This window comes from Streptomyces sp. NPDC091292 (assembly GCF_044757265.1).
GTDB lineage: Bacteria > Actinomycetota > Actinomycetes > Streptomycetales > Streptomycetaceae > Streptomyces.
Genome location: NZ_JBIVUQ010000007.1, coordinates 171,230 through 393,948, shown reverse-complemented (window position 1 = coordinate 393,948; position 222,719 = coordinate 171,230). Strand labels below are relative to the sequence as shown.

Here is a 222,719-nt window from a genome sequence, read left to right as displayed (position 1 = left end):
TCGCGCTGTGGGTGAGCGTCACCCGCCAGGACGCGGCCGGCTTGGAGAGCCACCAGGTCGCGGCCCACTCACCGCTGCCGCTCCGCGCCAGCGCGCCGGGTGCGGCGGTACGGGCGATCCGCGGCGGGGAGACCGCCTGCTGCGGCGCGGTGACGTGGACGGTGTCGTCCGTGTCGACCCACGCGAGCTTTCCGGCGCCCGCGTCAAGGGTCCAGGTGGTGCCGCGTCCGTCGCCGTGCGCGGGCTGCTTCAGGCCGGTGACGGTGCCCAGGTCGGCCGTGCCGCCCTCGGGTTTGAGCGAGGTCAGGCGCAGATCGCCGGACGCGTCGCGGTGGGCCAGGAAACGGTCGCCCAGGAGGGCGCCGGACGCCGGGGCGGGGTAGGTGCGCCCGGTCGCCAGGTCGCTTACTCCCGCCGCGTCCTGTGCCGCGCAACTCCAGTACAACAGGGAGCCGCTGCGCTGGAGTTCGTCCGGGACGCAGGCGGTGCCGAGCGCGATGGTCCGGGTCAGCTTGCCGTTGCGTACGTTGAACTCCTTCACCGTGCCCGGCTTGTTCGGCGCCGCCTTGACCAGCCACTTCTGCTCCAGTACGGCGGCCTGCGCCGGCTGTTCGCGGACGACGAGGTCGCGGGCGGTGTCCACGACGTACTGCCGTCCGGCCGCCTCGTACAGCACGAACTCCGGTGCCGTGTCGAGGATCCGGCCGTCGGTGCCCGGCAGCGGGAAGCTGTCCACCGGGTGCTCCGGGTCGTCGCCGGTCACCAGGGTGTCGGTGCCGGTGTCCGGGTCGGGGACCAGCCGGGCGAAGCCCTCGTCGGTGCCGTCGGCGAAGCGGCCCGCCGCCGCGCCCGGGAAGTCGGGAAGCGCTTCGCCCTTGACCGGGTCGAGCCCGGTGCCGAGGTCGACACCGTGTGAAGTCTCCTTTCCTTCCAGGGAGTTGACGTAGCGCAGCAGTCCCCGGTCGAGGCTCAGCGCCTGGATCTTGCCGTCCGCCGTCTTGCCCCCGGGGACCTCCCGCACCCGCAGGTCGCTGACGAGGTTCAGTCCGTCGATGCTGAACGAGTGCACGGCGCGCTTGCCGTCGGCGTCCTTGCCGAGTGCGATCAGCGAACCCCCGCCCTCGGCGCGCAGGAACGTCTGCTCGACTTCGGTCAGCAGCGTCCGCTCCTTGTCGGCCCCGCCGAAGGGGGTGAGGTGCAGCGGGCCGCTGTCGCCCTCGTACCAGAGCACGTTGTCGCCGACGACGAAGGTGGTGACCTTGCTGTCGGGGGACCGGGTGTCGAGCGGCACGATGCGCGGGGCGGCCGTGCTGTCGCGCTGCATGACGCGCACGCCCGGCTGCCCTTCGCGGGTGAACCAACTGATGTGGTTCTGCGTGCTGCGGAAGTTGCTCGCGTCCCCGGTCACGGGCAGCGGGACGACCTTGCCGTTGAACCCGGTGAGGATGCCGTAGCCCGGGGTGCCGTCGGCGGTCCGGTAGCCGATCACGAGCTGGTTGTACCAGGAGCCGAGCAGCACGGGCTCGGCGCCGGTGGTGGCGCCGGCGGGGAGCTGCACCACGGGGTCGTTCGCCGGGGCCCCGCCACGCGCAACACGCAACTGGTAGGTGCCGTCGCCCTGGTCGACGGTGGCCAGCACCCAGCCGGCCGAGATCCGGAGGTTGAGGTAGCCGGCGGGGACGGTCATCGTGCCGCTGTTGCGGGGATCCTCGACGCCGATGCGTACGAGGTCCGTGCCGCCGTCCGCGCGCGGCTTGGTGTAGCTGACGCGGTTGTAATCGTCGTGGCCCCGCACGATCGCGTCCTGCGGTACGCCGTCCAGCTCCCGGACGGCCTTGGTGGTGCGGTTGTACGTCGTGGTCCAGAGGTAGTCGCCGCCCTCGTAGTGCAACACGCCCTGGGGGCCGGTCGACAGAACCTTCTCGGTCCCGTCGCCGTACGCGTCGGGCGCGGGTATGGCGACCTCGGCGGCGTCGGCGGTGCCGGCCGCGTGAGCGGTGGCCGGGAGCAGGGCGATGGGCCCGGTGGCGAGGGCGACGGCGATGGCGGCGGTGGTGGTGACGGTGCGCCGGGTACGGGTGGTACGGCTGGTTCGAGCGGTACGGCTGGCTGTGCGCAGGTGATGGGACACCTGAACCCCCCACTTGTTAACCGTTGTTGGTCTGGTCTCATGCTGTGAACATGGTTAACAGTACATAGGTGTGCGGGTGTTGTACACGAATGCACGCTTCCGGGAAGCGGATTGGTGTATTCCGGGGGGCGTCATTCGTGGGAGTGATCCCCGCGCGAAGACCCTTACTTACAGTCGCCACTTGCTTACATTTGGCTACCGTGCCGCTGGGATATGCCCCGGCACGTACCCGAAGGGGCGATCGCATGTCCGGATCCCGAATGACCGCCACCCTCCGCGCCTCCCTCGCCGCAGCCACCGCACTCACCGCCGCACTGTCGGTGTTCACCCCGGCATCGGCGACCGCCGCCGCCGAACCGCCCAGCTATGTCGCCCTCGGCGACTCGTACAGCGCCAACGTGTTCGTCCGGCCGTGGAACCCCGGTGACGGGTGCGGTCGTTCGTACCGGAACTATCCGCACCAGGTCGCCGAGGAGCTGGGGCTGAGGCTCGACGACGTCACGTGTGGCGCCGCCGAGGTGCAGGACGGCGTCCTGGGACCGCAGCCGTCCTCGAAGATCCTCGGCCCGCCGTCGGTACCGCCGGCGGGCGGCTGGCCCGAGCGGCCCGCGCAGATCGAGAGCCTCAACCGCGGCACCGACTACGTCAGCGTCGGCATCGGCGGAAACAGCCTCGGCTTCGGGGAGATCGTCACCCAGTGCCTTGAGCGCGGTCTGGCCACGCTCGGCTTCGGCACCCCCTGCACGAACCACTACACCACCGGTGAGGGCCGCGACTGGCTGGCCGGGAAGTTCGCCCAACTCGACGACGAGTTCGGTCAGATGATGACCGAGATCCGGCACCGGGCGCCGAACGCCAAGGTCGCGGTGGTCGGTTACCCGGCCATCGTCCCGACCAACAGCGGCTGTACGTGGGGCACCTGGCGCCAGCTCGGGACCACCGCCAAGGGAGACATGCCCTGGCTGGACGGCCTGGAGCGGCAGCTCAACTCCCTGATCGCCGAGCACGCCGAGGCCGGCGGCGCGACCTACGTCGACACCTACGGGCCCAGCGTCGACCACGGGCTCTGCTCGGGCGCGGAGCAGAAGTGGATGTACGGGGTCAAGGACGATCTCACCGGGGAGGGCGACCAGACGGATCCGCCGGCCGGTCTCTGCGAGGCGATCCCCGGCAACGGTGAGGCCTGCACGTTCGTGCACCCCAACGCCCACGGAGCGGACAACCAGGCCCGCCAGGTCCGGGCCGCCTTCCGGTCCTAGGCGCTCACGGCCTCGTCCGGATGTAGGGCGTCGAGGATGAGGCCGAGGCCGAAGGCGAACTCGTCGCCGTAGTCGTAGCCCGGCTTGAGGACGTGTGCGGTGGCGAGTTCGGTGAGGTGGGGGTAGGTGTCGGCGGGCATCTCCCGCAGGATGGCGTCCGCGACCTCCTCCACCTCCGCCGAGCCGTTGAACGGCAGGCTCAACTCCTGGATCACGAAGCCGTACAGATAGGCGTCGATCAGCGAGACGGCGTGCGCGGCCATCACCACGGAGAACCCGGCGGCGCGGAACGCCCCGAGGACGGCGTCGTGGTGGCGCAGGGTCGCCGGGCCGGGCCGGGTGCGGGAGTCCATCAGGGCGACTGCCCACGGATGGCGCCGGAGCGCGGCGCGGGCGGAGTCCGCCCGGTGGCGCATGGCGCGCCTCCAGTCCACGTCGCGCGGCGGCAGCTCGATCTCCCCGAACACCGCGTCCACCATGCCGTCGAGGACGTCCTCCTTGCCCGCGACATGGTGGTACAGCGACATCGCCTCGACGCCCAGCGGTTCGGCGATGGCCCGCATGCTGAGCGAGGCCGAGCCCTTCTGGTCCGCGACGGCCACCGCCGTGGAGATCACACGCTCACGACTCAGCGGCGTACGCTCCGCCGCTCCCCGCCGCCCCTTGGGCCTCCCGGGCATCCGCCGCTCCCTCTCGTACCTGTTCGTTCTTGCCGCTGTTGACGACCTTACGCCATAAGGCTAGCTTGCCTTACAGCATAAGGCCGACAGGCCGGAGGTGAGAGGGGTGTGCCATGGGAACGGGTCGGGACACGGATCGCGACACGGGTCGTATGAAGAAGGTCTGCGTCGTCGGAGCTTCCGGGAAGCTCGGGCAGTACATGGTCCGGCAGTGCCTGGAACGCGGCTACGAGGTGGTCGGCGTGTGCCGCGAGCGCAGCGTGCCGAAACTGGCCGGGTTCGACGGCCGGATGACCGTCGTCCCCGGACCCACGGACGACCCGGAGGTGATCCGGCGGGCGGTGGAGGGGTGCGACGGGGTGCTGACGGTGCTGGTGCCGTGGGGGGTACGGCAGTACTCGTCCGGTACGGCACAGGCGGTACTTGATCACGCGCGGCCGGGCGCCCGTCTGGTGTTCTCCTGCGGCTGGCACATCACGCGTGACGGCAAGGACCGGTACTCGTGGCTGTTCACCACCCTCCTCCGGATCGCCACCGTGGTCGGCAGACTCGTCCGCTTCGCCGAGATCGACGACCAGGTGGAGGCGTGCCGAAGAGTGTTCGCCAGCGACACTCGGTGGACCGTGGTGCGCGGAAGCTCACTGGAGGAGGGCGAGAGTCAGGGGCTGCCCGTATGGAGCCGGCACGTGGGCGACCCGGTCCTGGCCAGCGACCTGACCCGCCGGGTCGACTTCGCCCTGTTCATGGTCGAGGCCCTCACCGACGACACCCTCGTCCAGGAGGCCCCGGCGATCGTCGGCCGCCACACCCCCAGCGCCCGTGAACACGCCCGGACTTAAGGCCTTCGTTCGCGCGCGTTGCGCAGATTCGACCGCACGGTCCGCGTCATCGGGTGGTCCTCGCCCAGCACCCGTACGCACTCGGCCTCGGCGCTCTCGAAGAGGGGGACGGCCCGGTTCAGGTCGCCGGACATCTCGTAGGCACCGGCGAGGTTGTTGCGGCTGGCCAGAAGGTCGGGGTGGTCTTTGCTCAGGACGCGTGTGCGGTCCTTCAGGACGCTCTCGAAGAGGGGTATCGCCCGGCGCGGATCGTCCGTCGACTGACAGGCGGTCGCGAGATTGCTCCGCGCGGTCAGGGTATGGGGGTGGTCCTCGCCAAGGAAACGTACGTAGTCATCCACCAGACCCTCCAACAGGTCCACGGCCAGGTCCGGATCACCGGCCGCCTGGTAGGCCATGGCGAGATTGCCGCGACTGGCCAGGAGGTCCGGGTGGCCCTCGCTCAGGATGCGGCGCCGGTCCTTGAGGATGTCCTCGAACAGGGTGACGGCGCGGTCCACGTCACCGGCCGACTGACAGGCGGCGGCGAGGTTGTTGCGCGTGATCAGGGCCGAAGGATGATCCTCGGCCCAGACCTCCTGGCTGTCCCGCACGAGATCTTCGTAGAGCCGAACGGCCTGGTCGAACCGTTCAGCGTCCACGTAGGAGTTGGCGAGGTTGTTCCGCGCGCCCAGGGTGTTGATGTGGCCCTCGCCCAGCACGCGCGCGCAGTCCGCGGCGATGCGCTCGTACGCGGGGATGGCCCGGTCCAGATCGCTGGCCGCCCCGTACGCGCTCGCGCGGTTCATCCGGGCGACCAGGGTGAGAGGGTCGTCCTCGCCCAGGAGGCGGGTGCAGTCGCTGACGACGGCGTCGAGCAGAGTCGTCGCCCGATCCAGCTCGCCGGCCCTGAGACAGGCGACCGCGAGACCCATGCGGACGGACAGGACCCGGGCGTGGTCCGTGCCCCGGACGCGTTCGTAGTCCTTGACGAGGTCTTCGTGGAGCCGGATCGCGTGGCCCAACTGTCCGGCGTCCTCGTGGGTGTGGGCGAGGCTCCTGCGGACGGTCAGGGTGTGGAGATGGTCCGCGCCCATGGCCCGTACGCAGTAGTCGTACGCGCGGTGAAGGTGGCGCAAGGACTCCTTGAGCGCCCCCTGCTGGCTGAGGAACGACCCGGAGTGGTAGAGGAGTTCCGCCATCACTTCCTGGTCGCCGTCGGGTGAGCCGTGTCTCGTCAGCGCGTCCACGTGAGCCGTCAGCGCACGGCGCAGGGGCCATGCCCCGGGCGCGTCGACCGTGGTGGGGTAGGCCCGGAGCAGCAGGCTCGTGGCGGTGAAGCGCGCCGAGTCGATGTCGTCAGGCCGGCGGTGCGGGTCGTCCGGGTCCGGCGTACGGGCGAGGGCCTGGACCAGACGATGGACGCTCAGCGTCCCGTCCCCGCCGTCGGTCACCATGTTGTACGCGATCAACGGGCCGAAACCCTTGGCGAGTTCCCGTGCCGGTACCAGCACCTCGAACAGTGAACGGGGGATCGCCTCGGGTGCGAACCAGGCCAGCACGCGCAGCAGGAAGCGGGAGCCCTCGGGCAGCCGGTCCAGGGTGATACGCCACACCCGCGCGACCGTCCGGTCCGCGTCACCGCCCTCGGTGGTGTCGGCCCACACCTCACCCGGCGCCTCCGCCAGCATCTCCCGGTACTCCCGGGGCCCGGTCCCCGTCTCGGCGCAGAAGGCGGCGGCCTGTTCCACGGCGAGCGGTAAGAACCCCAACTCGGCACACAGCGCGTCCACTTCGGCCGTGTCCGAGGGCGCGGTCCCGGGTGGCCCGTGCGTAGCGATCCGTACGAACAAGTCCACGGCCTCGGCCCGTTCCAGGACATCCAGGCGCAGCGGCGTCGCGGTGCCGTGCCAACCGGTGGCGCGGCGGGTCGTGATCAGGAAGCGTCCCGTACCCGTCGTCCGGTCGAGCAGCCGCCGGATGTGCTCGGGCCGGTCCACGTCGTCCAGGACGATCAGCCAGTCGTCGTGGGCGGTGAGCCACTGGAGCGCCCGTTCGACCAGGAGGGATTCGGGCAGTCCGGTGAGGGCGGGCTGAAGGGCGAGGGTGAGGGCGGCGAGCCCGGAGTCGACGGCCGACTCGCTGTCGGCGGTGATCCACCACCGGGGGTTACGGGTGGTGCACCGGTGCCCGGCCCAGCGCGCGGCGAGCGCCGACTTCCCGATGCCCCCGAGACCGTGCACGGCATGGATCACGACATCGCCGGGCGAGGCGAACGCGGTGTCCAGGGCGGCGAGCACACCCTCACGTCCGACGAACAACCCGGCCCGTGGCACATTGCACAGCCGCTCCGGCGCCACCACCTCCGTGACCGGCCGGTACGCGTCCGGCGGCAGCACGACCGCGTTCTCGATGTGCTGCGTGACCGCGCTGCCGATGTCACCACCGGCCGCGATCGCCCCCGGCCCGGCGACCACATGCCGGTCCCTTGAACCCTGACCGTCGCCCCCGGAACCCCGGAAAATCCCCGTCATGCCGTCCATGATGGACCGTCGGCGGCGGGGCGAGGGCGGGGCGGGTCAGGACCGGCCCGCCACCCGGTCCGCGATGCGCGCGAGCCGCGACGACTCCGCCGAGTGCGTGGCGAGTTCGCGTCGGTCGGCGGCGCCGTACGTGGCGTACATCCCGTGCACCCCCAGCCACCGGAACGGCTCCGGCTCCCACTTGCGGACCTTGTGGTTCACCCAGGGAAGCGCGGTCAGATCCGTGGCACCCGACTGGCCCGAGTCCCGCTGGACGAGATCCCGCAGCGTGCGCGCCGCGAGGTTGGCGGTCGCGACACCGGACCCCACGTACCCGCCCGCCCAGCCGAGGCCCGTGGCCCGGTCGAGGGTGACGGTCGCGCACCAGTCGCGCGGTACGCCGAGGACGCCCGACCAGGCGTGCGCCACCTCGACACCCGCGAGCTGAGGGAAGAACCGGGTCAGAATCCCCCGTAGCGCCTCGATCGTCGCGGCCTGCGTACGTCCGTCGTTGTCGGTGCGCGAACCGAAGCGGTACGGGACGCCCCGGCCGCCGAGCGCGATCCGGCCGTCGGCGGTGCGCTGCGCGTACATGTAGGCGTGCGCCATGTCGCCCAGCGTCTCGCGGTCCGCCCAGCCGATGGAGTCCCACTGCTCGTCGGTCAGCGGCTCGGTCGCGATCATCGAGGAGTTCATCGGCAGCCAGGTGCGGCGCTGCCCCTTGAGCGAGGCGGTGAAGCCCTCCGTGCAGCGCAGCACGTACGGCGCGCGGACCGTGCCGTACGGGGTGACCGCGTGCTTCGGCCTGATCTCCGTGACCGGCGTCGACTCGTGGATCACCACGCCCAGCGCCTCCACCGCCCGCGCCAGGCCCTGCACCAGCTTCACGGGGTGCAGCCGGGCGCCGTGCGGCGTCCAGGTGGAGCCGACCGCTCCGCTCACCTTGATCCGTTCGGCGGTCTCGCGGGCACCGGCGAGCACCCGCTCCTTCTCGCCGTACGCGACCTCCGCCTCGTGGTACGCCTTCAGGCGGGCCAACTGCGCGGGCGTCAGCGCGACTTCGAGGACACCGCCGTGGTGGATGTCGGCGTCGATGCCCTCGTCACCCGCGACCCGGATGACCTCGCCGACCGTGTCGTTCATGGCCCGCTGGAGCCGGGCGGCGGCCTCCCTGCCGTGCAGCTTGGCGTACCGGTCGCGGCCCGCGACCCCGTTGTACAGCCAGCCGCCGTTGCGGCCCGAGGCCCCGTAGCCGCAGAACTGCTGCTCCAGGACGGTGATACGGAGGAAGGGCGCCGCCTTTTTCAGGTAGTACGCCGTCCACAGTCCGGTGTAGCCGCCGCCGACGACGACCACGTCGGCGCTCGCGTCGCCGGGGAGGGGTTCGCGCGGGGCCGGGGTGCCCTCCTGCGCGTACCAGAACGATATGCCGCCGTTCACCGTGTTCACCGTGCCGCTGATCCTGCTGCTCATGGGCGGGACGTTACCCGGTGCATACGGCGTCTGGCGCGGGCGAGGGTGACCAGCGGATTCCACACCGGGCCCCGGCCCCGGGTCAGCGGGTAGCAGGCCAGACCGATCAGGACGGAGGTGAAGTGCCCGAGGTCGGTGAAGGTGCGGCCGGTGATGAGCGGGGTGCCGTACACGATGAGGACGCCGAGGAGGTAGACGTACCGCCAGGGGGGCGCGATGCGGTACGTCAGGACGCCGACGATCCCGGCGAGCGCGTAGCTCACCCCCACGTCCAGGGTGTTCACGGCGGACTCCGGCGCGATGCCGTGCCGGATCGCCCACAGCAGGGCGCCCTCGCTGATGAGGGTGGCCAGGATGTGCGCGGCGAGGGCGACGGTGAGCCAGCGGAGTGTGCCGAGCCAGCGCTCGGCCTGCGCGTGGAAGACGGTGTAGAGGACGGCGTACGGGAGCCAGCGGCCCCCGTCGATCCACAGGGCGCTGGAGAACAGGACCCGGACCGGGTTGCTGGACAGCTCGTGCAGATTGGTGGACCGCTGCCGCAGGAAGTCCTGCTCGAAGTCCGGCGACATCTGGTGCAGCGCGACGGTCGTCACGAAGAGGACCGCCAGCCAGATGTAGGTGCCGGGGGCGCTGCGGATGTAGGCCGCGACGGCGCGGGCGGCGCGCTTGGCGGCGGTGGCGGTGGTCGTACGGAGGTGGCCGTGCTGATGGCCGTTGGCGCGGGTGGGGGGTGGGGGTGGGTTCGGGGGGCCCATGGGGTGATTCACGCATGGTGGGGCGGCGGGCGCATGTTCAGGAGGGGCGGGCGGAGGGTGGGCGTGTGCGGGAGGGGTGGGACCGGGGGTGTTTATTCGGTGGGGTGCGGAACGGGGGATATCTAGGATCGGGAGGATGACCCCCCTCCCTGACCTCCCTGATACCCCCGGCACCCCCGCTATTCCTGGCTTCGAGATTCCGGGTGAGCTGGCCGCCACGCAGACGAAGGTGAACGGGGTGGCGGGCCGGGCGTTCATCGAGGGGCTGCCCGCGCGGGCGGCCGAGTTCCTGGACCGGTGGGACCTGACGGTCACCGGACCCTCGATGAACGGCATGGCGGCCCTGGTGCTCCCGGTGGTCCGGTCCGACGGGACGCCCGCCGCGCTGAAGATGCAGATCAGGGACAGCGAGAGCGAGCACGAGTGGCTGGGCCTGCGGGTCTGGGACGGCGCGGGCATCGTCCGGCTGCTCGACCACGACGAGGACACCGCGACCCTGCTGCTCGAACGGCTCGACGAGTCCCGCCATCTCTCCGACGTCAAGGACTCCCGCGAAGCCGTACGGATCCTCGCCGCTCTGCTGGCCCGGCTCACCGCCGTGCCGGGGCCCGACGGGGTGCGGCGGCTCGCGGACATCGCGGCGGACATGCTGACCGGGCTGCCGGACGCGCTGCCCCGGGTGCCGGACCTCGCGGCGCGGCGGATCGTCGCGGACTGCGGAGCGGCCGTACGCGAGGTACTGGGCGAGCCCGGCGACCGGCTGCTCCACTGGGACCTGCACTTCGACAACATCCTCGCCGCCGAACGCGAACCCTGGCTCGCGATCGACCCGAACCCGCTGGTCGGCGACCCGGGCTTCGAACTACTGCCCGCCCTGGACAACCGGTACGACGAGGACGAGGTGCTGTGGCGCTTCGACCTGATGACCGACGTCCTGGACCTGGACCGGCAGCGCGCGGCGGCCTGGACGCTCGGCCGGGTCCTCCAGAACACGTTGTGGGACATCGAGGGCGGGGAGCCTGTGCAGGGGATGCAGATGCGGATCGGGGAGTTGTTGGTGGAGGGGCGGTTGTAGCCGGTTGTAAGGGCGGTATCCGACTGCGGTTTCTGAGGGCGGGCCGTTTCAGGTACCGGTGGTCGAGCCGCGCAGGAGGCGTCGGACGGCGTCGGTCACGAGGTCGTCCGGGAGGTGCGCGGGGGGCAGGGCGCCGCCGGCGGTCAGGGCGGCGATGCCCTGGAGCGTGGCGAGGAGGATCACGCCGAAGCGTTCGGGGTCACCGATGTCCGTGTCGCTGTCGGCGAGAAGACCGAGCAGGATCACACCGCAGGCGTCGGACGCCGTACGGAGGTCGGCGCTCGGTTCGCGGTGCTTGCGCGCGTACATCAGCTCAAGGAGCGCCGGGTGGTCGGTGGCGAAACGGACGTAGGCGCGGGCGGTGGCGATCAGGCGGTCCGTGAACTCTCCGCCGGCGGAGGTGGCGGTGGCGGTGGCGGAGGTGGCGGAGGTGGTCTCCTTCAGCTGTGCGCCGAGCCGTTCGAAGCCTTCGACGGCGAGCGCGTCGAGCAGGTCCTGCTTGTCCGGGAAGTGACGGCCGGGGGCCGCGTGGGACACCCCGATGTCGCGGGCCAGGGAGCGCAGGGACAGGGCATCGACACCGTCGGTGGCGATGACGGTTTCGGCGCGGGCCAGCAGCTCGGTCCGCAGATTTCCGTGGTGGTACGCCATGCCGCTCAGGCTATCAGCCGCATGTTGTCATTGACAGCATTGTTGGCACCGTCTACATTGAAGCCATGAGTAACGCTACGAGCAATCCCTCAACCCGCCGCATGAGCCATAAATGGAATGCCACCGACATCCCGGATCAGAGCGGGCGTACCGCCGTCGTCACGGGAGGCAACACCGGCCTCGGCTTCGAGACCGCCGCGGCCCTCGCCTCGCGGGGCGCGCACGTCGTCCTCGCGGTACGCACCATGGAGAAGGGCGACCGGGCCGCCGAACGGATCGCCGCCCGTACCCCGGGCGCATCGGTCGAGGTGCAGCGCCTCGACCTCGGCTCGCTCGCGTCGGTGCGGGCGGCGGCCGACGAGCTGCGCGGGCGCCACGACCGTATCGACCTGCTGATCAACAACGCCGGGGTGATGTGGACGCCACGGTCCACCACCGAGGACGGCTTCGAACTGCAACTGGGCACCAACCACCTCGGCCACTACGCCCTGACCGGCCTGCTCCTCGACCACATGCTCACCGTCCCGGGCTCGCGTGTGGTGACCGTCAGCAGCGAGGCCCACCGCCTGGGCGCCTCCGTCGACTTCGACGACCTCCAGTCCGAGCGCCGCTACAGCAGGCCGGGCGCGTACGGGCAGTCCAAGCTCGCCAATCTGCTCTTCGCGTACGAACTCCAGCGCCGCCTGGCCGCGGCGGACGCCCGTACGATCTCCCTGGCCGCACACCCCGGCGGCTCCGCCACCGAACTGGCCCGCAACTCCAAGCCGCTGGTCCGGGGGCTGTTCGAGCGGGTCGTCCTCCCCCTCTTCGCCCAGGACGCCGAGCACGGCGCCCTGCCGTCGCTCCGGGCCGCGACCGACCCGGGCGCGGTCGGCGCCCAGTTCTACGGTCCGGACGGGATCACCCACATGCGGGGCCACCCGAGGGCGGGCACGTCCAGCAAGAAGTCCCACGACGCCCGGACCCAGCGCCGCCTGTGGACGGTCTCGGAGGAACTGACGGGCGTGACTTATCCGGTCTGAGCCTTACGCATGACCAGCCGGAACCCACGACTGGGACCCGCGACTGGAACCCATGACTGGGACCTACGACAAGAGAGTTGGACACAGGGATGAAGGCGATCATCTTCGGGGCGACCGGCATGGTCGGTCAGGGCGTTCTGCGGGAGTGTCTGCGCGACCCCGCCGTGACCGAGGTGCTTGCCATCGGGCGCACCCCGACCGGCGTCGACCACCCGAAACTGCGGGAGATCACCGACCCGGACGTCGCACAGCTGATGGCACGGTTCGGATCGGCGGACGATTCGGGCGCCGACCTCTCCGGCTACGACGCCTGCTTCTTCTGCCTCGGCGTCTCCTCCGTCGGCCAGTCGGAAGAGGCGTACCGGCGCACCACCCACGACCTCACCCTGACCGCGGCCCGCACGCTCTCCGCCGCCAACCCGAACCTGACCTTCGTCTACGTCTCCGGGCAGGGCACCGACAGCACCGAAAAGGGCCGCTCCATGTGGGCCCGCGTCAAGGGCGAGACCGAGAACCACCTGCTCGCCCTCCCCATGAGCACCTACCTCTTCCGCCCCGGCTACATCCAGCCCCTGCACGGCATCACATCGAAGACCCCGCTGTACCGCGCGCTGTACGCGGTGGCCCGCCCCCTCTACCCCCTGATCCGCAGACTGGCGCCGCACCACGTCACCACCACCGAACAGCTCGGCCGCGCGATGATCAACGTCGCCACGACCGGCGCCCCCTTGCGCCACCTCGACACCCGCCACATCAACGCCGTGGCCCGCGGCCTGTGATCCGCTGCGCGAGGGTTAGCGTGAGGCCATGATTCGTACCGCCGTTCCCACCGATGTCCCCGTCATCCACGCCATGGTCCGTGAGCTGGCCGTATACGAGAAGGCCGAGCACGAGGCCCGCGCGACCGAGGCCCAGCTCCACGAGGCGCTGTTCGGGGAGCGGCCCGCCGCGTACGCGCACCTCGCGGTCGACGACGCGACCGGCGAACCGGTCGGCTTCGCGCTCTGGTTCCTCAACTTCTCGACCTGGCGCGGCGTGCACGGCATCTACCTGGAGGACCTGTACGTACGTCCCGACCGGCGCGGCGGCGGCCACGGCAAGGCGCTCCTCACCGAACTGGCCCGGATCTGCGTCGCGCGCGGCTACGAGCGCCTGGAGTGGTCCGTCCTCAACTGGAACCAGCCCTCCATCGACTTCTACCGCGCCCTGGGCGCCCTGCCGCAGGACGAGTGGACGGTGTACCGGCTGACGGACGCGGCCCTGACCGCGCTGGGGTCGACGCCGGGATCGACGGACACCCTGGGCGCGCCGGAGGTCACGTCGCCGGCTCGGTGACCGATCCCTCCCGGGCCGCCGGGTGCCTCGGCGGGGGCTTCACGGTGACCATCAGTCCCGCGATGACCGCGGCGACGAGCATGATGGCGACCGCCCACCAGATGGCGACCGTGTAGCCGTGCACCACGCCCGCCCGGGTGATCTGGTCGACCTGGCTCGGGTTCCGCAGGTTCGCGGCCACATACGCCGTCGCCGTGGTCGTCGCGATCGTGTTGAGCAGCGCCGTACCGATGGAACCGCCCACCTGCTGCGACGTGTTCACCGTCGCCGACGTGACCCCGGAGTCGCGCGGCGCCACGCCCTGCGTCGCCGTCGACATCACCGGCATGAAGGTCATGCCCATACCCAGGCCGATCAGCAACTCGGCGGGCAGCACATGCGCGGCGTACTCGGCGTTCACGGTGAGCTGCGTCAGGATCGTCAGCCCGCCCGCCGCGAGGATCAGCCCCGGCACCATCAGCATGCGCGGCGGCAGCCGCCCCATCAGCCGCGCCGAGACCTGCGTCGACCCGATGATGATCATCACGGTCATCGGCAGGAACGCCATGCCCGTCTTCAACGGCGAATACCCCAGCACCGTCTGCAGGTAGTACGTCATGAACAGGAACGTGCCGAACAGCCCGATCGTCGCCATCCCCATCGTCAGGAAGCAGCCCGCGCGGTTGCGGTCCCGGATGATGTGCAGCGGCAGCAGGGGATGGGTCGCACGGGTCTGCCACCAGACGAACGCCAGCAGCAGCGCCACCCCGCCCGCCAGCAGCCCCAGCACGAGCGGATCCGTCCAGCCCCGGGGCTCCGCCTCGCTGAACCCGTACACGATCGCGACCAGACCACCGCACCCCAGCACCGCACCCGGCACATCGAGCCGCGCCTCCGCGTGCCCCGGCCGGTCGTGCAGCAGCCCGGACGCGCCGAACACCGCGATGATCGCGATCGGCACATTCACATACAGACACCAGCGCCAGTCCAGATACTCGGTCAGCACACCCCCCGCGATCAGCCCGATCGCCGAACCACCACCCGCGATCGCACCGTAGATCCCGAACGCCTTCGCCCGCTCCTTCGGATCCGAGAACGACGTCGTCAGCAACGACAGCGCCGACGGCGCCAGCAACGCCGCGAACGCGCCCTGAAGCGCCCGCGCCCCGAACAGCATCCCGGAACTCACCGCCGCCCCACCCAGCCCCGACGCCGCCGCGAAACCGATCAACCCGATCACGAACGTCCGCTTGCGCCCCACATAGTCCGCGACCCGTCCCCCCAGCAGCAGCAACCCTCCGAAGGCCAGCGTGTACGCCGTGATGACCCACTGCCGGTTTCCGTTGGAGATGCCGAGGTCCGCCTGCGCCGAAGGGAGGGCGATGTTCACGATGGTGGCGTCGAGCACGACCATCAACTGCGCCAGCGCGATGATCACCAGCCCCCACCAGCGATGGGGATCCTGCCCCTCGTAGGCCCCCTGCGCCCCCTCGACCGCTGCCTCGGCCGTCCCCCCGCCCGTTCCCCGGGCGACACCCTGGGGCCCGCGCCCCTGGGGATCACCTGTTCGGCGGATGCTCATCCAGCCAGAACACCACGGAAACGGGTGGGTCGCATCTGGACTGGAGGGGCCCGGAGCGGGGCGCAGGGACGGGATGTCCGGCTACGGCTCCAGGACGACCTTGCCCGTGGTGGCCCGGGACTCCAGGTCACGGTGCGCGGTGGCCGCCTCCGAGAGGGGGTAGCGCTGGACCGCCGGTACGAGGCGGCCCGCCCTCGCCTCCGACAGGGCCTTCAACTCCAGGGTCCGTATCGGACTGGCGCCCCCTGCCTTCCGCATCATCACCGGTCCCAGCACCTCCTGCGACGTGATGTCCCGCTCGGCGAGATACTCCTCCGGGAACCTCAGCGGCGCCCCGTCGTGCAACCCCTGCCCCGACCACCCGAACACCACATGGTGGCCCCCGGGCCCGAGCAGATCGACCGCGTCCCGCCCCGCTTCACCCCCGACCCCGTCGAACACGATCGTCGCCGCACGCCCCTCCCCGGACGCACTCGCCGGCAGCCCCCGCAGAAACTCCCGTACCGTCTCCGGCCACCCCTCCTCCTTGTAGTCGACCGCCAGATCCGCTCCGTTCTCCCGTACCTTCCTCACCTTCTCCGGTCCGCCCGCCAGCCCCACCACCACGGCGCCCGCGTGCTTGGCGTACTGCGTCAGCAGCGTGCCGATTCCCCCCGCCGCGGCCGGAATGACCACGACGTCCTCGGGCGTCGGCTCCGCGAACTGCGCGATCCCCATCGCCGTACGCCCCGTACCGATCATCGCCACCGCCTCCGCGTAGTCCAGCCGCCCCGGAATCTCGTGCAGACGGTCGGCATCGGCCACGGCGAGTTCGGCATACCCGCCCGGCGCGAACCCCAGATGGGCCACCACCCGCTTGCCCAGCCACTCCCCGGCCACGCCCTCCCCGAGCGCCGTCACCGTCCCCGCGACCTCCCGGCCCGGAATCGTCGGCAGCTCCGGCAGCTCCGGCAACGGTCCTTGCATCCCCTCCCTTATCGCCGTATCCAACAGATGCACCCCCGCCGCACCCACGGCGATGGTGACCTGACCCGGCCCAGGCACCGGATCGTCGGTCTTCTCGTACCTCAGGTTCGCGGCCGGACCGAAGGCGTGCAGACGGATGGCATGCATGGCGGACTCTCCCGTGAGACGGATGTCATGGACGGTCTGACACCCGAACTCTCGTACCTCAAGCTCGCTTGAGGTCAAGGTGGGACCAGCCGGTGTCCCGGGCCGGCCGCCGTGGGACACCGCCCGCCCCCGGCCTGAGCCGCAGCGCCAGCGTCGCCGCCTCGATGCCGCTGGTGAACGACACCTCGGACAGCACCCCTGGCGCCGCCACCTGGTCACCGGCCAGGAACACCCCGTCGCCCCGGTCCACGGCCGGCCGGTCCCGCCAGGTCGTACCCGGCCGGTCGACCGCGCCCGTACGGCCCTGGGCCAGCGCCTCCCGGCGCCGGACCGTACGCTCCCGCCACCCCGGGAAGCCCAGGTCGAGCAACTCCTCGGCGCGCGCGACACCTTGGCCCTTGCTCTCCCCGGGGGCGACCGGGAACTGCCCCTGGATCAACTGCTGCCCGTGCGGTGCCAGACCGCGGTCCTGGGCGGTGAACCGCTCGATCCAGCCCGGCGCGTCCAGGTCGGACACGACGAACGGGTCTCCCTTGCGGGTGCGCAGCGCCAGATCGAGCAGCGCCGTGCGCCCGCTGTCCCACGTCAGCGACGGGTCGTGGAGGAGGCGACGGGCGGCCTCCAGCGACGTGGCGACGATGACCGGGGTGTCCGTGGGCAGGGTGTCGACGCGGGACAGCGTCTCCACCCGGACCCCCAGATTCCAGGCGCGGGCGGCCATCCGGTCGACGACGGTCGCCCAACCACCGCGCGGATAGTGGGCCTCCGGCGGCAGTTTCATGGCGCGGCGCAACCGCTCCTGCACGAACGCGGCCGACAGGGAGCCGGGATCGTGATGGAACAGCGCGACCGCCGAGTAGCGAGCGGCGGCGAGCGCCCACTCCTCTCCTATGAGAGCTGTCGCCCAGGTGCGGAAGTCCGAGTCGACGGGGGCCCGTTCGGACCGGTGGCGCGACAGTCTCAACAGAGGGAACGGAGGGGTGCGGCGCAGAGTTCCCCGGTGCCGGAAACGCATCCGGGTCGCCTCCAGCAGCGGGATCGGGGCGAGTGGTCCGAGCAGGCCGCGCCGGCGGAGCCAGGTCCAGTGGGGTCCGCCGTTGTAGAGGGCGTGCGGGCCCTCGTTCGTGCGGTACGGCGCTTCGGCCGTCCGGGCCCGGCCGCCCAGGGTGTGGTGGGCCTCGTGCACGGTGACTCTGGCGCCCGCCTCGGCGGCGGTGATCGCCGCGGTGAGTCCGGCGAGGCCGCCGCCGATGACGGTGATCCGGTGCATGGCTGGGGTCTCCCTCATGGTTGCTGGGCTGTCATGAGTACGACGGAGCAGGGGGGCGAAAGTGTGACATCGGGGGGTGTTGGGCGGTGGGGAGGTGGTGGTGGGGCGGTGGTTGGGGGTGGTGGCGAGGCCGTGGTGGGGGCGTGGTGGGGGCGGTGGTGGGGCCCGGGTCGGGGTGGTGGTCGAGGGGGCGGGGCCCGGGTCGAGGGGGCGGTCGCGGGGGTCTCGTTGAGGCTCCAGCGGGGTGTTTGTGCTGGTCAGGGTGATTGTCAGTGGTGGGGTGCAGGATGAGGGCATGGTGCGAGGTGCGGTGGTGAGGAAGGCGCGGCGGCCCGAACTGCGGTTGCCGCCGTTGGTGGCGTACGAGAAAGGGGAGTTGGAGCCGGACGGCGATTACGACGGGGTGGAGTTCCGTGACCTCGACCTGATGGGGCAGGACGGGGCGGGGGCCCGTTTCATGGACTGCGCGGTGACGGGCTGCGCGCTCGATGAGACGCGGCTGCCCCGGGCCCGCTTCCTCGACTCGCTGCTCACGGGGGTGCGGGGAGTGGGGACGGACCTCGCCGGGGCGACGCTGCGGGATGTCGAGCTGGTCGACGCGCGGCTGGGCGGGGTGCAGTTGCACGGATCGGTACTGGAAAGGGTGGTGGTGCGTGGCGGAAAGATCGACTATCTGAATCTGCGGCAGGCCCGGCTCAAGGACGTGGTCTTCGAGTCCTGCGTCCTCGCCGAGCCGGACTTCGGCGGCGCCGTGCTGGAACGGGTCGAGTTCCAGGACTGCACACTCAAGGCGGCGGACCTGGGCGCCGCCAAGATGACGGACGTGGACCTGCGCGGCGCGGCCCACCTGGAAATCACCCGAGGCGTACGGGGCCTGACCGGCGCGGTGATCTCTCCGCACCAACTGCTGGATCTGGCCGGGTTGTTCGCGGGGGAGTTGGGGGTGCGGGTGGAGTCGGACTAGAGCCCGACGGCCGAGGACCGGGCCTTCTCCCTCGGCGGGCCTGGGGTTGGGGCGGGCGGCGCCGGTTGGGTGGGTTGCGGTGGCGGCGGGTGACTGGGGGCGGCCTGGGGCGGCTGGCGCTGATGGCGGGTGGCTTGCGGCTCGCGGCTGGGGTGGCGCGGCTGGCGGGGCGGTCGGCGTGGGGTGGTGCGGGGGCGGCCGGCGTGGCGCGGCTTCCAGGTCACATCGGCTGGGACCACGCGGCGGGGCGCGTACGGAGGGGTGCGGACGTGGCCTGGCGTGCACGTGGCCTGGCGCGCACACGGTGGGGAGTTGGGTGCCGTGGTGGCGGGGTTCAGCTCTGGGGGATCCCGGTCTGTCAGGGGCGGTGGCCGGGTGGGGTGCGGCTGCTCGGGATGGGGGCGGGCGGTCGCCTCGGGCCGTGGGCGGGAGGGCTCTCCCGGTGTGCCGTGGTGGCTGGCCACCGAGGGCTGGACGGTGGAGGGAAGGGGGCCCTGCTCGGCGGGGGCGGGCGGGGTGGTTCCCGGCCGGGGGATGGGGGCGAGTCCGGGCGGGAACCACCCGGCCGGGGTTCGCCCTCCGGAGCGGTGGCTCGCCAGCGTGGCGAGTGTTCGGCAGAACCGGGGGGCGGGAGGGGGCCGAGGAGACCGGGCGGAAACTGCCGTCGCATTCCCCGACCCGGATCCCCGATCTCATCCCCCGACCTGATCCCGACCCGGATCCCCGATCTCATCCCCGATCTCATCCCCCGACCTGATCCCCGACCTGATCCCGGCCTGATCCGCCGGGCGGGGCCGACCTATCGGGTGGGGTCGGGGAGGCGGGGGAAGCGGGACTGGAGGTTCCAGGTGATGGGGTTGTCGCCCAGCCCCTCGTGGAGGTCGGTCAGGTCCGCCAGGAGGTCGTTCAGGAAGTCACGTGCCTCGCGGCGGAGTGCGGTGTGGGGGAAGGCCAGTGGGGGTTCGTCCGCCGGTAGCCACTCCGCCTCGATGTCCACCCAGCCGAAGCGGCGCTCGAAGAGGAGTCGGTCGGTGGACTCGGTGAAGTCCAGTTCGGCGTACTGGGGACGCGAGGCGCGGCTGCCGCGCGGGTCCTGGTCGAGCGTTTCCACGATGTCGCACAGCGCCCAGGCGAAGTCGAGTACGGGTACCCATCCCCAGGCTGTGGACAGTTCCCGGTCCGCCTTGGTGTCGGCGAGGTAGACGTCGCCGCAGAACAGGTCGTGCCGCAGCGCGTGGACGTCGGCGCGGCGGTAGTCGGTCTGCGGAGGGTCGGGGAACCGGTTGGAGAGGGCGTATCCGATGTCGAGCACAGGGGTGATGGTGTCACGGGGCCGACGGCCCCCTGCCCCGGCACCGGGTGCCGCATAGGATCGCCCCGTGGACCCGCACCCCACCCAGGCCGGCCCGACAGAGGCCCACCCCACCGCCGCCGGTCACATCAGCACCCACCCCGCCAAGCTTCGCGCCCGCACCCGCACCCTCACCCCCCGACTGACCCGCACCCGTGTCGTCCCCCTCGCCGTGGTGCTCGGGGTTGGGCTTGGGGTTGGGCTTGTGGGGTGTGGGAGTGGGGGTGGGGGGACGCCCGGGGCTGCTGGGGTGCGAGATCCCTATTTTTCGCGGATGGGGAATGGGGGGTACGACGTTTCTCATTACGGGGTCAGCCTGGCGTATGAGCCCAAGAGCGGGCAGCTCAGTGGTACGGCGGTGATCACGGCGCGGGCCGGCAAGGCGTTGAGTGCGTTCAACTTTGACTTCAAGGGGATGGACGTCCGGTCCGTGACGGTGGACGGGAAGGCGGCGGAGGTGTCGCGGGCCGGGCAGGAGATGACGGTCCGGCCGCGTGACTACATCCGTAAGGGGGCGGAGTTCCGTACGTCGGTCCGGTATGCGGGGAAGCCGGTGACGATCACCGATCCGGACGGTTCCGAGGAGGGCTGGCTGCGGACCGGGGACGGGGCGCTCGGCCTGGGCGAACCCACCGGCTCGATGGCCTGGTACCCGGGCAACCACCACCCGTCCGACAAGGCGGCGTACGACATCACGGTCACGGTCCCGGAGGGGCTGAAGGCCGTGTCCAACGGGGAGTTGCGGAGCGAGCGGACCTCGGGCGGCCGGACGACGTTCAGCTGGCATGCGGGCGAACCGGTCGCGAGCTATGTGGCGACGGTGGCGATCGGCGCGTACGAGACGAAGACGTACGAGATCAAGTCGGCGGACGGGCGGAAGCTGCCGGTGTATGTGGCCGTCGACCCGGCCGAGGCGAACGCGAGTGAGAAGGTCCTCGACCGGATTCCGGAGGTCGTGGCGTGGGAGGAGAAGAACTTCGGGGCGTACCCGTTCTCGTCGACCGGGGCCGTCGTCGACCGTGAAGGGGACGCGGGCTACGCGCTGGAGACCCAGAACCGGCCCGTCTTCCCCGGCGCACCCGACCTCGGCACCCTCGTCCACGAGATGGCCCACCAGTGGTACGGGGACTCCGTCACCCCGAAGTCATGGCGGGACATGTGGCTGAACGAAGGGTTCGCGACGTATGCCGAGTGGATGTGGGAGGAGGACCACGGAGGGGACAGCGCGCAGCAGACCTTCGACGCGCTCTACCGCGGCGACTACTACGAGGACGCCGCGAACGGCCGAGCCGTCTGGGCCTTTCCGCCCGCCACTCCGTCGAGCGCCGCACACATCTCCGGCAGCCCCGTCTACGAGCGGGGCGCGATGGTGTTGCACAAGGTCCGGCAGACCCTCGGTGACGACACCTTCCGCACGATCCTGAAGGGTTGGGCCGCCACCCACCGCCACGGCAACGCGGACACCGCCGACTTCACCGCCTATGTGGAGAAGGTGGCGGGAGGCGGCACCGGGCCGAAATCGCAGAAGGCACAGAAGATAGGGGAGTTGCGGGAGATCTGGGCGAGTTGGCTTTACGGGGACGGCCGACCGAGTCGCCCCTAGCCGTCAGCCAGTCAGCCAGTCAGCCAGTCAGCCGCCCGCCCCGCCACGGAACGTGCCCGGTGGGGTGGGCCGAGTGCTCGCCCCGCCCCACCCCACCAGGACCTACGTACCGACGTCCTCGATCAGACGCCGAATCAGACGTCGAATCAGACGTTGACGCCGAAGTCCTGGGCGATGCCGACCAGGCCCGACGCGTAGCCCTGGCCGACGGCGCGGAACTTCCACTCGGCACCGTTGCGGTACAGCTCGCCGAAGACCATCGCCGTCTCCGTCGCGGCGTCCTCGCTCAGGTCGTAGCGCGCGATTTCGGTGCCGCCGGCCTGGTTGACGATGCGGATGTAGGCATTCCGCACCTGGCCGAAGTTCTGGCTGCGGCTCTCCGCCTCGTAGATGGAGACCGGGAAGACGATCTTGTCGATGTCGGCGGGGAGGCCGGCCAGGTTGACGTTGATCGCCTCGTCGTCGCCGGCGCCCTCGCCCGTGCGGTTGTCGCCGGTGTGGACGATGGTCTGGTCCGGCGTCTGCTTGTTGTTGAAGAAGATGAAGTGGGCGTCCGAATAGACCTTGCCCTCGGCGTTCACCGCGATGGCCGAGGCGTCGAGGTCGAAGTCGGTACCGGTCGTGCTCCGGACGTCCCAGCCGAGGCCGACCGTGACGGCGGTCAGGCCCGGTGCCTCCTTGGTAAGCGAGACATTGCCGCCCTTGGACAGGCTTACAGCCATGGGAAGTCCCTTTCCTTTGGGTGTGCGGGCTCCGTACTGATGACGAAGCTACCGTCACCCCTATGAACGCCAAGGGGGGACCTGGAGGTTCCGGGTCTCTTTACTTTCTTTACCCGATCCGTTTTCCCTCGCCCGGCCCCCCCTCCGGGCCCCCTCCCGGGACGGTTCGCCCGTAAAAGCGGGTGACGCGGAGGGCGTCGGGACGGGACCATGGAGCCATGCCCGGTCCTTACGTCATCCGCGGCTCGGTGGTCCTGCCGGACGCCGAGCTGATGTGGCGTTTCTCGCGCTCGTCCGGGCCCGGCGGACAGCACGTCAACACCAGCGACACCCAGGTGGAGCTGCGGTTCGACGTGGCCAACACGGACGCGCTGCCCCCGGTGTGGAAGGAGCGCGCGCTCGAACGGCTCGCGGACCGGCTGGTCGACGGGGTCGTGAGCGTACGGGCGTCGGAGCACCGGTCGCAGTGGCGGAACCGGGAGGCGGCGGCCGTACGGCTCGCCGGGCTCCTCGCGGAGGCGACGGCACCGCCACCGCGCCCCCGCAAGGCGACCCGGATCCCCCGGGGAATCAATGAGCGGCGCCTGCGCGAGAAGAAGCAGCGCTCCGACACGAAGCGGGGGCGATCGGGCCGGGGTTGGGGACCCTGACCCGGGGCGGCCACAAGGACCAGCCGTACGCAACGCCCGCCGGCCCCCCGTACCAAGAGCCCCCGCACCAAGCACCCGTCGAAGACCTAGGTCCCGCATCGGGCGAAGGCCCGATGTGACCACGGCCGCGCGCGGCTAGCGTTTTCCCGTGCCGAACGCCTTGAACGCCCCCACGAACACCCCCACGAACACCTCCTCGAAAACCCCTTTGAAGCCCCCTTCGCAGCCCCCCTCCGGGCATGCTGAGGGGGTGAGCAACGACGAGTTCCGCGCCGCGATGTCCCGGCTGGCCGCAGGTGTGGTGCTGGTGACCGCGCATGAGCCCCAGCCCGACCCGGAAGGCCCGCGCGGCGACGACGTCGGCATGACGGCGACCGCGTTCCTGTCGGTCTCGCTGGACCCGCCGCTGGTCATGGTCAGCCTGCGCGAGGGCTCCCGTATGGACGATCTGCTCGCCGAACAGCCCCTGTGGGCGGTGTCGGTCCTCACCGAGAGCCAGCGGCACATCGCCGGACGGTTCGCCATGAAGGGCCGGATCAGCGACCGTCTGCTGTTCGACGACATTCCCTACATACGCGGCGAGGTGTCCGGCGCCCCGCTGGTCGGCGGCTCCCTCGCCACCCTGGAGTGCCGCACCGAGCAGCGGGTGCCGGCGGGCGACCACACCCTCGTCATCGCCCGCGTCCTGACGGCCACACTCCCGAGCGCGGAGGGCGGCCCGCTGGCGTACTTCCGGGGCCGCTACCACCGACTCGGCTGAGGCCGACCCTGACCCGCCGCGCCCCTCCCCAACCTCTGCCCCCGCCCCCCTCACCCCCGCCGGAACCCCGTACCCCCTTTGCTCCCGTAACCCCCACCCCCCGTCACCTACACGTGCCACCTCTCACCCTTCGCCACCTGTGACTTGAGTCACAGGGGCCATATTTTGTTGACCCTGTGTACCGGGTGGACAGCTCGCTGTGATTCAGTGGCGGGAACGCTGTATATGGCCGATGAGCATCCTGGAGTTGCTGTCGAGGTCTCGGGGAGAGCGAGCATGGAGACCGAGTCGGAGCCGTACGTCCGTCTTGCGACCCTGCGGCAGCTGCATCAGGTCATGGCCGACATGAACACCGCGCGAAGCCTGGCCGATACCTTGCAGACCGTCGCGGACGGCGTCGTGACGGGCCTCGGATACGAGCTGGCGTGCGTCAACCTCGTACGCCCGGACGGTGACCTCGTCGTCGCCGCCTTCTCCGGCAACGCAGCCGCGGAAGCCCTCATCACCGGCCGTGTCGGCTCCCGTACCTCCTGGGACCGCCGCCTCACCATGGGCGAGGCGTGGGGCACCCTCCGCTTCATCCCGCACACCGAGGGCTGGGTCCTCGACGAGGACGACGTACCGCAGTGGTACACCGACGGCCCCGCCCCCCGCTTCGAGGACGAGTGGCACCCCGCCGACCGCCTCTTCGCGCCCATGTGGGCCACCGGCCGATCCGGCGGCGAACTGATCGGCGTACTGAGCGTGGACCGGCCGCGGAACGGGCGGCTCCCCGGCGCATGGGGGCGCGAAGCGCTCCAGATGTACGCCTTTCAGGCCGCCATTGCGATCAGCAACGCCCGGCTGCGAGCAAACATGCAGCGCGCCCTGGTCCGCCTGGAGCGCGAACAGCAGGCGCTGCGGGCCAGCGAGGAGTCCTTCCGGCAGGCGTTCGAGTACGCGCCCAGCGGCATGGCCATCGCGGAGATGGGCGGCGACCAGCACGGGCGGATCCTCCGTACCAATGACGCCCTGTGCCGGCTGCTCGGGCGGCCCGCGTCCGCCATGCGCCGGTACTCCTTCTCCGACCTCGTGCACCCCGAGGACATCGGCACCCTGCTGCGCACCTCCGCCGAGGGAGGCCGCGCCGAGCTGCGGCTCGGGCGGCGCGACGGCTCGTACGTGTGGGTCTCGCTGCGCAACTCCGTCGTCGCGGACGCCGCCGACGGCCCCCGCTTCCTGCTGACCCACGTCGAGGACATAGAGGAGCGCAAGGGCCGCGAACTCCAGCTCGCGCACCGCGCCAGCCACGACGCGCTCACCGGACTGCCCAACTCCGCCGAACTGCGCACCCGCCTCTCGGCCCGGCTCTGCCGCCGCCCGCAGACCACCCCGGCCGGTACGGCGGAGTCGATGGACGCGGCGTACAGCGGGCCGGGACTCATCGCGTACGAAGGTCCCGCGCCCGGATTCGGCGCCCTCGGTGCCCACGGCGACCACCCGGGGCTCCCCGTCGGCGGCTACGACCACCATGTGCACACCGTCGCGCCCGCCGACGACACCGACGACGGAGCCAAAGGGCTCGCGGTGCTCTTCTGCGACCTCGACGGCTTCAAATCCATCAACGACCGGTTCGGCCACCACACCGGGGACGCCGTCCTCATCGAGGTCGCCCGCCGCCTCACCAGCGGTGTACGGGACGGGGACACCGTCGCCCGGCTCGGCGGCGACGAGTTCGTCGTCCTCGCCGACGGCCTCGGCCGCGCCGACGCCCAGGACCTCGCGGTACGCCTGCGGAACGCGATCATCCCGCCGATCCGGGTCGACGGCCGCGCGGTCCGCGTCGGCGCCAGTTTCGGCATCGGCTGGGCCCATTGCGGTATGTCGGCCGAAGAGGTCCTGAAATCCGCCGACCAGCGGATGTACATCGAGAAGCGGTCCCGGGCCAAGCAGCACCGCCGCGCCGGCTGACCGCACGGCCGACCGCGCGGGCCGGGGCGGACGACCACGCTCCCCCCGCTCCGGACGTCAGCCATGCGTTCGGCACCACCCATTCGGGTCAGCCGGAGCGGGTAGGCTCGCCCGCATCACAGACCGCACCTGCTGAGGAGTGACCAAGGGATGACGGCCGGCAACAACGGCGCGAGCACGCCCGAGGACGACGACCCGTTCGGCTACCTCTACGAGGACGGCCGGGCCGCCGGAGCCACCCCACCCAGCGGTGGCGGCGGCTACGGGTACCCGGGTCCGCGCTCCTACAACCAGGTGCGCCCCGTGGGCGAACGCCAGTACGGACAACAGGCCCAGCAGGCCCAGCAGGCACCCCCCGGGTACGGCCAGGCCCCGACCGCCGCGTACGGCCAGCAGGGTCAGCAGCAGTACGGACAGCAGGGCCAGCAGCAGTACGGCCAGCCGCACCCGCAGTACGCGGCGCCCGAGACACAGCCCGGCGGCCACCAGCCCGGCGGCCCCGGCGCCGGATTCGGCGCCGCGCAGGGCGGCGGGCGCGGTCGCGGACCCAACCACAAGGGTCTGCTGATCGGCGCCGTCGCCGTGGTCGCGGTCGTCGTCGTCGGGATCGTCGTCGCGATCACCACCAGCGGCGGCGGTGACGACAAGAAGACCGGCGACCAGGCGGGTTCGACCCCGTCCACCGCCACATCGGACAAGCCGACCGAAAAGGCGACCGAGAAGGCGCAGACCCCGGGCGAGCTGCCGAAGATCGACGCGAAGGCACTGAAGTTCGCGGGCGGCACCACCACCGCCTCGGACATAGAGGGCGCCAGCGCCGACGGCGGTGTCTATGTGGCCGGTTTCAACCAGGTCGGCGCCTCCGTGACCTGGACCGTCGACGACATCCCGAAGGCCGGCAAGTACACGCTGAACATCGGGTACGGCGTGCCCGGCAAGGACGCCAACGCCACCCTCACCGTCAACGGCACCGCGCAGACCAACCCGCTGGGCCTGAAGAACTGGGCGGGAGCGCCGGAGGGCGACTACGTGAAGGGCTGGACCAAGTCCTACGCGTACATCGAGCTGAACAAGGGCACGAACACCCTCATGGTCTCCTGCGCGGAGGGCAACCAGTGCGACGCCAACCTCGACCAGTTCTGGCTGGAAGAGGGCTGGAAGAACAACTGAGCCCAGGCCCCCGGAAGGGTCCGCCTCACACCGTCTGCGCAGGCCCCGCCAGCTCCGTGACCCGCACCCGGTCCCGCAGCTCCGCATAGGTCCGCGCGTCGAACTCGCCCGCCACCGGCGCCCGTACGGTCGCCGCCGACAGGGCCACCGCTCGGGCCAGCCGGTCCGGCCACGGCAACTGCTCCACCAGGCCCGACAGGAGTCCGGCGACCGCCGAGTCGCCCGCGCCCGTCGGATTGCCCCGTACCGTCTCGGGAGGCGCCGCCCGCCAGCGGCCCCCGGCGGTGAGCGCCAGAAGGCCCTCCGCGCCCAGCGAGGCCACCACCGCGTGCGCGCCCCGGCGCCGCGCGTCCCGGGTCGCCTGCCCCGGCTCATGGGAGCCCGTCAGCTCCGCCAGCTCGTCCGCGTTCGGCTTGACGATGTCCGGGCGGGCCGCGACTCCGCGCCGCAGCGGCTCCCCGCTGGTGTCGAGCAGCACCGGCACCGACGCGCCGCGCGCGACCCGTACCAACTGCCCGTACGCGCCGACCGGCACGCCCGGCGGGAGGCTGCCGCACAGGGCGACGGCGGACGCGGAGCGGACCAGGTCCTCGTAGGCGGCCGTGAAGGCGTTCCACTCGGCGGGGGAGACCACCGGGCCCGGTTCGTTGAGCTGGGTGGTGTCGCCGGTCGTGGCGTCCACCACGGCGATGGTGCGGCGGGTGGCGCCCGCGACCTGTACGAGGGCGTCCGTGACGCCCTGGGTGGCCGTCAGACCCTCGCGGACCGTACGTCCGGTGGCGCCGCCCGCGAAGCCCGTCACGGTGACCTCGTGGCCGATGGCCGCCAGGACCCGCGCCACGTTGATCCCCTTGCCGCCGGGCCGCTCGACGACCTCGGTGATCCGGTGCGAGGAGTGCGGGCGCAGGGACGGCACGCGATAGGTGATGTCCAGCGCGGTGTTGAGCGTGACCGTCAGAATCACCGGAACCGCCTCCCTCCGTTCACCGGAACCGCCTTCTCCCGTTCAGCGGAACCGCCTGCTCCTGGCCGCTGTCGTTCTGATCATGCCAAAGAGACGGCGCCCGGCCCAGACCGCGGGGCGGGCGCCGTCTCCACAGGGGCGGGTATCAGACGGGTCGGGGCTCCACGATCCAGTCGCCCTTGCGCATCACGCCCTTGAGTGCGAAGTCCGCGTCGAGGACCACCAGGTCGGCGTCCTTGCCGGGCTCCAGGGAGCCGATGGTGTCGTCCAGGCCGAGCAGTTTCGCCGGGTTGGCCGAGATCGCCCGTACGACATCCTCCACGGGCAGCCGGTCCACGGTGACCGCGCGCTGGAAGGCGCGGTCCAGGGTGAGCGTCGAGCCCGCGATCGAGCCGCCCTCGACGAGCCGCGCGACCCCGTCCGTCACCTCGACCTCCAGCGGCCCGAGCAGATACCGGCCGTCGCCGAAGCCCGCCGCGTCCATGGCGTCCGTGATGAACGCGACCCGGCCCGCGCCCGCGTGATGGAACGCCAGCTCCAGGGCCGCCGGGTGCAGATGCGTGCCGTCGTTGATCAGCTCGACGGTGACCCGCTCGTCCTCCAGGAGCGCGGCGATCGGGCCCGGCGAGCGGTGCCCGATCGCGGGCATCGCGTTGAAGAGATGCGTCGCGACGGTCGCCCCCGCGTCGATCGCCTCGACGGTCTGCTCGTACGTGGCGTCCGTGTGTCCGATGGCCGCGATGACCCCGTGCTCGGCGAGCAGGCGTACGGAGTCGATGCCGCCCGGCAGTTCGGTCGCGAGGGTCACCATGCGGGCCCGGCCGCGCGCCGCGTCGACCAGCTTGCGGACCTCCGCCGGGTCCGGGTCGCGCAGCAGGGCCTCGGCGTGCGCGCCTTTGCGGCACGGCGAGATGAACGGGCCCTCGAAGTGGATGCCCGCGATGTCGCCCTGCTCGGCCAGCTCCGACAGCAGACCCGCGCGCTGCGCGAGGACGTCCATCTCGCCGGTCACGGTCGACGCGACGAGGGTGGTGGTGCCGTGCAGGCGGTGGGTGTGGACGCCGCGCAGGATGTCGTCGACGGTGCCGTTGGTGAAGGAGGCGCCGCCTCCGCCGTGGTTGTGCGTGTCCACGAAGCCGGGGACCAGCCAGTGCCCCGACAGGTCGAGCGCCGGGGCGTCGTCCCGGGCACCACCGGCTCCGGTGCCGCCGGGTTCGGCACCACCGGGTCCGGCTTCCGCGATCCGGGCTCCGTCGACGATCACGCGTCCGTCGGGGACGGTCCCGCTGGGCAGTACCACCCGGGCACCGGCGAGAACCTTGCGAGCGGCCATCAGGCGGATACCTCCGAGGAGTCGTGGGGTCCGTCACCGGACACCGGGGAACCGGGCACCGGAGAACCGGATACAGGCGGACCGGATACGGGTGAATCGGACACGGGAGATGCGGTGCTGAGCAGATCCCAGGCGAGGAGTCCCGCGCCCAGGCAGCCCGCGGTGTCCCCGAGCGCGGCGGGGACGATCTCGGGCAGCTTCTGGAACGTGACACGGCGGGCGACGGCCGCCCGCAGCGGTGTGAACAAGGTTTCCCCGGCCTCGGCGAGCCCGCCACCGATGATCAGCAACCGGGGGTCGAGCAGGGTGAGCGCGGTGACCAGGCCGTCGGCGAGGACGTCCACCGCGTCCTGCCAGACGGCCACCGCCCGCGCGTCCCCGGACCTGACGGCCTTCGCGCAGTCCGCCGCGTCCGCGTCCGGATCGCCCGACGCCTCCGCCCAGGCGCGGCTGATCGCGCCCGCCGACGCCAGCCGCTCCAGACAGCCGCGCTGCCCGCAACTGCACTCGGGTCCGCCGGGCCGGACGACGATATGGCCGATCTCGCCCGCGGAGCCGTGCGCGCCGGGTTCGATGCGTCCTTCGATACCGATGGCGCCGGCGATCCCGGTGCCCAGCGGCACGAACAGGAACCGGTCGGCGCCCCGGCCCGCGCCGATCCGCCCCTCGGCGAGCCCGCCGGTCTGCACGTCGTGGCCGAGCGCGACGGGCACACCGTCGAGCCGGGCGCTGAGCAGGTCCCGCATCGGTACGTCACGCCAGCCGAGGTTCGCCGAGTACACCGCTGTGCCGTGTTCGGCGTCCACGACACCGGGGACGGCGACCCCGGCCGCCGACGCGGGGCGCCCGAAGCGCTCGGCGCCGTACGCGCGCAGCTCCGCGGCGAAGTCGAGGATGCCCTCCACGACGGCGTCGGCGCCACGCGTGCGCCCGGTCGCCCTGCGGGCCTCGTGCAGAAGCGTTCCGTCGCGGGCCACCAGGGCAGCCTTCATTCCGGTGCCGCCCACATCGAGGGCGATGACATGTTCCTGGCGGATCGTTGCGGTCACAGGGGACAGTCTCGCGCGTCTACCAGGGAGAGGTCTAGTCCAGTAGTGGTATGGACCTCAAGTGAACCTCTGTTGCCGAAGTGATACGCGGCTGGTGTAGACCTTGGGTGACGGCTCGGAACATACTCGCGGCTTAATACTTCGGGTCGTCACGGGGGACCGACTGGAAACAATCGAGGGTGGGAATCAGGCGTGCAGCGGCGCATGACAAGTCTGACCGCGGCAGCAGCCGCACTCTGCATGGCGGCGGTGCTCGCCGGCTGCGGCGCCGGCGGAGGGTCGGGCGACACCACACTCACCCTGGTGGCCGCCGACTACGGCGACTCACCCGAGAACAGCTCCAAGGCGTACTGGGCCGACCTCGTCAAGGAGTTCGAGTCCGAGCACCCCGGCATCAAGGTCGACGTCGACGTCGTGTCGTGGAACGACGTGGACGCCCAGGTCAAGGACATGGTCGACAAGGGCGAAGCGCCCGACCTCGCCCAGATCGGCGCCTACGCCGACTACGCCGCGACGGACAAGCTCTACACCGCCGACGAACTCCTCTCCATCCCCGTTCAGGCCGACTTCCTGCCCTCGCTGAGCCAGGCGGGCGAGGTGGCCCGGGTGCAGTACGGCATGCCGTTCGCGTCCTCGACCCGGCTGCTCTTCTACAACAAGAAGCTCTTCGCGGACGCCGGCATCACCAAGGCCCCGGAGAGCTGGAGCCAGCTCCAGGCCGACGCCGAACTCCTCAAGGAACAGGGCGTGAAGTACCCGTACGCGCTGCCGCTCGGCCCCGAGGAGGCGCAGGCGGAGACGCTGATGTGGCTGCTCAGCGGCGGTGACGGCTACACCGACAACGTCGGTACGTACAGCATCGACTCCCAGCCGAACGTCACCACCTTCACCTGGCTCAAGGACGAGTTGGTCGGCAAGGGCCTGACCGGTCCCACCGACCCGTCGAAGCTGGACCGCGCCGAGGCGTTCGCGGCGTTCACGCGCGGCGACGTCGGCATGCTCAACGGGCATCCGACGCTGATGCAGATGGCCGCCAAGAAGAACGTCGACTTCGGGATGGTCCCGATGCCCGGGATCAACGGCAAGGCCAAGGCCACGATGGGCGTCGCCGACTGGATGATGGCGTTCAAGGAGAACGGCCACCGCAAGGAGATCGGCACCTTCCTGGACTTCGTGTACCAGGAGAAGAACGTGCTCGCCTTCTCCCACAAGTACGACCTGCTGCCGGTCACCACCTCCGCGTCGGAGGCGATGGCCGAGGACAAGAGCCAGAAGGACCTGGTCGAGTTCCTGGACGAACTGCCCAACTCGCAGCTCTACCCGGTCGCCAAGACGTCGTGGGCGAAGGTCAGCGCGGACATCAAGCGCCAGATCGGCAAGGCCGTCGAACCTGGCGGCAACCCGGAGTCGGTCCTCGGCAGCCTCCAGCGCGCGGCGGCGACGGCGGAGACCGCGGAGTAGCTCCCGCAGGGGACGGCGGCGGTGTTGTCGGTGCCCGGCGGTACGGTGCCGGGCATGGACGACATGGACGATGCGGACGTTTCCGGGACCCCGGGTCTCAGCACGCAGCAGCGGGCCGTCCTCGCCCTGGAGGCCCGCGGCTGGCCGGGCCCCGGCGCCAAGGAGCGGGCGATACGGGAAGAGCTGGGGCTCGCCCCGGTGCGCTACTACCAGATCCTGAACGCCCTCCTGGACGACCGCCGCGCCCTGGAGCACGCGCCGGTGACGGTCAACCGGCTGCGGCGGGTGCGGGAGGCGCGGCGGGCGGAGCGGTAGCCCGCGTCCACGCGTGCTGGGGCGCCGGACGCGCCATGGCCGTGCCCGCCCCCGCTGGATAAGGTCGCCCCATGGGCAGCCCTACGGAATCCTCCCCATCCCCCCTCCCCGAGCCGGTGACCCCCGCCGGACGCGACGGTCTCGCCGCGCTCCTCGCCCACCCCGGCCGGGCCGTCGTCGGACTCGACTTCGACGGCACGCTCGCGCCGATCGTGGCCGACCCCGAACAGGCGCGCGCCCACCCCGGCGCCGTCCCCGCGCTCGCCGCGCTCGCCCCGCGCGTGCGCTCGGTCGCCGTGATCACGGGCCGGCCCGCGGACGTCGCCGTCCGCAACGGCGGCTTCGCCGGCGTACCGGGCCTCGAACACCTCGTGGTGCTCGGGCACTACGGCGCCGAGCGCTGGGACGCCGCCACCGACACGGTCACCGCCCCCGACCCGCACCCCGGAGTCGCCACCGCGCGCGCCGAACTCCCCGGGTTCCTGGAGACCGCCGGCGCCTGGCGCGGCACGTGGATCGAGGAGAAGGGCCGCGCCGTCGCGGTGCACACCCGGCGCGCGGACGACCCGCAGGCCGCGTTCGACGCGCTGCGGGAGCCGCTGGGCCGGTTCGCCGCCCGGCACGGTCTGATCGTGGAGCCGGGCCGGCTCGTCCTGGAGCTGCGGCCCCCCGGCATGGACAAGGGCGTCGCACTCGCCGAGTACGTCCGCGCGGTGGACGCCGCCTGCGTGCTGTACGCCGGGGACGACCTCGGGGACCTGCCCGCCTTCGCGGCGGTCGAGAAACTGCGGTCCGACGGGCTGCCGGGCCTGCTGGTGTGCAGCGGCAACGCGGAGACCACGGAGGTCGCGGCCCGCGCCGACCTGGTGGTGGAAGGACCGGCGGGCCTGGTGGAGTTCCTGGCGACCCTGGCGGAGAAGATCAGCCGCTGAGGTCCGGTGCCGCGCCGGCTACTTCTCCAGCGCGCGCAACTGGTCGAGGAACCACTGCGTCGGAGGCAGGGCGGTGGCCGCCGCGGCGAGCCGTTTCGTCCGCTCGGCCCGCTCGCCGTCGCCCATCGAGAGCGCCGTGTGCAGGGCGTCCGCGGTGCCGGACACGTCGTACGGGTTCACTACGATCGCGTCGTCGCCCATCTCCTCGTACGCGCCCGCCTCACGGGACAGGACAAGGGCGCAGCCCGCGTCCGAGACGACCGGTACCTCCTTGGCGACCAGGTTCATGCCGTCGCGCACCGGGTTGACCAGGGCGACGTCCGCGATGCGGTACGCGGCCAGGGAGCGGGCGAAGTCGTCGTCCAGGCGGAGCATGACCGGGGTCCAGCCGTCCGTCCCGTACTCGGCGTTGATCTCCTCGGCGACCCGGCCGACCTCGGTCATGTAGTCCCGGTAGACGGCGAGGTCCTGGCGCGAGGGGTAGGCGAAGGCGATGTGCACGACGCGCTCGCGCCACTCGGGGCGGGACGCGAGCAGTTCCCGGTAGGCGAGCAGGCCGCGGACGATGTTCTTCGACAGCTCCGTCCGGTCGACGCGGACGACGGTCTTTCGGGGGGTGCCGTCGGGGGCGGTGCCGAGCTGGTCGCGGAGGGCGGCGATACGGTCCTCGACGTCCGGGCGGTGGGCGCGCTCGCGCAGGAAGTCGGCGTCCGCGCCGAGGCCGTGGACGCCGACGCGGGTCGTGCCCGTACCGCCGACGGCGTCCTTGCAGCAGGCCGTGAACGCGCCGGCCCAGCGGTGGGTCAGGAACGCGGCGCGGTCGGCGCCGAGGATGCCGCGCAGCAACTGCCCGGCGATGTCGTCCGGGAGCAGCCGGAAGTACTCGACGGGCGCCCACGGGGTGTGCGAGAAGTGCCCGATCCGCAGATCGGGGCGCAGCTCGCGGAGCATGCCGGGGACGAGCGCGAGGTGGTAGTCCTGCACCAGGACGGCCGCGCCCTCGGCCGCCTCGTCGGCGAGCGCGTCGGCGAAGGCACGGTTGTACGTCTCGTACGCGGCCCACTGCTGACGGAACTCGGTGCCGAAGGCCGGCTCGACCGGGATGTCGTAGAGCATGTGGTGGACGAACCACAGCACGGAGTTCGCGATGCCGTTGTACGCGGCGGAGTACACGTCGGGCGGGATGCCGAGCATCCGGACGCGCTGGCCGCCCGTGTCGGCGGGGTCGAGCGCCCCGCCCGTCCGCCGGACCGCCTCACGGTCGCCCTCGCCGAGGGCCGCGCACACCCACACGGCGCCGGCGTCAGGACCGATCGCCGACAGCCCCGAGACGAGCCCGCCACCACCTCGCCGTACGCCCAGGGAACCGTCCTCACGGACGTCGTACGAGACCGGACCGCGGTTCGACGCCACGAGGACGTGCCCTTGCGCAAAACCCATATCCGCATACCTGGCCCACCCCACGACCCCTCAAACACGCCCGGCCTGTATACGACCGGGGCTTGGCGCATTGCCTGGGTCCCGCGGGGACAGCTTTCCGCCGGGCTGTGTCCCGCAGGGACAACGCGTGGGCCTCCGTCGGGCTTCGTCCCGCAGGGACGCAGGGGTGCCGATGCCCCGCAGGGGCGAGGCCCGGTCACTACGCCACGCGTCGCGTCGCGTACTCCGCGATGTCCTCCATCGGCGGGCGCTCCTCCGTGTCCACCCGGTAGGTGCGGGGCTCGAAACCCCGCTCGCCGCGTTCGAACTGGGTGAGTTCGGGGCGGACCAGGTGGCCTCGGGCCAGCCGGAGCTGGGCGGTGCGGTAGATCGCGGCGGCCATGCGGCCGAGCGCCTGGCCGTCCTGGTGGCGGTGCTTGCGTACGCCGACGTCGACCTGCGCGAGGGCGTCGAGGCCGACCGTGTGCAGGGAGTCGACCAGGAGGCCCAGCTCCACGCCGTACCCGACGGGGAACGGGAGCCGTTCCAGGAGCGTCCTGCGGACCGCGTACTCGCCGCCGAGCGGCTGCACGAACCCCGCGAGCAGCGGCCAGTGCAGATTCAGCAGCGGGCGCGCCATCAGCTCGGTGACCCGGCCGCCCTGCCCCTCGGCCGAGCCGAGCGGCCGGTCGTACATCGCCTTGACGAACTGGACCTCCGGCTCGGTCAGCAGCGGCCCCACGATCCCGGAGACGAAGTCCGCCGAGAACTCGCGCAGATCCGCGTCGACGAAGCACACGATGTCGCCGCCGGTGACCAGGAGCGACCGCCACAGCACCTCGCCCTTGCCGGGCACAGCGGGCAGCCGCGGCAGGATCTCGTCCCGGTGCACCACGCGTGCGCCGGCCGCGGAGGCCACCTCGGCGGTCCGGTCCGTGGAGCCGGAGTCGATCACCACCAGCTCGTCCACGAGCGGCACCGACCGCGTCATCAGCTCCCGCCGGATCACGGTGACGATCTCGCCGACCGTCTCCTCCTCGTCCAGGGCGGGCAGCACGACGCTCACCGATGTCCCGGTGGCCCGTTTGGCGGCCAGGAGGTGGCGCAGGGGACGGTCGGACACGGACCAGGAGCGCTCGGTCAGCCAGCGCTCGACATCTTCCAGCACGGTCAGCGGCTCCTTCGCGGTCGACAAGGGGGGCCGGTACCGCCACCGGGGCGGCGGATTGTTACGTTCGTCTCGGGGTTCGGACGACTATCTCAACTGTCCTGGCCTTCGGTTACAGTCTTGAACAACGCCGGTGACCATCGCATGTCGGGGGTCGCCGCGACCACAACTTCATACCGCTCATCCAGAGGGGCAGAGGGATACGGCCCGTTGAAGCCCCGGCAACCCTCCAGCCGGTCTCGTCCGTGATCAAGGTGAATTCCGATCATGTCCGCGAGGCTCCCGGCTAGGGAAGGTGCCAAATCCGTCTCATGGCGAAACGCGCCATGAGGAAGATGAGGAGAAAGGGCCTCGCCTCCATGGCTGTACAGACTGTCGCTCCCGCCACCGACACCGTAGACCTGGGCCCCGCATCGGCCCTCTCGTGTCGCGAGTGCGGCGAGAGGTTCCCGCTCGGCCCGATCTTCGCCTGCGAGCTGTGTTTCGGCCCGCTCGAAGTGGCGTACGACCTGCCGCTCGGTGACCCGGAAGCGCTCCGTAAGAAGATCGAGTCGGGCCCCGACAACATCTGGCGGTACGCGCCGCTGCTGCCCGTCCCCGCCGATGTCGCGTCCAAGCCGAATCTGAACCCGGGCTGGACGAAGCTGGTCAAGGCCGACAACCTGGCCCGGGAACTGGGGGTCCAGCCCGGCAAGCTGTTCATCAAGGACGACTCGGGCAACCCCACGCACTCCTTCAAGGACCGTGTCGTCGCGCAGGCCATCGAGGCCGCCCGCGCCTTCGGTTTCACGACCCTCTCGTGTTCCTCCACGGGCAACCTGGCCGGCGCGGTCGGCGCCGCCGCCGCCCGCGCGGGCTTCCGCTCCTGCGTGTTCATCCCGCACGACCTGGAGCAGGGCAAGGTCGTCATGGCCGCGGTCTACGGCGGCGAGCTGGTCGGCATCGAGGGCACGTACGACGACGTGAACCGTTTCTGCTCCGAGCTGATCGGCGACCCGCTGGGCGAGGGCTGGGGCTTCGTCAACGTCAATCTGCGCCCGTACTACGGCGAGGGCTCCAAGACCCTGGCGTACGAGATCTGTGAGCAGCTCGGCTGGGAGATCCCGGACCAGCTCGTCATCCCGATCGCCTCGGGCTCCCAGCTCACGAAGATCGACAAGGGGCTCCAGGAGCTGATCAAGCTGGGGCTCGTCGCCGACAAGCCGTACAAGATCTTCGGCGCCCAGGCCGAGGGCTGCTCGCCGGTGTCCGCCGCCTTCAAGGCCGGGCACGACGTGGTGAAGCCGCAGAAGCCGAACACCATCGCCAAGTCCCTCGCCATCGGCAACCCGGCCGACGGCCCCTACGTCCTCGACATCGCGCGCCGTACCGGCGGCGCCGTGGACGACGTGGACGACGAGCAGGTGGTCGACGCGATCAAGCTGCTCGCGCGGACCGAGGGCATCTTCGCCGAGACGGCCGGGGGCGTGACCGTCGGTGTCACGCGCAAGCTCATCGACGCGGGCCTGCTCGACCCCGCGCTGACGACGGTCGTGCTGAACACCGGCGACGGCCTGAAGACCCTGGACGCGGTGGCGCCGACGACCGGCCCGACAGCGACCATCCGCCCGAGCCTGGACGCGTTCCGCGACGCGGGCCTGGCCCGCTGAATCCCCCGCTGAATCCCCCGACGAATACACGACGGATCGACCGGAAAGGCCGGAACATGAGCGTCAACGTCCGCATCCCCACCATTTTGCGTACCTACACCGGCGGCCGGGCCGAGGTCGCCGCCGAGGGCACGACCCTCGCCGAGGTCATCGCCGACCTGGAGAAGAACCACGCCGGGATCTCCGCCCGCGTCCTGGACGACCAGGGCAAGCTGCGCCGCTTCGTGAACGTGTACGTGAACGACGACGACGTCCGCTTCGAGCAGGGCCTCCAGACGGCCACGCCGGACGGTGCCGGTGTCTCCATCATCCCGGCGGTCGCGGGCGGCTGACACGGCGGCTGACGCAGCGTTACCCCTGTTGCCCCCTCCGCGAGAGAAGCGGAGGGGGCAATTCTGTGGGATTGAACGCGATAGAGTTGGGGAAAGGCGTCGCGCGTCGATGCCGCACGCATATGAGTTCTCGGTCGAACGGCGACAAGAAGTAGCCAAAGCGCCCCGCCCCTTTGCGCCTTAGATGGCTTTTGCCGGGCCCGACTTGCCCTGAATTCTATTCAATCAGCCGGAAATTTCCGATCACGCGTGCCCAGATTTCTCGTCCGATTGACCTGTTGCAGACGGCAGTTGGGCAGATACATTCAGCGGCGGTCGACGCGTTCCGGCGCACACCCCCAGCCGTTGGGGGGTGAGGTCTGACCCGGGTCCGCGAAGTGTGGTCCCGTGCAAGGGCCAGTAATAGGGGAGTTAGGCATGGCTCAGGGCACCGTCAAGTGGTTCAACGCGGAGAAGGGCTACGGCTTCATCGCGGTCGACGGTGGTGCGGATGTTTTCGTCCACTACAGCGCGATTCAGATGGACGGCTATCGCACCCTGGAAGAGGGCCAGCGGGTCGAGTTCGAGATCTCGCAGGGTCAGAAGGGGCCGCAGGCGGACATGGTCAAGCTCGCCGTCTGATCTCGGCGCGATCGACCACCGACGCACTCACGCGACACACTCAACCGAAGGGTCCGCGTCCCAGGCATGGGGCGCGGACCCTTCGCGTATGCCCCCGCCGTGCGCCCGTGGTCTCCCCAAGCCGCTTGCACTCGGGTGGGGCGAGTGCTAATCATTGGCGTTAGCACTCTCCAGGTGAGAGTGACAGAACTTGGATCGGGCCGGCGAGGTCCACGGGCCGGGTGGGGCAAGGAACCACAAGGGCCGGGACCGTCCGTCGCGGGCGCCGACACGATCCGGAGCAATCCACCCCTGTCCGGGAGGACCACTTCACATGGCCAAGATCATCGCGTTCGACGAGGAGGCACGGCGCGGTCTGGAGCGCGGTATGAACCAGCTCGCCGACGCCGTCAAGGTCACCCTTGGCCCCAAGGGCCGCAACGTCGTCCTTGAGAAGAAGTGGGGCGCCCCCACGATCACCAACGATGGTGTCTCCATCGCCAAGGAGATCGAGCTTGAGGACCCTTACGAGAAGATCGGCGCCGAGCTGGTCAAGGAGGTCGCCAAGAAGACGGACGACGTAGCCGGTGACGGCACGACGACCGCGACCGTCCTGGCCCAGGCGCTCGTCCGCGAAGGTCTGCGGAACGTAGCGGCCGGTGCCAACCCGATGGCCCTCAAGCGCGGTATCGAGAAGGCCGTCGAGGCTGTCTCCGCCGCCCTGCTTGAGCAGGCCAAGGACGTGGAGACCAAGGAGCAGATCGCTTCGACGGCCTCCATCTCCGCCGCCGACACCCAGATCGGCGAGCTGATCGCCGAGGCGATGGACAAGGTCGGCAAGGAAGGCGTCATCACCGTCGAGGAGGCCCAGACCTTCGGTCTGGAGCTGGAGCTGACCGAGGGGATGCGCTTCGACAAGGGCTACATCTCGGCCTACTTCGCCACCGACATGGAGCGGATGGAGGCGTCGCTCGACGACCCCTACATCCTGATCGCCAACTCCAAGATCGGCAGTGTCAAGGACCTCATCCCGCTCCTGGAGAAGGTCATGCAGTCGGGCAAGCCGCTGCTGATCATCGCCGAGGACGTCGAGGGCGAGGCCCTGTCGACCCTGGTCGTCAACAAGATCAAGGGCACCTTCAAGTCCGTCGCCGTCAAGGCCCCGGGCTTCGGTGACCGCCGCAAGGCCATGCTCGGCGACATCGCGATCCTCACGGGTGGCGAGGTCATCTCCGAGGAGGTCGGCCTCAAGCTGGAGAACGCCGGGCTCGACCTGCTCGGCCGCGCCCGCAAGGTCGTCATCACCAAGGACGAGACCACCATCGTCGACGGCGCCGGCTCCGCCGACCAGGTCGCCGGGCGGGTCAACCAGATCCGCGCCGAGATCGAGAACAGCGACTCGGACTACGACCGCGAGAAGCTCCAGGAGCGTCTGGCGAAGCTGGCCGGCGGCGTGGCCGTCATCAAGGCCGGCGCCGCCACCGAGGTGGAGCTGAAGGAGCGCAAGCACCGCATCGAGGACGCGGTGCGCAACGCCAAGGCCGCCGTCGAGGAAGGCATCGTCGCCGGTGGTGGCGTGGCCCTGCTCCAGGCGTCCGCGGTCTTCGAGAAGCTGGAGCTGGAAGGCGACGAGGCCACCGGTGCCAACGCCGTCAAGCTCGCCCTGGAGGCCCCGCTCAAGCAGATCGCCGTCAACGGCGGCCTTGAGGGCGGCGTCGTCGTGGAGAAGGTGCGCAACCTGGCCGTCGGCCACGGTCTGAACGCCGCCACGGGTGAGTACGTCGACATGATCGCCGAAGGCATCATCGACCCGGCGAAGGTCACGCGCTCCGCGCTGCAGAACGCCGCCTCCATCGCGGCGCTCTTCCTCACCACCGAGGCCGTCATCGCCGACAAGCCGGAGAAGGCCGGCGCCGCGGCGCCGGGCGGCATGCCGGGCGGAGACATGGACTTCTGACCGACCCTCCAGGTCGATCACCGTCCTAGCGCCCTAGCTACGCCCAAAGGCGGCACCCCTCTCCCAGGGGGTGCCGCCTTCGGTCGTTCGTGGGCGCGGATCTTTACGGGGTCTATGCCGCCCGCGCCAGGAACTCCGCGACGATCCGGGTGAATTGGCCGGGGTCGTCGAGCCAGGGATGGTGTCCTGCGGCCGGCTGGACGACCGTCTCGGCCCTCGGGAGCAGCGACGCGACCGTGGCGGCGGTCCGGGGGAGCGGACCGGTGTCCCACTCGCCCGCGAGGATGAGGACCGGCGCGTCCAGGGCGGCCAGCGCCGTGCGGTTCTCGGCGACGGACCCGAAGGCGCCGGGGGACGCGTACATCCGCGCTGCCTCCTCGTTGGTCTGCGCCACCTCGGACTCTGCGTGGGCCTTGGCCGCCGCGTCCCAACGCCCGTAGAAGAAGGGGAGAGCCGCCTCCCAGTCGGCGTCCGCCGCGGTGCCCGCCCAGATCCTCTCGTACGCGTCGCGCGCCGCCGCGAACCACGGCTCGCCCGCGCGCAGCGCGGCGCCCTCGTGCCGGTGCGCCACCGTGAAGTCGACACCGAGGCAGCGCGCGCGGGCCGTGACCAGGGTGAGGCTGCGGATCCGGTGCGGATACCGGGCCGCGTGCAGCAGGGCGAGGTCGCCGGCCGCCGAGTGCGCCAGCACGTCGATCCGGTCGAGACCCAGGTGCTCGCGGAGCGCCTCCACATCCGCCACCTGCCGGTCGCAGCGGTAGGTCGCCGGGTCCGACGGCGTGCCCGACGCGCCGGTGCCGCGCAGGTCGAGCAGGACGAGTCGGCGGTGCCGTGCCAGTCCGCCGAGGTCACCGAGGTAGGCGGCGGCCCGCATCGGTCCGCCGGGCAGGCAGAGCAGGGGCTCGCCGTCGCCGCAGTCGCTTTCGATGACGCGGTACGCGAGGAGAGTTCCGTCGGGGGCCGTGAAGGTGGGCATACGGGCATCGTCGTGAGCGTGCGGTGCGCGCGGCAACGGCTTTTGCGGGATTTCGCAGGCAGGGAGGGGGCGGAAAGCGGGCTGTGGTGGGGTGTGGTCGGGGGCTGGCGGGGGGTTCTGGGGGTGGGTGAGGGGTGGGGGTGCCGGAGGGCGGGGGAGGGGGTGAGGTGGGCGTCCGGGGGGTTGGAGTAATGGGTCTGACCTGGGGTTTTACCGTTGTGCGGGATAGAATTTCCCCTGGCGGAAGGGGAGTTCGTGGAGCGGGAAATTCGTAGTGTTGATGATGTGCTGCGGCTGATGGACCGGTTGTTCGAGGTCGGGGCCGATCGGTGGGGGGAGGGTGGGGTCTCCTGGTGGGACGGGTTTTACTCGGATCGGTCGCGGGGTGTGCCGTTCTTCGTGGCTAAGCCCGATGAGAGCCTGGTGTCGTATGTCGAGCGGGGGGTGGTCCCGGCCGGGCGGGCGCTGGATCTCGGGTGCGGGCCCGGTCGTAACGCCCTGTATCTCGCCTTGGTCGGGTTCGAGGTCGACGCTGTGGATCTGTCGTCCGTCGCCATTGATTGGGGGCGGGAGCGGGCCCGGGACGCCGGGGTCGATGTGCGGTTCCGGTGCGGGGACGCCTTTGCCCTCGCGGGCGGTGAACTCGGCGGACCTTACGACCTCATCCATGACTCCGGGTGCTTCCACCATCTGCCGCCGCACCGCCGGGTCAGCTACCTCGCCCTCCTCGACAGCCGTCTCGCGCCCGGCGGACATCTCGCCCTGACCTGCTTCGCCGCCGGTGCCATGGGGTCGGAGCTGTCCGACGCGGAGCTGTACCGGGCGGGTGGGCTTCAGGGTGGGCTCGCCTATTCGCCGGAGGCGCTGCGCTGGATCTTCTCCGATCTCACGGAGGTGGAACTCCGGCGTATGCGGGACGAGTCCGAGGATTCGGCGTGCTTCGGTGAGTCCTTTCTGTGGACGGCGCTGTTCCGGCGGGACTGAGGGTCACCCGGTCCGGTCTGCTCGGTGGGTGGTGTGGTGCGGTGTTTCAGGGTGCGGTATGTGAACAGGCTGCCCGCCGTCAGGGCCGCCGTGGCGATGGTCAGGGTGAGGGTGTAGCCGTTGTCGAAGGCGGTGGTGGCCGAGTCCAGGAGGGTGCCGGAGTCCGCCGGGGAGAGGTCGCCCGCCGCCGCGCGGGCCTCGTCCAGGCTGTCGGACGCCGTGGCGGGCGCGCCCGCCGGGAGGGTGACGGTCGACGTGTAGACGGCGGTCAGGACGCTGCCGAGGACGGCGACACCGGTGAGGCTGCCCAGTTCGTACGAGACCTCTTCGACGGAGGACGCCATTCCGGCGCGGTGCGCGGGGGCGCCGCCGATGATCGCGGCCGACGCCGCCGTCATGACCGTACCGAGACCGGCGCCCGCCAGGAGCAGGCCGGGCACGACCCACGCCGAGCCGCGCCCGTCGGCGAGGAGCGGACCCGCGCCCGGCGTGAGCAGGATCGTGAGCGCGGTCCCGAGCGCGCCGGCGAGCAACCCGCCGCCGATCAGGGTCCGGACCGGTACGCGGTAGACCAGACCGCCCGTGGCGATGCCCGCCGGCAGAGCGCCCAGGGCGAAGGCGGCGACGAGGAGTCCGGAGGTGAGCGGGGTGAGGCCGAGGACGAGTTGGAGGCGCTGGGTCAGGACGAGTTGGACACCGGCGGTGGCGAACATCGACAGGCCCGCGCCGAGGACACCGATGAGGAGCTGCCGGTTGCGGAAGAGGGCGAAGTCGATCAGCGGGTAGGTCTGGCCGCGCTGGCGCCGTACGAAGGTGAGGAAGCCGATGGCCGAGACCAGCAACGCGACTGCTGCGTAAGCGAGTTCGCGGTCGGCTCCCGGCTTGGCCATTTCCTTGATCGCGTAGACGAGGCCGACCAGGCCGACCATGACCTGGAGCGAGGCGACGGCGTCCCAGGGGCGGTCCTTGCTGCCGGAGCCGCCCGGTGCGAGCAGTACTGTCGCCACGAGGGCGGCCAGCACCACGGGGACGTTGACCAGGAACACCGAGCCCCACCAGAAGTGGTCGAGCAGCAGCCCGCCCAGGACCGGGCCGAGCGCGGTGCCGACCACCGCCATCGTCCCCCACACCCCGATCGCGATACCGCGCTCACGCTCGTCCTCGAAGGTGATGCGGATCAGGGACAGCGTCGCCGGCATCATCGCCGCCGCGCCGACCGCGAGGAACGCCCGCGCGGCGATCAGGACGGCCGCCGAGGGGGCGAACGCGGCCACCAGGGACGCCGTACCGAACAGGACGAGTCCGGTCAGGAACATCCGTTTGTGGCCGACGCGGTCGCCCAGGGTGCCGGCGCCGAGCAGCAGCCCGGCCATGACCAGTGGGTAGGCGTTGATGATCCACAGCTTGTGGGAGGCGTCGGCTTGCAGGTCGGAGGTCAGGGTGGGGAGGGCGGTGTAGAGGACGGTCATGTCCACGGAGATCAGGAGCAGCCCCGCCGAGACGGTGACCAGGACCCACCAGCGGCGTGCGTTGTTCATGACGTACCGCCCGGCGTCCGGCGGGCAGTCGTCCGTGGCTCCGTGAGCGCGATCATCCTGCGGCGCACGGCGTCCTTCACCTCGGGTGAGAGCGTGACCTCCGTGGTCGCCCGGAACAGCCACAGCCCGTCCGCCGCCATCCGCGCCAGGAACAGCTCCACCGCGTCCGGGTCCGGATCGGACGGTTCCGGCACCCAGCGCTCGGCCAGTTCGTCCCACACCCGCGCCAGCTCCGGTTCGGTCGCCGACTGCACCATGAAGGCGAGTTCCGCCTTGCTCGCCCCGCTGGTCGCGCCGAACCGCACATAGGCGGCGGCCCGCTCGCGCGGCGTCGACTCGTCGAACGGTTTGCCCAGCTCGGCGAGCAGGTGGCCGTGGAACTCCTCGGTCAGATGCCGTTGGATCGCCACCAGGAGCGCGTCCCGGGTGCGGAAGTGGTACATCAGGCCGGGCTTGGTCAGGCCGGCCTCCTCGGCCGCCGCGTCCAGGGTCAGGGCGGTGATACCCGCGCGTTCGACCACGCGGACGGCCGCTTCGAGGATGTGGGTCTTGGAGCTGGGGCGCATGGCCGTAACTTTACCATCCGGAAGGTAAAGTTACGAAGGGGGCGGCGGCGTCGCTGTCAGGCGTTCGCCGGTTCGGGATCCGGTTCCGGCGCGGGGGTACGGGCGTCCGGGGCGTCCGGCGCGTCCGCGTTCAGATCCGTCAGCATCTGGGGGCTGAAGCCGAAGAAGTACGTCGCCAGGAAGCCCGCGAGGTACCCGGTCAGGAGACCGGCGCCGTAGATGGCGACCGTCGTACCGAGGCCGTGGTTGCCGTCCAGGAGCGGGAACAGGGCCCAGCCCGACGGGCCGATCGCGGTCGAGCCGACCTTGTCGCCGATCATCGAGAAGAAGCCGACGAACGCGCCGCCCGCCGCTCCGCCCACGCACGCCGTGATGAACGGGCGCCCGAGGGGCAGCGAAACACCGTAGATGAGGGGTTCGCCCACGCCCAGGAAACCGGCCGGCAGCGCCGACTTGATCGTGTTGCGGATCGACCGGTTGTGGCGCAACCGCAGGTAGACCGCGATGGCCGCGCCGACCTGGCCCGCGCCCGCCATCGCCAGGATGGGCAGCAGCACCGTGTAGCCCTGCTGCTCGATCAGGGTGGTGTGGATAGGGATCAGCGCCTGGTGCAGCCCCAGCATCACCAGCGGCAGGAACAGTCCGCCGAGGACCAGGCCCGCGAAGGCGCCCGTGTGGTCGAGGAGCCAGTTCGCCCCCGTACCGATACCGGTCGACACCTCGCCGGCCACGTACATCAGGCCGAAGATCGTGACGAGACCCGTGAGCAGCACCGTGATCGTCGGGGTGACCAGGACGTCGATCGCCTCCGGCACCCACTTGCGGCACCACTTCTCGATGTACGTCGCCAGGACCGCCGCGCCCAGCGCACCGAGCACGCCGCCCTGGCCCGGCGACAGCTTCTGGCCGAACGCCGTGATGTTGGCGACGCCCGGGAACACGATGATCGCGGCGACCGCGCCGCCCAGGATCGGGGTTCCGCCGAACTCCTTCGCCGTGTTGAGGCCGACGAAGACCGCGATCAGCGCCATGAAGCCGGAGGCCATCGCGGCCAGGGCCGGGGTGATGCCGGGGAGCCAGCCGAGGTTGATCAGGAGGCCGTTGAGGCCCGCGATGATGCCGCAGCCGATCAGGGCCGGGATCAGGGGGACGAAGATGTTCGCGATTCGGCGGAGGAAGAGTTTGAACGGGGTCGCGTTCTTCTGCTTGCGGGCCGCTTTGAGGGCGGCGCCTTGGGAGGCGAGTTGCTCTGCCGTTCTGGGCGCCGTCTCGGGGGCCGTCTTGGGGGTTTCGGCCCGTTCCTGTTCGACCAGGGACTCGAATTCCGGGGTGACGCGGGCGACCGTGCCGGGGCCGAGGACGATCTGGTACGTGTCGTCTTCGACGACGCCCAGGACTGCGGGGAGCGCCCTGAGTTCGTCGTCCTGGACGAGGGTTCGGTCGACCAGGGTCAGGCGGAGGCGGGTCATGCAGTGGGTGACGCCGGTGATGTTGGCTGCGCCGCCTACCAGGGGGAGGATCGCCTCCGCCGTGGCTCTGTTCTTGTTGCTGTTCTTGTTGCCGTTGCCGGGGGGTGTGCTCATGGGTTGCGCCTTGCTTTGACGGTGCGGGTCGTCCGGGGTTGTGCCCACCCGTTCCGCCGTGCGGAACGCCTGCCCACAACGGGTCCGGGTGGGGTCGGGGTGCCGTGGGTTCGGGTGGGTCGGGGTGCCGTGGGTTCGGGTGGGTGGGGTCGGGGTGGGTGTGCTGTGCGGATCGCCTGCCCACGACGGGTTCGGGTGGGTCGGGGTCGTGTGGGTTCGGGGTGGGTGGGGGCGCTGTGTGGAACGCCTGCCCGCAACGGGTTCGGCCGTTGGGTGGGCGTTGGGTTGGTCAGATGGCTGAGGTGAGGGCCTTGCGTAGGTGGCCGTTGGCCTTGGTCAGGAGGTCTGTTGCTGTTTTGGCGTCGGCGCCGGTGAGGACGATGAGGATGGCGTTCTTGACCTCGCCGTCGGCCTCGGTGAGGGCCGCGTCGATCGTGGCGTCGTCCGCGTCCGTGGCCAGCGAGACGATCCGCCGGGAGCGGGCGCGGAGTTTGTCGTTGGACGCGCGTACGTCGACCATCAGATTCCCGTACGTCTTGCCCAGCCGGATCATCGTGATCGTCGACAGCATGTTCAGGACGAGCTTCTGTGCCGTGCCCGCCTTGAGCCGGGTGGAGCCGGTGAGGAGTTCGGGGCCGACGACGACCTCGATGCCGTGGTCCGCCGCCGCGGCGAGTGCGCTGTCCGCGTTGCAGGACAGCCCGACCGTCAGAGCGCCGTACCGCGCGCGGGCGTGTTCCACGGCGCCGATCGCGTACGGCGTGCGGCCCGAAGCGGAGATGCCGACCACCACGTCGTCGGCGGTGAGCGCGAGCGCGTCGAGATCGGCCGCCGCCAGCTCCTTGGAGTCCTCGGCGCCCTCGACCGCCGTGATCATCGCGGACGGCCCGCCCGCGATCAGCCCCAGCACCTCGGACGGGTCCGTGTTGAAGGTCGGCGGGCACTCGCTGGCGTCCAGGACGCCGAGGCGGCCCGCGGTCCCCGCGCCCGCGTAGATCAGCCGGCCGCCCCGGGACATCCGGTCCGCCGTGCCGTCGATCGCGGCGGCGATATGGGGCAGCTCCTTGGCCACGGCGGCCGGGACGGTCGCGTCCTCACCGTTCATGATCCGCGCGATCTCCAGCGTGGGGAGCCGGTCGATCTCGGACAGCTCGGGCCGGAACGCCTCGGTGGTCAGCGTGGCGAGCTGGGCGGTGAGGTCCCGGTACTGATCGGGGTGCTGGTCGTGCTTGTGGGTGGGCTCGGTCATCGAAAGCGGCTCTCTGCTTTCCCAAGGGGTTGATGGGGTGACGTAAACGTTTACGTGGTGGGGCGGGCGGTGCCCGTACGCAAGGTGGGTCGGCGGGTGCGGCCGGTCCGGTCAGCGCGGGACGCTGCGCGGGCTGTGGCGGTGCGCGAGCGCCTCGTACGACGCGGAGAGCGCGGGCGCCGCCGTCTCGTACGTCCGCTGGGCGACCCCCACGAACAGGCAGTCCACGACGAGCAGTTGACTCGTACGGGACGACATCGCGGCGGGACGCAGCTCGCTCTCGCGGGCGGTGGACGTGGTGAGGACGTGGTCCGCGTACTGCGAGACCGGTCCGTCCGGGCGTCCCGTGATCGCGATCGTGGTCGCGCCGTGCTCGAAGGCGACGCGGAGCGGTTCGATGACGTCGCCGGTGGAGCCGGAGTGCGTGATCGCGATGGCGACGTCCTTGGCGCGCAGTTGCACGGCGTTGGTGATCGCGAGGTGCGGGTCGCCGTGGGCGTGTGCGATGAGGCCGATACGGGCCAGCTTCTGGGCGAGGTCCTGGCCGACGAGGCTGGAGGCGCCTATGCCGTAGATGTCGGTGCGGCGGGCGCCCGCGAGCGCGGTGACGGCGGCGCCGAGCTGCACGGTGTCGAGCGCGGCTGCCGTGTCGGCGAGGGTCTGCTGCTCGTCGTAGGCCAGCTTGGCGACGACGTCCGCGATCGGGTCGTCGACCGCGATGTCCGCCGTGACGGCCGGGGCGCGGCCCGACTGCTGCTGGGCGGCGAGGCCCGCGAGCGCGAGGCGCAGATCGCGGTAGCCGGGGTAGCCGAGGAGGCGGGCCGTGCGGACGACGGTCGCCTCGCTGGTGCCGGTGAGTTCCGCGAGGCCGGTGACGGTCAGGGCGGCGCAGCCGGCCGGGTCGCCCGCGACGGCCTCGGCGACCCGCTGCATGGACCGCGTCATCGACGGCGCCAGGGTCCGCACCTTCGCGGCGAGGGCCGCCGGCGCGGGCGGGGCATCGCCTGCGAAAATTTCCTTCACGTCTTGGGTCACGATTGAAAGTTACTTTCGGTGTCGTGGGTCGGTCAAGGGTCCAGTGGTTGTGACCTTTGGCGGGGGTTCCGGCTGCGGTTCCCGCGGCGGTTCCGGGGACAATGGGCGTATGGATGCGGAGCTGGAGAGGACCCTGCACACCGCGCGGGCGCTCGTCCTCGCGGACCTGGCGGCCGGCGATGTCGCCGAGGCCGACGTGGTGTCGATGGTCGAGGACGCGGTGGTGCGGCGGCGGTGGTGGGTGGAGCAGTGGCCGGAGGGCGCGGAGTACGTGGCCGGGCTCGTGGCGCAGGACGTGCAGGATGCCCTCCTGGAGGCGTACGGGCGGTGGCCGCTGTGTCCGGTGTGCGGCGCGGGCGACCCGCACGCGCTGGATGTCGAACCCGAGCTGGGTGCCGATCCGCACTGGGTGTGCGGCAAGGCGGGCGTCAAGGTGGCGGCGGTCGGCTCGCTCGGTCGGCTCCCGGGCGCCGGGACGTCGTGACGCCGTGACGGTGTACATCGACCCGCCGACCTGGCCCGGCCACGGGAGCCTCTGGTCGCACCTGGTCAGCGACGCCTCGTACACGGAACTGCACACCTTCGCCGAGCGCCTGGGCGTCCCGCCCCGCGCCTTCGAACGCGACCACTACGACGTGCCGTCCGAGCGGTACGGGGACGCGGTGCGCCTCGGCGCCCTGGAAATAGGCTCCAAGGAGTTGGTCAGGCGGCTGACGGAGGCGGGGTTGCGACGCCCGAAGGGGCGCCCCGCCTGAGCGGGGGCGGGTTTTCCTGTGCCTCTCCCGTGATTCTCGTGTGGCTCTCCTGTGAACCGTCCCGTGAACTCCCCACCCCCGGGGACCTCGTGAGCGACGGGCACTACTGTCGTGCCGGTGAGCGACTTACGGCTTGACGACACGATCTTCGAAGACCTGAAGAACACCTTCTCCACGATCAGCGACCGTATGGACACCGCGCGCCGCACTCTCAAAGGCGCGGACGGTTCGGCCGTCGGCGCGAGCAAACTCGTCGAGGAAGTGCACGACTTCGCCGACGAGTGGGGCTACGGCATCAAACAGCTCGGCAAGCACACTCAGGGCGCCGTCAAAATGATCAACAAAATCGGCGACGAGTTCAGCAAGCTCGACCAGGACCTCGCCGAATCCCTCAAGTCCGCCCAGAAGAAGGGCAAGTGAGGTGACCGGCAAACGCCCCGCGTACCCGAACATCGGCTGGGATCCCACTCCCGGAGATGTGGACGACACCCGGGATCTGGCGCGGAAGCTGGGTGGTCTGGCCTCGGAACTCGGGTCCTCGTTACGGGACTTGGAGCGGATCGAATGCGGCGCGTGGAAGGGCAAGGCCGCGAACGCATTCGTCGAGTACCTGGGGAAGGACGTCACACCGCTCGTCCGCAAGAGCCACGATTCTTTCGACAAGGCGTCGCGTGCGCTGCACAAATGGGCCGGGGAGTTGAAGGACTTCCAGGACGAGGCCGACCGGCTGGAGAAGGCGGCGGGGGAGAAGCTCGACGCCAAGGAGGAGGCCGAGCAGAAGGCCGAGGGCAAGGGCAGCGAGGACCTGGGCAAAGCGTCGGGTGAAGTCAACGAGATCATCAACAAGGTCCACGACCTCGAAGACCGATACAACCGCGCCGCCGGGCTGATCAGCAAGGAACTCGACAAGGCCGGCGACATCGCGCCCAATGAGCCCGGTTTCTGGGACAAGCTCACCAAGGGGGTCGCGGACGCGTGGAATGCCACCGGGAAGTGGATCAAGGATCATGCGGATCTGATCAAGCTGATCGGTGACTTGTTGAGCGATCTGACGGCGATTCTGGCGCTGCTCGCCATCGTCACGCTCCCGTTCCCGCCCCTGGCAGCGATCTTCGGTACGGCCGCACTTATTACGAGTGGCCTCGCGCTGGTGGCTCATAGCGTCGCCAAAGCGGCGGGGGCGGATGTGAGTTGGATGCAAATCGGGTTGGACGCGGTGGGGTTGCTGCCGGGGATCGGGGCGTTCAGTAAGGGGATCAAGATAGTGGGCAAGGCTGAGGCGGGCGCCAAGGTCACTGCATTGGGCAAGGGGTTCACGAAGAACCCGCTGGGAAACTCGCGCATGATCATGTCCGTGGGCAAAGCGGCGAAGGAGGCAACCGGCGGGTTCAAGCTGCTGCCCGGCAAGGTGGTACTCGGCGGCAGCTTCGACGATGTCTACTCGGTCGCACACAGCTCCAGCGGCATTCTTTCCCGCATGGGAGGTATCGCCCACAAGGGTTACCAATCGGGGCAGTGGATCGGCTCGCGGAGTGCCAATCTGCTCCCGGGTGTGAACATCAATCCCATGGGGGTGGGAGCCATGGCCGTGGACGGTGCGCTCAAGATCGCCCCGAAGCTCGTGAGTATTCCCCAGCACATAGGCGAGGCCATCAATCCCGGTGACCAGTTCGAGAAATCGGCGGCAGGGCATGGATAGCGACATCTGGCAGCCCGAACCGGGCGAGACGCTCCTCACCCGTAAGTACGTCTGCTTCGCGACGGGTGCGGCCATACGCGTCTCCGGTATGCGCTGGTTTCGGGACACCGAACGGCGTGATATTCAGAAGGATTTGCCGGGCTGGCCGGAAGGGCCGGTCTACGAGGCCCGCTCGACAGGCAATACCGTGGCCCGGGGCACGGTGAAGGGCGTATTCATGGCTGTCGGCGTTGCGATCATGGGTGCCCTCTCATCCCAGGGCGGCAGTGTTGGCCCCGGCCGCGACCCCCGTGGCTCCGACAAGTCCCAGGACCGCGCCGACGAGGTTGAGGACTTCCCGGTCCTGTGGGGCGCGCCCGGTACCGTCGCCCGTACCCTGCCCTGGCAGTTGGATCCGGCCCGAGTGGACCCCAAGTACTACCGCACGCACGCGATCGTCACGGACCGCCGTCTGGTCATTGTGGGACTCCCGTACGAAAAGAAGCGCGACGAGAACATCGAGGATGAATTCCTGTGGGAGATTCCTCGATCGCGCATTCTGCGGACGGAGTTGAAGAACTTCAAGGATGGGAGCGACGTCAAACTCGTCTTCGATGACGGTTCGTGGTGCAGGCTGTCGGCTCTCTCGCGGGAATCGTTCGTCCAGCACCTCATCTACCCCGAAGAACTCCTACCCCTTGAATCCCTCACCCCGGCACAGCGGGAGACTCTGGACGGCTTCATCGAGGACATGCATCAGCGCGGATTCGATACCGGAACCCCTGTGGTCAGTCGTCGTGCCTGCGGCCACTACATGGTCAAGGTTCCCGTCCCGAGTCGGCTGACCGCGCCCTTCGGATACTCGTGGCACGACCTCAGCCTCAACGCCGACGGCACCCAGCTCGAATTCAAGGACTACCACCCGGAAGATTACTGAACCCCATGGCAACGCCCCCACCCCCCTTCTCCTTCCGCACCCCAGAAGCCTTCTTCGTGCTCCCCCTCGGGGACACCGCCGAGCAGCGTGCCGAGCGATCGGAGACCTTCGTACGGGTGCTGTACTCGCGCGGCGACGAAAGCATCTGGGAGCCCGCCGCCCCCTACTACGCGGCCGTCGCAGAACTGATGGGCGACTCCGGGATCTCGTACTCCGCGATGGGGTTGTTCTCCACCGGCGAGGAGGAGCGGGGGCTCGGGTCCGACGGGGTCGCCCAGTGTGCCTTCACCGTCGCCACCGTCCCGACCGATCAGGACGACGGCGACACCGACACCGTGGCGCAGGGCATCCTCGCTGTGCTCTCCGGGGACCCGAACAACGACGCCCGGTGGCTGGATCTGCCGTGTGGTCCGGCGGTGTCCCGGATCACTTTGAGTCAGTACACCTTTCCCGCCGAAGCGACCGCCGACGGTGAGGAGGTCGAACTGCTCACCGGGCAGATCCAGGTCCATGTCCCGTACCCCACGGGCCCGTTCACCGCGGTGTTCACGCTCGACACCGCCTCCATGGACTACTGGTCCGAACTCTGCGACGTGATGGCGGCCGTGCTGCGGACCGTGTCCTTCACCGATACGGAACCGGACACGGAACCGGACGCCGATGACGCCACCGGCACCGAGGGCGCCGTCCCCGTCCCGCCCCGCTGATGCAGCCGTAGCGACACCGCGACCACCCCGATCGCCGCCAGCATGATGGCCGCGCCCGCCCACGCCGTCGCCGCGAAGCCGAACCCCGCGTCGATGACCGTGCCGCCCAGCCAGGGGCCGCCTGTGTTGCCGAGGTTGAAGGCCGCCGTGGTCGTCGCGCCGGCCAGGGTGGGGGCCGCGCCCGCGACGTTGAACAGGCGGGCGTTCAGGGCCGGGGCCGTGTAGAAGGCGGAGAGGCCGAGCAGGAACGACAGCACCACCGCCGCCACCGCGAACTGCCCGAGCAGGGCCAGCAGGGCCAGCAGCACGGTCGACGCCGTGATGCCCGACAGCAGCACGCCGAAGAGGTGCGCGTCGGCGACCCGGCCGCCTATCGCCGTACCGATCAGCGCGCCCACGCCGAACAGTCCGAGCACCATCGGCACCCAGCTTTCGTCGAGGCCCGCGACATCCGTCAGCAGCGGCGCCAGATAGCTGAAGGTGCAGAACACGCCGCCCGCCGCGAGCGCGGTGATCACGATCGACAGCCACACCTGCCGGTCCCGGTAGATCCGCACCTCGCGGCGCAGGCTCGGGCGCTCGGCGGGGAGCGGGATACGGGGGATCAGGGTGACCACGCCGGCCAGTGCGATCGCCGACGCCAGGGCCACCGCCCAGAACGCCGAGCGCCAGCCCAGGTGCTCCCCGAGGAAGGCGCCCGCCGGGACGCCGAGGACGTTCGCTATGGACAGGCCGCCGATCATCACGGCCATCGCCCTCGCCCGCTGGTTCCACGGCACCATCGCTATGGCCACGGCGGCGCCCACCGCCCAGAAACCGGCGCACGCGAGGGCGCTCACCACCCGGGACGCGAACAGCACCCCGTACGTCGGGGCCAGCGCGCCCGCGACCTGGCCGAGCCCGAACACCGTGATCAGGGCGATCAGGGTCGTCCGGCGCGGCAGCCGCAGCGTCGCCACCGCGAGCAGCGGCGCCCCCACCACCATGCCCACCGCGAACGCCGAGATCAGCAGACCCGCCTGCGGAATCGTTACGTCCATGTCGTCCGCGATCGGCGGCAGCAGCCCCGACAGCATGAACTCACTCGTGCCCAGGGCGAACACCGAGAGGCCGAGGATGTAGACGGCGAGGGGCATACGCGGCGAGGAGGACGAGGCGGAGCGGAGGGGACGGGTCATGGCGTCAGGTTCGGCGTCGGGCATGACAGTCGTCAACCGGCCGGTCGCCACTGACATTCCCGCGCCCGAACCCCTGCCAGGTCAGCCGGTCAGCCGCGCCAGCTCCGCCGCCATGTTCCGGCGCGCGTCCGCCTCCCAGACCCGGGTGCCGTACGGCGTACGGAACAGCCTCGGCAGCGCGAGGAGTTGGCGCAGGACATCGGCCCGCCCCGCCCGGAAGGCACCGTCGGGCACGAACCCGTACTCCTCGCGCACGGCGCCCGCGTACGCCGCGTACGCCTCCGGTCCCCCCGCGAGCACCGCGAGATCCGCGTCACACAGCACCGCGCCGTTGCCGTCGCCGTCGGCCGCGTCGTGCGTGACGGTCAGCCGGACCAGACGGGCGACCTCGCGGGTGCCGGCCGCGTCGACGCCGAGTTCTGGCAGCGCGCGCTCGGCGAGCCGGGCGCTGCGCTCCTCGTTCTCGGACCGGTCCGGCTGATACACCGCGTCGTGGAACCAGGCGGCGAGCCGTACGAGGGCGGGCTCGGCCGCGTACTCCTCCAGTACGTCGATGTGGCGCAGGACCGCGAGGAGGTGGTCGGTGGTGTGGTAGCGGCGCCGGGGCTCGGCCCAGCGGGCGAGCAGCGCGTCGGCGTACGGCAAGGACATAGCGGTCTCGCCGGTCCCCCCGGCCGCCGCGACGGCCGCCGACCACCGGTCGCGCAGTTCGGGCCGGGCGGGGTGCGGAGAAAGTACGGGTGCCATGGGGTCATTCTCCGGCGCAGTCGCCCTAGCGTGTGCCCATGACACTTACTGACGCGTACGACGTACGGGACCCCGAGCTGCCGGGGACGCTTCTCGCCGCCGAACGGGACGCCTTGATTCCGCTGCTGCGGAGCAGGCCCGACGCGGACTTCGCGCTGCGGACCGCGTGTCCGGGCTGGACCGTGCGGGACGTACTGGCGCACTGCGGCTCCGCCCTGCTGCGGGTGGTCGAGAACCGTTTCGAGCGGGGCGTGTACTCGCCCGAGTCGAACGACCGCGACATCGCCGAGCGCGCGGACTGGCCGGTCTCGCGGATCGTGGACGAACTGGAGCACGGGATGACCGAGGCCGGCCCGCTGATCGCGAAGGCGGGCGGCGTCCTCGACATGATCGCGGTGGGCGAGTGGGTGCACGCGGGGGACGTACGGGAGGCCTTCGGGGAGCCCGGCGCGTACGGGGGCGACCGGCTCGCGTACGCGCTGCCGCTGCTCGCCCGGATCAGCCGGGAGAAGGACCATGTGCCGCTCCACGCCGACCTGGACGACCGGGACGAGCCGCTGCGGTTCGGCGGGGCGCCGGGGGACCGGCCGCCCGCGCGGTACCTCGGCGACGCGGCCACGCTGATCCGCCTCTACTCGGGGCGTCCGCTGGTCGGGACGCGGTACGAACTCGCGGGGGCGGGGGAGAAGGAGCTGAACTTGTTCGGGTGAGGCGGGTCTCCCGGTTCGGGGTGGGTTTGGCGCGGGTACTCTGGGATATTGGACTAGACCTATAGCCAGGCCAGTAGCCAGACCCTTGGCTGGAGCTGTTGGCCCGCCCGAGCCGCACCGAGAGATGGGGTCCCATGAGCAAGCGTGCAGTCCTGGAGGTGATCGCCCTCGACGCCGGGGACGCGGTCGCCGCCGAGGCCGGAGGCGCGGACCGGCTGGAGCTGGTCACCGACATGGCCGCCGACGGGCTGACGCCGTCACGCGAGACCTTCGCCGCGATCCGCGCCGCCGTGGACATCCCGCTGCGCGTGATGCTCCGGCTGGCGGACGGGTTCGCGGCGGGGGACGTGGACGCGCTGGTGGGGGCCGCGCGGTCGCTGCGGGCCGAGGGGGCGGACGAGTTCGTGCTCGGGTTCCTCACGGATGCCGGGGACGCGGATGTTCCGGTGGTGGACGCGCTGGTCGCCGAGCTGGGCGGCTGCCGCTGGACCTTTCACCGGGCGATCGACCGCGCGGCGGACCGCGACGCGGTGCGCAAGCAGCTCGCGGATCTGCCGGGGCTCGACACCTATCTGACCGCCGGTTCGGCGGCCGGGGTCGACGACGGGATGACAACGTTGCTCGCGGAGTCCGCGCGGACCGGGGAGCCCGGGTACACCCAGCACCTCCTCGTCGGTGGCGGCCTCCGCCTCGACCATGTCTCCCGCCTCAAGTCGGCCGGTGTGACGGGCTTCCATATCGGCGGGGCGGCCCGGCCCGAGGGGTGGCGGGGGCCGGTGTCGACCCCCGCGGTCCACGAGTGGCGACAGGTACTGGACGAGTAACAGGTACTGGACGAGTAGGAGTCAGCTCAGTTGGCGGGGCAGCGCGGTCGCGTGCAGCACCGTCAGCCCGGAGACCGCCCTGGTCAGGGCCACGTACAGGCGCCGGAGTCCGGTACGGAGGTCGGGTTCGGCGTCGACCACGGCCGCCGGTTCGTCCAGGACCACGTAGTCGTACTCAAGGCCCTTCGCGAGGGAGGCCGGTACCAGGGTCAGGCGGGTCTCCTGCGTCGTCTCCTCGCCGGGCGAGAGGTGGGTGAGGCCGGCGGCGGTCAGGGCGTCGGCGAGGGCCGGAATCCGGGCGTCCGCCGCGATCAGCCCGGTCGAGCCCTCCCGGCCCAGCGCCTCGCGGCACGCCGCGACGACCGCCGCGTCCAACTCCCCGGCCGCGCCCACCTCGTGGACCACCAGCGACCCCGGCGCCTCCCGTACCGACTCGACCTCCGCGAGGCCCGGCGCGATCGACGGGAGCAGGCGTGACGCGTACGCGATGACTTCGCGCGGTACGCGGAACCCGGCCGTCAGCTCCTCCACCACCGCGTCGTCCTTGCCGAGGTGCCGCAGCGCCTCGTCCCAGCTCCGCGTCGCCCACGGTGTCGTGCCCTGCGCCAGGTCGCCGAGGACCGTCGCCGAGCCCGTCGTGCAGCGGCGGCCCACCGCCCGGTACTGCATCGGCGACAGGTCCTGGGCCTCGTCGAGGACGACATGCCCGAGGGACTGCGTACGTGCGACGAGATCGGACGCCTCGTCGATGAGGACCGCGTCCGCCAGCGACCAGCGTGCCGTCTTCACCCCGCGCGGCACCTTCCCGGTCCACAGGATCGCCTTCTGCTCGTCGTCCGTGAGCAGACCGTCCGCGTGCTCGGCGAGGAAGGCCCCGTCGGTCAGCAGCCGCAGCACGAGCTTCGCCGGGTCGACCGGCGGCCACACCGCCTTGACGGCCGCTTTCACGGCGCTGTTGCGGGCCACCGCGTCCTGCACGCGGTCGTCGGGCGCCTCGCCCGACCGTTCCATCTGGACGAGCACCGCGTGCGCGATCCGCTGCGGCAGCGCCTCGCGCGCCGCCCCGTACCGCATGTCCCGGGCCTGCAACTCCCGGACGATGTCGGCCAGTTCGTACGCGGGCACCCGCCATCTGCGTGAACCCCGTACGACGACTACCGGCTCGGTGGGGGGTGTGACATGCGAACGGACCGCCCGCCGCAGTACCTCCGCCATCCGCGCGTCGCCCTTCACGAGGGCGGCCGGCGCCTCGTCCCGGCCGCTCACCTCGACGCGCGCCACCAGATCCTCGACGGTCGACTGCTGGACCTCCAGCTCGCCGAGCGCGGGCAGCACCTGCTCGATGTAGTGCAGGAAGGACCGGTTGGGGCCGATGACGAGGGTGCCGGTGCGGGCGAGGCGTTCGCGGTGCGCGTACAGCAGGAACGCCACCCGGTGCAGGCCCACCGCGGTCTTGCCGGTGCCGGGACCGCCCTGCACGCAGACCGTGCCGCCGAGGCCGCTCCGTACGATCTCGTCCTGCTCGGGCTGGATCGTCGCCACGATGTCCCGCATCGGGCCGACGCGCGGGCGCTCGATCTCGCGCTGGAGCAGTGCGCTGGTACGGGCCGTCTCCGCCGGGTCCGACAGGTGCTCGTCCTCGTACGCGGTGAGGTCGCCGCCGGTGTAGCCGAAGCGGCGGCGCAGGGCGATGTCCATCGGGTCCTTCTTGGAGGCCCGGTAGAACGACTGCGAGACCGGGGCGCGCCAGTCGATGACCATCGGATCGCCGTCGGCGTCGTGGACATGGCGCCGCCCGATGTAGAAGCGCTCGCCGCCGGCGCCTTCCGCCTGCTCGGCGCCGGGTGCGTGCAGGAAGTCGAGGCGGCCGAAGAAGAGGGGGGTGTGGGCGAGGTCGGCGAGGGATTTGATGCGCTCGTCGATCTGGGCGCGGAGGACTTCGGCGTTCACCCAGTTCGCGGTGACATCACGGATGTCGAGGGCTTCGGCGTCCTCGCGCATGGCGCGGAGGGCGGAGCGGGAGCGGGTGAGGTGGGTGCGCTCTTGGGAGAGGGGGTCGGGCGGGGTCGACACGGTTGCCTTCCGGGGGCGGTGCGGAATGTGGGTTGCCGCCCGGTTACCGACCGGGCGACGCACGACGGCGGCAACACTCCGTTGGCCGAAGGCGGGACAAGAGCGGAAATCCTAGACCCCGGCCGACTCGGGGGCCACCGAATATTTCCGGCCCGCCGTCCGGATGACGGGATCAGAGGGTGGTCCCGTGCCACATGCGGGGGCCGGTGTGGAGGAAGCTTCGGTGGGGGGAGCTGTATCCCATCCAGATGAGGGGGACGAAGGTGCCGGTGTGCATTTCGTGGTGGGCGATGGGGTCGTGGCAGGAGAGGCAGGTGGGTGGGGGTTTGTGGGCGGCGGTGCGGGCTTGTAGGAGTGCGGTTTGTTGTGGGGTGGCGGTGGGGCAGAGCGGGTCTCCTGTCAGGGCGGCGTCTTCGCAGGGCTCGCAGGTGGTCCAGTGGGTGTGGAGGTCGCGGTAGGTGGTGACGACGGCGGTGCGGATGGGGTAGCAGGTGGGGCAGGAGTGGGGTGCCCAGCCGATGCCGGCGTGGAGGTTGATGCCGGTGGTGGGTGGGAGGGGTTGGGCGCACCAGACGCAGGCGGCGCCCAGGTTCTGTTCGGTGGTGAGTTGGCGCATGTGGGGGATCTCGAAGAACTGGAGGTCGGTGAGGTCCTGGTCGGTCATACCCGTGTCCCCACGGCGATGGCGTCGGAGCCGGCGAGTTTGGCCATCGCCCGCAGCACGATCGCGAGGCGGCGGTCGCCCAGTGACTCCAGGTTCCAGAAGGTGATGTTGCGGGGAAAGCGGACCGCGACGATCAGCGCGAGGAACGCCTTGTCCGATGACGTGAGCCCAGGCGCCCGGGGGTACCGGGCCTCGAACCCCAGCCAGTCGCACGACACCGCACCGTCATCCCGCTCGGTGACCAGAAGCCCCCGCACCCACTCCCGAGCCAGTAACTCGTCCTCCTCGACGAGCGCGGCGACGGCGATCCGCTCACACGGGGGTTGGTCCCGTACCCACACCCTGAGTCGGTCGGTGAGCAGGGGCGGGGTGTCGGGCGGCTCTGTCGGATCGCTCTTCGTCTCCATGTCTTCCTCCGCAGCCTCAGTGATCGGTGTCACATGGCGACCGTAGGAGTGGGTGGAGGCGGGTAGGGGTGCGGACTGCACCCCCTTGGTTACGCGGCGAGTAGGCCCAGCTTTACCGCCAGGTTTGATGCCCGGCGTCGGCGGGTGGGGCTTGGGGATTCGGTTTCTTCCAGGATGATCCGCTTCGCGTAGCCGTTGTATTTGATGGTCTCCGGGGCTGCCTCGTGGGCCTGGGCCAGGGTCGCGAGGGAGGTGTCCGGCTGTCCGTCGAGCTGGTAGGCGCGGGCCGCTTCGATCCGGTGTCTGGCCTGGCGCGGGCGGGACGGGATCGTGACCGCGTCCGCCGCCGCGGCCTGCCGTACCGACTCGCCGCCCTGGTGCAGTTCCACCGCGACGGTGACCGCGTGGGCGCCCATGACGGCCCGCGAGAAACTGGTGACCGGGTGGTAGTAGGTGGACGGGAGGCGGTTCGCCATTGTGCGGGCCTGGTCCCAGTACCGCCAGGCCGTACCCGTCTCGCCCCGCCGCGCGGCGGTGTAGCCCGCCTCGAAGGTGAGGGCGCCCGCGATCGCGAGGATGTCGTCCGGGGCTTCGGGGAGAAGGGGTTCGAGGAAGGCGAGTGTCTCCAGGTTCACGGCGTCGGCGGCGTCGAAGTGCGACGGGCCGCAGTCGCGGTGCGCCTGTGCCGCCAGCCACGCGGCGACGCCGATGGCGTGCGGGTCCTCGGACTCCTGGGCTGCGACCAGCCCGCGCTCGGCGACCCGCCACAGCAGGGAGGCGTCGGGCTGGTAGGCAAGGAAGAACTGCGACAGGGAGTACACCTCGGCGAGCGCGGCCTGTGCCGCCCTGCGGTCGGCGGCGTGGTCGGCCTGGCGGGCGGCGAGTTGCGCGTCACCGATCAGGCCGGGGAGCAGGGCGCCGATCACCTCACGGTGGTGGGGGGCGGAGTGCCGCGCGGCCCAGGCGTGGGCGAGGCGCGCGGTGAGATGGGCGACCGGGGGCGCCTCACGCCGGGCGGTGACAGGGAATGCGTCAACTGCCGCTTTCACTGCGGCGAGGCGGGGGTGCCCGGGGCCTGAGAAGAGGGCGACATTCGGCGTCCGGTCGCCTGTGAGGTCTGCGAGGTCGCGGACGCGGAGGGCTTCGGCGATGCGCAGGACGATCGGCAGGCGGGGGACGCGGCGCCGCCCGGTCTCCAGGCCTTTCACCCACTCCGCCGAGTACCCGCCGACCAGCCCACCGAGTTGATCACGCGTCAGACCCCGTCGGTTACGGAGGATCTTGAGTCGTTGTCCGAAGGCGATCTGGTCATCGGCGTCCCCCGGATTGGCGTCGGAAGGCATGACTGGCCCCTCTCTGCACAGCTCGTCACTGTCAGGGTAGGGGGCGAGGTCACTTCCACGCCCTCGTCAACCAGACTCAGGTCAACACCGACTCGCGGATCGGGAGGGTATGTGTACTCAGATTGACGCGATCATTTGGACGAGGTGGCGTGGTGGCACAGCCCGAGTACCTGCGGATCGCCGCTGACCTGCGACGCCGCATCGCAAGCGGTGAGTTCGGCCCCGGTGACCAGTTGCCGACTCTCCCCGCGCTGTGCGAGGCGTACCGGGTCTCCGACACCACGATCCGCAACGCGATGCGGCTGCTCGGCAACGAGGGGCTGGTCGAGACCCGGGCCCGCGCCGGTACGCGTGTCCGGCCCCGGCCGCCGGTCCACCGCATGGCGGCCGACCGGTACCGGCCCACGCCCGGAGCGAAAGCGACGCCGTACACCCGGGACCAGGGCATCGGCTGGACGGAGTACCGGCTCGACAAGCGGTTCGAAAGAATGCAGGCGGACGCGGAGTTGGCCGCGCTGTTCGAGTGCGAGGTCGGTGAACGGCTCCTCGCCCGGCACTTCGTGTTCCACGACAGCGACCAGCCGACGCAGATGTCGACCAGCTATGTGCGCTGGTCCGACGTGGCCGGTACACCCGTAGCAGACCCGATCAACGAGCCCTGGCCCGGCGGGACGCGCGGGCAGATGGCGAGCCTCGGCATCACGGTCACACGCGTCACCGAGTCGTTCACCGCGGCGATGCCCACGGAGCGCGAGGCGACCACCCTGCGTATCGGCGCCGGGGTGCCGGTACTGCGGTACACGCGCCGGCACATCTCCGACACCGGCCGCATCGTGGAGGTCGCCCATCCGATCGTGCGGCGCGGCGACACCACCGTCGTGGACTTCGTCATCGACCTCGACGACTGACCCCGGACACCCTGTTTTCCTACTTGGCCAGATCACCCATATCCACCGGGCATCTGGCCATTTCCCTTGGAAGAGTCCCGGGAGGGGCTGTCGCTGATCACCCGCACCCACGCGGTGAGCTGGTCGGTGCGAGGATCGCGTCCAACTGCTCCTTCTGGAGTGTCTGGATGTAGGGCTCCCCCCGGAGGACGGAGACCTTCACGGCGAGGGCGCGGGCCACGGAGGCGAGCACGGACTCGCTGGCAGCGCGTTGGCCGTTCTCGATACGGCAGAGCAGGCTCGGCGAGATGTGCGCCCGTCGGCCGAGTTCGGACAGGGAGTAGTTGCGGATGGCGCGGAATTCTCGGATGCGTGCCCCGATGCGCTCCGGGGCGGCGGAGGCGACGTCGGACATGGTGGTCCCCTTCGACTCTCGACACCTCGAAGGTACCCCTGGCTGTGGCGGCGGAACGGCGGAGAACGCGGACATCGTGATCCAGAGCCGCACGGCCTACGAGAGGACCCGCGCCCGAGAAGACCCGCGCCCAGTGCGTGAGCAGGACTGCACCTGGGCACACACAGTGCATTCCGCACGCCTGGGTGCCGATTCTCAGAGAGGTACGCGATGCCGCAGCACGTGCCCAGCTTTGACAGCCTCATGGAGGCGGCGCAGCGCTCCGCCGTGCACCTTGAGATGCGCGACCAGTACGCCGTCGGAGACGAGGCCGACGACTTCGCCCTCTGGCTGAGCACCGGGGAGCGAGACACCGACCCGACCTCGGACTACTGGGCGCCCTGGGTCGACATGATCTCCCGCGCCGTCGCACGCGGCGTCGTCGTTCGCCGTGCCCGCATCGTGTCCGAGCCGGTCACGGACTACATCCGCTACGAGCACGCCTCCACCGGCGTCAACGTAGGGGCGGGCGAGCAGGTGCGGTGGCTGTCTCGCCGACTGGCCGCCGACCTGATGGTGCCCGGCGCCGACCTGTGGATCTTCGATGGGAAGCAGGTGCTCTTCAACCACTTCACCGGAGACGGCGATTGGGCCGACCCGGACATGGAACTACGCACCGAACCAGGCATCGTCAAGCAGTGCTCGGACGCCTTCGAAGCGATCTGGGACCGCGCCATCCCGCACGACGACTTCGAGATCCACTGACACGGATGGCACCCCGGCCGGCTCATGCCGGGTTGGCACTACGACGAGCGTTGGGGCGCGTCCTCATGACCGGAGGGGTGCTCTCCTCGGACTGGGCCCCCTCGTTCGCCGCAGTCCCCCGTTCCGCATTCCTGCCGGATCTCATGTGGCCCTTCGACATGGAGACGGGGCGGAGCGTTTCCGTTTCGCGGTCGGAAGACCCGGAACGCTGGTACGGGTACGCAGACTCCGACGTTCCCGTTGTTACACAGTGGGACGACGGCAAGCACGTCGGCACGGAACCGGGGGAGGTATCAACTTCTTCGGCCTCTATGCCATCCGTCGTGTTCCGGATGCTCAACGACCTTGATGTGCAGCCTGGCAACCGTGTCCTGGAGATCGGCACGGGCACTGGATGGAATGCCGCGTTGCTGGCACACCGGTTGCGGGTTGAGAACGTCGTCACGGTGGAAGTGGATTCCGTCGTCGCCAACGACGGAGAGAGTGCCACGGGGGCGTTCACCGGGCCGGTGGAGTTCATGAAGGCACGAACCCAACGCCTTTCGCCGGTCGTGCATACCGAGTACGTCAGCGGCGGCATGGCGGACCGTGACAAGTCGTCCACGACGATCACGGAAGACGAATTCATGGGAGAGCGGTTCAGCCCCCAGCGGTTCGCCATGGGAATCAAGCTCCGCGACTGCGTTTGCGTCATGGCCGACAAGCGCCACGGCAAGCGGCCCGTGTGGTTCTACGGACTCACAGACCGGTCATGGGCATGCGCGATGTTCAGCGATGGAGACGACGCGCAGGTATGGCAATCCGGCCCCCGTCGAATCTGGAATGAGGCCGAGTCCGCTTACCGATGGTGGACGGAGAAGGGGAAGCCCGGATACGACCGCTTCGGGCTCACCGTTACGGCGGAGGGGCAGAGCGCGTGGCTCGATGATCCGGGCAATTGCTGGCCGGTCTGAGACCATTTTCAAGCGCTGCGCACCGAGCCCGTACCCGAGCCGCGCGGCGGGTTCCCGGAGACTCAGGAATTCATCGCCGCCCGGTCCGCATCGCTGCGCAGCACGCAGAATTCGTTGCCCTCGGGGTCCGCGAGTACTGCCCAGCCGGAGCCGTCGGGGTTCCGGAGGTCCGCGACGAGGGTGGCGCCGATCGCCAACAGCCGTTCCACTTCCTGCTCACGTGTGGTTTCGGGGCGCAGACACAGGTGGATTCGGTTCTTGGTCTTCTTGGGCTCGGGTACCTCGTTGAAGTACAGGACCGGGCCCTCCGCCATCAGTACCTGCGTCGCCTCGTCACCCGGTGCGGCATCCGGGTCCAGAGGATGACCGGTCACCTCGCTCCAGAACCGGGCCAGCGCATAGGCGTCCGCACAGTCGATCGCCACGTTCTGCAGTACCGAAACCATGCGCGCCAGCCTCCCTGATTCCCACCCCTGAAGCCACCGCGTCGGGCGCCCCGGTTGATGAAAGCGTAACCGCGAGGTTACGCTTTCTTCGTGGAAGACATCGTCGCCGCCCTCTCCGACCCCGTACGCCGGGAAATCCTGGTCCTGCTGAAAACACGCGGCAACCCGCTCAGCGTCGGAGAGATCGCCGGGCGGTTTCCCGTCAGCCGGCCCGCCGTCAGCCGGCATCTGCGGGTGTTGCGGGAGAGCGGGCTCGTCCGGGACGAGCTGGTCGGGCGGCAGCGGCGCTACACCCTCACCCCCGCCCCCCTCGCCGAACTCGCCGACTGGATCGCCCGGCTCCGGGCCCCCTCCGGCTAGGAGCACCGCCTCGACGCCCTGGAGACCGAGGTCCGCCGTACGGGACGTGAGCGGACCCGGCGTAAGCCAAGTACCCCGGCCACACAAGACGTAAAGGACTCCGTATGACACCCGTACCGCCGCCCACCCCGCCCCTCCCCACCGGCCGCCTCCACACCACCCCCGACGGCGTCGACCTCGTCCTCACCCGTACCTTCCGCGCCCCCATCGAGGACGTCTGGGCGAGTGTCACCGAGTCCGAGCGGACGGCCCGCTGGTTCGGGCCCTGGGAGGGGGAGGCCGCGCCGGGGGCCACCGTCCGGGTCCGGCTCTCGTACGAGGAGGGGGCGCCCTGGTCCGAGATGCGGATCGAGACCTGCGAACCGCCCGTCCGGCTCGCCGTCACCACCTCGGACGAGGCCGGCTCCTGGCACCTGGAACTGCGCCTGTCCGCCGTCGACGGCATCACCGAACTGCGCCTCGTGCAGCACCTCACGGACGCGAAGGGCGTCGGCGAGATCGGCCCCGGCTGGGAGTACTACCTCGACCTCCTGGTCTCCTCACGCGACGGCACCGATCCGCGCGACTTCGACGCGTACTACCCGGCGCAGAAGGCGTACTTCGAGGACCTGATCACCCCGGACCCCGACGGCGGGCGCTGACCGCCGCCGCCGTCTCCTCCGCGATCAGATCCGCGTTGATCTGCGCCCCCGCCGCAGCCCCGGCCGCCGCCGCGCCCCCCACCTGCGCCGACAGATCCGTGACATTGCCCGCCGCCCACACACCGGGCACGTCGGTACGGCCCGTCGCGTCGACGGGTACGTACTCCCCGGCCCCCGACGGATGTTCCACCGGCACCAGTCCGAGCGCCTTCAGGAACCCGGCCCGCGCCACCATCCTCGGCGCCACCGCGAGCGCCGCACGCGCGACCACCGTGCCGTCCGTCAGCCGTACGCCCGTCAGCCGGTCGTCGTCCGAGATCTCCAGCGACGCCACCTCGCCCGGCACCACCCTGATCTCCCGCGCTGCCAGCTCCTCCGCCTGCTCGTCGGTGAGCGCGGGCAGGGTGTGCGAGAAGAGCGTCACGTCGTCGCTCCACTGCCGGAACAGCAGCGCCTGGTGCACCGAAAGAGGCCCGCTGCCCAGGACGCCGATGGCCTGGTCGCGGATCTCCCAGCCGTGGCAGTACGGGCAGTGCAGCACATCCCGGCCGAACCGCTCCCGTACCCCCGCCACCCCCTCCGGCAACTCGTCCACCAGCCCGGTCGTCACGAGCAGCCGCCGCGCCCGTACGGAGGCCCTGCCGCCGTCCAGCTCCACGACGAAACCGTCACCGTCCCGTACCGCCCCCGCCGCCGACACCGCCCCGGTCACCTCACCCGACACCACGACCCCGCCGTACCCCCGGACCTCCGCCCGGCCCCGCGCCAGCAGCTCCCCCGGCGGCATCCCCTCCCGCGCGAGCAGCCCGTGCACACCGGCGGCCGGGGCGTTGCGCGGTGTGCCCGAGTCGATCACCGCCACCGAGCGCCGGGCCCGCGCCAGCATCAGCGCCCCGCTCAGCCCCGCGGCGCCCCCGCCGAGCACCACCACGTCATAGCCGTCCCTCAGCACTTGCCGATCGGTCACCTTGACCACCTCCACGCCCGACCCTGCGGACCGCCAGCGCGTACCGCAAATTCCGTTGCCGATCCGGCAATACCCTCTGGCAGACTCGACAGCATGGACCAGGACATCGAACAGGTCATCGACCGGGACATCGACCGGGGCATCGACCAGGACATCGACCGGGCGCTGAACGCCGTCGCACCCCGCCTCCGTGCCCTCCGCAAGCAGCGCGACATCACGCTCACCGACCTGTCCGGTGCGACCGGCATCTCGGTCAGCACGCTCTCCCGCCTGGAGTCCGGTTCCCGCCGGCCCAACCTGGATCTCCTGCTTCCGCTCGCCAAGGCATACGGCGTCACGCTGGACGAACTCGTGGGCGCCCCACCGACCGGCGACCCGCGCATCCATCTGCGCCCGGTCACCTACCACGGCATGACGATGGTGCCGCTGACCCGGCGGGCGGGCGGGATCCAGGCGTCCAAACTCGTGATCCCGGCCGGCAGCCGCCGCAGGGAGCCCGACCCCAAGACCCATGAGGGTTACGAATGGCTCTACGTCCTGAACGGGCGGCTGCGGATCATCCTCGGCGAGCAGGATCTCGTCCTCGTGCCCGGTGAGGCGGCCGAGTTCGACACCCGCGTACCGCACTGGTTCGGCGCGTCCGACGCCGAACCGGTGGAATTCCTCGTCCTGTTCGGCAGCCAGGGCGAGCGCGCCCACCTCCGCGCCCGCCCGAAGACGGCCGCCGCGTAGCGAGTCCGACAGAGTCCGGGGGCGTCCGGGGGATGCCTAGGGGGTCGGGTCCGTCGCTGGTATTACGCGGGGCCGCCGGAGGTTACATCCTCCGGCCGATGTGCCGGGAATGCCGTGAATCCACACTGGAGGCATGAGTAGCGCAACGTTCACCCCAGGTCCTGCCCGTACCGGCCCCCCGGGCGCCACCGCCGCCGGGGACTCCCACCGGGCCCACCACCTCGGCGACGCCCTGCGCGCCGTCAAGGTCTTCGTCACCGCCGCGTTCGGCGTCGCCGTACTCGGGGAGTACGCGGAGGAGGCCGGCGTCCGCCGCCGCTGAACCCCCGCCCCGCCGCCCCACGCGGGCTGATCCGCGCGACGCACGCGATCCCATAGGGTCACGCCCGTGATCGAACGGACCGTGAGCATCCGTACGCGGAGCGCCACCAGAAGTACCGTCAAGACCCCGGCCCCGCGTCCCGGGGGCGCGCCGCCCACCCGGACCCGCGCCCGGATCTCCACCCCGCCCCGCGCCCGGCTGAACGCGCCGCTCGCCGCCCCCGCCCGCCTCGCCCCCGCGCTCCTCGCCGTCTCGGCCCTCTCGCTCGCCGCGCTGTGTCTCCTCCAGCGCGTCCCCATGGCCGACGCCCTGGTCTACCGGGCCGAGGGCGCCGCCGTCGCAGGCGGCGGCGATCTCTACGGGTTCACGGTCACCCAATGGCGACTGCCCGCGACCTACCCGCCGTTCGCCGCCGTGCTGTTCGTGCCGACGACCTGGCTCCCCCTAGGGGTCATGAAGGCGCTCTTCGTCGCCGGGAACATCGCCCTCACCGCCCAACTCGTACGGCTCTCCTGCCGGCTCGCCGGACTGCCCGCGCGCGGAGCCCTCGTCTGCGCCGCGACCGCCCTCGCGCTCTGGCTCGAACCCGTCTTCCAGACCGTCGTGTTCGGGCAGATCAACCTCGCCCTGATCTGCCTCGTGCTGTGGGACCTGACCCGTCCGCCGGGCGCCATCGGCAAGGGTTTCGCGCTCGGGGTCGCCGTCGGGATCAAGCTGACGCCCGCCGTGTTCGTGGTGTATCTGCTGCTGACCCGGCGGGTACGGGAAGCGGTCACGGCGGCCGGGGCGTTCGTCGGGACCGTGCTGCTCGGGGCGCTCGTACTGCCCGCCGCCAGCGTCGAGTTCTGGACCCGGCGGCTGTATGAGACGGGCCGCGTCGGCAAGGCGTGGATCGTCGACAACCAGTCGCTCCAGGGGCTGGTCGCCCGCGTGCTGGGCGACCCCGCGCCGGGCCTCGCGTGGCTGCTGCCCGCGCTGGCCGTCGCCGCTGCCGGACTCTGGCTCGCGCACCGGGCGCCCACTCAGGCGCACGGCGTGCTCGCCGCCGCCGGTACCGCGCTGCTCACCTCGCCCATCAGTTGGTCCCACCACTGGGTGTGGTGCGTGCCGCTCCTGGCGCTGCTTGTCGCCGAGGGGCGGCGGTGGTGGGCGGCCGGGGTCACCGGCGTGTTCGCGGCGCGCAGCCTCTGGCTCGTACCGCACGCGGGGGAGCTGGATCTCCATGTCCCGTGGTGGCAACAGCCGCTGGCGTCCCCGTACCCCCTGCTGGCCCTCGCTCTGCTCGCTACTGCGATGCCGTCGGCTCGTCGTCGCCGCTGAGGAGTTCGTCGGCGTCCATGATCCGGTACGCGTAGCCCTGTTCGGCGAGGAACCGCTGCCGGTGGGCGGCGAAGTCCTGGTCGATGGTGTCGCGGGCGACCACCGAGTAGAACCGGGCCTCGTGGCCGTCCGCCTTCGGGCGCAGCACCCGGCCGAGCCGCTGGGCCTCCTCCTGGCGGGAGCCGAAGGTGCCGGACACCTGGATCGCGACCGTCGCCTCGGGCAGGTCGATGGAGAAGTTGGCGACCTTCGACACCACGAGCACCGACAACTCGCCCTGCCGGAACGCCTCGAACAGCTTCTCGCGCTGCGCGTTGGACGTCTCGCCCTTGATGACCGGCGCGTCCAGGTGCTCGCCCAGCTCGTCGAGCTGGTCGATGTACTGGCCGATGACGAGGGTCTGCTGCCCCTGGTGCTTGCGCACCAGCGCCTCCGTCACCTTCCGCTTGGTCTCCGTCGTGGCGCAGTAGCGGTACTTCTCCTCGGTCTCGGCGGTCGCGTACGCGAGGCGTTCGCCGTCGGTGAGGTTGACGCGGACCTCCACGCAGTCGGCGGGCGCGATGTAGCCCTGCGCCTCGATCTCCTTCCAGGGCGCGTCGAAACGCTTCGGCCCGATCAGCGAGAACACGTCCGACTCGCGGCCGTCCTCGCGCACGAGCGTCGCGGTCAGGCCGAGGCGCCGCCGGGCCTGGAGGTCGGCGGTGAACTTGAAGACGGGCGCGGGCAGCAGATGCACCTCGTCGTAGACGATGAGCCCCCAGTCGCGCGAGTCGAAGAGTTCGAGGTGCGGATAGACACCCTTCCGCTTCGTCGTCAGCACCTGGTACGTGGCGATGGTGACGGGCCGGATCTCTTTCCGCGTCCCGCTGTACTCGCCGATCTCGTCCTCGGTGAGTGAGGTGCGGCGGACCAGCTCGTGCTTCCACTGGCGGGCCGAGACCGTGTTCGTGACGAGGATCAGCGTGGTCGCCTTCGCCTCCGCCATCGCACCGGCGCCGACGAGCGTCTTGCCCGCGCCGCACGGCAGCACGACCACACCGGAGCCGCCGTGCCAGAAGCCCTCGACGGCCTGCTTCTGGTACGGGCGCAGCGCCCAGCCGTTCTCCGCCAGCTCGATCGGGTGGGCCTCCCCGTCCACGTACCCGGCGAGGTCTTCCGCGGGCCAGCCCAGTTTGAGGAGGGTCTGCTTGATCTGGCCGCGCTCGGACGGGTGCACGGCGACCGTGTCCGGGTCGATCCGGTTGCCGACCAGCGGAGCGACCCGCTTCGAGCGGAGGATCTCCTCCAGGACCGGCCGGTCCGTCGTGGTCAGGACCAGACCGTGCGCGGGGTGCTTGGTGAGGGTGAGCCGCCCGTACCGGTCCATGGTCTCGGCGATGTCCACGAGCAGCGCGTGCGGCACGGGATAGCGGCTGTACTGGACGAGGGCGTCCACGACCTGCTCGGCGTCGTGTCCGGCCGCGCGCGCGTTCCACAGGCCGAGCGGCGTCACCCGATAGGTGTGGATGTGCTCGGGGGCGCGCTCCAGCTCGGCGAACGGCGCGATGGCCCGCCGACAAGCACCCGCCTGCTCGTGGTCGACCTCCAGGAGCAGGGTCTTGTCCGACTGAACGATGAGGGGTCCGTTCACGCGCGTCCCTTTCTGCACGACGACACGGACCCCGGGGGACGGCCCGCACGGGCTGCACGCGAGAGCAGCCAAACGTCCAGTGTGCCGCACTCGGGGGTGGTTACGGCGGGTGCGGGGCGTCGGCCCGGTGGAGGGGCGCTCCCTGGCGCGCTGGGGGGCGCTGTCAGGCCCGGCGGTGAGGTGGTTGGCCCAGGCCGCCCAGGCCCTGGTTGTCGGCCAGTTCCGCTACGCCTGTGATGCGGTGCAGGGGGTATGTGCGGACCTCGTCGGCCGTGTGGTCGTAGGCCGTGACGAAGCCGCCCTCGACGCGGATCGGGGCGATGACCCGCTGGGTCGCGGTGCCCTCCGCGTTCACGTATCCGATCCACAGCGCCTCGCCCGTGAGGACCGCCGCCTGCATCGTGGCGAGGGTGTCCGCCGATGACGTGCGGGGGAGTTCGCCCGCGCGGTCCGCCGTCGTCTTGCGGGGCGCCGTGGTGGCCAGGTCGCCGGCGCGGATCGCCCGGACGGCGGCCGTCAGGAGGGTGCCGCCCGGCAGCGGCGGGCCCTCCGGGACCGGGGCGGGGGCGGTGCGCGGCGGGGTGCGGTGCGCGTGGGCGCGGGCCACCAGGACATCGCCCTCCGGGCTCTCGGCGGCCGGTGCGAAACCCATCTGGCGCAGACCGTCGAGGAGCGCCGCCGGGTCGGCCTGGGCCGCCAGCACGGTGGGCGCCAGGCGGCGCAGCCGCAGACCGTGGGCGCGCTTGTCGGCCAGGATCTCGTTCAGCACGGCCTCGTCGTCGCACCGTACGTACGCCGACGCGCCGCCGATCCGCAGATGGCCGTGTTTCCGCGCGACATCGTCGATGAGGTACGCGAGGGGCTGGGGCACCGGCGTGCGGGAGTGGGCGGCGAGGAAGGCGTGCAGGTCGGCGGCGGCGCGTCCCGAGTCGAGAGCGCGCCGTACGGAACCGGGCGTGAACCGGTACACCGTCGCCGCGCCCTTCGACTCGACGTCCGCGATGACGGCAAGGGTCTCCGCGAGGGGGCGGAGCAGGGGGCCAGGGGCCACGGCGGTGAGGTCGGCCTGGAGGAGGACGTGGTCGAGGGGCTGGGGGAGGAGGGGGGTGAGGACGGCGGCGGCTGCGGTGCGGGCCTGGGCGGCGGCGACATCGGGGGTGACGTCGGGGGTGACGTCGGGGGTGACGTCGGCGGAGACATCCGTTTCCGTGGGGCCCCGGTCCGGCAGGAGCGCGCGGGCGTGGGCGGCGAGGGCGCCGCGGCCCGTGAGGCCGAGGAGTTCCGCCTCGCTGAGGGTCCAGCGCGCCAGGCGGGTGCGGAGGTCCGGCTGGTTCTGCGCCGTCGACGCGGCGGTGCGCGACGCGGTGCCGCGCGGCGGGCGCTCCCAGCGGAGCCGGGCGAGCAGCGACTCCGGGTCGGCGGACGCGCCGGGCGGCAGGGTCGCGAGGAGGCTGAGGACCCGGTGGCGCACCTCCGGGGCGTCCGAGCGGTCCAGGCCGGGGCCGAGCGCGGCCAGCGCACGCTCCTTGACGTCCCGCCCGCCGACCAGCCCCGACGTCCGCGTCGCCGTCAGCCAGGCCCCGGCGAGCACCGCCCACCGCTCGGCGGGTGGCCGCTCCAGCCACGTGTCGTACGCGGGTGTCGCCGCGTACCGCTCGTCGGCCTCGCCGTCGGACGCCAGCAGGCCCGCCGTGTACGCCAGCTCCACCCAGAAGGCGGCCAGCGGCTCCGACACGTCGAGCGCGACCGCCGTCCGCTTCAGGTCGCGGACGCTGAGCCCGCCGGAGCGCAGCACGGCGGGGCCGCCCTCGTGCCACTCGTGGAACAGGTCCTCGATGGTCATCAGCGCCTGGTACGCCTGACCGGCCGCCGTCGCGTCCGCGACCTGCGGGGGGTGCTCGCGGTCGGCCCGGACGGCCGGGGGTACGGGTTCCGGGGCCCGGTGGGCGCGGCCTCCGCGCAGATGGAGCGCCGCCTCGCGGGGAAGCACCACGGTGCCGGGCGTGGTCGCGAGGAGCAGGCCGCGGTCGAGGAGCCACCGCAGATGCTTGGCCGGGGCGGCCGTCACCTGTCCGTACGGGGGTCCCCAGACCAGCCGGGACAGCACGTCGACGGACTCCGGCGGCGCCTCGTCGAGCAGCGCCGACATGCGGCGCCGGTCGCCGAACAGCGCCGTCAGCGACGCCACGGCGGACACCGCGTCATGCGTCCTGGGCAGCCCGGCGGTCGTCACGATCTCCTGGATACGGCCGGGCGACATGCCCGCCGTGGCCTCCGCGACGGTCGGGCCGAGGCCGGTCGGGGAGGGGTTCTGCGGGGACGGCGCGAGGAGTTCCCGCGCGGTACGCACCAGCCGCAGACGGTCGTCCGCACCCCAGATCAGAGCCTGCTCGCGGAGGTTGTGCACGGCGCCCGGGAGCGCGGCCTCGATCTCCGGGTCCCCGTCGTCACCGGCGAGCAGGCGCAACAGGTCCCCGTACGCCGCCGGGTCCGGCGCGATGGCCAGGGTCTCGGCGGTCTGGAGGGTGAACCTGTCCAGATGTTCGAGTGCGCGGACCACGCTGGCCCGCGTACCGGCCCGGGTGGCGAGCTGGCCGAGGTCGGTGGGGACGGGCGTGAGGAGGTCGGGCCTGGCCCGGAGAAGGGTGGCGAGGGACGCGTCGGTGCGGCCCCTCAGGGCCTCAGCGAGGGAGCGCGGGACCGTGGGGCTCTGCGGGGCACCTCTTGCGTCACTGCTCATCCGGCTCACGTTAGTGGGTCCGGGTGACATCGCGGGTCCCCGGCACAGGTGGTTGCGGTACCGATACCGACCGCGATGCCCCGCCCTCCGTCACCGACCCCGCTCCCGCCCCCCGCCGGCCCTGTACCGTCGGGACCGGTGGTTTTCAACAGGTGCGTCCCGGAGGGGACTTCGTGGGGATCGAGAGTGACCAGCTCGTTTTCGATTATCTGAGCAAGGTCGGGGACCTCGCTCAGCAGCGGCAGTTGCCGTCCGGTACGCGGATGCGGCTCGTCACCGAGTTGCGTAACGAGATCGACAAGCGGCGCGCCAAGTCGCCCGTGGACACCCCGGCCGCCGTGCGCCGGATTCTGTCCCGGCTCGGTTCCCCGGACGAACTGGTCGAGGCCGCGGGATCCGGCGCCGGAGACTCCGGAGACGTGCCGAGGGCCGCCGTACCGGTGCAGCGGCATCCCAGTGAGGCCGGTGAGACCGGTGAGGAGGCGCGGCCCAAGGGGTTGCGGCGGATGGTGCCGCGGCCCCGGCCGACGGAACCGGCGCCCGAGCCGGACCGGGACGCGCCGTCGCCGCCGCACCTCGCGAGCCAGGACGAACTCGGGCCGCACGGTTCGGCGCCCGACTGGTGGCGGGTCGACAGCGGCCCGTTCGGGCTGAGCGACAGCGTGCCGGGGTTCGTCGGCGGCGTGGAGATCCCCGAGATACTCAAGCCCCCGCCCGGCCGCGAGCCGAAACCCGAACCCGAGCCCATCGAAAAGGACGAGGACCAGGACCAGGACGACGAAGAGGAAGCGGACGACTCGGAGGCCGGCGGCGCGAAGCGCCGCCTGCGGCCCCGGCTGCGCCTCACCGGCTACGCCAACCCCCTGCTGCTCCTCGCCGCCGCCCTCCTCGTCGCGGGCGCCGTCCTCGGCAACTGGTTCGCCCTCGGCGTGGGCTGGCTCATCGCCTGGGCATCGCGACGCCTCACCACCGCCGAGTCCAAGTGGGCCGTCCTCGTCATGCCCGGCCTCGCGGTCGCGGGCGGCCTGGTCTGGCTCTGGGGCCGCACCGACGGCCGCTGGGGCGCCCCGATCCCCGAGGGCCACATGTCCGACGCGGTCGGCGAGACCTGGCCCTGGGTCGTACGGGCCGCCGCCCTCGCCTCGGCCGCCTACCTCGTATGGCGCTCCCAGCGGAACCGGTGACCCGGACTCACGCCGAAGTCAGGGCGGCGTTCAGCTCGGAGAGGATCTTCGCCGCCGCCGTGTAGCCGATGCCCTGGATCCAGAGTTCGTCGTCCACCTGGTGCACCTGGCCGGCCTTGGTGGCCTTGAGGTTCTTCCAGAGGCCGCTCTTCATGGTGTCCGTCGCCTTCGCCTTGGCCGGGTCGCCGTACGTCGACGTGAAGAGGGCGTCGGCGTCGGCCAGGTCGATCTTCTCGGGGCTCACGTCGTACGAGAAGCCGTCCACCGCCTTGTCGGTGATCGCGGGGCGGCCCAGGCCGACGTCGGCGAGGATCGTCGCGATGTAGTTCTTCTTGCCGTAGATGCGGATGTCGGCGCCCTCGATGAACCGGACGACGTTCACCTCGGTCGCCGCCGCCTTCTCCTTGCCGCCGAGCGACTTGGTGACATCGGCGACCTGCTTCTCGTAGTCGGCGACGACCTTGTCCGCCTCCGCCTGCCGGCCCAGGGCGTCCGCGTGGGTACGGAAGTTCTCCTTCCAGGGATAGCCCGTGGTCTCCGTCAGCACGGTCGGCGCGATGGCGCTGAGCTGCGCGTACCGCTTCTCGTCGCGCACCTTGCTGCTGAGGATGAGGTCCGGCTTGAGCTGGGCGATCGTCTCCAGGTTGGGGTTGGCGATCTCGCCGACGCTCTTGATGCCCTTGACCTGCGACTCGGGCAGATAGTCCAGGAACCCGGCGTCCGGGGTCGCCTGGGTCGCGCCGACCGGCTTCACGCCCAGCGTGATCGCCGAGTCGAGTTCGGCGGTGTCCAGGACCACGACCCGCTTCGGGGCGTTCTTGACCTTCACGTCACCCATCGCCGTCTTCACGGTGTGGGTACCGCCACCGGATTCCCCCGACCCGGCGCCATCCTTGCCGGAATCCGACGATCCGCAGGCCGTGAGGCCGAGCGAGCCGACCAGCAGGAGGGAACCGAGCGCCCATGCCTTGCGGCGGGTGGAAGTCATCAGGAACAACACCTTTCGGAGGAGGAGCGGAAGGGGTTCTCTACGCGGTGGCCCGCCACGGCCTGCCCGGTACCACCAGCGGCGACCCCGTCACCGGGTCCGGCACCACGACACACTCCAGACCGAACACCTCCCGTACGAGATCCGCCGTGACCACGTCGGACGGCGGGCCCTCGGCCACGATCCGCCCGGACTTCATCGCCACCAGATGGTCCGCGTAGCGCGCCGCCTGGTTGAGGTCGTGCAGCACGACCACCACCGTCCGGCCCCGGTCATGGTTCAACTGTCGTACCAGATCGAGGACTTCGACCTGGTGCGCGATGTCGAGATACGTCGTCGGCTCGTCCAGGAGCAGCAGCTCCGTGTCCTGCGCGAGCGCCATCGCGATCCAGACGCGCTGCCGCTGACCGCCGGAGAGTTCGTCCACGGACCGTTCGGCGAGCGCCGCCACATCCGTACGCTCCATCGCCTCCGTGACGGCCCGCTCGTCCTCGTCGGACCACTGCTGCCACCAGTGCTGATGCGGCTGCCGGCCGCGTGCCACGAGATCGCCCACGGTGATCGCCTCGGGCGCGACCGGCGTCTGCGGCAGCAGCCCGATCCGCTGCGCGATCCGCTTCGTCGGCAGCTTCGCCAGGGCCGTGCCGTCGAGCAGCACCGCGCCGCCGCGCGGCTTCAGGAGCCGCCCGAGCGCCCGCAGCGTCGTCGACTTGCCGCACGCGTTGGGCCCGACGATGACCGTGACGCGGCCGTCCGGGACGGCGAGGTCCAGGTCGTGGACGACGGTCCGGTCCTCGTACGCGAGGGTCAGCTCACGCGCCTCAAGACGCGGCTGCCCGGCAACGGGGCGGTCTGCCCCCGGATCGCCGGTCAGGGAGTCGATGAGAGGTTCCGTCATGAGGTGCCTCCACGGCGGCTGCGGACGATGAGCCAGATCAGATAGGGCGCCCCGACGGCCGCCGTGAGGACACCCACCGGCAGTTCGGTGGGCGAGAACAGGCGCCGCGCCAGCAGATCGGCCACGACGACGACCACCGCGCCGAGCAGCGCCGAACACACCAGCGGGATCTGCGCGGTACGGGTCACCCGGCGGGCGATCTGCGGCGCGAGCAGCGCCACGAAGTCGACCGGGCCCGCCGCGCCGGTCGCGACGGAGGCGAGGACGACACCGAGCAGGACGAGACCGAGGCGTACGCGGTTCAGGCGCACCCCGAGTCCGGTCGCCGTGTCGTCGTCCAGGGTCACGGTGCGCTGTGCGCGGGCCGCCCACGCGACGGCGGGCACCAGGGCGAGCAGGGTCCAGCCGAGCGGGGTCGCCTCCGCCCAGCCACGGCCGTTGAGCGAACCCGTCATCCAGATCTGCGCCTGCTGCGCCACGAGATAGTCGCCCTTGGTCATGAACAGCGTCGTGACCGAGCGCAGCGCGATGGCGAAACCGATGCCGATGAGCACGAACCGGGTCGCGTGCAGCCCGCCGCGCCACGCGAACACATAGACGAGGGCCGCCGCGAGGATGCCGCCGGCGACACCCACGTACGGCAGGACCGTGTACGACGTCACGCCGAACGTCATCGCGCCGACCGTCAGCGCGCTCGCGCCCTGGCTGATGCCGATGATGTCCGGGCTGGCGAGCGGGTTACGGGCGACGGTCTGGATCAGCGCGCCCGCCACGCCGAACGCGGCGCCGACCATGAGGGCGACCACCAGGCGGGGGGCGCGGAGGGTTTCCACGACGAGTTGGTTCGGGGACGGGGTGCCTGTGAGGACCTTCAGGACCTCGGACGGGGGGACGAAGGACTCGCCTGTGGAGAGGTAGGCGAGGCAGGACAGGGCGAGGGTGGTGGCCAGGGCGGCGGCTATGGCGGTCGCCCGACGGTGGATCAGGAAGTTTGCTTGGCCTAGTCGTGCTACGGCGTACCCTGCGGGGCGTTGGCCTCCGGGGCGCCCGGCACTTTGGGCTGTGCCCACCCGTTCCGCCCCAGCGGAACGACTGCCCACAGCAGGGAACTGCTGAGGTTTCATGCCGGGACCGCCTTGCGTCGCACCAGGGCTATCAGGAACGGCACCCCGATCAGGGCCGTCATCACGCCCGCCGGAATCTCGCTCGGGGGAAAGACCACGCGGCCGATCGTGTCGGAGACAAGGAGCATCACCGGGCCGATCACCGCCGCCATCGGCAGGACCCAGCGATGGTCGGAGCCGACGATCGCGCGGGCGATGTGCGGGACCGCGAGGCCGACGAAGGCGACGGGACCGGCCGCCGCTACCCCGACCCCGGTCAGGATCGTCGCGCCGAGTCCGCCCGCGATCCGTACCGTCGCGACCCGTTGGCCGAGGCCCTTCGCGACGTCCTCGCCGAGCGCCAGCGCGTCCAGGCCGCGCGCGACGGACAGCACCAGGACGAGGCCGACGAGCAGGAACGGCCAGACCTGGCCCACCAGATCCGCGTCCCGCCCGGACAGCGAACCGACCTGCCAGAACCGGAACTCGTCGAGCGCCGACGCCCGAGTCGTCAGCACGCCGGTAGTCACGGACACGAGCAGTGCGTTGATCGCGGCCCCGCCGAGCGCCAGCTTCACGGGCGTCGCACCGCCCCGCCCGCTCGACGCGATGGCGTACACCGCGACCGACGCGATCCCGGCACCCGCGAACGCGAACCACACGTACCCCGTGAGCGTGTGCACCCCGGCGAACGCGATGGCGAGGACGACCCCGACCGACGCGCCCTGGCTGATGCCGAGGATGCCCGGGTCGGCGATGGGGTTACGGGTGATGCCCTGGAGGACCGTTCCGGCGAGGGCGAGCGCGGCGCCGACCATCAGGCCCACCACCGTGCGCGGCACCCGCAGCCCCCGTACGACCTCGGCCGCGTCGCTGTGACCGCCGTTCAGCAGGGCGTCGAACACGGCCGACGGTGCGATGGCGCGCGCGCCGACGGCGAGGCTGAACAGGACGGCGAGCAGCAGGGCCGCGACGGCCGCCACCATCGCGACGGCGCGTCTGACCGGCATCGGCTGGGCACTCCACGAAGGAAGGGTTGGTTAGGCTTCACTAAGTCTATGCAAAGGGGTCCGCGGGGCCGCCGGTCGCCGTCCCCGCCTGCCCGCACGGCCGCTGGGCACAATGACGGGTATGACCTCCAGCGCGCTGACCGTCGGCTTCGACCTCGACATGACCCTCATCGACTCCCGCCCCGGCATCAAAGCCTGCTACCAGGCACTTTCGGCCGAAACCGGTGTCCCCATCGACTGCGACCTGGTCGTCACGCGGCTCGGTCCGCCGCTGGAGGACGAGATGGTGCACTGGTTTCCCGCCGAGCGGATCGCGGAGATGTGTGCCCGCTACCGTGAGATGTATCCCACACACGCCATCGCCCCGACCCCCGCGATGCCGGGCGCCGTAGCGGCGATCGACGCGGTGCACGCCGCCGGCGGCCGGGCCGTCGTCGTCACCGCCAAGTACGAGCCCAACGCCAAGCTGCACCTGAAGCACCTGGGTATAGCCGCGGACGCGGTGATCGGCGACCTGTGGGCGGAGCAGAAGGCGGTGGCTCTGCGCGAGTACGGGGCCGGGGTGTACGTCGGCGACCACACCGGGGATGTACGGGGTGCCCGCGCGGCCGGCGCCTTTTCGGTGGCCGTGGCGACCGGGCCCTGCGACGCCGGGGAACTCCGGGGTGCGGGGGCGGATGTCGTACTGGCTGATCTTGGCGAGTTTCCGACCTGGCTGAACAACCACCGTTGACGCGGCGGATTGCCCCGCCCGTCCGTCCCTTTCACGCCACGGCGCTCGCCTCTTCTTCACTTCGGGACTTCGCGACTTCGCGGCGCTGTGCCACGATTCCGCGCAGCAATCCGGCGCCCGCCAACGCGAACCCCACCCCCATCAGCATGCTCAGCCCGAACATGTAGGTGGGAAAGGGTTTTGTGCCGAGGAACAGCGGGGCCACGGTGGTCAGAGTGGCCACCGCGCCGAGCAGGAAGACGAGCGCGCCGATCCGGATGAGTCCGTCACCGGGCGCGGCGGAATTCGCTTGGGTTTTGTCACGCACCCGACCAGGGTAGTTCCCAGCGCGAAGGAACTTCCCGCAGGACCGATTCAAGGGCCGTCTTGCCACCAGCTTCCGGACCAATAGGCTTGGTCCTGGCGGGTCGCAGCGACCCGCCGTAGTGCTATTCAGAGCCGTTTTTCCCATTTTCCCAGTGCCGTCTGCCCAAGGTGAGACGGATCGACGAGTACGAGGACGAGGACTTCACGTGCCTACCGGCAAGGTCAAGTGGTTCAACAGCGAGAAGGGTTTCGGCTTTCTCTCCCGCGACGACGGCGGAGACGTCTTCGTGCACTCCTCCGTCCTGCCCGCCGGTGTCGAAGCGCTGAAGCCCGGCCAGCGCGTCGAGTTCGGGGTGGTCGCCGGACAACGCGGTGACCAGGCACTCTCCGTCACGATCCTGGACCCGACGCCCTCCGTCGCCGCCGCGCAGCGCCGTAAGCCCGATGAACTGGCCTCGATCGTCCAGGATCTGACGACTCTTCTGGAGAACATCACGCCGATGCTGGAGAAGGGCCGCTACCCCGACAAGGCGTCGGGGAAGCAGATCGCCGGGCTGCTCCGCGCGGTCGCCGACCAGCTCGACGTGTGATCCGGTAGGCCGCGTCAGGGGAACGTGAGCGCGTCCGGGCCGAGGGGCGGTACGAGTCCCTCGGCCGCCGCGCGGGTGAGCAGACCGCGGACCGCCGCGTAACCGTCCTCGCCGAGGTCGGCGGTGAACTCGTTGACGTACAGGCCGATGTGCTGGTCGGCGACCGCCGGGTCCATCTCCTGGGAGTGCTCCAGGACATAGCCGCGGGACGCCTCCGGGTCGTCCCAGGCGGCGCGGACCGACGCGCGCGCCGAGTCGGCGAGCAGCTTCAGGGTTCCGGTACCCAGGGAGCGCTTCGCGATGATCGCGCCGAGCGGGATCGGCAGCCCGGTCGTGGACTCCCAGTGCTCGCCGAGGTCGGCGAGGCGGTGCAGCCCGTACGTCTGATAGGTGAACCGGGCCTCGTGGATGACGAGTCCGGCGTCGACCTCGCCGTCCCGCACGGCGGGCATGATCCGGTCGAAGGGCATGACGACGATCTCGCCGACCCCGTCCGGCACCAGATCCGCTGCCCAGAGGCGGAAGAGCAGATACGCCGTCGACTTCTCGCTCGGCACCGCGACCTTCCGGCCGGTCAGCTCCGCCGCCCCGCCCGGCTCGCGGGTCAGGACCAGCGGGCCGCAGCCCCGGCCGAGCGCGCCGCCGCAGGGCAGCAGCGCGTACTCGTCGAGCACCCAGGGCAGGACCGCGTACGACACCTTCAGGACGTCGAACTCGCCGCGCTGCGCCATGCCGTTGGTGAGGTGGATGTCGGCGAACGTGACATCGAGGGCGGGGGCGCCGGGGATGCGGCCGTGGGCCCAGGCGTCGAAGACGAAGGTGTCGTTCGGGCAGGGCGAGTAGGCGATGCTCAGTGGCTTCGCGGTGCTCTGGTCGCCGGGGTTATTGCTGCGGTGGTCGTCGGTCGTCATGCTCGTTCCAACTCTCCAGTGCGGGCGCGCATTTCCCGAAGGCCGTGGTGAGTGCCGCGAGGGCGTCGCCGATCCGCCAGGCGTCCCGGTCGCGGGGGCCTACGGGGTTGGAGACCGCGCGGATCTCCAGGACCGGGCAGCCGTGCGCGGCGGCGGCCTCGGCGACCCCGAACCCCTCCATCGCCTCGGCGAGCGCGCCGGGGTGCCGGGCCCGCAGCAGGGCGGCGCGCTCGGCGGATCCGGTGACCGTGGAGACGGTGAGGACGGTGCCGGCCCGGCCGCCCGCGGCGGCGGCGGTCTCCCGTACGAGGGACGGGGGCGGGGTGTGGGTGACGGTGCCGAAGCCGAGGTCGGTCACCGGCAGGAAACCGTCGGGGCTCTCGGCGCCCAGGTCGGCGGCGGTGATCGCGTCGGCGACGACGAGGGAGCCGACCGGGGCGTCCGGGGCGAAGCCGCCGCCGATGCCGGCCGAGACGGTGAGGTCGTACGGTTCGGCGGCGAGCGCGGCGGCGGTCAGGGCGGTGGCCGTACCGGCAGCGGCTGCGGCCGGGCCGACGCCGACGGCGAGCAGGTCCCAGCGGGCGGCCGGACCGTTCCGTACGCGGTGCGCGGCCGTTCCGGTCGCCGACGGGAGCCGTATCTCCACGGGTGTCGTCGCGAACGCCTGCGCCACCGCGGTCCGTTCGGCGGGGACCGCGGTGGCGACGAGGATGCGTACGGGACGGGTCAAGAGCCGCTCTTGTTGAGCTTGAACGACCACAGTCCGGTGACCTTGTCGTCGCCGCCCTCGACGACGCTGACCGTGGACGAGTTGCCGGTGGCGCCGTACTGCTGGTTGAAGAAGACGCTGCCGGGGATCGTCCGGTACGTCTTCTTGCTGGAGTCGGTCAGCGGCTGGCCGTTCAGCAGGATCGTCCAGCCCTTGTCCGCGATCTCCGGGTCGACGCCGAAGCGGACCGTCTCGTCGGGGTCGAAGGTGAGGGCCTTGAGGTTCTTGTCCTTGAGGCAGTTCTGGAGATCCGACGCCTGGATGGTCTTGCCGTCGTTGTAGCAGACGGCTTCCGCGTTCATCGAGATGTCGCTGACCGTGATGGTCGCCAGCGGAGTCGGCTTCTCGCAGGCCGTGAGGGTCAGAAGACCGGCGGCGACGACGCCGACAGCGGCGGCGGCCCGGCGGCGGCCCGCCGTGGCTGACTTCATGTGCGGCTCCGCCGCGGGCAGGGAGGTCATGCGCGAAGGTTATCCGGCACCCGCCGAGGTCCGGCCATGCGGGTACGGCGTGCCGTGAGGCCGCGAGCCGACTGGCGCCGGGGGCGTGAGCCGACTGGCGTCGGGGTGCGGGTGGGGTGCTGTCGGGGTGCGGGTGGGTTGCGGTCGGGTTGTGGGGAAGCTGCGGGTGGAGTGCTGTTTGCGGGTGTAGTGCCGTGAGGCCGTTGCGCGGAGTCCCGTCAGGTCACGGGCGGACGTGTCGTCAGGCCACGAGGAGACTGCCGTCAGGCCACGCGTGGATGTGCCGTGAGGTCGCGAGCGAACGTGCTGTCGGGTCATGGGCGGATGTGCTGCCGGATCGTGGGCTGAGTGCCGTGAGGCCAAGGGCGGGTCGTCGTGAGGCCGTGCGCGGTTGTGCCGTCGGGTCGCGGGCGTACCTGCCGTGATGCCGTGCGTGGATGCGACGTCGGGCCGCGAGCCGACTGCCGTCGGGTCGCGCGTGGGTTCCCCGCAGGGGTGCGTGCGGATGTGGCGTCGGGTCGCGCGTGGGTTTCCCGCAGAGGTACGGACAGACGTGCCGTCCGGTCACGGGCTGACGTGTCGGCAGGGTGCCCGTGCCCCTGGGCTTGCCTCACGCCACCCGTGGACGTGTCGCGCCGCCGCGTCTCGCCGCGCTCAGTAGGCCCTTCGCCGTGGTCAGCCAGCCGGTGGCCACGATCGCCGCGCCGACCGAGAGGCCGAGGACACCGTTCAGGGGCAGGGCGATGCCGATGGCGCCGCCCAGTACCCACGCCATCTGGAGCAGCGTCTCGGAACGGGCGAACGCCGACGTCCGTACCGTCTCCGGGACGTCCCGCTGGATCAGCGCGTCCAGGGACAGTTTCGCGAGGGCCTGTGAGAAGCCCGCGACCGCCGCGAGGCAGGCCACCAGGACCGCGCCGAAGAACACCGCCGCCGTGATCGCCATGCCCAGGACACAGGCGACGACGGTCACGATGATGACCTCCGGCGCCCGCGCCTTCAGCCATGCGCCGAACGCCGTGCCGATCGCGTTGCCCGCGCCCGCCGAGACACCCACCAGGCCGAGCGAGACGACCGCGCTCTGGCCGGTCAGCGGGTGCTCGCGCAGGAGGAAGGCCAGGTAGAAGATCAGGAAGCCGGAGAGACAGCGCAGGGACGCGTTGGCGCCGAGCGCGTTGGTGACGGCCGGGCCGACCGTCCGCAGCCCCGGGCGGCGGGACTTCTTCGTCAGCGGGCCGCGCACATGGTCCTCGTCGGCGGCGAGCAGCGCCCTGTCCTCGCCCCGGGCCGAGTCGACCTTGTGGGGCAGCGATATCGACAGGAACGTCCCCGCGACGAAGATGACGAAGGCGCCGTAGAGCGGCCAGCGCGGGCCCAGCATGTGCAGCCCGGCGCCGATCGGCGCCGCGACACCGGTGGCCAGGAGCCCGCCGAGCGTGACCCGCGAATTGGCCTTGACCAGCGAGAACCGGGGTGGCAGCAGACGCGGTACGACGGCGCTGCGCACCACGCCGTACGCCTTCGACGCGACCAGCACGCCGAGCGCCGCCGGATACAGCTCCAGGCTGCCCGTGGCGACCGCGCCCGACAGGATCAGGGCGAGCAGGGCGCGGGCGAACATCGCCGCCGCCATCGCCGCGCGGCGCCCGTGCGGCAGCCGGTCCAGGAGCGGGCCGATGACGGGGGCGAGGAGGGTGAAGGGCGCCATGGTGACGGCGAGGTAGAGGGCGACCCGGCCGCGTGCCTCGTCGGTGGGCACCGAGAAGAAGACAGTGGACGCGAGGGCGACGGTGATCATGACGTCGCCCGCGCCGTTCACCGCGTGCAGTTCGATCAGTTTGCCGAGCCCGGACTCGCCCGCGCCGTGCGCGTGGGTCGCCTTGCGGATGCCCCGCCCTGTGCTGGTGAACGGCGCCCGCACGGCATGCCCGACCGCACGCGCCCACCGGCGGACCGGACCCGATCCGCCGGCTGAACGGGACGACCTCGCCGCTGCCACCCCGTCATAGTGCCCCCTGAACGGCGTTCGTAGTGCGGTTGCCGCGCGTACGGGGGTGGGACGGGGGTTGAACGGCGGTGGTGGCCCCGCGCACAGGGAACGCATACGGCAACGCACGCGGGAAGGCGCCGGCGAACAAGGGAGCGGACAACAAGAAGGACACGGCGCCGTACGCCGGTGTGGGCCCAGCGCCCCGGAGGGGGTAGCGTGCGTAGCGCGCCTGCGGCGGTTGGTCTTGGCCGCGCGCCTCTCGGTCATCGCGCAGAATGGATGACGTAGGCGCGCCCGAGGCGATCGGGCGCGGACGTCGACGCGGCCCTCCGGTCCGCTCCGTCCGTGTTCCCGATGGTTCCGGCTCTTCCGTCCGGGGGGCGCACTCGTCAGACGGCGTAGGAGAGAAGCGATACCTGTGAGCGCAGCGACAACGCGAAGCCGCACCCCCGACCGCCTGTGCGCCGAGGCGGTGGGGCTCGCCCGGGACGCGGCCGAGGAGGCAGCGGCGCCGGGTGTGGTCGGCGAACATGTCGCGACGCTCGCCGAGGGCGACCGGGTCGTCACCCATCTGTTCGAATGCAAGGAGCCCGGCTACCGGGGCTGGCGCTGGGCCGTGACCGTCGCCCGCGCGTCCCGCGCCAAGGTCGTCACGCTGGACGAGACCGTGCTGCTGCCCGGTTCCGACGCGCTGCTCGCGCCGGAGTGGGTGCCGTGGAGCGAGCGGCTGCGCCCCGGCGACCTGGGCCCCGGCGACCTGCTGCCCACCGAGGCCGACGACCTGCGCCTCGAACCCGGGTACACCGGCGAGGACGAGCCCGCGCCGAACGCCGCCGTGTCCGACGAGATGGCCGAACTCGCGGAGGCCGAGGACGCCGACGTGACCGCCGGTTCACCCGCCGTGCTCCCCGTGGTGCCGTCCCGTGGCTCGATCGCGTCGGTCGCCGAGGAGCTGGGCATGCGCCGGGCCCGCGTCCTGTCGCGGTACGGGCTGCACATCGCGGCCGACCGCTGGGAGGAGTCGTACGGTGCGAAGGCGCCGATGGCACAGGCCGCGCCCGCGACCTGCGTGTCCTGCGGTTTCCTCGCCCCGATCGGCGGCTCACTCGGACAGGCGTTCGGAGTCTGCGCGAACGAGTTCTCGCCCGCCGACGGCCACCTCGTCTCCCTCTCGTACGGCTGCGGAGGCCACTCCGAGGCCGCCGTGATGCCGGTACCGCCCCGGCCCGCGCCACCGGTGATCGACGAGACCCGCGTGGACGTCCTCCCGCTCCGCCCCGAGCCGGACTCCGGCTCCGTCGATGAGGCTTCTCCCACGGAGGAACTGGGGCATTCCTGAGGTCACCCCGGGGCGCGGTACCTTCGGGCGCCGACGCGAGTAGCGTCGGACTGTGCCGAGCGAGGGCAGCGTCCCGAGCGTCCCGCGACAAGGAGTGACCCGTGAGCAAGTTCGTGCGGCCGGCCCCCGAAGGGGCGGACCCGTTCGGGACGGCCCGGCTGCGCCGCGGCGTGCTCGACGCCTGGGGCGCGAGCCCCGCGCGGTTCCGTGAGGACGCCAACGCCGAGGAGGACCTGGCGCTCGGCGGCTACCGGGACCGCCTCGTCGTGGAGCTGGCGCAGAACGCAGCCGACGCGGCGGCCCGCGCCGGAGCCCCCGGCAGACTCCGCCTCACCCTCCACGAGGACGTCCTCGTCGCCGCCAACACCGGCGCCCCGCTCGACGCGGCAGGCGTCGAATCCCTCGCCACGCTGCGCGCGTCGGCGAAGCGCGACGACGCGACGCAGGGCGCCGTCGGCCGGTTCGGTGTCGGCTTCGCCGCCGTGCTCGCCGTCTCCGACGAACCCGCCGTCGTCGGCCGCTCCGGCGGCGTCCGCTGGTCGCTCGCCGAGGCCCGCGCCCTCGCCGACGAGACCGCGCGGCGGGCCGCCGCGGGGCCTGGGCTCGGCGAGGAGCTGCGCCGCCGTGACGGCCATGTCCCGCTGCTGAGGCTCCCGTTCCCCGCCGAGGGCACCGCGCCCGACCCGTACGACACCGTGGTGATCCTGCCGCTGCGGGACGCCGCCGCGCGGGATCTCGTGGCGCGGCTGCTCGACGCCGTGGACGACGCGCTGCTGCTCGCCCTGCCGGGCCTCGCGGAGGTCGTCGTGGAGTCCGGGGGAGCGGTCCGAACGCTGCGCCGGTCCGTCGCCGAGCCGTACACCGTCGTGGAGGACACCCGCGACGGCACCTCGCGCTGGCGCACCGTCGCGCGGCACGGCGCGGTGGCGCCCGAGCTGCTGGTGGGGCGGCCCGTCGAGGAGCGGCTGCGGCCCTTCTGGTCCGTCACCTGGGCCGTCCCGGTCGACGCCGAAGGCGCCCCGCTGCCGCCCCGTACCGCCCCGGTCGTGCACGCCCCGACCCCCAGCGACGAGGCCCTGGGCGTCCCGGCGCTGCTCATCGCGTCGTTCCCCCTCGACCCGACACGGCGGCACGCGGCGCCGGGCCCGCTGACCGACTTCCTGGTCGACCGCGCCGCCGACGCGTACGCCGACCTCCTCGCCGCCTGGCGCCCCGTCGCACCCGGCACCATCGACCTGGTGCCGGGGCCCCTCGGCAAGGGCGAGCTGGACGGCGCCCTGCGGCAGGCCGTCCTCGCCCGGCTGCCCCGCACCCCCTTCCTGCCGCCCGCGCTGCCCGCCGCACGGGACGACGAGGACGCGCCGCGGGAGTGGGACGACCTCGCTGACGGGGATCCCGTACCGTCCGCGTCCGACAGCGGCGCCCTGCGCCCCCGCGACGCCGAGGTGGTCGAGGGCGCGGGCGCCGACACCGTGCGGGTCCTCGCCGAGGTGCTGCCCAGCCTGCTGCCCGCCGGGCTCGAACGCCGTGTCGAACTGCGCACGCTCGGGGTCGCCCGGGTCCCGCTGACCGAGGCCGTCGACCGGCTCGCGGGCCTGGAGCGCGACCCGGAGTGGTGGTGGCGCCTGTACGACAGCCTCGCGGGCGTCGACCCGGACCGGCTCAGCGGTCTGCCGGTGCCCCTCGCCGACGGCTCGACCCGGATCGGGCCCCGGCAGATCCTGCTCCCCGCGCCGGGTACCGGCGGCGCCGACGACCTCACCGGGCCCGCGTCCCTCGCCCGCCTCGGCTTGAAGGTCGCCCATCCGGACGCCGTCCATCCGTTGCTGGAGAAGCTCGGCGCGCTCCCCGCCACGCCCCGGGCCGTGCTGACGACCCCGCAGGTCCGCGCCGCGGTCGCCGCCTCGCTGGACGACGACACGTGGGATGTGGACGGTACGGGGGCGCTCGGCGCCGACGAACTCGCCGAGGTCGTCCTCGCGCTGGTCAGGGACGCCGGGCTCGAACCCGGTGACGAGCCCTGGCTCGGCGCCCTCGCCCTCGCCGACGAATCCGGCGAACTCGCCCCGGCAGGCGAACTGCTGCTGCCCGGCAGCGACTTCGCCTCGGTGGTGCGCGAGGGCGAGATCGACGCGGTCGACGGCGAGCTGGCCCACCGCTGGGGACCGCAGCCCCTGGCCGCGTGCGGCGTACTCGCCGACTTCGCGCTCGTCCGCGCCACCGACGTCGTTCTCGACCCCGATGAACTGGAGCCCCGCGAAGGCGACTTCGCCCAGCCCGACGACCCCGGCCTGCTCGACGCCGTCGACGTCTGGTGCGAGGACGTGCTCGACCGGCTTCCGGACTCCCCGGTCCCGCCGGTCGCCACCGAACTCGTCGCCGTACGGGACCTCGACCTGGTGGACGACGAGCGCTGGCCGCAGGCGCTCGCCCTGCTCTCCCGCCCGCCGCTGCGCGACGCCCTCACCCAGCCGGTACGGGTCCTGCTGCCCGACGGCACCACCGAGACCGTCCGCCCGTACACCGCGTGGTGGCTGCGCGGCCACCCCGTACTCGAAGGGCGCAGGCCCGCCGGGCTCCGCGCGGCGGGCGGCGACCCGCTGCTCGCCGGACTGTACGAGTCGGCGGACGCGGCAGGCTTCGACGACGAGCAGGTCCTGCGCGCCCTCGGCGTGCGCACCTCCGTCGCCGCGCTCCTGGCCGAGCCGGGCGGCGCCGCCGAACTCCTCGACCGGCTCGCCGACCCCGACCGCGATGTGACGGCCGCCCAACTCCACGCCCTCTACAGCGCGCTGGCCGACCTCGACCCCGAACAGGTGACCCTTCCGGAGGAGTTGCGGGCGGTCGTGGACGGCCGGGTCGCGGTGGTGGACGCGGCGGACGCCGTCGTCGCCGACTCGCCGGACCTGCTGCCGTTCGCGGCCGGCGTCCCGCTGCTCCCGGTCCGCCCGCCCCGCGCGGCCGACCTCGCCGAGCTGTTCCAGGTACGGCGGCTCAGCGAGACGGTCACCACCGCGGTCGCGGGCGAGGGCGTGGTGCATCCGGTGCCCGCGTCGGTCCGTACGCTGCTCGGCCCCGCGACCCCGGCCACGTACACCGAGCACGAGGAACTCTTCGTCGGCGACGTAGAGGTGGACTGGCACCGCACGACCGACGGCACGGTGCACGCGGCGACCGTCGAGGGCGTAGCAGCGGCCCTGTCCTGGGCAACGGGCCAGTGGCCCCGCCGCTTCGAGGTAGCAGCCCTCCTGGAAGACCCGTCCCGCACGGACGAACTGGCCAGGGACCGCTGGTTCGACTGACGACCCCTGCCCGGCCGGGCTCCGCTGGCTATCGTCGGCTCATGAGCGAGGCCGCTTACGAGCATCTGTTGCGCTACGCCCATCTGCTGAACGTCCCGGCCGGGCTCGGCCCGGTCGAGATCTCGGACGGCCAGATCGTCATGGCGGTGTCGCCGTCCACACGCCACGAACTGGCGGCGCGACGGCTGCGCCGCCAGCTCGATCCGCAGGTCCCGGTCACCGACCCGGGTTTCATCGCGGAGAACGGGCCGGAGGTGGAGGATCCCCGGCTCGGTGTCCTGCGCCGTCCGGACCTGGTCGTCGTCCGCGAGGAAGCACTGGACGCACCGACAGCGGGGGTCGATCCGGCGGAGGTTCTGCTCGCGGCCGAGATCGTCTCACCGTCCAACCCGGACAACGACTACGTCGCGAAGATGCGTGACTATCCGGCCATGGGGATCGGGCACTACCTGATCATCGACCCGCGGACGGGCCTCGTACATCACCACACGGAGCCGACCGGTCGCAGCCGTGACACCGCGCGCTACACCAGCAGCCGCGAGTACCCGTTCGGTGCCCGTATCCAGGTCGGCGACTGGCAGATCGACACCAGTGTCTTTCCCCGGTACGAGGCCGGTGAGAGCGACCGCCGATCTGATCCAGCCACCTGATTCATACAATCTGCACATCCACGTACAACCATTCACACCTGTCTCAGGTCTTGTCTGCTGAGTCACCGGACTCAGCAGACAGACCTGAAACAGGGGAACCCATGCGCACTCGTGCCTCTGCCGCCGCCGTTCTGACCGGCGCTCTGGCCCTGACCGCTCTCGCTGTGCCCGCCGCGCAGGCGGATGACCCCGGCGCCAAGAGGGTGGCCCCGTTCGCGGCCAAGGGCCCGGCGGACGACTCCTCCGGCGACACCAAGATCTCCAACGTCGTGGTCAACGGCGGTAAGGACGTCGTCCTCGGTACCACCACGAAGAAGACCTTCACGGTCTCCTACACGGCCACCGACAACAAGGGCATCGGCTCCGCGGACGCCATGCTGTGGCACGGCTCGAACTTCGACGACTTCGACAACTTCATCTTCTCCAACGAAGAGGAGGGGGCGAAGTGCACCAAGGTCAACGCGACCACGTCCAACTGCAAGAGCACCTTCTCGGTCGACGTGCGCGCGGACTACTTCTACAACTCCGAAGCGGGCAGCTGGAAGACCGCGGTCTACGCCGTTGCCAACGACGGTGACTTCATGGAGAAGGACAACGCCAAGACCTGGCGGCTCCAGCGTGCCTCCAAGCTCACCGTGAACGCCTCCCCCGAGCCCGTCAAGAAGGGCAAGACGCTCACGGTGACCGGCGCGCTGACCCGCGCCAACTGGGAGAGCCTGAAGTACGGGGGCTACACCCAGCAGTCCGTGCAGCTCCAGTTCCGCAAGAAGGGCAGCAGCACCTACTCGACCGTCAAGACGATCAAGTCGGACTCCAAGGGCAACCTGAAGACCACGGTCAAGGCGTCCACCTCCGGCTACTGGCGTTACAGCTTCGCCGGCACGTCGACCACCCCGGCCGTCAAGGCCGCCGGTGACTACGTCGCCGTGAACTGACGCAGTCACCCACTGACGCACGTCACACCCGGACGCGGCGGTCGACCACTCTCCACAGGAGTTCCAGGACGGCCGCCGCGATCGCGGCGATCCCCACCGCCACCCACGGCATCGTGGTGCCGACCAGCTTCAGCGCGAAGAAGTGCTGGAGCCACGGCACGACCAGGACCAGCAGGAACCCGGCGCCCATCGCGGCGACCAGACAGACCCGCCACCAGGTGTACGGGCGGGCGATGATGCCCAGGACCCACATCGAGATCAGGAACAGCGTGAGTGTCGCCGCGCTGGTCTCGGCGTCGAGGGAGCCGGGCCCGGAGTAGTGGTGCCGGGCCACGAGATACGTCACGAAGGTCGCGACCGCCGCGATCACCCCGCCCGGAATCGCGTACCGCATCACCCGCCGTACGAAGTGCGGCTGCGCCCGTTCCTTGTTGGGCGCGAGGGCGAGGAAGAACGCCGGGACGCCGATGGTGAGCGTCGACAGCAGCGTCAGGTGGCGGGGCAGGAACGGGTACTCGACCTGCCAGCACACCACGAAGATCGCGAGCAGCACCGAGTACACCGTCTTGACGAGGAAAAGCGTCGCCACGCGCGTGATGTTGCCGATGACGCGGCGGCCCTCCGCGACGACGGACGGCAGCGTCGCGAAGCTGTTGTTGAGCAGCACGATCTGGGCGACCGCGCGGGTCGCCTCGGACCCGGAGCCCATCGCGACGCCGATGTCGGCGTCCTTGAGCGCGAGTACGTCGTTGACGCCGTCACCGGTCATCGCGACCGTGTGCCCGCGCGACTGGAGCGCGCCGACCATGTCCCGCTTCTGCTGCGGCGTGACCCGGCCGAAGACGGTGTGCTCGTCCAGGGCGTCCGCCATGCCCTCCTTCTCCTCGGGCAGGGTCCGCGCGTCGACGGTGTTCTCGGCGCCCGGCAGCCCCAGCTTCCCGGCGACCGCGCCGACCGACACGGCGTTGTCCCCGGAGATGACCTTGGCGCGGACGTCCTGGTCGGCGAAGTAGCGCAGGGTGTCACTGGCGTCGGGCCGCAGCCGCTGCTCCAGGACGACGAGCGCGGTGGGCCGTGCGCCCTGCTTCACCTCGGGGTCGTCCAGCTCCTTGGTGGCGCGGGTGAGCAGCAGGACCCGCAGCCCCTGCTCGTTGAGGGTCTCGGTCTCGGCGAGCGCCGGGTCGCCCGCGGGCAGGAGCACGTCGGGCGCGCCGAGCAGCCACGTACTGGTGTCCCCGTCGCTCTCGCCGAAACTGGCGCCGCTGTACTTGCGGGCCGAGGAGAACGGCAGCGACTCGGTGCAGCGCCAGCCCGCGCCGTCCGGGTAGGCGTCGATGATGGCCTGGAGGGACGCGTTGGGCCGGGGATCGGCCGCGCCGAGGGCGCCGAGCACGGTACGGACGTATGTGTCGTCCGCGCCGTTCAGCGCGCGCAGCTCGGTGACGTCCATGCCGCCCTCGGTGAGCGTGCCCGTCTTGTCGAGGCAGACGGTGTCCACGCGCGCGAGGCCTTCGATGGCGGGAAGTTCCTGCACGAGGCACTGTTTCCGGCCAAGCCGGATGACGCCGATCGCGAAGGCGACGCTCGTCAGCAGCACCAGACCCTCGGGAACCATCGGCACGATGCCGCCGACGGTCCGCGCCACGGAGTCCTTGAAGTTGTTGTCCTTGACGACGAGCTGGCTGATGATGAGCCCGATCGCGGTCGGGATCATCATCCACGTCACGTACTTGAGGATGGTGGAGATGCCCGTCCGCAGCTCGGAGTGGACGAGTGTGAAGCGGGACGCCTCCTCGGCGAGCTGGGCCGCGTACGCCTCGCGGCCGACCTTCGTCGCGCCGAAGGCACCGCCGCCCGCGACGACGAAGCTGCCGGACATGACCGCGTCGCCCGGCTGCTTCACGACCGGGTCGGCCTCGCCGGTGAGCAGCGACTCGTCGATCTCCAGACCGTCCGCCTCGACACACGCGCCGTCCACGACGACCTTGTCGCCGGGACCGATCTCGATGATGTCGCCGAGCACGATCTCAGAAGTACTGATCTCGGTGGCGGCGCCGTCCCGCCGTACGGTCGGCCGGGCCTCGCCGATGACGGCGAGCGAGTCGAGGGTCTTCTTCGCCCGCAGCTCCTGGATGATCCCGATACCGGTGTTCGCGAGGATCACATAGCCGAACAGGCTGTCCTGGAACGGCGCGACGAACATCATGATGATCCAGAGCACGCCGATGATGGCGTTGAACCGGGTGAAGACGTTCGCGCGGACGATCTCCTTGGTGGAGCGGCTGCTGCGCACGGGGACGTCGTTGACCTCGCCCCGGGCCACCCGTTCGGCGACCTCGGCCGTGGTCAGCCCGCGCGCCACCACCCCCGCCGGTATCGGCACCGGATGCACAGGATCGAGTTCGGCGCCCGCGTCGATATGCGTCATGCCTTTGACGGTACGTAACGCGAGGGCGGTTCACCCGCCGGGGGCCCCAAAGATCCGACTACGGGAGGAGAACTTTTCGAGCGGGGCGGTCCTGTGGGTGTACCCGACCCTGAGAACCCGGAGAACCCGGAGAACCCGGAGAACCCGGAGGCCTGTCTAGCCCTCGGACGCGGCAGCGTCCCGGGCGGCGGCGTCGCGCTTGATGGCCGCGTCCCGCTTGCGCACGTACCAGATCCCGATCAGTCCGAGCCCGCCGCCGGCCAGGCAGGTCCACAGCCACCACAGGTGCCCGTGGTCGTCGAACCAGCCGTAGAAGGGGAGCTGTACGAGGAAGAGGACGAACCAGAGGATCGTGCCGCCCGTGATGGTGGGCACCACGGGGCCTTCCAGGGGCTCCGGCGCCTCGTGACGGGGGGTCCACTTCTCCATGGGCACAGCTTACGGGGGCCTTACGGGGCGCTCGCCGGAGCCCCGCGCACCCGCCTCCGCACCGCGCGTCTCCGCATGTCTACGCGCGGAGATGGCGTCCGCCCCCTTGATATGTTCATACTGAACCGGTCCTGGATTGGCCCGTTTTCTTCGTACGAACATACAACTGAGGTCACGCATGCCCCCCTCGGCCACCGCCAAGGTCGACGCAGCGGCCGAGCCGCCTGCGCCCCAGTCGCCCAAGAACGGCCTGGACCGTTTCTTCAAGATCTCCGAGCGCGGCTCCAGCGTCCCCCGGGAGATCCGTGGCGGCTTCGCCACCTTCTTCGCGATGGCCTACATCATCGTGCTGAACCCGATCATCCTCGGCAGCGCGAAGGACATGTACGGGCATCAGCTCGACAACGGCCAGCTCGTCACCGCCACCGCCCTCACCGCGGCCTTCACCACGCTCCTCATGGGCGTCATCGGCAATGTGCCGATCGCCCTGGCCGCCGGGCTCGGCGTGAACACGGTGGTCGCCCTTCAGCTCGCGCCCCGGATGTCGTGGCCCGACGCGATGGGCATGGTCGTCCTCGCGGGCTTCGTCGTGATGCTCCTGGTCGCCACCGGGCTGCGGGAGCGCGTCATGAGCGCGGTGCCGCTGGGGCTGCGCAAGGGCATTGCGATCGGCATCGGCCTGTTCATCATGCTGATCGGTCTGGTCGACTCCGGTTTCGTCTCGCGCATCCCGGACGCCGCCCACACCACGGTGCCGCTCCAGCTCGGCGCCGACGGACACCTCGACGGCTGGCCGGTCCTGGTCTTCGTCCTCGGCACCCTGCTCACGCTCGCGCTCCTGGTGCGCAAGACGCCCGGCGCCATCCTCATCTCCATCGTCGCGATGACCGTCCTCGCGGTGATCATCGAAGCGGTCGCGAAGGTGCCGTCCTGGGGTCTGACGACGCCCAAGTGGCCCGGCAACCCGGTCGCCACACCGGACTTCGGGCTGGTCGGCAAGGTCAGTCTGTTCGGCGGCTTCGACAAGGTCGGCTTCCTCACCGGCGTCCTGTTCGTCTTCACCGTGCTCCTGTCGTGCTTCTTCGACGCGATGGGCACGATCATGGGCATCAGCGACGAGGCCAAGCTGACCGACCGGGACGGCAATCTGCCCGGCATCAACAAGGTGCTCTTCGTCGACGGCATCGCCGTCGCCGCCGGCGGCGCCTCCTCGTCCTCGGCGACGACCTGCTTCGTGGAGTCCACGGCGGGCGTCGGCGAGGGCGCGCGGACCGGCTTCGCGAACGTCGTCACCGGCGGCCTCTTCACCGTCGCGCTGTTCCTCACCCCGCTCGCCACGATGGTGCCGTCCCAGGCGGCGACCCCGGCGCTGCTCGCGGTCGGCTTCCTCATCCTGTCCGGCTCGATCCGGCAGATCGACTGGGCCGACTGGACGATCGCGATCCCGGCGTTCGTGACGATGGTGATGATGCCGTTCACGTACTCGATCACCAACGGCATCGGCATGGGCTTCCTCACCTTCACGGTGCTCCGCCTGGTGGCGGGCCGCGCCCGCGAGGTGCCGGTCGCGATGTACGTGGTGTCGGCGGTCTTCGCCTTCTACTACCTGATGCCGGCGCTCGGGCTCACCTGAGGCTCCGGCGCCCCCGGCGGCGGTCCGTAGAACCGCTCCGTCTCCTCGACGGCCGAGTGGAACCGCTCGTCGAAGTCATCGCGAATGAGCGTCCGGACGACATAGTCCTGGACGCTCATTCCCCTTTTGGCGGCGTGCCGCCGGAGCCGGTCGAGCAGCTCCCCGTCTATCCGCAGGCTGAGCACTGTGGTCCCCATACGGACGAGGGTCGCGGGCCCGCCCCCGGCGGTGTGTCACTTTTCGTGCCCGGCTCACTCGTACGGGTGACGAGTGGGTGACGGGCGCGCGGAGATGTGGCGAGGGGTGTGCGGACTCACGTGAATCGCGGTGGTCTTTAGAGAGAGTAATGAGTTACGCTAAAGACTATGCCTGACCTTAGCCATGGCGACGACGCAGCCGCCGTGAACGCGCTGCGCTCCGCGGTGATGCGGTTGTCGCGCCGACTCAAGCACCAGCGGGTCGACGAGTCGCTGAGCCCGACCGAGATGTCGGTGCTCGGCACCCTCGCCCGCTGCGGCTCGGCGACGCCCGGTGAGCTGGCCCGTAAGGAACATGTGCAGCCGCCGTCGATGACCCGCATCGTCGCGTTGCTCGAAGCCAAGGACCTGGTCAGGCTGGAGCCGCACCCCGAGGACCGCCGCCAGAAGGTCGTGACCCAGACCGAGCGGGCCGAGGCCATGCTCGAAGAGAGCCGCCGCCGGCGGAACGCATGGCTGGCCGGCCTGGTGGAGGACCTGGACGAGGACGAGTGGGCGAGACTGCGCGCCGCCGCCCCCGTGCTGGAGAAGCTCGCCCACCTCTAGGAGGTTTCCGGTGATCCACCGGAGGCCTCTGCCCCTCGACGCCCAGGAGGCGAACGCTTTTGAGTACGGGACCCGGAGCAGACTCCGCACCCGCACCACTACCCGACCCCGACAAGCCCGCTATACCGGGCGCCACCGAAGCGAACCAGCGCGGTGGCATGTTCTCGTCCCTGAAGGTCCGTAACTACCGGCTCTTCGCCTCCGGTGCCGTCGTCTCCAACACCGGCACCTGGATGGCCCGTATCACCCAGGACTGGCTGGTCCTCAGCCTCACCGGCTCGTCCGCCGCGGTCGGTGTCACCACGGCGATGCAGTTCCTGCCGATGCTGCTCTTCGGGCTGTACGGCGGTGTGATCGCCGACCGGTTCCCCAAGCGGCGGCTGCTGTTCATGACGCAGAGCGCCATGGGTATCGGCGGACTGTTCCTGGCCGTGATGACCCTCAGCGGAAACGTCGAGGTCTGGCATGTGTATCTGACCGCCTTCTTCACGGGCCTGGTCACCGTCGTCGACAACCCGACGCGGCAGTCCTTCGTCTCGGAGATGGTCGGCCCGGACCAGGTGCGCAACGCGGTCAGTCTGAACTCCGCGAACTTCCAGTCCGCGCGGCTGCTCGGCCCCGCCGTCGCGGGCGTGCTGACCGCCGCCGTCGGCCCCGGCTGGGCGTTCCTCGCCAACGGCCTGTCGTTCCTCGCGCCCCTCACCGGCCTCCTGCTGATGAGAACCGCCGAACTGCACCACACCCCCCGCACCCCGCGCGGCAAGGGCCAGCTCCGCGAGGGCCTTCAGTACGTCTCGAAACACCCGGACCTGATCTGGCCGATCGTCCTGGTCGGCTTCGTCGGCACCTTCGGCTTCAACTTCCCGATCTGGCTGAGCGCCTTCGCCAACGGCGTCTACCACGGCGGCTCGGGGATGTACGGCATGTTCAACACGCTGATGGCCGTCGGCTCGGTCGTCGGCGCCCTGCTCGCCGCGCGCCGCGCCACCTCACGGCTGCGGGTCCTCGTCGGGGCCGCAGCGCTGTTCGGCGTCCTCCAGATCGCGGCGGCCTTCGCGCCCTCCTTCTGGCTGTTCGTCCTGCTCCTGGTCCCGATCGGCATCGTCGGCCTCACGACCAACGTCACCGCCAACTCCTCGGTCCAGATGGGCACCGACCCCGAGATGCGGGGCCGGGTGATGAGCCTGTTCATGATGGTCTTCGTCGGCGGCACCCCGCTGGGCGGCCCGCTCTTCGGCTGGCTCACGGACGCGTACGGCGTCCGCCTCAGCTTCGCGCTGGGCGGCCTGATATGCGCCCTGGCAGCCGTGGCGGTCGGCCTGCTCCTGGCCCGCGCGGCCAACCTCCGCCTGAAGCTGGACCTGCGGAGGGGACGGCAACACGTCCAGTTCGTGCCGAGGGAGGAACTGGCGACGGCATAGCCCTGGCGGGCGGCTTGACCGGACTGGGGGGTGGCCCTGGCGGGCGGCTTGACCGGACTGGGGGGTGGCCCTGGCGGGCGGCTTGACCGGGACCCGGGAGTGGCCCCCTGCGGCGGGTCCCCATCCGGGGGCGGGGTGGTGGGTGGCGGTGGTGCCGTTCACCGCCGGGCCCGGTGGGTGGGGGGCTGAGCGCCGTGGCGGCGGATGTGTGGAGGCCGGTACTCGACTGTTGCGGCTGGTTCGGGCGGGGTCGGGGGGTGCCCCCTGCGGCGAGCCCCAATCACCGGGGGCTGCGGTCGTGCAGTCCACCGCCGGGCACGGTCGCAGGTGGCTGGAGGGCGCTGCGGCGGGTTTCAGTGAGCGGCACCCCCGCCGCGCCGGGGTGTCTGTTCCGCCGGAGCGGCGCTCAGCGCGCCCCGGGCCCGGTCACCGAGCCGGAGGCTGTATTCGGCGGGCCAGTACCCGGCCCGGCCACTTGTTCTCGCCGACCGTGAAAGGCTCCGTCGACGTGAAGCCCTGGGATTCGTAGTACGCGACGAGTTTGCCGTCGTCGCCCGCGTAGCAGTCGACGCGGAGCAGGGAGATGCCCGCCCGGCGGGTCTCCTCCGCCGCGTGGGACAGGAGGGCCGCGCCCACGCCGAGCCCCGCGTAGCGGCGGTCCGTCGCCAGGATGTGGATGTAGCGCTCGGGCTCGGGCGCCCGCTCCAGATACGGTCCCGGGCCGTCCGTCAGCGTCAGGGTTCCCGCCGGTACGCCGTCGACCTCGGCGATCCACGGCTCCCCTTCGGCCACGTACCGCCGTACCGTCTCGACCGCCTTCGGGTTGGCCGACCAGGGGTCCGTGCCCCACTGGCCCGTGCGGCCCTGCGCGGCGAGCCAGGCCACCGAGCTGTCGAGCATGGCGAGTATCGCGGGGATGTCGTCGGCCCCGCCCTTCCTGATGCCGATCTTCTCCATCGGGGGAGGGTAACCGGAAGACTGACGGGATGAGACTCTTCGCCGCCGTTCTGCCCCCGGCCCCCTTCCTCGCCGAACTCGGCCGCGCGGTCGACCCGTTGCTCGCCCTGCCGGGCGCCGGTGACCTGCGCTGGACCGGGCGGGCAGGGTGGCATCTCACCCTGGCCTTCTACGGCGAGGTCCCGGACGACTCCCTGCCGGAGCTGACCGAACGCCTCACCCGGGCCGCGCACCGCACCGCGCCCTTCCCCCTCGCCCTGCGCGGCGCGGGCCTCTTCGGCGGCCGGTCCGGCGGCCGGTCCCTGTGGGCCGGGGTCGCCGGGGACACCCGCGCGATGCGGCTCCTCGCGGACCGCGCCGAGGCCGCCGCGCGCCGGGCCGGGCTGCCGACCGAGGAGCATCACCGGTTCCGCCCGCACCTCTCCCTGGCCCGCAGCCGCACGGCGCCCGTCGACCTCGGCCCGTACGTCGCCGGGCTCGACGGATTCACCGGCAGCGAGTGGACCGTGGGCGAGCTGGCCCTGGTCCGCAGCAACCTGCCGCGCAGCGGCGTACCGGGGGAGCAGCCGCGTTACGAGACGGTCGCCGCACCGCCGCTCGAAGGCGCCGGTTAACCTCGAAGGCGTGGACCCCAAAACCCGTAACCGGATCATGGCCGGTGTGCTTGTGCTGATGTTCCTCGTCGTGGCCGTGGCGGCAGCGGCCGGCGGATGACCGGCCGCGACCGCCACGTGAGCACCCGCTGACTACCAGGCGAAGGCTTCCGGGGACGGACCCGGCCCCGGGAAGATCTCGTCCAGGGACGTCAGCAGCTCGTCCGACAGCTCCAGCTCGACCGCCCGCAGCGCCGATTCGAGCTGCCCGGCGGTGCGCGGACCGACGATCGGCCCGGTGACCCCGGGTCGCGTCAGCAGCCATGCGAGGGCGACCTCGCCCGGCTCCAGACCATGCTTGTCGAGCAGATCCTCGTACGACTGGAGCTGTGCGCGCGTCGCCGGGTCGGCCAACGCCTCGGCCGCCCGCCCCGACGCGCGCCGCCCGCCCTCGGTCTCCTTGCGGATCACACCGCCGAGGAGACCGCCGTGCAGCGGGGACCAGGGGATGACGCCGAGCCCGTACTCCTGCGAAGCCGGGATGACCTCCATCTCGGCGCGGCGCTCGGCGAGGTTGTAGAGGCACTGCTCACTGACCAGACCGAGGCTGCCGAGGCGCGCCGCCACCTCGTTGGCCTGGGCGATCTTGTAGCCGGGGAAGTTGCTGGAACCGGCGTAGAGGATCTTGCCCTGCTGGACCAGGACGTCGACGGCCTGCCAGATCTCCTCGAACGGGGTGCTCCGGTCGATGTGGTGGAACTGGTAGATGTCGATGTAGTCGGTCTGGAGCCGCTTCAGGCTCGCGTCGACCGCCCGCCGGATGTTCACGGCGGAGAGCTTGTCGTGGTTGGGCCAGGCGTCGCCGTCGGCGGCCATGTTCCCGTACACCTTGGTCGCGAGGACGACCTTGTCCCGGCGGTCGCCGCCCTGCGCGAACCAGGTGCCGATGATCGATTCCGTACGGCCCTTGTTCTCGCCCCAGCCGTACACATTGGCGGTGTCGAAGTAGTTGATCCCCGAGGCCAGCGCCGCGTCCATGATGGCGTGGCTGTCGGCCTCGTCGGTCTGGGGACCGAAGTTCATGGTGCCGAGGACGAGCCGGCTGACCTTGAGTCCCGTGCGTCCGAGCTGCGTGTACTTCATGCCTCCACCCAACGACTTGGAGCGCACTCCAGGCAAGAGCGGGCGGCGGCGTGTCAGTCGCGGGGGAAGTCGGCGGTGGCGAGGGTGAGACCTTCGAGGGGGGCGCCGAGGTCGATGTCCCGGCCGAAGGAGACGGTGGTCTCGACCGTGTAGTCGCCGTCCTTGGGTTCGGTGTAGAGGTGGCACTTGCCCTGGTAGGGGTCGGCGATCAGGTAGACCGGCACACCGGCTTCGGCGTATACGACCTTCTTCGGGCCGTAGTCGTTGGCGGCGGTGCCCCGGGAGATGACCTCGGCGATGAACTCGATGTCCTCGTAGCGCCAGCGTCCCTCTTCGTTCCGTTCAGCCGTCGCCGTCAGCTTGGCGACATCAGGACACAGACCGTTCAGCAGGCCAGGGAAATCGATTCGTACGTCCGACTTCACCTTGACATTCATGCCGAAGGCATCCTCCAGCACCCGGACGATCCGTCGGATGATTTCCCAGTGGGCATCCCGTTGCGGCGACATGTAGACAATTCCCCCGACGATTTCCATCTTGTATCCCTCGGGGGTTTCCACCTTGTCGAACAGCTCATCGAGCTCTGACATCCTGGCGTCGGCCATCTCGATCCTGTCGGTCTCTACGACGGTCATCGTGGCGCTCCTCCCCGGCCGCACTCGGTCAGACACGGCCGCGCAATACAACGATACGCACGGCGAACGGGTTACGGGGTCCGGCTCATGTCGTTTCCGCGCAGGAGCCGCCCACGTCCCACCCCTGGTGCAAGGCGCTCGCGAACGCCGCCGCCACCTTCCGCTCGCCCGCCCCATTCGGATGGGTGCCGTCATGCGTGTCGTGGTCGATGTCGTATGCATCGGGCGGTGAGGCGAGGAGGAGGGGGGAGCGGGGCTCGTCCGCGTCGGCGACCTCCTTCGCGAGGAGTTCGTTGAACAGGGCGACCTCGGCGGCGAAGTCCGCGTCGTCGCGGGCGCGGACGTTGGGTATGACCGGCAGCAACACCATCCGTATCCGCGGGTTCGCCGCGCGCGCCCCGGCCACGAACCGGCGTACGTTCCCGGCGGTCTGCCGGGCGTCCGTGTAGAAGCCGAGGTCGATCAGGCCGAGGGCGACCAGCAGGACGTCCGCGCGCCGCGCCCGCACCTCCTCGCGGATCAGCGGCGCCATGTGCGTCCACCCCTCGCCCCAGCCGGCGAGATGGGCGCGCGGAAAGTCCGGGTCCGCGTACTCGTACGACGACGGTTCGTCGCGTGCGATGTCGTACAGCGCCTCACGCGGGCCGACGATCTCGAACGGTCCGCCCAGCGTCTCGCGCAGGTGTTCCCACATGCGGTAGCGCCAGGTGTGGTCGCCCGCGCTGCCGATGGTCTGCGAATCGCCGACGAACATGAACCTGAGCATCCGCTCATCATGGCGGATGCCCGTTCGGACGAGGTGGCGGGGAGCCCTCACTTCGGGCCGCCGGTCCGAACACCCCTGCGGGATGGCAACCTTGGGCCCATGCGTTCGTATCTGTCGGTTGCCGGGGTCGTGCTGCTCGCCGCCCTGACGGTTCCGCTGACCCCCGCGCCCGCGTCCGCCGAGGACATCGGGGCCGGTGGGTTCACGCTCAAGGATCCGAGGATCACCGAGTCCAGTGGCCTGGCCGCGTCCAAGGTGCACAAGGGCGTCTACTGGACGCACAACGACAGCGACGACGGCGCCTACCTGTACGCGGTCGACGCCCGCACCGGCGAGACCGTCGCCACCGTGACGATGAGCGGCGTCGGCAGCCCCCGCGACGTCGAGGCCATCTCGCTCGGCCCCGACGGCAAGCTGTACGTCGGCGACATCGGCGACAACCTCGACGGCTCCTGGGACCACGTGTGGATCTACACGCTCCCCGAGCCGAAGGAGCTGCGGGACCAGACGATCAAGGCCACGCAGTACGACGTGCGGTACGCGGACGGCGCCCGCAACGCCGAGGCGCTGATGGTCCATCCGAAGACCGGGCGGGTCTACATCGCCGACAAGAAGGAGGACGGCGGCTCCCTGTACGAGGGCCCGGCCGAGCTGTCCACGAGCGGGACCAATGTGTTCAAGCGGATCGCGGCGACCGATCTGTGGGTGACGGACGGCGCGTTCTCGCCCGACGGCACCCATCTCGCGCTGCGCGGCTACTTCGGCGGGGTCCTCTTCTCCTGGCAGGACGGCAGGCCCAAGCGGCAGGGCCGGCTCAGCGTCCCCCTCCAGGGCCAGGGCGAATCCATCACGTACACACCCGACGGAACGACTCTCCTGTACGGGAGCGAGGGCGAGCAGTCGCCGGTGCAGCCGGGGAAGCTGCCGGGCGCCGGGGGCGAGGCGTCGCCGGGCGGAAGCGGGAAGCCGGGCGCCGGCGCGGACGGCGGCGGCGACGGGACGACCGCCGACTACAAGGTGGGCGCCCTCGTCCTGGCCGTCGGCCTCGCCGTGGTCTTCGGGCTGAAGCGCCTCTTCGGGCGGGGTGGGGGCGGCAGGCGCGGCAGGTCCTAAGCGTTTCCGGGTGCCGCGTCCGGCCGGGTCACCGCCGTGACCTCGTAGTACACGTCCTTGTCCCGCTGGACCTTGTGCGCCAGGGACACCCAGACGCCGTGCACCACGGGGTACTTGCGGCGGATCAGCCGGGCCGCGTGCCGGAACTCTTCGCTGCCCTCGTCAAGGCGCCGCACCCGCGCCTTCACCTCAGGCCCGGTCGGCCTGCCCCGTACGGTGGACGGTGCCAGCTCCACCTCGGGGTTGTTGCGCATTCGCTTCACCTTCCACGCCTTGCCGAACGTACGGACATAGGCGTGGTCGCCGTCGACGGCGATGTTGACCGGGGTGCCGACCCCCGTACCGTCGCGCTTGTGGCTGGTCAGCAGGGCCGTGTACTGCTTCTTGAACGGGGTCAGCGCCCCGCCCGCTTCCTGTGCTGGAGTCATGACTCCATGGAGGCACGCGACGGGCCGTCTGTCATCCCGCCGAACCCACCGAACCCACCGGACCCGCCGGACCCGCACCCGTCGTACCGGACGACCTGGCGGACACCAGCAGCTCCAGTCCGTCGAGGATCCGCTCCAGGCCGAACGTGAAGTGGTCGAAGTCCGGCCCGAAGGTGTCCTCCGACAGCGACGCCATCTGCGGATACCGTCCGCTCATCATGGCCTTCGTCAGCTGAGGCTCCTGCGCCTGCCAGAAATCGGCGTCCGTCAGACCCGTACGCTGCTCCGCCTCGACCGCGTGCACATGGGACCGCGCGACCCCGGTCACATACCCGTCGACCAGCATGATCACCGACAGCAGCTCGGGGTCGCGCAGGCCCATCGGGCGGATTCTGCCGAACATCCTCTCCAGACTGCCGATCGTGCCGGGGCCGAGCACCGGACGGGCCTGGTTGACCAGGAGCAGCCAGGGGTGGCGCCCGTAGAGGGCGAGTTGTTCGTGGGCCCCGAGCCTCACTGCCTCGCGCCACCCCCCGTCGAACGCCTCCGGCTCGTCGGCCGGCGTCTGCACCCGGTCCAGCATCAGGTCCAGCAGCTCGGCCTTGCCCGGGATGTAGCGGTAGAGCGACATCGTGCCGGTGCCCAGCTCGGTCGACAGCCGTCGCATCGAGACGGCGTCCAGCCCCTCGGCGTCCGCGATCCGGACGGCCGCTTCCACGATGCGGTCGAGCGTGAGCGCGGGTCTGGGGCCGCGGCTCGGGCGGCGGCCGGTGTCCCAGAGCAGTTCGATGGTGCGCTGGATGTCGCCGCTCCCACTGCGGGGCGCACTTCCGTCGCCGCTGCCGCTGTCCTTGCCCGTGCCCTCGCCCGCCGCCGGGCCCTTGCTCGCCATGGGGCCAGCTTAATCGGTGGAGCCGTTAACTGGGTACGCTGTACTCTCAATGGGGTACGGTGTACTCAATTCATGGCCGTCGGTCGATGGAGGGGAACGGAACCATGCATACGGGCGGATACGCGGACGGATACGGAGACGGCTACGCGGTGAGAGCCGAAGGGCTGGAGAAGTGGTACGGCGAGAAACGGGCCCTGGACGGCTTCGACCTCGCCGTCCGCGCGGGCACGGTGCACGGCCTCCTGGGGCCGAACGGCGCGGGCAAGACCACCGCCGTACGCATCCTCTCCACCCTCATCAGGGTGGACGGCGGCCGGGCCACGGTCGCCGGGCTCGACGTGGCGAAGAACCCGCGCGGGGTGCGCGGTCGCATCGGCCTCACCGGCCAGTACGCGGCGGTGGACGAGGTACTCACCGGCCGCCAGAACCTGGAGCTGTTCGGCCGCCTCTTCCACCTCGGCGGGCGCCGCGCCGCCCACCGCGCTACCGAACTCCTCGCCCAGTTCGACCTGGTGGACGCCGCCGACCAGGGCGTCGGCAAGTACAGCGGCGGAATGCGCCGGCGGCTCGACCTCGCCGCCTCGATGATCCTCACGCCGGACGTCCTCTTCCTGGACGAGCCGACGACCGGGCTCGACCCGCGCGGTCGCGGCGAGGTCTGGGACACCATCCGGGACCTCGTCGCCTCCGGCACCACCGTGCTGCTGACCACGCAGTACCTCGACGAGGCCGACAAACTCGCCTCGCACATCACCGTGATCGACCAGGGGCGGGCCATCGCCGACGACACCCCGGACGGTCTGAAGAACACCGTGGGCGGCGACCGGATCGAGGTCGTCGTCACCGAGGCCGCCGACATCCCGCGCGCGGTCGAGGCCGTCGCCCGGGTCAGCGACGGCGAACCCGGCACCGACGAGACCGAGCGCCGGGTGCACGCCCCGGTCGCCGACCGCGTGGCCGCGCTCACCGAGGTGGCGCGCACCCTTCAGGACGAGGGTGTCGCCGTCGAGGACATCGGGCTGCGCCGACCCAGCCTGGACGACGTGTTCCTGACCCTGACAGGCCACCGGACGGAGGCGAAGGCATGAGCGTCACGGCGAAGAAGGCGCCGGAAGCGACGGAGGCGGCGAAGACGGTCGGCGCGGGGAGTGGCGACGGGCCCGCCGTGGCGCCCCCCGGCGACTCCCACGGCCGCCTGTTCTGGGCGGTGGCCGACTCCCTGAACCTGGTCCGCCAGGGCCTCACCCACTACCGTCGCCAACCCGTCGCCATCCTCTGGCAGCTCGGCTTCCCGATCGTGTCGGTGCTGCTGTACGGCTATGTCTTCGGCAGCGCGATGGTCGTGCCCGGTGGCGGCGACTACCGGGACTTCCTGATGCCGGGCATGTTCGTCATGACGATGACCTTCGGCTTCATGAACACCGCGGTGATCGTCGCCACCCAGTCGACCAAGGGCGTGATCGACCGGTTCCGCTCCATGCCGATGGCGCCGTCCGCGGTCGTCACCGGGCGGGGCCTGACCGATCTCCTGGTCGCCTGCGCCGAGTTGGCGATCCTGATACTGACCGCGCTGGCCATGGGCTGGCGGCCGGACGGGGTACCGGGTCTGCTCGGCACGTTCGGACTGCTGATGCTGCTGCGGTTCGCGCTGATCTGGGTCGGCGTCTGGCTCGGCCTCCTGGTGCCCAACCCGGAGGCGGCCGGCAGCCTCTTCGCGGTCGCCTTCCCGCTGACGATGATCTCCAGCATCTTCGTGGCGCCCCAGCTGATGCCGGACTGGCTCGGCTGGGTGGCCGCCTGGAACCCGATCTCGTCGACCGCGATCGCGGCCCGCGAACTCCTCGGCAACCCGGTCGGCGGCTCCACCTCCTGGGTGGAACAGCACGGCCTGCTGATGGCGGTGGTGTGGCCGCTGATCCTCACCGCGATCTTCCTGCCTCTTGCGGTACGGAGGTTCCAGCGGTTGAGCAGGTGATGTCCGAGGGGTGGACAAGGGTGGACGGGGGTGGACGGCGGCGGGGGTGACCGGGGTACGGGGTGACATGGGTACGGGGTGACATGGGTACGGGGTGGCCCACCGACGACCGGTGCGACCACCCCGTACCCGGGAAATCTGTTCGCGTCAGAACTGCTCTCAGAGCTGCTCGATGACGTAGTCCACGCACTTCGTCAGCGCCTCGACGTCCGACGGGTCGATCGCCGGGAACATCGCCACGCGGAGTTGGTTGCGGCCGAGCTTGCGGTACGGCTCGGTGTCGACGATGCCGTTGGCGCGCAGCACCTTGGCGACCGCCGCCGCGTCCACGTCGTCCGCGAAGTCGATGGTGCCGATGACCTGCGACCGCTTCGCCGGGTCCGTCACGAACGGGTTCGCGTACTTGATGTCCTCGGCCCAGCCGTACAGTGTCCGCGCGGACGTCGCCGTGCGGCGCACCGACCAGTCGAGCCCGCCCTGGCCGTTGAGCCAGTTCAGCTGCTCGCCGAGCAGGAACAGCGTGGCGAGCGCCGGGGTGTTGTACGTCTGGTTCTTGCGGGAGTTGTCGATCGCCGTCGGCAGCGAGAAGAACTCCGGTACGTGCCGGCCGCTCGCGTGGATCCGCTCGGCGCGCTCGATCGCGGCGGGCGAGAACACGCCGATCCACAGACCGCCGTCCGAGGCGAAGGACTTCTGCGGCGCGAAGTAGTACACGTCCGTCTCGGCGATGTCCACGGGCAGACCGCCCGCGCCGGACGTCGCGTCCACCAGAACGAGTGACCCCTCGTCCGCGCCGGCGACCCGCTTGATGGGCATCGCGACACCGGTCGAGGTCTCGTTGTGCGTGTACGCGTACACGTCGACGCCCGCCTCGGCCACCGGGTCCGGGTGGGTCCCCGGGTCGGTCGCGATGACCGACGGGTCCGCGAGCCAGGGCGCGAGCTTCGCTGCCTTCGCGAACTTCGACGAGAACTCGCCGAACGACAGGTGCTGCGACTTGGACTCGATGAGCCCGTGCGTCGCGATGTCCCAGAAGGCGGTCGAGCCGCCGTTGCCCAGAATCACCTCGTACCCGTCGGGCAGCGCGAACAGGTCGCGTACGCCCTCGCGGACCCGGCCGACCAGGTTCTTGACGGGGGCCTGCCGATGGGAGGTGCCGAGCAGAGAGGTACCGGTGGCGGCCAGCGCGTCCAGCGCCTCCGTACGCACCTTGGAGGGGCCCGCGCCGAAACGGCCGTCCGCGGGCTTGATGTCAGCGGGAATCTGGATCTCAGCCACGCGGCGAGCCTAGCCGCTCGCCGGCCGCCGCCGGGTGAGGCGTCCGTGGGGTGAGACGAGGATGTCACCCCACGGACGATCCCTCCTCCATGCTGGTGCCATGACCGATTTCGATCACGGCGCGGCGGGGGAACTGGCGGCGCGGTTGCGGGGCGTCGTGCGGGGCGAGGTCGACTTCGGGGTCACGGCACGCGCGCTGACCACCATGGACGCCTCCAACTACCGGCGTGTCCCGCTGGGCGTCGTCGCGCCCCGGGACGCGGACGACGTGATCGCGGCGCTCACCGTGTGCCGGGAGCACGGGGTACCGGTCGTCGCGCGCGGCGGCGGCACCTCGATCGCGGGGCAGGCCACCGGGGTCGGCGTCGTCCTCGACTTCACCCGCCATCTGAACCGGTTGGTCTCCCTCGACCCCGCGTCGCGCACCGCCGTGGTCCAGCCGGGTCTGGTCCTGGACCGGCTCCAGGAGGCGGCGGCACCGCACGGGCTGCGGTTCGGGCCCGACCCGTCGACGCACAGCCGCTGCACGCTGGGCGGGATGATCGGCAACAACTCCTGCGGCTCGCACTCGGTGGCGTACGGGACGACCGCCGACCAGGTCCGCGAGCTGACCGCCGCCGTGTGCGGCCCCGGGTCCGTCACCCTTCGCCGCCTGGGCCGGGGCTGGTCCGGCGCCCCCGACGCCCTGCGCCCCCTCGTGGACGGGGACCTCGCCCTCCTGCGCACCGGCTTCCCCGCTCTCCCGCGCCGGATCTCCGGGTACGCGCTGGACGCGCTGCTGCCCGAGAACGGTGTCGACGTGGCGCGCTCCCTCTGCGGCTCCGAGGGCACCCTCGGGATCGTCACGGAGGCGACGGTCCGGCTGGTGGACGCACCCCGCGCGCGTGCGCTGGCCGTACTCGGGTACGCCGACGAGGGCGCGGCGGCCGACGCGGCGGCCGGGCTGCTGCCGTACGGTCCGCTCACCGTCGAGGGCATGGCGGCCGACCTGGTGCCGTCCGGCACCGGCGGGCTGCCGGGCGGCGGGGCCTGGCTGTTCGTGGAGACGGGCGGTGACAGTGCGGCGGAGGCACGCGCGCGTGCTGACGCGATCGTGCGGGCCGCCGACGTCGTGGACGCGGTCGTGGTGACCGATCCGGCCGGGCAGCGCGCCCTGTGGCGGGTCCGCGAGGACGCGAGCGGTACGGCGACCCGGATGCCGGACGGCAGCGAGGCGTGGCCCGGCTGGGAGGACTGCGCGGTGCCGCCGGCGCGCCTGGGCGGCTACCTCCGTGAGTTCCGCGCGCTGATGGCCTCCTACGGGCTGCGGGGCACGCCGTACGGGCACTTCGGGGACGGCTGCATCCATGTGCGGATCGACTTCGATCTGCTGAGCGCGGAGGGGATCGGCCGGTTCCGGGCGTTCTCGGGCGACCTCGCGGATCTCGTCGTCGCACACGGCGGGTCGCTCTCCGGTGAGCACGGCGACGGGCAGGCCCGCGCGGAACTCCTGCCGAGGATGTACGGGACCGACATGGTGGGGCTCTTCGCGCGCGTGAAGGACGCGTGGGACCCGGACGGCATCCTCAACCCGGGCATCCTCGTCCGCCCCGCCCGCCTGGACGAGAACCTGCGCTTCGCCGTCCTGCCGAGCCGCCCGGTCGACGTCGCCTTCGGGTACCCGCACGACGGGGGCGACTTCGGGGCGGCGGTGCGGCGGTGTGTGGGGGTGGGCAAGTGCCGTACGGAGACGGTGGGTACGCAGAGTGGCGTGATGTGTCCCTCGTACCGGGCGACGGGTGAGGAGGAGCACTCCACGCGCGGGCGCGCGCGGTTGCTGCACGAGATGCTGGCGGGCATGGCAGGCGCTCCGGACGCCGTGGTGAAGGACGGTTGGCGGTCGACGGAGGTGCGGGACGCGCTGGACCTGTGCCTGTCGTGCAAGGGATGCCGTTCGGACTGCCCGGTGGGCGTCGACATGGCCACGTACAAGGCGGAGTTCCTGCACCACCACTACAAGGGCCGCAGACGTCCCGCGGCGCACTACGCGCTGGGGTGGCTGCCGCGCTGGCTGCGCGCGGTGTCGGCGACCCGTACGGCGCCGCTGATCAACGCCCTCGCGCGCGTGCCTCTGCTGACGGCGCTGGCCAAGCGGCTGGGTGGCATCGCGCCGGAACGGGGCATCCCGCGCCTGCCGCGCGAACCGTTCGCGCGCTGGTTCGCGCGCCGGACCCCGCGGGGCACGCTGCTGCTGTCGACGAGTGACATCGCGGTGCTGTGGCCGGACACGTTCACGAACCACCTGGTGCCGGAGGTGGGGAAGGCGGCGGTACGGGTCCTGGAGGACACGGGCCGCACGGTGGTACTGGCGCCGACCGGGGTGTGCTGCGGCCTGACGTACCTCTCCACGGGCCAGCTCGACCGCGCGCGGGCGGTGTTGCGCCGCACCCTGGACCTGATGGAACCGGCGCTGCTGGGTCTCCCCGTGACGGTCCTCGAACCGAGCTGCGCGGCGGCGCTGAGGGCGGACCTCCCGGAGCTGCTGCCGGACGATCCACGCGCGCGGGAACTCGCCGACTCGGTCCGGACGTTCGCCGAGTCCCTGGAGGAACTGGCCCCCGACTGGCGCCCCCCGCTCGTCTCCCGCCCGATCGCGGGCCAGACCCACTGCCACCAGCACGCGGTCCTGGGCGACGCGGCGGACCGCCGCCTACGAGAGGCGGCCGGCCTGACCGGCACCCTGGCGGGAGGCTGCTGCGGCCTGGCAGGCAACTTCGGCTTCGAGAAGGGCCACTACGACATCTCCAAAGCGTGCGCCGAGGAGACTCTGCTCCCGGAGGTGGCGGCGGCCCCAGCCGAAGCGGTCCTGCTGACGGACGGCTATTCGTGTCGTACGCAGTTGGGGGAAATGGGGGAGTTGGGGGAGTTGGGGGAGTCAGGGGTGTTGAGGGGTCGGCGGGGGCGGCATATGGCGGAGGTGTTGGCGGAGGCGCTGGATTCGCCGGGGGACGGCGTCCCGGAGGGCACGAGGGGTGCTTCCGGCTGAGTGTCGTCACTCAGCACCGGCGGGGGAGACCTTGAAGTCCACCCGCACCGTCTTGCCGATCGCGTAATGGATGACGCCGAAGTCGTCGGCCAGCTCAGCGGCCAGCAGCAGCCCTCGACCGGAACACTCGGACGGCCCCGGGGCAAGCCTCTCGGGTCGGCCGCTTCCGCCGTCCCGAACCTCCACGCGGAGTTTCGCGCAGGCCCATGAGAGCCCGACACAGAACTCACGCCCGAGCGGGACACCATGCAGCAATGCGTTGGTGGCGAGTTCGGACACGCACAGACGAACGTCCTCGCTCCGATCAGTGATCCGCCACTGTGCCAGGACGACGAGCGTGAAGGTACGAGCGGCCCCAATGGACTGGGGAGATCTGGGGAATCGTCGTTGCTGTGACAAGAGCACAGGACACCGCCGCCTTGAGTAGCAGGGCTTGTACGATGGCGTCGGCCGTACTGCTATTTGCGAAAGGTAATAAGGTTTGGCCTTGGGTGGCAACGCGGAGTGAGTCGCCTACGGTACGAAGCAGCGCGCAGTATGGGATCACCGAGCCGTTCTGGGAGGACGTATGGGCACGAGCGACTGGGTGAGTACGTCGATGCCCTATCTGACGCCGCGGGGGCAGGGGCAGGCCGATGCCTGGAGCGGTGAGGCCGTCGGCCATGGGCGACGCGGTACCCAACGCGTCGTTCAGGCGGGCGAGGTGCCCGCTCCCGGCCAGGTGGCCGAGCTGTTGGGCATCGCGGAGGGGCGGCCCGTGGTGGTGCGCCGACGCGTGATCGAACTGGACGGCGAACCCTGCGAGTTGACGGACACGTACTACCCGGTGGGGATCGCGCGCGATACTCGGTTGGCCGGGACCGCCAAGATCCGGGGCGGGGCGGTGACGCTCCTGGCCGAACTCGGATACGTCGGTGTACGGGTGCGCGAGGATGTGATGGCCGGACTTCCGCGTCCGGATGAGCGCGAGACCTTGCGGACCGGGCCGGACGAGCCGGTGTTGCGGCTCGCCCGGGTCACGTTCGACGCCGACGACCGTCCTCTCCAGGTCGATCTCATGACCATGCCCGCCCACCGCCGGCGCCTGCGGTACGAGATCAGGATCGGATGACCGTGCCCCGCACCGACCCGGAAGCGTCCGACCGCCGCCCTCTGCACGAGAGGATCGCCGCCGATCTGCGGGACGAGATCATGAGCGGCGACTTGGCGCCGGGAGCCCGACTGCCCTCCACGGCGCAGCTCAAGGACCGGTTCGACGCATCAAGTGCCACCGTGCAGAAGGCGCTCGGGCTGCTCAAGGACGAACACCTGGTCGTCGGCCGTGCGGGCGCCGCCGTGACCGTCCGCGAGCACCGGCAGCGGACGTTGCGTCCGGCTGCCTACATGGCCCCCGCGAAGTCGGGGGAGCCCTACCGATGGCTCGCCGAGGCGGAACGGGGCGGGGTCCGGGCCGTCAGTACCTTGCTCGACGTGGCGGAAGTCGTCCCTCCGGCAGACGTTTCCCGAGCGCTGAGCCTCGTCGGCGGGGCCACCGCCGTGCTGCGGCGTCAGCTCCTCAGCCTCGACGGCGAGCCCGCCGAACTCGTCGCTTCGTACTACCCGGTGGACATCGCGCGCGGGACGCCGATCACGGAGCGTCGCAGGATTCGGGGCGGCACTCCGGTGCTCCTGGCCGAGTTGGGCTTTCCCCCGCACCGCAGCGTGGACGACGTCTCCGCGCGCGTGCCGACTCAGGAACAGTGTGCTGCCCTTCTGCTTCCCGGCAATCTGCCGGTGCTCCGCACACTGCGCGTCGTCTTCAGCGCCGACGAGCGTCCCGTCGAGGCGACGGTGATGGTCAAGGCGGGGCACCTCTACGAGTTGCGGTACGAGTTCACCCCCGGCTGAACCGCGACCGAAGGCACCGGCGGGCGGTGGTCCTCAGTGGGTGTCGATCACCTCGTGGATCAGGGTGATCAGGGCGCGCAGGGACGGGTGGGTCGCGGCGGGGCGCCAGGTCAGGGTGACCGGGAGGGGTGGGGCCTCGGGGAGGGGGACGTACGTCACCGAGGTGTGCGGGTGCATGTCGGCGGTGGCTGTCGTCGTGATGCCGATGGCGCAGGTCGCCGCGATGGCCGCCAGCCAGTCGTCCGTGTTCGCCACGGGGATCGTGGACGTCGGGCGGATCTCCGGCGGCCAGAGGTCGAGTGCCGTCGAGCCGGACACCGTGTTGAGGGCGATCGTGCGGTCCGACAGGTCGGCGAGGGTGAGTTCGGTGCGGCCGGCCAGCGGGTCGTCGGAGGGGAGGGCGGCCACCCGGGCCTCCTCGTACAGGAACTCCGTGACCAGGCCCGCCACCCGCACCGGGCCCCGCAGCAGCGCCGCGTCGACGAGCCCGCGCGTGAGGCCCGCCGTCCGGTCGTCGATACGGAGGAGTTCGAGCGGTACCTCAGGGTAGGTTTCGCGCCAGCGACGCAGCAAAGGCGTCGTGTACGGGCCCGCCGCCGACCACGCGTGCCCCACGCGCAGCGGCCGGTGCGCCGCCCGCCCCGCGTCGAGCGCGTCCTCGAAGGCCGCCACCGCGGCCACCGCCCGCCCCCGGAACGCGCGCCCCTCCGCCGTCAGCTCCAGATGATGCGTCGAGCGGTCGACCAGGCGGACGCCGAGCGCGCTCTCCAGCGCCGCCAGCGTCCGGGACACGGCGGGCTGTGTCAGCCGCAGCCGGGCCGCCGCGCGCGTGACGTTGCCCTCGTCGGCGATCGCCAGGAAGCAGCGCAGATGCCGAATCTCAAGAGCACGGAGACCGCTCATGGCCGCCAGCCTGCCATGTCGCCCTCCGCCATGCGCGCGGTGCATAACGGGAGCGCGACCGGCATTTCACAGGGTGGGGCGGGGCGCCTAGCGTGAGGTACGGCACTCTGAGCCGTACAGCCGTAAAAGAGGTTCACAGTCCTGACGTAGTCCATTACCGTGGACCGGTGAGTTCAGCCTGGTGGACTGTTCGGTCGGATCGACCGCAGTGCCTCCGTCTCCCGTTCACTCTCGTTCTGGAAGGACACCCGTGAACGTCCCGCCCGCCGACCGGTCGGCAACCCCGGCCCCCGCCCCGGCCTCCGCAGTTGTCGCGCAACCGGAGGCCGTCGCCGCGCTCCCCGCGCGCGGGCGACGCGGTGCCGAAGCGGGCGGTGGGGGAGCGAGCGGTGGCGGAGCGGGCGGTGGTGCGGCGGACGGCACCAAGGGGCGGCTGCACGCCCTCGGGCCCGTCGGACTCGTCCTCGCGGGCGGCATCTCCGTACAGTTCGGCGCCGCCCTCGCCGTCAGCCTGATGCCCCGCGCGGGCGCGATGGGCGTCGTCACGCTGCGTCTGCTCTTCGCCGCCCTCGTACTCGTCGTCATCTGCCGCCCCAAACTGCGCGGCCACTCGCGCGCGGACTGGGGCACCGTCCTCGCCTTCGGCGCCGTCATGGCCGCCATGAACGGGCTCTACTACCAGTCCGTCGCCCGTATCCCGATGGGCACCGCCGTCACCCTGGAGGTGCTCGGCCCGCTCGCCCTCTCGGTGATCACCTCGCGCCGCCTGATCAACCTGGTCTGGGCCGGCCTCGCCCTGGCCGGCGTCTTCCTGCTCGGCGGCGGCGACTTCGGCAGCCTCGACCCGGTCGGCGTCGCCTTCGCCCTCGGCGCGGGTGCCATGTGGGCCGCGTACATCGTCTTCAGCGCGCGTACGGGACGCCGTTTCCCGCAGGCCGACGGGCTGGCGCTCGCCATGGTCGTCGCGGCCGTCCTGATCCTGCCGTTCGGGCTCGTCGAATCCGCCGCGAAGATGGCCGTACCGAGCACCCTCGCACTCGGCGCCGCCGTGGCCGTCCTGTCCTCCGTGCTGCCCTACACCCTCGAACTCCTGGCCCTGCGCCGGATGCCCGCGCCCACGTTCGCCGTCCTGATGAGCCTGGAACCGGCCATCGCGGCCACCGCCGGATTCCTGGTCCTCAGCCAGGCCATGTCCGCCATGCAGGCCGCGGCCATCGCGCTGGTCATCGCGGCGAGCATCGGGGCGATCCGTACGCAGGTGGGCGCCGGGCGCCCAAAGGCGCCGTCAGGGGAACATTCCCTCAATTAATGCAAGCATGCTTGCTTGTTTATGGCGCCGCTGCCATGCTCCCAGGCACATCACCGTGCCCCGAGGGAGCGCAGCGTGTCCGACCCGTCGCCCGATGCCTCGTCGCCCGAACGCCCCGCGCCCGCAACCCGATCCGATGCCACGGCGTCCGACACCACGGCGACCGGCGTCACGGCGTCCGTGATCGACGATCTCCGCGCCGAGACCCTGGACCTCGACCGGATCGTCGCGGGGCTCCCAGAGGGCTGCTGGAGGGCCGCGACGCCCGCGGTGGGCTGGACGGTCGCCCACCAGATCGCGCATCTCGCCTGGACCGACCGCTCGGCGCTGCTCGCCGTCACCGATCGCACCGCCTTCGCCGCGCTGGTCGAACGGGCCCTCGCCGCGCCCGACCGGTTCGTCGACGAGGGCGCCGAAAGCGGCGCCGCGCTGCCGCCCGCCGACCTGCTCGACACCTGGCGCACCGGCCGCGAAGCCCTCGAACGCGTCCTCCGCGACGCCCCGTCGGGCACCCGCTTCCCGTGGTACGGCCCGCCCATGTCGGCCGCGTCGATGGCCACCGGACGGCTGATGGAGACCTGGGCGCACGGCCAGGACGTCGCCGACGCGCTCGGCTCCACGCGGGTCCCCGGCGACCGCTTGCGCCACGTCGCCCGGATCGGCATCCGCGCGCGGGACTTCGCCTTCGCGGTACGGGGCCTCGACGCTCCCGCCGACGCGTTCCGCGTCGAACTCACCGCGCCCTCGGGCGAGATCTGGACGTACGGCCCCGAGGACGCCGCCCAGCGGGTCACCGGGCCCGCGCTGGACTTCTGCCTGCTGGTCACCCAGCGCGCCCATCGCACGGATCTGGCGGTACGGGCCGAGGGTGCCGACGCCGATCGGTGGCTGGACATCGCGCAGGCGTTCGCGGGGCCGCCGGGTGCGGGGCGCGCGCCCAAGGGGGCGCCCGGCGAGGAGGCCGGCCGATGACGACCCCGCCCGTACCGACACCGACACCCGCGCCCCCGCCCCGCCCCCTCCGCATCGGCAACGCGTCCGGCTTCTACGGCGACCGTTTCGACGCCCTCCGCGAGATGCTCACCGGCGGTGAACTCGACGTCCTCACCGGGGACTACCTCGCCGAACTCACCCTGCTCATCCTCGGCCGCGACCGGCTGCGCGACCGGGAAACCGGCTACGCCAAGACGTTCCTGCGCCAACTGGAGGACTGCCTGGGGCTCGCGCACGAGCGGGGCGTACGGATCGTCACCAACGCGGGCGGCCTCAACCCGGCCGGACTCGCCGACCGCGTCCGCGCACTGGCCGACCGGCTCGGCATCCCCGCACGCGTGGCGCACGTCGAGGGCGACGACCTCCTCGCGCGCGGGGGCTGGGGCGAAGGCGTCCTCGCCGCCCACGCCTACCTCGGCGGCGCCGGCATCACCGCGAGCCTGCGCGCGGGCGCCGACATCGTCGTCACGGGACGCGTCACCGACGCCGCGCTCGTCACCGGACCGGCCGCCGCGCACTTCGGATGGGAGCCGGGGGAGCCAGGGGAGCGGGGTGAGCCGGAGGGGCCCGAGGGACCGGGGGATCGGAGGGAGCCGGGAGGCTCCGCGTACTACGACCGTCTCGCGGGTGCCGTCGTCGCCGGGCACATCCTGGAGTGCGGCACCCAGGCCACCGGCGGCAACTACGCCTTCTTCACGGCACACCCCCCGCGCGCGATGCGCCGCCCCGGGTTCCCGATCGCCGAGATCCACGAGGACGGCTCCTGCGTCATCACCAAGCACGACGGCACCGGAGGCGTCGTCGACATCGGCACGGTCACCGCGCAACTCCTGTACGAGACAACGGGACCCCGCTACCTGGGACCCGACGTCACCGCGCGCCTGGACACCGTGCGGCTCACCCAGGAGGGCCCCGACCGGGTCCGCGTCAGCGGGGTACGCGGCGAGGCGCCCCCGGCCACCCTCAAGGTCGGCCTCAACCGGCTCGGCGGCTGGCGCGGCGAAGTCGTGTTCGTACTCACGGGCCTCGACATCGACGCCAAGGCCGACCTGGTCCGCGCGCAAATGGACGACGCCTTCGCCGCCGCCAAGTCCCGCCCAGCGCACGTGCGCTGGGAGCTGGCCCGCACCGACCACGCCGACGCGGACAGCGAGGAGACCGCGAGCGCCCTGCTGCGCCTCGTCGCGCGCGACGCCGACCAGGACACCGTGGGCCGCCGGCTCGGCGCGGCGGCGGTCGAGCTGGCCCTCGCCTCGTACCCCGGCTTCCACGTCACGGCCCCACCGGGCAAGGGCGAGCCGTACGGGGTCTTCGAGGCGGCCCGGGTCGAACAGGGCGCCGTCGAGCAGGTCGCCGTACTGCCGGACGGAGGGCGCGTGGTGATCGCGGCACCGGCACACGTCACGGCCCCCGCCCCCGTACCGCCCCACGAGCCCCGGGAAGCCCCTGTGCGGGCCCCGGAGCTGCCCGAGCCGCTGCCGCCCGCCGGGCCGACCCGCCGGGCGCCCCTGGGGCGTGTCGTGGGCGCCCGCAGCGGCGACAAGGGCGGGGACGCCAACATCGGCGTCTGGGCGCGCGACGAGGACGCCTGGCGCTGGCTCGCGCACACCCTCACCGTCGACCGGCTGCGCGCACTCCTCCCGGAGACCGCCGGGCTGAGGGTCGTACGCCACGTCCTGCCGAACCTGCGCGCGCTCAACTTCGTGGTCGAGGGGATCCTCGGCGAGGGGGTCGCCGCCCGGCACCGTTTCGACCCGCAGGCGAAGGGCCTCGGCGAGTGGCTGCGCGCCCGCCACCTGGACATACCGGAGGTACTGCTGTGACCGTCCTCGCCTCGGCCCTCGACACCGCGGGACCCGACTTCGCGGACGCGCGCGACGTGATGCTCGGCAAACTCGCCGACCTCGACGCCGAACACACCAAGGCGCTCGCGGGCGGCGGCGAGAAGTACGTCGCGCGGCACCGGGCGCGCGGCAAGCTCCTCGCGCGCGAGCGCGTGGAGCTGCTGCTCGACCCGGACACACCGTTCCTGGAGCTGTCGCCGCTGGCCGCCTGGGGGAGCGAGTACGCGGTCGGCGCCTCGCTGGTCACCGGGATCGGCGTCGTTGAGGGCGTCGAGTGCCTGATCACCGCGAACGACCCCACCGTGCGCGGGGGCGCCAGCAACCCGTGGAGCCTGAAGAAGGCACTGCGCGCGAACGAGATCGCGTACGCCAACCGGCTGCCCTGCGTCAGCCTGGTCGAGTCCGGCGGCGCCGATCTGCCCTCGCAGAAGGAGATCTTCATCCCCGGCGGCGCGATCTTCCGCGATCTCACGCGCCTGTCGGCCGCCGGGATCCCGACGATCGCGGTCGTCTTCGGGAACTCGACCGCCGGGGGCGCGTACATCCCCGGGATGTCCGACCACGTGATCATGGTCGAGGACCGGTCGAAGGTGTTCCTCGGCGGGCCGCCGCTGGTGAAGATGGCCACGGGCGAGGAGAGCGACGACGAGTCCCTGGGCGGCGCCGGGATGCACGCGCGCGTGTCGGGTCTCGCGGACTACCTCGCGTCCGACGAGCGCGACGCGATCCGGCAGGCCCGCAGGGTCGTCGCCCGGCTCAACCACCGCAAGGCACACCCCGACCCGGGCCCGGCGGAGCCTCCGAAGTACGACCCGGAGGAGCTGCTGGGGATCGTGCCGGGCGACCTCAAGGTGCCGTTCGACCCGCGCGAGGTCATCGCGCGCGTGGTCGACGGCTCCGACTTCGACGAGTTCAAACCGCTGTACGGGCCGAGCCTGTGCACAGGCTGGGCCGCCCTGCACGGCTACCCGGTCGGCATCCTCGCCAACGCGCGCGGGGTGCTGTTCAGCGAGGAGTCGCAGAAGGCCGCCCAGTTCATCCAGCTCGCCAACCAGCGCGACATCCCGCTTCTGTTCCTGCACAACACCACCGGCTACATGGTCGGCAAGGAGTACGAACAGGGCGGCATCATCAAACACGGCTCGATGATGATCAACGCGGTGTCCAACTCGCGCGTGCCGCACCTGAGCGTCCTCCTGGGCGCTTCGTACGGCGCCGGCCACTACGGCATGTGCGGGCGCGCGTACGACCCGCGTTTCCTGTTCGCCTGGCCCGGGGCCAAGTCGGCCGTGATGGGCCCCCAGCAGCTCGCGGGCGTCCTGTCGATCGTGGCCCGGCAGTCGGCCGCCGCGAAGGGGCTTCCCTACGACGAAGAGGCCGACGCGGCGCTGCGCACGATGGTCGAGCAGCAGATCGAGTCCGAGTCCCTGCCGATGTTCCTGTCCGGGCGGCTGTACGACGACGGCGTCATCGACCCGCGTGACACCCGGACCGTCCTGGGCCTGTGCCTGTCCGCGATCCACACGGCACCCTACGAGGGCGCGCGCGGTGGCTTCGGCGTCTTCCGGATGTGAGGCGTTCCTGATGATCACTTCTCTGCTCGTGGCCAACCGGGGCGAGATCGCCTGCCGGATCTTCCGTACGTGCGCGGCGGCGGGCATCCGTACCGTCGCCGTCCACTCCGACGCCGACGAGAACGCCCTCCACGCGCGCGTGGCCGACGCCTCCGTGCGCCTCCCGGGATCCGCCCCGGCGGAGACCTATCTGCGGGGCGACCTGATCGTGAAGGCGGCCCTCGCGGCGGGCGCCGACGCCGTCCACCCCGGGTACGGATTCCTGTCCGAGAACGCGGACTTCGCGCGCGCGGTCACCGACGCGGGTCTCGTCTGGATCGGACCGCCGCCCGAGGCGATCGAGGCGATGGCGTCCAAGACGCGCGCGAAGGAGCTGATGGGCCTGGCGCCGCTGACCGACGTCACCGAGGACGATCTGCCGGTCCTGGTGAAGGCGGCGGCGGGCGGCGGCGGACGCGGCATGCGCATCGTGCGCGAACTCGCCGACCTGGGTGGCGCGCTGGCCTCCGCGCGCGCGGAGGCGCTGAGCGCCTTCGGCGACGGCGAGGTCTTCGTCGAGCCCTACGTCGAGGGCGGCCGGCACGTCGAGGTGCAGATCCTCGCCGACGCGCACGGCACCGTCTGGCCGCTCGGCACCCGCGACTGCACCCTCCAGCGCCGCCACCAGAAGGTCGTCGAGGAGGCCCCGGCGCCCGGCCTGGGCCCGGGGCTCACGGACGAGCTGTACGCGACGGCGGTACGGGCCGCCCGCGCGACCGGCTACCTGGGCGCGGGCACCGTCGAGTTCCTGGTCGTCGGCGACCGGGCGCACTTCCTGGAGATGAACACCCGCCTCCAGGTGGAACACCCCGTCACGGAGGCCGTGTTCGGGATCGACCTGGTCGCCCTCCAGCTCCGTGTCGCGGAGGGCGAGGCGCTGGAGAAGGACCCGCCCCGCGCGCGGGGGCACGCGATCGAGGCCCGCCTGTACGCGGAGGACCCGGCGAACGGCTGGGCCCCGCAGACGGGGACGCTGCACCGCATCGCCGTACCGGACGGCGTCCGCCTCGACACCGGCTACGCCGACGGCGACACGATCGGCGTGCACTACGACCCGATGCTCGCCAAGGCCGTCGCCCACGCGCCCACGCGCGCGGAGGCCGCCCGCGCACTCGCCGGCGCCCTGGACCGGGCCGTCATCCACGGCCCGGTCACCAACCGCGACCTGCTCGTACGGTCGCTGCGGCACCCGGAGTTCACCGGCGCCCGCATGGACACCGGCTTCTACGACCGGCACCTCGCCGCCCTCACCACCCCGCGGCCGGACCCCTGGGCGCCGCTCGCCGCCGCGCTCGCCCAGGCCGCCGGACGGTCCCGGTTCGGCGGCTGGCGCAACCTGCACTCGCAGCCGCAGACCCGCGCCTACCGCACCGAAGCGGACGGCACCGAGCACGAGGTGCGCTACCGGCACACGCGCGCGGGTCTGGCCGCCGACGGCGTCCGCGTGGTGCGGGCCGCCGCCGATCTGGTGGTCCTCGACATCGACGGTGTGCGGCGCATGTTCCCCGTCGCCGTGTACGGGGACCGCGTCCACGTCGGGAACACCGCCCTGACCGCCCTGCCCCGCTTCCCCGACCCCACCGCCCAGCGCGCCCCCGGCTCCCTCGTCGCACCGATGCCGGGCACCGTCGTCCGCGTCGCCGAAGGACTGGCCGAGGGAGCCCGTGTACGGGCCGGAGAGGCCCTGCTGTGGCTGGAGGCGATGAAGATGGAGCACAAGGTCGTCGCGCCCGCCTCCGGCACGCTCACGGCCCTGCACGCCGCCGTCGGGCGCCAGGTCGAGGTCGGCGCACTCCTCGCCGTCGTCCGCGCGGACGACGGGCCCACCCTCGCGGAACCGGAGGAACAGCCCGTATGAGCACCGTCATCGAAACCGAAGAGCAGCAGGCGCTGCGCGCCGCCGTCGCCGCGCTCGGCAAGCGCTTCGGCCGCGCGTACTTCACATCCGTCGTCCAGGCAGGCGGACACCCCGACGAACTGTGGTCGGAGGCGGCAAAACTCGGCTACCTCGGCGTCAACCTCCCCGAGGAGTACGGCGGCGGAGGCGGCGGCATCACGGAACTCTGCCTCGTCCTGGAGGAGTTGGGGGCCGCAGGAAGTCCCTTGCTGATGATGGTGGTCTCGCCCGCGATCTGCGGCACCGTCATCGCCCGCTTCGGCACCGACGCGCAGAAGCGGGCATGGCTGCCCGGTCTCGCCGACGGCACCCGCACCATGGCGTTCGGCATCACCGAACCCGACGCGGGCTCCAACTCGCACCGCATCACCACCACCGCGCGCAGGGACCCCGCCACCGGCGAGTGGCTGCTGACCGGCCGCAAGGTGTTCGTCTCCGGCGTCGACATGGCCGACGCGACGCTGATCGTCGGCCGCACCGAGGACGCCCGTACGGGCAGCCTCAAGCCGTGCCTGTTCATCGTCCCGCGCGATGTCGACGGTTTCCAGCGGCGGCAGATCGACATGGAACTCCAGGCCCCGGAGAAACAGTTCGAACTCGTCCTGGACGACGTACGGCTGCCCGCCGACGCCCTGGTCGGCGACGAGGACGCGGGGCTGCTCCAGCTCTTCGCGGGCCTCAATCCGGAGCGCATCATGACGGCGGCGTTCGCGGTCGGCATGGGCAGGTACGCCCTCGCGCGCGCCGTCGACTACGCCAAGGAACGCAGCGTCTGGAAGACGCCCATAGGCGCCCACCAGGCGATCGCGCACCCCCTCGCGCAGGCCCACATCGAGCTGGAACTCGCCCGCCTGATGATGCAGAAGGCCGCCCGGCTCTACGACGACGGCGACGACGCGGGCGCCGGTGAGGCCGCCAACATGGCCAAGTACGCGGCGGCCGAGGCCTGTGTGAAGGCCGTCGACCAGGCCGTGCACACGCTCGGCGGGAACGGTCTCACGCGCGAGTTCGGGCTCGCGTCACTGATCACCGCCGCGCGCGTGGCCCGTATCGCCCCGGTCAGCCGCGAAATGATCCTCAACTACGTGTCCCACCAGACCCTCGGCCTGCCCAAGTCGTACTAGACCTTGCCGCCGTCCCCGCTGTCGTCAACTCTGCTGTCGTCACCCCTGTCGTCGCCCGGCCCGTCCACCCCTTACGGAGAGCCCATGGTGTTCCACAGCGTGTACGCGGACGTCCCGGCCGTCGAGGAGCCCATCCACGACGCCGTGCTCAAAGGCGCTGCCGGATTCGGCGACGCGCCCGCCCTGATCGACGGCGTCGACGGCACCACACTGTCGTACGCGACGCTCGACACCTTCCACCGCCGGCTGTCCGCCGCGCTCGCCGACGCGGGCGTCCGCAAGGGCGACGTCCTGGCGCTGCACAGCCCGAACACGCTCGCCTTTCCTGCGGTGTTCTACGCGGCCACGCGCGCGGGAGCGGCGGTCTCGCCGGTGCACCCGCTGGCGACGGCGGAGGAGTTCGCCAAGCAACTGAGCGACTGTGGCGCCCGCTGGATCGTCACCGTGTCACCGCTGCTGCCCGTCGCGCGGGACGCCGCCGAACGCGCGGGCGGCGTACGGGAGATCTTCGTGTGCGACCGCGCGGAGGGTCACCGGTCCGTCCTGGACATGCTCGGGTCGACCGCACCCGAACCCGACGTGGTGATCGACCCGGTGACCGACGTGGCGGCCCTCCCGTACTCGTCGGGCACCACAGGCGTCCCCAAAGGCGTCATGCTCACGCACCGGTCCATCGCGACCAACCTCGCGCAACTCGCGCCCCTGATGCCGATGGGACCCGGCGACCGCATCCTCGCAGTGTTGCCGTTCTTCCACATCTACGGCCTGACCGCCCTGATGAACGCGCCCCTGCGGCAGGGCGCCACCGTCGTCGTCCTGCCCCGCTTCGACCTGGACACCTTCCTCGGCGCGATCGAGAAACACCGCATCACCGGCCTGTACGTCGCCCCGCCGATCGTCCTCGCACTCGCCAAACACCCCTCTGTCGCGCGTTACAACCTCTCATCCCTGAAGTACGTCATCAGCGCCGCAGCACCCCTCGACGCCCGGCTCGCCCAGGCGTGTTCCCGCCGCCTCGGGCTGCCCCCGGTCGGCCAGGCGTACGGCATGACGGAGCTGTCGCCCGGCACTCATGTCACGCCCCTCGAAGCCGTCGACGCGCCACCGGGTGCCGTCGGCAGGCTCATCCCGAGCACGGAGATGCGCATCCTGTCCCTCGACGACCCCGCGCGCGACGCCGACCCCGGCGCGCCGGGCGAGATCGCGATCCGCGGCCCCCAGGTGATGAAGGGCTACCTGGGCCGCCCCGACGCCACCGACGCGATGATCGACGCCGGCGGCTGGCTGCGCACCGGCGACATAGGGCATGTGGACGCCGACGGCTGGTTGTTCGTGGTCGACCGCGTGAAGGAACTGATCAAGTACAAGGGCTTCCAGGTCGCCCCCGCCGAACTGGAGGCACTGCTGCTCACCCACGAGGGCATCGCCGACGCGGCCGTCATCGGCGTCTACGACGACGAGAACAACGAGATCCCCAAGGCGTACGTCGTCCGGCAGCCGGCCGCGCCCGGCCTCACCGAGGACGACGTGATCGCGTACGTCTCCGCGCGCGTGGCCCCGTACAAGAAGGTGCGGCGGGTGGAGTTCATCGACGGGGTGCCGCGTGCGGCCTCCGGGAAGATCCTGCGGCGGGAACTCCGGGAGCGGGCATGACGTTGATCGAGACGTACCACGAGCGCGGGGTGCGGACCCTCGCGCTGAACCGCCCCGACCGTCGCAACGCCCTGTCGGCGCCCCTCGTCCAGGCCCTCGCCGCCGCCCTGGACGAGGCAGCCGCCGACGCCGGCGTGCGCGCGGTCGTGCTCACCCACACCGGGAGCACCTTCAGCGCGGGCGCCGACCTGAAGGAGCCGCCCGACCCCGAGGCGTTCGTGGCGCTGCTCCGGCAGATCGTGGAGCTGCCGAAGCCGGTCGTCGCGCGCGTGACGGGTCATGTCCGCGCGGGCGGTCTCGGCCTGCTCGGCGCCTGCGACATCGCGGCGTCGGGCCCGGCCGCGACCTTCGCGTTCACAGAGGTGCGGATCGGCGTCGCGCCCGCCGTGATCTCCCTGCCGCTGCTGCCGCGCGTCGACCCGCGCGCGGCGGGCCGCTACTACCTGACGGGCGAGCGTTTCGACGCCGCCGAGGCCGTCCGGATCGGCCTGGTCACGCTGGCCGGTGACGACGTCGACGCGGCACTCGCGCCCGTGGTGGAAGGGCTGCGCAAGGCGGCGCCCGGCGCCCTCGCGGAGACCAAGAAACTGCTCACGGCTAAGGTACGAAGCACCTTCGACCGCGACGCGCGGGCCCTCACGGACCTCTCCGCGCGCCTCTTCGCATCGGCCGACGCCCGCGAGGGGATGACGGCCTTCATCGAACGACGGGACCCCGCATGGGCGTGGTGACGCCACCGAAGCAGGACCGCAGCCGGGCCACCCGGCAGCGGCTGCTCGAAGCCGCCGTCGGCTGCCTCGCCGAACACGGCTGGGCGGGCTCCACGGTGTCCGTCGTCGCCGAGCGCGCGGGTGTCTCGCGGGGCGCCGCCCAGCACCACTTCCCGACCCGCGAGGACCTGTTCACGGCGGCCGTCGAGTACGTCGCCCAGGAGCGCTCCACCGCGCTGCGGGCCCTGTTCCCCGGCCGCACCGGGACCGGCGCCCCCGCCGGTGACCGCCGTGCCGTCGTCGCCGCACTCGTCGACCTGTACACCGGGCCCCTGTTCCGGGCCGCGCTGCACCTGTGGGTGGCCGCGTCGAACGAGGACCAGCTCCGGGCCCGCGTCACCGAGCTGGAGGCCCACGTGGGCCGTGAGAGCCACCGGATCGCCGTGGACCTCCTGGCGGCCGACGAGTCCGTCCCCGGCACCAGGGAGACCGTCCAGGGCCTCCTGGACATGGCCCGCGGCCTCGGCCTCGCCAACCTCCTCACGGACGACGCGGCCCGCAGGGAACGGGTCGTCGCGCAGTGGGCGGCCATCCTGGACCGCGCGCTCGCCTGACGCTTCCGGCGCTTGACGTTTCCGGCGCGTGACGCCTCCGGCGCGCGCCCAGTACCCTGGCCGCATGCTCACCCTGGTACGCCGTCGCCACGTGGACTACGTCCGCGTCACGAGCATGGGCTGTCGACGCTCCGTCTGACCCCGGCCACCTCACCAGCTCGGCACCCGCACGCCCCGCCCCCCGCCCCACCCCACGGCAGGGCACGTCACGCGCGCGGGCACCCGTACACCCCACGGACACACCCATGACGTACACATCGGCGTACCCGTCGCCGTACCGGCAACTCCCCGTCATCGACCTCTCCGCCGCCGACCGGGGCCCGCAGGCGCGCGGCCTGCTGCACGCACAGCTGCACGACGCGGCACACGGCGTCGGCTTCTTCCAGCTCGTCGGGCACGGCGTCACCGACGCCGAGACCACCGCCCTCACCACCGCGACGCGGCGCTTCTTCGCGCTCCCGGCGGCCGACCGCGACGCCCTCGACATCCTCCGCTCGCCGCACTTCCGCGGCTACACGCGCACCGGCGACGAACGGACCGGCGGCGCCCGCGACTGGCGCGAGCAGCTCGACATCGGACCCGAACAGCCCGCCCGCGCGCCCCACCCCGGCGAACCGCCGTACTGGTGGCTCCAGGGCCCCAACCAGTGGCCCGCCGCGCTGCCCGGACTGCGTACGGCCGCGCTCGGCTGGATGGCCCGCCTCAGCGGTGTCGCCGACCGCCTGCTGCACGAACTGCTCACCGCGATCGGCGCCCCACCCGGCTTCTACGACCCGATCTTCGGCGACGGCGCCCATCCGCACCTCAAGCTGGTGCGCTATCCGGGCGGCGCGGGCGACCACGCGCGCGAGGGTGCCGATCAGGGCGTCGGCGCGCACAAGGACTACGGCTTCCTGACGCTCCTGCTCCAGGACGAGGTCGGCGGTCTCCAGGTGATGCGCGAGGACGGCGCCTTCCACGACGTGCCGCCTCTGCCGGGCGCCTTCGTCGTCAACCTCGGCGAACTCCTCGAAGTCGCCACCGACGGCTATCTGCTGGCCACCAACCACCGGGTCGTCAGCCCGCCGGGCGGCGTCGAGCGGTTCTCGGTGCCGTACTTCCACAACCCGCGCCTCGACGCGCGCGTGGCGCCCCTGCCGTTCCCGTACGCGGAAGCGGCTCCAGGCATCACCGGCGACCCGGCCAACCCGCTGTACGCCGAGTACGGCTTCAACGAGCTGAAGGGCAAACTCCGCGCCCATCCCCAGGTCGCCGCCCGCCACCACGCACAACTGCTGACCCCGGCCTGAGCGGAGAGCGAACCGGCGCCGCACCCTCCGGTGAGGGATACGGCGCCGGCCACGCGCGCGTACATCACGATGTCGCGCGCAGGCGCGCGTAGTCGCGCGTACAGACTCGACGAGGAGCGTCAGTTCCTCAGATCGGCGATCCTGTCGAACCCCGGAATCGCGCGCGGATCACGCGTACCGGGACCCACGTACCGTGCGGACGGCCGCACCAGCCGCCCGGTGCGCTTCTGCTCCAGGATGTGCGCCGACCAGCCCGCCGTGCGGGCACAGGTGAACATCGACGTGAACATGTGCGCGGGGACCTCGGCGAAGTCCAGGACGATGGCCGCCCAGAACTCGACGTTGGTCGCCAGGACACGGTCCGGACGGCGCGCGTGCAGCTCGGCGAGGGCGGCCTTCTCCAGGGCCTCGGCGACCTCGAAGCGCGGGGCACCCAGATCGCGCGCGGTACGGCGCAGCACGCGCGCGCGGGGGTCCTCGGCCCGGTAGACGCGGTGCCCGAAGCCCATTAGGCGCTCGCCCCGGTCGAGTGCCTGTTTCACATACGCCTCGGCGTCACCCGTGCGTTCGATCTCCTCGATCATGCCGAGCACGCGCGAGGGGGCGCCGCCGTGCAGCGGCCCGGACATCGCGCCCACGGCACCCGAGAGGGCGGCGGCGACATCGGCACCGGTCGACGCGATCACGCGCGCGGTGAACGTCGACGCGTTCATCCCGTGCTCGGCGGCGGACGTCCAGTACGCGTCCACGGCGGCGACATGCCGGGGGTCCGGCTCGCCGCGCCAGCGGATCATGAACCGTTCGACGACGGACCGCGCCTTGTCGATGTCGCGCTGCGGCACCATCGGCCTGCCCTGCCCGCGCGCGGACTGGGCGACGTACGACAGGGCCATGACGGCGGCGCGGGCGAGGTCCTCGCGGGCCTGCGCCTCGTCGATGTCGAGCAGCGGCTTCAGACCCCACACGGGCGCCAGCATGGCCAGCGCCGACTGGACGTCCACCCGGATGTCACCGGAGTGCACGGGGATCGGAAACGGCTCGGCCGGAGGCAGACCGGGGTCGAAGGCGCCATCGACGAGCAGGCCCCAGACGTTCCCGAAGGAGACGTGGCCCACGAGATCCTCGATGTCGACGCCCCGGTACCGAAGGGCGCCGCCCTCCTTGTCCGGTTCGGCGATCTCCGTCTCGAACGCGATGACTCCTTCGAGCCCGGGTACGAAGTCGGACATCAGGCGGCTCCTCATGATGTGGACGACAGACGGTGGATGAGATGAGAACAGTGCACGTGAAACGGGTGGACGACCGCGCATGACTGGTGACAGGGGCGCTGCGGATCCGCGGTCGCTCTCAGGACTCGCGGTCCGGTCGGTACCCCGGTGATGCCCCGTGCGGCTGGCGGTCACCCAACCTGCTCGGCAGCAGGACGATATCCCGTAGTGCCACAGAAGGGGAGGGCGCGCGGCACTGAGTGCCACACACCACTTCGCGCCGGGCCTCGCGCCGGGCACCGCGCGGGCACTTCGCGCGCGGGTGTCCCGGACACGGGAGCGGCCACTTCATACGGCAAGATGACCGCGTGAACGACCGCGAACCCGCCGAGTCCGAGTCTGTGTCCGAGTGCGCGTCCGAGTCCGTGTCCGCGTCTGTCTCTCCGTCCCATCCGGTTCATCCGGTCGATCCGGCCGATCCCGCCGCGATGCGTGAGCAGTACCGCACCGAAGGGCTCACCGAGACGGACCTCGCCCCGCACCCCATGGACCAGTTCGCGCGCTGGTTCCGTCAGGCCGTGGACGCGGCGGAGCGGGGAGCGCTCTACGAGCCCAACGCGATGGTCGTCTCGACGGCCGACGCCGAGGGCCGCCCCAGCTCCCGCACGGTCCTGCTGAAGCAGTACGACGCGCGCGGGTTCGTGTTCTACACGAACTACGGCTCCCGCAAGGCCCGCGACCTGACCGCCGATCCGCATCTCGCGCTGCTTTTCCCGTGGCATCCGATCGCGCGTCAGGTCGTCGTCACGGGTACGGCCGTGCGCACCGGCCGCGACGAGACGGCCGCGTACTTCCGCACCCGGCCGCACGGCTCCCAGCTCGGCGCGTGGGCCAGCGCGCAGTCGTCGGTGATCGCGTCCCGCACGGAACTCGACCGTGCCTACGAGGAGTTGGCGGCCCGCTATCCGGAGGGCGAGCAGGTACCGGTGCCGCCGCACTGGGGCGGGTACCGGGTGGAGCCCGAGACGGTGGAGTTCTGGCAGGGCCGCCGGAACCGCCTGCACGACCGTCTGCGGTACGTACGGGAGCCGGACGGCGCCGAGTGGCGGGTGGAGCGCCTCAGCCCCTGAGCGGGCGCCTCACGCCCTCGTACCGGCTCTCGTACCGGCTCTCGTGCTGCCGGGCCGCTCAGCCCGTGAGGACGCCGTCCAGGAACGGTTCGATCGCGGTGCGCCAGGCGTCGGGCCGGTCGTAGTGCACGAGGTGGCCCGCGTCGGCCACCTCCGCATAGGCGCCGAGCGGCAGGACGCGGACCATCTCCTGCGCCTCGGCGCGGCCCAGCTCGCCGTCCAGACCTCGGACCACCAGGGTCGGGCAGCGGACCTGGGCCAGCTCCTCCCAGTGCGCGTCGTGCACCCAGGTCTCGCGGGACGTCAGCATCTGCGCGGTGTCGAAGACGGGCCGCCAGCCGTCGGGCGACTCGGCCATCACCTCGGCGTAGAACTCCCCGCGCGCGGGGTTGGGCCGTTCGACCCAGGGGTCGTCCTCGCCGAACCACTTGCGGACGTCGGCGAGGGTCGCGAAGGGCACCGGCCAGGACGCGAACCAGTCCGACCACTCGCGCTGCGAAGCGGCGCCGAGGGCGGAGGCCCGCATGTCGCAGATGATCAGCGCCCGGACCAGATCGGGCCGACGGGCGGCGAGCTGCCAGGCGGTCAGCGCGCCCATGGAGTGGCCGACGAGAACGGCGGGCGCCAGATCGAGCTGTTCGAGGGTCGCGATGGCGTCCTCGATGTACGCCTCGCGGTCGTAGGGGCCCGCGCCGGGCTTGTCGCTGCGGCCGTGACCGCGCTGGTCGAGCGCGACGGGGCGGTGCCGCTCGCCGAGCCAGCGGGCCGTGTCCGCCCAGTGCGAGGCGCGCCCCATCAGGCCGTGCAGTAACAGCACACCCGGTGCGCGCGTGACCTCGCCGGCCTTCGGCGGGTCGGCGAACTCCCAGGCCGCCAGGCGTACACCCGCCGCTCCGGTGACGTCGATGCGCCGCATCATGGTCTGACACCCCCCTCTGTCATGGGCTCACTCGGCCTGTGCTGTGCCGCTCCTGCCAACGTACGGCCACATTATCGAACTCCCATTCGAAAGCACCCTTTTGTCCGGCAACACCCCTCGTTCGAGTGACCGGTGGTCGGGATTGATGCGGCTGGCCGGGGGGAGATCTTTTGCGGGAGGCGGGCCGCTCGGGGAAGACGGTCCGCGGGGAATGACCCTGGGAGCTCGGGGCTCCGGGTCAGCACAGGGGAGGACAGGCCCCGGCGCCGGTGGGCGCCGGGGCCCTCCGTCGGTCCGTAGCGCATTGCCCCCGCCCCTCTCCGGCCGCGCGGCCGGACCCGTCCGACACGGTGCAAGAGCCCGTCAGGTCATATGCCTCAGCCCACAGCCTCGCACGCGAAACGTCCGAGCGCTGCGATTCCGCACACTGAATCTTGTTTCCCGCGCACGGTCGAACAGACAACAACTTCCCCCGGGGTAACGGAAGTTGAATTGCGTTGGTACGCGGCGCCGGGTCTACCTCTTCGCCACGAAGACGTGCGACGCGACGTCCGACTCCAGCTCCGCCGCCTCGCCGCCGCTGCCGACCAGGACGCCGCCCGCCGACTCCGTCACGCTGACCACGGAACCGGGCTGCACGCCCGCCCTGCGCAGCGTGTACATGAGCTGGGCGTCCGTCTGGATCGGCTCGCCGATGCGCCGGACCACGACCGTCTTGCCGTCGCTGCCCGGGTCCAGGTCCGCCAGGGACACCATGCCGGCGTCGAGGAACGGGTCGGCGCCGTCCTTCTCGCCCAGCTCTTCCAGGCCCGGGATCGGGTTGCCGTACGGCGACTCGGTGGGGTGGCGCAGCAGCTCCAGGACGCGCCGCTCCACGGCCTCGCTCATCACGTGCTCCCAGCGGCACGCCTCGGCGTGGACCTGCTCCCACTCCAGGCCGATCACGTCCACCAGGAGACACTCCGCGAGCCGGTGCTTGCGCATCACGCGCGTGGCCAGCCGGCGGCCCTCCTCGGTCAGCTCCAGATGCCGGTCACTGGCGACCGACACCAGCCCGTCGCGCTCCATGCGCGCCACGGTCTGGCTGACCGTCGGACCGCTCTGGTCGAGCCGCTCCGCGATCCGGGCGCGCATCGGGACCACACCTTCCTCTTCCAGCTCAAGGATGGTGCGGAGATACATCTCCGTGGTGTCGATCAGTCCGGACATACGTGCCCCTCATAGCTCTGCTACAGCTCTGCTGGATCGGCGGGTGCTGTTCTGGCGTTGCGCTGGCCCTCACCCCATACTGACGCATCGCACCGACAACCGGGTCTCACGAGGGAAACAGTGCCGCCGCCCCCGCGATTCCTGACCGGGCCGCCCTCGCCCTGGCGGGGTCCCGCAGGCCCGGCGGCCGGGACCGCACCCCGTCCGTCCCGCCGTATTGACAGGCCACTGGTCCAGACCGCACGGTGATCCGCGACACGACACCCCCACCCCGCAGGAGCCTCGCCGATGAGCGACAGCCAGCCCGCCGAGAGCAAGCTCGCCGACCGGTTCTTCGACGCCGCGATCGGCCTGCTCCAGCGGGTACGCGACGAGGACTCCGGCGCGATCGCCGCCGCCGGCGGCATGATCGCCGACACCGTCGAGGCGGAGGGGCGGCTGTTCGCGTTCGGCGCCGGGCACTCCTCGCTCGCCGCGCAGGACGTCGTCTACCGCGCGGGCGGCCTCGCCCTGATGAACCTGCTCGTCGTCCCGGGTGTCGTCGGAGTCGACGTCATGCCCGCCACGCTGGGCTCCGCCCTGGAGCGGGTCGACGGTCTCGCGGGCGCCGTCCTGGACTCCAGCCCCGCCACCGCCGGCGACCTCCTGGTGATCATCTCGCTGTCCGGGCGCAACGCCCTGCCCGTCGAGATGGCGATGAACGCACGCGCGCTGGGCATCAAGGTGATCGGGGTGACCTCGGTCGCGTACGCCACGGAGACCCGTTCACGCCATGTTTCCGGGACCTACCTCAAGGACCACTGCGACCTCGTCCTCGACACCAAGATCCCCGTCGGGGACGCCGAGCTCACCGCCGACGGCATCGCGGCGCCCTTCGCGCCCGCGTCCACCGTCGTCACCAGCGCCGTACTCCAGGCCGTCATGGCGACCGCCGCGGGCGAACTCGCCGCGCGCGGGATCGAGCCCCCGCTGCTGCGCTCCGGCAACGTCGACGGCGGCCACGAATGGAACGGCCGCGTCATGACCCAGTACAGCGACCGGATCTTCTACCGCCACTGAACTACCGCCACTGACCACCATCGCGCGCCACAGCGGCATCCGTCACGCGCACGTACGCGTACGTACGCGCGCTAGGCGCCGTTCCCCCGGTCGATCACCCGCGCCAGATCGAGCGCCGCCGCGATCCGTACGGCGATGCTCTCCGCGTACGTGGCGTCCACGCGCTCGAACTGGGTGCGGCTCGCGGCCCGCAGGAACGTGACCACGCCCAGGGTCCTCCCCCGGCTGCGCAGCACCGTGCACAGCGCGTGCACCGCGTCCGGCGGCCACTGCCGGTCCTCCGCCCACGCGCGGGCCCGCTCGGGCGCCGACGCGGGAGCGCTGGCCCGTACGGAGTTGGCGCGCTCCACGGACTGGAGCGCCGGGTGCCCGTCCGCGTACCGCACCGGCAGCTCCGTACGCCCCGCCGTGAGGGCCGGGCCCGGGGTCCCCGACGGGGTGGCGACGGCCCGCACCAGGCGTACCGGGTCGTCGTCCGACGGGTCGTCGCCGACGACCAGGTCGAGCAGCGCGTGGTCGGCGAACCCGGCCAGCGCGAAGTCGAGCTGGACGGTCACCGCCTCGCCCGGGTCCTCGCACTCGGCCGCCGCGCGCGCGGCCCGGTGCAACTGGTTCGCCCGGAACCGCAGTTGCGCCGCCTCCTGCTCGATCCGCTTCGCCTCGGTGACGTCCTGGAACAGCCACGCGACACCCAGGGGTACGGGCTCCTCGGCGAGCGGTGACGCCAGCCGTACGAACCCGCTGCGCCAGCATCGACGCGCGTCACCCTCCGGCGTGCGGACGGTCACCCACATCTCGGCGGGCGCCGGAGGCGAGCCTTCCGCGAGGACGTGCGTCAGGGCGCTCTCCAGCTCCTCCACGCCCTGCGCGAGCAGTTCACCGAGGGGGCGCCCGAGCAGCGCCGTACGCCCGCCGCCGAGGGCCCGCGCGGCGAACGCGTTCACCACGGCGGGGCGCAGATCGGCGTCGACGAGGACCACGCCCCAGGATGCGTCGTCGAGCAGCGCCTCGCTGAGCGCGATGGACCGCTCCAGGTCGATCTGCGCGTGCACCTCGCTGAACGCGCAGTACAGCCCGGCGGGCTTCCCGTCGGGACCGCGCACGGCCGCCGACTGCGTGCGCACCAGCACACGACCGCCGTCCTTGGTCAGCAGCGCGAACTCGTGGACCTGGCGGCCGGGCGCGTGCATCGCGGACAGCAGCCGTCCCTCGACCTCCGCCGCGTCTCCCGGGCGCACCGCCCAGCCGGAGAACCCGTGCCGGCCGACGGCCTCGTCGGCCGACCAGCCGAGTATCCGTTCGGCCTCTCGGTTCCAGTGCGTCACCACACTGTCCGCGTCGAACGCGCACAGAGCCGCGTCCATACCGTCGAGCAGCGCGGCGAGCAGATCGGAACCGTCCCGCTCGGGCTCGGGCGGACCCAGCTCGTCGGTGGTTCCGCTACGCCGGGAAGCACTCACCTGGCACCCCCTGCGGGCCGTATCCCTGATGTCGGGGTCTTGTGGGGCAGAAATCGTCGCTGGCCTTCCACTGCGCCACCGCATCATTGAACTCGAACGTGACCCAGCACACACAGTGTTCACCGAAACAGCCGTCTTAGGGAAACGTCTCCCGGAAACCGGCCCACCTGCGCAGCCGGGGGAGCGCACAGGGGGCGCACGAATTACGGGAGTGATCCAGCAAACTTCTCGAAAAACCGGTTGAGAGTCCTGGAAGACGTTCCTAAGGTGGGGCGCAATCGGGAAAGGAGGTGGTTCGGCAGATGTATGAAATCCGGACGCGAGAGGTGGCTGCGGGCTAGCGGCCCGTCACCCTACGCAGTGCGGTGCCGGACCAGCGCGTGAACCATGCGCGTAGCCGGCCCAATCCCTAGCAGTCACCCGACCCGCGGGCCGCCGGTACGTCCGGCCGGCTTCCTCGTCCGCCTCGTGCGGCAGGAACCATGGCCCGCGGGTCGCCTGCGCTTCCGGGCCCGCCGCGACCGAGAGGCTGCCCCCCCGACCGTGGAGATGCCCTGACCGTGGGGGCGTCGGGTCTCACCCTTTGCTGACGGCGTGCAGGATCTCGGGCAGCCGCCGTGCGGTGCGCGGGGCCGCCATCCGCAGGCCGAGCAGCGCGATCAGCGCCCCGTACGCGCCGCCGAGCGGCAGCAGGAGCCAGGTCCAGTGGTCGGCGCCCGACAGATGCAGCCACAGGGTGAACGCCAGGACGGGGGCGCACAGAAGCGCGGCGGCCACCATCCCGCCGAAGATCGCGATCCAGGCGAGCCCGGCCTGTCCGGGGGCGACGTTCTTGTAGCCCTCCTGCGGAATCGAGTACGGGAACCGCGCCGACGACCAGGCGCCCGTCGCGAGCATCGCGCCGAGCAGTGCGAAGGACAGCCCGAGGACCTCGGGCAGCGCGCCCCAGTCGCCCAGGAGGGCCGTCGTCACGACGGTCACCAGCGTCGCGTACGGCAGCGTGATCACCAGCAGTGCGAGCGCACGGCCGCGCAGTTCGACGTACGCGTCGCGGGGCGAGGAGATCGTCAGGGCGACCATCCAGAACGCGGACGTGTCCTGCCCGAACTGGTTGTACATCTGGATGCCGAGCATGCCGGCGGCGAAGCACGCGAAGTACAGGGAGCCGGTGCCCTGGAGCGCGTTGAACACCGGCACGATGAGCCCGATCGCGAGCGAGGTCACCCATGCCGCCTTCGTCTTGGGGTCGCGCCACACGTACCGCAGGCTGCGCTCCATGACCGTGCCGGTACGACCGGAGGGCAGCAGCCGTCCGAGCCCCGCCGAACGCCCGCCCTTGTCGCGGCCTTCCCCCGCGGCCTGGAGCGTCGACCCGTCGGGCGACACCATCAGCTTGGTGAGGCTGCGCTGCCAGCCGTACAACAGCGCGACCAGGGCGGCGGCTGTCAGCGCGAGCCGGGCCAGCGCCACCCCCAGGTCGCCCTCGCTCGCCGCGTGCACGGCGCCGATCGCCGCCGCCGGCGGGATCCAGTCCAGTACGGCCGCCACCGGATCCAGCCGGGCCAGGCCGCCCGACGAACCGAGCGACTGCGCACCGAAGTTGACGAGCTGCGCGCCCACCGCGATCACCAGACCGCTGAGCACGGCGAGGTCGCGGCCCCTGCGCGACGTCAGCAGACGGGTGTTGGCGGCGGCCATCGCGCGCGCGAGGGCGACACAGACCAGCAGCGTCAGCACCACCGCGAGCACCCCGACGGTGACACCGGCCGCCCCGCGCGCGACGGCGATCACCGAACCGACCGCCAGGCAGAGCGTGAACAGCGGCCCGATCCCGACGAGGGACGCGACGAGCAGCGCCCGGACGAGCGGACGCGGGCGCAGCGGCAGCATCACCAGACGGGTCGCGTCGAGGGTTTCGTCGCCGCTCGCGAAGAACAGCGGCATGAACGCCCAGCCGAGCGCCAGGAGGGCCACCAGGAGCACACACACGGTCGCCGCGTGCTGGTTGCCGCGCAGCGCGATCAGCCCGAGGAGCTGCAACGCCGCGAAGAGCAGCACGACGACGACCGACGCGATGTACGCGGCCCTGCGCCCGGACGACTGCCGCAGCCCGTTGCGCAGCAGGGACAGCTTGAGCCGGACCACGACGGGCGTGAGGGCGGCCGACGAAGCGGTCGGCGAGGTGGTCGGTGGGCCGGTCGGCGGGGCGGCTTGTGGAGGGGCGCCAGGGGCGTTCGTGGGGGCTGCGGGAGCCTCGGGGGCCCCGGAGGTCGCCGGGGCGCTTCCGGGGCGGTTCAGGGGCTGTTCCAGGGGCCCGCTCACCGGGCGCCGCCCGCGCTGTCCCGGGCGCCGCCGCCCAGCCAGTCGAGATCGCCGCCCGCGTCGTGGCCGCCCGCGCCGACGAGTTCGAGGAACGCCTCCTGGAGCGAGGGCGCCGCGCCCCGCACCTCGGCGAGCGGCCCGCGCGCGCGAATGCGGCCCGCGGCCATCACGGCGACCCAGTCGCACAGGGACTCCACCAGCTCCATGACATGGCTGGAGAAGACGACGGTCGCGCCGGACGACGTGAAGCGTTCAAGGACCCGGCGGATGGTCTGCGCGGACACCGGGTCGACGCCTTCGAAGGGCTCGTCCAGGAAGAGGACTTCGGGGTTGTGGAGGAGCGCCGCGGCGAGCCCGATCTTCTTGCGCATCCCGGTCGAGTAGTCCACGACGAGCTTGTGCTGCGCGCCGGCGAGGTCGAGCACGTCGAGCAACTGTGTCGCGCGCTTGTCGACCTCGTCCCCGGGCAGGCCGCGCAGCCGGCCGGCGTACGCGAGGAGTTCCCGCCCGGAGAGCCGCTCGAACAGCCGCAGGCCCTCCGGGAGTACGCCGATCCTGGCCTTGACCTCGGCCGGGTCCCGCCACACGTCGTGCCCGACGACCTCGACGGTGCCCTGGTCGGGCCGGAGCAGCCCGGTGACCATGGAGAGCGTCGTGGTCTTCCCGGCGCCGTTGGGCCCCACGAGGCCGATGAACTGTCCGGCGGGCAGGTCGAGGTCGATCCCGGCAACGGCGACGTGCGGGCCGAAGGATTTCCAGAGCCCTTGTACGCGTACCGCAGGGGCGGCGCTTGCCTCGGTCACGTGTCCGGCCTTCCGCAGGGGCGTGTGCTTGGGCCTTGCACCATACGGGGAAGGCCGCTACGCGTTCCGGGGCTCCCTGCCGCACGCGTACGCCAGCGGGCTGATCAGCTCCTCCACGTCCGGGAGCCAGCGGTTGGCGGGGGTGGGGCGGCGGGCCCACTGGGCGGCGCCCCGGGTGCCGAAGCGGGTGGGCGGGGCCGCGACGTAGGCACCCTCCCCGCGCGCGACGAGGTCGAGCGTGGCCGGGGGCCAGCCCAGTTTGCGGATCAGGTCGGGGACCTTGGCCGTCGCTCCGGGCAGCACGAAGAACTGCATCCGGCGGTCGGGGGTGCAGGTCACGGGTCCGAGCGTCAGCTCCATCCGCTCCATCCGGGCCAGCGCCAGGAAGCCCGCGGTCTCCGGTACGTCGATCGCGTCGAAGGTGCGTCCCGTCGGCAGCAGGATCGACGCGGTGGGCTGCTTCGACCACAGGCGGCGGGCGACGGTGGCGCTGCCCGTCGCCTGGGTCGCCCAGTCCTCGCGCGCGGGGTGGGCGCCCGGCGACGGACAGTCCTCCTCGCCGCACGAACACCGCGGGACCCCCTCGTGGGACTCCATCCAGGTGCCGGGGAACACGTCCCAGTGCCGCTCCTCGGCGTACCGCACGGCGGTGTCCTGGAGGGCTTCTCCGCGCTGCTTCGGGATCTGGGCGGCCGATGTGACTCCGATGGTCTCTTCCACGTGCTTCTCAACTCCCGCCGCCACCTCCGGTTACGGCTCACACGCGCGCGGGGGCGGAGCATCGATCCTGCATTCGGGGCGCACGGAGGCATGTGCGGGGGCGCGTGGAGGGAAACGCGGCAAGGGCGGGTAACCAGGGGAGGGGCGGGCAACCAGCACCAACCCCGGCATTTCTGGAATGTCCCGCATCTTCCGTTTGTCGCCGGGGCATTGGTGATCAGGAGCGCGTCCCGTACGGGCAATCCATACCGGGACGTCACGGGCGCGACAGACGTGATAGACGCGACATATATGACACGACGAGACAGACGAGACACTTCGACGCGGCGCACGGGCAGGTGCCGCAGCCACAGGGGGTTACGCCATGGCCGCACGGCCACTCGTCGCGCGGCAGCCGAACGAAAGGCTGCAAGCGCTCATCCAGGAAGCCGCGTGCTCCAACGCGGGCCTCGCCCGCCGCGTCAACATGTGCGGCGCGGAGCACGGCCTCGACCTGCGGTACGACAAGACGTCGGTGGCGCGTTGGCTGCGCGGCCAGCAGCCGCGCGGCCGGGCGCCCGCGATCATCGCCGAGGCGCTGGGCCGCAAGCTGGGCAGGACCGTGACGATCGACGAGATCGGCATGGCCAACGGCAAGAACCTCGCGTCCGGTGTCGGGCTCCAGTTCTCGCCGACCGTCCTCGGCGCCATCGAGCAGGTCTGCGAGCTGTGGCGCAGTGACGTGGGCCGCCGCGACTTCCTCTCGGGTTCGTCGGTCGCCGCGTCCGCCCTGGTCGAGCCCAGCCGCGACTGGCTGATCTCCGCGCCCGACGCCCAGGTCGCCCGGCAGGCGGGGCCCCGCGTGGGCATGTCCGACGTGGCGGCGGTACGCGCGATGACACAGGCCCTGGTCGAACTCGACCACCAGTACGGCAGCGGACATGTGCGGCCGGTCGTCGTGCACTACCTCAACAGCGTCGTGTCGGGGCTGCTCGCCGGGTCGTACCGCGAGGCGGTCGGACGCGAACTGTTCGCGGCGGTCGCCCGGTTGACGGAACTCGCGGGCTACATGGCCGTCGACACGGGCCAGCCGGGGCTCGCCCAGCGGTACTACATCCAGGCGCTGCGGCTCGCTCAGGGCGCGGGCGACCGCGGCTACGGCGGGTACGTCCTGGCGGCGTCCATGAGCCATCTCGCGGCGCAGCTCGGCAACCCGCGGGAGATCGCGCAGTTGGCGCGCGCCGCGCAGGAGGGCTCGCGCGGCCGGGTCACCCCGCGCGCGGAGGCCATGTTCCACGCGGCCGAGGCGCGCGGGCACGCCCTGCTCGGCGATGTGCGCGCCGCGCACACGGCGGCCGGCCGTGCGGTGTCCGCGATGGACGGCGCCGATCCGGAGTCCGGCGACGACCCGGTGTGGATCGCGCACTACGACGCGGCCTATCTGGCCGACGAGTTGGCGCACTGCCACCGCGACCTCGGACAGGCGGAGGCGGCGGCCCGCTGCGCGCAGGAGTCCCTCGCCGGGCATCCCGAGTCCCGCGCGCGGCGGCGCGCCATCGGTCTCGTCCTGCTGGCCACGGCGCAGGTGCAGCAGCGCGAGGTCGAGCAGGCGTGCCACACGGGCCTGCGCGCGGTAGAACTCCTCGGCACCCTGCGCTCCAACCGGGGCGCCGAGTACCTGGACGACTTCCAGCAGCGTCTCGACCCCTACCGCGAGGAGCCGGTGGTCAGGGAGTTCGGGGCCAGGCTGGACCTGCAGACGGCGGCGTGACGTACCGCGCGGAACGTGACGCGATCCATAAGGGGGCCACCGCGTACCGGCTGACGGGCCATGAACAGCGTTCCGCGCGGGTGTTTTCGTTACCCCTGTCCGCAGGGGCGGTCGGGGGTCCCTGAGCTGCGTGGCACCGGGGTCCGGACACCCGGTAGCGTAAACCGACGATTCCCAACGTCCCCCATTCGTAGGAGTCCCGGTGACGCAGAGCGGACAGGGCGATGATCCGCACCTTCCCTCGGTGAGGCAGCCCCGCGAAGGCATCGTGCTGCCCGCCGACGGAAGTGAGCCGCTGATGCCCGGTACCGCCGGCGGTGACCACGCGGCTCCGGCCGGCGGCGCCCCCTGGGGCAGCCCCTGGGGTCCCGGCGCGGCAGGGCCCCCGGCGCCCGCCCACGCCCCCGCGGCCCCCGCCGCGGCGCCGGGGCAGCCCTGGGGTGCCCCGCCGCCCGCGGCGGCCCCCCTGCCGCCCGAGAGCGGCGCGCTGCCCTACGAGGGCGGGCAGACCGGGTACGCCGGGTACGACGGCCGGCAGGGCGGATACGCCGAGGCGGGGACGTACGGGGACCGGCTCCCGTACGCCGAGCCGCCGCCCCCGCACCTCCCGGCGCCCCAGCACCAGCCTCAGCCTCAACCCCCGCACCAAGCCCAGCCCCAGGTCCCGCAGACCCCGCAGGCGCCGCTCCCGCCGCCCGTGATGCCCGCGATGCCGGGCGGTGACGCCGACGCCACGCAGTTCATCCCGCCGATGTCCTACGCCCCGCCCGGTGAGTTCCCCGCGCCCGGCGCGGCCGACGCGACCCAGCTCATACCGCCCGTACCACCGGGCGCCCTGCCGCCAGAGATGCCGCCGGACATCCCGTCGGACACCACGCACTACCTCGGCCGCGCGACCCACCCCGCGCCGGGCGGTGCCGACAGCGAGCCCACGCAGTTCATGGCGCCCGTGCCCCCGGCGCCCGCGCCCGCCGCCGCTCCCGTACCCGAACCGCCCTCCAACGCCCCGTACGGCATCCGGCCCGGAGCGCCGGGCGACCGTCCGCCGCCGGCCGAGTTCGACAGCCTCTTCAGGACCGAACCGGAGCCCGAAGGTCCGGCGGCCACGCAGCAGATGCCCCGCTTCGACCCGCGGGCGCACGCCCCGCATCCCCACGGAACGCCGCCACAGGCCCCGTACGCGGCCTCGCACGCTGCTTCCGGCGGTGAGGGCGGGGGAAGGGCCGCGAGCCGTCGAGGCGGCGGCTCGGGGCGCGGAGGGCGTGGCGGGTCCAAGATGCCGCTCTTCGCCGCGCTCGGCGTGGGAATCGTCGTGGTCGGAGTCGGCGCGGGCGCGCTGCTCAGCGGCGGCGGCGGTGACGACGACAAGACGACGGGCGACAGCACCCCCGTGTCCGCCACCGCGCCCGCGGGCGGTGCGTCGGACGGGGATTCGCCCGCCGCCGATCCGGCGAAGCAGCAGGCCGAGGAGCTGGACAAGCTGCTCGCCGACAGCGGCGGCAGCCGCGCCACGGTCATCAAGGCCGTCGCCGAGATCAACAAATGCGACAACCTCGACGGCGCCGCATCCGATCTGCGGGACGCCGCGCAGCAGCGCAACGACCTGGTCACCCGCCTCGGGGAGCTGTCCGTCGACAAGCTGCCGCAGCACGCGAAGCTGACGAGTGCGCTGAACACGGCCTGGAAGGCGTCCGCCGAGGCCGACGACCACTACGCCGCCTGGGCCGACGAGGTCGGCTCCCGCAAGGGCTGCAAGAAGGGCCACGCCCGGCAGACCGGGCACTCCGCGTCCGGCAACCGCGCGAGCGGCGAGGCGACCAAGGCCAAGCGCGACGCGTCGGCGCTGTGGAACACGATCGCCAAGAAGTACGGGTTGACGACACGACAGCCCACCCAGCTGTGAGCCACCCGGTACGGGCCCGTGCGCGGCGGGCCCGTACCGGTGCCGGTCAGCTGTTGGTCGGCGCCTTCTCCAAGGTCTTCGACACGTTCACGAAGCCGGGCCGCTGAGCCACCAGGCGGCCCTTGCGCACCATCTGGAAGGTGACGTCGGAGTTGACGATGCGCGGGTAGTCCTTGGCGGCCAGCATGTCCTGGAAACGCCAGCTCAGCGTGGGCGTGACACCGCCGGTGTCGATCTTGAGGCCGTCGTCCAGCGTGCGCCGCACGGCCCGCGCCGACACCTCGCCCGAGCCGATCGACTCGACCACCTTCTTGAACACGGTGTACGCGATCCACGTCGTCTGCACCCCGGCGTCCGTCGCGTCGATCCGGTTGTCGCCGAACGCCTCCTCGGTGATCACCTTGCGCATCGTGTTCCAGCGCGCGTCCGACGCGACCGGGTACCAGCCGGAGACGTACGCGCCCTCGTACGGGCTGGACTTGCCGCCCGTACGGTCCACCACGGCCTGGTCGACGCTGCCGAAGACGGAGCCGACCAGCACGTCCGGATAGTCGTCCCGGGTGCGCCGGAACGAATCGAAGAACGTGTCCGTGCGGTCGCCCAGGGCGGCGGCGACACAGCCCTGCTGGTCCGGGTCCGAGGTGGCGCGGGTCAGCGCGTCCGCGGCGCGCGCGGTGTACTCGGTGGCGTCCTCCGCGGCCAGTACGTCGATCGCCGCCGCGCGCTTCCCCGTGGACAGGCCCGAGTTGAGCAGCAGCGGCAGGTCGTCGCCCGCGATCGTGTCGGGCCTGACGAGCGCCACGCGCGCGCAGCGGGCGGCGAGCTGCTGCCCCATGCCGGCCATCAGCGCGGGCTGGCCGCCGTTCACGGGGTACGACACCGAGCTGGTGAACTCCGCGTCGGTGACGCCGTATCCGCCGATGTACGGGATGCCTTCGGCTTCGAGCGGGGACAGGAACGACCGTCCGAACTGGCTGTAGGAGCCGACGACGGCGACCGCGCCCTTCTCGACGGCCTGCCGGGCGCACTTGTCGGCGCCGACGGTGTCGTTGTGGTCGTTACAGGTGATGACCTTGAGTTCACGGCCCGCGATCCCCCCGTTGGCGTTCACCCAGCGCGCGTACGCGAGCGCCATGGCGGGCATTCCGGGCATGTTCGTCGCCTTGGTGTTCTCCGGTGCCCACGTCATCACGGTGATCGTCGCCTTGGAGTCCCCCGAGACCCCTGGGACGACGCCACAGCCGGCGGCGAGGGCGGCCGTCGCGCTCATCGCGACGGCGGATGCCGCGGTGGCTCTCCCGCGCCGTGAGAGACGGCGTTTACCGGTGAAGCGGGTGAAACGGGTGATGCGGCCGGTGGAAACGGAATGAGGTGTGCGCTTGCGGCGCATGCCGGTCATACATCCGCACGATTCCGCCGCATCTCGAACCTGGGAGTGACCCGTAGGTAACACAAGGTGTCACGCACGTGAATTGAGGGGGGTGAAACCGGGGCGTACACGCGGGAACGTACGATCGGTGACCGTGCAAGGTTCGGAGAACTCTTCCCGTCGCGGCCGTCGCTCATCCACCATGGGCGACATGCCACTGAACGACATGCCGTGGTGGCGCTGGCGCAGCAATGTGCGCTCCGCGCTGCACATGCTCTCCGACCCGGGGTTCCAGCACGAGTGCTGGCTCGCGGGACGCACCGAGTACGGGGACGTCACCGACGCCGTGTACCGGCTGGTCGAGGACACCTGGCTGGACAACTGGTCCGCCGAGAAGTACGTCGGGACGATCTTCCGGGACTCCCAGGAGGCGTCCCTCGTCGACGTCGCCGTACTGCGGGTGCTGCGGATCATGCACCAGGTCGGCCCGGACGCGCCCGTGTCCGCGTATCTGGATCATCACGCCTGGCCGGAAGCGGTACGTGCCGCGCGCGACGCCCATGTGCGGATGGCGACGGGCGACGGCGACGACCCGGACCAGCCACCGCGCACCCTTGAGGTGCTGCGGATCATGACGCGTACGGCCTGACGGGTCGCGTCAAGGGGGACTCCTCGGGGGACGCCTACGCGCGCGGGGGGACGCGCCCCGGGATGAGACGGGCGCGCCGTCCCGGGCGGCTGTGTGGGACGCTTGCGGGCATGACCGACCAGGCCGCCGCCCCCGCCGAGCAGTACGTCCTCACCCTGTCGTGCCCCGACAAGCAGGGCATCGTCCATGCCGTGTCGAGCTATCTCTTCATGACCGGCTGCAACATCGAGGACAGTCAGCAGTTCGGCGATCACGACACGGGCCTGTTCTTCATGCGGGTGCACTTCTCGGCCGAGCCCCCCGTCACCGTCGACAAGCTGCGCGCGAGCTTCGCGGCGATCGGCGACTCCTTCCAGATGGACTGGCAGATCCACCGGGCCGCGGACCGGATGCGGGTCGTGCTCATGGTCAGCAAGTTCGGGCACTGCCTGAACGACCTGCTGTTCCGCGCCCGGATCGGAGCGCTCCCCGTGGACATCGCGGCGGTGGTGTCCAATCACACCGATTTCGCGGAACTGGTGGCTTCGTACGACATTCCCTTCCGGCACATTCCGGTCACCCGGGACAACAAGCCGCAGGCCGAGGCGGAACTGCTCGACCTGGTCCGTGACGAGGACGTCGAACTCGTCGTCCTCGCGCGCTACATGCAGGTCCTCTCGGACGACCTGTGCAAGCAGCTCAGTGGCCGGATCATCAACATCCACCACTCCTTCCTGCCGAGCTTCAAGGGCGCGAAGCCGTACCACCAGGCGCACGCGCGCGGGGTGAAGGTGATCGGCGCGACCGCGCACTATGTGACCGCCGACCTGGACGAGGGCCCGATCATCGAGCAGGAGGTCGAGCGGGTCGGCCACGGTGTCACCCCGGACCAGCTCGTCGCGATCGGCCGCGACGTGGAGTGCCAGGCGCTGGCCCGCGCGGTCAAGTGGCACGCGGAACACCGCATCCTCCTGAACGGCCGCCGTACGGTCGTCTTCGCCTGACGGGTCCGCCGGGCACCCGGCGGACCGGCCACGTCCTGGCCGCCGCGGCGCCGCGGCGCCGAGGAGATCCGTCGGAAGGGCCTACAGCCGGCTCAGGCTCGCCGCGGTCGACAGGACGTCCCGTATGGCCTCGCGGTCGCCCGTCTGGCCGACTGCCGCGTCCTCCGGCGGTACATGGCCCGCGGTGAGGCGGCAGAACTCGACGCCGTCCAGAGCGATGTGGGCGACCTCGTGCGCCGCCGAACCGAGCGCGGCGGGCGAGTCGAGCGGGATGAACCAGTCGCCGCCGCCCGCCCCTTCGATCTCCAGGCGCAGACTGCGCCCCGGCCGACCGGCCTCGGCGAGCACGCGTGCGGGAGCGGCCAGTCCGGCGCGGCGCCGCGCGGCCAGCGTCTCGGGCAGCATCCGGGCCGCGAGGTCGATCATGCGGTGCAGATGGCGGGGCGCGGGCGGGTCGTAGGGATAGGCCACGGCGTCCGCGATGTCGCTCGCGTGGATCCAGCACTCGAAGGCACGGTCGAGCATCGCGTCCCGCAGCGGCAGCGTGAAGTCGCCGTACGACACGGGCAGTTGTCCCGAACCCGTGCCCCTGGCCGTGCCTCCGGCCACGAACGCCACTGTGCGCACCAGGTTGTGGCTCTGCTCACGCCACGGCGTGCGCACCGCGCGCGTGGGCGGCGGCTGCGCGCTCCGCCACAGCGCCTCCGTACGGTCGGCGGGCCCGAGCCCTTCCTTCACGCCGGGCCCTTCGCCGGGTCCGGCGCCGCGCAGCGGGTCGTCGAGGCCGAGCGCGGTCGCCACGAGGCCGTCGACGGCGAGCAGGTGCGCGATGACCCCGGCGACCGTCGTCTTGCGCGACGCGGGCGCCTCGCCCTCGTACCAGCGCAGCCGTACGGGCGCGTGCCACTCGGAGTCGGCGATGTCCTGGAGCAGCGCGTCGAGGCGGGCGGCCTCCGCGTCGTACGCGGCGGCCCAGTCCGGCACCGGGATCCGCGGCGGACGCCGGTCGAGGCAGTCCTCCAGGACCCGTGTGCGCAGCCCCGGGTCGAGGTCCAGGGTCTCGGCGGGATGCAGCAGTCCGACGGCGTCACGCAGGCGCAGGGCCTCCTCGGCGCAGGACGCGCAGCAGCCGAGGTGCTCCTCGACGGCCGCCGACTCCGCAGCGGAACACGCCGCGAGCGCCCACGCGCCGAGCAGGGACTTCAGCACGCGGTGCGGGAGGAGCGGGGGCGGCGGGCCCTGCCGGTCCGAGGGCGCGGGCGTGCCGCGTTCGGGCAGGTCGGACGGAACGTCCCCGCGCGCCACTGACGGATCGGGCAGCGGCCGGCCGGTGTCCTCGACGGACGTACGCGGCGTCGGTATACGCGGCCCCGGCACGCCACCAACGGGCTCCTCGCGCGCGGGTACGCCGCCGTCGGGGTCCTCGCCGTCGTCCCCGCCGTCGTACGCGTCGAACCGCTCCGAATCGCTCACCGGGACCTCCCCGGTCCGGGCGGTGTACCGGACGTGTCGTTCGCCGTCGCGAGCAGTTGCAGGCCCAGGCGGAGCCGGCGGCGGGCCTCCTCCTCGGTGACGCCCAGGTCGGCGGCGGTCTGGCGGTAGTCCCTGCGCTGGAAGTAGGCCAGGTCGAGCGCGCTGCGCAGCGGGGCCGGCATCGAGGTGGCGATGTAGTCGGCGCGGGCGGCGGCCGACGCCTTGCGGACCTTGCGCTCCAGATCCTCCGACGTGCCCTCGCCCCCGCGCGCGAAGGCGGCCGTCTCCGTCCTGCGCAGCCGCTGCACCGCGAGCCGGTGCGTCAGCGTGGCGAGCCAGGAACGGAACGGTCCCTGCCGCGGGTCGTACGTCTCCGGGTGCTCCCAGATGTGGGCGAAGACCTCGCGCGTGATGCGGTCGGCGGCGGTCTCGTCACCGAGCACACGGTGGGCCAGTCCGTGCACCAGGGAAGAGAAACGGTCGTACAGCTCGCCGAGCGCGGCGGCCTCGCCGCGCGCCAGCCGCTGTTGCATCTTGCGGTCCCAGCGCGGCGGAGCGTCCTTCGCCATGCGGCCCCCTCACCCGGGTCGTTCTTGGCACCTGGCCTTGTCGTCGCCCTTCTCCGTCTTCTCGAATGTAGTCGGAGCAACCGGCGGCGCACGCCCCTTTGCGCTATGAGATTTCTTGTAAATCCGCAGATGGTGACCGTTCCGGCACCCTGCGCTGACGCTTCGGGGCCGCGCCTACCAGGCGTTGTTCGCAGGTGTCCGAATGTGATCGTGACAGCTCGAATACTTCTCTTCACGATCTGGAGGCGGGTGTTTCACGAAGGGGTGCCGGGGCAGCCGCGCAGTGGAAGCGTAGGGAACGCTTCCGGATCGGCCCAGTGACATCGACAGGCGATGTCGGCGAGCGAGAGGCATCAGCGTGACGCTCAAGGTGACCGAGAGCGAGCAGGACGGCTGGATCGTGGTGCGGGCGGCCGGCGAACTGGACCTGGTGACCTCGCCCGTCCTGCGCCAGCGCGTCCACGACGCCGTGGCCGAGGGGCGGCACGACCTCGTCCTCGACCTCTCCGACGTCTTTTTCTGCGACTCCAGCGGCGTCGGCGTCCTCATCGCGACCCGCCGGCTGCTGCGCTCCTGCCAGGGCCGCCTGCGGCTGATACTCCCCGCGCGCGGGGCTCTCGACGGCTCCCATGTGAACCGCGTCCTGTCGGCGCTCGGTGTCCGTCGTCTGTTCGACGTGTACCCGGACGCGGCGGCGGCGGTCAACGAGGAGACGGCGCCGCTGTCCGCGTAGGCGGTCGCGTGAACGGCCGCGAAAGCAAGCGTTTACGCGGGTCGTCCCGCACCCCTCCCACATGTGTTCGGACGTGCACGTTCCGCCACAGTGGCACGGTGTTGTCGCGGAATTTCCGCGGTCTTGGCACAAGCGTCGGTTTCCCGGCCCGGGGCGGCCGTCGAGGACGTACGCTCCCGTGCAGACACACCAGGCAACCCCGTTATGTGAGGCGGTCCGACACCACATGGTCAGCAGTGAGAACGAGCGCAGGATCGCCGCCCGGTTCGCCACCTTCGACCAGAACGGCAACGGCACGATCGACCGTGAGGACTTCAGCTCGGCGGCCAAGTCGCTGCTGGCCGAGTTCGGTACGACGGCGCGGTGCGACAAGGGGCAGGCGCTGTACATGGGCGCCGAAGCGCTCTGGCAGGGCATGGCGGGGATCGCCGACCGGGACGGGGACCAGCGCATCACGCGCGACGAGTTCGTCAACGGTGCGGTGAAGCGGCTGCGGGACAACCCGGAGCGGTTCGCCGAGATCGCGCGCCCGTTCCTGCACGCCGCGCTCGCCGTCGCGGACCACGACGGGGACGGCGCGGCCACCGTCGGCGAGGTCGAGCGGGCGCTCAAGGCGCTCGGCGTCAGCCAGGACATCGCGGGCGCGGTGGCCACCTCGCTCGACGCGGACGCCGACGGGCGGGTGACGGAGCCGGAGATCGTGACGTCCTTCGCGCGCTACTTCACGGTGCCGGAGTGACCCCGTAGTGCCGGAGTGACCCCATGGAGGCGGCCGTCAGTCCGCGAAGCGCTCCCGGAGCTTGTACTTGAGGACCTTGCGCAGCGTCTCGTTGCGCGGCAGGGCCTCGACGATCTCCACCTGCTCCGGGAGCTTGTGCACGGACAGCCCCTGGTCCCGCAGGAACGCGGTGACGGCCTCCAGGGTCAGCCCGTCCGACGCCCCCGCCGGCGCCCCGTCCGGTCCGGCGAGTTCGATCACCGCGCAGACGCGCTCCCCGCGCTCCGGATCCGGCAGCCCTATCACCGCCGCGTCACCCACGCGCGGGTGCGCGTGCAGCAGGTCCTCGATCTCCTTGGCGGAGATGTTCTCGCCTTTGCGGATGATGACGTCCTTGGCGCGCCCCGTGAGCACCAGATGGCCGCTGGGCCGCAGATGCCCGAGGTCGCCCGTGATCAGGAACCCGTCGGCGTCGAAGACGGCCGCCGACTGCACGGGGTCCAGATAGCCCTGGCAGACCGCCTCGCCGCGCAGCCGTACCTCGCCGTCCACACCGGGCGGCAGCGCCCGGCCGTCCGCGTCGGTGATCCGGATCTCCATGCCGTCGGGCGGCCGGCCCTCGGTCGTGGCGAGGTTGTCGTCGGTGTCGTCCGGGGCACCCATCGTGATCATCGGCACCTCGGTCATGCCGTAGCCGTGCGTGAGGAGGCACTTCATCTCGCGGACGACCGCGTGGTAGATCTCCGGCGGCTTGGGCGCCCCGCCGCCCGCGAGGAGCCGTAGAGACGGGATCAGCGGCCTTGTGGGGTCCTTGCGCTGCTCGGCCAGGAACATCGCGTAGAAGGCCGTGGAGCCGCCCGCGACGGTCACTGAGTGGCGCCGGTAGCCGGCCAGCGCGGCGGGCAGCGCGAACTGCTCGAACATGACCGCCGGGAAGCCGTACAGGAGCAGCATCACCGTGTAGTCGGGACCGGCGATGTGGGCGAACGGGAAGGCCATCGAGCCGACGTCGGACGGCGCCAGGCGCAGCGCGTGCGCGAGGCAGGAGCCGCCCGCGATCAGTGAACGGTCCGTGTGCAGAACGCCTTTGGGGTCGGACGTGGTGCCGGACGTCCAGTAGATCCAGCGCACGGTGGTGCCGTCGGCGGGCGGCGCGGGCAGCACCGAGGGGTCCCCGTCGGGGAGTTCCCCGTACGCGTCGAAGACGCCTTTGGCGCCGAGCCGCCCGGCCATGGCGGTGTGGTCGAAGCCGCGCCAGGTGCCCGGTACGGCGAAGTACTCGGCCTTCGACTCCCGTAGCGCGAAGCCCACCTCGCGGTCGCGGTAGAACGGGATCACGGGGGACTGCACGGCGCCCAGGCGGGCCAGCGCGAAGGACAGCAGGGCCGTCTCGATGCGCGTGGGCAACTGCCAGGCGACGACGGTGCCGGGGCGTACGCCCATGCCGTACAGGCCCGCGGCGACGCGCTCGGAGCGGTCCCTGAGCTGTCCGAAGGTCAGGGTGCGGTCGTCGGCGGGGTCGTCGGCCGCCTGGATCAGCACGGGGGCGTCGGGGGTGAGCGCGGCCCGGCGCGCGACGAGCGACCAGAGCGTGGGCGCGTCGCCCAACTCGCGCGCGATGTCGTCGATACGGGGCCGGGGTCGGGGCGCCGTGGCGCCCCCGGTCTCCGTCGTCCTCGGCCCACTCGTCCCGGAGTCCTTCGTCCCGGTTTCCTTCATCCTGAACCTCCCGTAGCTGACGGGTAGTCAGATCGTGCGGAGAGCGTAAGGCTCACCGCCTTGTCGGTCCAGGGGTGCGGGGCTAGCCTGATCTGACGACCCATCAGATAATGGGTCATCAGAAATGGCTACGGTGAGGGGACCCCGATGGAACTGCCCCGGATCATCAGCGTCGACGACCACGTGATCGAGCCCGCCCACCTCTTCGAGACGTGGCTGCCGAAGAAGTACCAGGACCGCGGGCCCAAGCCGCTCACCGCCGGCATCGGCGAACTCGCCTACGTCGGCGGCAAATACCAGATCACGATGGACCCTGAAGGGCCGCCGACCGACTGGTGGATCTACGAGGACCTGAAGTTCCCGTACAAGCGCAACATCGCCGCCGTCGGCTTCGACCGGGACGACATGACGCTGGAGGGCATCACGCGCGCGGAGATGCGTCCCGGCTGCTGGGACCCGGTCGAACGGCTCAAGGACATGGACGCCAACCATGTCGAGGCGAGCCTGTGCTTCCCGACCTTCCCGCGCTTCTGCGGGCAGACGTTCGCCGAGGCGCACGACAAGGAGGTCGCTCTCGCGTGCGTACGCGCGTACAACGACTTCATGGTGGACGAGTGGTGCGGTGACAGCGGCGGGCGGCTCATTCCGCTGTGCATCATCCCGCTGTGGGACATCGACCTCGCGGTCGCCGAGATCCGGCGCAACGCCGCGCGCGGGGTGACGGCCGTGACCTTCTCCGAGATCCCGACCCACCTCGGCCTGCCGTCGATCCACTCCGGCTACTGGGACCCCTTCTTCGCGGTCTGCCAGGAGACCGGCACCACCGTCAACATGCACATCGGCTCGTCCTCGCAGATGCCTGCCGCGTCCCCGGACGCCCCGCCCGCCGTGCAGGCGTCGCTCAGCTTCAACAACGCCATGGCGTCGATGATGGACTTCCTGTTCTCCGGCGTCCTGGTGAAGTTCCCGCGCCTCAAACTCGCCTACTCCGAGGGGCAGATGGGCTGGATCCCGTACGCCCTGGAGCGCGCCGACGACGTGTGGGAGGAGCACCGCGCGTGGGGCGGCGTCCGCGATCTGATCCCGGAGCCCCCGTCGACGTACTACTACCGGCAGATCTTCTGCTGCTTCTTCCGCGACAAACACGGCATCGCGTCACTCGATGTGGTGGGCCGCGACAACGCCACCTTCGAGACGGACTACCCGCACGTCGACTCGACCTTCCCGCACACCAAGGAGGTCGCCCTCGACCATGTGAAGGGCCTTGACGACGAGACCGTCTACAAGCTGATGCGCGGCAACGCCATCCGCATGCTGGACCTGGACTTCGACCGGAACGGCAAGTAGCCCGGCGTGGACCTCACGTACACGGACGAGGAAGAGGAGTTCCGCGCGCGGCTGCGCGCCTGGCTCGGCAAGGCGCTGCCCGCGCTCCCCCCGAAGCCGTCACCGGGGGACTGGCCCGGCCGGCGCGCGTACGACATGGGTTGGCAGCGCGCGCTGTACGACGCCGGGTACGCGGGACTGCACTGGCCCGCCGACGCGGGCGGCCGGGGCGCGACACCGACCCAGCATCTGATCTTCCTGGAGGAGACCGAGCGGGCCGGGGCGCCCTATGTGGGGGCGAACTTCGTCGGCCTGCTGCACGCGGGTCCCACCGTCGCCGCCGAGGGCACCGCCGAACAGCGCGCGCGGTGGCTGCCGCCGATCCTGCGCGGCGACGAGGTGTGGTGCCAGGGCTTCAGCGAACCCGGCGCCGGTTCCGACCTGGCGTCGCTGCGTACGCGCGCGGTGCGCGACGGTGACGCGTACGTCGTCACCGGGTCCAAGATCTGGACCTCGCACGCGGAGGTCGCCGACTGGTGCGAACTCCTGGTCCGCACCGAGCCGGTCAGCGCCGCCGTCCCCAAGCACCGGGGGATCACCTGGCTCGCCATGCCGATGGACGCGCCCGGGGTCACCGTCCGGCCGCTGCGCACGCTCGCGGGGTCGACGGAGTTCGCCGAGGTGTTCCTCGACGAGGTACGGGTCCCCGTCGCGAACCGGGTCGGCGCCGAGAACGACGGCTGGCGCGTCACCATGGTGACCCTCTCCTTCGAGCGGGGCACCGCCTTCGTCGGGGAAGTCGTCGCCTGCCGCCGCGTCCTGGGCGACCTCGCGCGCGAGGCCCGTGCCAACGGCCGCTGGGACGACCCCTGCCTGCGCCGCAGACTCGGCCGTCTGTCCGCCGAGTTCCGTGCCCTGTGGCGGCTGACGCAGTGGAACGTCAGCGAGGCGGAGCGCTCCGGCGGGGTCCCCGGCGTCGGGGGTTCGGTCTTCAAACTGCGGTACTCGCACGCGCGCCAGGAGCTGTACGACACGGCGGCCGACGTCCTCGGGCCCGACGCGCTCGACCTGTCCCGCGAGTGGACGCTCGACCGGCTGTCGTCCCTGTCGTACACCATCGCCGCGGGCACCTCGCAGATCCAGCACGACATCGTCGCCGAGCGCATCCTCGGCCTGCCGAAGGGACGGTGAGGGCGTGCGCTTCCAGCTCACCGAGGAGCAAAGGGACCTGCGGACCGGAATGCGGGAACTGCTCGCGGGCCGCTTCGGGCGCGAGGCGTTGCGGGCGGCCGTGGACGCCGCGGAGGCGCGGGAGGTCGCGAAGGCGCTGGAGGCCGCTGGGGCCGCCGGGGTCACGGAGGCCGGCCGGGGGGCTCCCGGCGCCCCGCGCGGCGCTCAAGGGGCCGCTGAGGCCCCGGACGGGGTCGGCCTGGACGGAGCCGACCCGGGCCGGGGCGGGCTGGTCAGGGGTGGCCTGGACCGAGCCCTGTGGCGGGAGCTGGGTGACGCCGGATTCTTCGCGCTGCGGCTGCCCGAGGCGGACGGCGGGGTCGGACTCGGGCTCCCGGAAGCCGTGTTGCTCTTCGAGGAGACCGGCCGCGCCCTGCTGCCGGGCCCCCTCGTGGCGACCCACCTCGCGGCCGGCGAGGTCCCGGGGGCGGGGGAGGGCACGGCCGTCGTCACGGCGGTCGACGGCACCCTCGTGGAATGGATCGACGCGGCGGACGTCGTCCTGGGCGACGTCACGGGCGCCGCCCCGGTCCGCCCGGTCGACCCGCTCACCCCCCTGCACCGCGTCCCCGGCCCCCGCCGCCCGCCCGCCGCCACGGCCGACACCGCCGACCTCCTCACCGCCGCGCAACAGCTCGGCAGCGCGGCCCGCACCTGCGAGATGGCCGTCCAATACGCCCAGGAACGCGAGCAATTCGGACAGAAGATCGGTGCGTTCCAGGCCGTGAAACACCTGTGCGCGCAGATGCTCGTCCGCGTCGAGACCACCCGGTCCGCGGTCTACGCGGCGGCCGTCACCGGTGATCCGCTCGACGTCGCGACCGCCGCCCTGCTCGCCGACGAGGCCGCCGTACGCGGCGCCCGCGACTGCCTCCAGGTGCACGGCGGCATGGGCTTCACCTGGGAGGCCGACGTCCATCTCCATCTGAAACGCGCCTGGGTGCGCGCGGAGAGGGGCCGTACGGCGGCCGAACGCGAGGAGGCGCTCGCGGCGGCTCTCTGACGCGCGCCGCGCGCGGGATGTACGACCGGTTCCCGGTGGGTCACGCTGCGTCGATACCAGGTCGTGTCCAACGCGTGACTCGTCACGGCCCGGAGTCGGCACCGGGCTCCGGTACCTTGTGTGAGATGCGAGTGGTCCTGGGGTCGAGCCATCCCGGTGTTGCCTCCGAGGCGGCGCCGGTTACGGCGATGCCTGCCTCTCGCCGGGCAGGACGGGGCCGCACGCCCGCCTGTTCGACTCCCCACGGCGCGCGTCGCACAGTATGCCGCACGCGTACTCCTTCGCGCTGGAATATGCCCGAAGCGCTTGTTGGGGTGACTGTACGTCAACCATGCTGTCTCGTAAGGAGATCACGGTCCGTGAACTCCGTAGATCATCAGAGGCGCGAGGCGATGTGTCCGCCGGTTCGGATGGTGTGAGCGGTGCAGGTGCTTCAGGTTCAGTTGGAGGTTCGCCCCGACCCCGCGGAGGTGGGGCGGGCCCGGAGGTGGGCGCGCTCGCGGCTCGCCGGGTCCGGGATAGAGGCCGATGAACCGCTCGCGGAGACCCTGATCCTGCTCGTCTCCGAACTGGTCACGAACGCCGTCGTGCACACCGGCTGTCCGGCCGTGCTGCGGATCGTGCTCTCCGGGCGCCCCGAAGCGGCCCCCGCCACCGTGCGGTTGGAGGTCGCCGACCGCAGCGAGTGCCCGCCGCGACCCCGGCACGCCGAGGGTGACGAGACCAACGGCCGCGGTCTTGAACTGGTCGACGGGCTCGCCGATCGCTGGGGCTGGCAGCCCGAGGGCGCGGGCAAGCAGATCTGGTGCGAGATCGACCGCGGGGACGCCAAGGTGTGCGGAGCGGTCGTCGGGTTCGAGGGGATGGCCTACGAGGCCGTCTGACCGCCCAGGCCCCCGCGTGCTTCCGGCAGTCACCCACCCCCCGTGCTTCCGGCGGCCACCCACATCCCCCGCGCCTCCGGTGGTCACCCGCACCCGGCGCCCGTACTCCGCAGAGCCCCACAGGGCTTCAGAGCACCGCCACCGGCGCGACCGGTGCGCCCGTGCCCCCGGTGAACGGCTCCGGTGTCGCCGTCAGCAGGAACGCGTACCGCCCCGCCTCCGCACAGGCCGTGGACAGCTCCTCCAGGTTCCAGTTCTGGCCCTGGTGCATGCCCATCTCGACCAGGTCGAGCGCGTGCACGCCGAGCCACAGGTTCTCGATCTCCGGCGGGAAGATCTCGAAGGTCAGCGTGTCATTGGCGACGGCGGCCACATCGCGCGCGTGGAACCACTCCGGCGACCGCACCGACATCCCCGGTGACGGATACGCGTACGCGTGCCGGTCGCCCGCCAGATACGTCTGCACGTGACCCGTGCGCACCAGCACGATGTCTCCCGCGCGCACGCGCGTGCCCGCCATCTCCTCCGCCTCGGCCAGGTCGTCCGGCGTGACCGCGTGGTCGCCCGGCAGCCGGTCCACGCCCTTCGCGCGCGCCACGTCGAGCAGCACTCCGCGCGTGACGACGGGCCCCACCGTGCCGATACCGCAGAACCGCGCCCTGTCGTGGGCCGTGATGGTGTCCGCCGGACGGCCGTTGTAGAGCCTGCCCGAATGCGAGACGTGCGCCAGGGCGTCCCAGTGCGTCGCCGCCTGGAGGCCCATGGTGACGCTGTCGTCGCTGCTCGCGACGGTGCCGGGGCCGAACAGCTCCTGGTTGATCTGCACCATCGTGTGCAGCGGGTTGACGCGGCCCGGGATCACTCCCGACTGCACCCCGTCCTGGAGCAGCGGCAGCGCGAGCGCGACCCGGCGCCCGTCACGGACGGTCGCCGCGGCCTCGCGCACCACCTCGTCCGTGATCAGGTTCAGCGTCCCGATCTCGTCGGTCTCCCCCCAACGGCCCCAGTTGTTGACGCGCTTCGCGATCTCGTGGAACTCCGCCGGCAGCGCCGACGGAAGGGCCGGTACGGACATGAGTACTCCCCGGGTCTTGTCTTCCGGTGTCTGACGGGACATAAAATCTAACGGTCCGTCAGAAACCGCGGGAAGGGGCCGGGCGTGGGGAACTTCTTGGCAGGCAAGGTGGTGGCCGTGACAGGCGCCGGCCGGGGCATCGGGCGCGCGGTGGCACTCGCCTGCGCCGCCGAGGGCGCGAGAGTCGTCGTCAACGACTACGGCGTCTCCATGGAGGGCGCCGAACCCACCAGCGAGGTGGCCGAGTCCGTCGTCAAGGAGATCACGGCCGCCGGCGGCGAGGCCGTCGCCGTCGCCGACGACATCTCCACCATGGCGGGCGGACAGCGCGTCGTGGACACGGCGCTCGCCGCCTACGGGCGCGTGGACGGCGTCGTCTGCGTCGCCGGCATCCTCCGCGAACGCATGCTCTTCAACATGTCCGAGGAGGAGTGGGACCCCGTCGTCGCCACCCACCTCAAGGGCACGTTCACCGTGTTCCGTGCCGCGTCCGCCGTGATGCGTACCCAGCGCGCGGGGACCCTCATCGGCTTCACCAGCGGCAACCACCAGGGGTCCGTCGCGCAGGCCAACTACAGCGCGGCCAAGGGCGGCATCATCTCGCTCGTGCGCAGCGCCGCGCTCGGCCTGCACAAGTACGGCGTGACCGCCAACGCCGTCGCGCCCGTGGCCCGTACGCGCATGTCCGCGAACGTGCCCATGGAGCTGAAGGAGATCGGCGAACCCGAGGACGTCGCCGCTCTTGTCGTCTATCTGCTCTCCGACCGCGCCCGCGAGGAGCACATCACGGGGCAGGTGTACACGATCGCCGGGCCCAAGATCGCGGTCTGGGCACAGCCCAGGGAGCTGCGGGCCGGGTACGCGGAGGGGGCCGGGTGGACGCCCGAGCGGATCGCGGACTTCCTGCCGGGGACGGTGGGGGTGGATCCGATGCCGCTGCTTGAGCAGGTGGCGGGGATGGCTCGGGCGGCCCAGGCCGGGGAGCGGCCCAATCGCTAGGGAGGCGTGTCGTGGAGTTCGGGAGCGGGGACGAGGACGAGCTGTTCCGGGGCGTGGTGAGGGAGTGGCTGGACGAGCACGTCGCCGGGTACACCGGGACGTGGGAGCGCGAACTGGGCGCCGGGGGCTGGATCGGCCTCGGCTGGCCCGAGCAGGGCTACGGCAACCGCACGGCCTCGCTGATGCAACAGGTCGTGTTCGCCGAGGAGTACGCCCGGTGCGGTGCCCCGGCGCGCTCGGGCCACATCGGCGAGAACCTGCTCGCGCCCACCCTGATCGCGTACGGCACCGAGGAACAGAAGCAGCGCTTCCTGCCGCCCGTCGCGCGCGGGGACGAACTCTGGTGCCAGGGGTACAGCGAACCCGGCGCGGGGTCCGATCTGGCGGGCGTGCGGACGCAGGCGGTACGGGAGTCCGACAGGGCAGGGACGGCTTCGTACCGCATCACCGGGCAGAAGATCTGGACCTCCCTCGCGCGGGACGCCGACTGGTGCTTCGTCCTCGCCCGTACCGAGCCCGGCTCGCGGCGGCACCACGGGCTGTCGTTCCTCCTGGTGCCGATGGACCAGCCCGGCCGGATCGACGTACGGCCCATCCAGCAGATGACCGGCACCAGCGAGTTCAACGAGGTCTTCTTCGACGGCGCCCACGCGCGCGGGGATCACGTCGTCGGCGGTGAGGGCAACGGCTGGCGCGTCGCCATGAGCCTGCTCGGCTACGAACGCGGTGTCTCCACGCTCGCCCAGCAGATCGGCTTCGCCGAGGAGTTCGACCGCGTCCTGCGCCAGGCCGTCGCCTCCGGGGCCGCCGACGACCCCGTCCTGCGCGACCGTCTCGTACGCGCGTGGGCCGAACTGCGCACCCTGCGCTGGAACGCCCTGCGCACCCTCGGCACCCCCGTCCCCGACCCCGGCGCCGCCAGCGTCGCCAAACTCCTCTGGGGCGGCTGGCACCAGCGCCTCGGCGAACTCGCCGTCCACGCGCGCGGGGCAGCCGCCACCGCCGGCCCGGCCGACTGGTCCGCCGATCGCCCGTACGTCCTGGACGCCGCCCAGCACCTGTTCCTCTTCAGCCGCGCCGACACCATCTACGGCGGTTCCGACGAGATCCAGCGCAACGTCATCGCCGAGCGTGTGCTCGGCCTGCCCAGGGAGGTACGGGTTCCGTGAGAGGTGTCCTGTTCGACGGCGAGCAGCCCCAGGTGGTCGACGACCTGGAGGTACGGGATCCCGGGCCCGGTGAGGTCCTGGTCGCGATCACCGCGGCCGGGCTCTGCCACAGCGACCTGTCCGTGATCGACGGCACCATCCCCTTCCCCGTCCCCGTCGTCCTCGGCCACGAGGGCGCCGGAGTCGTGGAAGCGGTCGGCGCCGACGTCTCCCACGTACGGCCCGGCGACCACGTGTGTCTGTCCACGCTCGCCAACTGCGGTGCCTGCGCCGACTGCGACCGGGGGCGGCCCACCATGTGCCGCAAGGCCATCGGGCGCCCGGGACAGCCCTTCACGCGCGCGGGGGAGCCGCTGTACCAGTTCGCGTGCAACTCCGCCTTCGCCGAGCGCACCCTCGTCAAGGCCGTCCAGGCCGTGAAGATCCCCGACGACCTGCCGCTCACCTCGGCCGCCCTGATCGGCTGCGCCGTCCTCACCGGTGTCGGCGCCGTCCTCAACCGCGCGCGCGTGGACCGCGGGGACACCGTCGTCGTCATCGGCACCGGCGGTATCGGGCTCAACGTCCTTCAGGGCGCCCGGATCGCCGGCGCCGCGACGGTCGTCGCCGTCGACACCAACCCCGCCAAGGAGTCCGCCGCCCGGACCTTCGGCGCCACCCACTTCCTCGCGTCGACCGACGGGGTCCGCGACATCCTGCCCACCGGCGCCGACCACGTCTTCGAATGCGTCGGGCACACCGCGCTCGTCCGGGAGGCCGTCGACCTCCTCGACCGGCACGGCCAGGCCGTCCTCCTCGGGATGACGGCGCCCACCGCCGAGGCCGCGTTCGCGCCCGCCGCGATGTTCCTCGACAAGTCCATCCTCGGCTGCCGGTACGGGAGTTCCCGGCCGCAGCGGGACATTCCGCTTTACGCTGGTTTGTATCGAAGTGGGGCGCTGCTGCTCGATGAGCTGGTCACCGCGGTGTATCCGGTGGAGGAGTTCGCGAAAGCGGCGGAGGACGCTCGTGAGGGCCGCGTTGCGCGGGGGGTTCTGACGTTCTGACCTGCGGTTTCCTTATTTCGCTGGGGCGTTGTCAGTGGCGTCCCCTACCTTCGATGGCATGAGTTATCGCGACGTCGCGTCGAAGTCCGTCCTCGCCTGGGCCGCTGTGGCCGTCGGGGCGCGGATGCCTGTGGCCATGGCGCCGCTCGCAGTGGTCTTCCTCGTCCGGGAGCGGCCCGGCGGTTATGCCCTGGGCGCTGTCCTCGCGGCTGTCTATGTCGTCGGTGAGATCGTCGGCGCGCCCCTGCTCGGTCTGCGCATGCGGCCCGAGCGCGCCCGCCCCCACCTCGTCGCGGGCCTCCTCGTCGGCGCGCTCGGCTTCGCCGGCCTCGGCGCCGTGCCCGACGCGCATCCGCTGGTACTCGGCGCGCTGGCGTTCGTCGCGGGCGCCGCTCCCGCCGCCGCGCCCGGCGGGCTGCGCGCCCTGCTCACGAGCCTCGTGCCCGAACGGGCCGTACCGCAGGCCCTGTCGGCCGAGTCCATGCTCACCTACGGTGTCTGGGCCGTGTCACCCGCCGCCGTCACGGGCCTCGCGCTCGGCGTCGCGCCCCACCTTCCGCTGCTCCTCGCGGCCGGTCTGATGGCCGCCTCGGTCGCCGGACTGTGGCTGCTCCCCGCGGGCTGGCCGTCCGACGCCGACGACCGGGGCGGTGACTCGATGCTCCGCATCCTGGCCAGGGCCTGGCCCGTGTATGTGACGGGCGCCGCCAGCATGTCCCTGCTCGCCCTCGCCGAACTGGTGCTGCCCGCCCTCCTGGAGCAGCGGTCCGTCGCCGTCGGCTGGGCGGGTCCGCTGCTCGCCCTGTTCGCGGTCGGCTCGGCCGTCGGCGCGTATGTCTACGGCCTGCGGACCTGGCCGGGGCGGCTGCCCACGCAGAGCCTCGTCCTGCTGCTGACCATCTCCGCGTGCGTGGCCGTCGTCGCGGTGCTGCCGTCCGCGCCCTGGATGGCGGTCGGCCTCGGGATCGCGGGCGTCCTCCAGGCGGGCGCCATGATCAGCCGGAACCTCTCCCTGCGCACGGTCCTCCCGGCCAGCGCCCTCGCGGCCGGGTATTCGGTGATGTACGCGGCGGTGGGCGCCGGTTACGCGGCGAGCGGGTCCCTCGCGGGCGGCCTGCTCAAGGTCGTCGCGCCGTCGACCGCGATTCTGGCCGGGGTGGGGCTGACGGTGGTGCTGACCGTGGTCGGCGCGGTGAGCGAGCGGCGGGTGATCTCACGCGCGGACGTCGGCCGCGCTGCGGGTTCGGGTGGGGGCTCCGTCGCGGGGTCCGGTGCCGGGCGCGGGGAGGTCGTCGTAGCCGGTGGTGACGGCAGTAAGGGCGGGGCCGTCGGTGGTGGGGGCGTCGGTGGCGCCGGAGCGGAAGGTGCGGCGATACGCGGTGGGGGTGACGCCGAGCGCGGCCTGTAGGTGCTGCCGCATCGACTGGGCGGTGCCGAATCCGGCGTCCCGCGCGACCTGGTCGATGGACAGGTCGCTGGACTCCAGGAGGTGCCGGGCACGTTCGACGCGCTGCCGGGTCAACCACTGACCCGGGCTGATCCCGACCTCCTCGCGGAACCGCCGGGTGAAGGACCGTACCGACATGGCCTCCTGTTCCGCCATGTCGCGCAGTTGGATCGGCTCGTGCAGCCGACCCAGCGCCCACGCGCGGGCGGCCGTCGTCGTCGCCACCTGCGGTTCCGGCATGGGCCGCTGGATGTACTGGGCCTGGCCGCCGTCGCGGTGCGGGGGGACGACGGTGCGGCGGGCGACGTCGTTGGCGACGGCGGTGCCGTGGTCGCGGCGCACCATGTGCAGGCACAGGTCGATACCGGCGGCGACCCCGGCCGACGTCAGTACGTCGCCGTCGTCGATGAACAGCACGTCCGCGTCGACCTCGATCAGCGGGAACGTCCGCTGGAAGTGCTCGGCGTGCGACCAGTGCGTGGTCGCGGGGCGGCCGTCCAGATACCCGGCGGCGGCCAGGACGTAGCCGCCGGTGCAGATCGAGACGAGACGGGTGCCGGGGCGTACGAGGGCGAGCGCGGTGGCCAGCTCGTCGGTGAGCCTGCCCTCCTCGAAGACCGGTCCGAGCTGGTACGAGGCGGGGATGACGACGGTGTCGGCGGTGGCGAGGGCTTCGGGACCGTTCTCGACGAGGATCGAGAAGTCGGCCTCCGCGCGGACCGGACCCGGGGGCCGGACGGAACAGGTGACGACCTCGTACAGGGCGCGCCGCCGGCCGGTCTGGCTGAAGGCGCGGCCGAAGATGCGCTGCGGGATGCCCAGTTCGAAGGGGAGGACGCCGTCGAGTGCGAGGACGACGACGCGGTGGGGCTGCCCCGCCGTGCCCGCCTTGCCCATGGCGCCCGCCGTGCCCGCCGTGCCTGCCGTGTTCGGTACGGATCCGGTCATGGCCCGATCCTAGCGAATGCTGTCCATCAGGCCACTCGCTGGCGGGGGTGGGCGCACGGAAGCTGTAGGGCGTGACGCAGACAACCGAACCCGTGGACGCCTCGGAACCCATGGATACCCCGGGAGTCGTGGAGACCTCGGAACCCGTGGACGCCCCCGACCTCCACCCCGGCGCCAAGACCCCCCGCCCCGCCCGGCGCCCTCGTATCCACCGCGCCTGGTTCGTCGCGGCGGTGGCCTTCGTGACGATCATCGGCGCGGCGGCGTTCCGTTCGCTGCCCGGTCTGCTGATCGATCCGTTGCACACGGAGTTCGGCTGGTCGCGCGGCACCATCGGGCTCGCCGTCTCGGTCAACCTCGCGCTCTACGGGCTCACGGCACCCTTCGCCGCCGCGCTCATGGACCGGTTCGGCATCCGCCGCGTCGTCGCCGTCGCGCTCCTGGTGATATCCGTCGGCTCGGGCCTCACCGTATGGATGACGGCGGCCTGGCAACTGATGCTCTGCTGGGGCCTGCTGGTGGGTCTGGGCTCGGGTTCGATGGCGCTCGCCTTCGCGGCGACGGTCACGAACCGGTGGTTCACCGAGCGGCGCGGCCTGGTCACCGGCATCCTGACGGCCGCCTCCGCATCGGGCCAATTGATCTTCCTCCCCCTCCTCTCGTGGATCGTGCAGCACCACCACTGGCGCCCGGCCGCCGTGACGGTCGCGCTGGCAGCGCTCGCCGTCGTCCCTTTTGTCTGGCTGCTGCTGCGGGACCACCCGGCGGACGTGGGGCTACGGCCGTACGGCGCCGAGGAGTTCGTACCCAAGCCGCCGCCCGTCACGGGCGCCGCCCGGCGCACCCTCAAGGTGCTGTTCTCGGCGGCGCGCACCGGCCCGTTCTGGCTGCTCGCGGGCACCTTCGCGATCTGTGGCGCGTCCACGAACGGCCTGATCCAGACCCATTTCGTGCCCGCCGCCCACGACCACGGCATGCCCATCACGGCGGCGGCCTCGCTGCTCGCGGTGATCGGGGTGTTCGACGTCGTCGGAACGATTGCCTCCGGCTGGTTCACGGACCGCTACGAAGCGCGCCGTCTGCTGGCCGTGTACTACGCCCTGCGAGGCGTCTCCCTCCTCTTCCTCCCCATGCTGCTCGCCCCCTCGGTCCACCCCCCGATGCTCTTCTTCATCGTCTTCTACGGCCTCGACTGGGTCGCCACCGTCCCGCCGACGATCGCCCTGTGCCGCGAGCACTACGGCGACGACAGTGCGATCGTCTTCGGCTGGGTCCTCGCATCGCACCAGGTCGGCGCGGCCGTGGTCGCCTTCCTCGGCGGCATGGCACGGGATGTCTTCGGCTCGTACGACGTGGTCTGGTACGCGTCGGGGGCGCTGTGCGCGGCGGCGGCGCTCATGGCGCTGATCAGTCGGAGGCGTCCGGCGGACGCGGCGGTGCGCGCGGGCTGAGGTGGCCCGACCGGCGCGGAAGTGTTTGACTTGACAAAGAGGCCCGTACATGCATCTCCGAGGAGGTGGCTGTTGTGACGGCCACGGCGAACCGGGGCGAGATCGAGGCCGACATCAAGCAGACGCTTGGCCTGGTGCCGCACTTCTTCCAGCGCATCCCCACCGAGTTGCTGGCTCCCGAGTGGGAGATCTTCAAGCACATCGAACTGGGCGAGACCCTTATCCCGAACAAGTACAAGGAACTCATCGGCGTAGGCCTGCACGCCGAGACGAAGTGCCACTACTGCACCCTCTTCCACACGGAGGCCGCGAAGCTGTTCGGCGCGACGGACGAGGAGATCCAGGAAGCGGTGCACTACGCGAAGGCCAGCCTGGGCTGGAGCGCGTACATCAACGGCATGCGGGAGGACTACGACGAGTTCGCCTCCGAGGTGAAGCAGATCACCGAGTACGTACGCTCCCAGGCGTGATCCCATGGAACTGGAACGGCTTCGCCCGACGGTGGTGAGGGTCACCCTCCACCCCTACGAACTGGCGGCCTTGGTCTCGGCGGCCCGCTATGTGACGGAGACGGCCCCCGAGGACGTCCCCGGGGACTCCCTGACCCAACTGGCCACCCTGCTCAAGGACTACGACACGCAGCTCCGCCACCTCGGCAGGGGCGCCGGAACGGTCAGTCCGCCAAGCCCCTGAATCGGCCCTGGTGAAACAGCAGGGGTCCGGGCGCGCCGTCCGTCGTGCCCAGCGCGTCCACCCGCCCCACCACGATCAGATGGTCGCCGCCCGTATGGACCGCGTGGACCGTGCAGTCGATCCACGCCGGCGCCCCGGTCAGGCGCGGGGAGCCGGAGACCGGGGACGGCTCGTGTGCCACGCCCGCGAACTTGTCCGCGCCGCTCACCGCGAAGCCCCGGCACAACTCGCCCTGGTCCGCACCCAGTACGTTCACGCAGAACACGCCCGCGCGCGCGATGCGCGGCCACGTCGTCGACGTACGCGCCACCATGAACGCCACGAGCGGCGGGTCCAGCGACAGCGAAGAGAACGACTGGCACGCGAACCCGGCCGGCCCCTCGGCTTCCTCGGAGCCCGCCTCGGACCCCGGCGCCGTGATCACCGTAACTCCGGTGGCGAAATGCCCCAGTACCCGGCGGAATTCCCCCGGATCCAGCGGCGCCCGCTCGTCCTCGCCGACCGCACGCAACTCCGGCCGGGGCAAAGCCTCGACACCCTCGACACCCGCAGCGACACCCCCGGCGACCGTGGGCGCCCCGACGGACCTGAGATACCGGACGACCGTGGCCGCCATCCCCGCATGTCCCATCACGTCAATCATTGAAGCTGACGGAGCGTCAGATAGGAAGCCCCCGTCAAGCGCGCGGAACGCCCCCGCGTACGTTCGGCCGCATGGGGTGGGGACAGAGATTCGCAGGGGAGCGGCGGGGCGAGCGGCGAGGGGAGCTGGGCCTCGCGGCTGCCGCGTCGACCGCCGCCGTACAACTGGCGCTCGTCCTCCTGTTCGAGGTCGTGCGGCCGGCCACTGCTGACAACTACGGCGGCGGATACGGCGGCGCACTCGCCGGACTCTTCCTGTGCTGCGTGTGCTTCGTGTCGCCCGCCGCCCTCGCCCTCGCCGGGTTCCTCCACGCGCTGGCCCTCACGCTCCCGGCCACCGAACTCGCCCGTTTCGCCGAACGGTTCGCGAGCCGGTTCGCGGGCCGGTTCCGACACCCGGCCGCGCGCCGGATCGCTCCCCCCGCCGCCCTCGTGACCGTCGCCCTCCTCTGGGCCGCGCCGCTCGCCCCTCTCCTCGACCTCCCGTACGCCACCGCCGCCGCCTGGACCCTCGGCACCGGCATCCTCCCGATGGCCGCCGCCGCGTACGCCACCCGCCGCCCCGACCTCACCCCCCGCCTCACCCCCGGCCTCACCCCCGCCCGGATCTGGCGCCGCGCCGCCCTCACCTGCGTACTCCTGTCCGGCGCGGTCATCGGCGGCACGCTGATCGCCACGCACACGGGCCTGCTCAAGGAGTACGAGCCGCCCCGGTTGACGTCGGCCCAGCTCACGGGCGTGTGGGAGGGCAGCGGCGACGACACCGTCGTCCTGCGGCTCGACGCGGACGGCCGGGCGGCCTTCACCGATCTGCCGTACGTGGACGTCACGGCCGACTCGATTTACGGCGACGTCGCCCAGTGCGACTCCACCGCCACGTGGACCCTCGGCACCGACTCGGCGAGCGAACGCGACGTGGTCGAACTCGACCCGACGGGCGCGGGCTGCCCCGGCGAGATCGGCGACACCGGTCTGACCTGGACGATCGGCGGCACCGAGAGCGAGCCCGAACTGTACGTACTGTTCGGCGACCCCGACGCGGGCGACCTCGTCATCCTCGTACCCCGCCGCCGCCCGTCCTGACACGGTCAGCGGTCAGTGGCCGGTGGTCAGCGGCCCTCGTATCGCGGAGTCCGTCGTTCCACGAAGCTCGCCACGCCCTCCTGGGCGTCCCTCGTCGTCATGTTGATCTCCTGGGCCGCCGCCTCCGCCGCGAAGGCCGTGGTGCGGTCCGTGTCCAGGGACGCGTTGACCAGCTGTTTTGTCAGGGTCAGGGCGCGGGTGGGGCCCTGGGCCAGGCGGTCGGCCCAGTCGCGGGCCGTCTTCTCCAGGTCGGCGAGCGGGACGACGCGGTTGACCAGGCCGAGCCGCTCCGCGTCCGCCGCCGGCAGCGCGTCGCCGAAGAACATCAGCTCCTTCGCCCGCTGCGGCCCGATCAGCCGGGGCAGCAGATACGCGCCGCCCCCGTCCGGTACGAGCCCCCGCCGCACGAACACCTCGATGAAACGGGCCCCTTCGGCGGCGATCACCAGATCGCAGGCGAACGCCAGATGCGCCCCGATGCCCGCCGCCGTGCCGTTCACCGCCGCGATCACCGGCTTCTCGCAGTCGAGTACGGCGGCGATCAGGCGCTGGGCGCCGAGGCGGATCGTCCTGGCCACGTCGCCCGGGATCCGCTCGCCACCGGTGCCGGGGCCGCCGCGCAGGTCCGCTCCCGCGCAGAATCCCTTGCCCGTCGCCGTGATCACCACGGCCCGTACGTCCGGGTCGGCGGACGCCTCCGCGAGGAGCCCGATGACGCGTTCCCGCTGGTCCCAGGTCAGGGCGTTCATGACATCGGGCCGGTTGAGTGTGATCCACGACACCCCGTTGTCAGTGGCGTGGAGTATCAATGAGGGGACGGGATCGGAAGCGGGACCGGCAGAGGTATCGGGGGGCGTGGACATGAGGGAGTGGCTCCGTTTCTTACGGGGATGGGTGGGCCGGTTGGTACCGGCGTGGCGGGGTGCGTCGGCGGTCTCGGCTCCGGCCTTGGCTCCGGTCCCGGCCTCAGCGGCAGATCGCCAGCGCGTCCAGCGCCACCGCCCCCTGCCCCCGGGGCAGCACCATCAGCGGATTGATGTCGAGTTCGGCCAGTTCGTCGTCCAGTTCGAGGGCCATCCGCTGCACCCGCAGCACGACCTCGACCAGGGCGTCCACATCGACGGCGGGCCCGCCGCGTACGCCGTCGAGCAGGGCACGGCCGCGCAGTTCGCCGAGCATGGCCCGCACCTGGTCCTCACCGAAGGGCGGCACGCGGACGGCGGTGTCCTGCAACACCTCGACCAGCACGCCGCCGAGCCCGACGGTGACCGTGGGCCCGAAGAGCGGGTCGTGGGTGACGCCGACGACCATCTCGACGCCCCGTTCGACCATCTGGCAGACCAGGACGCCGTCCAGCGTGACGTCCTCGTAGCGCGCGATGTCGGTCAGCTCCCGGTAGGCCTCGCGGACCTGGCTCGCCGAGGTCAACCCGATCTTGACCAGGCCGAGTTCGGTCTTGTGGGCGAGCTGCGCGCCGGACGCCTTCATGACGACCGGATAGCCGACCTGGCCCGCGGCGCGCACGGCCGCCGCCGCGCTCGTCACCAACTGCTCACGCGGCACCCGGATGCCGTAGGCGCGCAGCAGCTGTTTCGCCGCGTGTTCACTGAGCCGGCGCCCCGGCCGCATCAGGGACTGCGCCTTGCGGAAGGAGGGCGACGGGGTGCGGGGCGCGTCCTCGAAGGGGGAGCGGTAGGCGAGGGTGAAGCGATGGTGGTCGAGGTAGGCGCGGACGGCGGTGATGCAGTTGGCGAAGGTGCGGAAGGTGGCGACGCGGGAGGACCCGAGGAGCGTGGTGCGGTAGGCGTCCTCGGTGCCCACCGGCGACCCCCACACCACACACACCAGCTTGTCCGTCTGCTCCGCCGCGTCCACCAGATCCTGCGCGAGCTTGTCGCTCATCGGCGGAAAGGGCCCGGTGATCGGACAGATCAGCACGCCCACGGACGGGTCGGCGAGGATCGCGTCGATGATCTTCCGTCCACGCCAGTCGCCGACGGGGTGGCCACCGTTGTCGACGGGGTTGGCGACGTTCAGGTACGGCGGTATCCACTCGTGCAGCTCCGCCTGCTTGGCGTCGGACAGGCGCGGCAGGGTCAGCCCGGCCTCGCTCGCCAGGTCCGCGAAGTGCGCCCCCGTGCCGCCCGAGATCGAATACACGACGACGCCGTCGGCCCGCGGCCTCTGCGCCCGCGCCAGCAGCGCGGCGGTGTCCTGGAGTTCGTCGAGTCCGTCCACCCGGATCACGCCGTACTGCCGCATCGCCGCGTCCACCACCGCGTCCGCGCCGGTCAGCTTGCCGGTGTGTGAGGCGGCCATCCGGGCGCCGGTCTCGGTGCGGCCGACCTTGATCGCGACGACGGGTACGCCGTTGCGGGCGGCCCGGTCGGCGGCGAGGAGGAAGGCGCGGCCGTCCTTCAGGCCCTCGACGTAGCAGGCGATGGCGCCGACCTCGGGGCGTTCGGCGAAGTAGGAGAGGAAGTCGGCGGTCTCCAGGTCGGCTTCGTTTCCGGTGGGCGCCCAGTGCGAGAGGCGTACGCCGAGTTCCTGCATCGTGAAGACGGGGCGGCCCTGGTGGCCGGACTGGGTGATCAGGGCGATGGCGGGGCCTTCGAGGTCGTCGCGGAACTTCTCGAAGGCGTTGAGATTGGTGTTGGGGCCGAGGAGGCGCAGGCCGGAGCGGGCGACGGCGGCGGCGAGGCGGTCCTGCGCGGCGGCCCCCGCCTCGCCGGTCTCGGCGAACCCGGAGGCGAAGGCGACCGCGAACCGCACCTTGGCCTCGGCGAGTTCCTCGATGACGGGAAGAGGGTCGGCGACGAGGAGGACGGCGAGATCGACCGGTTCCGGGAGGTCGGCGACGGAAGGGGAGCAGGCGACGCCGAAGACGGTGGGGCGGGTGCGGTGCACCGGGTGCAGCCGGGCCCCGACGCGTTCGGCCCAGGCCATCAACTGGCGGGTGATACCGGTGTTGGGCCGGCCGTCGGCGTCCGACGCGCCGATCACGGCGACGGACTCCGGCCGGAAGAACCGGTCCAGATCGGGGACCGTGGAGTGCAGCGGCCGGCCGCTGACGTCCAGGTCGTCGCCGCCGGGCGCCCTGCTGTGCACGGCGGGTGCCGGGGGCTCGCCGCAGGCCACGACGCGGGCGCGGCGGGAGTCGGTGGTGAGGGTGCCGTGAGTAGATCCAAGCATCGGTCCGCCCGCTCCTGTGTGACAGCAACTTAACTGACGCACAGTCAGATTACTGAACTGACGCTGCGTCAGGAACGGGTATGCAGCAAGGGAAATGGGGCGGAGCCGGGGCCGGCGGTGTTCACCGGCCCCGGAGGCTCATCCTCCGGGACCACCCTCGCGCATCCGCTGCCCCCGGACGTACCCGTGAGTAGCGGGTCCCATCCGTGGTGAAGGGGGGAATGGCCGGTAATGGGGGCCTGTCGGCGGATCTTCGGCGGATCTTCGGCGGAGAGGTGTGGTGGGGTGCCCGGCTGTATCAGGCAGGTTCGCCGGCGGTGAGTGCTTCGCGCTCGGCCGTGCTGACCTCGATGCAGAATTCGTTGCCGGCGGGGTCCGCGAGGACGACCCAGCCACGGCCGTTCGGTTTGCGGCGGTCGTCCGTGATGGTGGCGCCGAGGGCGATGACGCGTTCGGCTTCCTCGTCGCGGGGGCGGTCCGGCTGGAGGTCGAGGTGGACGCGGTTCTTGAGGGTCTTCGCCTCCGGTACGCGGACGAAGAGCAGCGTCGTCTGCCCCTCCGGAACCTCCAACGCCACCTCGTCGTCGCCCGGTGCGTCGATCGGGTCGACGGGGTGGCCGAGGACCTGGCTCCAGAACTCGGCTATCGCGTACGGCTCGTGCGGGGGTGCGCAGTCGAAGGTGATGTGCCGGACGATGGACGTCATGTGGTCTCCCTGGGTGTCGGTCGGCCGGACTGTACCGGGGAGGGTCGGGGGACCGGAAAGGGTTTTTGGGCGCGTTCGGTCCTGGGCGGAGGGAGGGAGAGGTGTCCGGGAGAAATGGCCGGATCGGCGGTAGGTGTGGGAGATCTGGCCACTTTTGAAAACAGGGTGTCAGTCGGGCGCCGGGGCCAGCGAGGCGGCGTGGTCGGGCACGTAGGTCTGGAGGTCGCGGGGCGGGCGCTCGTACCCCGTGGACGGCGGGCGTGGCGGGATCGAGACGGCGGGCGGCGGGATCTCGCGGTACGGCACGGTCGACAGCAGGTGGGCGATCATGTTCAGCCGGGCGCGGCGCTTGTCGTCGCTCTCGACCACGTACCAGGGCGCCTCGGGGATGTCGGTGTGGACCATCATCTCGTCCTTGGCGCGCGAGTACGCCTCCCAGCGGCTGATCGACTCCAGGTCCATCGGGGAGAGCTTCCAGCGCCGCGTCGGATCCTCCAGCCGCTTGTGGAACCGTCGCTGCTGCTCCTCGTCGCTCACCGAGAACCAGTACTTGCGCAGCAGGATGCCGTCCTCGACCAGCATGCGTTCGAAGAGGGGGCACTGGTGGAGGAAGCGCTGGTACTCGGCCTTGGTGCAGAAGCCCATGACGTGCTCGACGCCCGCCCGGTTGTACCAGCTCCGGTCGAAGAGGGAGACCTCGCCGGGCGCCGGGAGATGGGGGGCGTAGCGCTGGAAGTACCACTGACCGCGCTCGCGCTCGGTGGGCGTGGGCAGCGCGACGATACGGGCGACGCGGGGGTTGAGGTGTTCGGCGACGCGTTTGATGGTGCCGCCCTTGCCGGCGGCGTCGCGGCCCTCGAAGACGACGACGAGCCGTACGCCCTCGGCGCGTACCCACTCCTGGAGCTTCACCAGTTCGGTCTGGAGCCGCAGCAGCTCCCGCTCGTACGGCTTGCGCGGCACCCGCCCGGCCGCCTTCGAATCAGCCATGATCCACCTCCCGAGAGTGATCTCACGCTACGGGACGTCCGCGCGCCACGCCCACCGACGGAAGGTCGCCTATCGCAGACCGCGTGCCACGGTGCGCGCGATACGTTCCGCGTCGATCGCCATCTCGCGGAACATCCCGCTGATGGGGTTGGTGAAGCCGGTGAAGAAGAGGCCGGGGGCGTTCTTCGGGGCACGGGGGCCATGGCTGACCGGATGGCCCCGGGGGTCGAGGACGTCCAGGTGGCCGATGAGGTGGTCGAGGCCCCGGCGGTAGCCGGTCGCGGCGATCACGGCGTCCGGTGCGATCCGGGTGCCGTCCGCGAGGACCACATCCCCGTTCTCGAAGGAGTCGACGGCGGCCACGATCTCGACCCGGCCTCCCCGCACCGCGTCGATCAGTCCCACGTCCTGCACGGGAATCGCGCCCTCGCGCACCCGCGAGTACAGACCCGTGTCCGGGCGGGGCAGCCCCTGCGCCGACAGATCGGGCACGCTGATACGGGCGAGCGGGCGGGCGAGCCGGTCGACCACGCGGACCGGAAGGCGTCGGCAGATGATGCCCGTGGCCTGCGCGGGCCACCCGGCGGTGGAGCGCCGGACGATGTGCGGGACGGTACGGACGGCGAGGCGTACCCGTGCGGCGCCGCCCTCCAGCAGGTCGACGGCGATCTCGGCGCCCGTGTTGCCGACGCCGACCACGAGGACGTCACGGCCGGCGTAGGGGCCGGGTGCCCGGTACTCGCTCGCGTGCCGCAGCTCACCCGTGAAGGTCTCGCGCCCCGGCCAGGACGGCACATGAGGGGTGTGGTTGTAGCCGGTCGCGACCACCACGGCGGCGCCCGACAGCTCCCGGCCGCCCGTGGCGTGCAGCAGCCAGCCGTCGCCCCCGGGGCTCCGGTCGACGCGGTGGACCTCGACGCCGGTGACGATCTCCAGCGCGTGGTGTTCGGCGTACTTCTCCAGATAGCGGACGACGTTGTCGCGGGCGACCCAGCGGCCGAAGGAACGCGGCATCGCCAGGCCCGGCAGCGCGGACAGCCGCCGCGTGGTGTGCAGACGCAGCCGGTCGTAGTGCCCGCGCCAGGACGCGCCGACGCGGTCGGACTTCTCCAGGACGACGGCCCGTACGCCCCTGGCACGCAGCGCGTACGCCGCCGCGAGGCCGCCGGGACCGCCGCCTATGACGTACACCGGGCGGTCCGTGGGGCGTGGTGCGGCTTTGGGGCGGTCTGCGGAGTCGGCCATGAGCGGGAGCGTAATCCCGTTGTGAGTTGATTGGTCTCGGTCAAGACCGGAATGCGTTGCGAATTGATCACAGGGCGCCAGGCCAAGAGGTCGCCCCGTCCCGCCCCTTGCGGGTGGCCCGCCCGATGCGCTGAACTGACGTACCGTCAGATGAGAATCCCCCGAGGAGAGTTCCGGCATGGACGCGATCTGGCTCACCGGCGCCGAATGGCTCGCCGTGCTGCGTATCGGACTCGGCCTGTGGTGGCTGGAGAGCTGGCGGCACAAGGACAAAAAGGGTTGGTTCGAGCGCGGAACCGGAATCGCGTGGGCGGCCGACGTCGCCGCGAAACACCGCTGGCCGGTCGTCCGCAGCGGCTTCGAACGCGTTGTCGCACCGCGCCCGCGCGCCATGGCGTACGTCGTCGTGTACGCCGAACTCGCCGTGGGGCTCGGCCTCGTCCTGGGCTTCCTCACCCCGATCGCCCTGATCGGCGGCCTCCTCCTCAACCTCCTCTACCTCGTCCTGATGATCCACGACTGGGCCGAGCAGGGGCAGAACGCGATGATGGCGCTCATCTCGCTCGTCGCGCTGCTCGCGATGTCGTGGCAGACGTGGTCCGTGGACAACGCGATCGGACTGTTCTGATGACGCAGAAGACTCCGCCGAAGACGACGCCGACGGCTCCCTCGGAGATGCGGTACGACCTGCCCGAGCCCGACGCCTTCACGCGCCCGTACTGGGAGGCCGCCGCCGAGGGACGGCTGCTGCTGCGCAGGTGCGGGGCGTGCGGGCGGGCGCATCACTATCCGCGCGAATTCTGCCCGTTCTGCTGGAGCGAGGACGGGGCGTGGGAGCGGGCGAGCGGCCGGGCGACGCTCTACACCTGGTCCGTGGTGCACCGCAACGACCTGCCGCCCTTCGGGGACCGTACGCCGTATGTGGCGGCCGTGGTCGATCTGGCGGAGGGGCCCCGGATGATGACGGAGGTCGTGGAGGGCGAAGGGAACCCTGCGGCCGGGACGGACCTGGAGGTCGGGATGGAGCTGGAGGTGGCCTTCCGGACCGTCGGGGACGGGCTCGCGGTCCCGGCGTTCCGCCCGGCGACGGGCGATGTGACCAGCCCTATGGGAGTCGGCAGACCACTACGTGTTCAATGAAACGATGACGACGCACTCGCTGACCGAAGCCGAGATACGAGGCCAGGGCCTCCACCTCCGCCCCTGGCACGCCGACGACCCGGTGGACGCCGACGCCTGGCTGCGCGGCCTCGTCGATCCGGAGTTCCGCCGCTGGAACACCCCGCTCAGACCGGTGGACGACCTGTCGGACGCGTACGACTCGCTGCGGGCGCGCACCAAGAGCACCGAGACGGGCAAGGTCGCCTCCTTCTGCGTCACGGACGCCGACACCGGCACGATCCTCGGGCACATCGGCCTCAACGAGATCGACCAGAACATGCGCCTGGCTCGCGTCGGCTACTGGATCCTGCCGGAGGCCCGGGGCAGGCGCGTCGCGGGCCGCGCGCTCGACCTGGCCAGCGCGTGGGCCTTCACCGAGCTGAAGTTGTTGCGTATCGAACTCGGCCACGCGCTCGGCCATGACGTGTCGTGCCGGATCGCGGAGCGCTGCGGGTACCGGTACGAGGGGACGCTGCGGGGGGCGATGCCCGAGTCGGGACGGTGGGACCAGTTCCGGGACGCCCATCTGCACGCCCGACTCGCCACGGACCCGAACCCGGACCCAGCCCCAGAGCCACGAGCGGCCGTCCGCACGCCTCGCGAGGTGCTGGCCCGCTACCACCAGGCCATGCTCGACAAATCGGCGGACGACCTCGCCGACCTGTACGCCGTGGACGCGGTGCACGAGTTCCCGTTCACCTCACGCGGCTTCCCTCCGCGCTACGAGGGCCGCGAGGCCGTACGCGCCGGATACACGGCGGCCTGGGGCGCCAGTCCCGTACAGGTGGACGAGGTCAGGACGGTGGCGGCGTACGAGACGGCCGACCCGGGAGTGATCGTCGCCGAACACGTCGTCGTGGGAAGGCTGCCGAACGGCCCCACGACCTTCACCGTCCCCGGCCTCCTGATACTCGACGTCCACGGCGGACTGATCACACGGGCCCGCGACTACATGGACAGTTCGGGAGTCGCCGCCGCGACAGAGCGGCCGTGACGCACAAGAGCACCGCGCCCGGTTGGCGCCTCACCCGCGACCTCGACCGTTTCCTCGACCACGCGGGCCCTCACCTGCGCTCCACCCCCGCCCTCCACACCGTGCTGCTCAGCGTCACGGACGCTCTGCGCCGCAGCGGACTCCAGGCGTACGGGGACGAGCCGCCGGTGTTCGGGGTGCTGACCGGGGACGACGGCACCGTCACGGGGGCGTGCGCGCGGACGCCCCCGCACCGGCTGCTGCTCGGTACGGTGCCGGAGGAAGCGGTGGATTCCCTCGTCGCGAGGCTCGCGGACGACACCACCACCACGGAACTCCCTGGCGTGACCGGCCGCCGCCCCACCGGGCACCCCGCGCCCCGCCACCGAGGCCGACCGCCCCCTCCTGCGCCGCTGGTACACCGCCTTCCTCCGCGACATAGGCGAACGGCACCTGATGGACCCCGACACGTGGGTCGACTCCCGGCTCGCGTACGCCGGCCTCACCCTCTGGGACGTCGACGGCACCCCGGTCGCCCTCGCGGGCGTGACGCAGCGCAACGCGGACCGGGGGAGCGGAAGAGGCAGCCGACGAGGTCCTGCTCTTCACGGACCTCGCCAACCCGACGAGCAACGGCGTCTACCAGCGCATCGGCTACCGCCCGGTCGGCGACTTCGCGACGTACGCCTTCAGGGCCACAGCAACTCCTTGACCCACGCCTCTTGTTCGGTGTCTGGGGCTTCCCTCCGATACCGCAGCCTTACGTGCCGCCGCCGCTCGTCGCCCTGGAAGAACTCGACCTCGTCCGGGGCGAGGGTGTAGACGGTCCAGGAGGGGACGGGGGTACGGGGCTCCCGCCCGGCCCGCTCCCACGCCGCGTCGGACACGCGACCCAACTCCCCTTTCGCTTCGAGTACTTCACTCTGCCGACCGACGAGCGCGGCGGCGAGCGCCCCCGTCGACCGGGCGTGCAGATCGCCTTGGCTCTCGGCCTCGGACGCCGGGACGACCGGCCCCCGTACCCGTACCTGCCGCCCGCGCGCGGGCCAGTAGAAACCGAGCGCCGCGTACGGGCGCTCCGCGAGCTGCCGCCCCTTCCTGCTCGTGGCGTGCGTCGCGAACTGCCAGCCGCGCCGGTCGGCGCCGTGCAGCATCACGTACCGCACATCGGGCAGCCCGTCCGCGCCGGCGGTGGCCAGCGACATGACGTGCGGCTCGACCTGCCCGGCGGCCACGGCGTCCGCGAACCACGTGGCGAAGAGGGGTACGGGGTCGGCGGGTGCGGCGCCCGGGTCGAAGCCGGGCAGATCGACGTCCCAGACGCGGAGGGAACGCAGCAGCGCGGGCAGGTCGGCGGGGGTGTCGGATTCCATGGAGGCGAGTATCACGGGATATCGCGCGATTTGCGGAACAGCGCGTCCAGCTCCGCCTTGAGTAACCGGTACTCGGCCGTCTCCCTGACGGAGTCCGCCTCCGGGTCGTCCAGTTCGAAACTGTGGCCCCCGGGGTGCCGGGAGAAGAGGGTGCAGGCTTCGTCGTACGGGATGGGCCGCCCGTTGTCCGCCGGGCAGTCCGGCAGTACGGCGAACCAGCCGGGCTCGCACCCGTCCGACCAGTGCACCCACACCTCCCCTCGCGCGGGGTCGTCCAACTGCCAGACAAGATCGGCGTGTTGACCAGCCCTGTGCGCTTCCCTCTCACACCGGAGAAAGGTCTCCACGTCGAGGGGGTTACCGGCGTAGGCCGGCATTGTCTTCAGCATTATGGCGACGAGCCGCAAGGGCATCAGGGCCTGCGCCCCGCATACGCGATGAGCGGTCATTTCCCTCAAATCCCTTTCTTGCTACGGGCGTTGACTTCGGCGACGCCTTCTCTGAGTGCGTCGGAAAGGGCGACGGGTCGGAGGTTCGCGGGCTGCGCGTCCCACTCGACGCCGCCGTTCAGTGGGCGGAGCTGATAGCAGCCGCCGACGCGGTCCATGACGCGACCGGTCCGACCGTTCGAGGCGTCGCTCACGATTTCACCGAACAGAGGCTCGAACTGATGCAGCGGTGGGCTCTCGGATTTCTCCCGCACGGCACGGAACTCCCTTCTACGCTGAGTGAGCGGGGATGTTCAGCGTGCGACCGGCTGAGCGGCCTGCGGAAGGGGTTTCGTACCCAACCCAGCGTGGTGGGCTGCGTGGCATATGCCGGAGCCGTTGACGTGCGGGAATGGGGGCGGGGCCGGAATTTTCAGTGCGATGGTGGAGGAGACAAGTGGTGGTCGAACGGAGCGAGGGTGACGGCGACGTGAGCAATCCCCGGAAGGAATTCGGGGAGGCGCTTCGGGATGCCAGGGAGTTACATCCGGCGGGGAAGTGGACCCAGGTCAAACTGGCCCGGGAGGCGAGGACGTCCAGCTCAACGATTTCCCGAATCGAGAGCGACAGCGACTTCCCGATCCCACCTCACTTGCCTGCCGAGTTCGATCGGGTCTTCGGCACGGAGGGGACGTTCAAGGAGATTTACGAGCGAGTCATGGGCGAGGGATTCGCTGCTCACTCACGACGGCGCATGAAGTTGGAGCCCGACACTGTGGCAATCGCTGAGTGGTCCCCGACCGTGATCCCGGGACTGCTTCAGACACCCGCGTATGCCCGCACGCTCTTTCGCAGAGGCGATCCAAGGGCCAGCGACAAGGAGATCGCCGCGATGGTGCGGTCACGGGTGGCGCGGCAGGAGGTGTTCCGGCGCGGTCTCCCACCTGACTTCTCGGCGATCATCTGCGAGTCAGTGATCAAGCGGAACGTTGGGGGGCCAGATGTGATGCGGGAGCAATTGGGGGCGTTGCTGGCCCACGGAAGGCCCGAAACGAACGTCGTCCAGGTGCTGTTGCTGTCGGCCGGCTGCCATGGATTGATGGACGGTTCGCTGTCCCTCCTGACGCCGCGATCTGGTCCGGCTGTCGTGCACACGGAGGCCATTCGGTCGAGTTCGCTTGTCGACGAACCCGAGGAGGTGAGGCGCCTGTCCCGGTCCTACGATGTGTTGAGCGCGTTGGCACTCTCGCCCGACGCGTCCGCGCAGTTGATTCGTGAGGCTATGGAGGCACTGTGACTCCCAGGGGTTCCGTCAATTGGGTCAGGTCCAGCTACAGCAGCCAGGACGGCGGCAACTGTGTGGAGTGGGCACCGACGCATGCCCAGAATCACGGAGTTGTCCCCATCCGGGACAGCAAAACCCCGTACGCCTCGCACTTGACCTTCTCGGCCCCGTCCTGGTCGACCTTTGTCCAGGGCATCAAGGGCGAGGCGCCCTTCTAACGGCACCCGATCACCGGTCAGCCAGCGCGGCAGCGCACCGTACCGCGTCGAGTAGTTGGTCGATGTCGGCCGCGCTGGAGGAGGGACCGCTGTGATCGCTACGGCGATGGCGAGGCCAGCAACTGCGTCGAGTGGGCTCCCACCCGCGCGCGAGCCCACGGCGCCGTCCCCATCCGGGACAGCAAAACCTGTACGCACCGCACTTGACCTTCTCGGGTGCGTCCTGGTTGAGGTTCATCGAGAGCGTCAAGGGCGAGTAGGGCCGGGGGACCCATCTTTCAAAAGTGGCCAGATCTCCCGCACCCACAGGACATCTGGCCACTTTTCAAAACAGGGTCCCCCGGTCGGCGGGCGTGGCCGCGTACCGCGTCGAGTGGCCCCCACCCACGCGCGATCCCACGGCAACGTCCCCATCCGCGACAGCAAGACCCCGTACGCGCGGCCCCTGACGCCCTGGTCGACTTTTGTCCGGGTCATCAAGGGCGAGGCGCCCTTCTAACGGCACCCGATCACCGGTCAGCCAGCGCGGCAGCGCACCGTACCGCGTCCAGGAGTTGGTCGATGTCAGCTTCGTTGTGCGTGAAGGCCGTGACGAAGCGGACGATTCCCGGTTCCCAGCGGTCGTGGTAGAAGGCGTACCCCTCGGCGAGCAACCCTTCCGTGACCTGCTGGGGCAACCGGCAGAAGAGGATGTTGGCCTGCGGCGTGGCCAGCAGGCCGATACCGGGGATGGCCTTGAGTCCGTCCCCGAGCCGGATGGCCATCGCATTGGCCTGGCGGGCGTTGCGCATCCACAGGCCGTCGGTCAGGTACGCGTCGATCTGCGCGGCCTGAAACCGCATCTTGGCGGCGAGTTGGCCTGCGCGTTTGGTGCGGAAGGCGAGTTCGGGGGCGAGCGCCGGGTCGAAGGAGACGATGGCGTCGGCGGTCATCGCGCCGTTCTTGGTGGCGCCGAACGACAGAACGTCGATACCGGCCTTCCAGGTCATCTCGGCGGGGGTGGCCCCGAGATGGTCGAGGGCGTTGGCGAAACGGGCGCCGTCCATATGAACCCGCAGCCCCGCGTCCTTGGCGATGGCGGCCAGGCGGCGGATCTCCTCCAGGGTGTGGACGCTGCCGCTCTCGGTGGCCTGGCTGATGCTGATGGCGGAAGGCTGCACGCTGTGCACGTCACCGGCCCGGCGGCGCACCGCCGTACGGAGCGCGTCGGGGTCCATCTTGCTGTCGGGGCCCGGGACGCCGACGAGTTTGGCGCCGTTGGTGAAGAACTGCGGGGCGCCGCATTCGTCGTGGTTGATGTGGCTGTCGGGGTGGGAGAGGACGCTGCCCCAGGGCGGGGTGAGGGCGGCGAGGCTCAGGCCGTTGGCGGCGGAGCCGGTGGTGACCGGGAAGATGTCGACGTCGCGCTCGAAGATGTCGCTCAGTCTCCGGCGGGCGCTGTCGGTGAAGGGGTCGTTGCCGTACGGCAGAACCTGTCCGGTGGCGGCATCGGCGACGGCCTGGGCTATCTCCGGGGACGCGCCCGCCATGTTGTCGCTGATGAAGGCGCGGCTGGAGGGGGTGGTGGCGAGAGCGGTGGCGAGGGTGGGGACCATGAGGGGTCTTCCTTGGTCTCAGGTGCCGATGGGTCTCAGGTGCTGATCGGGGAGGCGAAGACGACGGTGATGTCCACTTCCTCGGCGCCCGTGCGGTAGAAGTGCGGGGCGTCACCGGCGAAGGCGAGCATGTCGCCGGGGCCGAGATCCTGCGGGGCCTCGACGGGCCCGGCGGTGACGTATCCACTCGCCACGAGCAGATGCTCGATCGTGCCGGTGGCGTGCGGGACGCCGGCCAGCTCCGTCTCGGGCGGGATGCGCAACCGCCAGATCTCCAGACTGTTGCCGCTGCTGATCCGGCGCAGCAGCTCCCGGGAGACCTCGCCGGGCTCGATGTCCGTGCCGGGCCGGAAAACGGGCCCGGTGTCGGCGTCACGGGCGAGCAGGTCGGCGATCGGGATGCGCAGCGCGATGGCAATGGCGTCCAGGGTGTCGATGGTCGGATTGCCGTTGCCGGATTCGAGTTGCGACAACGTGGCCTTGCTCAGCCCGGCGCGCCGGGCCATCTCGGCGGCGCTCATACCGCGCTGCTGGCGTCGCAGCCGGATCTTCGCGCCGACGGCAGCGGCGGTACTGCTCACCGGCCGACGTCCGGACGGCGGCGGCGTCATCGAAGAGCGTCGTTTGAACGAACCATGCGTTCACTATATCGAACCCCACGCGTCCGTGAACCCGCCGGTCACCTCGACAGGGGCCGGCACCGCACGGTCACCGCCGCTGCCGGGTCGCGTCGGATCGCCGCACCGCCCGAGTCGCACCCTCCCCTCCGGACCCTGTTTTCCCATCTGGCCGGATTCCCCCAGCTCATGGCGATCGTTGCAGTGGGACAGCCGGCGATCCCGCGAACACTTTTCGAGCGCAAGGCTTCAAGAGAGTCAGTCGGCCGGAACCCCGAACCACCGCAGCAGCACGGGCCGGGCATCGGGCGACGCGTCCTCCGCACTGTGGGCGTAACGGGCGAGCAGCGTCAGATAGTCATCGTGGAACGCGTCCAACTCCTCCTTTGTCAGATGGCTCAGGCTGCGTGAACCCCGCATCCAGCCCCCGGAGTTCGCCTGCTCGGCGGCGAACCTCTGGGCGAGTTGTATGTCCTCCTCCATACGGAGCCGGTCCAACTCGGCGGCCACGACGCGCTCCGTCTCCGTGAGTTCGTCCTGCGGTGGTCTGCGGATGTCCAGGCCACGAACCCCCCGCCACCAGCGCTCACGCCCCCCTGAACGCTCCGGGATGTCCTCGATGAGCCCGCCCCGCTCCAGCATGCGGAGGTGATAGCTGAGCGTCCCGGTGTTCTCGCCCAGCGCCTCGGCGAGCGTGGTCGAGGTCGCCGGGCCCGTGGTGCCGAGGTGCCGCAGAATACGCAGGCGCAGGGGGTGCGCGAGCGCTTTCAGCAGCTCAGGGCTGTCGACGGTCCTTCGCTCATCTGTCATGCCACCAGCTTACCCACACTGCAGAGGATTCCATGCATGATTTTCTCTGCAGATTTTTTGCTGCAGAATTTTGTCTGCAGACCTTTCCATGCAGAGAAAGTTCTGCCATGCTGGTGTGCATGACGACGAACCGACTGCTCTCTCTCCCTCGTGCGGTGCACCGCGTGGCAAGTGCCATCGGCGGAGCGCTGCTCGCCGGACTCGCCCTGGCAGCCACTCCGGCACAGGGCGCCGAACAGGCGTTACGGCTGCCCGAGTTCGACTTCTCGGCCTGCCCGACCGCCGCCGAGCTGCCCGCCGGCGCCGACCCGGGGACCTGGCGCTGCGAGGTGATGGTCGCCACCGGGCATCTGCGCCTCGGCGCCGTGGACGAACCGCTCACCAAGCCCCTGACCATCACCTTCGCCGAGGGCCGGGTCGGCGGAGAGTTCCGCCAGGTCTTCGGCAGGATGACCGCCGCACCGATCCGGCTGGGCCGCACCCCGCTGACCGTGACTCCCCTATATGGGGGCTACTCCGACTTCCTCTCCAACGACTCCCGCCGCGGCGAACTCGACCTCACCTTCACTCTCGGCGCGATCCGCCCACTGCCGTCCCCGCCGCCGGGCTGCTCAGTGGGAAGCGTCAAGACTCCGATCCACCTGATACTCAGGGACACCGACCCCGCACGGGTCATATCGACGGACCCCCTGGTGGTCACCTTCGGCGCGGAGGACAAGGACTTCACCGCCCCGGCCACCACTCACTGCGGCCGGCTCGGTCGCATATTCGACCGCGCCCTGGCCCTCCCGTCCCCGAAGGGATCGAACGCGATAGACCTCGACGCCACGGTGGCCATCAGGCCGTACCGGTAAGTCGCGAGGCTGCTCAGGCGATCAGGGTGGCGATGCCTCCGGCGAGGAGGCCCACGACGACGATCAGTGGGCTGCCCTTGACGGCGGCGCCGAGGTGGAAGCGCAGATCCCGGTACTCGGGCATGCCCTCCGTGCCGGGCAGGGCCAGCAGTCGGGGCCGTAGCCCGGCGAAGATGATCCAGTCGAGGACGACCAGGTCCCAGACGGTCAGCGTGGCGAAGACGAGGGCGGCGCAGACCGCCGCAGGCAGGAACTCCAGGCCGTCGTCCAGTGCGTCGTGAAGGCCGATCATCGCCGCGACCATCAGGGGGAGGGCGCAGACGGCCCAGACGAACACACCGAAGAGCGTGGCCACCCGGCGACCACGGGCGCTCTTGGGTCTGCCGTAGCGGCGCTGGATCGCGGGCGGATAGTCGTTCAGGAGGAAGTCCCTGCTGAGGGCGGCTCCGGCGAACACCGCAGCGGTGAAGAGCACGCTCAGCGCCAACCCGTAGCCCAGGCCGTACCCGACGACCGCCGACCACTGCATGCCGACCTCCCGAAGTCATGTCGCATCTTGGTAAGGCTTACCTAAGCCTCTGCTCCTTCTAAAGTCAACAGAGTGTGAAGTTCAAGGCTCGCTACCATGCTGCCGTGGCAACAGCAGACGGCACCGGAAGTCGGCGGCGGCCGGAGTTCCGTAAGGGCCGGCCCACCCTGACCAGGGAGAGGATCGCGCGGGCGGCCCTGGAGATCCTGGGTGAGTCAGGCCCGGCGGAGATGACGATGCGTGCCGTCGCCGCCCGGCTCGACGTATCGCCGCGCGCCCTCTACAACTACGTGGCCGACCGGCGCGATCTGCTCCGCGAGATCGTGGCCGTCTGCCAGAGCGACCGGCCGCAGCCCCGGCTAGACGCGGACCACTGGCAGGACAGCCTGCGCACGTACTGCCGGGACTTGCGTGCCTGGTACCGCGCGCATCCGGGAATGACGGCGCTCGCGCGGGCGGAGGACCTGACCCCGTTCACGTCCACCGACCTGCTGCGGCCGGACGACACCCTCGTGGGCTTCTTCCTCGACCTCGGCCTGTCCCCGCAGGACGCCTACCGGGCCTGGTCGATCACCGTGCTCCAGGTCTCCGGGTTCGCGGAGATGTGGGACGCCTGGCACGACCGGCCGGCGACCGGTGCGGATCCGGCCGCGTGGACCGGGGTGCCACCCGACCCCGGGGCCGGAGAACTCCCGCATCTGCGACGCGTCGTGGCGGAGACCGCGTACGAGCCGCCGGACGCCCTCTTCGAATCGGTGCTGGCGATGCTCGTCGCCGGCGTGGACGCCATGAGGTGACCCTCCGCCGGGGGGGCGGTCAGGGGTGGGGCGTGTGCGCCGGGGCGGTCCGCCGGATCAGTTCCATGGCCTGGTCCGCCAGGGGGAGGGCGCGGCGGCTGCGGAGGTCCAGGGTGGGGCCGGGGACCGAGACGGCGTGCATGGCCAGGAGGTTCATCAGGGGCCAGATCAGGTCGGGGCGGTGCGTGAGGACGTGCTCCTCGCCGTCCGGGGAGATGACCTTGGCGGGGGTGACGCCTGCGAGGAGGTTCGTGCGGGACCAGTCGACGGCGAAGGAACGGCCCCTCGGGCTGACGTGGAGGACGACCTCGTGGGTGCGGTGCAGGACCGCCAGATAGTTCATCGGGAGGGTGAGGCGCCGCTGGGCGAGGAAGGGAGGGCTGCCGTCCGCCGGTTCGACCCGCAGGACCGTGTCCAGGGCCGGGCCGTGCGTCTGGAAGGTGTGCGTACCGCGCAGTTCGAGGAACCGGCCGCGTGCCAGCCGCCCGCCCCGCCGGGCCCACCGTCGGCTGGAGTGGCCGAACCGACCCTTCTCACCCGGCAGTTCGTCCACCACCCAGCGGGCCTCCTCACCCGGCTCGGTGATCGGCGCCCGGTCCTCGGGGGAGGCGTCGGCCCGCTGAGCCAGCGCCCCGTACCGTGCCGCCGTGTCCGCGTCCAGGCGCCGCAGGTCGATCCCGTCCGCCGTCATCGGGATACCGTCCGCGGGCCCGGTCCCCCGCATCCCTTCGAACATGAGGTCCGGCTGACCGGTCAGTTCCGTGCGGCGGCCGTCGAGGCCGGTCACCTTGAAGGGCCGCACCCCCGACAGCATGAGGCTGCGCGGCCAGCGGACCGAGACCTTCCCGGGAGTGGCCGGGTCGACGTGGACCACCAGACGGCCCGCCGTCACCGCCGCCAGACACAGGGAGGGCACCCGCCACTTGCCCGTCGTCTCGAACCCCTCCACCCCGTCGGTCTCCCGTACGCGCAGGGTCATCCGCAGCACGGCCGTGAACTCGTTCGGGGCGTACTCGCCGTAGTGGGTGGTGAACGTGGCCTCGTTGTCCGGTTCGTAGTGGAACAGGGCGGCCTTCACGATGTCGGCCCGTGCCACCCGCGCACCGGCCGTCGCCGCCGGGGATTTGGGGGCGAGTACGACGAAGGTGTCGGGTGTGTAGGTCTCGGCGCCGTCGGTGAGGAGGTCGCGGCGGGTGATCCCGGGGAAGTCGGAGCGTGCCGCACGGAGTGCGACGAAGGGGATGGGAAGCGTGAAGACCAGACCGGTAGCGAGCAGGGTGCCCGCGAAGCTCCACTCGGCGCCGTCACGCCAGGCCATGTAGCCCACGAAGATAAAGACGGGCCCCACGATCGAACAGAGCGTCACGAAGATGAGATTGCCTATGAGTACCCCGGCGTAACTGCGCACGGCCCCGCCTCCTGTCACCTCGCGATCGTCCTGCGGTACGGGACGCCCGCGCGGCGTCGAAGGTTCCCCAAGCCACCGGCCTCGTCAGCCGCGCCCCAGCACCACCGTCCCGGAGGAACAGAACCACCCTCCGGTCCCGGACGCCACCGCCAGCTCCGGCAAGCGGCCACCGGCCTTCCGTACCTGACCCTCGCCCGCCTCGCCGCGTAGCTGCCGCACCGCCTCCACCAGCAGGAACAGCCCCCGCATCCCGGGGTGCTGGGCGGACAGGCCGCCGCCGTCCGTGTTGGTCGGCAGCCCGCCGTCCCGCAGCAGCCGGCCCTTCTCCACGAACGCCCCGCCCTCGCCCTTCCCGCAGAACCCGAGATCCTCCAGGGTCACCAGGGTCATGTAGGTGAAGGCGTCGTACAGCTCGGCCACGTCGATCTCGTCGGGACGGACGCCCGCCCGTTCGAACGCGAGCCGTCCGCTGACCGCCGCCGGGGAGACCGTGAAGTCGTCCCACTCGGACATCGTCGTGTGCGACACGTGCTCCCCGGTGCCGAGGACCCACACGGGCGCCTTCGCCGAGTCCGGTACCAGGTCCTCGGCGACCAGCAGGACGGCGGCGCCCCCGTCGGACCGTATGCAGCAGTGCAATTTCGTGAAGGGGTCCGCGATCATCGGGCCTGACAGGACCTCGTCCACGGTCACCGGGGTGCGGAACATCGCGTCGGGGTTGTGCGCCGCGTTCGCCCGCGCCTGCACCGCGACCTCCGCCAACTGCTCAAGGGTGGTGCCGTACTGGTGCATATGGCGCCGTGCGGCCATCGCGTACTTCGCGATCAGCGTGTGCCCGTACGGCACCTCGAACTGGAGGGGGCCCCGGGCGCCGAAGGACAGGTTCGACGTGCGGCGTCCGGCCTTGATGTCCGCGCGGGCCGTCGACCCGTAGACGAGGAGCACCGCCCGTGCGTGGCCCGCCGCGATGGCGTCCGCCGCGTGCGCCGCCATCACCTCCCACGTGGAGCCGCCCACCGACGTCGAGTCCACCCAGCGGGGCGCGAGGCCCAGATACTCCGCGACCTCCACGGGCGCCAGCGTGCCCAGCCCGGCCGACGCGATGCCGTCCACCACCTCACGCCCGAGGCCCGCGTCCGCGAGCGCGCGCCGGGCCGCCTGCGCGTGCAGCGCGTACGGCGTCGCACCGTCCACCCGCCCGCAGTCCGAGAGCGCGACCCCCGCCACAGCCACCCTGCGATGCCCTGAATCCATGAATCTGACGGTACATCAGATTCGCTGTCCGCATCAGATACGGTCCCCGGCGTCCCGGCTCTGTGCATCTCCGGCCCCACGCCCTAATATGACGCGCCGTCAGATCAACGGAGACCGGTCGGTCAAGGCCGGTCGGTCGCCGGAAGGGGAGCCCATGGACGCCACCTTCACCGCCGAACAGGACGAGATCCGCCGCACCCTGCGGGAGTTCGTCGCCAAACGCAGCGGCCCCGACGAGGTCAGAGCCGCCGTCCGCACCCCCGCCGGATACGACACCGCGCTGTGGGCGACGCTCTCCGGACAACTCGGGCTGCCGGGCCTGGCGCTGCCGGGGGCGTACGGAGGTGTCGGCTGTACGGTCACCGAACTCGCCCTGGCCTGCGAGGAGTCGGGCCGGGCTCTCCTGCCGTCGCCGCTGTTCGCGACCGCCGCGCTCGCCGCGCCGCTGATCCTCGCCCTCGGCACCGATCCCCAGCGCGCCGCGCTCCTCCCGCCGCTCGCCCGCGGCGAACTGACCGCCACGCTCGCCGTCCCCGGCACGGGGCTCGCCACCGCGCTCGGCCTCACCGGCGACAACCGCGGCGACTGGGCGGGCGGCGGACGCGCCGGAGGCGTCCAGGCCACCCGCGGGGAGGGGGGCTGGCGGCTCTACGGGCAGGCCGACCAGGTGCTCGACGGCCACAGTGCCGGTCTCCTCCTGGTCGCCGCCCACACCGGCGGCTTCGCCCGCTCCCGGACGCTCCTCTTCCTGGTACGGGCGGACGCCGAAGGTCTCGTACGGACCCGCCGCACCGCTCTGGACGAGACCCGCCCCCAGGCCCGTGTCGAACTACGCGACGTGCGTGCGGAATTGCTCGGCGCCGACACCGCCGCCGACATTCCGGGCGCGCTGGCGGCGGTGGGGGAGCGGGCCGCGGCCGTGCTCGCCGCCGAAGCGGTCGGCGCCGCGGACCGCGCCCTGGAACGCACCCTCGACCACGCCGGGCAGCGCGAACAGTTCGGCCGCGCCATCGGCTCCTTCCAGGCCGTCAAACACCGGCTGGCGGATGTGTATGTGCAGGTGCAGGCGGCCCGTTCGGCGGCGTACTACGCGGCCTGGGCGGTGGCGGGTACGGGGACGGAGACGGAGACCGGGGGTGAACCCGTCGGCGGACTCGCCCTCGCCCAGGCGCTGGAGGCGCTGCGTACCGCCGCGTCGGAGGGCATCCAACTGCACGGCGGTATCGGCTTCACCTGGGAACACGACGCGCACCTCTACTTCAAGCGGGCGTCCGCCGACGACCTGCTCTTCGGCCCGGTCCACCGCCTGCGCGCCCGTGCGGCGGAGCGCTCGGGCCTGTTCCCGCACACCATGCCGACTACGCCGGTCACCGCTACGGAGGTCGCCTGATGCCGCCCGGAATTCGCCTGGTGCAAAAGGTCTCGTCGACGCGTGCGTTCGCGAAGGTCGCCCCGCATGTGATCCCCGCGATGGACCGTGTGGTGCACCGGATCACCCGGGGAAAGGTGCTGCTCAGCGCCCAGATGCTGCCGGGCGTGATCCTCACGGTTCGCGGCGCGAAGTCCGGGCTGCCCCGCCGCACACCGCTCGCCTGCATGCCGGAGCCGTCCGGCACCTGGCTCCTGATCGGCTCCAACTTCGGCCGACCCGGCCACCCCGCCTGGACCGCCAACCTCCTGGCCCACCCCGACGCGGAAATCAACTGGAAGAACGAGGACATCCCCGTCACAGCCCACCTGTTGGGGGGTGAGGAGCGCGAGGAAGCCTGGCAAGCAGCCCTGAAATTCTGGCCTCCGTACGCGACTTACCAGTCCCGCATAGACCGCCAGATCCGACTGTTCCGCGTAAGTAGGAAGCACCCGTGACCCGAGAGCCGTCCTGACCCGTTGTGGGCAGGCGTTCCGCACGGCGGAACGGGTGGGCACAACCCCATGCAACAGGACAGCAAAGGGGAAAACCCGGGGTTTGGGGCGGAGCCCCATGAAGCCACCTATCGGGTGGGCTTCTTCCCGGTCACCCCAAGATGTACCAACAAGGCCAAATTGGGCTTGAGTTCGGCCTGCTTCACACCCCAGCTCTGAAACCCCTTCTGATGCGAAGCCACAGCGGCGAGCATCGCGACGAGCGACCCGGCCATCGCGGCGGGAGACACCTCCGCGTCGACCTTCCCCTTGGCCTGAAGCTCCTTGACCGTGTCCGTAAGGGAGTTGTTCACGGAGTTCAGGATCTTCATACGGATCTTGTAGAACCGCTTGTCGCCCTCGGCGGCCCCCAGATCCACGACCCGCAGAATCGCGTCGTGACGGCGCCAGAAGTCGAGGAATCCGTCAACAAGTTCCTGCGCCGTCTGCCAGCCGGCTTTGCCGACCCAGGAGCGGCCTTCGAGCAGCGCGGTCAACCCGGCGCCCTCCGCGGCCATTTGCTCGGCGATCTCCAGGACGGCGCCTTCGACGTCCGGGAAGTACTGGTAGAAGGTCGCCGGTGAGGTGCCTGCCTTCCGGGCCACATCAATGACTTTGACGTCCCGGTAAGGCGAGGAGCTGAGCATCTCGCCGAGGCAGTCGAGCAGCTTCTGACGCGTCGCCTGACCGCGCCGTCCTGCCACGCGGCCGTCGACGGTACGTACCTGTCCTGTCATGCCGTCAGCTTACCGAGGGGTGATCGGAGCGCTATTCGGCCGACTGCAAATGGGGTTGGGCCCCCATGCGGCGGGGACCGGCCGGAGGGCGCGTGCTCTGTCAACAGGCTGTGGACAACGGGCGCGACCATGCCTTTAAAATTGAGCAAGTGTTCGAATTATCGGGCTGCGCAGCCGGTCAAAGGCCGTTAACTTGGGCGCGACGGACACGGTGAGCCACCGCGTCGGACACCGTACGGGAAGGACCGAGCCCATGGCCGCATTCGCAGAGGGTGTTCCGTGCTGGGTCGACGCGATGCTCCCCGATGTCGAGGCGGGCAAGCGTTTCTACGGGGATGTCCTCGACTGGACCTTCGACGAGGGCGCCGGCGCCGAGTACGGGTACTACACACAGGCGTACAGCGACGGCGCGAACGTCGCCGCGCTCGCGCCCAAGTCCGACGGCCGGATGCCCACCGTATGGACCGTCTACCTCGCGACCCCGGACGCCGTGGCGCTCGCCGAGAAGATCAGGGACGCGGGCGGGCAGCTCGTGAGGGAGCCGTTGCCCGTGGGGCCGTTCGGGACGATCGCGCTCGCCGCCGACCCCGGGGGCGCGGTCTTCGGGCTCTGGCAGGGCGGGACGCACACGGGTTTCGAGGCGCAGCGGCGGCCCGGCGCGTACTGCTGGACGGAGCTGTACACACGGGACAAGGCCGCCGTCGACCCGTTCTACGAGGGCGTCTTCGGGTACGCGGGCACCGATCTGCCGGACGAGGACCTGTCGGAAGCGGAGCTGTCCCGGGCCGGTGGTGGCGACGTCCGGGTCTGGTCGCCCGCGGGGGCGACGGCCGGTCTGGAGTCCGCGATCGGCGGGCGCGTGGTCATGGGTGAGAGCTTCCCGGCCGCGATGCCGCCGCACTTCCTCACCTACTTCACCGTCGCCGACTGCGACGCCACCGCCGCATCGGTCACCCGGCTCGGCGGCCGGATCCAGCAGCCACCGCGCACTACACCGCACGGCCGTATCGCTGTCTTCTCGGACAACCAGGGCGCGACCTTCGCCGTACTCCAGGACTGAACCCCAGGATTGAACTCCAGGACTGAACTCCAGAACTGATCCGGCTCCACGGTGCCGCGGAATCGACGACGGGCGTCCGGATTCAGGGGCGCGGACGTCCGTATTCGGACGAGACACCCCGATTCCGCCCCGGGTTCGCCACCGATGGCCCGGACAGGAAGAATCGGGGTGCGTGCCGCCGTGGCGGTTCGGTGGTGAGACGCTGCATGGGGCCGTTTTCGTGGACGCGGCCGTACGGGGAGGTGGCAGGCAAGTGGTGGATCAGCTGAATCAGCATGATCCGAGGCGGATCGGGCCGTTCGAGGTCCTGGGCCGACTCGGCGCCGGCGGCATGGGGCTCGTGTATCTCGCGCGCTCGGCGTCCGGGCGGCGCGTGGCGATCAAGACGGTCAGGACCGAACTCGCCGAGGACCAGCTCTTCCGCGTCCGCTTCACCCGCGAAGTGGAGGCCGCGCGGGCGGTGTCCGGCTTCTACACGGCCGCCGTCGTGGACGCCGATCCCCGGGCCGCCGTGCCGTGGCTGGCCACCGCGTACGTCCCCGCGCCCTCGCTCGAAGAGATGGTCAACGAGTGCGGGCCGCTGCCCGCCCAGGCCGTCCGCTGGCTCGGCGCCGGTATCGCCGAGGCGCTTCAGTCCATCCACGGCGCAGGACTCGTGCACCGGGACATGAAGCCGTCCAACGTCCTGGTGGTCGAGGACGGCCCGCGCGTCATCGACTTCGGTATCGCCAGCGGTGTGTCCAACACCCGGTTGACGATGACCAATGTCGCCGTCGGGACGCCCGCGTACATGTCGCCCGAGCAGGCCAAGGACTCCCGTAGCGTCACCGGCGCCAGCGATGTGTTCTCGCTCGGCTCCACGCTCGTGTTCGCCGCCACCGGGCACGCCCCCTTCCACGGCGCCAACCCGGTCGAGACCGTCTTCATGCTGCTGCGCGAGGGCCCCGACCTGGAGGGCCTGCCCCACGAGCTGCGGCCCCTCATCGAGTCCTGCATGCAGATGGAGGCCGCCGCGCGCCCCAGCCCGGCCGACCTCCAGGCGCAACTCGCCCCGCACCTGTTCGCCTCAGGATCCGACGACAGCGGTACGGCGTCGGCATGGCTGCCCGAGCGGGCCACCGCGCTCATCGAGTCGCGCCGGGGCGGACGCCCGCCCGTGAAACCGGCGGCGGGGCACAGCAGGGGCGGACGCAGCGGAGGCGGCGGCCGGGGCGGCTCCGCACACGGCCACGGCCCCGGCGGAGGTCACGGCCCCGCTCACAGCGGCGGCCCCTTGGTCCCCCCGCCCCCACCCCACGCCCCGCCCGTCCCCGTCGCCAGCCACGGCGGCGGCGGCGCCGGTCCCGGAGGTAGTCCCGGAGGCGGTCGCGGTCGCCACGGAGCGCCCGACTCGGGCCCGGTCCGCCTCGCGGGCGGCCAGGTGCCCATCGGCCCCGGCCCCCGGGTTTCGGACGCGCGCGCAGCCGCCGTACGGGCCGAGCCCGCCGTCGCAGGACTCGCCGGCACCTGGTCGCGCTCCCGCGCCGGAGCCAACGGCGCCGACCCCGTCGTACCAGGGCCCCTCGCCACAGGGCCCGTCGTCCCAGGCCCCGCCGCGCCCGCCGTCCCGCCCGCCCCGCCCGACAGCGGCGCGCCCCCCTCCTGGCGGCCCTGGCGGTTCCGGATGTCGAACGACGTGTGGGGCACACCCGCGGTCGACGGCGACCTCGTGTACGTCACGTCCTTCGAGGTGCACGCCCTGGACGTCGGCACCGGGCGGCGCCGTTTCAAGACGCGGGACGTCGCCTGGTCGATGGCGGTCGCGGACGGCCGTATCCACGCGTCCGACGGGCCGACCCTGTTCGCGCTCGACGCCCGCGAGGGCACCGATCTGTGGCGGCTGCCCACCGACGGCTGGATCTACTCGCTCAAGGCCGACCGGGGCACCCTCGTCACCGGCACCCGTGGCGGCGGTGTCCAGGCCTGGGACGCGGCCGGCGGCCGGAAGCTGTGGGAGCTGACCGGCGCACAGGCCGACTTCGAGACCCCCGAGGCAGGACCCGCCGTCCACGACGGCACCGTCTACGTCTGGCAGGACGCCCGGCTGCGCGCCATCGAAGCCCGTACCGGCGAGGAGCGCTGGTCGTACCCCATCGGCGACGCGGCCTCCTGCGGCGGCGTCCCGGTCCGGCTCACGCAGGCGCCCGACGGGCATGTGTATGTGTCGGCGGGGACCCGGGTGCTCGCCCTGGACGTGGCGAGCGGGCATGTCCGCTGGCACTTCGAGGCGCCCGCCGTCTTCCTCTCCCCGCCCGCCTACGCGCCGGGCCCCGCCGTCACCGGGGGCGGGGTCTACCTCGCCGACTACCTCGGTACGGTCTACGCCCTCGACGCCACCGACGGCCGCGACCGCTGGCGCATCGCCACCGAGGCGCGCTCGTCCGTGGAACCGGTCCTGGTCGCGCAGGGCCATGTCCACGTCGGCAGCGGCAAGGGCCTCTACACGCTCGACGCGGTCACCGGCACCCCGAAGTGGCGGTTCCAGGCGGGCGGTGACGTGGTCGGGGCGCCCGTCGTCGCCGAGGGCCGTATCCACTTCGGCTCCACGGACCACCTGCTGTACACCCTCAAGGCCGACGACGGCCGGCTGCGCTGGAAGCTCGCCACCGGCGGCGAGATCACCGGAGCGCCGGTGGTGCGGGCCGGAGTGGTGTACGCGTGCAGCAGGGACCGGTGCGTGTACGCGCTGGACGCCAGGGAAGGCACCGGGACAGCGGTGAGCTGACCCCCGCGACCGGTTCCGCCACGTTCCGCTACCGGTGATCCGGAGGCCCGCCGTACCGGTGGTCCGGAGGCCCGCCGTACCCGCCATCCGGAGGCCCGCCGTACCGGTGATCCGGAGGCCGGTCCCATCCGGTGGTCGGTGGCCCGTCCAGCGTGGGCAGGGTCGCATCCCCGGGCCCCTGGTAGTCGTCCGTACGGGCCCACCTCTCGCGCCGTGCCCGCCCGCTCATCACGCCGGACGCGATCAGGAGCAGCGCACCTCCGCCGAAGGCTGCGGCGACACCGAGCCCGAGGCCGGTCCCGTCGCCCGCCACCACCAGACTCCCGGCGGCCTGTCCGACGCGGACCATCCACAGCACGGTGAACCCGAGGACGATCACGCCCGCGAGCGCGACGACGAGCCGGGAGCGCAGCGCGATCCCGATGAGGGTGATCAGCGCGGCGGCGGCGAAGGGCAGGAACAGCGAGGTGAAGAGTTCGGCGCGCGCACCGGTGACGCCGTTCGCCGTGAAGAGTTCGGGGACCCGGTAGGTCCGGCCGAGACGGCCGTCGTACCAGGCGAGGAAGGGGCTCCAGACGGCTGCCGCCGCACCGATGAGCGCGAGGACCGACCCGATGACATTGCGCACCATCGCGCACCCTCCTTCACCACCCCCGAACCACCACCCACGAACCACCTCCCCGCCTCCCGACGCTACGCCGGGCCCCCAGCACCCGCCACAGCAGGAAGCAGCGCAGCAATCAGCCCGGAAATCACCGCAGCCGGTGGGCGTCCGGCGGCCGTCTGCCGGTGAAGAGACCCTGCTGGGCGTCCGGGGCGAGGTTGCCCAGGCTGACCAGGTGCGGGGCCTGGGGGAGTGTCTGGGCGAGCAGGGCCTGACGGGTGGTCCACAGGGCGCGGACCGTGCCCTCCACGGCGGTCGGCGGGTACGACGCCAGGGTGCGGGCGCAGGCCACCGCCGCCGGGACCGCCTCACCGGGGGGCGCCAACTCCGAGACGAGGCCGGTCTCGTAGGCCCGCCGGGCGGAGACGCGTTCCGCCGTGCCCATCAGCGCCATCCGCGCGACCTCGCCGTACGGCATCCGCTGGGCCAGATACATCGTCTCGTACGCGCTGACCATCCCGTATGTCGTGTGCGGGTCGAAGAAGGTCGCGTCCTCGTCCGCGACGATGAACTCGGACTCGCCGAGCAGATAGAAGGCGCCGCCGCAGGCCATGCCGTTGACCGCCGCGATCACCGGTTTCCAGAGGTCGTTGGACTTGGGGCCCATGGCCGCGAGGGGGTCGTCCACGGCGTACGGGGACGCCGGCTGCGGGACCTCCGCGTTGCGGTCGATCCCCGTGCAGAAGGCGCGCGTTCCGGCGCCGGTCAGGACCACCGCGCGGATGGTGTCGTCGAAGCGGAGGTCCCGCCACACCGCGATGAGTTCCACCACGGTCGCCAGGTCCAGCGCGTTGTGCTTGGCCGGGTCGTCCAGCACGACCACCGCGACCCCGGCATCGCGGTCGGCCTCCACCGTGACTGTCACGGCCGCTCCAGAACCCAGCGCGGCACCGCGATCCCGTCCACGTCGGCGAACACGACCTGCACCTTCGCACCGATCCGCAGCCGCTCCGGCGGCAGCGAGTTCAGCGGCGCGTCCGGGCCGGTCACCAGATTGCCGACCAGGCGGATACGCGGGGCGTCGGAGAGTTCGACCACGATCGCGTTGTACGGGGCCACGGCCGCGTACGCCGGGAGGAGCGGGGGGTGCGGGACGACGTACGACCAGACCCGGCCCCGGCCGCTCATCCGGCGCCACGAGGAGGCGAAGGACTGGCAGTGCGGGCAGCAGGGGCGCGGCGGGAAGCGCAACTCCCCGCAGCCGTCGCACGCTTGGACGCGCAGCTCGCCCTCGGCCGCGTACGACCAGAAGGGCGCGCCGTCCTCGTCGATGACCGGGGTCAGCAGACCCTCGTATCCAGATCGAGATCCAGGTGCCGGTGTCGTCATGGATCTCAACTCCTCAGCAGCAGAGCCGATGTGGGCACGCCTTCGCCCGCCGTCACCAGACAGGTCCCGGCGCCGGGCACCTGCGCCGTGCTCGTCCCGCGCAACTGCTTCACCCCTTCGTTGATGAGGTTGAACCCGTGCACATACGCCTCGCTGAGCCCGCCGCCCCCGGTGTTCAGCGGCAGCCGGCCGCCGATCTCCAGCGCCCCGCCCTCCGTGAAGGCCCCGCCCTCGCCCCGGCCGCAGAAGCCGTAGCCCTCCAGGGAGAGGGGGATCAGCGGGGTGAAGGCGTCGTAGATCTGCGCCACGTCCACGTCGTCAGGGCCGAAGTCCGCCCGCTTCCAGAGCTGGCGCGCCGCCGCCCACGCCGGGCCGGACAGCGGGTCGTCGTTCCAGTAGTTGACCATGCCGTGGTGCTGGGACGGCAGTCCCTGGGCGACCGAGTGGACGTACACGGGCGCGCGGCGGCAGTCCCGCGCGCGCTCCGCCGACACCACGACACAGGCCAGCGCGCCGTCCGTCTCCAGGCAGTTGTCGAACAGGCACAGCGGCTCGCTGATCCAGCGGGCGGTCATGTACATCTCGCGGGTCAGCGGCCGTTCGTACATGATCGCGTCCGGGTTCTGGTTGGCCCGGTTGCGGCAGGCGAGGGCGACGTTGAAGAGATGGTCGCGGGTCGCGCCGTACTCGTGGAGGTAGCGGCGGGTGAGCATCGCTATCTCGTCGGCCGGGCGGAGCAGGCCGAACGGGCGGGTCCACTGGGCCGGGGTGGGGAGCTGGACCGCCGTGTTCTTCCACGGGCGCGGGCCGCTGCCGCGCTTGCGGGAGCGCCAGGCCACACCGACGTTCGCCTGCCCGGTCGCGACGGCACCCACGAGATGAGCGACCGTCGCGCACGAACCGCCGCCGCCGTAGCCGACCTTGCTGAAGTACGTGACATCGCCCGCGCCGATCGCCTTGGCGACCTCGACCTCGTCGGTCTCCTCCATCGTGTACGAGGCGAACGCGTCGACCTCCGACGGAGCGATACCGGCGTCGTCGAGCGCCGCGAGGATCGCCCGGCACGCCAACGTCTTCTCGGGTTCCGGGAGTTGCTTCGCGAACGCCGTCTGCCCTATCCCGACGATCGCCGTGGCGTCCTTGAGTGCCGCCGTCATCGACCCACCTCCAAGTAAAGCCGGGGCTGCTGACAGGGCGTCAGGCTACAGCTAATCTGACGGGTAGTCAGCTAGTGGTGTGGGAGGCGTTCTATGCGCGGGGACCTGGAATGGGGCACCGTCCCGATGCTCGTACGGGACGCGGCACGGCGGTTCGGCGCGCGCGAGGCGGTCGTGGAAGGCCGTACCCGCGTGACGTACCGCGACCTCGGCGACCGCGTCGAGCGGGCCGCCGCCGCGTGCATCGCGCACGGCGTCCGCGCCGGTGACCGGGTCGCCGTCTGGGCGCCCAACACCCTGGACTGGATCGTCTCGGCGCTCGGCGCGGTGAGCGCGGGCGCGGTCCTCGTCCCGCTCAACACCCGCTTCAAGGGCGCCGAGGCCGCGTACGTCCTCGCCCGCAGCCGAGCCCGGCTGCTGTTCGTCACGGGCACCTTCCTCGGCACCTCGTACGTGGCGTCCCTGCGCCGCGCCGCCCAGGACGGCGACGGCACCGGACCGCTGCCGGGCCTGCCCGACCTGGACGAGGTGGTCGTCCTCGCGGACGACGCGCCCGCCGACTTCCGTACCTGGAAGGACTTCCTCGCGAGCGGCGACACGGTCCCGGCGGAGCGCGTACGCGAACGGGCCGACGCCATCGACCCGTCGGCGCCCTCGGACATCATCTACACCTCCGGCACGACCGGCCGCCCCAAAGGCGCCGTGATCACGCACGCGCAGACCCTGCGCGGCTACGCCGTCTGGAGCGAGCTGGCCGGGCTCCGCGAAGGCGACCGCTACCTCATCGTGAACCCCTTCTTCCACACCTTCGGCTACAAGGCGGGCGTCATCGCCTGTCTGATGCGGGGCGCGACGATGGTGCCCCAGCCCGTGTTCAACGTGGACACGGTCCTCGCGAACATCGCCGCCGAACGCATCTCCGTCCTGCCGGGCCCGCCGACCCTCCATCAGTCGCTGCTCGACCATCCGGCGCGCGACGCGCACGACCTGTCGGCGCTGCGGCTCGTGGTGACCGGCGCCGCCGTCGTCCCGCTGCGGCTCGTGGAGCGGCTGCGCGCGGAACTCCACATCGGCACGGTCCTGACGGCGTACGGGCTCTCGGAGGCGAGCGGCATCGTCACGATGTGCCGGCGCGGCGACCCGGCCGAGGTGATCGCGTCGACGTCGGGCCGGGCGATACCGGGGTCCGAGGTCCGCGTCGTCGCCTCGTCCGGGACGGTCCTGCCGCCGGGGGAGCCGGGGGAGGTGCTGGTCCGTGGCTTCAACGTCATGGGCGGCTACTTCGAGGACCCGGACGCGACGGCACGGGCGATCACCCCTGACGGGTGGCTGCGCACCGGGGACGTGGGCGTGCTCGACGAGGACGGCAATCTGCGGATCACCGACCGGATCAAGGACATGTTCATCGTCGGCGGCTTCAACGCGTACCCCGCCGAGATAGAGCAACTGCTCGGCCTGCACCCCGATGTCGCGGACGTCGCCGTGATCGGGGTGCCGGACGGGCGGCTCGGCGAGGTCGGCATGGCCTATGTCGTCCGCCGCCCGGCGGCCACGCTCACCGCAGACGACCTGATCGCCTGGGCCCGCCGGGAAATGGCCAACTACAAGGTGCCGAGGTCGGTGAGGTTCGTGCCGGAGCTGCCGAGGAACGCGAGCGGGAAGGTGGTGAAGGGGGAGCTGCGGGGCGCGGCGGCCACCTGAGACCACCGCCCCCTTTTACGCTGCCTTTGTCCCGTACCGCCGCCTGTCCCGTACCGCCCCCGGACACGCGTCGGCCGCGACGGCTCCCCCTCCGCGCCGTCGCGGCCGACTCCCCCGCGCTGTACCTCCATGGCTCGATCCCCCGCACCCGGTCCCCCCGGACCTCGGTGCTCAGGTGCCTCGATCCCCCCGGACCTCGGCACCCCCGTACATCGACCCCCGATGTCCCCCTACATGTCCCCCCGCACATGTCCCCGTACGAATCCCCCGTACGTGTCCCCCCGTGCGCCCGTCCCGTGGGTCACCCGGTCAGCGGGTCACCCGGAAGGGGTGGTTCAGGCGGGCTCGCCCGACGCGTGGTTGTCGAGCGGCTTGATCGGCTCGCTGGACGCGTGGTTGTCCAGGGGCTTGATGGTGCCGCCGGAGGCGTGGTTGTCGAGCGTGGTGAGGTCGCTTTCCTTGACCTCCGACGCGTGGTTGTCGAGCGGCTTGACGACCGGCTTCTTCTTCTTGGCTGCTTCGCTCATGTGGTGAAACTCCCGTCAGAGAGATGGTGGGGCAAAGGCCCGCCCGGCCACTCCCCCGAAGATGGCCGGACGAGCCCTGTTTCGGGCCGCTCACACTAGTTCTTCTTCGAGGGGCCCTCTGCGCCGACCCGTCTGCCCCCCGCCAGGACGGATCGTCGCTGTAAGCGTGCCCAGGGGCGATAAACGAACGATGAACGCGTACGCGTGTTCTCCTACCGCGCGTACCACGAGCGGGCCGGACGGCTCAGGCGACCGCCGCCGGCGTCAGCAGATGCCGCACCTCGTCGGCCTCCGCCGCGCCCAACTGCTCGTAGATCGACAGAGCCTCCTGCCAGCAGGCCCGCGCCCGGTCCGGCTGGTTGATGCCGACCAGCGCCTTGCCGAGCACGGTGAGCACCGTCCCGCGCCGCCACTCCCCGCCGATGCCGCGCAGCGCGATGGCCTGCTCGGCGTGGCTCGCCGCGAGCGTGGGGCGGCGCGCCGCGAGATGCACCTCGGCGATACGGAAGTGGGTGACGCCCTCCCACAGGGGCTGGCGGTTGTCGTGGAACAGGGCCAGCGCCTCGGTCAGTTGGTCCAGGGCCTCCGACAGGCGCTGGGCCTGGGTCAGGGCGATCCCGAGCGCGTACCGGCCGTTGGCCAGGCGCAGCGTGAGCCCCATGCGGTCGTAGATGTCGATACCGCGCTGGGCCAGCTCTATGGCGCTGGTGGTGCGGCCCATCGCGAGCCGGATGCGCGAGAGGTTGCACAGCGCACTGGCCTCGCCGACGTCGTTGCCGTCGGCACGGAAGTTGTCGATGGCCTGCTGGAGATGGCCCTCGCCGTCGGCGTGCCGGCTCTGGTAGAGCGCGATGATGCCCCGGTCGTTGGGCGCCCAGCAACTGGGCAGCGGGTCGTGGGCCCGGTCCGCGAGGAGCATCGCGTGGCGCGCCTCCTCGTCGGCCTCGCGGAACCGGCCGCCGACGAGATGCACATTGGTGAGGGTCGTCCGGGCGCGGCCCTCGGCGTGCGGGTCGCCCGCCGTGCGTGCCGCGTCGCGCGCCGCGAGTGCGGCGATCTCGTACTCGCGCGCGTTCGCCCCCGACTCGGCCAGGTCCTTGGCGGCCCACAGCAGGTCGACCGCGCGGCGCAGCCTGCTGTCGCCGACGGACTGGCGGACGCACGCCATCAGGCAGTTGGCCTCCGCGTAGAGCCAGTCCTGCGCGGCGTGCCGGTCGCTGAAGGCCAGACCGGGGTGGCTGGTCGCCTCCAGATGGTGGACGAGCCGGTCACCGGGCCGTTCGATCGCGTACACGGCCGACGCCGTCGCCAGATAGAAGTCGAGGAGCCGTGACATCGCCGCGTCCCGCTCGCTCGGCGGGTGTTCGTCGCGCTCGGCGCAGGCACGCGCGTAGAGCCGGACCAGGTCGTGGTACCGGTAGCGGCCGGGCGCCGCCGACTCCAGGAGCGAGGTGTCCACGAGGGATTCGAGCAGATCCTCCGTGTCGCCGAGCGGCAGGTCGAGGACGGCCGCCGCCGCGGCGAGCGACACATCGGGGCCGTCGGCGAGGCCGAGCAGCCGGAAGGCGCGGGCCTGCGCGGGCTCCAACTGCCCGTAGCCCAGCTCGAAGGTCGCCTTCACCGCGAGGTCACCGGCCTGCAGCTCGTCCAGGCGGCGCCGCTCGTCGGCGAGCTTCGCGGCGAGCACCGACACCGTCCAGGTGCGGCGCGCCGCCAGCCGGGACGCGGCGATCCGGATGGCGAGCGGCAGGAATCCGCAGGCCGCGACGGTGTCGAGCGCCGCCTCCCGCTCCGCCGCCACCCGCTCCGCGCCGACGATCTTCGTGAAGAGCTGAAGCGCCTCCTCGGGCGACATCACGTCCAGGTCGACCAGATGCGCCCCGGCGAGATCCACCATGCGGATACGCGAGGTGACCAGGGCCGCGCAGCCCTCGGTGCCCGGCAGCAGCGGTCTGACCTGGGCCGCGTCCCGGGCGTTGTCGAGGAGGACGAGGATGCGGCGGCCGGCGAGCACCGACCGGTACAGCGCCGCGCGCTCCTCCAGGGTGTCGGGGAACGCCGGTGGTTCGGTCGCGCCGAGCGCGCGCAGGAACTGGCCGAGCACGACCTCCGGTTCGGCGGCCCGCGCGCCCGCGCCCTGGAGGTCCACGTACAACTGGCCGTCGGGGAACTGGGAGCGTGCCTGATGGGCGACGTGCACGGCCAGCGTGGTCTTGCCGACGCCGCCGATCCCGGCGAGCGCGGAGACCGCCATGACGCGGCCCTCGGCGGTCGACAGGACAGCGCTGAGTTCGTTCACGAAGGAGACCCGGCCGGTGAAGTCCGGGACGGTGGCGGGGAGCTGCGCGGGGCGTACGTAGGCCGCCGAGGGCTGCGGGGCGGGCGCCGACGGTTCTGCGAGGCCCGGGTCGGCGCGGAGGATGCGCTGCTGGAGTTCGCTGAGGCCGGCGCGCGGGTCGACGCCGAGTTCGTCGGCGAGCAGCCGCCGGGTGTCCGCGTACACGGCGAGGGCCTCCGCCTGCCGGCCGCTGCGGTAGAGGGCGAGCATCAGCAGTTCGCGGAGGCGTTCGCGCAGCGGGTGCGCGGCGGTGAGGGCGGTGAGTTCGGAGATCGCCTCCGCGTGGCAGCCCTGTTCCAGGTCCATGTCGAGGCGGGATTCGAGGAGTTGGAGCTGCCACTCCTCCAGGCGGGCCCGCTGGGTCTCGGCGAACGGCCCCGGCACGCTCGCCAGGGCCTCCCCGTCCCACATGCCGAGCGCCTTGTTGATCAGCGACCGCGCCTGGCACAGGTCCCCGGCGCCGCGCGCCTTCTCGGCGTCGGCGGCCAGCTCTTCGGCGAGGGACAGGTCGAGCGCGTCGGCGGGCACCCGGATCGCGTACCCGCCGGCCTCGCTGAGCAGTACGCCCGGCAGGACCTTGCGCAGCCGGGACGCGTACGTACGGACCGCGGCGAGCGCCTGCGACGGCGGGTCGTCGCCCCACAGCGCGTCGATCAGCTGCGCGGCGGTCGCCGTCCGGCCGTCGCGCAGCAGCAGCGCGGCGAGCAGGGCGCGTTGCTGCGGGGAGCCCATGGGCAGCGATTCGGCGCCGCGCCAGGCGCGGACCGGGCCGAGCACGCCGAAGCCGATGCCGGGTTCGAAGCCGGACCTGGACCCTTCCGGGCCGGACTGGGACCCTTCCGGGCCGGCAGCGCCCGCAGTCGGACGCCACTGCTCCGGAACTCGCGGTCCACCGTCCATCGCCGCCCCCCTGCCGTACCGGTCGATTCGCTTCCGCCAGTTTGCCTTGTTCATGGCGGATACGTCAGCCGTGCGAGACACCTCTCACAGGGTCCCCTCACCGGCGGGGGCCGGGACCGGCCGTCCGGGGGGCGGTGCACGGGTACGGGTGGCGGGGTCGCCCGGAGGGCTGATGGCCGGGCGGGCCGGGGAGTTGACGGTGTGCGCGGACCCGGTGGCCGACGTGACGCGGCGTCGCATTGCTGTCTCCCCGCTAGCTGACGGTTCGTCAGATCGGCGCTACCGTGGACGGCATGGAGACCAAGGAGACCTTCCCGAAGATCATCTCGGTGGACGACCACACGGTGGAGCCGCCGCACGTCTGGCGGGACCGGCTCCCGTCGAAGTACCAGGACATCGGCCCCCGGGTCGTCCGCGCCCCCTTGAAGGAGATGACCTTCCTCGGCGGCAAGTTCGCCCCCGTCATGGGCGCGCCGGGCGACGAGGGGCCGATCGGCGACTGGTGGGTGTACGAGGATCTGCACCGCCCGCTGACCCGCCTGGACACGGCCGTCGGCTACGACCGGGACGAGATCAAACTCGAAGTCATCACGTACGAGCAGATGCGCCCGGGTTCCTTCTCGGTCCCGTACCGCCTCGCGGACATGGACGTCAACCACGTCCAGTCGGCCCTCTGCTTCCCGACCTTCCCGCGCTTCTGCGGCCAGACCTTCACGGAGGCCAAGGACCGCGAACTGGGCCTGCTGGGCGTCCGGGCCTACAACGACTGGATGGTGGAGGAGTGGTGCGGCCCGGACGCGCAGGGCCGCCTCATCCCCCTCACCCTCATCCCGCTCTGGGACCCGGAGCTGGCGGCGGCGGAGGTACGGCGGAACGCGGCGCGAGGCGTACGGGCGGTCGCCTTCTCGGAGATCCCGCCGCACCTGGGTCTGCCGTCCGTCCACACGGACGCCTGGGACCCGTTCCTCGCGGCCTGCGACGAGACCGGCACGGTGGTCGCGATGCACATCGGCTCGTCCTCGAAGATGCCGTCGACCTCGGCGGACGCGCCCCCGGCCGTCGGCTCCACGATCACCTTCGCCAACTGCTGCTTCTCGATGGTCGACTGGCTGATGAGCGGCAAGTTCGAACGCTTCCCGAACCTCAAGGTCATGTACGCGGAGGGCCAGATCGGCTGGATCCCGTACATCCTGGAGCGCGCGGACGTCGTCTGGGAGGAGAACCGGGGCTGGGGCGGAGTGGCGGACAAGGTCCACCGCCCCCCGTCGGAGCTGTTCGCGGATCACGTCTACGGCTGCTTCTTCGACGACGCCTTCGGCCTGCGCAACCTGGACGCGATAGGCGTCGCCAACGTCCTCTACGAAACGGACTACCCGCACTCGGACTCGACGTGGCCGAAGTCGAAGGAGGTCGGAGAGGCCCAGATGGGCCACTTGGACCCGGAGACGGTGGAACGGATCGTCCGGGGCAACGCGATTTCCCTGCTGGGGCTCACGGGGGAGGGGTTGTGGGCGGGGGCGTGAGGGGCGCTTCTTGTCGGCGAGGGAGCCGACCCTCCACCATCACCCCATGACACTCACGCTGACGCCGTCCGAAGCGGAACAGATCCTTGCCGACAACTTCGCGCCGTGGGTGCTCGATCTCGGACTCAAGGTCACCGAGATCGGCGCACAGCACGCAGTGCTGCGACTCCCCTGGTCGGCGCGGCTGGCCCGGGAGGGCGGGGCGCTGTCGGGCCAGGCGCTGATGGCGGCGGCGGACACGGCCACGGTGATCGCGGTCTCGGCGGCGCGGGGCGCGTATGTCCCGATGACGACGGTGCAGCAGTCGACGACGTTCCAGCGCCCGATCACCGACACGGCGACCCTCATCGAGGCGACGCTCACCAAGCTGGGCCGACGCATGGCGTTCACGGACATCACGATGACGGCGGAGGGTTCGGGGGAGGTGGCGGCGCGCGCGTCGACGGTGTACGCGCTGCTGGGGTGACCTCTCAGGCGACGTCGTGGCGCGGCGGTGCGCTGCTCGCGTGCGGGTGGAAGGTGAACGCGGAGGTGCCCTCGTCCAGGCTGATGACGAGCCTCGCGTCCAGCGCCTGTGCCAGCCGGAGCAGCAGGGGAATCGTCGGGATGCCGTCGCCGCCCTCGATGTTCGAGATCTTCGGCTGCGCCATACCGGCACGCAGGGCGAGTTCGGCCTGGGACAGGCCCAGTTCGGTGCGACGGTCGTAGACGGCCTGACCGAGGTCCCAGGCGGCATCGAGTTCGGCCGCCAGAGCCGCCTCCTTGGGGCCCTCCTGGTGGCCGTCGACGGCCTTCTTGTCCCGGGTGAGCTTCCACTGGTGGTGGTTCACAGCTCCTCCTCGATGTCGCGGCTGTAGGTGTCGTGCGCGACCTCATGCTCGGCCTCGCACAGTTTCTGCGCCTGGTGGGCGCGGTCCACTTCGGCGGTCTCGCGTGCTTTCGTCTTGCGGAACACGGTCAGCAGCACGATGCGCCGTGCGGGGGCGAGCCAGTAGGTGATGCGGATCGCCTCACCGTCGATGGTGTAGCGAAGTTCGCGGACCTTGCCACCCAGGTGGCGGGCGTGCGGCTCGCCCAGCGTGGTGGCCGCGTCGGCGAGGCGTATGGCGGCGCGTTCGGCGGCCTTGTACTGGCGGGCGGGAAGGAGTTCCAGCCATTGCCGGATCTCCGGCTCCATCTCGACAGTCCACAGGGAGTCGCTCACGCAGAGCAGTATATATCGATATCGGTATAGGGGTTCGGTCGGTCGGGGTCGCGCCCCGGCCTACTCGGACCCTGCACGGAGGACGGTGGGCGCGGCGAGGGTGTCCGGTGGTCGGGGTGTCCGCCGATTCGGACACCCTCTCGGCCGCGCCATCAAGAGCAGGAGACGTTCTAGCCGACGAAATACGTCGGGTTCGGGATCTTGTACGTGCGGGACGCGTAGCCGCCGTCCAGGTCCGAGTACTGGTCGCCGAAGTTGGCGATGATGTCGTACCCGAGGTCCTTCTCGATGTGCTTGCGGGTGCCGGCCTTGTACTGGACCGTCGTGCAGGTCCAGGCGTTCGGGGTGGCGCAGGACTTGAGGTACGACGGCGGGTTGGCCGCGTCCTTCAGGTACATGTGCCCGGCGTCGAGGTTCACGTCGGCGCCGATCTTCTTCAGGTTCTCGACCGCGGCCGGGCGCTGCGCCTCGGTCAGCCCCGAGTTGTAGAAGACCTCGACGCCCTTCTTCTCGGCGTACCGCACGAGGTCCGCGCTGCCGAAGACGCCCGGCCGGTCGGCACGGTTGACATAGGCCGCCCAGGACGCCGAGTTGTACGTGTAGTTGTAGCGCTTCTCGTAGTCGAGGCTGAGCAGCAGCGTGTCGTCGATGTCGAAGACGACCGCGGGCTTCTGCTTCTTGTGCTTCGCCTTGTCGGCCGCCTGGTCGATGTACTTCTTCGCATCGGCGTCGATACGCGCGAGATCCTTGGCGTACGGGCTCTTCGACGACGCCTGATAAACGCCGGCGCTGTCCGCCGTAATGCCGTAATAGGTGTCGATGTCCTTCACCAACTGCCCTATGTTGTAGGGCTCCTTGGTGGAATTGGCCGTCGACTGGCCGGCGGTGGCCGCGCCGGCGCCGAACAGGGCGCCTCCGGCGACGGCACAGGCGGCGACCAGCGCGGCGGCTCTGAGGGACGTACGCATCCGCATGGAAACTCCGGGTCTAGATCTCTGCAGGTCAAGCACTGTCTACGCGCATCACACCCGATAGGCGAGACTCTTTAACGGTTTTATAGGAAGCCATGGCGAGACCGTGTTCGCATCGCTGCCCGGAATTAACCTGGGCTACTTCGGGGCGGCCGGGGGGTGACGGTTCGGGGAGGGTTCAGGGCGTGTGGACGGGAGGGGTCAGGCCCTGGTGATATTCCTGCCCGGCATCGGCTCCGCGAGTGCGGCCCGCCATTCGGGGGCACCGAATGCGTCCGCGAAGTACTGCGTCTCGTGCACCACATGTCCGTCGGCGAATTGCATCACGCTCACCGAATAGGTGGGCACCCCGTCGTAGGTGATGACGCATTCGCTCACCCACAGATCCCCGCCGCCGATGATGCGGCGGACGGTGAAGTGCCGGTCGGCGGGGTGCCCGCCCCGCTGCGCCGCGATCGTCGCGCGGCTGTGGAACCGTTCGCCCGACTGGGGATAGTCGAGGATCGCGTCCGTGGCGTAGAGGGCGTGCTCGGCCTCGGTGTCCCCGCGCTCCGATGCCGCCCAGTGCTCCTCGATCGCGGCCCTGATCCGGCTGTCGTTCTCCATCGCACCGCTCCTTCCGCGGGTGGGCAACGGTCGTCAGCGTAAAGCGCCGGATGGGGCGAATCGGGCAATGCGGTGTGCGGGTCGCCCGGCGGGCATGCCGCCGGTTGTTCGTGGTCAAGCTTCGCCGGGTCACGGGTCTGTCCCAGCGGGCGGCGGCCCGAGAACAGGCGCGGAACCGTGCCGGGAACCCCCGTACCGCCCCCTCGCGGGCGGGGTGTACGCGCCGCCGGCCCGCATCGTGCCTGGCCGGGCGTGTAACAGGGATGTATTAGCGGGTGGTTGGGCGGAACGGTTCACCCGGACGGGTCGCTCCTGGTGATCAGAAATGCCCGCTCGTACCGACACGTACAGAGCAGCCGGGACCCCCAGACCGACCTTGAGGAAGACAACGATGCGCGTTCACAAGCTCTCCTTCGCAGTTCTCGCCCTTGCCGCCGGACTCACGCTCACGGCCTGTCAGAACGGCGACGACGGCGCGGGAGCGGGCAACCCGTCGGCCGAGTCCACCGCGTCCTCGTCGGGCGGCGGTGCGGGCTCGGGCGGCTCGGACGAGAGCGGCGACGGGAAGGACTCCGCGGCGAAGGGCTCCGGGAACGGCTCCGGCGGGCAGGACACGGCCGCCGGGAACGGCTCCAGCGCGAACGGCTCGAACGCGAGCGGCAAGGTCGCCAAGTGCACCGCCGACGAACTGGTGATCACGGCGACCGACAACACCATCGGCGGCGACCCCGACCTCACCGTCGTCGTGGAGATGCGGAACGGCAGCAGCAAGGACTGCTCGATCTCCGGGTACGCGGGTGTCGACCTGAAGACCAACGCGGGGCCGGTGTCCGCGGCGCGCACGGGCCAGGAGACCGTCTCGACCATCCTGAAGAGCGGGGAGCCGACGTTCTTCCCCATCAACTACCCGGCCAACGACTCGGGCGGCTCCGGCGTCCGCATCACGGGCCTCGTGGTGACCCCGCCCGACGACACCAAGTCGGTCACCCTCGACTGGCCGGGCGCCGCCTCGCTCCCCGTCACGGACGGCTCCTCCGGCTCCCAGGTGAAGATCGGCCCGATGGGCAGCGCCGGCCAGGGCGGCTGAGCCACCCCCTTCTTCCGGCCCCGGCTCAGGCCGCCGCGCGCAGGAACGCCGAGTGGGACGCCTTGCCCAGGTAGGTGAAGCGGGTCTCACCCGTCAGATGCTTGTCGAGGGCGTCCTTGACGCCGGGCCACTTGGCGTCGCCGTAGTCGTCGAGGACGACGACCGCACCGGGAGCGGCGATCTCCTCCGCCCACTCCAGGTCCGCCTTCACGCCCGCCTCCGAGTGGTCGCCGTCGATCACGATCACGCCGTAGCGGCGGTCCGAGACGGCCGCGCGGACCTTCGGGTCCTCGGAGAAGCCCCGTTGGATCCGGGCCGCGGCGCCCGCGGGCCCGGCCAGCGCGAGATTGGTGCGCACGGCGTGCTCGTCCACCGGCGCTCCGGTCGGGTCGGAACGTTCAGGGGTGCCCGGCTGGAGCTGTACGCCCGCGAACGGGTCGACGATCGTCACGCTCGGGCTGCGGCCGTCCCGCTCCATCATCCGTACGAGACCGGCCGAGAACATGCCGTACAGCGTGCCGATCTCCAGGATGTCGTCGTTCGGCGGGTCGAGCAGGGGTATCGTGCCCAGCTTTCCGCAGATGTTCATGGTGCCGCCGGCGATCCGGCCGACGCCGAGCGACTCCATCGCCACCAGCAGCCGGTACGCGGCGGCGACATTGCGCTGCGCGGCCTCCCCGCTGCCGACCAGCTCCTCGACCTCGGCGTGCAGCCGCTTCAGTGGGCCGTGCGCGACGATCCGGGAGAGTCCACGGCCGCGCGGGCCGAGCAGCAGGTCCACGGTGAGCTGGTGTTGCTTCATCAGCTCGATCGCGCCCTTGAGCTGGTCGCGCTCGGCGGTCCTGGCCGCCGTCTCCGCGCGGATCCGCCGGTCGACGCGCTGGTCGATGAGGTCGGCCACCGGGCGCAGCAGGCGCCGGGATGCCGAACTGGTGAGCAGGGAGCGGCTGTTCATGGAAACGAAGACCTCGATCTGTCGGGTGTTCGAGTCGGAATGTGCGGCTCGCGGTTTCCAGACAGGCTAGGTCGGCCGTTCCCGGGGGGAGGGTGTGCGGGTTGAGCGGGGAGTTAACAGTGGTGGAACTCCCGATGGCGGACGGGGGTGGTCCAGGTGTGCGGGGCGTCCGGTCGTCGTACGTCCGTACATCAGTACGTCCGTGCGGGCTTCGTGGACGTTGCCGTTCGCCCCGCTCCTGTCAGCCGAGCCAGCGGCGCAGCTTCAGCTTCCCCCACAGCAGGCTGGTCGCGAAGGACAGGGCCATCACCAGGGCCACCAGGCCCACCAGCGCCGCCCCGGCCGCCACCGCGCTCAGGTCCGGCTCCACCACCCGGGCGACGATCTCCTCGACGAACAGCACATGCACCAGATAGGCGCCCAGAGCGGCCCCGGCCAGCTTCTGGAGCAGCGGGCGGCGCTTCTCCGGGATCCGGATGCGGCTGATCAGCAGCAGGACGCACATCGCCATCACGGCGACGAACAGATGCGCGTTGGGGATCACGTAATGGATCTGCGTGTTGTACCAGAGGCAGGCGACCGCCGTGAGCGCGAACAGCGCGAGGAGCGGCCAGCGCCACCGTCCGGACCTGGCGGGCAGCGCGAACAGCAGGGCGCCGCCGACCGCGTACACCACGGAGTAGGTGCCGAAGCCCCAGGCCACGGTGGGGGTGTCCCACTCGGTGACCTCGGCGATCGTGGTCATGACGCTGGGCAGTACCGCGATGGTGATCAGCGCGATGCCCAGCCGCCATGGCCGCTTCCCGGCCTTGATCAGCATGGCGAACGCCAGCAGCACGATGATCGGTATGTAGTTGTACATGAACCACAGGTGGTACGCGGGCCGCACCGATCCGAACAGGGAGTCCACCGCCAGCTCGGTCATCGGCCGGTCGTTGCGGTCCCGCAGGAACGCCCAGGTCAGGTAGATCGCCGTCCATGCGAACAGCGGCACGGTGTTGCGCACCACCCGCTGCCACATCCGCGCCCCGTCCTTCGGCGGAGCGCCGACCAGGACGGCCCATCCGGCGATGGCGAAGTACATCGGCACGGCGAACGGGTTGAGCGCCTCGGCCACATGGCCCGCCCAGTACGAACCGGCGCCGTTGGCCGGGTCGTTCTCGGTGGCCTTGATGAACTGCGCGCCGACATGTCCGAGCATGACGGTCGCGGAGCAGATCAGCCGCATCAGATCGACGTCGAAGCGGTGTTCGCGCCGGGGAGCGGACTCGGTGGAGCCGGGGGAATCAGGGGAAGGGGCAGTGCGCTGCTGTGGCAGGCGTACCTCTGTCTCGTTCTGCACCGCGCGCCTTTCAGGGAAAAGGGGTCAGGGAGTCATGGGGGAGGGTGCGGGCGGTCAGCCCTCGCCGGTCCGGCGTACCGCACGGCGCACCACGCGCTTGGCCCGGCGCACCTGGAGCTTGGCCCGCGCCTGCGCGCTGCTGGGCAGACCCAGTTCGGCGAGGCGCGCTTCGGGGAAGTAGCCGGCCGGAAGGGAGCCGAGCCGTGACCGCAGCCAGTCGGCCGTCGACTCGCGCAACTCGGCGTAGGCGTTGGGCTGCATGCAGAAGCCCATGGCCCGTACCAGCGGAGACAGCGTGGCGGGGGCGTCGCCGACGGTCGCCGGGTCGGCGCCGCGCTCCAGGTCCGCCACCACGTGGTCGACGATCGCGAGCGGCACCCGGTTGCTGTTCGGGTAGGGCTTGAGGCGCCCCATGACCAGCCCGGTGCCCACGCGGCCGACCGGTATGCCGTAGTAGTGGGACGCGGTCACCATGGCGGTGGAGAAGCAGCCGACGACGAGTTCGGGCTGTACGTGGTGGTACAGCGTCTCGGCGAGCAGCGGCGCGTCCAGCACGGTGAGCCGGACGCCCGCCTCGGCCGCCGCCTTGCTCAGCGCCTGCGAGTAGCTGGCCGGGGCGGTGGGGTGCGGTTTGAAGACGACCGACTTGTGCCCGGCCGCCGCGGCGCCGGCGAGCATCCGCAGATGGAGGCTCTCCTCCTCGTCGGCGCTCAGGATGTTGATCGCGGCGAGGTACTGGCCGAGCAGGACGGCCGTCGGCTCTTCCTTGAGTACCGGCGCGAGCCGCGGGTCCTCGGCGGTGTCCTGGGATATGTCGTCCAGTACGGCGCGGAAGGCGTCGTCGGGGACGATCTCGGGCGCGACCCCGTACTCGGACAGCAGCAGCGGGGTGAGGCCGGGTATCAGATCGAGGTGCAGCAGCCGCTGGATACGGCTGGAGAGGGTCAGCGGCAGCCGGTCCCGGGTGGGGCCGTAGCTCATCAGACCGTCGGCGTAGACGTGGATCGACGCCTCGGAGAAGATCGCGGACAGCGCACGGCCGGGGTTGACCTGGATCGACTCGACGGACAGCTCGATCAGCTCGTGCTCGTCTATGTCCCAGGCGAGCCGGAACGCCTTCTGCCACAGCCCGACATCGCTGCCGCGCGGGCCCCAGGTGCTCGGGTGGTACGGGCGTATCGCGTCGTTCCAACTGACGACGTCGTCGAAGCGGCTCGCTATGCGCGTGTAACCGCGCATCTCGTCCAGGCGCAGCGCGGTCTCGGGCGTTCCGGCGTTGTTGGAGACCAGCAGGATGCGCCGGGCCGAGCCGCGCGGGCCGAACTGTCGCGCGTCAAGGGCGGCGGCGAGGGTGGCGGCCCCGTACAGCGTGGAGACCTGGAATATCTGGGTGGTGTCGCGCATGGCTCAGGCAGCCTTCCGCCCGTCGCGCAGCCGGCTGAGCAGCTTGCCCCGGGTGTGGTCGATGGTGCGGAGGGTCTCCTCCAGGGCGTGCTCCGGCATCCGGTGCAGGGCCGCGCGGGCGTCGTGGCGCAGCCGCTTGGCCGCGGCCGGTTCGTACGCGTCGACCTTCGCGAGGTGGAAGGCGATCATCGCGCAGTAGGTACGTACGGCCTTGAGCAGGAAGCGGTCGCCGTCCCGGTCCTGGAGCAGGTCCTGGATCAGGGTGTCGTAGGCCGCGATGAAGTCGAGTTGGCGGTCGTCCTTGACCTGGGTGAGCGAGGTGGCGACGCCCCGGCGGTAGAAGATGCCGTTCAGGCCGAGCGAGGCGTAGCTCTCCGCCTTGAGGTGCAGCCGCCAGATCCACAGCCGGTCCTCGGCGGTGCGCAGTTCGGTGGCGAAGCGCATCCCGCCGTCCTCGAAGAGGTGGCGGGAGTAGATCCCGGCCCAGACGAACGGGTAGTCGACCATGGTCTCGGTGTGCACGGGCATGATGCCGTCGCGCGGGTCCATGACGCGGTCGCGCATCCTGGCCGGGGCGCGCCGGATCACGCGGTCGGTGCCGGTGGCCTGGACATGGTCGGTACGGGCGAAGTCGCAGCCCAACTCCTCGATGGCGTCGACCATGGCGGACAGGTGGCCGGGGCCGTACCAGTCGTCGCCGTCGAGGAAGGTCAGGTAGTCGCCGTTCGCCGCGTCGATGCCGCTGTTGCGCGCCTGCGCTATGCCCATGTTCCGCTCGTGCCGGATCACCCTGGTGTGGGGCAGTTTGTCCGCCCACCGGTCGATCACCCACGGGGTGGAGTCCTTGGAGCAGTCGTCGACGAGAAGGAACTCGAAGTCGGGGTCCGCGTTCTTGGCGAGACTCCGCAGAGCGCTCTCGGCGAAGGCCCCCACATTGTGCATGGGGACCACGACGGACAGTTTGGGCACGTGTGCGGCCCTTTCGCGTTGAAAGGTTGACGAAGGGAACGAACAGATTATCGAGGCTCCCGAGGTCAACGGTGGCGATGAGGGCGCGGAAGGGTTAAGTCCATTCGTGGTGGAGATGAATTCTTGGTGCTCAGCGCCTGGTGAAGGTTTCTCTCAGCTCTTCGATGTTCGCCTGAGTCGTCTTCCAGAGGAATTCCTGCGCGGTGTGCACATCGGTCACGGCCGCCGGATGATCGTCGAGAATAGCCGTCGCCCGTTCCGCTAGCCGCGCCCCCAACTCCCGGTCGTGCACCGAGATCCCCCATTCCCGGCGGCCGATGTCCGACAGGAAATAGGCCAGCTTGGGGTGCGACACCAGACTCAGGATCGGCGTCCCGCAGCCGAACGGGATCATCCCCGCGTGCCCGCGCATCCCCATCACCAGCCGGGTGGAGCGGTACAGGGCGCGGATCTCGTCGTTCGACATCTCGTACAGCCGGTCCACGGGCAGCGTGAGGCCGTGCTCCCGCCGCAGATCGTGCACGAACTTCTCGTCGGCCGGCATATGGGCCGCGTACCGTACGTCCGCCCGCTCCCGCAGCGTGCGCAGCGCGGACGCCATCTCGGCGAGGAAATGCCCGTAGTCATGCCCGAAACGCAGCCCCGAACGGTCGTACGCGGCGTTGACCAGCACACTGTCGGTGCGCTCGGCCGGATCGGTCCAGCCGTCGATCAGATGCCGGGCCACCGTCGTCGGACAGGGCTGGTAGCGCACCCGGTCACGCAGTTCGGCCGGGAGCAGTTCGCGTACCCGCTCGATCGAGCCGTGGTTGCGCAGCCCGAAGAACGCCGACCTCTCCACCAGCGCGCGCAGGCTCTCCGCGAACCGGGTCCGCCCGTAGCGCTGCCCGTCGAACACGTTGTAGCCGACGGCGAACACCGCGAGGGGCACGGTGATCCGGGCCAGCAGGTCGTCCGGGACGTTCCACTGCCAGTGGCTGTTGCCGTTCGGCGAGGTGTCCGGCAGGAACAGCCCGCCGCCGCCGACGATCACCCCGCGCCGGGCGTTGAACTGCTCCACCGCGGCCTCGTCCACCAGCCGGTGCACCGGCTGCTGATACCAGCGGTGCGGGCCGGTGTCGGTGTCGAAGCACATCCGTACGGCTTCGGGCAGCACCTTGTCGCCCGCGTTCTCGTTGCCGTCGGCGAACAGGGCGACGTGTGCGAGCTGCTCGGCGGCGGGGGCGGGGGGCTTCGGGGCGGCGGGCTTCGGTACGGCGGGCGCCGGGGTGTCCGCTGCCGTCCGCTCCGGGCGGGTCCGTACGAACCAGGCGTGGCAGCCCGCGTCCGAGGGGTCGGCCTCCAGGCCCTCGCGGGCGTAGGCGTGCGCGTCCTGCTCGCGGCCGAGGAGCCAGGCCAGCCGGGCGAGCTGGGCGAAGGCGCGGGGCGCGGCGTCCGGCGCGGACGCCGAGAGCAGCAGATGCGTCTCGGCCTCCTCGTACCGCGACAGCGCCATCAGGCACAGCCCGAGCGTCTCGTGGCAGCGCGGCGCGTCCAGCCGGTCGCCGAGTACCGGCGCGAGTACCTGTACGGCCTCGTCGTGGCGGCCCTGCTGGCGGTAGACGTCGGCGACCGTGCGGGCCAGGTCGAGGGAGGGGCGCTCGGCGAGGAGTACCGGTGCGAAGTGGGCGAGCAGTTCGGGGTGCTTGCCGCCGGGCAGCGCGCGATAGGCGGCGCGGAACTCCTCGTCGCCCAGTTCGAACCGGCGCCGCGCCTCGGCCGCCGGAGCGTACCCGGGCGCGTCCACCGGCTCGGTGAAGCGCAGTACCGCCACCTGGGCGGGCACCTCGGTGTCGTCGTACAGGCGCCGGGTGAGGAAGTCGTGGCGGGCGTCGACCGGGACCAGGAGGTCCCGCAGCTCGGCGTCCAGGTCGGCGTCAGGGGCGGTGGCGCCCGCGAGCCGGTCCGCGAGCATGTCGTCCACATCGGCGCGCTGCACCACCAGCAGCCCGTCCGCCAGGACCTGCCGCTCCTCGCGCTCCCCGTACCGCACCGGTTGCCGTACGGCGCCCACGCCGTGGCGGAGCCGCAGCAGTTCGCCGAGGTCGCCGAGGACGACCATCGCCGGGTCCAGGGCTATCACGGTGTCGTAGCCCGCCAGCCGGAACACCTCGCCGCGGCCGTCCGCGCGGCGGGTCACCAGCCGCGGGTGCAGCGGGCGTAGCGCGTCGAACGCGCTGTCGGGCAGCCCGGGGTGCAGGACCACGATGTCCTCGCACACTCCCGGGTTGGTCAGCACCAGGCTCCGGACGAGGGTCGCCAGGTCCGGCAGCCGCTGCTCGTCCGTGTGCACGGCGAAGGCGATGCGTCGCTTGCCGGTGATGGTGCTGCGGTCGTCCGCGGACGTCGGGGTCGAGGTTGGGGCCGAGGTCGAGGTCATCGCAGGGCGATCCTTGTCTCACTGTCGTCGGCGTGCGCCGCGTCGTCGGTGTGCACGGCATGCGCCCGGACCCACTCGGCCTCCTCGGGCCGCAGCCGGCCGGGCAGCCCCGGGCCGATCAGGTCGAGCCGCGAGGACACGTCCAGGAAGTCCAGCAGCCGCAGCACGGTGAACGCGGTGGTCGTCGACGGGTCCCAGCCGCTCTCGCCGAGCAGCGCCGGGTCGGTCAGCGGGCGGCGCAGCGAGACGTCCCCGACATGGTCCTGCGCGTCGGGCACCAAGCGCTGTCGTACGGCTCGCCGCCAGGGCCCCGCCGGGTCCCCGAACACCAGCCGTACGTCCGCCCGCCGGTTCCACGCCGGGCCTTCCCACGGGGTCGCGCCGCGCAGAGTGAGGGCGTGGATGGCGGTGCGCGTACCGGTGACGGGCGCGTCGGTACGGAAGTCGTCGCAGCGGACGACCACGTCGTAACCGTCGATCCCGGCCACCTGGCTGGTGCTTGTCAGGTCCTCGCCACCGGTCACCACACACACGCTCCGCCCGGCAAGCAGCGCGCGAAGCCCGGTCACCCCGAGGGGCGCGGTCCGGCCGACCGAGGACAGCGGCAGCGCGTCGCGCTCGGCGAGCCGGCGGTGGCGGCCGTAGAGCTGGGTCAGCCGTCGCACCTTGGCGTCGGCCGCGCCGTGCCGGTCGATCTGCGTCCGCACGAACGCGGCGAACTCCGGTACGAGGGCGTCGGCCGGCTGGTCGAGCCGGGGCGCGTCGGCGCCGGGAAACAGGGCGACGGCCGCGTCCAGACAGGCCCGGCGGCGGCGCAGGGTGTCGATCCGGCGGGTGATCTCGCGCGCCGGTGCGGTGTTCTGGAGCAGCGCGAGATGACGGTCGTAGGAGGTGAGCGCCTCGCTGTCGCGGCCCAGCCGGTCCAGCGCCAGCGCGTGCAGCCGCCACGCGCCCTTGGAGCGCTGCCGCAGCCGCGTCGACGCGTCGGCGATGTCCAGGGCGAGCGCGAGGGCGCGCTCGTCACCGGCCTCCAGCGCCCGTTCGCCCACCTTGAGCAGCGCGTCGAACGGGTCGGCGGCCGGACCGTCGAGGGAGGTGGCGAGGGTCCCGATGGCCTGGGCGACACGGACCTGTCGGGCGGTGGACGGGGCGCCCTGCGCCGCGAGGTACTCCCCGCAGCGTCGCATGCTCTGTGCGAACAGGTCCCGTCTGGCGGCCTCTTTCTGCCGTGCCTTGAACAATCCCGCCAGGGGGTTCGTCATCCGCTGCTCCACCGTCCTTCGAATCGGAGGCCGAATGTGCCCGAACGGGGGTGGTGGCGGGTGGCATTTTGGTGACGGGTGGATGAATTCTGCGGGATGGATTGCTGGTCGGGGGTGGGTTTTGGGGGGACGGGGGGTGAGAGATGTGTGCGGGTTGACGGGGTTTGCCCGACGCGGATTTCGGGGCTGGGCGGTCGCTCGGCTCCGGCGGGGCAGGTCAGGTCGCGATAAGGGATTCGTACGCTGCGTGTACGTCCTGCGGGACCTGCTGCTCGATGGCGAATCCGAGCTTCGGGTACTCGATGACCCGCTGGAGGTCGCCGACGAACATGTCGAGTACGAGTTTCTCGTCGCCGATGGACTTCACGTAGTCGTCGAATTGCAGTGGTTCGGAGGCGCAGAGGATGTCGACGTCGGGCCACAGCTTGCGGGCGGTCGCGAACGACCGTCTTTCCATGTAGGGCTTGGAGACGAGCAGGACGGTGGTGGGGTGGATGCCGGCGGCGGTGAGTGCCTGGCGGGAGAGGGTGATGTTCTGTCCGGTGTTGCCCGCGTTGGGTTCGAGGAGGATCGCGTGGGCGGGGACGCCGAGGGTGAGAGCGTGCTCGCGGAAGTGGACGGCTTCGCCGCGCGGGAAGACCTTGGCGGTGGTGGGGCTGTTGCCTCCGGTGAACACCAGGGTGGGGAAGAGTCCGGCGCGGTACAGCTCGGCGGTTACCCGGGTCAGGCGTCCAGAGCGCGGGCGCCGTGTGCCTCGGCGATGGCGTCGATACGGGTGGCCAGATCGAAGTCGGCCGTGGTGAGCCGGTTTCCGGCGTCGTGCGTCGTGATTCCGAAACGGACCCGGTCCCAGCGCAGGTCGATGTCGGCGTGGTGGCCGATGAGGCGTTCGATGTCGGCGACGTGCACGATCAGGGCGACGCCGCCGTGGTAGCGGATGCCGAACGTACGGGTGATCTCGTCCCCGTCACGGCGCCAGCCGGGCACCTCCCGCAGCGCCGCGTCGATCTCGTCCCCGGTCAGCGGCACCGGATTCTCGGCCATGCTCAACTCCCCTCGGTCACGGGCTCCGGAATCGCCGTCCGGTCTCGCCTGCCGTCAGTCCGTCAGTCCGACTCTCCTGGCCATCGTCATCAGGTCGGGGCGGGTTCGTTGGTGCATGACGAAGAGGACGCGTACGACCTCGCGGCACATGGGGTGCAGCTCGCTCATCTCGGGCGCCACCTTGAAGGCGGCCTTCAGCGAGTCCTCCGCTCCGGTCACGTCGCCGATGGCGAGACGGGCCCGTGCCACATCGATGTGGAGCCGCCCTATCCTGCTGGGCTTCAGCCCCGCCGGCGGCTTCTTCTGAAGGGGCGTCGCCATGCTGACCGCCTGGTCGGGCCGCTCCAGCTCGATATGCGCGGCCAGCTCGTACAGTGCGGTGTTCCCCGCCCCGAACGTCAGGTTGTGCAGGAGCGCGTCCTTCTTCTGCGGGAGCTGTGCCGCCAGCGCGCGCGCCCTGGAGAGGTGGGCCTCGGTGGCGGCTGCGTCCTTGTGCCGGGAGGCGAGCACTACTCCCCGCAGATGGAGCGAGCCGAGAACGACGGCGTGCGAGGGCTCGGTGACGCCGCCCCGCTCGTACTGGACGATCGCCCGGTCCACGATGGTGAGGCCGTCGTCGTAGTGGCCCGCGGACTGGTAGGTACCGGCCTCGTTCCACGATGCCGCGGCCTCCGCGTCCGGGTTCCACGTCTGGTGGGCCGCCCATTGCTGCCGCGAGACGATCATGTCGGCGAGGTCAGGTTCGCCCAGCCGGTGAGCGACGGCGTAGGCGCAGCCGTAGAGGTCGGCGACCTGCCCCCAGGCCACGGCGTCACCACCGGCGGCGAACGCCGTCGCGGTCGCCCGCCCTAGGAGAGTCGGCAGTATGTCGAGCAGTTCCAGATACTCCGCCTCCGCCCGCAGATGGGCGGCCCTCTTCACCTCGGCCGCCAGCGTCCTGGGGTCCGGCACGTCTTCTTTGGGGAGCGTGTGCCGACGAACCGCCGTCCGCAGCGCATCGAGCCGCTCGACCTCGGTCTGCGACCGGTCGCGATAGGGCTGACCGTAGATCCGGGCCGTGGTGACCTTCATGGCTTTCGCACACGCGGCGGCGACCGCCGGAGTGACCGGCCGCAGTCCTGTCTCGACCTTGCTGACGTACGACACGCTGAGTCCGGCCGCGCGGCCGAGCTGGGCCTGCGACATATTCCGCGTCTTGCGTAATACGGCGATGTTCTCGCCCGCGTTCGTGCTCTCCATGCACCTCACCTTCCCACGCCAAGACGCGCCCGACCCGAACTGCGTTATTCAGCCAAGCCGTTGTGCAACTTCTGTGTGAAGTGATCTTGATTCTCCGGCCGTTCACTGATCACAGGGAGCGATCGACCGAACGAGCCGAGTGAAACTGTCGATCACTCAGAGCCGCAATCAGGCAGGGGATGCAGGGTGAGCAGGGACCCACGAGGAGGCGCGGAGCCTTCCCGTTCCGGTGCGCCGTACGACTTCAGCGAAACGCCGATGAGCCACGGGCAGCCGCAACCGGGAGCGTCGGCGAGCAAGCCCAGGGACACCGGCGTCGCTGAATGCGCAGCAGGTGTCGAGGCGTTGGCCACGTATGTGATCCGCCCGGCCGAAACAGCGCCACCTCCGGACAACTCACCGCTGCTGACCGACCGGCTTACCGCGTGGGTGCAGGGCCGACCCTCCTGCGAGCGGGTGGCCTTGGCCGCGCTCATCGAGGAGGACGAGTTGCTGGCGCGCGACTGCGTCCGTCGACTTCTGGTCGCCGAGCATGAGGGCGCGGTCTCGTGCGACTGGCCGGAGTTCGAGGACCGGTACCCCCGGGCCCCGGGGCTCACCTCGGCGGACAAGGCGTTCCTCACCCTCATCCTCGCGATCAGTTTTCCCCGCGCCTTCCCCCTGCGGCCCATCGAGATGCTGGACGACCGGCGCCTCGTGATCGTCCTCCGCGCGCTCGCCAAGTTTGCCGGGTCCGACACGATCGCCGTCGGGACGCGCTCATGACAGGGCTCCCGAACCGCGCGAGCGCGCAAAGCCGAGGTGAGTACTTGTGACCACCGCGACCCCCCCCGCGTCTTCCGTTACGTCCGCTGGACGTTACGACCCGACCGCGACGACGACGCCCCGCCCCTCACGTACGCCTTCCGCTGCCTCACCCTCACCGACGACGACACCGAGTGCGACGCGAAGTCGCCTACGAGTACCGACCCCACCGACCCCCTGACCTGGGCGTTCGCTCACCTCCGCGACCACCCCGAGCACACCAGCTTCGCCGAAGTCATCGAGCGCCCGTGGGTGATGTGGCACCAGGGGCCCGTATGAACTGCCCTCCCCAACAGCCGGGTTACCGGTGCGAGGTGCACGCCGAAGGGCTCGTCTACGGCACCGCCCGTACCGCCCACCACCTCCTCGGCGCCCACGACACCATCTCCCCGATACTCGCCGTCCGCTGGCTCCGCAGCCAGGCCCTCCGTATCGCGGACCGCCTCGACCCCGACCCCGGCCGCTCACCCTGGGTGCGACCCGTCATGCGCCAGCACACGGCACCCCAGCCCGACAGCCCCACGCAACTCCGCGTCTGGGCCGACAACCCCGCCCGGCAACAAGCCGCGCGCCTCCGTATCAAGGCCGGCCACCCCCTCCTCATCCTCATCCCGGACACCGACTGCTCCTACACCCTCACCGTCCGCCCACCCCACTCCCCACCAGGACCCGCCATGCGCGAATGCCAAGCCACCACCCCCGTACCCCCCGCCCCCCTCCTCTTCGCCATCCTCGCCGGACAAGGCCGCGTCCTCGGCAACGACCTCCACCTCACCCCCACCCACTGCGAACTCGCCCACGGACACCCCGGCCAACACGCCGACCACGTATGGGACTGGGACCACCGACCCAGCCACGCACTCTGGGCCCGCTGGACCACCGGCGGAGCCATCCGGTTCGAGTCCCTGCACTGGTGTGAGATCGAGGGCGGACCCGACGCCGACGCCTGCACCCTCTACCTCGACCACCCCCACCCCCACTCCTGGAGCCTCACCGACGACCCCGACCCCCTGGGCCACCGGAGGTCAGAGCAATGAACTACGGGCCGCCCCTGAGCGCCCAGAACTTCACGCGTCAGGTCACCCCGCTCATCAGCTCCCTGGCTGCGATGTCTCGACTCCGAGGCTTTCGGCACGGATGGCTCCCCGTAGGACGTGGGCGATCTCCTCGGGCTTGAGATCGATGCCGTCGAGCCCCTCCATGGTCAGCGGGATCTCCTCCAGCGCGTACTCGCCGCGGCCTTCGGCGCTGAACTCGGGGCCTGTGCGGTCCTCGAAGGACCAGGTCGCGATGCGGGCCAGGTAGAAGAACTGGCGCTCGGCGTCGGACTCCATCGTGTGGAGGGGGCGGACGATGTCGGCCTTCCCCGCGATCTCCTCATGGATCTCCCTGTGCAGGGCAGCCTCTCGGGACTCGTCGCCGGGTTCTACGCCGCCGCCGGGCAGGACCCAGTACTCGGGGATGCCGGGCCTGGTGCGCCGGATTACCAGCATCGTGTCGTCTGCGGTGACGAGTACGGCGCGGACTCGTTCGATCATTTCGGTTCGTCTCCTTGCTTGTTGAAGGTCTCAGTGCAGCAGCCAGCCGCCGTCGACGTGGACCGACTGCCCCGTGATGAACGAGGCGGAAGGGCCCACGAGAAACGCCACCAGGGCCGCGACGTCCTCGGGCCGACCACGGCGCGGGACGCATTGGGCCCTCCGCCTGGCCCGCGCGGGCGGCGACGTCCAGCTCGGCCGCCATGTCCTGACGACGATGACCATGCAGTCTCTGCTGCGGGGCTTCCCTTCCGAGGCCGTCGACAGGCCCAGGGCGTCTTCGGACGCGCCAAGGGCCGGGCCGCCTCATGGGCCTTGGCTGCGTCCGAGGATCAGATCGAGGGCGAGGCGGCGACCGACCCCCCGCTGGTCAGATAATCCAGGACGCGCACGCCGTGTGCCTCGGCGATGCCGTCGACGCGGGCGGGGAGGTCGAGTCGGCCAAGGTGAGCCGGAAAGTTCTGCCGCGCCTCAGCCCATGGCATCCGTGCGTCCGGCAAGGGCACGCAGTTCTTCGGATGCCGCGCGGCCGGCAACCAGCATGAGGTCTCGGACTACGGAACGTGACGCGATGTGGGTGCGGATCATCTCGGGTGCCAATTTCTCGGCCCGAAGTAGACACTCCAGCGCATCTCCGAAGCGGCGTCTTTGCGCGTGGGCTCGGCCCAAGTCCATCAGGAGCCGGGCGCGTCGTTCGACGGACAGCGCGCCCGAGTCGAGCCCTTTGCCGATATCGAGTGCTTCGCCTGCGTCACCGAGATCCACTGCCGTCGACACCGCTTGAATCTCGACGTTGGTCGGCCCGAACTCCAGGTTGAAGTCGTTGCGGTCCTCGCCGAGCTGCGCGGCCACGGTCCGAGCGTCGCTGATCTGCTGTTTGGCCGCTGCCCGTTCGCCGGATCGTGCATGGACCAGAGCCAGCATCAGGTGAAGCGACCCGAGAACGGAGAGCTGCTGGGGTGTCGCGTCGCCCTGCTCGATGTGCCGCTGAAGGGCCTTGATCGCCGTAGCGGCGACATGTTCGGCCTGGTCGAGGTGGTTCAGACGCACGAAAGCATGCGCCAATCGGTAGGTACTGGCGAAGACTCCGAGCGGTTCACCCGACAGCTCCGCTTCGCGGATCGCCCGGTCCGCAGCGACCCATGCGGCATCCGCCTCGTTCTGTCGGACGAACGCTGCGGCAAGGGCCTGGTACGTCCGGGACAGTAGCGAGTGGAGCTCCGCCCGGTGCTCCTCCGGCGCAGTCCGAGCTGCCCGCTCCAGTCGAGGAACCAACGGGCCCAGTGACGCGCTCAGTTCGGCGAACTGATCTGTATGGGTCAGATCCCAGATGCGTTCGGCTGCGACCCGCAAATCCTTCATGGTGCTGGGCCGGAAGTCCTCGCGTGGACTCAGGACGACATCGAGAGCCGAGTGCCCCGACAGCACAAGCCGGGCCTGGTCAAGGTCGTTGGCTTCAGCCTCGGCGGCCGGTTCCGCTTCGGCAGCCGCCGGCGCATCGGGCTGCAAGACCTGGAGCGGCACACCAAGACCGTCAGCGAGCAGGCGCAGTACATCGAGCCGGTTGACCGGTTGGATCCCGCGCTCCACCTGGGACAGCCAACTTGCTGTGCGGCCGATCGCTGCGGCAAGTTCACTTTGGGTCATGCCGCGCTCTTTACGCAGGCCGGCCACTCGCCCGCCAAATATGTGCCGCTCTTCGGGACTCACTTCCGCGTCGCTACCTTCCCGCTGATCGCATCGAGGAACGTCACCTCGACAGCGGCAAGGTACTGCTCCCGCTCGGCAAGGAAGTGCTTGGTGTGCGGTTGCGACTCGTGCGTGTCGAAGGCGCCGCGGTCGGCATAGAGCTCGTAGAACAGCCGAACCAGTGGCTCGCCTTCCGGTATGTGCGTGACGTACGCCAGCGTGCCCGGCTCAGACGACTTGATCCCTTCCAAGGTCCTTGCACACAGGGCATCAAAGGCCGCCGCCGCCTGGACGTCGCGCAACGTGAAGCGCACGACCAGCCCGAATCCCTCGCTCATGTGAGCTCCTCTCAGTCACAGCCACTCTCTCAAGAATCCAGTAGCACTGCGAGTAACAGATTCTCTCGACTCGCAGAAACTCTGTGAGTACGTTCGTAGCCAAGCTGCTACCTAGCGTGATCGAGGTGGCCTCCTGCTACGCGAAAGAGATGCACTCGTGCGTCAGATTCCCGTCGACCAGCTCACCACCTCCGAGGATGACGGGGGAGCGCCGCACCCTGAGGCCACCACCGCATACAAGGCGCTACCCGCATACGGGTCCGTGATTGCGGACGCGGACAGGGGCATGGTCGGGGTCTTCTGCGGTACGTCCGGGGAGCTTTGGTCCTTGCGGCCCGTAACGGGCGGTACTGAATGGACCGTTGACCCCGCCGACGCACGACCAGCCACCCCCGAACAGCGATTACGCGCCGAAACCGCCCGTGCGAACGCGCGGAGTCGGGGTGAGTACCTGTGACCACCTACGGCTACATCCGCTGGCTATTACGGCCGGATCTTGACGATGACGCCCCGCCCCTCACGTACGCCTTCCGCTGCCTCACCCTCACCGACGACGACACCGAGTGCGACGCGAAGTCGCCTACGAGTACCGACCCCACCGACCCCCTGACCTGGGCGTTCGCTCACCTCCGCGACCACCCCGAGCACACCAGCTTCGCCGAAGTCATCGAGCGTCCCTGGGTGATGTGGCACCAGGGGCCCGTATGAACTGTCCTCCCCAACAGCCCAGTTACCGGTGCGAGGTGCACGCCGAAGGGCTCGTCTACGGCACCGCCCGTACCGCCCACCACATCCTCGGCACCCACGACACCATCTCCCCGATACTCGCCGTCCGCTGGCTCCGCAGCCAGGCCCTCCGTATCGCGGACCGCCTCGACCCCGACCCCACCCGCTCACCCTGGGTGCGACCCGTCATGCGCCAGCACACGGCACCCCAGCCCGACAGCCCCACCCAACTCCGCGTCTGGGCCCACAACCCCGCCCGCCAACAAGCCGCGCGCCTCCGTATCAAGGCCGGCCACCCCCTCCTCATCCTCATCCCGGACACCGACTGCGCGTACACCCTCAGCGTCCGCCCACCCCACTCCCCACCAGGACCCGCCATGCGCGAATGCCAAGCCACCACCCCCGTACCCCCCGCCCCCCTCCTCTTCGCCATCCTCGCCGGACAAGGCCGCGTCCTCGGCAACGACCTTGCCCTCACCCCCACCCACACCCACTGCGAACTCGCCCACGGACACCCCGGCCAACACGCCGACCACGTATGGGACTGGGACCACAACCCCAGCCACGCCCTCTGGGCCCGCTGGACCACCGGCGGAACCATCCGGTTCGAGTCGCTTCCCTGGTGCGAAACCCCCGGCGGGCCCGACGCCGACGCCTGCACCCTCTACCTCGACCACCCCCACCCCCACTCCTGGGCCCTGGCCGACGACCCCGACCCCGCCCCTCCAGGCCACCGGAGGCCAGAGCAATGAACCACAAACTGCCCCTGGACGCCCAGAATTTCAGGCGACAACTCCTCCCTCGCTGCTACGCCACATCCAGCCCGCACGGCAGCCACGGCATCTTGCGCCGCAGCGATCGAGTGCGAGGGCGTCGGCTTTATGACCGCCCGGCATGCCGGGCATCACCCCGGTCGATACCTGCGCTCCTGGGCGGTGACGATCAGGCATCCATCCATGTACCACCGATAGGGAGGTCTACGGTATGAGTGAAGACCCGTCGGGTATGCGGGTCTGCCAGTCCTGCGGCGGACAAGGCGTGATCGTTCAGGTGAAGGCTGACGAGTACGGGAACTCGATTTCCGTCCCCGAGACGTGTGTAGGTTGCAGCGGCAACGGGATGGTGCAGGGCCAGTCACAGTGACGGGAGAAACCAGCATGTACACACCGGCGCCTGAATCGAACTCCAAGATGTGTCGCTGGTGCGACGGGGCGGGGACGATCAACAAGCCGCTGGCCTACGTGCCGGGCGCGAGCCCGTTCGACGGGCCCGCCTACACAGCGGTTCGCTCCGCGCAGTGCAAGCACTGCGGCGGGACCGGTGAGTACGACTCCGCGACTGATCCCACGCTGGATCACGACCGGGGCCGTACCCCGCCGGACAACGCCGCCTGATCACCCTCCGGCAAGGACAAGGCCCCCGTCAGAGGCGCACAGCCGCCGGCGGGGGCTTACTTGCTCGACCTCCGGTACTCGCCGCCGTGTTCGTCACGCACTGGCTGATGCCGATGTGCGTGGCCGGTCACTGGGGATGCGGAGAGCTGGTACGGCGGCGAGGCTCCGTGGACGGTCTGCGGCGAGTGAGACGGAGTCCTGTCCCGGACAGGGAGGGCAGCCCGAGGCCGGCGTGTCCAACCGGGGCCGTCGGCCCACGAAATGTCCTCGGCGCTGAGCGATCGTGCGAGTCCGTGCGCACCTCCCGGAGCCCATGCCCGCGGCACTCCACGCCGATACCGTGGCATCAGTCCTGCACCTGGGAAGGAGCGACGTGGAACGCCGGGAGTTCATCCTCGCCTCCTGCGGATACGCGCTGTCCGCACTCGGCCGGCCCGACACGGACAGCATCACCCGCCGGACCAAGTCCGCCCTTCCCGGTGCCGTCCGCGTCGGCCAGGGCGAGGTGACTGCCGTACGCCACATGGTCAAGGCCCTCGGGGACTCCGCCTCCGAACTCGGTGGCGGGCACGCACGCCACCTGGCCGTCCGTTACCTCACCCAGGATGTCGCCCCCTGGTTGGAGGGCCGCTTCACCGAAGCCACCGGCCGTGACCTGTTCGCCGCCACCTCCCAGCTTGTTCACCTCGCCGGCTGGATGGCCCAGGAAGAGGGCGACACCCCCGAACTGCGCGGACTCGCCCAGCGCTACTACGCGCACTCCTTCCGCCTGGCCGCCGAGGCCGACGATCCGGAGCTGTCGGCGACGGCTCTCCGCGGCCTCGCCGTGCAGTGTGCAGACCTCGGCCACCGGGCCGAAGCCGTCCAACTCGGCGAAGCCTGCGTCGACTACGGCCGCCACCTCGACAACCCTCGCGCCGTCGCCTACTGCGAAGCCACCCTCGCCAACGCCGCCGCCCAGGACGACGACCGTCGCACGGCCACCAAACACCTCGCCCTGTCCGAGACCGCCATCGGCAAGCCGGCCGCCGCGCCCGGCGACTCCTGGGCGGCCCACTACTCTCCCGGACGCTGGGCCCACGAATCCGGCATGATCCTCTCCCGCCTCGGCGACCTCGACGCCGCCGAGGAACACCTCCACCTCGCCCTCGACATCCACGGCCTCGACCGCCGCCGCACCCGCGCCATCGTCCTTGCCGACCTCGGCGGCGTCCGCCTCCGCCAAGGCGACGTCGATGGCGCCATGGCCACCTGGCGCGACTTCCTCGACTGCGCCGACGGCATCCGCTCCGTAAGGGTCCAGGCCGCCCTCCGGGACCTGCGCGTCCGCCCGCGTCGGTACACCAAAGTTCCGGAGGCCCAGGAACTCCGCGAGCAGGCAGCGCGCATCTCAGGCTGATCCTTTGGCCGATCACTCCGGCACCATCCGAAGATCGACCGGCCCTGGCGTAGGACATGACTCCGCGACTGGAAGCTTCACATGTTGTGCATCTGCGTTGTGTATCTGCTCTCTTGTGTAGTACTTCTTATACATGAGCGAGCAAGTCCACAATAGACTGGCGATGGTGCGTGCCGAGCGGGGCGTTTCGCGGCAGGTGTTGGCCGAGGCCGTCGGGGCGCATTACCAGACCATCGGGTACATCGAGCGCGGGCAGTACAACCCCAGCCTCGATCTCGCCCTGCGCATCGCCGAGTTCTTCGAGCTGCCGGTGGAGGCCCTGTTCTCCCTGCGGCCGTTCCGCTCGCTCACCGACGAGGTGTACGGGAGGAAGAAGCAGTGAGCAGTACCACGGACACACCCCCACGAAACCGGCGTACGCGCTACGACGAGCGCATGTTCCGCCTCATGAACAACCGCGAAGGCGCCCCGCTGTACGCGACGGCCGCCCGCCGCCGTACCGCCGTCGCGGTCCACATCACCCTCACCGCGGCAGCCGTGGCGACCGGCATCGGCATGTACGCGGGCGGGCAACCGTGGCTCGCCTACACCCTGCTCGCCCTGATCCTGCCCTGGTGCGTCGCCACCGGCGTCATCAACGCCGCCACCCGCGGCCTCCTCGAACTGCGGACTCACGTCCTGGACGAACGCCAACTGGCCGAGCGGGACCGGGTCCACGCGCGGGCGCACCGCCTGACCACCTGTCTGCTGGGCTGCGCGGTCATCGGCGTCGCCGCGTCCGACCTGACCGGCCGGGTCGCGGCCGGCACCCTCCTCGTCCCGGTAATCGCCGCCGTCTTCGTCGCCCACTGGCTGATGCCCCTGTGGGTGGCCGGGCTCGCGGTCCGCGATGAACCCGTGGAGGGACCGGAGCCAGGGCCGGGCACGGCCTAGATCACCTCTGGCGTCCTGGGTCTGCGGCCCCTGGCCACGAGCAGCCATGTCGTCGCCACCACCGCCACCGCCATCGCCACCGCCGTCACCCACTTGTCCGTGTACCAGGACGGCTCGTACATGTTCGGGAACGGGCCGAACGCGCCCAGGTCCATATAGCGGTAGATCAGGAGGAGGGCCAGGCCGCCCGCCGCCACCAGCCAGGCGAACACATCGGCCGGCAGCCGGCGCCAGACCAGGACCAGCAGGGCCGCGAGCGCCGCGAGACCCGCCTCGATACGGAACAGGTCGCCCTGGCTGATCGTCGCGCTGACGGCGTCGTACCGCGGCGCCAGATGGGCGTGGAAGTACGCGTCCACCGCGAGGCCTGCCGCCGCCAGCACGCGGGCGAGGGCGTGGACGCGGTGGACGCGGCGGCGCGGCTTCCGGTGGGAGCGGGGGGCGGGTACGGCGGGTGGTGGCGACATGCTTCCTCCGGATGGCTCAGCGGACCGTGAGCGTCCCCTTCATGAAGGGGTGGATCGTGCAGATGTACGGGAAACCGCCCGCCGTCGACGGAGCCGTGAAGGTGCCCGAGGCGCCCGCCGCGATGTCCCCCGTGTCGAACGGCTTCGCACCGCCCGTCGCCGTCAGCGTGTGGGTCACCGAGTCCTCGTTCCTGACCGTGACCTTGGTGCCCGGAGCCACCGTCAGCTCCGCCGGTTCGAACGTGAAGTTCTTGATCACGATCACCGCCGCCCCACCGGTCCCCGATGCCGATGCCGAGGGCGACCCAGATGCCGACCCCGAGGGCGCCGTACCTCCCCCGCCGCCGTTCGAACACGCCGCCAGCGTCAGCAGCAGCAACACCGCCGAAGCCGCGCGCAGCGCGCCCATCCGGCGGCGAGGGAGCCCCGGCATCAGTAGCCGCCCGTACCCGTCGTGCTCCCGCTCGGGCTCGACGTCGGACCGCCCTCGATCTTCTTGCCGGTCACGTCGACCATGTACCACGAGGCGCCGAACGCCGTCGATCCCTCGC

General features: G+C 71.3%; 213 protein-coding genes, 4 pseudogenes and 1 riboswitch (2 of these 218 running past the window's edge). Of the genes and pseudogenes, 107 read left to right on the top strand and 110 right to left on the bottom strand.

What is annotated here, in order from left to right:
* Positions 1-2,131: the 5' portion of a FlgD immunoglobulin-like domain containing protein gene (locus ACIQNU_RS22120; RefSeq protein ID WP_401368904.1), read on the bottom strand. 188 nt of this gene lie to the left of the window's left edge; only the first 2,131 of its 2,319 coding nucleotides appear in the window; the start codon lies at positions 2,129-2,131; its stop codon lies beyond the left edge, outside the window.
* Between the two features lie 245 nt (positions 2,132-2,376).
* On the opposite strand from ACIQNU_RS22120, the gene ACIQNU_RS22115 reads away from it, so the two are divergent.
* A complete protein-coding gene (locus ACIQNU_RS22115; RefSeq protein ID WP_401368901.1) occupies positions 2,377-3,390 on the top strand; it encodes an SGNH/GDSL hydrolase family protein in 1,014 nt (337 codons plus the stop codon).
* Here the strand turns inward: ACIQNU_RS22115 and ACIQNU_RS22110 are convergent.
* Positions 3,387-4,070, bottom strand: coding sequence for a TetR/AcrR family transcriptional regulator (locus ACIQNU_RS22110; RefSeq protein ID WP_401368899.1), 684 nt, complete (start codon positions 4,068-4,070; stop codon positions 3,387-3,389). The genes ACIQNU_RS22115 and ACIQNU_RS22110 overlap by 4 nt on opposite strands.
* 152 nt (positions 4,071-4,222) lie before the next feature.
* On the opposite strand from ACIQNU_RS22110, the gene ACIQNU_RS22105 reads away from it, so the two are divergent.
* A complete protein-coding gene (locus ACIQNU_RS22105) occupies positions 4,223-4,909 on the top strand; it encodes an NAD(P)-dependent oxidoreductase (RefSeq protein WP_401368897.1) in 687 nt (228 codons plus the stop codon).
* Here the strand turns inward: ACIQNU_RS22105 and ACIQNU_RS22100 are convergent.
* From ACIQNU_RS22100 to ACIQNU_RS22090, 3 genes are read right to left on the bottom strand one after another with little or no spacing between them, the layout of a single operon-like run.
* Positions 4,906-7,422 (bottom strand): tetratricopeptide repeat protein, encoded by a 2,517-nt coding sequence (locus ACIQNU_RS22100; protein WP_401368895.1) that lies wholly within the window; start codon positions 7,420-7,422, stop codon positions 4,906-4,908. The genes ACIQNU_RS22105 and ACIQNU_RS22100 overlap by 4 nt on opposite strands.
* A 45-nt stretch (positions 7,423-7,467) precedes the next feature.
* Entirely contained in the window at positions 7,468-8,883 is a 1,416-nt protein-coding gene (locus ACIQNU_RS22095; RefSeq protein ID WP_401368893.1) for an NAD(P)/FAD-dependent oxidoreductase, read from the bottom strand.
* Entirely contained in the window at positions 8,880-9,638 is a 759-nt protein-coding gene (locus ACIQNU_RS22090) for a rhomboid-like protein (RefSeq protein WP_401368890.1), read from the bottom strand. Before ACIQNU_RS22090 ends, ACIQNU_RS22095 begins: the two co-directional genes overlap by 4 nt.
* A 136-nt stretch (positions 9,639-9,774) precedes the next feature.
* On the opposite strand from ACIQNU_RS22090, the gene ACIQNU_RS22085 reads away from it, so the two are divergent.
* A complete protein-coding gene (locus ACIQNU_RS22085; protein ID WP_401368888.1) occupies positions 9,775-10,713 on the top strand; it encodes an aminoglycoside phosphotransferase family protein in 939 nt (312 codons plus the stop codon).
* A 48-nt stretch (positions 10,714-10,761) separates the two neighbouring features.
* Here the strand turns inward: ACIQNU_RS22085 and ACIQNU_RS22080 are convergent, their stop codons facing one another.
* The gene (locus ACIQNU_RS22080) at positions 10,762-11,364 is read right to left on the bottom strand and encodes a TetR/AcrR family transcriptional regulator (RefSeq protein WP_401368886.1); all 603 of its coding nucleotides are present in this window, start codon (positions 11,362-11,364) and stop codon (positions 10,762-10,764) included.
* 101 nt (positions 11,365-11,465) lie between these two features.
* Here ACIQNU_RS22080 and ACIQNU_RS22075 point away from each other — a divergent pair, with 101 nt between their 5' ends.
* The 3 genes from ACIQNU_RS22075 to ACIQNU_RS22065 all read left to right on the top strand — a co-directional run bounded on the left by ACIQNU_RS22075 (position 11,466) and on the right by ACIQNU_RS22065 (position 13,721).
* Entirely contained in the window at positions 11,466-12,386 is a 921-nt protein-coding gene (locus ACIQNU_RS22075) for an SDR family NAD(P)-dependent oxidoreductase (RefSeq protein WP_401369036.1), read from the top strand.
* A gap of 77 nt (positions 12,387-12,463) precedes the next feature.
* The gene (locus ACIQNU_RS22070; RefSeq protein WP_401368884.1) at positions 12,464-13,165 is read left to right on the top strand and encodes an epimerase; all 702 of its coding nucleotides are present in this window, start codon (positions 12,464-12,466) and stop codon (positions 13,163-13,165) included.
* A 28-nt stretch (positions 13,166-13,193) separates the two neighbouring features.
* On the top strand, positions 13,194-13,721 hold the full coding sequence (locus ACIQNU_RS22065) for a GNAT family N-acetyltransferase (RefSeq protein WP_401368881.1): 528 nt from the start codon (positions 13,194-13,196) through the stop codon (positions 13,719-13,721).
* On the opposite strand, the gene ACIQNU_RS22060 is transcribed toward ACIQNU_RS22065, so the two are convergent.
* The 3 genes from ACIQNU_RS22060 to ACIQNU_RS22050 form a co-directional block, all read right to left on the bottom strand.
* Positions 13,702-15,114 carry an MFS transporter gene (locus ACIQNU_RS22060; RefSeq protein ID WP_401369033.1) on the bottom strand — a complete coding sequence of 471 codons (1,413 nt, stop codon included), beginning with the start codon at positions 15,112-15,114 and terminating at the stop codon, positions 13,702-13,704. The genes ACIQNU_RS22065 and ACIQNU_RS22060 overlap by 20 nt on opposite strands.
* A gap of 249 nt (positions 15,115-15,363) precedes the next feature.
* On the bottom strand, positions 15,364-16,395 hold the full coding sequence (locus ACIQNU_RS22055; protein ID WP_401368878.1) for a zinc-binding dehydrogenase: 1,032 nt from the start codon (positions 16,393-16,395) through the stop codon (positions 15,364-15,366).
* 58 nt (positions 16,396-16,453) lie between these two features.
* A complete protein-coding gene (locus ACIQNU_RS22050) occupies positions 16,454-17,665 on the bottom strand; it encodes an NAD(P)-binding protein (RefSeq protein ID WP_401368876.1) in 1,212 nt (403 codons plus the stop codon).
* 295 nt (positions 17,666-17,960) lie between these two features.
* Between ACIQNU_RS22050 and ACIQNU_RS22045 the strand changes: the two genes are divergently transcribed.
* Positions 17,961-18,629, top strand: coding sequence for a pentapeptide repeat-containing protein (locus ACIQNU_RS22045; protein WP_401368874.1), 669 nt, complete (start codon positions 17,961-17,963; stop codon positions 18,627-18,629).
* A 799-nt stretch (positions 18,630-19,428) separates the two neighbouring features.
* Here the strand turns inward: ACIQNU_RS22045 and ACIQNU_RS22040 are convergent.
* Positions 19,429-19,941 (bottom strand): hypothetical protein, encoded by a 513-nt coding sequence (locus ACIQNU_RS22040; RefSeq protein ID WP_401368871.1) that lies wholly within the window; start codon positions 19,939-19,941, stop codon positions 19,429-19,431.
* Positions 19,942-20,254: 313 nt separating this feature from the next.
* Between ACIQNU_RS22040 and ACIQNU_RS22035 the strand changes: the two genes are divergently transcribed.
* Positions 20,255-21,583, top strand: coding sequence for a M1 family metallopeptidase (locus ACIQNU_RS22035; RefSeq protein ID WP_401368868.1), 1,329 nt, complete (start codon positions 20,255-20,257; stop codon positions 21,581-21,583).
* Positions 21,584-21,729: 146 nt separating this feature from the next.
* On the opposite strand, the gene ACIQNU_RS22030 is transcribed toward ACIQNU_RS22035, so the two are convergent.
* The gene (locus ACIQNU_RS22030; protein ID WP_401368866.1) at positions 21,730-22,305 is read right to left on the bottom strand and encodes a TerD family protein; all 576 of its coding nucleotides are present in this window, start codon (positions 22,303-22,305) and stop codon (positions 21,730-21,732) included.
* 218 nt (positions 22,306-22,523) lie between these two features.
* On the opposite strand from ACIQNU_RS22030, the gene arfB reads away from it, so the two are divergent.
* The 4 genes from arfB to ACIQNU_RS22010 all read left to right on the top strand — a co-directional run bounded on the left by arfB (position 22,524) and on the right by ACIQNU_RS22010 (position 26,835).
* The gene (gene arfB / locus ACIQNU_RS22025; RefSeq protein ID WP_401368863.1) at positions 22,524-22,955 is read left to right on the top strand and encodes an alternative ribosome rescue aminoacyl-tRNA hydrolase ArfB; all 432 of its coding nucleotides are present in this window, start codon (positions 22,524-22,526) and stop codon (positions 22,953-22,955) included.
* A gap of 277 nt (positions 22,956-23,232) precedes the next feature.
* Positions 23,233-23,715: a flavin reductase family protein gene (locus ACIQNU_RS22020; protein ID WP_401369030.1), complete on the top strand. Its 483-nt coding sequence runs from the start codon at positions 23,233-23,235 to the stop codon at positions 23,713-23,715.
* A 276-nt stretch (positions 23,716-23,991) separates the two neighbouring features.
* Complete coding sequence (gene cdgB / locus ACIQNU_RS22015) at positions 23,992-25,665, top strand: diguanylate cyclase CdgB (protein WP_401368861.1); 1,674 nt, start codon at positions 23,992-23,994, stop codon at positions 25,663-25,665.
* A 150-nt stretch (positions 25,666-25,815) separates the two neighbouring features.
* Positions 25,816-26,835 carry a CBM35 domain-containing protein gene (locus tag ACIQNU_RS22010; RefSeq protein WP_401368858.1) on the top strand — a complete coding sequence of 340 codons (1,020 nt, stop codon included), beginning with the start codon at positions 25,816-25,818 and terminating at the stop codon, positions 26,833-26,835.
* 25 nt (positions 26,836-26,860) lie between these two features.
* Here the strand turns inward: ACIQNU_RS22010 and ACIQNU_RS22005 are convergent, their stop codons facing one another.
* From ACIQNU_RS22005 to ACIQNU_RS21995, 3 genes are all read right to left on the bottom strand, one after another.
* Positions 26,861-27,799: a 1-phosphofructokinase family hexose kinase gene (locus tag ACIQNU_RS22005; RefSeq protein ID WP_401368856.1), complete on the bottom strand. Its 939-nt coding sequence runs from the start codon at positions 27,797-27,799 to the stop codon at positions 26,861-26,863.
* Positions 27,800-27,944: 145 nt separating this feature from the next.
* Positions 27,945-29,132, bottom strand: a complete 1,188-nt coding sequence (gene nagA, locus ACIQNU_RS22000; RefSeq protein ID WP_401368854.1) for an N-acetylglucosamine-6-phosphate deacetylase — start codon at positions 29,130-29,132, stop codon at positions 27,945-27,947.
* The gene (locus tag ACIQNU_RS21995) at positions 29,132-30,181 is read right to left on the bottom strand and encodes an ROK family protein (RefSeq protein ID WP_401368851.1); all 1,050 of its coding nucleotides are present in this window, start codon (positions 30,179-30,181) and stop codon (positions 29,132-29,134) included. Before ACIQNU_RS21995 ends, nagA begins: the two co-directional genes overlap by 1 nt.
* A 204-nt stretch (positions 30,182-30,385) precedes the next feature.
* On the opposite strand from ACIQNU_RS21995, the gene ACIQNU_RS21990 reads away from it, so the two are divergent.
* The 3 genes from ACIQNU_RS21990 to otsB all read left to right on the top strand — a co-directional run bounded on the left by ACIQNU_RS21990 (position 30,386) and on the right by otsB (position 32,889).
* A complete protein-coding gene (locus tag ACIQNU_RS21990; RefSeq protein ID WP_401368848.1) occupies positions 30,386-31,642 on the top strand; it encodes an extracellular solute-binding protein in 1,257 nt (418 codons plus the stop codon).
* Positions 31,643-31,705: 63 nt separating this feature from the next.
* The gene (locus tag ACIQNU_RS21985; RefSeq protein ID WP_401369029.1) at positions 31,706-31,957 is read left to right on the top strand and encodes a DUF3263 domain-containing protein; all 252 of its coding nucleotides are present in this window, start codon (positions 31,706-31,708) and stop codon (positions 31,955-31,957) included.
* Positions 31,958-32,028: 71 nt separating this feature from the next.
* Complete coding sequence (otsB, locus tag ACIQNU_RS21980) at positions 32,029-32,889, top strand: trehalose-phosphatase (protein ID WP_401368847.1); 861 nt, start codon at positions 32,029-32,031, stop codon at positions 32,887-32,889.
* A gap of 18 nt (positions 32,890-32,907) precedes the next feature.
* Here the strand turns inward: otsB and ACIQNU_RS21975 are convergent, their stop codons facing one another.
* Both ACIQNU_RS21975 and ACIQNU_RS21970 read right to left on the bottom strand, forming a co-directional pair.
* A complete protein-coding gene (locus ACIQNU_RS21975; protein ID WP_401368844.1) occupies positions 32,908-34,329 on the bottom strand; it encodes a trehalose-6-phosphate synthase in 1,422 nt (473 codons plus the stop codon).
* Between the two features lie 199 nt (positions 34,330-34,528).
* A complete protein-coding gene (locus tag ACIQNU_RS21970; protein WP_401369026.1) occupies positions 34,529-35,476 on the bottom strand; it encodes a glucosyl-3-phosphoglycerate synthase in 948 nt (315 codons plus the stop codon).
* A gap of 177 nt (positions 35,477-35,653) precedes the next feature.
* Positions 35,654-35,818, top strand: a riboswitch (SAM riboswitch).
* A gap of 17 nt (positions 35,819-35,835) precedes the next feature.
* On the opposite strand from ACIQNU_RS21970, the gene thrC reads away from it, so the two are divergent.
* The 4 genes from thrC (at position 35,836) to groL (ending at position 40,014) form a co-directional block, all read left to right on the top strand.
* Positions 35,836-37,125 (top strand): threonine synthase, encoded by a 1,290-nt coding sequence (gene thrC / locus ACIQNU_RS21965; RefSeq protein WP_401368842.1) that lies wholly within the window; start codon positions 35,836-35,838, stop codon positions 37,123-37,125.
* Between the two features lie 56 nt (positions 37,126-37,181).
* A complete protein-coding gene (locus ACIQNU_RS21960) occupies positions 37,182-37,457 on the top strand; it encodes a MoaD/ThiS family protein (protein WP_401368839.1) in 276 nt (91 codons plus the stop codon).
* Positions 37,458-37,874: 417 nt separating this feature from the next.
* Entirely contained in the window at positions 37,875-38,078 is a 204-nt protein-coding gene (locus tag ACIQNU_RS21955; RefSeq protein ID WP_005315736.1) for a cold-shock protein, read from the top strand.
* A gap of 313 nt (positions 38,079-38,391) precedes the next feature.
* Positions 38,392-40,014 carry a chaperonin GroEL gene (gene groL, locus ACIQNU_RS21950; RefSeq protein WP_401368837.1) on the top strand — a complete coding sequence of 541 codons (1,623 nt, stop codon included), beginning with the start codon at positions 38,392-38,394 and terminating at the stop codon, positions 40,012-40,014.
* 112 nt (positions 40,015-40,126) lie between these two features.
* Here the strand turns inward: groL and ACIQNU_RS21945 are convergent, their stop codons facing one another.
* A complete protein-coding gene (locus ACIQNU_RS21945) occupies positions 40,127-40,990 on the bottom strand; it encodes an alpha/beta fold hydrolase (protein WP_401368834.1) in 864 nt (287 codons plus the stop codon).
* Positions 40,991-41,287: 297 nt separating this feature from the next.
* On the opposite strand from ACIQNU_RS21945, the pseudogene ACIQNU_RS21940 reads away from it, so the two are divergent.
* Positions 41,288-41,812: pseudogene (locus ACIQNU_RS21940) on the top strand (class I SAM-dependent methyltransferase); the annotation flags it as partial.
* 26 nt (positions 41,813-41,838) lie between these two features.
* Here the strand turns inward: ACIQNU_RS21940 and ACIQNU_RS21935 are convergent.
* From ACIQNU_RS21935 to ACIQNU_RS21915, 5 genes are all read right to left on the bottom strand, one after another.
* Positions 41,839-43,512 carry an MFS transporter gene (locus ACIQNU_RS21935; protein ID WP_401368832.1) on the bottom strand — a complete coding sequence of 558 codons (1,674 nt, stop codon included), beginning with the start codon at positions 43,510-43,512 and terminating at the stop codon, positions 41,839-41,841.
* Complete coding sequence (locus tag ACIQNU_RS21930) at positions 43,509-44,078, bottom strand: TetR/AcrR family transcriptional regulator (protein ID WP_401368830.1); 570 nt, start codon at positions 44,076-44,078, stop codon at positions 43,509-43,511. Before ACIQNU_RS21930 ends, ACIQNU_RS21935 begins: the two co-directional genes overlap by 4 nt.
* Before the next feature lie 56 nt (positions 44,079-44,134).
* Positions 44,135-45,661, bottom strand: coding sequence for a PTS transporter subunit EIIC (locus ACIQNU_RS21925; RefSeq protein ID WP_401368828.1), 1,527 nt, complete (start codon positions 45,659-45,661; stop codon positions 44,135-44,137).
* 289 nt (positions 45,662-45,950) lie between these two features.
* Positions 45,951-46,910, bottom strand: coding sequence for an N-acetylmuramic acid 6-phosphate etherase (murQ, locus tag ACIQNU_RS21920; protein ID WP_401368825.1), 960 nt, complete (start codon positions 46,908-46,910; stop codon positions 45,951-45,953).
* A gap of 111 nt (positions 46,911-47,021) precedes the next feature.
* Positions 47,022-47,945 carry a MurR/RpiR family transcriptional regulator gene (locus tag ACIQNU_RS21915; RefSeq protein WP_401368824.1) on the bottom strand — a complete coding sequence of 308 codons (924 nt, stop codon included), beginning with the start codon at positions 47,943-47,945 and terminating at the stop codon, positions 47,022-47,024.
* A 109-nt stretch (positions 47,946-48,054) separates the two neighbouring features.
* Between ACIQNU_RS21915 and ACIQNU_RS21910 the strand changes: the two genes are divergently transcribed.
* The 5 genes from ACIQNU_RS21910 (at position 48,055) to ACIQNU_RS21890 (ending at position 51,315) form a co-directional block, all read left to right on the top strand.
* Positions 48,055-48,429 (top strand): hypothetical protein, encoded by a 375-nt coding sequence (locus tag ACIQNU_RS21910; RefSeq protein WP_401368821.1) that lies wholly within the window; start codon positions 48,055-48,057, stop codon positions 48,427-48,429.
* A 4-nt stretch (positions 48,430-48,433) separates the two neighbouring features.
* The gene (locus ACIQNU_RS21905; protein ID WP_401368819.1) at positions 48,434-48,700 is read left to right on the top strand and encodes a DUF4031 domain-containing protein; all 267 of its coding nucleotides are present in this window, start codon (positions 48,434-48,436) and stop codon (positions 48,698-48,700) included.
* A gap of 117 nt (positions 48,701-48,817) precedes the next feature.
* Positions 48,818-49,120: a hypothetical protein gene (locus tag ACIQNU_RS21900; RefSeq protein ID WP_401368818.1), complete on the top strand. Its 303-nt coding sequence runs from the start codon at positions 48,818-48,820 to the stop codon at positions 49,118-49,120.
* Position 49,121: 1 nt separating this feature from the next.
* The gene (locus ACIQNU_RS21895) at positions 49,122-50,399 is read left to right on the top strand and encodes a putative T7SS-secreted protein (protein ID WP_401368815.1); all 1,278 of its coding nucleotides are present in this window, start codon (positions 49,122-49,124) and stop codon (positions 50,397-50,399) included.
* Positions 50,392-51,315, top strand: coding sequence for a hypothetical protein (locus ACIQNU_RS21890; RefSeq protein WP_401368812.1), 924 nt, complete (start codon positions 50,392-50,394; stop codon positions 51,313-51,315). The genes ACIQNU_RS21895 and ACIQNU_RS21890 overlap by 8 nt, the downstream gene beginning before the upstream one ends.
* A 571-nt stretch (positions 51,316-51,886) precedes the next feature.
* Here ACIQNU_RS21890 and ACIQNU_RS21885 read toward each other — a convergent pair.
* Together ACIQNU_RS21885 and ACIQNU_RS21880 are read right to left on the bottom strand one after the other, a co-directional pair.
* The gene (locus ACIQNU_RS21885; protein ID WP_401369023.1) at positions 51,887-53,158 is read right to left on the bottom strand and encodes a Cmx/CmrA family chloramphenicol efflux MFS transporter; all 1,272 of its coding nucleotides are present in this window, start codon (positions 53,156-53,158) and stop codon (positions 51,887-51,889) included.
* Between the two features lie 123 nt (positions 53,159-53,281).
* Complete coding sequence (locus tag ACIQNU_RS21880; RefSeq protein ID WP_401368809.1) at positions 53,282-53,947, bottom strand: hypothetical protein; 666 nt, start codon at positions 53,945-53,947, stop codon at positions 53,282-53,284.
* Between the two features lie 38 nt (positions 53,948-53,985).
* On the opposite strand from ACIQNU_RS21880, the gene ACIQNU_RS21875 reads away from it, so the two are divergent.
* Together ACIQNU_RS21875 and ACIQNU_RS21870 are read left to right on the top strand one after the other, a co-directional pair.
* A complete protein-coding gene (locus ACIQNU_RS21875) occupies positions 53,986-54,657 on the top strand; it encodes a maleylpyruvate isomerase family mycothiol-dependent enzyme (protein ID WP_401368807.1) in 672 nt (223 codons plus the stop codon).
* Between the two features lie 134 nt (positions 54,658-54,791).
* Positions 54,792-55,481, top strand: coding sequence for a copper homeostasis protein CutC (locus tag ACIQNU_RS21870; protein WP_401368805.1), 690 nt, complete (start codon positions 54,792-54,794; stop codon positions 55,479-55,481).
* A gap of 21 nt (positions 55,482-55,502) precedes the next feature.
* Here the strand turns inward: ACIQNU_RS21870 and ACIQNU_RS21865 are convergent, their stop codons facing one another.
* From ACIQNU_RS21865 to ACIQNU_RS21850, 4 genes are all read right to left on the bottom strand, one after another.
* On the bottom strand, positions 55,503-57,554 hold the full coding sequence (locus ACIQNU_RS21865) for a HelD family protein (protein WP_401368803.1): 2,052 nt from the start codon (positions 57,552-57,554) through the stop codon (positions 55,503-55,505).
* 172 nt (positions 57,555-57,726) lie between these two features.
* On the bottom strand, positions 57,727-58,218 hold the full coding sequence (locus ACIQNU_RS21860) for a hypothetical protein (protein ID WP_401368800.1): 492 nt from the start codon (positions 58,216-58,218) through the stop codon (positions 57,727-57,729).
* Positions 58,215-58,658, bottom strand: coding sequence for a hypothetical protein (locus tag ACIQNU_RS21855; RefSeq protein WP_401368798.1), 444 nt, complete (start codon positions 58,656-58,658; stop codon positions 58,215-58,217). The genes ACIQNU_RS21860 and ACIQNU_RS21855 overlap by 4 nt, the downstream gene beginning before the upstream one ends.
* A gap of 56 nt (positions 58,659-58,714) precedes the next feature.
* Positions 58,715-59,968: a helix-turn-helix domain-containing protein gene (locus tag ACIQNU_RS21850; RefSeq protein ID WP_401368795.1), complete on the bottom strand. Its 1,254-nt coding sequence runs from the start codon at positions 59,966-59,968 to the stop codon at positions 58,715-58,717.
* Positions 59,969-60,120: 152 nt separating this feature from the next.
* Here ACIQNU_RS21850 and ACIQNU_RS21845 point away from each other — a divergent pair, with 152 nt between their 5' ends.
* Positions 60,121-60,876 (top strand): GntR family transcriptional regulator, encoded by a 756-nt coding sequence (locus ACIQNU_RS21845; protein WP_401368792.1) that lies wholly within the window; start codon positions 60,121-60,123, stop codon positions 60,874-60,876.
* A gap of 97 nt (positions 60,877-60,973) precedes the next feature.
* On the opposite strand, the gene ACIQNU_RS21840 is transcribed toward ACIQNU_RS21845, so the two are convergent.
* Complete coding sequence (locus ACIQNU_RS21840; RefSeq protein ID WP_401368790.1) at positions 60,974-61,270, bottom strand: helix-turn-helix domain-containing protein; 297 nt, start codon at positions 61,268-61,270, stop codon at positions 60,974-60,976.
* A 210-nt stretch (positions 61,271-61,480) separates the two neighbouring features.
* Here ACIQNU_RS21840 and ACIQNU_RS21835 point away from each other — a divergent pair, with 210 nt between their 5' ends.
* Entirely contained in the window at positions 61,481-62,014 is a 534-nt protein-coding gene (locus ACIQNU_RS21835) for a DUF6879 family protein (protein ID WP_401368788.1), read from the top strand.
* Between the two features lie 5 nt (positions 62,015-62,019).
* On the top strand, positions 62,020-62,967 hold the full coding sequence (locus ACIQNU_RS21830) for a protein-L-isoaspartate(D-aspartate) O-methyltransferase (protein WP_401368785.1): 948 nt from the start codon (positions 62,020-62,022) through the stop codon (positions 62,965-62,967).
* Between the two features lie 62 nt (positions 62,968-63,029).
* Here ACIQNU_RS21830 and ACIQNU_RS21825 read toward each other — a convergent pair whose 3' ends face one another.
* Positions 63,030-63,413, bottom strand: coding sequence for a VOC family protein (locus ACIQNU_RS21825; protein ID WP_401368782.1), 384 nt, complete (start codon positions 63,411-63,413; stop codon positions 63,030-63,032).
* A 90-nt stretch (positions 63,414-63,503) separates the two neighbouring features.
* On the opposite strand from ACIQNU_RS21825, the gene ACIQNU_RS21820 reads away from it, so the two are divergent.
* The gene (locus ACIQNU_RS21820) at positions 63,504-63,773 is read left to right on the top strand and encodes an ArsR/SmtB family transcription factor (protein WP_401368780.1); all 270 of its coding nucleotides are present in this window, start codon (positions 63,504-63,506) and stop codon (positions 63,771-63,773) included.
* A 104-nt stretch (positions 63,774-63,877) separates the two neighbouring features.
* Positions 63,878-64,414 (top strand): SRPBCC family protein, encoded by a 537-nt coding sequence (locus tag ACIQNU_RS21815; RefSeq protein WP_401368777.1) that lies wholly within the window; start codon positions 63,878-63,880, stop codon positions 64,412-64,414.
* Here ACIQNU_RS21815 and ACIQNU_RS21810 read toward each other — a convergent pair.
* A complete protein-coding gene (locus tag ACIQNU_RS21810; protein ID WP_401368774.1) occupies positions 64,386-65,381 on the bottom strand; it encodes an NAD(P)/FAD-dependent oxidoreductase in 996 nt (331 codons plus the stop codon). The two genes, ACIQNU_RS21815 and ACIQNU_RS21810, sit on opposite strands and share 29 nt — an antisense overlap.
* Before the next feature lie 93 nt (positions 65,382-65,474).
* Here ACIQNU_RS21810 and ACIQNU_RS21805 point away from each other — a divergent pair, with 93 nt between their 5' ends.
* From ACIQNU_RS21805 to ACIQNU_RS21795, 3 genes are all read left to right on the top strand, one after another.
* A complete protein-coding gene (locus ACIQNU_RS21805) occupies positions 65,475-66,113 on the top strand; it encodes a helix-turn-helix domain-containing protein (protein WP_401368771.1) in 639 nt (212 codons plus the stop codon).
* A gap of 133 nt (positions 66,114-66,246) precedes the next feature.
* Entirely contained in the window at positions 66,247-66,435 is a 189-nt protein-coding gene (locus ACIQNU_RS21800) for a hypothetical protein (protein ID WP_401368768.1), read from the top strand.
* 297 nt (positions 66,436-66,732) lie between these two features.
* Entirely contained in the window at positions 66,733-67,755 is a 1,023-nt protein-coding gene (locus ACIQNU_RS21795; protein WP_401369020.1) for a glycosyltransferase 87 family protein, read from the top strand.
* On the opposite strand, the gene ACIQNU_RS21790 is transcribed toward ACIQNU_RS21795, so the two are convergent.
* On the bottom strand, positions 67,721-69,385 hold the full coding sequence (locus ACIQNU_RS21790) for a DNA repair helicase XPB (RefSeq protein WP_401368765.1): 1,665 nt from the start codon (positions 69,383-69,385) through the stop codon (positions 67,721-67,723). The two genes, ACIQNU_RS21795 and ACIQNU_RS21790, sit on opposite strands and share 35 nt — an antisense overlap.
* A 163-nt stretch (positions 69,386-69,548) precedes the next feature.
* On the bottom strand, positions 69,549-72,125 hold the full coding sequence (locus tag ACIQNU_RS21785) for a helicase-associated domain-containing protein (protein WP_401368762.1): 2,577 nt from the start codon (positions 72,123-72,125) through the stop codon (positions 69,549-69,551).
* Positions 72,126-72,298: 173 nt separating this feature from the next.
* Between ACIQNU_RS21785 and ACIQNU_RS21780 the strand changes: the two genes are divergently transcribed.
* Positions 72,299-73,309, top strand: a complete 1,011-nt coding sequence (locus ACIQNU_RS21780) for a hypothetical protein (RefSeq protein WP_401368760.1) — start codon at positions 72,299-72,301, stop codon at positions 73,307-73,309.
* 7 nt (positions 73,310-73,316) lie between these two features.
* Here the strand turns inward: ACIQNU_RS21780 and ACIQNU_RS21775 are convergent, their stop codons facing one another.
* Genes ACIQNU_RS21775 through ACIQNU_RS21760 form a run of 4 tightly spaced genes read right to left on the bottom strand, consistent with a single transcriptional unit; the run spans position 73,317 to position 77,308 of the window.
* Positions 73,317-74,297: an ABC transporter substrate-binding protein gene (locus tag ACIQNU_RS21775; RefSeq protein ID WP_401368757.1), complete on the bottom strand. Its 981-nt coding sequence runs from the start codon at positions 74,295-74,297 to the stop codon at positions 73,317-73,319.
* A 40-nt stretch (positions 74,298-74,337) separates the two neighbouring features.
* Entirely contained in the window at positions 74,338-75,195 is an 858-nt protein-coding gene (locus tag ACIQNU_RS21770) for an ABC transporter ATP-binding protein (RefSeq protein WP_401368755.1), read from the bottom strand.
* Entirely contained in the window at positions 75,192-76,265 is a 1,074-nt protein-coding gene (locus ACIQNU_RS21765) for a FecCD family ABC transporter permease (RefSeq protein WP_401368752.1), read from the bottom strand. Before ACIQNU_RS21765 ends, ACIQNU_RS21770 begins: the two co-directional genes overlap by 4 nt.
* 50 nt (positions 76,266-76,315) lie before the next feature.
* Positions 76,316-77,308, bottom strand: a complete 993-nt coding sequence (locus ACIQNU_RS21760; RefSeq protein ID WP_401368750.1) for a FecCD family ABC transporter permease — start codon at positions 77,306-77,308, stop codon at positions 76,316-76,318.
* Between the two features lie 121 nt (positions 77,309-77,429).
* On the opposite strand from ACIQNU_RS21760, the gene ACIQNU_RS21755 reads away from it, so the two are divergent.
* A complete protein-coding gene (locus tag ACIQNU_RS21755) occupies positions 77,430-78,041 on the top strand; it encodes an HAD family hydrolase (protein ID WP_401368747.1) in 612 nt (203 codons plus the stop codon).
* Positions 78,042-78,072: 31 nt separating this feature from the next.
* On the opposite strand, the gene ACIQNU_RS21750 is transcribed toward ACIQNU_RS21755, so the two are convergent.
* The gene (locus ACIQNU_RS21750) at positions 78,073-78,348 is read right to left on the bottom strand and encodes a hypothetical protein (RefSeq protein ID WP_401368744.1); all 276 of its coding nucleotides are present in this window, start codon (positions 78,346-78,348) and stop codon (positions 78,073-78,075) included.
* Positions 78,349-78,553: 205 nt separating this feature from the next.
* On the opposite strand from ACIQNU_RS21750, the gene ACIQNU_RS21745 reads away from it, so the two are divergent.
* Positions 78,554-78,937, top strand: a complete 384-nt coding sequence (locus ACIQNU_RS21745) for a cold-shock protein (RefSeq protein ID WP_190034300.1) — start codon at positions 78,554-78,556, stop codon at positions 78,935-78,937.
* Between the two features lie 14 nt (positions 78,938-78,951).
* Here the strand turns inward: ACIQNU_RS21745 and ACIQNU_RS21740 are convergent, their stop codons facing one another.
* The 4 genes from ACIQNU_RS21740 to ACIQNU_RS21725 all read right to left on the bottom strand — a co-directional run bounded on the left by ACIQNU_RS21740 (position 78,952) and on the right by ACIQNU_RS21725 (position 83,077).
* On the bottom strand, positions 78,952-79,848 hold the full coding sequence (locus ACIQNU_RS21740) for a 1,4-dihydroxy-6-naphthoate synthase (RefSeq protein WP_401368741.1): 897 nt from the start codon (positions 79,846-79,848) through the stop codon (positions 78,952-78,954).
* A complete protein-coding gene (locus tag ACIQNU_RS21735) occupies positions 79,820-80,578 on the bottom strand; it encodes a futalosine hydrolase (protein ID WP_401368739.1) in 759 nt (252 codons plus the stop codon). The genes ACIQNU_RS21740 and ACIQNU_RS21735 overlap by 29 nt, the downstream gene beginning before the upstream one ends.
* On the bottom strand, positions 80,575-81,078 hold the full coding sequence (locus ACIQNU_RS21730; RefSeq protein WP_401368738.1) for a DUF2771 domain-containing protein: 504 nt from the start codon (positions 81,076-81,078) through the stop codon (positions 80,575-80,577). Before ACIQNU_RS21730 ends, ACIQNU_RS21735 begins: the two co-directional genes overlap by 4 nt.
* A 610-nt stretch (positions 81,079-81,688) precedes the next feature.
* A complete protein-coding gene (locus tag ACIQNU_RS21725; RefSeq protein WP_401368735.1) occupies positions 81,689-83,077 on the bottom strand; it encodes an MFS transporter in 1,389 nt (462 codons plus the stop codon).
* A 409-nt stretch (positions 83,078-83,486) separates the two neighbouring features.
* Between ACIQNU_RS21725 and ACIQNU_RS21720 the strand changes: the two genes are divergently transcribed.
* The 4 genes from ACIQNU_RS21720 to ACIQNU_RS21705 all read left to right on the top strand — a co-directional run bounded on the left by ACIQNU_RS21720 (position 83,487) and on the right by ACIQNU_RS21705 (position 89,294).
* A complete protein-coding gene (locus ACIQNU_RS21720) occupies positions 83,487-84,407 on the top strand; it encodes a DUF3027 domain-containing protein (RefSeq protein WP_401368733.1) in 921 nt (306 codons plus the stop codon).
* A gap of 101 nt (positions 84,408-84,508) precedes the next feature.
* Complete coding sequence (locus tag ACIQNU_RS21715; protein ID WP_401368731.1) at positions 84,509-87,709, top strand: sacsin N-terminal ATP-binding-like domain-containing protein; 3,201 nt, start codon at positions 84,509-84,511, stop codon at positions 87,707-87,709.
* A 41-nt stretch (positions 87,710-87,750) separates the two neighbouring features.
* Positions 87,751-88,359, top strand: a complete 609-nt coding sequence (locus ACIQNU_RS21710; RefSeq protein ID WP_401368728.1) for a Uma2 family endonuclease — start codon at positions 87,751-87,753, stop codon at positions 88,357-88,359.
* 101 nt (positions 88,360-88,460) lie between these two features.
* Positions 88,461-89,294, top strand: coding sequence for a DUF5707 domain-containing protein (locus tag ACIQNU_RS21705; RefSeq protein WP_401368725.1), 834 nt, complete (start codon positions 88,461-88,463; stop codon positions 89,292-89,294).
* Positions 89,295-89,316: 22 nt separating this feature from the next.
* On the opposite strand, the gene ACIQNU_RS21700 is transcribed toward ACIQNU_RS21705, so the two are convergent.
* Together ACIQNU_RS21700 and ACIQNU_RS21695 are read right to left on the bottom strand one after the other, a co-directional pair.
* Positions 89,317-91,722 carry an HAD-IC family P-type ATPase gene (locus tag ACIQNU_RS21700; RefSeq protein WP_401368724.1) on the bottom strand — a complete coding sequence of 802 codons (2,406 nt, stop codon included), beginning with the start codon at positions 91,720-91,722 and terminating at the stop codon, positions 89,317-89,319.
* 156 nt (positions 91,723-91,878) lie between these two features.
* Complete coding sequence (locus ACIQNU_RS21695; protein WP_401368721.1) at positions 91,879-92,151, bottom strand: DUF2530 domain-containing protein; 273 nt, start codon at positions 92,149-92,151, stop codon at positions 91,879-91,881.
* 178 nt (positions 92,152-92,329) lie between these two features.
* Here ACIQNU_RS21695 and ACIQNU_RS21690 point away from each other — a divergent pair, with 178 nt between their 5' ends.
* The gene (locus ACIQNU_RS21690) at positions 92,330-93,784 is read left to right on the top strand and encodes an NCS2 family permease (RefSeq protein WP_401368718.1); all 1,455 of its coding nucleotides are present in this window, start codon (positions 92,330-92,332) and stop codon (positions 93,782-93,784) included.
* On the opposite strand, the gene ACIQNU_RS21685 is transcribed toward ACIQNU_RS21690, so the two are convergent.
* Positions 93,754-93,981, bottom strand: coding sequence for a ribbon-helix-helix protein, CopG family (locus ACIQNU_RS21685; RefSeq protein ID WP_401368715.1), 228 nt, complete (start codon positions 93,979-93,981; stop codon positions 93,754-93,756). The two genes, ACIQNU_RS21690 and ACIQNU_RS21685, sit on opposite strands and share 31 nt — an antisense overlap.
* Positions 93,982-94,149: 168 nt before the next feature.
* Here ACIQNU_RS21685 and ACIQNU_RS21680 point away from each other — a divergent pair, with 168 nt between their 5' ends.
* Positions 94,150-94,587 carry a MarR family winged helix-turn-helix transcriptional regulator gene (locus ACIQNU_RS21680; protein ID WP_401368712.1) on the top strand — a complete coding sequence of 146 codons (438 nt, stop codon included), beginning with the start codon at positions 94,150-94,152 and terminating at the stop codon, positions 94,585-94,587.
* A 59-nt stretch (positions 94,588-94,646) separates the two neighbouring features.
* The gene (locus ACIQNU_RS21675) at positions 94,647-96,008 is read left to right on the top strand and encodes an MFS transporter (RefSeq protein ID WP_401368710.1); all 1,362 of its coding nucleotides are present in this window, start codon (positions 94,647-94,649) and stop codon (positions 96,006-96,008) included.
* Positions 96,009-96,434: 426 nt separating this feature from the next.
* Here the strand turns inward: ACIQNU_RS21675 and ACIQNU_RS21670 are convergent, their stop codons facing one another.
* Positions 96,435-96,965 (bottom strand): GNAT family N-acetyltransferase, encoded by a 531-nt coding sequence (locus ACIQNU_RS21670; RefSeq protein ID WP_401368708.1) that lies wholly within the window; start codon positions 96,963-96,965, stop codon positions 96,435-96,437.
* Positions 96,966-96,994: 29 nt separating this feature from the next.
* Here ACIQNU_RS21670 and thpR point away from each other — a divergent pair, with 29 nt between their 5' ends.
* Positions 96,995-97,579 (top strand): RNA 2',3'-cyclic phosphodiesterase, encoded by a 585-nt coding sequence (thpR, locus tag ACIQNU_RS21665; protein ID WP_401368705.1) that lies wholly within the window; start codon positions 96,995-96,997, stop codon positions 97,577-97,579.
* A gap of 132 nt (positions 97,580-97,711) precedes the next feature.
* Here thpR and ACIQNU_RS21660 read toward each other — a convergent pair whose 3' ends face one another.
* The 3 genes from ACIQNU_RS21660 to ACIQNU_RS21650 all read right to left on the bottom strand — a co-directional run bounded on the left by ACIQNU_RS21660 (position 97,712) and on the right by ACIQNU_RS21650 (position 100,102).
* Entirely contained in the window at positions 97,712-98,701 is a 990-nt protein-coding gene (locus ACIQNU_RS21660; RefSeq protein ID WP_401368702.1) for an aldo/keto reductase, read from the bottom strand.
* A 53-nt stretch (positions 98,702-98,754) separates the two neighbouring features.
* Positions 98,755-99,336 (bottom strand): Uma2 family endonuclease, encoded by a 582-nt coding sequence (locus tag ACIQNU_RS21655; protein WP_401368699.1) that lies wholly within the window; start codon positions 99,334-99,336, stop codon positions 98,755-98,757.
* Positions 99,337-99,421: 85 nt separating this feature from the next.
* Positions 99,422-100,102, bottom strand: a complete 681-nt coding sequence (locus ACIQNU_RS21650) for a GDSL-type esterase/lipase family protein (protein WP_401368697.1) — start codon at positions 100,100-100,102, stop codon at positions 99,422-99,424.
* 99 nt (positions 100,103-100,201) lie between these two features.
* Here ACIQNU_RS21650 and ACIQNU_RS21645 point away from each other — a divergent pair, with 99 nt between their 5' ends.
* Positions 100,202-101,215 carry a WD40 repeat domain-containing protein gene (locus ACIQNU_RS21645; RefSeq protein ID WP_401368695.1) on the top strand — a complete coding sequence of 338 codons (1,014 nt, stop codon included), beginning with the start codon at positions 100,202-100,204 and terminating at the stop codon, positions 101,213-101,215.
* On the opposite strand, the gene ACIQNU_RS21640 is transcribed toward ACIQNU_RS21645, so the two are convergent.
* Positions 101,212-101,643 carry a PPOX class F420-dependent oxidoreductase gene (locus ACIQNU_RS21640; protein WP_401368693.1) on the bottom strand — a complete coding sequence of 144 codons (432 nt, stop codon included), beginning with the start codon at positions 101,641-101,643 and terminating at the stop codon, positions 101,212-101,214. The genes ACIQNU_RS21645 and ACIQNU_RS21640 overlap by 4 nt on opposite strands.
* A gap of 31 nt (positions 101,644-101,674) precedes the next feature.
* Entirely contained in the window at positions 101,675-102,535 is an 861-nt protein-coding gene (locus ACIQNU_RS21635) for a TetR/AcrR family transcriptional regulator (protein ID WP_401368690.1), read from the bottom strand.
* A 104-nt stretch (positions 102,536-102,639) separates the two neighbouring features.
* On the opposite strand from ACIQNU_RS21635, the gene ACIQNU_RS21630 reads away from it, so the two are divergent.
* Together ACIQNU_RS21630 and ACIQNU_RS21625 are read left to right on the top strand one after the other, a co-directional pair.
* Complete coding sequence (locus tag ACIQNU_RS21630) at positions 102,640-103,623, top strand: ATP-binding cassette domain-containing protein (RefSeq protein WP_401368687.1); 984 nt, start codon at positions 102,640-102,642, stop codon at positions 103,621-103,623.
* Positions 103,620-104,510 (top strand): ABC transporter permease, encoded by an 891-nt coding sequence (locus tag ACIQNU_RS21625; protein ID WP_401368684.1) that lies wholly within the window; start codon positions 103,620-103,622, stop codon positions 104,508-104,510. The genes ACIQNU_RS21630 and ACIQNU_RS21625 overlap by 4 nt, the downstream gene beginning before the upstream one ends.
* A gap of 159 nt (positions 104,511-104,669) precedes the next feature.
* Here the strand turns inward: ACIQNU_RS21625 and serC are convergent, their stop codons facing one another.
* The gene (serC, locus tag ACIQNU_RS21620; RefSeq protein ID WP_401368681.1) at positions 104,670-105,788 is read right to left on the bottom strand and encodes a phosphoserine transaminase; all 1,119 of its coding nucleotides are present in this window, start codon (positions 105,786-105,788) and stop codon (positions 104,670-104,672) included.
* 100 nt (positions 105,789-105,888) lie between these two features.
* On the opposite strand from serC, the gene ACIQNU_RS21615 reads away from it, so the two are divergent.
* Positions 105,889-108,813 carry an FAD-binding and (Fe-S)-binding domain-containing protein gene (locus ACIQNU_RS21615; RefSeq protein ID WP_401368678.1) on the top strand — a complete coding sequence of 975 codons (2,925 nt, stop codon included), beginning with the start codon at positions 105,889-105,891 and terminating at the stop codon, positions 108,811-108,813.
* Between the two features lie 6 nt (positions 108,814-108,819).
* Here the strand turns inward: ACIQNU_RS21615 and ACIQNU_RS21610 are convergent, their stop codons facing one another.
* Positions 108,820-109,218, bottom strand: a complete 399-nt coding sequence (locus tag ACIQNU_RS21610; RefSeq protein ID WP_401368675.1) for an ATP-binding protein — start codon at positions 109,216-109,218, stop codon at positions 108,820-108,822.
* Positions 109,219-109,381: 163 nt separating this feature from the next.
* On the opposite strand from ACIQNU_RS21610, the gene ACIQNU_RS21605 reads away from it, so the two are divergent.
* A complete protein-coding gene (locus ACIQNU_RS21605) occupies positions 109,382-109,924 on the top strand; it encodes a UTRA domain-containing protein (RefSeq protein WP_401368672.1) in 543 nt (180 codons plus the stop codon).
* Positions 109,921-110,700, top strand: coding sequence for a GntR family transcriptional regulator (locus ACIQNU_RS21600; protein ID WP_401368670.1), 780 nt, complete (start codon positions 109,921-109,923; stop codon positions 110,698-110,700). Before ACIQNU_RS21605 ends, ACIQNU_RS21600 begins: the two co-directional genes overlap by 4 nt.
* 33 nt (positions 110,701-110,733) lie before the next feature.
* On the opposite strand, the gene ACIQNU_RS21595 is transcribed toward ACIQNU_RS21600, so the two are convergent.
* Positions 110,734-111,603, bottom strand: a complete 870-nt coding sequence (locus ACIQNU_RS21595; RefSeq protein WP_401368667.1) for a LysR family transcriptional regulator — start codon at positions 111,601-111,603, stop codon at positions 110,734-110,736.
* Between the two features lie 250 nt (positions 111,604-111,853).
* Here ACIQNU_RS21595 and ACIQNU_RS21590 point away from each other — a divergent pair, with 250 nt between their 5' ends.
* The 10 genes from ACIQNU_RS21590 to ACIQNU_RS21545 all read left to right on the top strand — a co-directional run bounded on the left by ACIQNU_RS21590 (position 111,854) and on the right by ACIQNU_RS21545 (position 124,649).
* Positions 111,854-112,912, top strand: coding sequence for an EamA family transporter (locus ACIQNU_RS21590; RefSeq protein WP_401368664.1), 1,059 nt, complete (start codon positions 111,854-111,856; stop codon positions 112,910-112,912).
* A 180-nt stretch (positions 112,913-113,092) separates the two neighbouring features.
* The gene (locus ACIQNU_RS21585; protein ID WP_401369017.1) at positions 113,093-113,884 is read left to right on the top strand and encodes a TIGR03084 family metal-binding protein; all 792 of its coding nucleotides are present in this window, start codon (positions 113,093-113,095) and stop codon (positions 113,882-113,884) included.
* Positions 113,881-115,728 carry an acyclic terpene utilization AtuA family protein gene (locus ACIQNU_RS21580; RefSeq protein WP_401368661.1) on the top strand — a complete coding sequence of 616 codons (1,848 nt, stop codon included), beginning with the start codon at positions 113,881-113,883 and terminating at the stop codon, positions 115,726-115,728. The genes ACIQNU_RS21585 and ACIQNU_RS21580 overlap by 4 nt, the downstream gene beginning before the upstream one ends.
* Entirely contained in the window at positions 115,725-117,323 is a 1,599-nt protein-coding gene (locus ACIQNU_RS21575) for an acyl-CoA carboxylase subunit beta (RefSeq protein WP_401368658.1), read from the top strand. The genes ACIQNU_RS21580 and ACIQNU_RS21575 overlap by 4 nt, the downstream gene beginning before the upstream one ends.
* A 10-nt stretch (positions 117,324-117,333) precedes the next feature.
* Entirely contained in the window at positions 117,334-119,220 is a 1,887-nt protein-coding gene (locus ACIQNU_RS21570; RefSeq protein ID WP_401368656.1) for an acetyl/propionyl/methylcrotonyl-CoA carboxylase subunit alpha, read from the top strand.
* Positions 119,217-120,383, top strand: a complete 1,167-nt coding sequence (locus tag ACIQNU_RS21565) for an acyl-CoA dehydrogenase family protein (protein ID WP_401368653.1) — start codon at positions 119,217-119,219, stop codon at positions 120,381-120,383. The genes ACIQNU_RS21570 and ACIQNU_RS21565 overlap by 4 nt, the downstream gene beginning before the upstream one ends.
* 87 nt (positions 120,384-120,470) lie before the next feature.
* Positions 120,471-122,036 (top strand): 4-coumarate--CoA ligase family protein, encoded by a 1,566-nt coding sequence (locus ACIQNU_RS21560; RefSeq protein ID WP_401369015.1) that lies wholly within the window; start codon positions 120,471-120,473, stop codon positions 122,034-122,036.
* A complete protein-coding gene (locus ACIQNU_RS21555) occupies positions 122,033-122,767 on the top strand; it encodes an enoyl-CoA hydratase family protein (protein ID WP_401368650.1) in 735 nt (244 codons plus the stop codon). The genes ACIQNU_RS21560 and ACIQNU_RS21555 overlap by 4 nt, the downstream gene beginning before the upstream one ends.
* Complete coding sequence (locus ACIQNU_RS21550) at positions 122,755-123,360, top strand: TetR/AcrR family transcriptional regulator (RefSeq protein ID WP_401368647.1); 606 nt, start codon at positions 122,755-122,757, stop codon at positions 123,358-123,360. Before ACIQNU_RS21555 ends, ACIQNU_RS21550 begins: the two co-directional genes overlap by 13 nt.
* 245 nt (positions 123,361-123,605) lie before the next feature.
* Complete coding sequence (locus tag ACIQNU_RS21545; protein WP_401368646.1) at positions 123,606-124,649, top strand: isopenicillin N synthase family dioxygenase; 1,044 nt, start codon at positions 123,606-123,608, stop codon at positions 124,647-124,649.
* A gap of 119 nt (positions 124,650-124,768) precedes the next feature.
* On the opposite strand, the gene ACIQNU_RS21540 is transcribed toward ACIQNU_RS21545, so the two are convergent.
* Complete coding sequence (locus ACIQNU_RS21540) at positions 124,769-125,878, bottom strand: citrate synthase 2 (protein WP_401368643.1); 1,110 nt, start codon at positions 125,876-125,878, stop codon at positions 124,769-124,771.
* Positions 125,879-126,345: 467 nt separating this feature from the next.
* Here ACIQNU_RS21540 and pdxH point away from each other — a divergent pair, with 467 nt between their 5' ends.
* Positions 126,346-126,987 (top strand): pyridoxamine 5'-phosphate oxidase, encoded by a 642-nt coding sequence (gene pdxH / locus ACIQNU_RS21535; protein WP_401369012.1) that lies wholly within the window; start codon positions 126,346-126,348, stop codon positions 126,985-126,987.
* Positions 126,988-127,045: 58 nt separating this feature from the next.
* On the opposite strand, the gene ACIQNU_RS21530 is transcribed toward pdxH, so the two are convergent.
* Positions 127,046-127,906 carry an alpha/beta fold hydrolase gene (locus ACIQNU_RS21530; RefSeq protein ID WP_401368640.1) on the bottom strand — a complete coding sequence of 287 codons (861 nt, stop codon included), beginning with the start codon at positions 127,904-127,906 and terminating at the stop codon, positions 127,046-127,048.
* Between the two features lie 516 nt (positions 127,907-128,422).
* Positions 128,423-129,115: a metal-dependent transcriptional regulator gene (locus ACIQNU_RS21525; protein WP_401368638.1), complete on the bottom strand. Its 693-nt coding sequence runs from the start codon at positions 129,113-129,115 to the stop codon at positions 128,423-128,425.
* Positions 129,116-129,403: 288 nt separating this feature from the next.
* Between ACIQNU_RS21525 and ACIQNU_RS21520 the strand changes: the two genes are divergently transcribed.
* Positions 129,404-130,174, top strand: coding sequence for an SIS domain-containing protein (locus tag ACIQNU_RS21520; protein WP_401368635.1), 771 nt, complete (start codon positions 129,404-129,406; stop codon positions 130,172-130,174).
* A 71-nt stretch (positions 130,175-130,245) separates the two neighbouring features.
* On the opposite strand, the gene ACIQNU_RS21515 is transcribed toward ACIQNU_RS21520, so the two are convergent.
* From ACIQNU_RS21515 to ACIQNU_RS21500, 4 genes are all read right to left on the bottom strand, one after another.
* A complete protein-coding gene (locus ACIQNU_RS21515) occupies positions 130,246-131,634 on the bottom strand; it encodes a PAS domain-containing protein (protein ID WP_401368633.1) in 1,389 nt (462 codons plus the stop codon).
* A gap of 576 nt (positions 131,635-132,210) precedes the next feature.
* Positions 132,211-133,779: a transporter gene (locus ACIQNU_RS21510; RefSeq protein WP_401369009.1), complete on the bottom strand. Its 1,569-nt coding sequence runs from the start codon at positions 133,777-133,779 to the stop codon at positions 132,211-132,213.
* A 173-nt stretch (positions 133,780-133,952) separates the two neighbouring features.
* Positions 133,953-134,759: an ABC transporter ATP-binding protein gene (locus ACIQNU_RS21505; protein WP_401368630.1), complete on the bottom strand. Its 807-nt coding sequence runs from the start codon at positions 134,757-134,759 to the stop codon at positions 133,953-133,955.
* Between the two features lie 57 nt (positions 134,760-134,816).
* Positions 134,817-135,479 carry a bifunctional DNA primase/polymerase gene (locus ACIQNU_RS21500; protein WP_401368627.1) on the bottom strand — a complete coding sequence of 221 codons (663 nt, stop codon included), beginning with the start codon at positions 135,477-135,479 and terminating at the stop codon, positions 134,817-134,819.
* Positions 135,480-135,843: 364 nt separating this feature from the next.
* Between ACIQNU_RS21500 and ACIQNU_RS21495 the strand changes: the two genes are divergently transcribed.
* Together ACIQNU_RS21495 and ACIQNU_RS21490 are read left to right on the top strand one after the other, a co-directional pair.
* Positions 135,844-137,229 carry a transcriptional regulator gene (locus tag ACIQNU_RS21495; protein ID WP_401368625.1) on the top strand — a complete coding sequence of 462 codons (1,386 nt, stop codon included), beginning with the start codon at positions 135,844-135,846 and terminating at the stop codon, positions 137,227-137,229.
* A 202-nt stretch (positions 137,230-137,431) separates the two neighbouring features.
* Positions 137,432-139,132, top strand: a complete 1,701-nt coding sequence (locus tag ACIQNU_RS21490) for a hypothetical protein (RefSeq protein WP_401368622.1) — start codon at positions 137,432-137,434, stop codon at positions 139,130-139,132.
* Positions 139,133-139,178: 46 nt separating this feature from the next.
* On the opposite strand, the gene ACIQNU_RS21485 is transcribed toward ACIQNU_RS21490, so the two are convergent.
* Positions 139,179-140,402, bottom strand: coding sequence for an ABC transporter substrate-binding protein (locus ACIQNU_RS21485; RefSeq protein WP_401368620.1), 1,224 nt, complete (start codon positions 140,400-140,402; stop codon positions 139,179-139,181).
* Positions 140,403-140,649: 247 nt separating this feature from the next.
* On the opposite strand from ACIQNU_RS21485, the gene ACIQNU_RS21480 reads away from it, so the two are divergent.
* Positions 140,650-141,150, top strand: a complete 501-nt coding sequence (locus ACIQNU_RS21480; protein WP_401368617.1) for a hypothetical protein — start codon at positions 140,650-140,652, stop codon at positions 141,148-141,150.
* 110 nt (positions 141,151-141,260) lie between these two features.
* Positions 141,261-142,133: a formyltetrahydrofolate deformylase gene (purU, locus tag ACIQNU_RS21475; RefSeq protein WP_401368615.1), complete on the top strand. Its 873-nt coding sequence runs from the start codon at positions 141,261-141,263 to the stop codon at positions 142,131-142,133.
* An 81-nt stretch (positions 142,134-142,214) separates the two neighbouring features.
* Here the strand turns inward: purU and ACIQNU_RS21470 are convergent, their stop codons facing one another.
* Positions 142,215-143,606 carry an MDMPI N domain containing protein gene (locus ACIQNU_RS21470; RefSeq protein WP_401368613.1) on the bottom strand — a complete coding sequence of 464 codons (1,392 nt, stop codon included), beginning with the start codon at positions 143,604-143,606 and terminating at the stop codon, positions 142,215-142,217.
* Positions 143,603-144,175, bottom strand: a complete 573-nt coding sequence (locus ACIQNU_RS21465; RefSeq protein ID WP_401368611.1) for a sigma-70 family RNA polymerase sigma factor — start codon at positions 144,173-144,175, stop codon at positions 143,603-143,605. Before ACIQNU_RS21465 ends, ACIQNU_RS21470 begins: the two co-directional genes overlap by 4 nt.
* Positions 144,176-144,533: 358 nt before the next feature.
* On the opposite strand from ACIQNU_RS21465, the gene ACIQNU_RS21460 reads away from it, so the two are divergent.
* Both ACIQNU_RS21460 and ACIQNU_RS21455 read left to right on the top strand, forming a co-directional pair.
* Positions 144,534-144,908: an STAS domain-containing protein gene (locus ACIQNU_RS21460; protein ID WP_401368609.1), complete on the top strand. Its 375-nt coding sequence runs from the start codon at positions 144,534-144,536 to the stop codon at positions 144,906-144,908.
* Positions 144,909-145,134: 226 nt separating this feature from the next.
* Positions 145,135-145,647: an EF-hand domain-containing protein gene (locus tag ACIQNU_RS21455; RefSeq protein WP_401368606.1), complete on the top strand. Its 513-nt coding sequence runs from the start codon at positions 145,135-145,137 to the stop codon at positions 145,645-145,647.
* Between the two features lie 36 nt (positions 145,648-145,683).
* On the opposite strand, the gene ACIQNU_RS21450 is transcribed toward ACIQNU_RS21455, so the two are convergent.
* Positions 145,684-147,345: a class I adenylate-forming enzyme family protein gene (locus ACIQNU_RS21450; protein WP_401368604.1), complete on the bottom strand. Its 1,662-nt coding sequence runs from the start codon at positions 147,343-147,345 to the stop codon at positions 145,684-145,686.
* A 147-nt stretch (positions 147,346-147,492) separates the two neighbouring features.
* Between ACIQNU_RS21450 and ACIQNU_RS21445 the strand changes: the two genes are divergently transcribed.
* From ACIQNU_RS21445 to ACIQNU_RS21430, 4 genes are all read left to right on the top strand, one after another.
* Positions 147,493-148,692: an amidohydrolase family protein gene (locus ACIQNU_RS21445; protein WP_401368601.1), complete on the top strand. Its 1,200-nt coding sequence runs from the start codon at positions 147,493-147,495 to the stop codon at positions 148,690-148,692.
* 6 nt (positions 148,693-148,698) lie between these two features.
* Positions 148,699-149,862: an acyl-CoA dehydrogenase gene (locus tag ACIQNU_RS21440; RefSeq protein WP_401368599.1), complete on the top strand. Its 1,164-nt coding sequence runs from the start codon at positions 148,699-148,701 to the stop codon at positions 149,860-149,862.
* A 4-nt stretch (positions 149,863-149,866) separates the two neighbouring features.
* Positions 149,867-150,904, top strand: coding sequence for an acyl-CoA dehydrogenase family protein (locus ACIQNU_RS21435; RefSeq protein ID WP_401368596.1), 1,038 nt, complete (start codon positions 149,867-149,869; stop codon positions 150,902-150,904).
* A gap of 422 nt (positions 150,905-151,326) precedes the next feature.
* The gene (locus tag ACIQNU_RS21430) at positions 151,327-151,788 is read left to right on the top strand and encodes an ATP-binding protein (RefSeq protein WP_401368593.1); all 462 of its coding nucleotides are present in this window, start codon (positions 151,327-151,329) and stop codon (positions 151,786-151,788) included.
* Positions 151,789-151,915: 127 nt separating this feature from the next.
* Here ACIQNU_RS21430 and ACIQNU_RS21425 read toward each other — a convergent pair whose 3' ends face one another.
* Positions 151,916-152,863 carry a cyclase family protein gene (locus ACIQNU_RS21425; protein WP_401368590.1) on the bottom strand — a complete coding sequence of 316 codons (948 nt, stop codon included), beginning with the start codon at positions 152,861-152,863 and terminating at the stop codon, positions 151,916-151,918.
* Between the two features lie 84 nt (positions 152,864-152,947).
* Here ACIQNU_RS21425 and ACIQNU_RS21420 point away from each other — a divergent pair, with 84 nt between their 5' ends.
* From ACIQNU_RS21420 to ACIQNU_RS21405, 4 genes and pseudogenes are all read left to right on the top strand, one after another.
* Complete coding sequence (locus tag ACIQNU_RS21420) at positions 152,948-153,862, top strand: SDR family oxidoreductase (protein WP_401368588.1); 915 nt, start codon at positions 152,948-152,950, stop codon at positions 153,860-153,862.
* Positions 153,863-153,873: 11 nt separating this feature from the next.
* Positions 153,874-155,031, top strand: a complete 1,158-nt coding sequence (locus ACIQNU_RS21415) for an acyl-CoA dehydrogenase family protein (protein ID WP_401368585.1) — start codon at positions 153,874-153,876, stop codon at positions 155,029-155,031.
* Positions 155,028-156,077: a Zn-dependent alcohol dehydrogenase gene (locus ACIQNU_RS21410; RefSeq protein ID WP_401368583.1), complete on the top strand. Its 1,050-nt coding sequence runs from the start codon at positions 155,028-155,030 to the stop codon at positions 156,075-156,077. Before ACIQNU_RS21415 ends, ACIQNU_RS21410 begins: the two co-directional genes overlap by 4 nt.
* 58 nt (positions 156,078-156,135) lie before the next feature.
* Positions 156,136-157,353, top strand: a pseudogene (locus ACIQNU_RS21405) (MFS transporter); the annotation flags it as partial.
* Here the strand turns inward: ACIQNU_RS21405 and ACIQNU_RS21400 are convergent.
* Positions 157,291-158,421, bottom strand: coding sequence for a GlxA family transcriptional regulator (locus tag ACIQNU_RS21400; RefSeq protein ID WP_401369007.1), 1,131 nt, complete (start codon positions 158,419-158,421; stop codon positions 157,291-157,293). The pseudogene ACIQNU_RS21405 and the gene ACIQNU_RS21400 sit on opposite strands and share 63 nt — an antisense overlap.
* A 161-nt stretch (positions 158,422-158,582) precedes the next feature.
* Here ACIQNU_RS21400 and ACIQNU_RS21395 point away from each other — a divergent pair, with 161 nt between their 5' ends.
* The 3 genes from ACIQNU_RS21395 (at position 158,583) to ACIQNU_RS21385 (ending at position 160,616) form a co-directional block, all read left to right on the top strand.
* Positions 158,583-159,923: an MFS transporter gene (locus ACIQNU_RS21395; protein WP_401369004.1), complete on the top strand. Its 1,341-nt coding sequence runs from the start codon at positions 158,583-158,585 to the stop codon at positions 159,921-159,923.
* A gap of 65 nt (positions 159,924-159,988) precedes the next feature.
* Positions 159,989-160,393 (top strand): carboxymuconolactone decarboxylase family protein, encoded by a 405-nt coding sequence (locus ACIQNU_RS21390; protein ID WP_401368581.1) that lies wholly within the window; start codon positions 159,989-159,991, stop codon positions 160,391-160,393.
* A 4-nt stretch (positions 160,394-160,397) separates the two neighbouring features.
* Positions 160,398-160,616, top strand: coding sequence for a hypothetical protein (locus ACIQNU_RS21385; protein ID WP_401368578.1), 219 nt, complete (start codon positions 160,398-160,400; stop codon positions 160,614-160,616).
* Here the strand turns inward: ACIQNU_RS21385 and ACIQNU_RS21380 are convergent.
* Positions 160,597-161,247 carry a flavin reductase family protein gene (locus ACIQNU_RS21380; protein WP_401368576.1) on the bottom strand — a complete coding sequence of 217 codons (651 nt, stop codon included), beginning with the start codon at positions 161,245-161,247 and terminating at the stop codon, positions 160,597-160,599. The genes ACIQNU_RS21385 and ACIQNU_RS21380 overlap by 20 nt on opposite strands.
* Positions 161,248-161,330: 83 nt before the next feature.
* Between ACIQNU_RS21380 and ACIQNU_RS21375 the strand changes: the two genes are divergently transcribed.
* The gene (locus ACIQNU_RS21375) at positions 161,331-162,341 is read left to right on the top strand and encodes a hypothetical protein (RefSeq protein WP_401368574.1); all 1,011 of its coding nucleotides are present in this window, start codon (positions 161,331-161,333) and stop codon (positions 162,339-162,341) included.
* Between the two features lie 26 nt (positions 162,342-162,367).
* On the opposite strand, the gene ACIQNU_RS21370 is transcribed toward ACIQNU_RS21375, so the two are convergent.
* From ACIQNU_RS21370 to ACIQNU_RS21350, 5 genes are all read right to left on the bottom strand, one after another.
* Entirely contained in the window at positions 162,368-163,204 is an 837-nt protein-coding gene (locus tag ACIQNU_RS21370) for an enoyl-CoA hydratase/isomerase family protein (RefSeq protein WP_401368571.1), read from the bottom strand.
* A 103-nt stretch (positions 163,205-163,307) separates the two neighbouring features.
* Complete coding sequence (locus tag ACIQNU_RS21365) at positions 163,308-165,533, bottom strand: acetate--CoA ligase family protein (RefSeq protein WP_401368568.1); 2,226 nt, start codon at positions 165,531-165,533, stop codon at positions 163,308-163,310.
* A gap of 298 nt (positions 165,534-165,831) precedes the next feature.
* Positions 165,832-166,239: a VOC family protein gene (locus ACIQNU_RS21360; protein ID WP_401368565.1), complete on the bottom strand. Its 408-nt coding sequence runs from the start codon at positions 166,237-166,239 to the stop codon at positions 165,832-165,834.
* 168 nt (positions 166,240-166,407) lie between these two features.
* Positions 166,408-167,229, bottom strand: coding sequence for a polyphosphate kinase 2 (ppk2, locus tag ACIQNU_RS21355; RefSeq protein WP_401368562.1), 822 nt, complete (start codon positions 167,227-167,229; stop codon positions 166,408-166,410).
* Between the two features lie 69 nt (positions 167,230-167,298).
* Complete coding sequence (locus ACIQNU_RS21350) at positions 167,299-168,474, bottom strand: flavin-containing monooxygenase (RefSeq protein WP_401368559.1); 1,176 nt, start codon at positions 168,472-168,474, stop codon at positions 167,299-167,301.
* Positions 168,475-168,652: 178 nt separating this feature from the next.
* Between ACIQNU_RS21350 and ACIQNU_RS21345 the strand changes: the two genes are divergently transcribed.
* From ACIQNU_RS21345 to ACIQNU_RS21335, 3 genes are read left to right on the top strand one after another with little or no spacing between them, the layout of a single operon-like run.
* Positions 168,653-169,102 (top strand): DoxX family protein, encoded by a 450-nt coding sequence (locus ACIQNU_RS21345; RefSeq protein WP_401368557.1) that lies wholly within the window; start codon positions 168,653-168,655, stop codon positions 169,100-169,102.
* A 47-nt stretch (positions 169,103-169,149) separates the two neighbouring features.
* Positions 169,150-169,614: a Zn-ribbon domain-containing OB-fold protein gene (locus tag ACIQNU_RS21340; RefSeq protein WP_401369001.1), complete on the top strand. Its 465-nt coding sequence runs from the start codon at positions 169,150-169,152 to the stop codon at positions 169,612-169,614.
* 4 nt (positions 169,615-169,618) lie between these two features.
* On the top strand, positions 169,619-170,629 hold the full coding sequence (locus ACIQNU_RS21335) for a GNAT family N-acetyltransferase (RefSeq protein WP_401368554.1): 1,011 nt from the start codon (positions 169,619-169,621) through the stop codon (positions 170,627-170,629).
* On the opposite strand, the gene ACIQNU_RS21330 is transcribed toward ACIQNU_RS21335, so the two are convergent.
* The 4 genes from ACIQNU_RS21330 to ACIQNU_RS21315 form a co-directional block, all read right to left on the bottom strand.
* Positions 170,584-171,048 (bottom strand): hypothetical protein, encoded by a 465-nt coding sequence (locus ACIQNU_RS21330; RefSeq protein ID WP_401368552.1) that lies wholly within the window; start codon positions 171,046-171,048, stop codon positions 170,584-170,586. The genes ACIQNU_RS21335 and ACIQNU_RS21330 overlap by 46 nt on opposite strands.
* Positions 171,049-171,297: 249 nt before the next feature.
* On the bottom strand, positions 171,298-171,981 hold the full coding sequence (locus tag ACIQNU_RS21325; RefSeq protein ID WP_401368549.1) for a pyridoxal 5'-phosphate synthase: 684 nt from the start codon (positions 171,979-171,981) through the stop codon (positions 171,298-171,300).
* 11 nt (positions 171,982-171,992) lie between these two features.
* Positions 171,993-172,229, bottom strand: a complete 237-nt coding sequence (locus tag ACIQNU_RS21320; RefSeq protein ID WP_401368546.1) for a hypothetical protein — start codon at positions 172,227-172,229, stop codon at positions 171,993-171,995.
* Positions 172,230-172,435: 206 nt separating this feature from the next.
* A complete protein-coding gene (locus ACIQNU_RS21315) occupies positions 172,436-172,684 on the bottom strand; it encodes a hypothetical protein (RefSeq protein ID WP_401368545.1) in 249 nt (82 codons plus the stop codon).
* Between the two features lie 185 nt (positions 172,685-172,869).
* Here ACIQNU_RS21315 and ACIQNU_RS21310 point away from each other — a divergent pair, with 185 nt between their 5' ends.
* The 3 genes from ACIQNU_RS21310 to ACIQNU_RS21300 are packed head-to-tail and all read left to right on the top strand — an operon-like array spanning position 172,870 to position 174,119.
* Entirely contained in the window at positions 172,870-173,706 is an 837-nt protein-coding gene (locus ACIQNU_RS21310; RefSeq protein ID WP_401368542.1) for a Scr1 family TA system antitoxin-like transcriptional regulator, read from the top strand.
* On the top strand, positions 173,703-173,912 hold the full coding sequence (locus ACIQNU_RS21305; protein ID WP_401368539.1) for a DUF397 domain-containing protein: 210 nt from the start codon (positions 173,703-173,705) through the stop codon (positions 173,910-173,912). The genes ACIQNU_RS21310 and ACIQNU_RS21305 overlap by 4 nt, the downstream gene beginning before the upstream one ends.
* A gap of 9 nt (positions 173,913-173,921) precedes the next feature.
* On the top strand, positions 173,922-174,119 hold the full coding sequence (locus ACIQNU_RS21300) for a DUF397 domain-containing protein (RefSeq protein WP_401368999.1): 198 nt from the start codon (positions 173,922-173,924) through the stop codon (positions 174,117-174,119).
* A gap of 302 nt (positions 174,120-174,421) precedes the next feature.
* Here the strand turns inward: ACIQNU_RS21300 and ACIQNU_RS21295 are convergent, their stop codons facing one another.
* From ACIQNU_RS21295 to ACIQNU_RS21285, 3 genes are all read right to left on the bottom strand, one after another.
* On the bottom strand, positions 174,422-175,507 hold the full coding sequence (locus ACIQNU_RS21295) for a threonine aldolase family protein (protein WP_401368537.1): 1,086 nt from the start codon (positions 175,505-175,507) through the stop codon (positions 174,422-174,424).
* A 35-nt stretch (positions 175,508-175,542) separates the two neighbouring features.
* Entirely contained in the window at positions 175,543-176,088 is a 546-nt protein-coding gene (locus ACIQNU_RS21290; RefSeq protein WP_401368534.1) for a helix-turn-helix domain-containing protein, read from the bottom strand.
* Positions 176,089-176,382: 294 nt separating this feature from the next.
* Entirely contained in the window at positions 176,383-176,934 is a 552-nt protein-coding gene (locus tag ACIQNU_RS21285; protein WP_401368531.1) for an ArsR/SmtB family transcription factor, read from the bottom strand.
* Positions 176,935-177,053: 119 nt separating this feature from the next.
* Between ACIQNU_RS21285 and ACIQNU_RS21280 the strand changes: the two genes are divergently transcribed.
* Positions 177,054-177,788 (top strand): hypothetical protein, encoded by a 735-nt coding sequence (locus ACIQNU_RS21280; RefSeq protein ID WP_401368529.1) that lies wholly within the window; start codon positions 177,054-177,056, stop codon positions 177,786-177,788.
* Positions 177,789-177,801: 13 nt separating this feature from the next.
* On the opposite strand, the gene ACIQNU_RS21275 is transcribed toward ACIQNU_RS21280, so the two are convergent.
* Positions 177,802-178,317: a hypothetical protein gene (locus ACIQNU_RS21275; protein ID WP_401368526.1), complete on the bottom strand. Its 516-nt coding sequence runs from the start codon at positions 178,315-178,317 to the stop codon at positions 177,802-177,804.
* Positions 178,318-178,421: 104 nt separating this feature from the next.
* Between ACIQNU_RS21275 and ACIQNU_RS21270 the strand changes: the two genes are divergently transcribed.
* The gene (locus tag ACIQNU_RS21270; protein ID WP_401368523.1) at positions 178,422-179,114 is read left to right on the top strand and encodes a TetR/AcrR family transcriptional regulator; all 693 of its coding nucleotides are present in this window, start codon (positions 178,422-178,424) and stop codon (positions 179,112-179,114) included.
* Positions 179,115-179,133: 19 nt separating this feature from the next.
* On the opposite strand, the gene ACIQNU_RS21265 is transcribed toward ACIQNU_RS21270, so the two are convergent.
* Together ACIQNU_RS21265 and ACIQNU_RS21260 are read right to left on the bottom strand one after the other, a co-directional pair.
* Positions 179,134-180,522 (bottom strand): hypothetical protein, encoded by a 1,389-nt coding sequence (locus tag ACIQNU_RS21265; RefSeq protein ID WP_401368520.1) that lies wholly within the window; start codon positions 180,520-180,522, stop codon positions 179,134-179,136.
* A gap of 84 nt (positions 180,523-180,606) precedes the next feature.
* A complete protein-coding gene (locus tag ACIQNU_RS21260; protein ID WP_401368518.1) occupies positions 180,607-181,776 on the bottom strand; it encodes a thiolase C-terminal domain-containing protein in 1,170 nt (389 codons plus the stop codon).
* A 154-nt stretch (positions 181,777-181,930) separates the two neighbouring features.
* Between ACIQNU_RS21260 and ACIQNU_RS21255 the strand changes: the two genes are divergently transcribed.
* Together ACIQNU_RS21255 and ACIQNU_RS21250 are read left to right on the top strand one after the other, a co-directional pair.
* The gene (locus tag ACIQNU_RS21255) at positions 181,931-183,166 is read left to right on the top strand and encodes an acyl-CoA dehydrogenase family protein (protein ID WP_401368515.1); all 1,236 of its coding nucleotides are present in this window, start codon (positions 181,931-181,933) and stop codon (positions 183,164-183,166) included.
* Complete coding sequence (locus tag ACIQNU_RS21250) at positions 183,166-183,642, top strand: nitroreductase family deazaflavin-dependent oxidoreductase (RefSeq protein ID WP_401368512.1); 477 nt, start codon at positions 183,166-183,168, stop codon at positions 183,640-183,642. Before ACIQNU_RS21255 ends, ACIQNU_RS21250 begins: the two co-directional genes overlap by 1 nt.
* 125 nt (positions 183,643-183,767) lie before the next feature.
* Here the strand turns inward: ACIQNU_RS21250 and ACIQNU_RS21245 are convergent, their stop codons facing one another.
* The gene (locus ACIQNU_RS21245; RefSeq protein ID WP_401368510.1) at positions 183,768-184,415 is read right to left on the bottom strand and encodes a TetR family transcriptional regulator; all 648 of its coding nucleotides are present in this window, start codon (positions 184,413-184,415) and stop codon (positions 183,768-183,770) included.
* Positions 184,416-184,668: 253 nt separating this feature from the next.
* Between ACIQNU_RS21245 and ACIQNU_RS21240 the strand changes: the two genes are divergently transcribed.
* Positions 184,669-185,475, top strand: a complete 807-nt coding sequence (locus ACIQNU_RS21240) for a VOC family protein (protein WP_401368507.1) — start codon at positions 184,669-184,671, stop codon at positions 185,473-185,475.
* A gap of 253 nt (positions 185,476-185,728) precedes the next feature.
* Positions 185,729-188,239, top strand: coding sequence for a PQQ-binding-like beta-propeller repeat protein (locus ACIQNU_RS21235; protein ID WP_401368504.1), 2,511 nt, complete (start codon positions 185,729-185,731; stop codon positions 188,237-188,239).
* A 28-nt stretch (positions 188,240-188,267) separates the two neighbouring features.
* Here the strand turns inward: ACIQNU_RS21235 and ACIQNU_RS21230 are convergent, their stop codons facing one another.
* The 4 genes from ACIQNU_RS21230 to ACIQNU_RS21215 form a co-directional block, all read right to left on the bottom strand.
* Positions 188,268-188,870 (bottom strand): hypothetical protein, encoded by a 603-nt coding sequence (locus ACIQNU_RS21230; RefSeq protein WP_401368501.1) that lies wholly within the window; start codon positions 188,868-188,870, stop codon positions 188,268-188,270.
* A gap of 121 nt (positions 188,871-188,991) precedes the next feature.
* Positions 188,992-189,768, bottom strand: a complete 777-nt coding sequence (locus ACIQNU_RS21225; RefSeq protein WP_401368498.1) for an enoyl-CoA hydratase/isomerase family protein — start codon at positions 189,766-189,768, stop codon at positions 188,992-188,994.
* Positions 189,765-190,190 carry a Zn-ribbon domain-containing OB-fold protein gene (locus tag ACIQNU_RS21220; RefSeq protein ID WP_401368996.1) on the bottom strand — a complete coding sequence of 142 codons (426 nt, stop codon included), beginning with the start codon at positions 190,188-190,190 and terminating at the stop codon, positions 189,765-189,767. Before ACIQNU_RS21220 ends, ACIQNU_RS21225 begins: the two co-directional genes overlap by 4 nt.
* A gap of 47 nt (positions 190,191-190,237) precedes the next feature.
* Positions 190,238-191,389 carry a lipid-transfer protein gene (locus tag ACIQNU_RS21215; RefSeq protein WP_401368496.1) on the bottom strand — a complete coding sequence of 384 codons (1,152 nt, stop codon included), beginning with the start codon at positions 191,387-191,389 and terminating at the stop codon, positions 190,238-190,240.
* A gap of 93 nt (positions 191,390-191,482) precedes the next feature.
* Here ACIQNU_RS21215 and ACIQNU_RS21210 point away from each other — a divergent pair, with 93 nt between their 5' ends.
* Positions 191,483-193,090, top strand: a complete 1,608-nt coding sequence (locus ACIQNU_RS21210) for a FadD3 family acyl-CoA ligase (protein WP_401368493.1) — start codon at positions 191,483-191,485, stop codon at positions 193,088-193,090.
* Positions 193,091-193,425: 335 nt separating this feature from the next.
* On the opposite strand, the gene ACIQNU_RS21205 is transcribed toward ACIQNU_RS21210, so the two are convergent.
* Entirely contained in the window at positions 193,426-193,617 is a 192-nt protein-coding gene (locus tag ACIQNU_RS21205) for a hypothetical protein (RefSeq protein ID WP_401368491.1), read from the bottom strand.
* 244 nt (positions 193,618-193,861) lie between these two features.
* Positions 193,862-196,855, bottom strand: coding sequence for an AfsR/SARP family transcriptional regulator (locus ACIQNU_RS21200; protein WP_401368488.1), 2,994 nt, complete (start codon positions 196,853-196,855; stop codon positions 193,862-193,864).
* A gap of 293 nt (positions 196,856-197,148) precedes the next feature.
* On the opposite strand from ACIQNU_RS21200, the gene ACIQNU_RS21195 reads away from it, so the two are divergent.
* Together ACIQNU_RS21195 and ACIQNU_RS21190 are read left to right on the top strand one after the other, a co-directional pair.
* Entirely contained in the window at positions 197,149-198,378 is a 1,230-nt protein-coding gene (locus ACIQNU_RS21195; protein ID WP_401368486.1) for an amidohydrolase family protein, read from the top strand.
* 46 nt (positions 198,379-198,424) lie between these two features.
* Positions 198,425-198,844, top strand: coding sequence for a PaaI family thioesterase (locus ACIQNU_RS21190; protein WP_401368483.1), 420 nt, complete (start codon positions 198,425-198,427; stop codon positions 198,842-198,844).
* Positions 198,845-198,848: 4 nt separating this feature from the next.
* On the opposite strand, the gene ACIQNU_RS21185 is transcribed toward ACIQNU_RS21190, so the two are convergent.
* The 4 genes from ACIQNU_RS21185 to ACIQNU_RS21170 all read right to left on the bottom strand — a co-directional run bounded on the left by ACIQNU_RS21185 (position 198,849) and on the right by ACIQNU_RS21170 (position 201,159).
* A complete protein-coding gene (locus ACIQNU_RS21185; protein WP_401368481.1) occupies positions 198,849-199,208 on the bottom strand; it encodes a helix-turn-helix domain-containing protein in 360 nt (119 codons plus the stop codon).
* Positions 199,205-199,555, bottom strand: a complete 351-nt coding sequence (locus ACIQNU_RS21180) for a type II toxin-antitoxin system RelE/ParE family toxin (protein ID WP_401368994.1) — start codon at positions 199,553-199,555, stop codon at positions 199,205-199,207. The genes ACIQNU_RS21185 and ACIQNU_RS21180 overlap by 4 nt, the downstream gene beginning before the upstream one ends.
* A gap of 197 nt (positions 199,556-199,752) precedes the next feature.
* Positions 199,753-200,550 (bottom strand): HAD family acid phosphatase, encoded by a 798-nt coding sequence (locus ACIQNU_RS21175; RefSeq protein ID WP_401368991.1) that lies wholly within the window; start codon positions 200,548-200,550, stop codon positions 199,753-199,755.
* A gap of 204 nt (positions 200,551-200,754) precedes the next feature.
* Entirely contained in the window at positions 200,755-201,159 is a 405-nt protein-coding gene (locus tag ACIQNU_RS21170) for a nuclear transport factor 2 family protein (protein WP_401368478.1), read from the bottom strand.
* A gap of 391 nt (positions 201,160-201,550) precedes the next feature.
* Between ACIQNU_RS21170 and ACIQNU_RS21165 the strand changes: the two genes are divergently transcribed.
* Positions 201,551-202,246 (top strand): DUF4232 domain-containing protein, encoded by a 696-nt coding sequence (locus ACIQNU_RS21165; protein ID WP_401368475.1) that lies wholly within the window; start codon positions 201,551-201,553, stop codon positions 202,244-202,246.
* Between the two features lie 25 nt (positions 202,247-202,271).
* Here ACIQNU_RS21165 and ACIQNU_RS21160 read toward each other — a convergent pair whose 3' ends face one another.
* From ACIQNU_RS21160 to ACIQNU_RS21120, 9 genes and pseudogenes are all read right to left on the bottom strand, one after another.
* The gene (locus ACIQNU_RS21160; protein WP_401368472.1) at positions 202,272-203,201 is read right to left on the bottom strand and encodes a class I SAM-dependent methyltransferase; all 930 of its coding nucleotides are present in this window, start codon (positions 203,199-203,201) and stop codon (positions 202,272-202,274) included.
* A gap of 241 nt (positions 203,202-203,442) precedes the next feature.
* Positions 203,443-204,543, bottom strand: a complete 1,101-nt coding sequence (locus tag ACIQNU_RS21155) for an acyltransferase (protein WP_401368471.1) — start codon at positions 204,541-204,543, stop codon at positions 203,443-203,445.
* 54 nt (positions 204,544-204,597) lie between these two features.
* Positions 204,598-205,947 (bottom strand): polysialyltransferase family glycosyltransferase, encoded by a 1,350-nt coding sequence (locus ACIQNU_RS21150; RefSeq protein WP_401368468.1) that lies wholly within the window; start codon positions 205,945-205,947, stop codon positions 204,598-204,600.
* Positions 205,948-205,950: 3 nt separating this feature from the next.
* Positions 205,951-206,916, bottom strand: coding sequence for a glycosyltransferase family 2 protein (locus tag ACIQNU_RS21145; RefSeq protein WP_401368465.1), 966 nt, complete (start codon positions 206,914-206,916; stop codon positions 205,951-205,953).
* 130 nt (positions 206,917-207,046) lie between these two features.
* Complete coding sequence (locus tag ACIQNU_RS21140; RefSeq protein ID WP_401368463.1) at positions 207,047-209,335, bottom strand: polysaccharide pyruvyl transferase family protein; 2,289 nt, start codon at positions 209,333-209,335, stop codon at positions 207,047-207,049.
* On the bottom strand, positions 209,332-210,597 hold the full coding sequence (locus ACIQNU_RS21135; protein ID WP_401368461.1) for a hypothetical protein: 1,266 nt from the start codon (positions 210,595-210,597) through the stop codon (positions 209,332-209,334). Before ACIQNU_RS21135 ends, ACIQNU_RS21140 begins: the two co-directional genes overlap by 4 nt.
* Before the next feature lie 217 nt (positions 210,598-210,814).
* Positions 210,815-211,312 (bottom strand): annotated as a pseudogene (locus tag ACIQNU_RS21130) (YdcF family protein); the annotation flags it as partial.
* An 8-nt stretch (positions 211,313-211,320) separates the two neighbouring features.
* On the bottom strand, positions 211,321-211,641 hold the full coding sequence (locus ACIQNU_RS21125; RefSeq protein WP_401368459.1) for a 4a-hydroxytetrahydrobiopterin dehydratase: 321 nt from the start codon (positions 211,639-211,641) through the stop codon (positions 211,321-211,323).
* Between the two features lie 54 nt (positions 211,642-211,695).
* Entirely contained in the window at positions 211,696-212,880 is a 1,185-nt protein-coding gene (locus ACIQNU_RS21120) for a helix-turn-helix domain-containing protein (RefSeq protein WP_401368457.1), read from the bottom strand.
* Positions 212,881-213,225: 345 nt separating this feature from the next.
* Here ACIQNU_RS21120 and ACIQNU_RS21115 point away from each other — a divergent pair, with 345 nt between their 5' ends.
* The 3 genes from ACIQNU_RS21115 to ACIQNU_RS21105 are packed head-to-tail and all read left to right on the top strand — an operon-like array spanning position 213,226 to position 214,721.
* Positions 213,226-213,645, top strand: a complete 420-nt coding sequence (locus ACIQNU_RS21115; RefSeq protein WP_401368455.1) for a hypothetical protein — start codon at positions 213,226-213,228, stop codon at positions 213,643-213,645.
* Between the two features lie 36 nt (positions 213,646-213,681).
* Positions 213,682-213,963 (top strand): hypothetical protein, encoded by a 282-nt coding sequence (locus ACIQNU_RS21110; RefSeq protein ID WP_401368453.1) that lies wholly within the window; start codon positions 213,682-213,684, stop codon positions 213,961-213,963.
* The gene (locus ACIQNU_RS21105) at positions 213,960-214,721 is read left to right on the top strand and encodes a hypothetical protein (protein WP_401368451.1); all 762 of its coding nucleotides are present in this window, start codon (positions 213,960-213,962) and stop codon (positions 214,719-214,721) included. The genes ACIQNU_RS21110 and ACIQNU_RS21105 overlap by 4 nt, the downstream gene beginning before the upstream one ends.
* A gap of 54 nt (positions 214,722-214,775) precedes the next feature.
* On the opposite strand, the gene ACIQNU_RS21100 is transcribed toward ACIQNU_RS21105, so the two are convergent.
* The 4 genes and pseudogenes from ACIQNU_RS21100 to ACIQNU_RS21085 all read right to left on the bottom strand — a co-directional run bounded on the left by ACIQNU_RS21100 (position 214,776) and on the right by ACIQNU_RS21085 (position 217,249).
* Positions 214,776-215,222: an NUDIX domain-containing protein gene (locus ACIQNU_RS21100; RefSeq protein WP_401368449.1), complete on the bottom strand. Its 447-nt coding sequence runs from the start codon at positions 215,220-215,222 to the stop codon at positions 214,776-214,778.
* A gap of 30 nt (positions 215,223-215,252) precedes the next feature.
* Positions 215,253-215,378: pseudogene (locus ACIQNU_RS21095) on the bottom strand (SDR family oxidoreductase); the annotation flags it as partial.
* Positions 215,379-215,693: 315 nt separating this feature from the next.
* Positions 215,694-216,896 (bottom strand): helix-turn-helix domain-containing protein, encoded by a 1,203-nt coding sequence (locus tag ACIQNU_RS21090; protein WP_401368988.1) that lies wholly within the window; start codon positions 216,894-216,896, stop codon positions 215,694-215,696.
* 32 nt (positions 216,897-216,928) lie between these two features.
* Positions 216,929-217,249, bottom strand: coding sequence for a putative quinol monooxygenase (locus ACIQNU_RS21085; protein WP_401368447.1), 321 nt, complete (start codon positions 217,247-217,249; stop codon positions 216,929-216,931).
* A 453-nt stretch (positions 217,250-217,702) separates the two neighbouring features.
* Here ACIQNU_RS21085 and ACIQNU_RS21080 point away from each other — a divergent pair, with 453 nt between their 5' ends.
* The 6 genes from ACIQNU_RS21080 to ACIQNU_RS21055 all read left to right on the top strand — a co-directional run bounded on the left by ACIQNU_RS21080 (position 217,703) and on the right by ACIQNU_RS21055 (position 221,701).
* The gene (locus ACIQNU_RS21080; protein ID WP_401368445.1) at positions 217,703-217,957 is read left to right on the top strand and encodes a hypothetical protein; all 255 of its coding nucleotides are present in this window, start codon (positions 217,703-217,705) and stop codon (positions 217,955-217,957) included.
* Positions 217,954-218,727: a hypothetical protein gene (locus tag ACIQNU_RS21075; RefSeq protein ID WP_401368443.1), complete on the top strand. Its 774-nt coding sequence runs from the start codon at positions 217,954-217,956 to the stop codon at positions 218,725-218,727. The genes ACIQNU_RS21080 and ACIQNU_RS21075 overlap by 4 nt, the downstream gene beginning before the upstream one ends.
* A gap of 405 nt (positions 218,728-219,132) precedes the next feature.
* On the top strand, positions 219,133-219,369 hold the full coding sequence (locus tag ACIQNU_RS21070; protein ID WP_401368440.1) for a hypothetical protein: 237 nt from the start codon (positions 219,133-219,135) through the stop codon (positions 219,367-219,369).
* A 373-nt stretch (positions 219,370-219,742) separates the two neighbouring features.
* Positions 219,743-220,768 (top strand): tetratricopeptide repeat protein, encoded by a 1,026-nt coding sequence (locus tag ACIQNU_RS21065; RefSeq protein ID WP_401368438.1) that lies wholly within the window; start codon positions 219,743-219,745, stop codon positions 220,766-220,768.
* A gap of 133 nt (positions 220,769-220,901) precedes the next feature.
* Positions 220,902-221,150: a helix-turn-helix transcriptional regulator gene (locus ACIQNU_RS21060; RefSeq protein WP_401368436.1), complete on the top strand. Its 249-nt coding sequence runs from the start codon at positions 220,902-220,904 to the stop codon at positions 221,148-221,150.
* A 53-nt stretch (positions 221,151-221,203) separates the two neighbouring features.
* Positions 221,204-221,701 carry a hypothetical protein gene (locus ACIQNU_RS21055; protein WP_401368985.1) on the top strand — a complete coding sequence of 166 codons (498 nt, stop codon included), beginning with the start codon at positions 221,204-221,206 and terminating at the stop codon, positions 221,699-221,701.
* Here the strand turns inward: ACIQNU_RS21055 and ACIQNU_RS21050 are convergent.
* The 3 genes in view from ACIQNU_RS21050 to ACIQNU_RS21040 are tightly spaced (at most 16 nt apart) and all read right to left on the bottom strand, a layout consistent with a single transcriptional unit that may run on beyond the window.
* Positions 221,698-222,168: a hypothetical protein gene (locus ACIQNU_RS21050; RefSeq protein WP_401368433.1), complete on the bottom strand. Its 471-nt coding sequence runs from the start codon at positions 222,166-222,168 to the stop codon at positions 221,698-221,700. The two genes, ACIQNU_RS21055 and ACIQNU_RS21050, sit on opposite strands and share 4 nt — an antisense overlap.
* A 16-nt stretch (positions 222,169-222,184) precedes the next feature.
* Entirely contained in the window at positions 222,185-222,601 is a 417-nt protein-coding gene (locus ACIQNU_RS21045; protein WP_401368430.1) for a cupredoxin family copper-binding protein, read from the bottom strand.
* Positions 222,601-222,719, bottom strand: the 3' portion of a protein-coding gene (locus ACIQNU_RS21040; RefSeq protein ID WP_401368428.1) for a hypothetical protein. Its footprint extends 523 nt past the window's final position; 119 of the gene's 642 nt are visible here — the last part of the coding sequence; its start codon lies beyond the right edge, outside the window; its stop codon occupies positions 222,601-222,603. The genes ACIQNU_RS21045 and ACIQNU_RS21040 overlap by 1 nt, the downstream gene beginning before the upstream one ends.

Coding starts and splice junctions, on each gene's coding strand:
- ACIQNU_RS21645 (WP_401368695.1), top strand. CDS start 100,202: ATGCGTTCGTATCTGTCGGTTGCCGGGGTCGTGCTGCTCGCCGCCCTG.
- ppk2 (WP_401368562.1), bottom strand. CDS start 167,229: ATGGCTGATTCGAAGGCGGCCGGGCGGGTGCCGCGCAAGCCGTACGAG.
- ACIQNU_RS21930 (WP_401368830.1), bottom strand. CDS start 44,078: ATGCGCCCCAGCTCCAAGACCCACATCCTCGAAGCGGCCGTCCGCGTG.
- ACIQNU_RS21485 (WP_401368620.1), bottom strand. CDS start 140,402: ATGAGCGCGACGGCCGCCCTCGCCGCCGGCTGTGGCGTCGTCCCAGGG.
- ACIQNU_RS21055 (WP_401368985.1), top strand. CDS start 221,204: ATGTTCCGCCTCATGAACAACCGCGAAGGCGCCCCGCTGTACGCGACG.
- ACIQNU_RS21530 (WP_401368640.1), bottom strand. CDS start 127,906: ATGATGCGGCGCATCGACGTCACCGGAGCGGCGGGTGTACGCCTGGCG.
- ACIQNU_RS21330 (WP_401368552.1), bottom strand. CDS start 171,048: ATGTCGCGGAGGAAGGCGGTGTACCAGCGGCGCAGGAGGGGGCGGTCG.
- ACIQNU_RS21180 (WP_401368994.1), bottom strand. CDS start 199,555: ATGGAGCCGGAGATCCGGCAATGGCTGGAACTCCTTCCCGCCCGCCAG.
- ACIQNU_RS21245 (WP_401368510.1), bottom strand. CDS start 184,415: ATGACAGGACAGGTACGTACCGTCGACGGCCGCGTGGCAGGACGGCGC.
- ACIQNU_RS21695 (WP_401368721.1), bottom strand. CDS start 92,151: ATGGAGAAGTGGACCCCCCGTCACGAGGCGCCGGAGCCCCTGGAAGGC.
- ACIQNU_RS21740 (WP_401368741.1), bottom strand. CDS start 79,848: ATGACGACCGACGACCACCGCAGCAATAACCCCGGCGACCAGAGCACC.
- ACIQNU_RS21200 (WP_401368488.1), bottom strand. CDS start 196,855: ATGGACGGTGGACCGCGAGTTCCGGAGCAGTGGCGTCCGACTGCGGGC.
- ACIQNU_RS21395 (WP_401369004.1), top strand. CDS start 158,583: ATGGATACCCCGGGAGTCGTGGAGACCTCGGAACCCGTGGACGCCCCC.
- ACIQNU_RS22030 (WP_401368866.1), bottom strand. CDS start 22,305: ATGGCTGTAAGCCTGTCCAAGGGCGGCAATGTCTCGCTTACCAAGGAG.
- ACIQNU_RS21140 (WP_401368463.1), bottom strand. CDS start 209,335: ATGACCTCGACCTCGGCCCCAACCTCGACCCCGACGTCCGCGGACGAC.
- ACIQNU_RS21375 (WP_401368574.1), top strand. CDS start 161,331: ATGGGGTGGGGACAGAGATTCGCAGGGGAGCGGCGGGGCGAGCGGCGA.
- ACIQNU_RS21630 (WP_401368687.1), top strand. CDS start 102,640: ATGCATACGGGCGGATACGCGGACGGATACGGAGACGGCTACGCGGTG.
- ACIQNU_RS21650 (WP_401368697.1), bottom strand. CDS start 100,102: ATGCTCAGGTTCATGTTCGTCGGCGATTCGCAGACCATCGGCAGCGCG.
- ACIQNU_RS21160 (WP_401368472.1), bottom strand. CDS start 203,201: ATGAACAGCCGCTCCCTGCTCACCAGTTCGGCATCCCGGCGCCTGCTG.
- ACIQNU_RS21690 (WP_401368718.1), top strand. CDS start 92,330: ATGCCCCCCTCGGCCACCGCCAAGGTCGACGCAGCGGCCGAGCCGCCT.
- ACIQNU_RS22075 (WP_401369036.1), top strand. CDS start 11,466: ATGAGCCATAAATGGAATGCCACCGACATCCCGGATCAGAGCGGGCGT.
- ACIQNU_RS22110 (WP_401368899.1), bottom strand. CDS start 4,070: ATGCCCGGGAGGCCCAAGGGGCGGCGGGGAGCGGCGGAGCGTACGCCG.
- ACIQNU_RS21230 (WP_401368501.1), bottom strand. CDS start 188,870: ATGGTGCGCAATGTCATCGGGTCGGTCCTCGCGCTCATCGGTGCGGCG.
- ACIQNU_RS21105 (WP_401368451.1), top strand. CDS start 213,960: ATGAACTGCCCTCCCCAACAGCCGGGTTACCGGTGCGAGGTGCACGCC.
- ACIQNU_RS21565 (WP_401368653.1), top strand. CDS start 119,217: ATGAGCACCGTCATCGAAACCGAAGAGCAGCAGGCGCTGCGCGCCGCC.
- ACIQNU_RS21785 (WP_401368762.1), bottom strand. CDS start 72,125: ATGAGCAGTGACGCAAGAGGTGCCCCGCAGAGCCCCACGGTCCCGCGC.
- ACIQNU_RS21655 (WP_401368699.1), bottom strand. CDS start 99,336: ATGACCGTCGTAGAGACCGACAGGATCGAGATGGCCGACGCCAGGATG.
- ACIQNU_RS21380 (WP_401368576.1), bottom strand. CDS start 161,247: ATGGGACATGCGGGGATGGCGGCCACGGTCGTCCGGTATCTCAGGTCC.
- ACIQNU_RS21240 (WP_401368507.1), top strand. CDS start 184,669: ATGGCCGCATTCGCAGAGGGTGTTCCGTGCTGGGTCGACGCGATGCTC.
- ACIQNU_RS22020 (WP_401369030.1), top strand. CDS start 23,233: ATGTCCCGGCTGGCCGCAGGTGTGGTGCTGGTGACCGCGCATGAGCCC.
- ACIQNU_RS21815 (WP_401368777.1), top strand. CDS start 63,878: ATGACACCCGTACCGCCGCCCACCCCGCCCCTCCCCACCGGCCGCCTC.
- ACIQNU_RS21830 (WP_401368785.1), top strand. CDS start 62,020: ATGGCACCCCGGCCGGCTCATGCCGGGTTGGCACTACGACGAGCGTTG.
- ACIQNU_RS22060 (WP_401369033.1), bottom strand. CDS start 15,114: ATGGTCGTGCTCGACGCCACCATCGTGAACATCGCCCTCCCTTCGGCG.
- ACIQNU_RS22095 (WP_401368893.1), bottom strand. CDS start 8,883: ATGAGCAGCAGGATCAGCGGCACGGTGAACACGGTGAACGGCGGCATA.
- ACIQNU_RS22115 (WP_401368901.1), top strand. CDS start 2,377: ATGTCCGGATCCCGAATGACCGCCACCCTCCGCGCCTCCCTCGCCGCA.
- ACIQNU_RS21400 (WP_401369007.1), bottom strand. CDS start 158,421: ATGGGCAAGGCGGGCACGGCGGGGCAGCCCCACCGCGTCGTCGTCCTC.
- ACIQNU_RS21985 (WP_401369029.1), top strand. CDS start 31,706: ATGGACGATGCGGACGTTTCCGGGACCCCGGGTCTCAGCACGCAGCAG.
- ACIQNU_RS21960 (WP_401368839.1), top strand. CDS start 37,182: ATGAGCGTCAACGTCCGCATCCCCACCATTTTGCGTACCTACACCGGC.
- ACIQNU_RS21685 (WP_401368715.1), bottom strand. CDS start 93,981: ATGGGGACCACAGTGCTCAGCCTGCGGATAGACGGGGAGCTGCTCGAC.
- ACIQNU_RS21205 (WP_401368491.1), bottom strand. CDS start 193,617: ATGAGCGAAGCAGCCAAGAAGAAGAAGCCGGTCGTCAAGCCGCTCGAC.
- ACIQNU_RS21625 (WP_401368684.1), top strand. CDS start 103,620: ATGAGCGTCACGGCGAAGAAGGCGCCGGAAGCGACGGAGGCGGCGAAG.
- ACIQNU_RS21600 (WP_401368670.1), top strand. CDS start 109,921: ATGACCGTGCCCCGCACCGACCCGGAAGCGTCCGACCGCCGCCCTCTG.
- ACIQNU_RS22100 (WP_401368895.1), bottom strand. CDS start 7,422: ATGACGGGGATTTTCCGGGGTTCCGGGGGCGACGGTCAGGGTTCAAGG.
- ACIQNU_RS21795 (WP_401369020.1), top strand. CDS start 66,733: ATGGCCGACGCCCTGGTCTACCGGGCCGAGGGCGCCGCCGTCGCAGGC.
- ACIQNU_RS21385 (WP_401368578.1), top strand. CDS start 160,398: ATGGAACTGGAACGGCTTCGCCCGACGGTGGTGAGGGTCACCCTCCAC.
- ACIQNU_RS21850 (WP_401368795.1), bottom strand. CDS start 59,968: ATGCCTTCCGACGCCAATCCGGGGGACGCCGATGACCAGATCGCCTTC.
- ACIQNU_RS21880 (WP_401368809.1), bottom strand. CDS start 53,947: ATGGCACCCGTACTTTCTCCGCACCCCGCCCGGCCCGAACTGCGCGAC.
- ACIQNU_RS21860 (WP_401368800.1), bottom strand. CDS start 58,218: ATGACCGACCAGGACCTCACCGACCTCCAGTTCTTCGAGATCCCCCAC.
- ACIQNU_RS21125 (WP_401368459.1), bottom strand. CDS start 211,641: ATGGCCGAGAATCCGGTGCCGCTGACCGGGGACGAGATCGACGCGGCG.
- ACIQNU_RS21365 (WP_401368568.1), bottom strand. CDS start 165,533: ATGCTTGGATCTACTCACGGCACCCTCACCACCGACTCCCGCCGCGCC.
- ACIQNU_RS21280 (WP_401368529.1), top strand. CDS start 177,054: ATGACGACGAACCGACTGCTCTCTCTCCCTCGTGCGGTGCACCGCGTG.
- ACIQNU_RS21890 (WP_401368812.1), top strand. CDS start 50,392: ATGGATAGCGACATCTGGCAGCCCGAACCGGGCGAGACGCTCCTCACC.
- ACIQNU_RS21805 (WP_401368771.1), top strand. CDS start 65,475: ATGGACCAGGACATCGAACAGGTCATCGACCGGGACATCGACCGGGGC.
- ACIQNU_RS21060 (WP_401368436.1), top strand. CDS start 220,902: ATGAGCGAGCAAGTCCACAATAGACTGGCGATGGTGCGTGCCGAGCGG.
- ACIQNU_RS22050 (WP_401368876.1), bottom strand. CDS start 17,665: ATGCACCGGATCACCGTCATCGGCGGCGGCCTCGCCGGACTCACCGCG.
- ACIQNU_RS21165 (WP_401368475.1), top strand. CDS start 201,551: ATGCGCGTTCACAAGCTCTCCTTCGCAGTTCTCGCCCTTGCCGCCGGA.
- ACIQNU_RS21215 (WP_401368496.1), bottom strand. CDS start 191,389: ATGACGGCGGCACTCAAGGACGCCACGGCGATCGTCGGGATAGGGCAG.
- ACIQNU_RS21910 (WP_401368821.1), top strand. CDS start 48,055: ATGGATGCGGAGCTGGAGAGGACCCTGCACACCGCGCGGGCGCTCGTC.
- ACIQNU_RS21730 (WP_401368738.1), bottom strand. CDS start 81,078: ATGACCTCCCTGCCCGCGGCGGAGCCGCACATGAAGTCAGCCACGGCG.
- ACIQNU_RS21945 (WP_401368834.1), bottom strand. CDS start 40,990: ATGCCCACCTTCACGGCCCCCGACGGAACTCTCCTCGCGTACCGCGTC.
- ACIQNU_RS22080 (WP_401368886.1), bottom strand. CDS start 11,364: ATGGCGTACCACCACGGAAATCTGCGGACCGAGCTGCTGGCCCGCGCC.
- ACIQNU_RS21875 (WP_401368807.1), top strand. CDS start 53,986: ATGACACTTACTGACGCGTACGACGTACGGGACCCCGAGCTGCCGGGG.
- ACIQNU_RS21545 (WP_401368646.1), top strand. CDS start 123,606: ATGACGTACACATCGGCGTACCCGTCGCCGTACCGGCAACTCCCCGTC.
- ACIQNU_RS21705 (WP_401368725.1), top strand. CDS start 88,461: ATGCGCACTCGTGCCTCTGCCGCCGCCGTTCTGACCGGCGCTCTGGCC.
- ACIQNU_RS21700 (WP_401368724.1), bottom strand. CDS start 91,722: ATGACGCATATCGACGCGGGCGCCGAACTCGATCCTGTGCATCCGGTG.
- ACIQNU_RS21550 (WP_401368647.1), top strand. CDS start 122,755: ATGGGCGTGGTGACGCCACCGAAGCAGGACCGCAGCCGGGCCACCCGG.
- cdgB (WP_401368861.1), top strand. CDS start 23,992: ATGGAGACCGAGTCGGAGCCGTACGTCCGTCTTGCGACCCTGCGGCAG.
- ACIQNU_RS21345 (WP_401368557.1), top strand. CDS start 168,653: ATGGACGCGATCTGGCTCACCGGCGCCGAATGGCTCGCCGTGCTGCGT.
- ACIQNU_RS21635 (WP_401368690.1), bottom strand. CDS start 102,535: ATGGCGAGCAAGGGCCCGGCGGCGGGCGAGGGCACGGGCAAGGACAGC.
- ACIQNU_RS21840 (WP_401368790.1), bottom strand. CDS start 61,270: ATGTCCGACGTCGCCTCCGCCGCCCCGGAGCGCATCGGGGCACGCATC.
- ACIQNU_RS21755 (WP_401368747.1), top strand. CDS start 77,430: ATGACCTCCAGCGCGCTGACCGTCGGCTTCGACCTCGACATGACCCTC.
- ACIQNU_RS22090 (WP_401368890.1), bottom strand. CDS start 9,638: ATGGGCCCCCCGAACCCACCCCCACCCCCCACCCGCGCCAACGGCCAT.
- ACIQNU_RS21250 (WP_401368512.1), top strand. CDS start 183,166: ATGCCGCCCGGAATTCGCCTGGTGCAAAAGGTCTCGTCGACGCGTGCG.
- ACIQNU_RS21760 (WP_401368750.1), bottom strand. CDS start 77,308: ATGCCGGTCAGACGCGCCGTCGCGATGGTGGCGGCCGTCGCGGCCCTG.
- ACIQNU_RS22055 (WP_401368878.1), bottom strand. CDS start 16,395: ATGCATGCCATCCGTCTGCACGCCTTCGGTCCGGCCGCGAACCTGAGG.
- ACIQNU_RS21445 (WP_401368601.1), top strand. CDS start 147,493: ATGGAACTGCCCCGGATCATCAGCGTCGACGACCACGTGATCGAGCCC.
- ACIQNU_RS21370 (WP_401368571.1), bottom strand. CDS start 163,204: ATGTCCACGCCCCCCGATACCTCTGCCGGTCCCGCTTCCGATCCCGTC.
- ACIQNU_RS21580 (WP_401368661.1), top strand. CDS start 113,881: ATGACGACCCCGCCCGTACCGACACCGACACCCGCGCCCCCGCCCCGC.
- ACIQNU_RS21295 (WP_401368537.1), bottom strand. CDS start 175,507: ATGGTCCCCACCCTCGCCACCGCTCTCGCCACCACCCCCTCCAGCCGC.
- ACIQNU_RS21075 (WP_401368443.1), top strand. CDS start 217,954: ATGAACTGTCCTCCCCAACAGCCCAGTTACCGGTGCGAGGTGCACGCC.
- ACIQNU_RS21175 (WP_401368991.1), bottom strand. CDS start 200,550: ATGCGTACGTCCCTCAGAGCCGCCGCGCTGGTCGCCGCCTGTGCCGTC.
- ACIQNU_RS21210 (WP_401368493.1), top strand. CDS start 191,483: ATGCGCGGGGACCTGGAATGGGGCACCGTCCCGATGCTCGTACGGGAC.
- ACIQNU_RS21360 (WP_401368565.1), bottom strand. CDS start 166,239: ATGACGTCCATCGTCCGGCACATCACCTTCGACTGCGCACCCCCGCAC.
- ACIQNU_RS22065 (WP_401368881.1), top strand. CDS start 13,194: ATGATTCGTACCGCCGTTCCCACCGATGTCCCCGTCATCCACGCCATG.
- ACIQNU_RS21425 (WP_401368590.1), bottom strand. CDS start 152,863: ATGTCCGTACCGGCCCTTCCGTCGGCGCTGCCGGCGGAGTTCCACGAG.
- ACIQNU_RS21495 (WP_401368625.1), top strand. CDS start 135,844: ATGGCCGCACGGCCACTCGTCGCGCGGCAGCCGAACGAAAGGCTGCAA.
- ACIQNU_RS21885 (WP_401369023.1), bottom strand. CDS start 53,158: ATGCCCCTCGCCGTCTACATCCTCGGCCTCTCGGTGTTCGCCCTGGGC.
- ACIQNU_RS21935 (WP_401368832.1), bottom strand. CDS start 43,512: ATGAACAACGCACGCCGCTGGTGGGTCCTGGTCACCGTCTCGGCGGGG.
- ACIQNU_RS21450 (WP_401368604.1), bottom strand. CDS start 147,345: ATGAAGGAAACCGGGACGAAGGACTCCGGGACGAGTGGGCCGAGGACG.
- ACIQNU_RS21350 (WP_401368559.1), bottom strand. CDS start 168,474: ATGGCCGACTCCGCAGACCGCCCCAAAGCCGCACCACGCCCCACGGAC.
- ACIQNU_RS21605 (WP_401368672.1), top strand. CDS start 109,382: ATGGGCACGAGCGACTGGGTGAGTACGTCGATGCCCTATCTGACGCCG.
- ACIQNU_RS21770 (WP_401368755.1), bottom strand. CDS start 75,195: ATGACGGAACCTCTCATCGACTCCCTGACCGGCGATCCGGGGGCAGAC.
- ACIQNU_RS22045 (WP_401368874.1), top strand. CDS start 17,961: ATGGTGCGAGGTGCGGTGGTGAGGAAGGCGCGGCGGCCCGAACTGCGG.
- ACIQNU_RS21870 (WP_401368805.1), top strand. CDS start 54,792: ATGAGCAAGCGTGCAGTCCTGGAGGTGATCGCCCTCGACGCCGGGGAC.
- ACIQNU_RS21045 (WP_401368430.1), bottom strand. CDS start 222,601: ATGCCGGGGCTCCCTCGCCGCCGGATGGGCGCGCTGCGCGCGGCTTCG.
- ACIQNU_RS21595 (WP_401368667.1), bottom strand. CDS start 111,603: ATGAGCGGTCTCCGTGCTCTTGAGATTCGGCATCTGCGCTGCTTCCTG.
- ACIQNU_RS21190 (WP_401368483.1), top strand. CDS start 198,425: ATGACACTCACGCTGACGCCGTCCGAAGCGGAACAGATCCTTGCCGAC.
- ACIQNU_RS21135 (WP_401368461.1), bottom strand. CDS start 210,597: ATGACGAACCCCCTGGCGGGATTGTTCAAGGCACGGCAGAAAGAGGCC.
- ACIQNU_RS22035 (WP_401368868.1), top strand. CDS start 20,255: ATGGGGAATGGGGGGTACGACGTTTCTCATTACGGGGTCAGCCTGGCG.
- ACIQNU_RS21050 (WP_401368433.1), bottom strand. CDS start 222,168: ATGTCGCCACCACCCGCCGTACCCGCCCCCCGCTCCCACCGGAAGCCG.
- ACIQNU_RS21070 (WP_401368440.1), top strand. CDS start 219,133: ATGTACACACCGGCGCCTGAATCGAACTCCAAGATGTGTCGCTGGTGC.
- pdxH (WP_401369012.1), top strand. CDS start 126,346: ATGCGTGAGCAGTACCGCACCGAAGGGCTCACCGAGACGGACCTCGCC.
- ACIQNU_RS21120 (WP_401368457.1), bottom strand. CDS start 212,880: ATGGAGAGCACGAACGCGGGCGAGAACATCGCCGTATTACGCAAGACG.
- ACIQNU_RS21455 (WP_401368606.1), top strand. CDS start 145,135: ATGGTCAGCAGTGAGAACGAGCGCAGGATCGCCGCCCGGTTCGCCACC.
- ACIQNU_RS21325 (WP_401368549.1), bottom strand. CDS start 171,981: ATGGAATCCGACACCCCCGCCGACCTGCCCGCGCTGCTGCGTTCCCTC.
- ACIQNU_RS21835 (WP_401368788.1), top strand. CDS start 61,481: ATGCCGCAGCACGTGCCCAGCTTTGACAGCCTCATGGAGGCGGCGCAG.
- ACIQNU_RS21150 (WP_401368468.1), bottom strand. CDS start 205,947: ATGCGCGACACCACCCAGATATTCCAGGTCTCCACGCTGTACGGGGCC.
- ACIQNU_RS21990 (WP_401368848.1), top strand. CDS start 30,386: ATGACAAGTCTGACCGCGGCAGCAGCCGCACTCTGCATGGCGGCGGTG.
- ACIQNU_RS21825 (WP_401368782.1), bottom strand. CDS start 63,413: ATGGTTTCGGTACTGCAGAACGTGGCGATCGACTGTGCGGACGCCTAT.
- ACIQNU_RS21680 (WP_401368712.1), top strand. CDS start 94,150: ATGCCTGACCTTAGCCATGGCGACGACGCAGCCGCCGTGAACGCGCTG.
- ACIQNU_RS21800 (WP_401368768.1), top strand. CDS start 66,247: ATGAGTAGCGCAACGTTCACCCCAGGTCCTGCCCGTACCGGCCCCCCG.
- murQ (WP_401368825.1), bottom strand. CDS start 46,910: ATGACCGAGCCCACCCACAAGCACGACCAGCACCCCGATCAGTACCGG.
- ACIQNU_RS21195 (WP_401368486.1), top strand. CDS start 197,149: ATGGAGACCAAGGAGACCTTCCCGAAGATCATCTCGGTGGACGACCAC.
- nagA (WP_401368854.1), bottom strand. CDS start 29,132: ATGGCCGCTCGCAAGGTTCTCGCCGGTGCCCGGGTGGTACTGCCCAGC.
- ACIQNU_RS21710 (WP_401368728.1), top strand. CDS start 87,751: ATGAGCGAGGCCGCTTACGAGCATCTGTTGCGCTACGCCCATCTGCTG.
- ACIQNU_RS21100 (WP_401368449.1), bottom strand. CDS start 215,222: ATGATCGAACGAGTCCGCGCCGTACTCGTCACCGCAGACGACACGATG.
- ACIQNU_RS22085 (WP_401368888.1), top strand. CDS start 9,775: ATGACCCCCCTCCCTGACCTCCCTGATACCCCCGGCACCCCCGCTATT.
- ACIQNU_RS21335 (WP_401368554.1), top strand. CDS start 169,619: ATGACGACGCACTCGCTGACCGAAGCCGAGATACGAGGCCAGGGCCTC.
- ACIQNU_RS21975 (WP_401368844.1), bottom strand. CDS start 34,329: ATGGGTTTTGCGCAAGGGCACGTCCTCGTGGCGTCGAACCGCGGTCCG.
- ACIQNU_RS21570 (WP_401368656.1), top strand. CDS start 117,334: ATGATCACTTCTCTGCTCGTGGCCAACCGGGGCGAGATCGCCTGCCGG.
- otsB (WP_401368847.1), top strand. CDS start 32,029: ATGGGCAGCCCTACGGAATCCTCCCCATCCCCCCTCCCCGAGCCGGTG.
- thpR (WP_401368705.1), top strand. CDS start 96,995: ATGAGACTCTTCGCCGCCGTTCTGCCCCCGGCCCCCTTCCTCGCCGAA.
- ACIQNU_RS21170 (WP_401368478.1), bottom strand. CDS start 201,159: ATGGAGAACGACAGCCGGATCAGGGCCGCGATCGAGGAGCACTGGGCG.
- ACIQNU_RS21775 (WP_401368757.1), bottom strand. CDS start 74,297: ATGACTTCCACCCGCCGCAAGGCATGGGCGCTCGGTTCCCTCCTGCTG.
- ACIQNU_RS21465 (WP_401368611.1), bottom strand. CDS start 144,175: ATGGCGAAGGACGCTCCGCCGCGCTGGGACCGCAAGATGCAACAGCGG.
- purU (WP_401368615.1), top strand. CDS start 141,261: ATGACCGACCAGGCCGCCGCCCCCGCCGAGCAGTACGTCCTCACCCTG.
- ACIQNU_RS21955 (WP_005315736.1), top strand. CDS start 37,875: ATGGCTCAGGGCACCGTCAAGTGGTTCAACGCGGAGAAGGGCTACGGC.
- ACIQNU_RS21260 (WP_401368518.1), bottom strand. CDS start 181,776: ATGGATTCAGGGCATCGCAGGGTGGCTGTGGCGGGGGTCGCGCTCTCG.
- ACIQNU_RS21275 (WP_401368526.1), bottom strand. CDS start 178,317: ATGCAGTGGTCGGCGGTCGTCGGGTACGGCCTGGGCTACGGGTTGGCG.
- ACIQNU_RS22010 (WP_401368858.1), top strand. CDS start 25,816: ATGACGGCCGGCAACAACGGCGCGAGCACGCCCGAGGACGACGACCCG.
- ACIQNU_RS21340 (WP_401369001.1), top strand. CDS start 169,150: ATGCGGTACGACCTGCCCGAGCCCGACGCCTTCACGCGCCCGTACTGG.
- ACIQNU_RS21660 (WP_401368702.1), bottom strand. CDS start 98,701: ATGAAGTACACGCAGCTCGGACGCACGGGACTCAAGGTCAGCCGGCTC.
- ACIQNU_RS21285 (WP_401368531.1), bottom strand. CDS start 176,934: ATGACAGATGAGCGAAGGACCGTCGACAGCCCTGAGCTGCTGAAAGCG.
- ACIQNU_RS21520 (WP_401368635.1), top strand. CDS start 129,404: ATGAGCGACAGCCAGCCCGCCGAGAGCAAGCTCGCCGACCGGTTCTTC.
- ACIQNU_RS21670 (WP_401368708.1), bottom strand. CDS start 96,965: ATGGAGAAGATCGGCATCAGGAAGGGCGGGGCCGACGACATCCCCGCG.
- ACIQNU_RS21540 (WP_401368643.1), bottom strand. CDS start 125,878: ATGTCCGACTTCGTACCCGGGCTCGAAGGAGTCATCGCGTTCGAGACG.
- ACIQNU_RS21615 (WP_401368678.1), top strand. CDS start 105,889: ATGACCGATTTCGATCACGGCGCGGCGGGGGAACTGGCGGCGCGGTTG.
- ACIQNU_RS21085 (WP_401368447.1), bottom strand. CDS start 217,249: ATGAGCGAGGGATTCGGGCTGGTCGTGCGCTTCACGTTGCGCGACGTC.
- ACIQNU_RS21255 (WP_401368515.1), top strand. CDS start 181,931: ATGGACGCCACCTTCACCGCCGAACAGGACGAGATCCGCCGCACCCTG.
- ACIQNU_RS21925 (WP_401368828.1), bottom strand. CDS start 45,661: ATGAGCACACCCCCCGGCAACGGCAACAAGAACAGCAACAAGAACAGA.
- ACIQNU_RS21555 (WP_401368650.1), top strand. CDS start 122,033: ATGACGTTGATCGAGACGTACCACGAGCGCGGGGTGCGGACCCTCGCG.
- arfB (WP_401368863.1), top strand. CDS start 22,524: ATGCCCGGTCCTTACGTCATCCGCGGCTCGGTGGTCCTGCCGGACGCC.
- ACIQNU_RS22105 (WP_401368897.1), top strand. CDS start 4,223: ATGAAGAAGGTCTGCGTCGTCGGAGCTTCCGGGAAGCTCGGGCAGTAC.
- ACIQNU_RS21525 (WP_401368638.1), bottom strand. CDS start 129,115: ATGTCCGGACTGATCGACACCACGGAGATGTATCTCCGCACCATCCTT.
- ACIQNU_RS21640 (WP_401368693.1), bottom strand. CDS start 101,643: ATGACTCCAGCACAGGAAGCGGGCGGGGCGCTGACCCCGTTCAAGAAG.
- groL (WP_401368837.1), top strand. CDS start 38,392: ATGGCCAAGATCATCGCGTTCGACGAGGAGGCACGGCGCGGTCTGGAG.
- thrC (WP_401368842.1), top strand. CDS start 35,836: ATGGCTGTACAGACTGTCGCTCCCGCCACCGACACCGTAGACCTGGGC.